At 71.3% G+C, this 222,587-nt stretch carries 210 protein-coding genes, 6 tRNA genes, 2 rRNA genes and 1 pseudogene (2 of these 219 running past the window's edge); 108 read left to right on the top strand and 111 right to left on the bottom strand.

The features are described 5' to 3' along the window. The 3 genes from ABL310_RS04435 to cpdR form a co-directional block, all read right to left on the bottom strand. Positions 1–603, bottom strand: partial view of a tyrosine-type recombinase/integrase gene (locus tag ABL310_RS04435; protein WP_349370496.1) — the 5' portion only. It extends 549 nt beyond the left edge of the window; only the first 603 of its 1,152 coding nucleotides appear in the window; it begins with the start codon at positions 601–603; the stop codon falls past the left edge of the window. 158 nt (positions 604–761) lie between these two features. Further along, positions 762–836 (bottom strand) — tRNA-Val (locus ABL310_RS04430). 138 nt (positions 837–974) lie between these two features. Then, entirely contained in the window at positions 975–1,331 is a 357-nt protein-coding gene (cpdR, locus tag ABL310_RS04425; RefSeq protein WP_349370495.1) for a cell cycle two-component system response regulator CpdR, read from the bottom strand. A 185-nt stretch (positions 1,332–1,516) separates the two neighbouring features. Between cpdR and ABL310_RS04420 the strand changes: the two genes are divergently transcribed. After that, positions 1,517–2,443 (top strand): N-formylglutamate amidohydrolase, encoded by a 927-nt coding sequence (locus tag ABL310_RS04420; protein ID WP_349370494.1) that lies wholly within the window; start codon positions 1,517–1,519, stop codon positions 2,441–2,443. Between the two features lie 24 nt (positions 2,444–2,467). Here the strand turns inward: ABL310_RS04420 and ABL310_RS04415 are convergent, their stop codons facing one another. Together ABL310_RS04415 and ABL310_RS04410 are read right to left on the bottom strand one after the other, a co-directional pair. Then, a complete protein-coding gene (locus ABL310_RS04415) occupies positions 2,468–3,175 on the bottom strand; it encodes an LrgB family protein (RefSeq protein ID WP_349370493.1) in 708 nt (235 codons plus the stop codon). After that, a complete protein-coding gene (locus ABL310_RS04410; RefSeq protein WP_349370492.1) occupies positions 3,172–3,546 on the bottom strand; it encodes a CidA/LrgA family protein in 375 nt (124 codons plus the stop codon). Before ABL310_RS04410 ends, ABL310_RS04415 begins: the two co-directional genes overlap by 4 nt. Positions 3,547–3,763: 217 nt before the next feature. On the opposite strand from ABL310_RS04410, the gene ABL310_RS04405 reads away from it, so the two are divergent. After that, positions 3,764–4,039 carry a hypothetical protein gene (locus ABL310_RS04405; protein ID WP_349370491.1) on the top strand — a complete coding sequence of 92 codons (276 nt, stop codon included), beginning with the start codon at positions 3,764–3,766 and terminating at the stop codon, positions 4,037–4,039. Here the strand turns inward: ABL310_RS04405 and ABL310_RS04400 are convergent. The 6 genes from ABL310_RS04400 to ABL310_RS04375 form a co-directional block, all read right to left on the bottom strand. Then, entirely contained in the window at positions 3,984–4,211 is a 228-nt protein-coding gene (locus ABL310_RS04400; protein ID WP_349370490.1) for a hypothetical protein, read from the bottom strand. The two genes, ABL310_RS04405 and ABL310_RS04400, sit on opposite strands and share 56 nt — an antisense overlap. A 123-nt stretch (positions 4,212–4,334) precedes the next feature. Beyond that, positions 4,335–5,516, bottom strand: a complete 1,182-nt coding sequence (locus ABL310_RS04395; RefSeq protein ID WP_349370489.1) for an NAD(P)/FAD-dependent oxidoreductase — start codon at positions 5,514–5,516, stop codon at positions 4,335–4,337. Between the two features lie 12 nt (positions 5,517–5,528). Beyond that, positions 5,529–6,761: an NAD(P)/FAD-dependent oxidoreductase gene (locus ABL310_RS04390; protein ID WP_349370488.1), complete on the bottom strand. Its 1,233-nt coding sequence runs from the start codon at positions 6,759–6,761 to the stop codon at positions 5,529–5,531. A gap of 88 nt (positions 6,762–6,849) precedes the next feature. Further along, positions 6,850–7,446: an OsmC family protein gene (locus ABL310_RS04385; protein WP_349370487.1), complete on the bottom strand. Its 597-nt coding sequence runs from the start codon at positions 7,444–7,446 to the stop codon at positions 6,850–6,852. Positions 7,447–7,580: 134 nt separating this feature from the next. Continuing rightward, the gene (locus ABL310_RS04380) at positions 7,581–8,807 is read right to left on the bottom strand and encodes an MFS transporter (RefSeq protein ID WP_349370486.1); all 1,227 of its coding nucleotides are present in this window, start codon (positions 8,805–8,807) and stop codon (positions 7,581–7,583) included. 105 nt (positions 8,808–8,912) lie between these two features. Beyond that, positions 8,913–10,331, bottom strand: coding sequence for a pyridoxal-dependent decarboxylase (locus ABL310_RS04375; RefSeq protein ID WP_349370485.1), 1,419 nt, complete (start codon positions 10,329–10,331; stop codon positions 8,913–8,915). A gap of 161 nt (positions 10,332–10,492) precedes the next feature. Here ABL310_RS04375 and ABL310_RS04370 point away from each other — a divergent pair, with 161 nt between their 5' ends. Together ABL310_RS04370 and ABL310_RS04365 are read left to right on the top strand one after the other, a co-directional pair. Next, complete coding sequence (locus ABL310_RS04370; protein WP_349370484.1) at positions 10,493–11,170, top strand: DsbA family oxidoreductase; 678 nt, start codon at positions 10,493–10,495, stop codon at positions 11,168–11,170. 100 nt (positions 11,171–11,270) lie between these two features. Continuing rightward, a complete protein-coding gene (locus tag ABL310_RS04365; RefSeq protein WP_349370483.1) occupies positions 11,271–11,702 on the top strand; it encodes a potassium channel family protein in 432 nt (143 codons plus the stop codon). Between the two features lie 37 nt (positions 11,703–11,739). Here the strand turns inward: ABL310_RS04365 and ABL310_RS04360 are convergent, their stop codons facing one another. Continuing rightward, a complete protein-coding gene (locus ABL310_RS04360) occupies positions 11,740–13,560 on the bottom strand; it encodes an ABC-F family ATP-binding cassette domain-containing protein (protein WP_349370482.1) in 1,821 nt (606 codons plus the stop codon). Positions 13,561–13,615: 55 nt separating this feature from the next. Between ABL310_RS04360 and ABL310_RS04355 the strand changes: the two genes are divergently transcribed. Further along, on the top strand, positions 13,616–14,665 hold the full coding sequence (locus ABL310_RS04355; protein WP_349370481.1) for a ParA family protein: 1,050 nt from the start codon (positions 13,616–13,618) through the stop codon (positions 14,663–14,665). A gap of 2 nt (positions 14,666–14,667) precedes the next feature. Next, positions 14,668–15,528 carry an SIR2 family protein gene (locus tag ABL310_RS04350; RefSeq protein WP_349370480.1) on the top strand — a complete coding sequence of 287 codons (861 nt, stop codon included), beginning with the start codon at positions 14,668–14,670 and terminating at the stop codon, positions 15,526–15,528. Between the two features lie 84 nt (positions 15,529–15,612). Here ABL310_RS04350 and ABL310_RS04345 read toward each other — a convergent pair whose 3' ends face one another. Beyond that, on the bottom strand, positions 15,613–16,479 hold the full coding sequence (locus ABL310_RS04345) for an RNA polymerase factor sigma-32 (protein ID WP_349370479.1): 867 nt from the start codon (positions 16,477–16,479) through the stop codon (positions 15,613–15,615). Between the two features lie 194 nt (positions 16,480–16,673). Here ABL310_RS04345 and ABL310_RS04340 point away from each other — a divergent pair, with 194 nt between their 5' ends. Both ABL310_RS04340 and ABL310_RS04335 read left to right on the top strand, forming a co-directional pair. After that, positions 16,674–17,693, top strand: coding sequence for a hypothetical protein (locus ABL310_RS04340; RefSeq protein WP_349370478.1), 1,020 nt, complete (start codon positions 16,674–16,676; stop codon positions 17,691–17,693). A 148-nt stretch (positions 17,694–17,841) separates the two neighbouring features. Beyond that, entirely contained in the window at positions 17,842–18,474 is a 633-nt protein-coding gene (locus ABL310_RS04335) for a LysE family transporter (RefSeq protein WP_349370477.1), read from the top strand. 69 nt (positions 18,475–18,543) lie between these two features. On the opposite strand, the gene ABL310_RS04330 is transcribed toward ABL310_RS04335, so the two are convergent. Continuing rightward, positions 18,544–19,689 carry an ISAs1 family transposase gene (locus tag ABL310_RS04330; RefSeq protein ID WP_349370476.1) on the bottom strand — a complete coding sequence of 382 codons (1,146 nt, stop codon included), beginning with the start codon at positions 19,687–19,689 and terminating at the stop codon, positions 18,544–18,546. A gap of 138 nt (positions 19,690–19,827) precedes the next feature. Between ABL310_RS04330 and ABL310_RS04325 the strand changes: the two genes are divergently transcribed. Both ABL310_RS04325 and nudC read left to right on the top strand, forming a co-directional pair. Then, complete coding sequence (locus tag ABL310_RS04325) at positions 19,828–20,259, top strand: HIT family protein (protein WP_349370475.1); 432 nt, start codon at positions 19,828–19,830, stop codon at positions 20,257–20,259. 20 nt (positions 20,260–20,279) lie between these two features. After that, entirely contained in the window at positions 20,280–21,200 is a 921-nt protein-coding gene (gene nudC, locus ABL310_RS04320; RefSeq protein ID WP_349370474.1) for an NAD(+) diphosphatase, read from the top strand. 334 nt (positions 21,201–21,534) lie between these two features. Here nudC and ABL310_RS04315 read toward each other — a convergent pair. The 5 genes from ABL310_RS04315 to hemC all read right to left on the bottom strand — a co-directional run bounded on the left by ABL310_RS04315 (position 21,535) and on the right by hemC (position 27,479). Continuing rightward, a tRNA-Thr gene (locus ABL310_RS04315) sits at positions 21,535–21,610 on the bottom strand. Between the two features lie 136 nt (positions 21,611–21,746). Next, the gene (locus tag ABL310_RS04310) at positions 21,747–24,020 is read right to left on the bottom strand and encodes a heme biosynthesis HemY N-terminal domain-containing protein (protein WP_349370473.1); all 2,274 of its coding nucleotides are present in this window, start codon (positions 24,018–24,020) and stop codon (positions 21,747–21,749) included. Between the two features lie 79 nt (positions 24,021–24,099). After that, positions 24,100–25,476, bottom strand: a complete 1,377-nt coding sequence (locus tag ABL310_RS04305; protein ID WP_349370472.1) for a hypothetical protein — start codon at positions 25,474–25,476, stop codon at positions 24,100–24,102. Between the two features lie 300 nt (positions 25,477–25,776). Continuing rightward, the gene (locus ABL310_RS04300) at positions 25,777–26,538 is read right to left on the bottom strand and encodes a uroporphyrinogen-III synthase (protein ID WP_349370471.1); all 762 of its coding nucleotides are present in this window, start codon (positions 26,536–26,538) and stop codon (positions 25,777–25,779) included. After that, positions 26,538–27,479, bottom strand: a complete 942-nt coding sequence (gene hemC, locus ABL310_RS04295; RefSeq protein WP_349370470.1) for a hydroxymethylbilane synthase — start codon at positions 27,477–27,479, stop codon at positions 26,538–26,540. Before hemC ends, ABL310_RS04300 begins: the two co-directional genes overlap by 1 nt. Positions 27,480–27,616: 137 nt before the next feature. On the opposite strand from hemC, the gene tsaD reads away from it, so the two are divergent. From tsaD to ABL310_RS04280, 3 genes are read left to right on the top strand one after another with little or no spacing between them, the layout of a single operon-like run. Further along, complete coding sequence (gene tsaD, locus ABL310_RS04290) at positions 27,617–28,681, top strand: tRNA (adenosine(37)-N6)-threonylcarbamoyltransferase complex transferase subunit TsaD (protein WP_349370469.1); 1,065 nt, start codon at positions 27,617–27,619, stop codon at positions 28,679–28,681. Beyond that, positions 28,678–29,664 carry an NAD(P)H-dependent glycerol-3-phosphate dehydrogenase gene (locus ABL310_RS04285; protein ID WP_349370468.1) on the top strand — a complete coding sequence of 329 codons (987 nt, stop codon included), beginning with the start codon at positions 28,678–28,680 and terminating at the stop codon, positions 29,662–29,664. The genes tsaD and ABL310_RS04285 overlap by 4 nt, the downstream gene beginning before the upstream one ends. Before the next feature lie 27 nt (positions 29,665–29,691). Then, on the top strand, positions 29,692–30,105 hold the full coding sequence (locus ABL310_RS04280) for an EVE domain-containing protein (RefSeq protein ID WP_349370467.1): 414 nt from the start codon (positions 29,692–29,694) through the stop codon (positions 30,103–30,105). Between the two features lie 34 nt (positions 30,106–30,139). Here the strand turns inward: ABL310_RS04280 and ABL310_RS04275 are convergent, their stop codons facing one another. The 3 genes from ABL310_RS04275 to ABL310_RS04265 all read right to left on the bottom strand — a co-directional run bounded on the left by ABL310_RS04275 (position 30,140) and on the right by ABL310_RS04265 (position 31,116). Next, positions 30,140–30,457 (bottom strand): HigA family addiction module antitoxin, encoded by a 318-nt coding sequence (locus tag ABL310_RS04275; RefSeq protein WP_349370466.1) that lies wholly within the window; start codon positions 30,455–30,457, stop codon positions 30,140–30,142. 33 nt (positions 30,458–30,490) lie between these two features. After that, positions 30,491–30,769 (bottom strand): type II toxin-antitoxin system RelE/ParE family toxin, encoded by a 279-nt coding sequence (locus ABL310_RS04270; protein ID WP_349370465.1) that lies wholly within the window; start codon positions 30,767–30,769, stop codon positions 30,491–30,493. A gap of 119 nt (positions 30,770–30,888) precedes the next feature. Beyond that, positions 30,889–31,116 carry a hypothetical protein gene (locus ABL310_RS04265; RefSeq protein WP_349370464.1) on the bottom strand — a complete coding sequence of 76 codons (228 nt, stop codon included), beginning with the start codon at positions 31,114–31,116 and terminating at the stop codon, positions 30,889–30,891. 217 nt (positions 31,117–31,333) lie between these two features. Between ABL310_RS04265 and ABL310_RS04260 the strand changes: the two genes are divergently transcribed. Together ABL310_RS04260 and hrpB are read left to right on the top strand one after the other, a co-directional pair. Next, the gene (locus tag ABL310_RS04260) at positions 31,334–31,627 is read left to right on the top strand and encodes a hypothetical protein (RefSeq protein ID WP_349370463.1); all 294 of its coding nucleotides are present in this window, start codon (positions 31,334–31,336) and stop codon (positions 31,625–31,627) included. A 112-nt stretch (positions 31,628–31,739) separates the two neighbouring features. Continuing rightward, a complete protein-coding gene (hrpB, locus tag ABL310_RS04255) occupies positions 31,740–34,211 on the top strand; it encodes an ATP-dependent helicase HrpB (protein WP_349371993.1) in 2,472 nt (823 codons plus the stop codon). A gap of 83 nt (positions 34,212–34,294) precedes the next feature. Here hrpB and rpmG read toward each other — a convergent pair whose 3' ends face one another. Continuing rightward, positions 34,295–34,462 carry a 50S ribosomal protein L33 gene (rpmG, locus tag ABL310_RS04250; RefSeq protein WP_349370462.1) on the bottom strand — a complete coding sequence of 56 codons (168 nt, stop codon included), beginning with the start codon at positions 34,460–34,462 and terminating at the stop codon, positions 34,295–34,297. Positions 34,463–34,725: 263 nt separating this feature from the next. Here rpmG and ABL310_RS04245 point away from each other — a divergent pair, with 263 nt between their 5' ends. Together ABL310_RS04245 and ABL310_RS04240 are read left to right on the top strand one after the other, a co-directional pair. Next, entirely contained in the window at positions 34,726–35,352 is a 627-nt protein-coding gene (locus tag ABL310_RS04245; RefSeq protein WP_349370461.1) for a hypothetical protein, read from the top strand. Beyond that, positions 35,349–36,305, top strand: coding sequence for a hypothetical protein (locus ABL310_RS04240; protein ID WP_349370460.1), 957 nt, complete (start codon positions 35,349–35,351; stop codon positions 36,303–36,305). Before ABL310_RS04245 ends, ABL310_RS04240 begins: the two co-directional genes overlap by 4 nt. Positions 36,306–36,312: 7 nt before the next feature. Here ABL310_RS04240 and ABL310_RS04235 read toward each other — a convergent pair whose 3' ends face one another. Then, complete coding sequence (locus tag ABL310_RS04235; RefSeq protein WP_349370459.1) at positions 36,313–37,485, bottom strand: MFS transporter; 1,173 nt, start codon at positions 37,483–37,485, stop codon at positions 36,313–36,315. A gap of 254 nt (positions 37,486–37,739) precedes the next feature. Here ABL310_RS04235 and ABL310_RS04230 point away from each other — a divergent pair, with 254 nt between their 5' ends. Then, a complete protein-coding gene (locus ABL310_RS04230) occupies positions 37,740–38,945 on the top strand; it encodes an IS110 family transposase (RefSeq protein WP_349367535.1) in 1,206 nt (401 codons plus the stop codon). A gap of 26 nt (positions 38,946–38,971) precedes the next feature. On the opposite strand, the gene ABL310_RS04225 is transcribed toward ABL310_RS04230, so the two are convergent. The 3 genes from ABL310_RS04225 to rnr all read right to left on the bottom strand — a co-directional run bounded on the left by ABL310_RS04225 (position 38,972) and on the right by rnr (position 42,617). Then, positions 38,972–39,718 (bottom strand): NUDIX hydrolase, encoded by a 747-nt coding sequence (locus ABL310_RS04225; protein ID WP_374730366.1) that lies wholly within the window; start codon positions 39,716–39,718, stop codon positions 38,972–38,974. Then, positions 39,715–40,149: a DUF983 domain-containing protein gene (locus tag ABL310_RS04220; protein ID WP_349370458.1), complete on the bottom strand. Its 435-nt coding sequence runs from the start codon at positions 40,147–40,149 to the stop codon at positions 39,715–39,717. The genes ABL310_RS04225 and ABL310_RS04220 overlap by 4 nt, the downstream gene beginning before the upstream one ends. An 89-nt stretch (positions 40,150–40,238) precedes the next feature. After that, positions 40,239–42,617, bottom strand: coding sequence for a ribonuclease R (rnr, locus tag ABL310_RS04215; RefSeq protein ID WP_374730365.1), 2,379 nt, complete (start codon positions 42,615–42,617; stop codon positions 40,239–40,241). Positions 42,618–42,825: 208 nt separating this feature from the next. On the opposite strand from rnr, the gene ABL310_RS04210 reads away from it, so the two are divergent. Then, positions 42,826–44,544, top strand: a complete 1,719-nt coding sequence (locus ABL310_RS04210; protein WP_349370457.1) for an AMP-binding protein — start codon at positions 42,826–42,828, stop codon at positions 44,542–44,544. Between the two features lie 76 nt (positions 44,545–44,620). Beyond that, entirely contained in the window at positions 44,621–44,884 is a 264-nt protein-coding gene (locus ABL310_RS04205; protein WP_349370456.1) for a SemiSWEET transporter, read from the top strand. A 588-nt stretch (positions 44,885–45,472) separates the two neighbouring features. On the opposite strand, the gene ABL310_RS04200 is transcribed toward ABL310_RS04205, so the two are convergent. The 3 genes from ABL310_RS04200 to ABL310_RS04190 all read right to left on the bottom strand — a co-directional run bounded on the left by ABL310_RS04200 (position 45,473) and on the right by ABL310_RS04190 (position 48,031). Continuing rightward, positions 45,473–46,009 carry a DUF1499 domain-containing protein gene (locus ABL310_RS04200; protein ID WP_349370455.1) on the bottom strand — a complete coding sequence of 179 codons (537 nt, stop codon included), beginning with the start codon at positions 46,007–46,009 and terminating at the stop codon, positions 45,473–45,475. Positions 46,010–46,104: 95 nt separating this feature from the next. Next, the gene (locus ABL310_RS04195) at positions 46,105–46,818 is read right to left on the bottom strand and encodes a hypothetical protein (protein WP_349370454.1); all 714 of its coding nucleotides are present in this window, start codon (positions 46,816–46,818) and stop codon (positions 46,105–46,107) included. 10 nt (positions 46,819–46,828) lie between these two features. After that, complete coding sequence (locus ABL310_RS04190) at positions 46,829–48,031, bottom strand: pyridoxal phosphate-dependent aminotransferase (RefSeq protein WP_349370453.1); 1,203 nt, start codon at positions 48,029–48,031, stop codon at positions 46,829–46,831. A gap of 127 nt (positions 48,032–48,158) precedes the next feature. Here ABL310_RS04190 and ABL310_RS04185 point away from each other — a divergent pair, with 127 nt between their 5' ends. The 4 genes from ABL310_RS04185 to ABL310_RS04170 all read left to right on the top strand — a co-directional run bounded on the left by ABL310_RS04185 (position 48,159) and on the right by ABL310_RS04170 (position 52,480). Beyond that, entirely contained in the window at positions 48,159–49,139 is a 981-nt protein-coding gene (locus tag ABL310_RS04185; RefSeq protein ID WP_349370452.1) for a tripartite tricarboxylate transporter substrate binding protein, read from the top strand. A gap of 568 nt (positions 49,140–49,707) precedes the next feature. Further along, on the top strand, positions 49,708–50,037 hold the full coding sequence (locus tag ABL310_RS04180; protein WP_349370451.1) for a hypothetical protein: 330 nt from the start codon (positions 49,708–49,710) through the stop codon (positions 50,035–50,037). A gap of 200 nt (positions 50,038–50,237) precedes the next feature. Beyond that, positions 50,238–51,320 carry a PQQ-dependent sugar dehydrogenase gene (locus ABL310_RS04175; RefSeq protein ID WP_349370450.1) on the top strand — a complete coding sequence of 361 codons (1,083 nt, stop codon included), beginning with the start codon at positions 50,238–50,240 and terminating at the stop codon, positions 51,318–51,320. An 89-nt stretch (positions 51,321–51,409) separates the two neighbouring features. After that, positions 51,410–52,480 carry a metal-dependent hydrolase gene (locus ABL310_RS04170; protein ID WP_349370449.1) on the top strand — a complete coding sequence of 357 codons (1,071 nt, stop codon included), beginning with the start codon at positions 51,410–51,412 and terminating at the stop codon, positions 52,478–52,480. Positions 52,481–52,487: 7 nt separating this feature from the next. On the opposite strand, the gene ABL310_RS04165 is transcribed toward ABL310_RS04170, so the two are convergent. From ABL310_RS04165 to ABL310_RS04155, 3 genes are read right to left on the bottom strand one after another with little or no spacing between them, the layout of a single operon-like run. Continuing rightward, complete coding sequence (locus ABL310_RS04165) at positions 52,488–53,279, bottom strand: slipin family protein (protein ID WP_349370448.1); 792 nt, start codon at positions 53,277–53,279, stop codon at positions 52,488–52,490. Positions 53,280–53,302: 23 nt separating this feature from the next. Further along, positions 53,303–54,670: a nodulation protein NfeD gene (locus ABL310_RS04160; protein ID WP_349370447.1), complete on the bottom strand. Its 1,368-nt coding sequence runs from the start codon at positions 54,668–54,670 to the stop codon at positions 53,303–53,305. Next, positions 54,667–55,740, bottom strand: coding sequence for a YihY/virulence factor BrkB family protein (locus ABL310_RS04155; protein ID WP_349370446.1), 1,074 nt, complete (start codon positions 55,738–55,740; stop codon positions 54,667–54,669). Before ABL310_RS04155 ends, ABL310_RS04160 begins: the two co-directional genes overlap by 4 nt. Positions 55,741–55,893: 153 nt before the next feature. Here ABL310_RS04155 and ABL310_RS04150 point away from each other — a divergent pair, with 153 nt between their 5' ends. From ABL310_RS04150 to ABL310_RS04125, 6 genes are all read left to right on the top strand, one after another. Continuing rightward, positions 55,894–56,673 carry a hypothetical protein gene (locus ABL310_RS04150; protein ID WP_349370445.1) on the top strand — a complete coding sequence of 260 codons (780 nt, stop codon included), beginning with the start codon at positions 55,894–55,896 and terminating at the stop codon, positions 56,671–56,673. A gap of 11 nt (positions 56,674–56,684) precedes the next feature. Continuing rightward, positions 56,685–57,119 (top strand): phage holin family protein, encoded by a 435-nt coding sequence (locus ABL310_RS04145; protein ID WP_349370444.1) that lies wholly within the window; start codon positions 56,685–56,687, stop codon positions 57,117–57,119. A gap of 16 nt (positions 57,120–57,135) precedes the next feature. Further along, on the top strand, positions 57,136–57,771 hold the full coding sequence (locus tag ABL310_RS04140; RefSeq protein WP_349370443.1) for a DUF3618 domain-containing protein: 636 nt from the start codon (positions 57,136–57,138) through the stop codon (positions 57,769–57,771). An 88-nt stretch (positions 57,772–57,859) separates the two neighbouring features. Beyond that, positions 57,860–58,741 (top strand): hypothetical protein, encoded by an 882-nt coding sequence (locus ABL310_RS04135; protein WP_349370442.1) that lies wholly within the window; start codon positions 57,860–57,862, stop codon positions 58,739–58,741. Between the two features lie 535 nt (positions 58,742–59,276). Next, positions 59,277–60,662: a Trk system potassium transporter TrkA gene (gene trkA, locus ABL310_RS04130; protein WP_349370441.1), complete on the top strand. Its 1,386-nt coding sequence runs from the start codon at positions 59,277–59,279 to the stop codon at positions 60,660–60,662. Between the two features lie 3 nt (positions 60,663–60,665). Beyond that, on the top strand, positions 60,666–62,153 hold the full coding sequence (locus ABL310_RS04125) for a TrkH family potassium uptake protein (protein WP_349370440.1): 1,488 nt from the start codon (positions 60,666–60,668) through the stop codon (positions 62,151–62,153). A gap of 279 nt (positions 62,154–62,432) precedes the next feature. Here ABL310_RS04125 and ABL310_RS04120 read toward each other — a convergent pair whose 3' ends face one another. The 12 genes from ABL310_RS04120 to ABL310_RS04065 form a co-directional block, all read right to left on the bottom strand. Then, positions 62,433–63,683 carry a type II toxin-antitoxin system HipA family toxin gene (locus tag ABL310_RS04120; RefSeq protein WP_349370439.1) on the bottom strand — a complete coding sequence of 417 codons (1,251 nt, stop codon included), beginning with the start codon at positions 63,681–63,683 and terminating at the stop codon, positions 62,433–62,435. A gap of 13 nt (positions 63,684–63,696) precedes the next feature. Next, positions 63,697–63,966: a helix-turn-helix transcriptional regulator gene (locus ABL310_RS04115; RefSeq protein ID WP_349370438.1), complete on the bottom strand. Its 270-nt coding sequence runs from the start codon at positions 63,964–63,966 to the stop codon at positions 63,697–63,699. Between the two features lie 125 nt (positions 63,967–64,091). Then, positions 64,092–65,336, bottom strand: a complete 1,245-nt coding sequence (locus ABL310_RS04110) for a phosphopentomutase (RefSeq protein WP_349370437.1) — start codon at positions 65,334–65,336, stop codon at positions 64,092–64,094. A 296-nt stretch (positions 65,337–65,632) separates the two neighbouring features. After that, positions 65,633–67,261 (bottom strand): ABC transporter ATP-binding protein, encoded by a 1,629-nt coding sequence (locus ABL310_RS04105; RefSeq protein WP_349370436.1) that lies wholly within the window; start codon positions 67,259–67,261, stop codon positions 65,633–65,635. Beyond that, the gene (locus ABL310_RS04100; RefSeq protein ID WP_349370435.1) at positions 67,258–67,605 is read right to left on the bottom strand and encodes a PIN domain-containing protein; all 348 of its coding nucleotides are present in this window, start codon (positions 67,603–67,605) and stop codon (positions 67,258–67,260) included. The genes ABL310_RS04105 and ABL310_RS04100 overlap by 4 nt, the downstream gene beginning before the upstream one ends. Continuing rightward, a complete protein-coding gene (locus tag ABL310_RS04095) occupies positions 67,595–67,837 on the bottom strand; it encodes a hypothetical protein (protein WP_349370434.1) in 243 nt (80 codons plus the stop codon). The genes ABL310_RS04100 and ABL310_RS04095 overlap by 11 nt, the downstream gene beginning before the upstream one ends. A gap of 88 nt (positions 67,838–67,925) precedes the next feature. After that, entirely contained in the window at positions 67,926–68,372 is a 447-nt protein-coding gene (locus ABL310_RS04090; RefSeq protein WP_349370433.1) for a PIN domain-containing protein, read from the bottom strand. Next, the gene (locus ABL310_RS04085) at positions 68,369–68,713 is read right to left on the bottom strand and encodes a hypothetical protein (protein ID WP_349370432.1); all 345 of its coding nucleotides are present in this window, start codon (positions 68,711–68,713) and stop codon (positions 68,369–68,371) included. Before ABL310_RS04085 ends, ABL310_RS04090 begins: the two co-directional genes overlap by 4 nt. A 35-nt stretch (positions 68,714–68,748) precedes the next feature. Further along, positions 68,749–69,915 (bottom strand): ABC transporter permease, encoded by a 1,167-nt coding sequence (locus ABL310_RS04080; protein ID WP_349370431.1) that lies wholly within the window; start codon positions 69,913–69,915, stop codon positions 68,749–68,751. Between the two features lies 1 nt (position 69,916). Beyond that, a complete protein-coding gene (locus ABL310_RS04075) occupies positions 69,917–71,017 on the bottom strand; it encodes a microcin C ABC transporter permease YejB (protein ID WP_349370430.1) in 1,101 nt (366 codons plus the stop codon). Between the two features lie 88 nt (positions 71,018–71,105). Beyond that, positions 71,106–73,016 carry an extracellular solute-binding protein gene (locus ABL310_RS04070; RefSeq protein WP_349370429.1) on the bottom strand — a complete coding sequence of 637 codons (1,911 nt, stop codon included), beginning with the start codon at positions 73,014–73,016 and terminating at the stop codon, positions 71,106–71,108. Then, positions 73,013–74,863 carry an extracellular solute-binding protein gene (locus ABL310_RS04065; protein WP_349370428.1) on the bottom strand — a complete coding sequence of 617 codons (1,851 nt, stop codon included), beginning with the start codon at positions 74,861–74,863 and terminating at the stop codon, positions 73,013–73,015. Before ABL310_RS04065 ends, ABL310_RS04070 begins: the two co-directional genes overlap by 4 nt. A 251-nt stretch (positions 74,864–75,114) precedes the next feature. Between ABL310_RS04065 and ABL310_RS04060 the strand changes: the two genes are divergently transcribed. The 4 genes from ABL310_RS04060 to ABL310_RS04045 all read left to right on the top strand — a co-directional run bounded on the left by ABL310_RS04060 (position 75,115) and on the right by ABL310_RS04045 (position 78,309). Then, positions 75,115–75,453 (top strand): helix-turn-helix transcriptional regulator, encoded by a 339-nt coding sequence (locus ABL310_RS04060; RefSeq protein ID WP_349370427.1) that lies wholly within the window; start codon positions 75,115–75,117, stop codon positions 75,451–75,453. After that, positions 75,443–76,729, top strand: coding sequence for a type II toxin-antitoxin system HipA family toxin (locus ABL310_RS04055; RefSeq protein ID WP_349370426.1), 1,287 nt, complete (start codon positions 75,443–75,445; stop codon positions 76,727–76,729). The genes ABL310_RS04060 and ABL310_RS04055 overlap by 11 nt, the downstream gene beginning before the upstream one ends. An 81-nt stretch (positions 76,730–76,810) precedes the next feature. Continuing rightward, a complete protein-coding gene (locus ABL310_RS04050; RefSeq protein WP_349370425.1) occupies positions 76,811–77,554 on the top strand; it encodes a VWA domain-containing protein in 744 nt (247 codons plus the stop codon). Between the two features lie 35 nt (positions 77,555–77,589). After that, a complete protein-coding gene (locus ABL310_RS04045; protein WP_349371990.1) occupies positions 77,590–78,309 on the top strand; it encodes a DnaJ domain-containing protein in 720 nt (239 codons plus the stop codon). A gap of 115 nt (positions 78,310–78,424) precedes the next feature. Here the strand turns inward: ABL310_RS04045 and ABL310_RS04040 are convergent, their stop codons facing one another. Further along, entirely contained in the window at positions 78,425–80,029 is a 1,605-nt protein-coding gene (locus ABL310_RS04040; protein WP_349370424.1) for a serine hydrolase, read from the bottom strand. Positions 80,030–80,343: 314 nt separating this feature from the next. Here ABL310_RS04040 and ABL310_RS04035 point away from each other — a divergent pair, with 314 nt between their 5' ends. The 4 genes from ABL310_RS04035 to ABL310_RS04020 all read left to right on the top strand — a co-directional run bounded on the left by ABL310_RS04035 (position 80,344) and on the right by ABL310_RS04020 (position 82,739). Continuing rightward, positions 80,344–80,679, top strand: coding sequence for a phasin family protein (locus ABL310_RS04035; protein ID WP_349370423.1), 336 nt, complete (start codon positions 80,344–80,346; stop codon positions 80,677–80,679). Between the two features lie 161 nt (positions 80,680–80,840). Continuing rightward, positions 80,841–80,917, top strand: a tRNA-His gene (locus tag ABL310_RS04030). Positions 80,918–81,024: 107 nt separating this feature from the next. Beyond that, positions 81,025–82,092 carry a tartrate dehydrogenase gene (locus tag ABL310_RS04025; protein ID WP_349370422.1) on the top strand — a complete coding sequence of 356 codons (1,068 nt, stop codon included), beginning with the start codon at positions 81,025–81,027 and terminating at the stop codon, positions 82,090–82,092. Then, entirely contained in the window at positions 82,089–82,739 is a 651-nt protein-coding gene (locus tag ABL310_RS04020; RefSeq protein WP_349370421.1) for a hypothetical protein, read from the top strand. The genes ABL310_RS04025 and ABL310_RS04020 overlap by 4 nt, the downstream gene beginning before the upstream one ends. A gap of 9 nt (positions 82,740–82,748) precedes the next feature. Here the strand turns inward: ABL310_RS04020 and ABL310_RS04015 are convergent. The 3 genes from ABL310_RS04015 to ABL310_RS04005 form a co-directional block, all read right to left on the bottom strand. Beyond that, positions 82,749–83,701 (bottom strand): IS630 family transposase gene (locus tag ABL310_RS04015; protein ID WP_349368028.1). Its coding sequence is split into 2 segments (ribosomal slippage): positions 82,749–83,359 and positions 83,359–83,701, totalling 954 coding nucleotides; the frame shifts between segments, so codons are not numbered across the junction. Positions 83,702–83,999: 298 nt separating this feature from the next. Beyond that, a complete protein-coding gene (locus tag ABL310_RS04010; RefSeq protein ID WP_349370420.1) occupies positions 84,000–84,908 on the bottom strand; it encodes an iron-siderophore ABC transporter substrate-binding protein in 909 nt (302 codons plus the stop codon). Between the two features lie 12 nt (positions 84,909–84,920). Next, positions 84,921–85,139 carry a hypothetical protein gene (locus tag ABL310_RS04005; RefSeq protein ID WP_349370419.1) on the bottom strand — a complete coding sequence of 73 codons (219 nt, stop codon included), beginning with the start codon at positions 85,137–85,139 and terminating at the stop codon, positions 84,921–84,923. A gap of 298 nt (positions 85,140–85,437) precedes the next feature. Between ABL310_RS04005 and ABL310_RS04000 the strand changes: the two genes are divergently transcribed. Genes ABL310_RS04000 through ABL310_RS03990 form a run of 3 tightly spaced genes read left to right on the top strand, consistent with a single transcriptional unit; the run spans position 85,438 to position 88,341 of the window. After that, a complete protein-coding gene (locus tag ABL310_RS04000) occupies positions 85,438–86,439 on the top strand; it encodes an iron ABC transporter permease (protein WP_349370418.1) in 1,002 nt (333 codons plus the stop codon). Next, positions 86,436–87,494: an iron ABC transporter permease gene (locus tag ABL310_RS03995; RefSeq protein WP_349370417.1), complete on the top strand. Its 1,059-nt coding sequence runs from the start codon at positions 86,436–86,438 to the stop codon at positions 87,492–87,494. The genes ABL310_RS04000 and ABL310_RS03995 overlap by 4 nt, the downstream gene beginning before the upstream one ends. Then, on the top strand, positions 87,487–88,341 hold the full coding sequence (locus tag ABL310_RS03990) for an ABC transporter ATP-binding protein (RefSeq protein ID WP_349370416.1): 855 nt from the start codon (positions 87,487–87,489) through the stop codon (positions 88,339–88,341). Before ABL310_RS03995 ends, ABL310_RS03990 begins: the two co-directional genes overlap by 8 nt. An 86-nt stretch (positions 88,342–88,427) precedes the next feature. Here the strand turns inward: ABL310_RS03990 and ABL310_RS03985 are convergent, their stop codons facing one another. The 4 genes from ABL310_RS03985 to tkt form a co-directional block, all read right to left on the bottom strand. After that, complete coding sequence (locus ABL310_RS03985) at positions 88,428–89,453, bottom strand: class I fructose-bisphosphate aldolase (protein WP_349370415.1); 1,026 nt, start codon at positions 89,451–89,453, stop codon at positions 88,428–88,430. Positions 89,454–89,504: 51 nt separating this feature from the next. Then, positions 89,505–90,710, bottom strand: coding sequence for a phosphoglycerate kinase (pgk, locus tag ABL310_RS03980; RefSeq protein WP_349370414.1), 1,206 nt, complete (start codon positions 90,708–90,710; stop codon positions 89,505–89,507). 88 nt (positions 90,711–90,798) lie between these two features. Next, on the bottom strand, positions 90,799–91,806 hold the full coding sequence (gene gap / locus ABL310_RS03975) for a type I glyceraldehyde-3-phosphate dehydrogenase (RefSeq protein ID WP_349370413.1): 1,008 nt from the start codon (positions 91,804–91,806) through the stop codon (positions 90,799–90,801). 76 nt (positions 91,807–91,882) lie between these two features. After that, positions 91,883–93,946 (bottom strand): transketolase, encoded by a 2,064-nt coding sequence (gene tkt, locus ABL310_RS03970; protein WP_374730364.1) that lies wholly within the window; start codon positions 93,944–93,946, stop codon positions 91,883–91,885. Positions 93,947–94,100: 154 nt separating this feature from the next. On the opposite strand from tkt, the gene eda reads away from it, so the two are divergent. Further along, a complete protein-coding gene (gene eda, locus ABL310_RS03965; RefSeq protein ID WP_349370411.1) occupies positions 94,101–94,742 on the top strand; it encodes a bifunctional 4-hydroxy-2-oxoglutarate aldolase/2-dehydro-3-deoxy-phosphogluconate aldolase in 642 nt (213 codons plus the stop codon). Positions 94,743–95,066: 324 nt separating this feature from the next. Here eda and ABL310_RS03960 read toward each other — a convergent pair whose 3' ends face one another. Together ABL310_RS03960 and ABL310_RS03955 are read right to left on the bottom strand one after the other, a co-directional pair. Next, positions 95,067–95,957 (bottom strand): LysR family transcriptional regulator, encoded by an 891-nt coding sequence (locus tag ABL310_RS03960; protein ID WP_349370410.1) that lies wholly within the window; start codon positions 95,955–95,957, stop codon positions 95,067–95,069. Positions 95,958–96,115: 158 nt separating this feature from the next. After that, positions 96,116–98,155 carry a protein meaA gene (locus ABL310_RS03955; protein ID WP_349370409.1) on the bottom strand — a complete coding sequence of 680 codons (2,040 nt, stop codon included), beginning with the start codon at positions 98,153–98,155 and terminating at the stop codon, positions 96,116–96,118. 215 nt (positions 98,156–98,370) lie between these two features. Here ABL310_RS03955 and ccrA point away from each other — a divergent pair, with 215 nt between their 5' ends. Together ccrA and ABL310_RS03945 are read left to right on the top strand one after the other, a co-directional pair. Further along, positions 98,371–99,627 (top strand): crotonyl-CoA carboxylase/reductase, encoded by a 1,257-nt coding sequence (gene ccrA / locus ABL310_RS03950; protein WP_349370408.1) that lies wholly within the window; start codon positions 98,371–98,373, stop codon positions 99,625–99,627. A gap of 36 nt (positions 99,628–99,663) precedes the next feature. Next, positions 99,664–100,137 (top strand): hypothetical protein, encoded by a 474-nt coding sequence (locus tag ABL310_RS03945; protein WP_349370407.1) that lies wholly within the window; start codon positions 99,664–99,666, stop codon positions 100,135–100,137. Here ABL310_RS03945 and ABL310_RS03940 read toward each other — a convergent pair. Beyond that, positions 100,125–100,661, bottom strand: a complete 537-nt coding sequence (locus tag ABL310_RS03940) for a MarR family transcriptional regulator (RefSeq protein ID WP_349370406.1) — start codon at positions 100,659–100,661, stop codon at positions 100,125–100,127. The two genes, ABL310_RS03945 and ABL310_RS03940, sit on opposite strands and share 13 nt — an antisense overlap. A gap of 118 nt (positions 100,662–100,779) precedes the next feature. Here ABL310_RS03940 and dctP point away from each other — a divergent pair, with 118 nt between their 5' ends. From dctP to ABL310_RS03920, 4 genes are read left to right on the top strand one after another with little or no spacing between them, the layout of a single operon-like run. Beyond that, positions 100,780–101,763 carry a TRAP transporter substrate-binding protein DctP gene (gene dctP / locus ABL310_RS03935; protein ID WP_349370405.1) on the top strand — a complete coding sequence of 328 codons (984 nt, stop codon included), beginning with the start codon at positions 100,780–100,782 and terminating at the stop codon, positions 101,761–101,763. 1 nt (position 101,764) lies between these two features. Then, the gene (locus tag ABL310_RS03930) at positions 101,765–102,238 is read left to right on the top strand and encodes a TRAP transporter small permease (protein ID WP_349370404.1); all 474 of its coding nucleotides are present in this window, start codon (positions 101,765–101,767) and stop codon (positions 102,236–102,238) included. Continuing rightward, positions 102,238–103,527, top strand: a complete 1,290-nt coding sequence (locus ABL310_RS03925; protein ID WP_349370403.1) for a TRAP transporter large permease — start codon at positions 102,238–102,240, stop codon at positions 103,525–103,527. The genes ABL310_RS03930 and ABL310_RS03925 overlap by 1 nt, the downstream gene beginning before the upstream one ends. Beyond that, a complete protein-coding gene (locus tag ABL310_RS03920; protein ID WP_349370402.1) occupies positions 103,524–104,492 on the top strand; it encodes an alpha/beta fold hydrolase in 969 nt (322 codons plus the stop codon). Before ABL310_RS03925 ends, ABL310_RS03920 begins: the two co-directional genes overlap by 4 nt. Positions 104,493–104,724: 232 nt before the next feature. Here ABL310_RS03920 and ABL310_RS03915 read toward each other — a convergent pair. The 9 genes from ABL310_RS03915 to ABL310_RS03875 all read right to left on the bottom strand — a co-directional run bounded on the left by ABL310_RS03915 (position 104,725) and on the right by ABL310_RS03875 (position 114,503). Then, positions 104,725–104,800: transfer RNA gene (locus ABL310_RS03915), tRNA-Glu, on the bottom strand. Positions 104,801–104,917: 117 nt separating this feature from the next. Next, entirely contained in the window at positions 104,918–106,750 is a 1,833-nt protein-coding gene (gene recJ, locus ABL310_RS03910; RefSeq protein WP_349370401.1) for a single-stranded-DNA-specific exonuclease RecJ, read from the bottom strand. A 133-nt stretch (positions 106,751–106,883) separates the two neighbouring features. Then, positions 106,884–107,648, bottom strand: coding sequence for an alpha/beta fold hydrolase (locus ABL310_RS03905; protein ID WP_349370400.1), 765 nt, complete (start codon positions 107,646–107,648; stop codon positions 106,884–106,886). A gap of 193 nt (positions 107,649–107,841) precedes the next feature. Continuing rightward, positions 107,842–108,546 carry a transcriptional repressor LexA gene (gene lexA, locus ABL310_RS03900; protein ID WP_349370399.1) on the bottom strand — a complete coding sequence of 235 codons (705 nt, stop codon included), beginning with the start codon at positions 108,544–108,546 and terminating at the stop codon, positions 107,842–107,844. A 163-nt stretch (positions 108,547–108,709) separates the two neighbouring features. Continuing rightward, the gene (glp, locus tag ABL310_RS03895; RefSeq protein ID WP_349370398.1) at positions 108,710–109,936 is read right to left on the bottom strand and encodes a gephyrin-like molybdotransferase Glp; all 1,227 of its coding nucleotides are present in this window, start codon (positions 109,934–109,936) and stop codon (positions 108,710–108,712) included. A 15-nt stretch (positions 109,937–109,951) separates the two neighbouring features. Continuing rightward, complete coding sequence (gene moaC / locus ABL310_RS03890) at positions 109,952–110,431, bottom strand: cyclic pyranopterin monophosphate synthase MoaC (protein WP_349370397.1); 480 nt, start codon at positions 110,429–110,431, stop codon at positions 109,952–109,954. Further along, positions 110,428–111,225, bottom strand: coding sequence for an indole-3-glycerol phosphate synthase TrpC (gene trpC / locus ABL310_RS03885; RefSeq protein WP_349370396.1), 798 nt, complete (start codon positions 111,223–111,225; stop codon positions 110,428–110,430). The genes moaC and trpC overlap by 4 nt, the downstream gene beginning before the upstream one ends. 10 nt (positions 111,226–111,235) lie before the next feature. Beyond that, entirely contained in the window at positions 111,236–112,249 is a 1,014-nt protein-coding gene (trpD, locus tag ABL310_RS03880) for an anthranilate phosphoribosyltransferase (protein ID WP_349370395.1), read from the bottom strand. Positions 112,250–112,328: 79 nt separating this feature from the next. Next, entirely contained in the window at positions 112,329–114,503 is a 2,175-nt protein-coding gene (locus tag ABL310_RS03875) for a ComEC/Rec2 family competence protein (RefSeq protein WP_349370394.1), read from the bottom strand. 247 nt (positions 114,504–114,750) lie between these two features. Between ABL310_RS03875 and gltX the strand changes: the two genes are divergently transcribed. The 5 genes from gltX to ABL310_RS03850 all read left to right on the top strand — a co-directional run bounded on the left by gltX (position 114,751) and on the right by ABL310_RS03850 (position 120,993). Further along, the gene (gltX, locus tag ABL310_RS03870) at positions 114,751–116,175 is read left to right on the top strand and encodes a glutamate--tRNA ligase (protein ID WP_349370393.1); all 1,425 of its coding nucleotides are present in this window, start codon (positions 114,751–114,753) and stop codon (positions 116,173–116,175) included. 209 nt (positions 116,176–116,384) lie between these two features. Further along, positions 116,385–117,677 (top strand): citrate synthase, encoded by a 1,293-nt coding sequence (gene gltA, locus ABL310_RS03865; RefSeq protein ID WP_349370392.1) that lies wholly within the window; start codon positions 116,385–116,387, stop codon positions 117,675–117,677. 245 nt (positions 117,678–117,922) lie between these two features. Then, complete coding sequence (locus ABL310_RS03860; protein ID WP_349370391.1) at positions 117,923–119,857, top strand: potassium transporter Kup; 1,935 nt, start codon at positions 117,923–117,925, stop codon at positions 119,855–119,857. 63 nt (positions 119,858–119,920) lie between these two features. Then, positions 119,921–120,274, top strand: a complete 354-nt coding sequence (locus ABL310_RS03855; RefSeq protein WP_349370390.1) for a CidA/LrgA family protein — start codon at positions 119,921–119,923, stop codon at positions 120,272–120,274. Beyond that, positions 120,271–120,993 carry an LrgB family protein gene (locus tag ABL310_RS03850; protein WP_349370389.1) on the top strand — a complete coding sequence of 241 codons (723 nt, stop codon included), beginning with the start codon at positions 120,271–120,273 and terminating at the stop codon, positions 120,991–120,993. Before ABL310_RS03855 ends, ABL310_RS03850 begins: the two co-directional genes overlap by 4 nt. A gap of 9 nt (positions 120,994–121,002) precedes the next feature. Here ABL310_RS03850 and ABL310_RS03845 read toward each other — a convergent pair. The 4 genes from ABL310_RS03845 to ABL310_RS03830 form a co-directional block, all read right to left on the bottom strand. Further along, positions 121,003–121,955 (bottom strand): IS630 family transposase gene (locus tag ABL310_RS03845; RefSeq protein ID WP_349368028.1). Its coding sequence is split into 2 segments (ribosomal slippage): positions 121,003–121,613 and positions 121,613–121,955, totalling 954 coding nucleotides; the frame shifts between segments, so codons are not numbered across the junction. A gap of 115 nt (positions 121,956–122,070) precedes the next feature. After that, a complete protein-coding gene (locus ABL310_RS03840; RefSeq protein ID WP_349370388.1) occupies positions 122,071–123,537 on the bottom strand; it encodes a DEAD/DEAH box helicase in 1,467 nt (488 codons plus the stop codon). A 294-nt stretch (positions 123,538–123,831) separates the two neighbouring features. After that, entirely contained in the window at positions 123,832–125,151 is a 1,320-nt protein-coding gene (locus ABL310_RS03835) for a short-chain fatty acid transporter (RefSeq protein WP_349370387.1), read from the bottom strand. A 244-nt stretch (positions 125,152–125,395) separates the two neighbouring features. Continuing rightward, complete coding sequence (locus ABL310_RS03830) at positions 125,396–125,875, bottom strand: Hsp20 family protein (RefSeq protein ID WP_349370386.1); 480 nt, start codon at positions 125,873–125,875, stop codon at positions 125,396–125,398. A gap of 188 nt (positions 125,876–126,063) precedes the next feature. On the opposite strand from ABL310_RS03830, the gene ABL310_RS03825 reads away from it, so the two are divergent. Then, positions 126,064–127,035, top strand: a complete 972-nt coding sequence (locus tag ABL310_RS03825; RefSeq protein ID WP_349370385.1) for an alpha/beta hydrolase — start codon at positions 126,064–126,066, stop codon at positions 127,033–127,035. A gap of 230 nt (positions 127,036–127,265) precedes the next feature. Here the strand turns inward: ABL310_RS03825 and tpiA are convergent, their stop codons facing one another. Continuing rightward, positions 127,266–128,030, bottom strand: coding sequence for a triose-phosphate isomerase (gene tpiA, locus ABL310_RS03820; protein WP_349370384.1), 765 nt, complete (start codon positions 128,028–128,030; stop codon positions 127,266–127,268). 193 nt (positions 128,031–128,223) lie between these two features. Here tpiA and ABL310_RS03815 point away from each other — a divergent pair, with 193 nt between their 5' ends. Further along, positions 128,224–130,128: a SurA N-terminal domain-containing protein gene (locus tag ABL310_RS03815; RefSeq protein WP_349370383.1), complete on the top strand. Its 1,905-nt coding sequence runs from the start codon at positions 128,224–128,226 to the stop codon at positions 130,126–130,128. Continuing rightward, positions 130,128–131,669, top strand: a complete 1,542-nt coding sequence (trpE, locus tag ABL310_RS03810; RefSeq protein ID WP_349370382.1) for an anthranilate synthase component I — start codon at positions 130,128–130,130, stop codon at positions 131,667–131,669. Before ABL310_RS03815 ends, trpE begins: the two co-directional genes overlap by 1 nt. Before the next feature lie 34 nt (positions 131,670–131,703). Here trpE and ABL310_RS03805 read toward each other — a convergent pair whose 3' ends face one another. Then, complete coding sequence (locus ABL310_RS03805; protein ID WP_349370381.1) at positions 131,704–132,189, bottom strand: peroxiredoxin; 486 nt, start codon at positions 132,187–132,189, stop codon at positions 131,704–131,706. A 212-nt stretch (positions 132,190–132,401) separates the two neighbouring features. Here ABL310_RS03805 and ABL310_RS03800 point away from each other — a divergent pair, with 212 nt between their 5' ends. Further along, on the top strand, positions 132,402–133,580 hold the full coding sequence (locus ABL310_RS03800) for an OpgC domain-containing protein (RefSeq protein ID WP_349370380.1): 1,179 nt from the start codon (positions 132,402–132,404) through the stop codon (positions 133,578–133,580). A 6-nt stretch (positions 133,581–133,586) separates the two neighbouring features. Here the strand turns inward: ABL310_RS03800 and ABL310_RS03795 are convergent, their stop codons facing one another. Beyond that, positions 133,587–134,420: a protein-disulfide reductase DsbD domain-containing protein gene (locus ABL310_RS03795; RefSeq protein WP_349370379.1), complete on the bottom strand. Its 834-nt coding sequence runs from the start codon at positions 134,418–134,420 to the stop codon at positions 133,587–133,589. Positions 134,421–134,606: 186 nt separating this feature from the next. On the opposite strand from ABL310_RS03795, the gene ABL310_RS03790 reads away from it, so the two are divergent. Then, positions 134,607–135,227: a YqgE/AlgH family protein gene (locus tag ABL310_RS03790; protein WP_374730392.1), complete on the top strand. Its 621-nt coding sequence runs from the start codon at positions 134,607–134,609 to the stop codon at positions 135,225–135,227. 126 nt (positions 135,228–135,353) lie between these two features. Further along, positions 135,354–136,742, top strand: a complete 1,389-nt coding sequence (locus ABL310_RS03785; RefSeq protein ID WP_349370377.1) for a glutamate--cysteine ligase — start codon at positions 135,354–135,356, stop codon at positions 136,740–136,742. A 31-nt stretch (positions 136,743–136,773) separates the two neighbouring features. Here ABL310_RS03785 and ABL310_RS24900 read toward each other — a convergent pair. Then, a pseudogene (locus tag ABL310_RS24900) lies at positions 136,774–136,971 on the bottom strand (hypothetical protein); the annotation flags it as partial. Positions 136,972–137,323: 352 nt separating this feature from the next. Between ABL310_RS24900 and ABL310_RS03780 the strand changes: the two are divergent. Continuing rightward, positions 137,324–137,788 (top strand): hypothetical protein, encoded by a 465-nt coding sequence (locus ABL310_RS03780; protein ID WP_349370376.1) that lies wholly within the window; start codon positions 137,324–137,326, stop codon positions 137,786–137,788. A gap of 88 nt (positions 137,789–137,876) precedes the next feature. Next, positions 137,877–138,824: a DMT family transporter gene (locus tag ABL310_RS03775; protein ID WP_349370375.1), complete on the top strand. Its 948-nt coding sequence runs from the start codon at positions 137,877–137,879 to the stop codon at positions 138,822–138,824. Positions 138,825–138,942: 118 nt separating this feature from the next. Here the strand turns inward: ABL310_RS03775 and ABL310_RS03770 are convergent, their stop codons facing one another. Next, complete coding sequence (locus ABL310_RS03770) at positions 138,943–139,827, bottom strand: LysR substrate-binding domain-containing protein (RefSeq protein ID WP_349370374.1); 885 nt, start codon at positions 139,825–139,827, stop codon at positions 138,943–138,945. A 196-nt stretch (positions 139,828–140,023) separates the two neighbouring features. On the opposite strand from ABL310_RS03770, the gene ABL310_RS03765 reads away from it, so the two are divergent. The 3 genes from ABL310_RS03765 to ABL310_RS03755 all read left to right on the top strand — a co-directional run bounded on the left by ABL310_RS03765 (position 140,024) and on the right by ABL310_RS03755 (position 142,145). Next, on the top strand, positions 140,024–140,380 hold the full coding sequence (locus ABL310_RS03765; RefSeq protein WP_349370373.1) for a DUF1127 domain-containing protein: 357 nt from the start codon (positions 140,024–140,026) through the stop codon (positions 140,378–140,380). 167 nt (positions 140,381–140,547) lie between these two features. Further along, on the top strand, positions 140,548–140,967 hold the full coding sequence (locus tag ABL310_RS03760) for a CopG family transcriptional regulator (RefSeq protein WP_349370372.1): 420 nt from the start codon (positions 140,548–140,550) through the stop codon (positions 140,965–140,967). A gap of 14 nt (positions 140,968–140,981) precedes the next feature. Continuing rightward, a complete protein-coding gene (locus ABL310_RS03755) occupies positions 140,982–142,145 on the top strand; it encodes a PHB depolymerase family esterase (protein WP_349370371.1) in 1,164 nt (387 codons plus the stop codon). A 228-nt stretch (positions 142,146–142,373) separates the two neighbouring features. Here the strand turns inward: ABL310_RS03755 and ABL310_RS03750 are convergent, their stop codons facing one another. After that, entirely contained in the window at positions 142,374–143,072 is a 699-nt protein-coding gene (locus ABL310_RS03750; protein WP_349370370.1) for a DUF937 domain-containing protein, read from the bottom strand. Positions 143,073–143,250: 178 nt separating this feature from the next. Between ABL310_RS03750 and ABL310_RS03745 the strand changes: the two genes are divergently transcribed. The 7 genes from ABL310_RS03745 to ABL310_RS03715 all read left to right on the top strand — a co-directional run bounded on the left by ABL310_RS03745 (position 143,251) and on the right by ABL310_RS03715 (position 148,447). Then, entirely contained in the window at positions 143,251–144,084 is an 834-nt protein-coding gene (locus ABL310_RS03745) for an urease accessory protein UreD (RefSeq protein WP_349370369.1), read from the top strand. A gap of 9 nt (positions 144,085–144,093) precedes the next feature. After that, positions 144,094–144,714 carry an urease subunit gamma gene (locus tag ABL310_RS03740; protein WP_349370368.1) on the top strand — a complete coding sequence of 207 codons (621 nt, stop codon included), beginning with the start codon at positions 144,094–144,096 and terminating at the stop codon, positions 144,712–144,714. Positions 144,715–144,758: 44 nt separating this feature from the next. Then, the gene (locus ABL310_RS03735) at positions 144,759–145,010 is read left to right on the top strand and encodes an AbrB/MazE/SpoVT family DNA-binding domain-containing protein (protein WP_349370367.1); all 252 of its coding nucleotides are present in this window, start codon (positions 144,759–144,761) and stop codon (positions 145,008–145,010) included. Beyond that, entirely contained in the window at positions 145,007–145,408 is a 402-nt protein-coding gene (locus ABL310_RS03730; RefSeq protein ID WP_349370366.1) for a type II toxin-antitoxin system VapC family toxin, read from the top strand. The genes ABL310_RS03735 and ABL310_RS03730 overlap by 4 nt, the downstream gene beginning before the upstream one ends. A gap of 49 nt (positions 145,409–145,457) precedes the next feature. Beyond that, positions 145,458–147,173 (top strand): urease subunit alpha, encoded by a 1,716-nt coding sequence (gene ureC / locus ABL310_RS03725; protein ID WP_349370365.1) that lies wholly within the window; start codon positions 145,458–145,460, stop codon positions 147,171–147,173. 105 nt (positions 147,174–147,278) lie between these two features. Beyond that, positions 147,279–147,893 carry a restriction endonuclease gene (locus ABL310_RS03720; protein ID WP_349370364.1) on the top strand — a complete coding sequence of 205 codons (615 nt, stop codon included), beginning with the start codon at positions 147,279–147,281 and terminating at the stop codon, positions 147,891–147,893. Beyond that, a complete protein-coding gene (locus ABL310_RS03715; RefSeq protein ID WP_349370363.1) occupies positions 147,890–148,447 on the top strand; it encodes a hypothetical protein in 558 nt (185 codons plus the stop codon). Before ABL310_RS03720 ends, ABL310_RS03715 begins: the two co-directional genes overlap by 4 nt. 3 nt (positions 148,448–148,450) lie before the next feature. Here ABL310_RS03715 and ABL310_RS03710 read toward each other — a convergent pair whose 3' ends face one another. Both ABL310_RS03710 and ABL310_RS03705 read right to left on the bottom strand, forming a co-directional pair. Continuing rightward, the gene (locus tag ABL310_RS03710; protein WP_349371989.1) at positions 148,451–149,008 is read right to left on the bottom strand and encodes a thioredoxin family protein; all 558 of its coding nucleotides are present in this window, start codon (positions 149,006–149,008) and stop codon (positions 148,451–148,453) included. 73 nt (positions 149,009–149,081) lie between these two features. Then, on the bottom strand, positions 149,082–149,816 hold the full coding sequence (locus tag ABL310_RS03705; protein ID WP_349370362.1) for a cytochrome c biogenesis protein CcdA: 735 nt from the start codon (positions 149,814–149,816) through the stop codon (positions 149,082–149,084). A gap of 106 nt (positions 149,817–149,922) precedes the next feature. On the opposite strand from ABL310_RS03705, the gene ABL310_RS03700 reads away from it, so the two are divergent. The 10 genes from ABL310_RS03700 (at position 149,923) to ABL310_RS03655 (ending at position 160,800) form a co-directional block, all read left to right on the top strand. After that, positions 149,923–150,327 carry a thioredoxin family protein gene (locus ABL310_RS03700; RefSeq protein ID WP_349370361.1) on the top strand — a complete coding sequence of 135 codons (405 nt, stop codon included), beginning with the start codon at positions 149,923–149,925 and terminating at the stop codon, positions 150,325–150,327. 146 nt (positions 150,328–150,473) lie between these two features. Further along, entirely contained in the window at positions 150,474–152,453 is a 1,980-nt protein-coding gene (locus tag ABL310_RS03695) for a methyl-accepting chemotaxis protein (protein ID WP_349370360.1), read from the top strand. Positions 152,454–152,613: 160 nt separating this feature from the next. Beyond that, positions 152,614–154,152 carry a YifB family Mg chelatase-like AAA ATPase gene (locus ABL310_RS03690; protein ID WP_349370359.1) on the top strand — a complete coding sequence of 513 codons (1,539 nt, stop codon included), beginning with the start codon at positions 152,614–152,616 and terminating at the stop codon, positions 154,150–154,152. A gap of 119 nt (positions 154,153–154,271) precedes the next feature. Continuing rightward, positions 154,272–155,003, top strand: a complete 732-nt coding sequence (locus ABL310_RS03685; protein WP_349370358.1) for a LuxR family transcriptional regulator — start codon at positions 154,272–154,274, stop codon at positions 155,001–155,003. 134 nt (positions 155,004–155,137) lie between these two features. Beyond that, the gene (locus ABL310_RS03680; protein ID WP_349370357.1) at positions 155,138–155,353 is read left to right on the top strand and encodes a hypothetical protein; all 216 of its coding nucleotides are present in this window, start codon (positions 155,138–155,140) and stop codon (positions 155,351–155,353) included. A 175-nt stretch (positions 155,354–155,528) separates the two neighbouring features. Beyond that, entirely contained in the window at positions 155,529–156,278 is a 750-nt protein-coding gene (locus ABL310_RS03675; protein ID WP_349370356.1) for a LuxR family transcriptional regulator, read from the top strand. Between the two features lie 95 nt (positions 156,279–156,373). Further along, the gene (locus ABL310_RS03670; RefSeq protein WP_349370355.1) at positions 156,374–157,015 is read left to right on the top strand and encodes an acyl-homoserine-lactone synthase; all 642 of its coding nucleotides are present in this window, start codon (positions 156,374–156,376) and stop codon (positions 157,013–157,015) included. A 17-nt stretch (positions 157,016–157,032) separates the two neighbouring features. Continuing rightward, positions 157,033–157,254, top strand: a complete 222-nt coding sequence (locus tag ABL310_RS03665) for a hypothetical protein (protein WP_349370354.1) — start codon at positions 157,033–157,035, stop codon at positions 157,252–157,254. 138 nt (positions 157,255–157,392) lie between these two features. Continuing rightward, positions 157,393–159,606 (top strand): ATP-binding protein, encoded by a 2,214-nt coding sequence (locus tag ABL310_RS03660; RefSeq protein WP_349370353.1) that lies wholly within the window; start codon positions 157,393–157,395, stop codon positions 159,604–159,606. A gap of 174 nt (positions 159,607–159,780) precedes the next feature. Then, positions 159,781–160,800: a GNAT family N-acyltransferase gene (locus ABL310_RS03655; protein ID WP_349370352.1), complete on the top strand. Its 1,020-nt coding sequence runs from the start codon at positions 159,781–159,783 to the stop codon at positions 160,798–160,800. A gap of 10 nt (positions 160,801–160,810) precedes the next feature. On the opposite strand, the gene ABL310_RS03650 is transcribed toward ABL310_RS03655, so the two are convergent. Then, a complete protein-coding gene (locus ABL310_RS03650; RefSeq protein ID WP_349370351.1) occupies positions 160,811–161,668 on the bottom strand; it encodes an SDR family oxidoreductase in 858 nt (285 codons plus the stop codon). Positions 161,669–161,742: 74 nt separating this feature from the next. Further along, a complete protein-coding gene (locus ABL310_RS03645; RefSeq protein WP_349370350.1) occupies positions 161,743–163,437 on the bottom strand; it encodes a methyl-accepting chemotaxis protein in 1,695 nt (564 codons plus the stop codon). Positions 163,438–163,708: 271 nt separating this feature from the next. Between ABL310_RS03645 and ABL310_RS03640 the strand changes: the two genes are divergently transcribed. From ABL310_RS03640 to ABL310_RS03630, 3 genes are read left to right on the top strand one after another with little or no spacing between them, the layout of a single operon-like run. Then, positions 163,709–165,979, top strand: a complete 2,271-nt coding sequence (locus ABL310_RS03640; protein ID WP_349370349.1) for a penicillin acylase family protein — start codon at positions 163,709–163,711, stop codon at positions 165,977–165,979. Beyond that, positions 165,976–167,523, top strand: a complete 1,548-nt coding sequence (locus ABL310_RS03635) for a GH3 auxin-responsive promoter family protein (protein ID WP_349370348.1) — start codon at positions 165,976–165,978, stop codon at positions 167,521–167,523. The genes ABL310_RS03640 and ABL310_RS03635 overlap by 4 nt, the downstream gene beginning before the upstream one ends. A gap of 46 nt (positions 167,524–167,569) precedes the next feature. Then, a complete protein-coding gene (locus ABL310_RS03630; protein ID WP_349370347.1) occupies positions 167,570–168,535 on the top strand; it encodes a dienelactone hydrolase family protein in 966 nt (321 codons plus the stop codon). Here the strand turns inward: ABL310_RS03630 and ABL310_RS03625 are convergent. The 6 genes from ABL310_RS03625 to ABL310_RS03600 form a co-directional block, all read right to left on the bottom strand. Then, positions 168,486–169,079, bottom strand: a complete 594-nt coding sequence (locus tag ABL310_RS03625; protein ID WP_349370346.1) for a septation protein IspZ — start codon at positions 169,077–169,079, stop codon at positions 168,486–168,488. The two genes, ABL310_RS03630 and ABL310_RS03625, sit on opposite strands and share 50 nt — an antisense overlap. A gap of 86 nt (positions 169,080–169,165) precedes the next feature. Next, positions 169,166–169,675 carry an OsmC family protein gene (locus ABL310_RS03620; protein WP_349370345.1) on the bottom strand — a complete coding sequence of 170 codons (510 nt, stop codon included), beginning with the start codon at positions 169,673–169,675 and terminating at the stop codon, positions 169,166–169,168. 190 nt (positions 169,676–169,865) lie between these two features. Next, on the bottom strand, positions 169,866–170,642 hold the full coding sequence (locus ABL310_RS03615; protein ID WP_349370344.1) for an ABC transporter ATP-binding protein: 777 nt from the start codon (positions 170,640–170,642) through the stop codon (positions 169,866–169,868). Between the two features lie 9 nt (positions 170,643–170,651). Next, the gene (locus ABL310_RS03610) at positions 170,652–171,485 is read right to left on the bottom strand and encodes an ABC transporter permease (RefSeq protein ID WP_349370343.1); all 834 of its coding nucleotides are present in this window, start codon (positions 171,483–171,485) and stop codon (positions 170,652–170,654) included. Then, positions 171,482–172,462, bottom strand: a complete 981-nt coding sequence (locus ABL310_RS03605) for an aliphatic sulfonate ABC transporter substrate-binding protein (protein WP_349370342.1) — start codon at positions 172,460–172,462, stop codon at positions 171,482–171,484. Before ABL310_RS03605 ends, ABL310_RS03610 begins: the two co-directional genes overlap by 4 nt. A 214-nt stretch (positions 172,463–172,676) precedes the next feature. After that, on the bottom strand, positions 172,677–172,889 hold the full coding sequence (locus tag ABL310_RS03600) for a hypothetical protein (protein WP_349370341.1): 213 nt from the start codon (positions 172,887–172,889) through the stop codon (positions 172,677–172,679). A 179-nt stretch (positions 172,890–173,068) separates the two neighbouring features. Between ABL310_RS03600 and ABL310_RS03595 the strand changes: the two genes are divergently transcribed. Then, complete coding sequence (locus tag ABL310_RS03595; RefSeq protein WP_349370340.1) at positions 173,069–173,407, top strand: cupin domain-containing protein; 339 nt, start codon at positions 173,069–173,071, stop codon at positions 173,405–173,407. Between the two features lie 32 nt (positions 173,408–173,439). Beyond that, the gene (locus ABL310_RS03590) at positions 173,440–173,871 is read left to right on the top strand and encodes a CBS domain-containing protein (protein WP_349370339.1); all 432 of its coding nucleotides are present in this window, start codon (positions 173,440–173,442) and stop codon (positions 173,869–173,871) included. Positions 173,872–174,137: 266 nt separating this feature from the next. On the opposite strand, the gene ABL310_RS03585 is transcribed toward ABL310_RS03590, so the two are convergent. From ABL310_RS03585 to ABL310_RS03570, 4 genes are all read right to left on the bottom strand, one after another. After that, positions 174,138–174,719: a TIGR00730 family Rossman fold protein gene (locus tag ABL310_RS03585; RefSeq protein ID WP_349370338.1), complete on the bottom strand. Its 582-nt coding sequence runs from the start codon at positions 174,717–174,719 to the stop codon at positions 174,138–174,140. Between the two features lie 72 nt (positions 174,720–174,791). After that, positions 174,792–175,220: a CBS domain-containing protein gene (locus ABL310_RS03580; protein ID WP_349370337.1), complete on the bottom strand. Its 429-nt coding sequence runs from the start codon at positions 175,218–175,220 to the stop codon at positions 174,792–174,794. Positions 175,221–175,315: 95 nt separating this feature from the next. Further along, a complete protein-coding gene (locus tag ABL310_RS03575) occupies positions 175,316–176,155 on the bottom strand; it encodes a rhomboid family intramembrane serine protease (RefSeq protein ID WP_349370336.1) in 840 nt (279 codons plus the stop codon). Between the two features lie 81 nt (positions 176,156–176,236). Continuing rightward, a complete protein-coding gene (locus tag ABL310_RS03570) occupies positions 176,237–177,100 on the bottom strand; it encodes a hypothetical protein (RefSeq protein WP_349370335.1) in 864 nt (287 codons plus the stop codon). 98 nt (positions 177,101–177,198) lie between these two features. Here ABL310_RS03570 and ABL310_RS03565 point away from each other — a divergent pair, with 98 nt between their 5' ends. Together ABL310_RS03565 and ABL310_RS03560 are read left to right on the top strand one after the other, a co-directional pair. After that, positions 177,199–177,765 carry a nitroreductase gene (locus ABL310_RS03565; protein WP_349370334.1) on the top strand — a complete coding sequence of 189 codons (567 nt, stop codon included), beginning with the start codon at positions 177,199–177,201 and terminating at the stop codon, positions 177,763–177,765. A 10-nt stretch (positions 177,766–177,775) separates the two neighbouring features. Next, positions 177,776–178,381 (top strand): flavin reductase family protein, encoded by a 606-nt coding sequence (locus tag ABL310_RS03560; RefSeq protein WP_349370333.1) that lies wholly within the window; start codon positions 177,776–177,778, stop codon positions 178,379–178,381. A 16-nt stretch (positions 178,382–178,397) separates the two neighbouring features. Here ABL310_RS03560 and ABL310_RS03555 read toward each other — a convergent pair whose 3' ends face one another. Beyond that, positions 178,398–178,523 carry a hypothetical protein gene (locus ABL310_RS03555; RefSeq protein ID WP_349370332.1) on the bottom strand — a complete coding sequence of 42 codons (126 nt, stop codon included), beginning with the start codon at positions 178,521–178,523 and terminating at the stop codon, positions 178,398–178,400. Between the two features lie 224 nt (positions 178,524–178,747). Here ABL310_RS03555 and ABL310_RS03550 point away from each other — a divergent pair, with 224 nt between their 5' ends. Next, positions 178,748–179,842: a DUF2336 domain-containing protein gene (locus tag ABL310_RS03550; protein ID WP_349370331.1), complete on the top strand. Its 1,095-nt coding sequence runs from the start codon at positions 178,748–178,750 to the stop codon at positions 179,840–179,842. A gap of 46 nt (positions 179,843–179,888) precedes the next feature. On the opposite strand, the gene ABL310_RS03545 is transcribed toward ABL310_RS03550, so the two are convergent. Further along, positions 179,889–180,803, bottom strand: coding sequence for a type II toxin-antitoxin system prevent-host-death family antitoxin (locus ABL310_RS03545; RefSeq protein WP_349370330.1), 915 nt, complete (start codon positions 180,801–180,803; stop codon positions 179,889–179,891). 145 nt (positions 180,804–180,948) lie between these two features. On the opposite strand from ABL310_RS03545, the gene ABL310_RS03540 reads away from it, so the two are divergent. Both ABL310_RS03540 and ABL310_RS03535 read left to right on the top strand, forming a co-directional pair. After that, entirely contained in the window at positions 180,949–182,406 is a 1,458-nt protein-coding gene (locus tag ABL310_RS03540; RefSeq protein ID WP_349370329.1) for an ATPase domain-containing protein, read from the top strand. A gap of 70 nt (positions 182,407–182,476) precedes the next feature. Continuing rightward, a complete protein-coding gene (locus tag ABL310_RS03535; protein WP_349370328.1) occupies positions 182,477–183,496 on the top strand; it encodes a sensor histidine kinase in 1,020 nt (339 codons plus the stop codon). A gap of 39 nt (positions 183,497–183,535) precedes the next feature. Here ABL310_RS03535 and ABL310_RS03530 read toward each other — a convergent pair whose 3' ends face one another. The 3 genes from ABL310_RS03530 to rpmE form a co-directional block, all read right to left on the bottom strand. After that, positions 183,536–184,456: an aminoglycoside phosphotransferase family protein gene (locus ABL310_RS03530; RefSeq protein ID WP_349370327.1), complete on the bottom strand. Its 921-nt coding sequence runs from the start codon at positions 184,454–184,456 to the stop codon at positions 183,536–183,538. 27 nt (positions 184,457–184,483) lie between these two features. Next, a tRNA-Thr gene (locus ABL310_RS03525) sits at positions 184,484–184,559 on the bottom strand. Positions 184,560–184,739: 180 nt separating this feature from the next. After that, positions 184,740–184,976 carry a 50S ribosomal protein L31 gene (gene rpmE / locus ABL310_RS03520; RefSeq protein WP_349370326.1) on the bottom strand — a complete coding sequence of 79 codons (237 nt, stop codon included), beginning with the start codon at positions 184,974–184,976 and terminating at the stop codon, positions 184,740–184,742. Positions 184,977–185,157: 181 nt separating this feature from the next. Here rpmE and ABL310_RS03515 point away from each other — a divergent pair, with 181 nt between their 5' ends. After that, positions 185,158–186,996, top strand: coding sequence for an ABC transporter transmembrane domain-containing protein (locus ABL310_RS03515; RefSeq protein ID WP_349370325.1), 1,839 nt, complete (start codon positions 185,158–185,160; stop codon positions 186,994–186,996). Between the two features lie 209 nt (positions 186,997–187,205). On the opposite strand, the gene ABL310_RS03510 is transcribed toward ABL310_RS03515, so the two are convergent. From ABL310_RS03510 to ftsE, 4 genes are all read right to left on the bottom strand, one after another. Continuing rightward, positions 187,206–187,973: a 1-acyl-sn-glycerol-3-phosphate acyltransferase gene (locus ABL310_RS03510; protein ID WP_349370324.1), complete on the bottom strand. Its 768-nt coding sequence runs from the start codon at positions 187,971–187,973 to the stop codon at positions 187,206–187,208. A 58-nt stretch (positions 187,974–188,031) separates the two neighbouring features. After that, a complete protein-coding gene (locus ABL310_RS03505; RefSeq protein ID WP_374730363.1) occupies positions 188,032–188,721 on the bottom strand; it encodes a YdcF family protein in 690 nt (229 codons plus the stop codon). Between the two features lie 130 nt (positions 188,722–188,851). Then, positions 188,852–189,766 (bottom strand): ABC transporter permease, encoded by a 915-nt coding sequence (locus ABL310_RS03500; RefSeq protein WP_349371987.1) that lies wholly within the window; start codon positions 189,764–189,766, stop codon positions 188,852–188,854. A 188-nt stretch (positions 189,767–189,954) separates the two neighbouring features. Continuing rightward, a complete protein-coding gene (gene ftsE, locus ABL310_RS03495) occupies positions 189,955–190,620 on the bottom strand; it encodes a cell division ATP-binding protein FtsE (protein ID WP_349371986.1) in 666 nt (221 codons plus the stop codon). 153 nt (positions 190,621–190,773) lie between these two features. On the opposite strand from ftsE, the gene ABL310_RS03490 reads away from it, so the two are divergent. Genes ABL310_RS03490 through ABL310_RS03480 form a run of 3 tightly spaced genes read left to right on the top strand, consistent with a single transcriptional unit; the run spans position 190,774 to position 192,569 of the window. Beyond that, positions 190,774–191,610 carry a DUF3426 domain-containing protein gene (locus ABL310_RS03490; protein ID WP_349370323.1) on the top strand — a complete coding sequence of 279 codons (837 nt, stop codon included), beginning with the start codon at positions 190,774–190,776 and terminating at the stop codon, positions 191,608–191,610. Positions 191,611–191,628: 18 nt separating this feature from the next. After that, positions 191,629–192,192 (top strand): hypoxanthine phosphoribosyltransferase, encoded by a 564-nt coding sequence (gene hpt, locus ABL310_RS03485; RefSeq protein WP_349370322.1) that lies wholly within the window; start codon positions 191,629–191,631, stop codon positions 192,190–192,192. A gap of 11 nt (positions 192,193–192,203) precedes the next feature. Beyond that, complete coding sequence (locus ABL310_RS03480; RefSeq protein ID WP_349370321.1) at positions 192,204–192,569, top strand: response regulator; 366 nt, start codon at positions 192,204–192,206, stop codon at positions 192,567–192,569. A gap of 277 nt (positions 192,570–192,846) precedes the next feature. Here the strand turns inward: ABL310_RS03480 and ABL310_RS03475 are convergent, their stop codons facing one another. From ABL310_RS03475 to ABL310_RS03465, 3 genes are all read right to left on the bottom strand, one after another. Next, the gene (locus ABL310_RS03475) at positions 192,847–193,110 is read right to left on the bottom strand and encodes a hypothetical protein (RefSeq protein ID WP_349370320.1); all 264 of its coding nucleotides are present in this window, start codon (positions 193,108–193,110) and stop codon (positions 192,847–192,849) included. Between the two features lie 134 nt (positions 193,111–193,244). After that, positions 193,245–193,790, bottom strand: coding sequence for a Fur family transcriptional regulator (locus ABL310_RS03470; protein ID WP_349370319.1), 546 nt, complete (start codon positions 193,788–193,790; stop codon positions 193,245–193,247). Positions 193,791–193,880: 90 nt separating this feature from the next. Next, positions 193,881–194,321: an Lrp/AsnC family transcriptional regulator gene (locus ABL310_RS03465; RefSeq protein WP_349370318.1), complete on the bottom strand. Its 441-nt coding sequence runs from the start codon at positions 194,319–194,321 to the stop codon at positions 193,881–193,883. Between the two features lie 120 nt (positions 194,322–194,441). Here ABL310_RS03465 and ABL310_RS03460 point away from each other — a divergent pair, with 120 nt between their 5' ends. From ABL310_RS03460 to ABL310_RS03450, 3 genes are all read left to right on the top strand, one after another. Further along, a complete protein-coding gene (locus tag ABL310_RS03460) occupies positions 194,442–195,596 on the top strand; it encodes a pyridoxal phosphate-dependent aminotransferase (RefSeq protein ID WP_349370317.1) in 1,155 nt (384 codons plus the stop codon). 170 nt (positions 195,597–195,766) lie between these two features. Continuing rightward, a complete protein-coding gene (locus ABL310_RS03455) occupies positions 195,767–196,648 on the top strand; it encodes a class I SAM-dependent methyltransferase (protein ID WP_349370316.1) in 882 nt (293 codons plus the stop codon). A 2-nt stretch (positions 196,649–196,650) separates the two neighbouring features. Beyond that, a complete protein-coding gene (locus ABL310_RS03450) occupies positions 196,651–197,478 on the top strand; it encodes an RNA methyltransferase (RefSeq protein WP_349370315.1) in 828 nt (275 codons plus the stop codon). A 13-nt stretch (positions 197,479–197,491) separates the two neighbouring features. Here the strand turns inward: ABL310_RS03450 and ABL310_RS03445 are convergent, their stop codons facing one another. The 3 genes from ABL310_RS03445 to ABL310_RS03435 all read right to left on the bottom strand — a co-directional run bounded on the left by ABL310_RS03445 (position 197,492) and on the right by ABL310_RS03435 (position 203,169). Further along, positions 197,492–198,730, bottom strand: a complete 1,239-nt coding sequence (locus ABL310_RS03445; RefSeq protein WP_349370314.1) for a cyclopropane-fatty-acyl-phospholipid synthase family protein — start codon at positions 198,728–198,730, stop codon at positions 197,492–197,494. Positions 198,731–198,808: 78 nt separating this feature from the next. Continuing rightward, the gene (locus ABL310_RS03440; protein WP_349370313.1) at positions 198,809–201,985 is read right to left on the bottom strand and encodes an efflux RND transporter permease subunit; all 3,177 of its coding nucleotides are present in this window, start codon (positions 201,983–201,985) and stop codon (positions 198,809–198,811) included. Beyond that, positions 201,982–203,169, bottom strand: coding sequence for an efflux RND transporter periplasmic adaptor subunit (locus ABL310_RS03435; protein WP_349370312.1), 1,188 nt, complete (start codon positions 203,167–203,169; stop codon positions 201,982–201,984). Before ABL310_RS03435 ends, ABL310_RS03440 begins: the two co-directional genes overlap by 4 nt. A 197-nt stretch (positions 203,170–203,366) precedes the next feature. On the opposite strand from ABL310_RS03435, the gene ABL310_RS03430 reads away from it, so the two are divergent. Further along, a complete protein-coding gene (locus tag ABL310_RS03430) occupies positions 203,367–204,029 on the top strand; it encodes a dienelactone hydrolase family protein (protein WP_349370311.1) in 663 nt (220 codons plus the stop codon). Continuing rightward, entirely contained in the window at positions 204,026–204,676 is a 651-nt protein-coding gene (locus ABL310_RS03425; RefSeq protein ID WP_349370310.1) for a phosphoribosyltransferase, read from the top strand. Before ABL310_RS03430 ends, ABL310_RS03425 begins: the two co-directional genes overlap by 4 nt. Positions 204,677–205,038: 362 nt before the next feature. Here the strand turns inward: ABL310_RS03425 and ABL310_RS03420 are convergent, their stop codons facing one another. Genes ABL310_RS03420 through ABL310_RS03410 form a run of 3 tightly spaced genes read right to left on the bottom strand, consistent with a single transcriptional unit; the run spans position 205,039 to position 210,051 of the window. Then, on the bottom strand, positions 205,039–208,185 hold the full coding sequence (locus ABL310_RS03420) for an efflux RND transporter permease subunit (protein WP_349370309.1): 3,147 nt from the start codon (positions 208,183–208,185) through the stop codon (positions 205,039–205,041). A gap of 58 nt (positions 208,186–208,243) precedes the next feature. Then, the gene (locus tag ABL310_RS03415; protein WP_349370308.1) at positions 208,244–209,350 is read right to left on the bottom strand and encodes an efflux RND transporter periplasmic adaptor subunit; all 1,107 of its coding nucleotides are present in this window, start codon (positions 209,348–209,350) and stop codon (positions 208,244–208,246) included. Positions 209,351–209,361: 11 nt separating this feature from the next. After that, positions 209,362–210,051, bottom strand: coding sequence for a TetR/AcrR family transcriptional regulator (locus ABL310_RS03410; protein WP_349370307.1), 690 nt, complete (start codon positions 210,049–210,051; stop codon positions 209,362–209,364). 298 nt (positions 210,052–210,349) lie between these two features. Here ABL310_RS03410 and ABL310_RS03405 point away from each other — a divergent pair, with 298 nt between their 5' ends. The 6 genes from ABL310_RS03405 to ABL310_RS03380 all read left to right on the top strand — a co-directional run bounded on the left by ABL310_RS03405 (position 210,350) and on the right by ABL310_RS03380 (position 216,630). Further along, positions 210,350–210,856 carry a DUF2269 family protein gene (locus ABL310_RS03405; RefSeq protein ID WP_349370306.1) on the top strand — a complete coding sequence of 169 codons (507 nt, stop codon included), beginning with the start codon at positions 210,350–210,352 and terminating at the stop codon, positions 210,854–210,856. Positions 210,857–210,950: 94 nt separating this feature from the next. Continuing rightward, the gene (locus ABL310_RS03400) at positions 210,951–211,658 is read left to right on the top strand and encodes a helix-turn-helix transcriptional regulator (protein WP_349370305.1); all 708 of its coding nucleotides are present in this window, start codon (positions 210,951–210,953) and stop codon (positions 211,656–211,658) included. Between the two features lie 299 nt (positions 211,659–211,957). After that, a complete protein-coding gene (locus ABL310_RS03395; protein WP_349370304.1) occupies positions 211,958–213,700 on the top strand; it encodes a hypothetical protein in 1,743 nt (580 codons plus the stop codon). Between the two features lie 42 nt (positions 213,701–213,742). Next, complete coding sequence (locus ABL310_RS03390; protein ID WP_349370303.1) at positions 213,743–214,657, top strand: phosphatase PAP2 family protein; 915 nt, start codon at positions 213,743–213,745, stop codon at positions 214,655–214,657. A 31-nt stretch (positions 214,658–214,688) separates the two neighbouring features. After that, the gene (locus tag ABL310_RS03385) at positions 214,689–216,227 is read left to right on the top strand and encodes a S8 family serine peptidase (protein ID WP_349370302.1); all 1,539 of its coding nucleotides are present in this window, start codon (positions 214,689–214,691) and stop codon (positions 216,225–216,227) included. Between the two features lie 124 nt (positions 216,228–216,351). Next, positions 216,352–216,630, top strand: coding sequence for a hypothetical protein (locus ABL310_RS03380; protein WP_349370301.1), 279 nt, complete (start codon positions 216,352–216,354; stop codon positions 216,628–216,630). A 286-nt stretch (positions 216,631–216,916) separates the two neighbouring features. On the opposite strand, the gene ABL310_RS03375 is transcribed toward ABL310_RS03380, so the two are convergent. Then, positions 216,917–217,846 (bottom strand): hypothetical protein, encoded by a 930-nt coding sequence (locus ABL310_RS03375; RefSeq protein ID WP_349370300.1) that lies wholly within the window; start codon positions 217,844–217,846, stop codon positions 216,917–216,919. Positions 217,847–218,553: 707 nt separating this feature from the next. Between ABL310_RS03375 and ABL310_RS03370 the strand changes: the two genes are divergently transcribed. Together ABL310_RS03370 and ABL310_RS03365 are read left to right on the top strand one after the other, a co-directional pair. Further along, positions 218,554–219,506 (top strand): IS630 family transposase gene (locus tag ABL310_RS03370; protein ID WP_349368028.1). Its coding sequence is split into 2 segments (ribosomal slippage): positions 218,554–218,896 and positions 218,896–219,506, totalling 954 coding nucleotides; the frame shifts between segments, so codons are not numbered across the junction. A gap of 138 nt (positions 219,507–219,644) precedes the next feature. Continuing rightward, a complete protein-coding gene (locus tag ABL310_RS03365; RefSeq protein ID WP_349370299.1) occupies positions 219,645–219,935 on the top strand; it encodes a hypothetical protein in 291 nt (96 codons plus the stop codon). On the opposite strand, the gene ABL310_RS03360 is transcribed toward ABL310_RS03365, so the two are convergent. The 3 genes from ABL310_RS03360 to ABL310_RS03350 form a co-directional block, all read right to left on the bottom strand. Next, positions 219,914–219,990, bottom strand: a tRNA-Met gene (locus ABL310_RS03360). The two genes, ABL310_RS03365 and ABL310_RS03360, sit on opposite strands and share 22 nt — an antisense overlap. A gap of 129 nt (positions 219,991–220,119) precedes the next feature. After that, positions 220,120–220,235: ribosomal RNA gene (gene rrf, locus ABL310_RS03355) — 5S ribosomal RNA — on the bottom strand. A 107-nt stretch (positions 220,236–220,342) separates the two neighbouring features. Further along, positions 220,343–222,587, bottom strand: a 23S ribosomal RNA gene (locus ABL310_RS03350); it runs 561 nt beyond the window's last position.

Below are 222,587 nucleotides of genomic sequence, written 5' to 3'. Positions count from 1 at the left end.
ACGCTGAGCCTCTCCGATTCGGTTGCGTGCTGTCCTATGCAGCGCGCGATATTCCCCCAATGTGAAGTGAGGTCGTCGTTGGCGCGTGGCTCGTTCTGACAGGTGAGGAACAACAGGCTCCCTTTCAATCAGCCCAACGCGCTTGTTGTAAGCCAGCAGCTGGCGCAGCACCGTGTTTTCCCTGTTGATGGTCGCTGGCGTGGGTGGCTTGCTGCCCTTGTCGCGCCGATGCTCTACATACGCTTCAATGTCCGCATCAGTGAGGTTGGTCACCGTGCTCAGCTTGCTGAAGTATGGCAGCAGGTGTCGCTGATATGTCTCACTGTGGTATTTGTGTTTACCGTCGTGCTTGATCGATGCGAGATAGCGATCACCGCATTGGGAAAACTGCACCGTCTGCGTTGGGGCAGGACTCATTATGACCGATTTATAGTAGGCCATTGCAGCTTGTTTGGCTGCCTTCACATCATCCGTGCCAGCAGACTTTCGGTATGATCTTTTCTCGTGTCGGAAATAAATTTGCAGGTTGGGTGACTGCTTAATCGGCTGCAAATATAAGCCTTCGAATACCTCAATGGTGGAAGCTTTTTTCTTTGCCACCATTGATTTTGCCTCCGAAATAGCTCCACTGCTCTGCAACAGCTCTGCAAATGGAGCATTTAACGCTGTGCTTATAAAGCGTTAATATACGGCCAGAAATAGCTGAAAACAAGCGCGCGCGCTGCGCGCACATGGAGAATCGTTGGAAAACTTGGGGAAAATGGTGGGCGCGACAGGGATTGAACCTGTGACCCCTACGATGTCAACGTAGTGCTCTCCCGCTGAGCTACGCGCCCTGAAACCGGCGACTTCGGGTGGGCGCCGCCGGTGAGGAGGGCCGTATAGCGGACGGTTTCGCGGGATGCAAGCGGCAAAATGCGCCGCCTCTCCCTCTTCCGCCCGCGGGGCCGACCCGGGCCCCGAACGCGTCCCGGTCAGGCCGCGAGCAGCTTCTCCACCTCGTTGACGAGGTCCTTGAGGTGGAAGGGCTTGGAGAGGACCTTGGCGTCCTTCGGAGCCTGGGCGTCGGGGTTGAGCGCCACCGCCGCGAAGCCGGTGATGAACATCACCTTGATGTCCGGATCGAGCTCCGTCGCCCGGCGGGCGAGCTCGATGCCGTCCATCTCCGGCATGACGATGTCGGTGAGGAGCAGCTCGAACGGCTCCTCGCGCAGGCGGTTGTAGGCGGACAGCCCGTTGTCGAAGCTCGCCACCTCGTAGCCCGCGTTCTGCAGGGCCTTGGCGAGGAAACGGCGCATGTCGTTGTCGTCTTCCGCGAGGAGAATCTTCATCGTGTGTCCGGTCGTCGGCGGCTCGAATCGCCAGAGTTCTTCCATAAAGCGGCGGGCCGGTAAACAGGCCATGAAGCGCGCGCATCTGCGCCATGGACAGAACGCCTGCGACGCCCCATCTTCCACAGTCCGTGCGCGGTCCCGGCCGCGCCGGCCGCCGGAGACCTCGAGGCCCGACCCGCCGCATGCCCGCCGATCTCGACGCCCACCTCGTCGCAGACGCCGATCTCGACCCGGATTTCGCGCCCGCCTTCGTGGTGGACGCGCCGGCGCGCCAGAGCGCGCCCGTGGTGTTCAACGCGCCGCATGCGGGTGACGTCTACCCGGCCTCCTTCCTCGCCGCATCGCGCCTCGCCGGCCTGTCCCTGCGCCGCTCCGAGGACGCCTATGTCGACGCGCTGTTCGCGGCGGCGCCGGCGCTCGGCGCGCCGCTTCTGCGTGCGCGATTCCCGCGGGCCTATCTCGACGTCAACCGCGAGCCCTACGAGCTCGACCCGCGCATGTTCGAGGGGCGGCTTCCGGGCTACGCCAACACCCGCTCCATGCGCGTCGCGGGCGGCCTCGGCACGATCCCGCGGCTCGTCGCCGACGGCCACGAGATCTACGCCCGCAAGCTCGCGGTGGCGGAGGGGCTCGCGCGGGTCGACGCGCTCTACAAGCCCTATCATCGCGCGCTGCGCCGGCTGATCGAGCGCACGCACGGCCGCTTCGGCCTCGCGATCCTGATCGACTGCCATTCGATGCCCTCCTCCTCGGTCGCGCGCGAGGAGATGGGGCTCGCCGACATCGTGCTGGGCGACCGCTACGGCACGAGCTGCGCGCCGGTTCTCACGGACGCCGTGGAGGAGGCGCTGCGCCGCCGCGGCTACGTGGTGGCGCGCAACAAGCCCTATGCGGGCGGCTTCATCACCGAGCATTACGGCGAGCCCGCCGCGCGGCGCCACGCGCTGCAGATCGAGGTGAACCGCGCCCTCTACATGGACGAGCGCACCCTCGTGCGCCGCCCCGGCTTTCCCGCCGTCGCCGCCGACCTCACCGGCGCGCTGGCCGACGCCCTCCCCGAGGTCGCCGCCGCGCTCGGGCCCGCGCAGCCGGGGCTCGCGGCCGAGTGAGGCGCCTCCGGCTCGGCGACGCGGTCAGCGGAGAAACGCGATCGCGAACGGCGCGAGCACGATGGTGAGGAACGCGTTCAGCACCATCCCGATGCCGGCGAAGGCGCCGGCCTGCGGCGAGATCTGGAAGGCGCGCACCGTGCCGATGACGTGCGCCGCGACGCCGAGCGCGAGCCCCTGCGCCCGGTGATCGCGGATGCGCAGGACACCCAGCACCGCGGGGCCGACAACGGCGCCGAAGATGCCGGTCGCGATCACCAGCGCCGCGGCGAGCGGCGCCGAGCCGCCGAGCCCTTCCGCCACGCCCACCGCCGCCGCCGTCGTGATCGAGCGCGGCAGGATCGAGGCCGCGACGGCGTGCTCGGCGGCGAGGGCGCGGGCGAGCAGGACGTGCCCGGCGAGCGCGACGGCGCAGCCGGCGGTCAGCGCCAGGCCGACCGTCGGCGCCGCCGCGCGGATGTCCGGCAGATGCCGGCAGAGCGGCACGGCGAGCAGGACCAGAAGCGGCCCGAGCGCGAGGTGCAGCGGCTCCGCCGTGGCGAAATAGGCGTCGTAGGGCGCGCCGAGCCCCAGCAGGACGAGCGTCACGGAAAGAACGGCGACGAGGACCGGGTGGGCCCAGAGCGGTCGTCCGAGCCGCAGATGCAGCCGGCACGCCAAGGCGTAGAGCGCGAGCGTCAACGCCGCGCCGGCGAAGGGCGCCGCGAGGACGGCGTCCCGGAAGGCGCTCACGGCCCCGGCTCCGCGACGTGGCGCCCGCGGCGCGCGAACGCGGCGATGGCGAGGGTCGCGGCGGCGCCGGTCACCGCCAGGGTGACCAGCGTCCCCGCGGCGACCGCGAGAACGAGCAGCGCCGCGTTGGCCCCGAGCAGCGCCGGATCGGCGAACAGGCCGGCGCCGGCCGGCACGAACAGGACCGGCGCATGCGCCACCACCCGGTCGAACAGGGCCGCCGTCTCGGGATCGGGCCCGCCGGTCGGGGCGAAGCTCGCGAGCAGCGCCAGGAGACCGATGGCGGCGCCCGGCACCGGCAGGCCGGAGAGCGCGACGGCCGCGTCTCCGAGCGCGAAGCAGGCGAGCACCTTGGCGGCTGCGAGCATCATCGAGGATCCCCTGCGGTCTGTCGGAGATCGACGATGAAGCCTTTCGCCGGCGGCGTCCTCGCCCGATCGGGTGAGCGCGGTCGGCGTCCGCCGGTCGGTGCGAGCCGCTCGTCTTCCTCCACCGAAGCTTTGGATACGGCCTCCCCCGATCGGGCGAGGCGCACGGCGCTTCGAGGGCTCATCGTGATCGTTCGGGGGCGTCACGGAGGCGACCGTCATGAAGCCCGATCGCGATTGGACCTGGAGCGAGCTCGAGACGCGAGGTCGCCGGCTGTTCGAGGAGGCGCTCGCCGGCGAGGGTCTCGACCGGCGGATCGAGGATGCGGCCGAGGTCGACCGCATGGCGCTGCAGCGCGCGGCCGGCGGTGTGCGCGCGCTCTACCTGCAGGCGCTCCTCGGGGCGGCCGTCCGCATGCCCGCGCGGCTCGTCCGTGCCCTCACTCCCCGGGCGTGGCGTGCTGCGGCTCCCAGAAATGCTCGCGGGAGCCGGTGAGCAGGAAGGCGAGCTCGTCGATGTTGGCGACGACCTGATCGGCGCCGGCGCGGGCGACGGAGCGCCGGGGCAGGCCCTCCGCGGCCCGCACCAGCGCCTTGCGCGCCTCCGCCAGCGTCCCCAGCAGCTCCGCCTGCTCGGCCTCGCCGAACACCCGCCTGCGCACCACCATCACCCGCCCTCCTCGGCCTCATGTTCCACGTCTGTTCTGATGCCGCGACTCGCGCCCGGACGCAAGGGGAGGGTTTTCCTGAGGATCGGAGGACGGCGGGCCCGCGGGCCCGCCGTCGTCCCCTCACGCGCTCAGGCGCAGCGGGGCCGGGGCGACGAGGGGGGCGCGGGCGGCGAGGACGGCGTTCTCGGCCTTCATGGCGCGGTTGAGCGCGGCATGGTGCTCCTGGATCGCCTCGAGGTCCCAGGCGAAGGAGGCGATCGCCTCGGTCGCCTCGAGGATCGGGAGCGCCAGCGCGTCGCGGGCCTCCTGGAACCGGCGCAGGGGAGCCGGGCCGCCGCCGCCGAGGATGGCCTCGGCGAGGAGATCGGCGTGGATCAGCGCGTCGGTGATGCCGTGCGCGGTGAGCGGATCGCGGAAGAAGCCCGCATCGCCGACGAGCGCCCAGCCGGGGCCGAAACCTTGGCGCAGATGGCCCGGAATGCCGCCGAAGGCGCGCAGCTTCCCCTGCATGCCCGCCGCCGCGACGAGCGCGCCGTAATCCGGCGAGAGCGCGTCGAGCAGCGCGGGGAAGGCCCGCGCGGCGTCGCCGCCGAACGCCGACCGGAAGCGCGCCGCGGAGGTGGTGGCGAAGAGCAGCGCCGCGTCGTTCGTCGGGATCAGGCCCGCGGCGGCGCCCGGCGCGAAATGCCAGCGGTAGCCCGGCCCGTTCACGCCGGGAAGGTAGCCGAACAGCGTCGCCGTCGCCGCCTCGCTCGCCCGCAGCGTCCGCGCGCCGACGGCGTGGGCGAGGCGCGAGCGCACGCCGTCGGCGCCGACGACGAGGTCGGCCGCGATGCGCACCGCCTCCCCCGCCGGATTGCGGGCGACGAGGCCGTCCACCCGCCCGCTCGGCGCGCGGGTGAGGCCGGTGACGAGATGGCCGAACAGCATGCGCGCCCCGGCCTCGCGCGCGGCGCCCTGCAGGATCGGGTCGAGCACGGTGCGCCGCGGGGCGTAGAGCGCGTCGGTGCCGGCCTGCGGCTTCATCGGCACGGTGATCGCGTCCGCGCCGTAGACGAAGGTGGTCTGCGTCACCGGCGGCGTACCGGCGGCCACGACCGCCTCCAGCAGGCCGTGGCGGGCGAGCTGGATCACGCCGCCGCGCATCAGCGCGTGGGTGGAGAGCGTGTCGGTCCCCGCCGGCGCCTTGTCGAGCACGGCGACGGAGAGCCCGGCGCGGGCGAGGAGCGTCGCGAGGAAGGCGCCGGCGCAGCGCGCGCCGACGATGGCGACGTCGTAACGAGGGGGCTGAACGAAGCTCATGGTCGTCGTCCTTCAGGCGGCGGCGCGCGCGGCGCCGAGGTGGGCGAGGATGTGCGGGAGGAGGGCGGCGGCGTCCCGGCCGCAGCCGTCGATGAAGTTCGAGCGCCGCGCCCGCATGAAGCGCAGGCCGAGCGCAACGAGCCCGGGCGCGGCGGTGATGCCGCCCTCCTGCGCGATCTCGCCGTCCCCATCGAGGACGGGGACGCGCAGCCACGGATAGGATCGGCGGTAGCCGATCGCCCACACGACCGTTCGGATTCCGGCCGCGCGCAGATCGAGGGTCGCGGGCGCGTCCGGCGCGGCGAGCGGGGCGACGCTTTCGGGCGCGCCGTCGACGCCGAGCCCGGGCGCGGCGGCATCGAAGCGCTCGAGGAGCCGCGTGAGGCGGCGGTCGGCATCGGCCATCCGCGCTGCGAGGTCCTGCGCCAGCGAGAGGCGCGCGCCGTCGGCGTCGAGCAGCCGTCCGAGGAGGCGCACGCCGTTCGCCTGCGCCGTGCCGAGGTCGAAGCGGCCCGGACGGCCGACGAGCTGCAAAGACGGCTGGCGGCGCAGCCGGGCGATGTCGGCGCGGCCCTCCGCCGGCTCGTCGAGAATGCCGGCGCGGTCGAGCCACCAGAACACGTCGCGCCCGCGATAGGTGCGCGGAACGCGGGTGTGGCCGCCGACGCAGAGCGTCACGTCCCGGCCCGCGCGGGCGAGCTCGTCGGCGATCTGCAGCCCCGAGGACGAGGCGCCGACCACGAGGACGCCGCCCGCGGCGACGTCGGCGGGGCTACGATAGTCCTGCGCCGCGATCCGCGCGACGTCCGCCGGCAGGCGGGCGGCGAGATCCGGAACGCACGGGGCGTCGCAGGCGCCGGTGGCGATCACCACGGCGCGGGCGCGCCACTCTCCCGCCGTGGTCCGCGCGACGTAGCCGCCGCCGGGCGCCGGCTCGAGCGCGGTCACCGCGGCGCCGGTCACGATCGGGGCTGCGGTCCGCGCCGCATAGGCGTCGAGGCGGGCGACGAGATCGGGGGCGCTCATGAAGCCGTCCGGATCGGAGAGCGGGCGCGCGTCGCCCGGGAGGCGGTTCATCCAGTTCGGGGTGAGCAGCGTGAGCGAGGGCCGGCGTTCGGACCGCCAGCGCTCGGCGACCCGGCCCCGCTCGAGGAGCACGTGGTCGATGCCGCTGTCGGCGAGGGCGCGGCTCGTCGCGAGGCCGGCCTGGCCCGCCCCGATCACGAGCACGTCCGTGCGGGTCATGGGTCTCGTCCTTGGGAAAGAGAGGGCGCGCGGCGGGCCGCCGGGCGCGACAGCGCGCGCCGGCGGCCGCTCGCGAGGGGTCACGTGATCACTGGGCGCTGCCGGTCTCGACCGAGACGGAGACGGGCACCCCGTTGGTGAGCAAGTCGTAGACGGCCGAGCGGGCCTGGCTCTGGCGCACGATGCCCTCCAGCGTCTCGGGCGAGGCGTCGCCCTTGATCGAGAAGGAGGCGCGGATGCCCTGGTAGCCGTTGCGGACTTGCGTGGAGAGGCCGAGGATGCCCTGCAGGTCGATGTCGCCCTCCACCGTCGAGGTGACCTCGTAGAGCGTCACGCCCCGGGCGGCGGCGACGTTGGCGATGCCGGCGGTGAGGCAGGCGGCGAGCGCGTGCAGCAGCCACTCGACCGGGGTCGGGCCCTCGTCCGTGCCGGTGAGCACGGCCGGATGGTCGGCATGCGCCGTCGTGACGAACTTGTGCTCGTGCGCGCCGCCGGCGCCGGAGAAGCCCGAGAACGTCGTCTGCGAGTGGGTGCCGGAGACCCAGCGGCTCTGCGCGCGGAACTGGAACTGCGCGAGCGCGGGCTGGTCCTTCACCACGCCGATCGTCGCGAACAGGGTCGGCGTGTCGACGCCGTTGCGGGGGACCGGCGGAGCCTTCGGGGCGGGGTTGGTCGTGGCGGTCATGGGTGCTGTTCCTTCGGTGAAGCGGGCGGCGCGACCATCGCGCCGCCGACGTCCCTCTTCTCGGCCCGCAGCGTGTGAGCCGCAGTGGGAACGGGGGTTGGAAGAGGGGCCCGGAGCGTGGAAATCGGGCGCGCTCAGAGCGCGCCGCGCCGCCGGGCGAGGCCGAAGCCGAGGAGGATCGCGACGTTGATCGCGCCCGCCACGGCGGCGAGCGCGAAGGCGGCGAGATAGCCGCCGGTGGCGTCGTGGACGATCCCGCCGAGGGCGCCGCCGGCGCCCATGCCGAGCCAGGCGAAGACGCCGGTGATCCCGGTCGTGCGCCCGACCGCCGCCGCCGGCACGCTCTCGCGCACGAGGACGAGGAGGCTCGTCATGGTGCCGGCGAAGCCCATCCCGAAGACGATCCCCACTGGCGCCAGGATCGCGAGCGAGCCGCTGGTGGCGAAGAACAGGACGCTGCCCGTCTGCAGGACGCCCGCGCCGAGATAGGTCGCGAGACCGCCCACGCGATCGGCGAGCGCGCCGATGCCGATGCGGCTCGCGGCGCCGGTGAGCATGACGAGCGAGACGAGGCCGGCGCCGGTCGCCGGCGCGTAGCCCGCCGCGCAGGTCAGCGAGACGAGGTGGACCAGCGGCACGGCCATGCAGGCGCAGCAGAAGAACGCCGCGGCCGAGAGCCAGATCGTCGCCGGCGCCGCGGAGGGTGCGGCGGCTGCGGCGCCGTCGGGCGGCACGAGCGGTCTCGACCGCTCCGGCGGCGGGGCGATCGTGGCCATGGCCGGCACGAGCAGGGCGACGATCGCGAGGCCCAGCACGAGGAAGGCCTCGCGCCAGCCGGCGAGGGCGATCAGCCGCTCGGCGACGACGGGAAGCACGCCCTGCCCCACCGCGCCGCCGGCGGTGACGAGGCCGAGCGCCAGCCCGCGCTTCGCCCCCGCCCGCGCGCCGACGACGGCGCAGAGCGGCACGTAGAGCGCGCCGAAGCCGAGAAGGCCGATGCCGGCGGCGATCGCCCAATAGGCGAGAACGCTCTCGACGCGGCTCGCGAGGGCGAGGCCGAGCCCGAGCCCGGCGGCGCCGCCGACGAGGATGCGCGGCAGATGGCGCGTGTCGGCGAGCGCGCCCCAGAGCAGCCCGCCGCCGGCCATGCCGAGCGTGAGCAGGGTGTAGCCCATCGACAGGTCGGCGCGCGACCAGCCGAAGGCCGCCTCGAGCGGGCCCATGAACACGGACAGGCTCGAGACGGCGCCGAAGCCGAGCCCGACGGCGAGGGCGGCCTTCGGCACGAGGGAGCGCCCGGCGCGCGCCGCGCCGATGGGCGCGGGAACGAGGGAGGCGGGGGTGAGGGTCGCGGTCGTCATGGTCGATCTCTCCTTTGCTGCGCCGGAGGTCTCGGCGCGGCGCGTGAGAGCGACCGTGGGGAGAAGCGTGGGAAGACCGGTGGTGACGCGCTTTCAGCGCTGGATTCAGCCCGCTTCGAGCCCGTGCGCGATCTCGCGGATCACCGCCCAGGCCTCCGCGACGTGGCGGCGCTCCGTCGTCGTCTGGCCGACCTGGAAGCGGATGACGAAGCGGCCCTCGTGGCGGGTCTGGGTCAGATAGATGCGCCCGTCGGCGTTGATGCGCTCGATCAGGCGAGCGTTGAGCGCGTCGAGGTCGGACGCCCCGGCGGGGGCGTAGCGGAAGGAGAACAGCGAGAGCATCGGCGGGGTGACGAGCTCGAAATCGGGCGCATCCGCGATCCAGCCGGCGATCTCCTCGGCGAGGCGGACATGGGCGCGGATCATCTCGCGCAGGCGCGCGACGCCGTAGGCGCGGATGACGAACCAGAGCTTGAGCGCCCGGAAGCGGCGGCCCAGCGGGACCGACCAGTCGCTGTAGTCGACCTGCCCGTCGGCGCCGAGCGTGCGCAGGTAGTCCGGCTTGAGGCTCAGCGCGTCGGTGAGGGCCGCCGGATCCTTCACGTAATGGGCCGAAAGGTCGAAGTTCGTGAACAGCCATTTGTGCGGGTTGAGCACGAGGCTGTCCGCCCGCTCCGCCCCCGCCATGAAGCCGCGGAACTCCGGGCAGATCATGGCGCTGCCGGCCCAGGCCGCGTCGACGTGGAGGTAGAGCCCGTGCCGCTCGGCGACGTCGGCCACCGCCGCGACGTCGTCGCAGGCGCCGACGCTGGTGCCGCCGAGGCAGGCGACGATCGCCGCGGGGACGAGGCCCGCCGCGCGGTCGGCGAGGATCGCGGCCTCGAGGGCGGCCGTGTCCATGGCGAAACGCGGGCCTGCCACCGGCACGCGTACGAGATTGGCGTCGCCGATGCCGGCGATGCGCACGGCCTTGTCGATGGAGGAATGGGCGTGCGCCGAGGCGTAGACCCGCACCGGCGCGTGCGCCGCGAGCCCGTCGCGGTTGCCGCCGCCGGACAGCGCCTTCTCCCGCGCCGCGAGCAGCGCTGCGAGGGTGGCGCCGGACGCCGAATCCTGAATGACGCCGTGGAAGCCGTCGGGTAGCCCGATCATGCCGCGCAGCCAGTCGAGCACCCGCGTCTCGAGCTCCGTCGCCGCCGGCGAGGTCTGCCAGAGCATGCATTGCGCGGCGATGGTGGCGGTGATCGTCTCGGCGATCACCGAGGGCGGGCTCGAGTTCGCCGGGAAGTAGGCGAAGAAGCGTGGGTGCTGCCAATGCGTCATGCCGGGGACGATGACGGCGTCGAGATCGGCGAAGATCGCGTCCATCGGCTCGGCCTCCTCCGGCGGCGCGGCCGGCAGGCGCGCGGCGACCGCGCCCGGCGCGAGGGAGGGCCGCACCGGCAGGCTCTCGACCGTCTCGAGATAGTCGGCCGACCAATCCGCGGCGCGGTGGGCTTCGCGGCGATAATCCTGTCTGTTCATCGGGCGTCTCGGGCGGGTTCGTGGAAGGAGCCCGCGACGTGTCGCGCGCCGCGCCCGCCCGCGCAAGCGCACGGTCGCCGCTTCCGGATAAGGACGATGCGGCGGCTGGCCACCGCCGGGCGATCACGCTAGCCTCGCGCCCGCGACAGAGGAGGCTTCCCATGGCGACGCCGAACACGACGCCGAACACGACCCCGCTCGCCGTCACCGTCGTCTCGGACGTGATCTGCCCCTGGTGCTGGCTCGGCAAGGCGCGGCTCGAGCGCGGCGCGGCCGAGAGCGGCGTGCCGCTCGCGATCACCTGGCGGCCCTTCGAGCTCAACCCGGACATGCCGGCCTCCGGCATGGAGCGCGCCGCCTATCGCGCCGCCAAGATGGGCAAGGAGCGCTCCGACGCGCTCGATGCCGAGATGATCCGGCTCGGCGCGGACGAGGGCCTCGCCTTCCGCTTCGACCGGCAGGCGCGCACGCCCAACACCCGCAAGGCGCACATGCTGATCGCCTTCGCCGGCGCGAGCGGGCGCGACCACGCCCTCGCGCAGAGCCTGTTCGAGGCGTATTTCCACGAGGGCGCCGACCTCGCGGACGACGTCGTGCTGATCGAGCGCGCCGCCGCCGCCGGCCTCGATCCGGACCAGGCGCGCCTCGCCATCGCCGACGCGGAGCTCTCCGCCCTCGTCGGCCGGGAGGAGGCGCAGGCGCAGGCGCTCGGCATCACGGGCGTGCCCTTCTTCATCCTGGACGAGCGTTACGGCGTCTCCGGCGCGCAGCCGGCCGAGGTCTGGCGCGAGGCGCTGCCCGAGATCGCGGCGAAGCGGGAGGGCGGCGGCGCGGCGTGAGCCGCTCGACCGGTCTCCTCGGACCTGTTTTCCTTGGACGCGCGCGGGCGCGCTCTGGCAAGCTCGGTGGCCCGAATCCTCTGCCGGGAAGGACGCCTCCATGCTCGCGACGCTCGCGATCGCGTTCGCGCTCGTCACCGCCACGGTGCTGATCCACTACGAGATCCTGCGCCGCGCCTCCACGATGATCCCGTGGCTCAAGCTGCGCCGGCAGTTCCGCGTGCTGGCCGTGATCGTCGCGGTTCTGTTCGCGCACATCCTCGAGATCGCGCTCTACGCCGCGGCCTATGCCGCCATGCACGACCATTTCGGGCTCGGGCGCCTCGAAGGCGCGCTGTCCGGCTCCTTCTCGGACTTCATGTACTTCTCGCTGACGAGCTACACCACGCTCGGCGTCGGCGACATCTGGCCCACGGGCCCGATGCGCCTCCTCACCGGCATCGAGGCGCTGAACGGCCTCGTGCTGATCGGCTGGTCGGCCTCGTTCACCTACCTGGCGATGGAGGAGTTCTGGGGCGAGCGGACGTGGTGAGGGGGGTTCGTCGGCGCCCACCGACACGGCGCGGTCTTCACCCCTCCAGCTCCTCCCGCAGCATCTCCAGCTCCAGCCAGCGCTCCTCGCTCTCGGCGAGCTTCGTCTGCGCGTTCGCCATGAGGGTCGTCAGCTTCTCGAAGCGGGCGGGGTCGCGCGTGTAGAGGTCGGGGTCGTCCAAGGCCGCCTGGAGCTTGGCGATGTCGCGCTCGAGCGCGGCCATCAGGCCGGGCAGGGTGTCGAGCAGGTGCTTCTCGTTCATCGAGAGCCGTCGCTTCTTCTCCTTCGGCGCCGGCTGCGACGCGCCGCGCTTGTCAGCGGAGACCTTCTCGGCGGGCGCGGGGGAGACCTGGCGCGGCCCGACGCCGTGGCCGCGCTGGGCCACCATGTCGGAATAGCCCCCAGAATACTCGACGAAGCGCCCCTCGCCCTCCGCCACCAGCGTCGAGGTGACCACCCGGTCGAGGAAGTCGCGGTCGTGGCTGATCAGGATCAGCGTGCCGGGGTAGTCCGCGATCAGCTCTTCCAGGAGATCGAGCGTCTCGAGGTCGAGGTCGTTGGTCGGCTCGTCGAGCACGAGCAGGTTCGAGGGCTTCGCCAGCGCCCGCGCCAGCATCAGCCGCCCGCGCTCGCCGCCGGAGAGGACGCGCAGCGGCGTGCGCATCTGCTCGGGCGCGAACAGGAAGTCCTTCATGTAGCTCGCGACGTGCTTCGCCTGGCCGCCGACCATGACGTGGTCGCCGCTCCCGCCGGTCATCGCCTCGGCGAGGGTCCAGGTCGGGTCGAGGCTCTCGCGGCGCTGGTCGAGGGTGACCATCTGCAGCGAGGCGCCGAGCTTGACCGTTCCCGCATCCGGCTCCAGCGCCCCGGTGAGCATGTTGAGCAGCGTCGTCTTCCCCGCGCCGTTGGGGCCGACGATGCCGAGCCGGTCGCCGCGCGCGATGCGGATGGAGACGTCCCGGACCACGGGCCTGCCGTCGTAGGCCTTGGAGACGCCCTTCGCCTCGATCACGATCTTCGAGGAGGTCTCGCCCTCGGAGGCCGTCATCTGTACCTGGCCGACCGCGCGGCGCTCCTCGCGCAGGCGCGTGCGCATGTCCTGGAGCAGGCCCACGCGGCGCATGTTGCGCTTGCGGCGCGCCGTGACGCCGTAGCGCATCCAGTCCTCCTCGGCCGCGATCTTGCGCTCGAGCTTGTGACGCTCGCGCTCCTCCTCCTCGAGCACGGCGTCGCGCCAGGCCTCGAAGCCGGAAAAGCCCTCCTCCATGCGCCGCGTGACGCCACGGTCGAGCCAGACGGTGGCCTTGGACAGGGTCTCCAGGAAGCGCCGGTCGTGGCTGATCAGGACGAGCGCGCCGCGCATGGCCTTCAGCTCGGTCTCCAGCCACTCGATCGCGGGGAGGTCGAGGTGGTTCGTCGGCTCGTCGAGCAGCAGGATGTCCGGCGTGGGGGCGAGGGTGCGCGCCAGGGCGGCGCGGCGCGATTCGCCGCCCGAGAGCGTCGCCGTCGGCTCCTCGCCGGTCATGCCGAGCTCTTCGAGCAGGTAGCGCGCGCGGTAGGGGTCGTCGCCCTCCGCGAGACCGGCCTCGACATAGGCGAGCACCGTGTCGAAGCCCGAGAAATCCGGCTCCTGCGGCAGGTAGCGCACGGTCGCGCCAGGCTGCACGAAGCGCATGCCCCCGTCCGCCTCGACGAGCCCCGCCGCGATCTTCAGGAGCGTCGACTTGCCGGAGCCGTTTCGCCCGACGAGCGCCACGCGCTCCCCGGCCGCGACGGAGAGATCGGCTTTCGTGAGCAAGGGAGCGCCGCCGAAGGTGAGGGCGACGTCTTGCAGGGAGAGGAGAGGTGGGAGCGCCATAACACGCTACTAGCCGATACAGGCGTCTCATCCAACGCTTGTCAAGTCAGTGACGATGTGTTTGTCTCGTAGAACAATCACGCTTTGTGAGTCACGATGGGGGCGGCGCTTGCGTTCAATCGCGTTTTTTAACAACAAAGGCGGGGTCGGGAAAACGACACTGCTGTGCAATGTAGCATCCTATCTGGCCCTGGAGCGCCAGATGAAGGTCTTGGTGATAGACGCAGATCCACAGTGCAACGCGACACAATTGATGCTTGACGAAGATGAGGTCTTCAATTTATACGACAATTCAAAGAATTTTACAATTTACAGCATCATTCACCCGCTGTCAATTGGAAAAGGATATTCTTCGCAAATCAATCCGCTACATGTCGAAGACTATGGAATAGATCTGGTTCCTGGAGACCCTCGCCTTGCTCTGAAAGAGGACCTGTTATCCAAAGATTGGCAGGATGCGATATCCGGTGACATTCGCGGTCTCAGAACTTCATATCTATTTTCAGATTTTCTTGATCGCTGCGATGCGTATGACCTTGTGATGTTTGACATGGGTCCATCACTTGGCTCGATTAATCGAGCAGTTCTTCTGTCATGTGGCTTTTTCGTTAGTCCTATGTCGATCGACATCTTTAGCTTGAAAGCTATCGAAAACATTTCTGTAGCACTTGTAGAATGGCGGCGGCGACTGCGCCACGGACTGGAACAAGCCGAACAAGAGTTGTTGGAGGATCTTCCATCCCAAGATGGATTTCGCATCAAGTTTGCCGGATATGTAGCGCAGCAGTATATACAGAAGACAACACAAGGAGAAAAGCGCGCTGTCGCGTCATATGAGAAAATTATGAGGCGTATACCCAAAACAATTCGTTCAAACTTTGTTGATAAATTACAGGGATCTGATCTTGGGCTCGTGTATGAAATTGGAACTATTCCAAATCTATACAGTCTAGTGCCGATGTCGCAGACTGCTCACAAGCCGATCTTTGCACTCAAGGCCAAGGATGGAGTCCGAGGAGCACATTTTAACAAAGTTAAGGATGCGGGAAAAATCTACTCCGATGTCACTGCAAACTTACTATCCAACCTCGACTCACTGGGTTGACTATGACTATCCTTTGGCCGGAATCGCTGAAAGATGCGATCGCGCGACGGCGCGCTGTGATTGTGATTGGTTCAGGAGCATCCGCAAATTCGGCAACTGACGACGGGGACCGTCCGCCGACCTGGGGGATCTTTCTGAAGGACGCATACAATAACCTTCCACGGAAAAAAACATACATCAAACGCGCCCTTGACAGGTATGAGTACCTCGAAGCCTGCGGCTACCTTAAGGACGAGTACGGGAATGAATGGGATCGTCTTGTAAGACGTGTTTTCATGACACCCAACTATCGCCCTGCAGAAATTCATCGGGCAATATTCAACCTGGACTGCCGGGTTATCTTATCTTTAAACTTTGACAGAATTTACGAGAAATATGCACACACTCAAAGCGAAGGAACCGTTATCGTAAAAAACTATCACGATGACGATATTCGCCAGGTCGTGGCTGGCTCCGGACGGTATATTCTAAAGCCACATGGAAGCGTTGAAACAATTAATAATATTATTTTTACCGCAGAGGATTACGCAAGCGCCCGCGTAGAGCACGCTAAATTCTATGAGATGATCACAGCTCTCTTACACACCCACACCTTCCTTTTCGTAGGTTGCGGTCTCTCCGATCCGGACATGCGTCTAATCCTCGAAGACTATCGCTACAAACATAGCGAGTTTCCTCACTATATCACACTCCCAGCCCCTGTTGCAGATGCAGAAGTATCTTTGATACGGCGCTCTCGTGGATTGAATGTTCTTAAATATTCCAAAAAAGATAATCATTCGGAGCTGACGCGATCACTCCTCGAACTAGGAGCGGAAATGCTAGACCGCCGATTGACCATCGCCAGAGAGCAGGACTGGTAGCAGATCGTAAGGACGTCACGTATCAGTACGCCACTTGATGCCGACTTTCGCGGCGCGGGTGAAGGGGGCCCGCGCGCGCCCCGCTCACCCGGCGGCGATCTCCGGGTGGCGCTCGACCAGAGCCTTCTTCAGCTTCTCCAGGGCGCGGCTCTCGATCTGGCGCACGCGCTCCTTGGAGATGCCGAGCTTGTCGCCGAGCGATTCGAGCGTCGCCTGCTCCTCGGCGAGGCGGCGCGCCTCGAGGATGCGCAGCTCGCGCTCGTTGAGGCAGGAGAGCGCGGCGCGCAGCCACGTCACGCGGCGCTCGGCATCGATGCTGTCTCCCACCGTCTCGTCCTGGAGCGGGCCGTCGTCGACCAGGAACTCCATGCGCTCGGTGGGATTGGAGCCCTCCCCGTCGGCGACGGGCGCGTTGAGCGACGCGTCGGGGCCGGAGAGACGCGCGTCCATGGTGGCGACGTCCTTCAAGGACACCCCGATCGCTTCGGCGATCTCGGCGTAGACCTCCTCGGACATGCGGTCGTCGCCGGCGCGGGTGAGCTTGGCGCGCAGACGGCGCAGGTTGAAGAAGAGGGCCTTCTGAGCGGACGAGGTGCCGCCGCGCACGATGGACCAATTGCGCAGTATGTAGTCCTGGATGGAGGCGCGGATCCACCAGGTGGCGTAGGTGGAGAAGCGAACCTCGCGCTCCGGCTCGAAGCGCGCGGCGGCCTCGAGCAGGCCGACATGGCCCTCCTGGATCAGGTCGGCCACCGGCAGGCCGTAATGGCGGAAGCGGGAGGCGAGCGCGATCACGAGGCGCATGTGGGCGGAGGTGAGCTTGTGCAGCGCCTCCTGGTCCTTCAGGTCTTTCCAGCGCGCGGCGAGGTCGCGCTCCTCCTCGCGCTCGAGGAACGGCGCCGCCATCGCGGCGCGGACGAACTGACGGCGAACTCCGGCGATATCGGCCATAGCGTTCTCCCCATGTCTTTCAAGTGGGCATACGCCGCCGATCCCGATCCGGATCACGCCGGATCGGGCAGGCCCGCATAGAGGCGCTTGCGGCTGCGCCGACGGGGCCCTCCGACGCGCAGGCCGGAACGAGCTCGGGGGTTGCGCGGGCGCCCTCGCTGCGCTTCGATGGCGCGCAGACAGGGAGGCTGACGATGCGGTATTCGACCGCGGCGCGCAGGGGCGCGCGCGCGAGGCGCCTCGGCGCGCTCTTCGCTTTCTTCGCCCTTACGACGCTCGTCGCGATCCCCGATCCAGCGCGGGCGCAGTGGCGCATGGACACCGACCTCGGCCTGCCGGTCGCCGTGTCCGGCGCCGTCGGCGCGATCGACTGGTTCGCGCTGTTCTGCAGTCCGACCGAGGGGCTGCTGCTGACCGCGGGCTTCTCGGAGCGCGTCGCGGACGCCGTGCCCGTCGTGTTCACCTTCCGGAACGTCCAATACGTCGTACCCTTCCGGCGCATCGTGCCGGACGCGGCCATCCTCTATGCCGATCTCGAGGCGCTGGAGGACATGCGCGCCGTGCTCGGCGGCCGGTCCTCCTCCGTGCGCGTGAGCCTCGACCAGCGCCCGCTCGGCACGCTGTCCCTGCGCGGCTCGACGGCTGCGATCCGTGACGCGACCCGCGGCTGCCGGGCCGGCGCCGCGCCCTCCCGCGCCGTCCTCGCCAGGCTCGAGGCCACGGCGGACGCCATCGACCCGAACGCCGCTTCGGTGCGCGAATCGCTCGCCGCCGAGATCGCGGCCGCGCAGGCCGCGCCGCGATCCCCCGTCGCCGCCGCGGTCGACGTCGACAAGAAGGCGGTCCTGCCGCCGGTCGTGCAGGCCTCCGTCGACGAGATCCGGGACTATTGCGACACGCCGGGCGCGAAGACCCGCTTCGAGCCGGGCGGCCTGATGCAGGCGGACATCAACGGCGACGGCGCGCCGGACTACATGCTCTCCGCTCACGCGCTCGAATGCCCCGCGAGCTTCACGATGTTCTGCGGCGCGCGCGCTTGCGAGGTGCGGGTCTTCGCCTCGCTGCCGTCGGGAGGCTACGAGGCCGCGAGCGTGCTGCTGGGCGACCGCTACACGTTCGATTCGCGCGGGCTGACGGCGCCCTGCGACGATCCGGGGCGCACCTTCCGCATCGCCTGGGAGAACGGCCGGCTGCGGACCGTCTATTGCCGCTGAGGGCGCCGGGCCAGGTGCACCTTGCGACCCGATGCGATCAGGCCGGAACCTCTACTGGTTTGCGTGCCGGAGCATCGTCTCGTCCACCGACCGGATTCCCGTCGGCGGGACGATGCTCTAGCCTCGGAGCGTTCGCTCGGAGCCCGCCATGCACCATCTCCTCGTCCTGATCCCGGTCTTCGCCGTCTTCATCCCGGCCCTGATGCTGCCGGGACCGGATTTCGTCGCGGTCGTGCGCTCCTCGATGACGCACGGAGCCCGCGCGGGACTGATGACGACGCTCGGCGTCACGACGGGACTGTGCCTCTACGCGAGCCTGAGCCTGATCGGCCTCTCCGCGCTCCTCGTCGAGTATCGGTGGCTCACCTGGCTCGTGCGCGCGGCGGGGGGAGGCTATCTCGTGTATCTCGGCGTGCGGCTCGTGCTGACCAGGCCCGCTGCGGTCGCGATCGGGGACGCGCCGGCGCCCGCGCCGTCCCGGGCCGCGCTGTTCGGCTTCCTGGTGACGCTCACGAACCCCAAGGCCGTCGTGCTCTTCGCGAGCGTCTTCGCCACCGCGGTGAGCGCCGACACGCCCGGGTGGCTGATGGCGCTGATGGTCGGCCTCGTCGGGCTCGCCTCGCTGCTCTGGTACGCGCTGGTGAGCCTGTTCATGGCGTCGGGCCCGGTGATGCGCCGGTTCGAGCGCGCCCGGCACTGGATCGAGCGCGCCGCCGGCGTCTGCTTCGTCGGGCTCGGCGGCAAGCTCATCGCCGACGCGCGCTCGCCCGTGACGCCCTGAGCCGAGGCGGAGGCGGCGGAGCGCGCATCCCCGCAGCGCGCATCCCCGCAGCGCGCCAGGGGAATCGCCTCAGGTTAACGGCGGGGCCTGACGAACCATCGCCTCCATGTAATCCTCGTCGATGGCGGCGACCTTCTTGCGGACCTTGAGTGAGTGCTTGTCCTTCGGGTTCCGGAGCATGTTCATGGCCATGTGCTTGACGATGGCCATGTTTTGGGGGCCGTGGCCGGTCCTCAGCCGTGCGAGGTCGTCATGGAAGACGACGTCGAGGACCCAGTGGAGGCGGTTCTCGATGCCCCAGTGCGCGCGCACGGCGGCGGCGAAGGTCTTGGCGTCGAGGAGGGCGGAGGAGAGATAGTAGCGCCGCTCGACGCGGGTCTTCCCTGCCTGCTCGACACGGCTCTCGACCATGGCGATGGCGGCGAGATCGGGGAAGCGCGGCTCGTCCGCGTAGCGGCGGTCGGAGAACAGCCAGTCGACCTCGCGGCAGACGCTGTGGCGGCGCTCCTCGATCCGCCCGTGATCCCCGTCGACGGTGACGTGGCGATCGACGGCGATCTCCGGCGGCGGATTGGCGAAGAAGGCCTCGACGTCGCCGTGCAGAACGGGCCTATTGGCCTTGAGCGCGAGCAGGTAGTCGCCGCCGCGCCCCACGATGATCTCGGCGATCGCGTCCTGCGTGCCCATGGCGTCGATGGTGACGAGCGCTCCCGTGAGCTCGAGCCGCTGGAGCAGCAGCGGGATCGCCACGATCTCGTTGGACTTGTCCGCGACCGCCTCCTGGCCGAGCACCAGGCGTTGGCGCGTCGCCCAGGCCGAGACGAGGTGCAGCGGCTCGCGGCCCTTGGACCGCGCATGCGTGCGCCGCGAGGTCTTGCCGTCGATGGCGATGACCTCCTTCTCCTCGTCGCGCAGCGTGTCGACCCACTCCAGGAAGCAGGCCTTGAACAGCTCCGGGTCGAGCGCATTGACGACGTCGTTGAGCGTGTCGTGCGAGGGGATGCCGCGCTCGAACGGCAGGAAACGGCGCAGAAAATCGAGCCGGAGCTTCCCCCAAGCCCGGATCTCGACGAAATCGTCCATCCCCGCGATGGTGCCGCACAGGACCAGGAGCAGGATCTCCCGAAACGGATAGGCCACCTTCCAGGACTGGCGCGGGTCCTTCAGCGCCGAAAAGTGGTCGAGCAGTGAGCGGGAGGACGACGGGGTGGACATGGCTGGCTCCGAATCGAAGGAGCCCTCTAGGAATCACGCCACGTCAAGAGATGCACGCCCGTTAACCTGAAGCGATTGCCCTGCGCAGCGCGCCGTGCCCCGTAGCCGCGGGCGCGCCCACGCTCTATCCTTCGCGCCATGTCCGATTCCGATTCCGAGACCGGCTTCGCGCTGGACCCGCGCCTCGCCGGCGACACCCGCGCCGTCGGCGACCTCGCCCTCTCGTCCGTGCTGCTCATGGACGACGCCCGCTTTCCCTGGCTGATCCTCGTGCCCCGCCGCGCGGGCGCGAGCGAGCTCACGGACCTGTCCGACGCGGACGCGCGGTCGCTCATGGACGAGATCCGGATCGCGACGGGCGTCCTCTCGGAGATCGCGAGGCCCGACAAGATCAATGTCGGGGCGCTCGGCAACGTGGTCGCCCAGCTCCACGTCCACGTGGTCGCGCGTTTCCGGTCGGATCCCGCCTGGCCGGGGCCCGTCTGGGGCTCCGGCGCGCGCACCCCCTACCCCGCCCACGCCGCCGAGGCGCTGCTCGAGCGGCTGCGCGCGGCCTTCGCCGCCGCCTGAGCCGTTTCCGGAGAGACGTCATGCCCCCCGCATCCCCGCCCCTCGGCTTCGCCACGAGCGGCCTCGTCCGCCACACGAGCGAGCGTGGCGACGCGGCGCTGGAGCGCCATCGCGACGACCCCGCCGCGCTCACCGCGCTGTTCTCCGGCGACATGCCGATCCTGTTCAGGGCCCCCGACGGGACTCATCGCGCCGTGCATCCGCGCGCGGCGCTGGAGGGCGTCGAGATCGCGGCGCAGGCCTATCTCGGCACGCTCGACGGCGCGCCGGTCCTCGCCACCCTCACGGGGGCGGACGCGCTGGAGCAGCTCGCGGCGCGGCCGGACGTCGAGGCCGTCGACCTGCGCTCGGTGGGCACGCGCGGGCTCGTGCCCGAGCGCGAGCTCGGGCTCCTCGCGCTGGCGAAGTCGCTCCTGTCCTGGCACGCGCGCCACGGCTTCTGCGCCGCTTGCGGGGCGCCGACGCGGCTCTCCGCCTCCGGCTTCCGGCGCGATTGCGACGCCTGCGGCGCGCAGCACTTCCCGCGGACCGATCCGGTGGTGATCATGCTGGTGACGCACGGCAGCCGCTGCCTGCTCGGCCGGCAGGCGCGGTTCCCGACGGGCAATTATTCCTGCCTCGCCGGCTTCGTCGAGCCCGGCGAGACGGTAGAGGACGCCGTGCGGCGGGAGACCTTCGAGGAGGCGGGCGTGCGCGTCGGGGCCGTGTCCTACGCGCTCTCGCAGCCCTGGCCGTTCGCGTCCTCGCTGATGCTCGGCTGCGTCGGAGAGGCCGAGGGCGACGCCCTGACCATCGATCGCGACGAGCTCGAGGACGCGCGCTGGTTCGACCGGGAGGAGGTGCGCCTGATGCTGGCGGACACGCACCCGCAGGGCCTGCGCGTGCCGCCGCCGGTGGCGATCGCGCACCACCTCGTGCGGCGCTTCGTCGAGGGCGGGTGAGCCTCTACAGGGCGACCAGCACGATCGCCCCCGCGCCGACGCCGAAGACGGTCACGCCCGCGAAGGCGATGAGGGCGGATGCGCCCAGAAGGGTCCCGATCAGAAGCTTCGCCATCGCACCCTCCCGCGCGCATCCGTCATCGACGCCGCGGCGGCCCGGCTTTCGCCTTCGGGAGCGAGGGTGATCAGGCCTGTCCCTGGGTCGCGCCGCGATCGTCCTGGGCTTCAGGGTGCGGGCGGGAGGTTAGCGGATGGTTAACGGGGCCCCTGTCGGCGCGCGCCGGTCGCGCGCCGATGCGCGCGTGAGGCCCAGTCATCGACGGATCTGAAAAAGTGGTGCCGCAAGAGGGACTCGAACCCCCGACCCCATCATTACGAATGACGTGCTCTACCATCTGAGCTATTGCGGCGGAAAGCGGTGGCGCCGGGGCGCCGCGGGCTTTCGAGGCGCCCCTCATATCGGGAGGCGGCGCGGTTGGCAAGCGCCGGAGGAGCGGTTTTCGCCCCTCCGGCGCGGTTTTTCGCGGCCGCGTGTGCGGCGCCGCCTCAGCCGAAGAGGCGGAAGCGGCTGCGCTTGGGCTCTTCCTCGATACCCGGATCGTCCGGCGGGCGGCGACCGAAGGCGGGGGCCTCCGCCTCCTCCGTCGCGGCGGGCTCCGCCGCGCCGTTGCCGGCGTGCGGCGCCTCGACGGATGTCTCCACGCGCGCGGCGGGCTGCGGCGCGGGCGTCGTCTCGACCCGCCGCCCGGCGGCGAGGGCGGCGGAGAGCTCGTCCGTGTCGCGCCGCAGCCAGGCGCCGCGGGCGGGCTCCTCGGGCGCCGGGAGCGGCTCGGACGCGCCAGGCGACGCTCCGCTCGACGCAGCCGTCGCGCCGGGCGAGGCGGCGGCGTGCAGCGCGGGCTCCGCGGTCGGCTCCGGCGCGGTCCGCGCCTGCGGCCGGTCCGCCACGAAGGGCGCTGCGGCGGGCGTCGCCCTGGGTCCGCTCGCGGCAGGCACGGGCGCGGCGGCAGGCGCCGGCGCGGGCGCCGGGGCAGGCGCGGGAGCCGGCTTGGCCGTCGAGACGGGCGCTTCCCGACGCACGGGCTCGAACGGCTGTGGCGCGGGCGCGGGGGCGGGCTGCGGCTCCGGCGCGGCCACGGGCCGCGGCGCGGGCCGCGGCTGCGGGGCCGGCTTCGGCGCGAGCCGGGCGGCGTAGCTGGACGGCGCGGCGGGCGCGGGCGCCGGCCGCACGGGCTGCTCGGCCCCGGTCTCGACCGCGCGCGTCGCGACGACCGGCGCGGGCGTCGGGGACGGCGCGGGCTGCGGAGACGGCTCGGGCTGCGGAGCCGGCTCGGGCGCCCGCGCGGGCTCCACCGACGACTTCGGCGCGGGCGCGACGATCTGCGCCTCCTCCACCTGCGGCGGCAGCGCCTCGGCGACGGGGGCGAGGGTCGCGCCGTGATAGACCGGCGGCTCGAGGGCGGCGAGCGCGTCGTCCGGCCGCGTGTCGAGATCGCCGACCACCGCATCGACCACGGTCGTGCCCACCGCGCCCAGCGCCTGCGGCGGCTGGGTCCACTGGAAGGCGTCGAGGCGGCCCGAGGCCGGCGACATCGGCGCCCAGCGGTCCGAGACGATGCCGTCGGCGACCCAGGCCTTGTCGCGCGGGGCGTGCACCGCGCGGGCGAGCCACTCGCGCGTCTTCACGGTGGCGCCGTGCTCGGCGCGCTCGATGTCGGCCATCATCAGGCAGGCGCGCACGCTCGGCCGCTCACCCACCAGCGGCTCGATCGTCTGGCGCGCCTTGGCGAACTCGCGGGCGTCCAGCGCCGCGCGGGCGAGCGCGAGGCGGCCCTCGACGGACCAGGTGGAGAGGGTGGCGAGCTTCTCGGCGCGCTGGAGGCGGTCGTGAGTCGAATCGCCGATGCGCAGATGCGTGTAGACCTGCGCGATCTCGGGATGCGGCGTGGTCTTCCACGCGGTCTCGAGGATCTTCGCCGCCTTGCGCAGCTCGAGCCGCTTGGACAGGATCCGCCCGGCCAGCGCCGCGGCGGGGACGAGATCCGGCGCGAGGCGCAGCGCCTCCTTCGCCTTCTGGAGCGCGAGCTCCTCGTCCCTCTCCCCGCGCGAGAGCGCGTCCGCGGTGAGCAGCACGGCGCGGTGGCGCTTGGCGGTGGCCTTGTCGATCAGGCCGAGCGCGGCGCGGCGCTCGACCACGTCGAGCGCCGCCGTCCAGTCGCCGCGGGCGACGTGCGATTCGAGCACGGCCTCGTTGGCCCAGGTCGCCGCCGGCGCGAGGCGCGCGGCCTCCTGCGCGTAGGCGAGCGAGGCGTCGCGATCGCCGCGCTGGCGCGCCTCGACGTGGAGCCCGCGCAGGCCGAGCACCCGCGTCTCGTCGTTCTCGGCCATGGCGCGGAAGGCGCTCTCGGCGTCGTCGCGGTCCCCCGCCATCTGCGCCGCCTGGGCGCGCAGCAGCAGGACGAGCGGCTCGTCGGGCCGCAGGTATTTCTGCGCCTCGCGGGCGTAGCGGCGCGCCGCGCCCTCGTCCCCCGAGCCGACGGCGACCATGCCGCGCGAGAGCGCGAGCAGGCCCTTGCGGCGCTTCCGGTTGACGGAGGCCTCGGCCATCTTCTCCGGCGCCTTGAACAGCCAGCGGATCACGGCCTCGACGAGCAGGAAGACGAAGACCAGCAGCACCAGCAGCACCGCCGCCACCGCGAGGCCGACGGAATAGCTGACCCCCTGCCAGACGAAGGCCACCCGGCCGGGCTGGTCGGCGAGCCAGATCGCCCCCGCGGCGAGGGCGGCGACGACGGCGAGATAGAAGAGAACGCGCCACATGTCTCTGTCTTCCTTGATCGAGCCTGCGGCGCGAGCGCCGTCCTTATCACTCTTGCGGCGCGAGCGCCGCCCAACCTTGTCAATTCTGCGGAGCGAGCGCCGCCTGGGCCCGGTCCATGGCGGCGCGAGCCGCCTCGCCGGCGGCGATGCGCGCCGCGAGCCGGTCCCCGAAAGCCTGCGAGACCGCGCGCGCGTCCTCCGGCAGCGCCTGCAAGGCGGCATGGGCGGCCTCCAGGTCCCCCACCGCGAGAGCCCGCACCACGTCCGCCACGGGATCGATGGCGGGATCGCCGGGCGCCTCGAGCCCGTCCACCGGCTCGACCCGCACCGCGCGGGAGAACAGCCCCTCGAAGAACGAGCCGACCCCGTCCTGCGTCGGATCCTCCGGGGTCAGCGCCCGGCGAATGTCCGGGGCGACGGCGGCGAAGTCGGCGCGCAGCGTCTCCGCCGTGGGCGCGCCGGTCTCGGCGAAGACGGCGAGATCCTCGAGGATGGCGTCCTCGACGCCGGCCGCCTGCAGCGTGTCGAGGGCGCCGGCATAGGGCGTCCCCGCCGGCAGCGCGCTGACGATGGCGTTCGCGGCGGTGATGGCGAGATAGGCCTCGCGCGTCGCCTGCGCCTCGGCGGCGACGGCCTCGCGCAGCGACGTCATCTCGCCCTGCGCCGCCTCGACCGCCTGGCGCGCGCCTTCAGCGGCCTGGGTCGCCTCGTCGATGCGGCCGATCTCCTGCTGGAGACCCTGCAGCGTGGGGGCGATCTCCTCGTCGAGGCGCGTGGCGAGGGCGGAGACGCGCTCCTCGAGCGAGGCGATGCGCTCCGCGGCGGGCGCCTCCCCGGCGGTCTCGCGCGCGGCCTGGGCGGTCTCGGCCACCTCGGCGATGCGGCTCTCGAGGGAGGCGAGACGCTCCTCGTCCGGCGCGGCCTCGACGGCGCCCGACGCCGTCTCCTGCGCCTCGGAGGCCGCGTCCCGGGCGGCCAGGGCCTGGCTCTCGACGGCGGCGAGGCGCTCCTCCAGCGCCGTGGTGTCGGCGGCGCCGGGGCGCGCGAACAGGTCGTAGGCGACGAGGACGCCCGCGACGACGAGCGCCGCGACGATCGCGGCCGCGAGCGCGCCCGTCGTGCCGCCGCGCTCCTGCAGAGGCGGGGCGCCGGGGCGATCCTCCAGCGCGGCGGCCGCGGCGAGCTCGTCGGCGCCGCCGCTCGGCGCCGTGGTCGCGAGCGGCTCGGGCGAGGGCTCGGATACCGGCTCCGGCTCCGGCGTGCGCTCGGCAGCGGGCCTCGCCGCGACGGCCGGCACCGAGGCCACCGGCGTCGCTTCGCGTGCGGTCTCGCCGGGGGGCTCGGCCGTCTCTCCCGCGGGCTTCGCGGCCGGCGGCGCGGGCAGGACGCGCGCCTCGTCGGTGACGATGATCGTGTTCGGCTCGGACGACGGCGACGCCGCCTCGGACGCGGTCATGCTCTCTACCTCGGACGTGATTTCGCGCGCATCCGTCTCGGGCGCAGCCGATTCGGGCGCCTCCGCCGCGGACGGGGTCGGTCGGTTCTGCGAAGTCGCCGGCTTGGACCGCGCGGGTTTGGACCGAGCGGAACGGCCCGCTTTGGAGGAGGGTCTCTTCGTCACGTCGTCCTTCCACAGGGTCGCGCCGCGCAGGACGCGCGGCGGCGGGCCACGGGGTCGCGCCACGCGAACGCGCGGCGGCGGGGATCGGTCTACACCGTCGCAGCGGTCGTTGGCACGCCGAACCTTAGCATTGGTTCAACGCGCCTGCGGCCATTCTGCTCCAAAGGCCACGCTCGCGGCGTCCGCAAAAGTGCGCAGGAGCGCGCTTTCCTCGGGCCGCGGCGCGACGAAAACCCGGGTCGCCCCGGCCTTCCGCAGAGGATCGGCCGCATCGGGCGAAATCGAGGCGTGGACGAGCTGCGGCAAACGGTCCGCGAGCCCCGCCTCCTCGAGAGCCGCCACGAACAGCTCCGCGCTGCGCCGCGAATAGTGCAGCGCCCCGCCCGCCGCGCCCGACGCGATCGCCGCGCGCGCCGCCTCGGACAACGGCGTCGGCGCGGCCCGGTAGGCGGCCCAGGCGACGACGTCGTATCCCGCACGCGCGAGGCTCTCGGCCGGCTCCGGCTTGCGATCCTCACCCGCGACATGCAAGAGCCGGGCCCCTTTCGGCAGGCTCGCCGCCACCAGCCGCGCGAGCGCGACGGCGTCGCCCTCGGCGATTCGCACCTCCTGCGCCCCCGCCGCCCGAGCCGCCTCGGCCGTGCGCGCGCCCACCGCGAAGACCGGGACCGCGACGATGTCGACCGGCGCCTCGGACAGGAACGGCGCGGCCTTGGCGCTCGTGATCAGCACGGCGTCGAACGGCCCCGGCGGCGGGGCCGCGCCGGTGGCGCGGGTGGCGATCAGCGGCGCGACGAGCGGGGCGAAGCCCATGTCCTCCAGCGCGGCGGCGGTGCGGCGCCCGTCCTCCTCCGCGCGGGTGACGAGAACGCGCGGCGCGGCCCGGGCGCCCGCCATCAGCCGAAGAAGCCAGCCGGCAGCCGGGCCTTGACATCGCGCCCCACCTCCGCGCCGAGGCGCGCGGCGTCCGCGAGGGGCGCCTCGCCCTCGCCGCCGACGCTCTCCGAGCCGTCGGGGCGCAGGACGAGCCCACGCAGGCGGATGCGGTCGCCTTCGATCGTGGCGTGGCCGGCGATGGGCGTGCGGCAGGAGCCGTCGAGCACGGCGAGGAAGGCGCGCTCGGCCGCGACCTGGATCATCGCTTCGCGGTCGCAGATCGCCTCGGCGGCCGCGCGGGCCTTCTCGTCCGCCTCCCGCACGACGATGGCGATGGCGCCCTGGGCCACGGCGGGCAGGAACTCGTCGACGGAGAGCGCGGCGGTGGCGTGGTGGGCGAGGCCGAGGCGGTTGAGCCCCGCCATGGCGAGCAGCGTCGCGCCGTATTCCCCCGCCTCGATCTTGGCGAGCCGGGTGCCGACGTTGCCGCGCAGGAGCGCCACCTCGAGATCCGGGCGCAGCCGGCGCACCATGGCCTGCCGGCGCAAGGAGGCGGAGCCGACGACGGTCCCGGCGGGGAGGTCGGCGAAGGAGGACGCGCCCTTGCAGATGAGGGCGTCGCGCACGTCCTCCCGCGGCAGGAAGCCCGCGATGACGAGACCCGGCGGGAGGTCGTTGGGCAGATCCTTGCCGGAATGGACGGTGACGTCGACGCGCCCCTCCAGCTGGGCCTGGTCGATCTCCTTGGTGAACAGGCCCTTGCCGCCGGCCTCCGAGAGGGCGCGGTCCTGGATCATGTCGCCGGACGTCTTGATGATCTCGAGCGGGAAGCGCTCCGGCTCCAGCCCGAGGGCCGCGCCGAGCCGTCTCTGGGTCTCGTGGGCCTGGGCGAGCGCGAGGGGGCTCCCGCGCGTGCCGATGACGAAAGCCGCGCCGGGTTTGCGCGCCGCGCCGTTCTCCATGGTGGTCTTTTCTCCGTCTCGCGCGTTTCCTTCGTCGCGGGCGGCGACTATAGGTGCCCCGCCTTGATCGCGGAAGTTCGGACAAGGCACGATACGCGGCGCGACCGCGGGATTCGGGCGAGGATCGAGGGCGAGACATGCGGGTTCTGGGCATCGAGACGACCTGCGACGAGACGGCGGCTGCCGTCGTCGGCCTCGCCGAGGACGGCCGCGGGGCCGTGCTCTCCAACGAGGTGCTCTCGCAGATCGCCGAGCACGCGGCCTATGGCGGCGTGGTGCCGGAGATCGCCGCGCGCGCCCATGTCGAGGTGATCGATCGCCTCGTCGCCCGCGCGCTGGCGAAGGCCGGGACCGATCTCTCCGGCGTCGACGCCATCGCCGCGGCCGCCGGGCCCGGCCTGATCGGCGGGGTGATCGTGGGGCTGACGACGGCCAAGGCGCTCGCCCTGGTCTCGGCCAAGCCGCTGATCGCGGTGAACCATCTCGAGGCGCACGCGCTCACCGCCCGCCTCACCGACGGGATCGGCTTTCCCTACCTGCTCCTCCTCGTCTCCGGCGGGCACACCCAGCTCCTCGCCGTGCGCGGGGTGGGCGACTACGTGCGCCTCGGCGCCACCATCGACGACGCCATCGGCGAGGCCTTCGACAAGGTCGCGAAGCTGCTCGGCCTCGCCTATCCCGGCGGGCCCGAGGTCGAGCGGATGGCGAAGAGCGGCGATACCGAGCGCTTCGCCCTGCCGCGCCCGCTCATCGGCCGGCAGACGCCGGACTTCTCGCTCTCGGGGCTGAAGACGGCCGTGCGGCTCGAGGCGGAGCGCATCGCGCCCCTCTCCGAGCAGGACGTCGCGGATCTGTGCGCGTCCTTCCAGACCGCGATCGTCGACGTCGTGGTCGACCGCACCCGCATCGCTCTGCGCGCCTTCCAGGCGATCGCCCCGCGGCCCTCGGCGCTCGTCGTCGCCGGCGGCGTCGCGGCGAACGGCGGGGTGCGCCGCGGGCTGCAGCGGCTCGCCACCGAATCGGGCCTGCGCCTCGTCGCGCCGCCGCTGTCGCTGTGCGGCGACAACGGCGCGATGATCGCCTGGGCCGGGCTCGAGCGGCTGCGGCTCGGGCTCATCGACGGCCTCGACGCGCCCGCGCGGGCGCGCTGGCCGCTCGCCGTCGCGGACGCTGCGGAGGCGGCCACGGAGAAGACGCCGTGAGCGCCCCGCTCGGCATCGTCGGCGCCGGCGCCTGGGGCACGGCGCTCGCCAACGCCGCCGCGGCGGCCGGCTGCGACGTGGTGCTCTGGACCCGCGACCCGGACCATGCGCGCGCGATGCGCGAGACGCGCGAGAACGCCCGCTTCCTGCCCGGCGTCGCGCTGCCCGATGCGGTGCGGCCGACCTCGGCGCTCCCGGACCTCTCCGCCTGCGACGCGGCGCTCCTCGTCGTGCCGGCCCAGGCCGTGCGCGAGGTGACCACCGCGCTGCCGCTGGTCCTGGCGCCCGAGGCGCCCCTCGTGATCTGCGCCAAGGGCATCGAGCGGGCGACGAGCTTCTTCCTCTCCGACGTGGTCGCGGACCTGCGACCGGGTTCGCCGGTGGCGGCGCTCTCCGGCCCGAGCTTCGCCCACGACGTCGCCCGCGGGCTGCCCACCGCCGTGACGCTCGCTGCGCCGCAGGAAGGCCTCGCCGCCCGGCTCGCCGCGCGGCTCTCGGGCAAGGCGCTGCGGGTCTATCATTCCCGCGACCTGCGCGGCGTGGAGATCGGCGGGTCGGCGAAGAACGTGCTCGCCATCGCCTGCGGGGCCGCCATCGGCCGGGGGCTCGGCGAGAGCGCCAAGGCCGCGCTCACCGCCCGCGGCTTCGCCGAGCTCATGCGCTTCGCCCGCGCCTATGGCGGCCGGTCCGAGACGCTGATGGGGCTCTCGGGGCTCGGCGACGTGGTGCTCACCTGCGGCTCCGGCCAGTCGCGCAACTTCGCCTTCGGCGAGCGCCTGGGCCGGGGCCTGTCCGTGGAGGAGGCCGCGGGCGGCAAGCTCGTCGAGGGCGCCTTCACGGCGGAGGCGCTCGTCGCCATGGCGCATGCGCGGGGCGTCGAGATGCCGGTCGCGGAGGCGGTCGCCGCGCTGGTCGCGGGGCGCGCGAGCCTCGCGGAGACGATGGACACGTTGATGAGCCGGCCCTTGAAGGCCGAGGATTGAGAAGAACGAGACGGGGGCGAGAAGACGATGGCCTATTGGCTCTACAAGTCCGAGCCGGACGTGTGGTCGTGGCAGCAGCAGGTCGAGGCGGGCGAGGCCGGCACCCATTGGAACGGCGTGCGCAACCACGTCGCCAAGCAGAACCTGATGGCGATGAAGATCGGCGAGCGCGGCTTCTTCTACCATTCCAACAAGGGCAAGGAGATCGTCGGCGTCGTCGAGGTGATCCGGGAATACTACCCCGACCACACCGACGCCTCGGGCCGGTTCGGCATGGTCGACGTCAAGGCCGTCGAGCCCCTGCCGAAGCCGGTGACGCTCGAGGCGATCAAGGCCGAGCCGCGGCTCGCCGAGATGATCCTCGTCAACAATTCGCGCCTCTCCGTGCAGCCGGTGACGCAGGAGGAGTGGGGCATCGTGCGGGCGATGGGGGGATTGTGAGGGGGATCAGGCGGGCGAACGCCCGCCTTCCGCGTCAAGCCATCTGGGCGCGCAGCGTCGGGATGCGATCGAGTGCGTCGCCGAGCTTGCGGCGCGCATGCCAGAGGTCGTAGGTCTCCTGCATGCGGATCCAGAGCCCCTCGCCGTTGCCGCACAGCTTGCCGAGCCGCAGCGCCATCTCCGGGGAGATGCCGGACTGCTCCGACAGGATACGATGGAGCTGCTGTCGCGTGACGCCGAGATGCCCGGCGACCTCCGTGACCGTCAGGCCGAGCGCCGGAAGCACGTCCTCGCGGAGGACGGCGCCGGGATGGGTCGGCGCCCGGTCGGGGCGGTGAGCGAGCTGCGCCATCTGAGGTGTTTCCGTTCCAACGAGGCTCATCGATCAGTGATATTGTTCGAGGTCGACCCTCGTGGCCGTTTCGTTCTCGAACTCGAAAGTGATGCACCATGGGCCGTTGACATGAACGGAGTATCTCGTCGGCTTGTACCCCTTGAGCGGGTGAAAGTCGAAGCCAGGTACATTCAGGTCTTTCGTATCTTTCGCGTTATGCATCACATCGAGCCGTCGCAGAATCCTCGCGTGCAGGTGCTTATCGACCTTTCCAGTCTCGCCGGTCTCGAAAAGCTCCTTCAGACCTTTGTGAATAAAGCTGTCGATCATGTCCAGAGTGCCTCACGATAGCGCCGGACACGTAACCTGTCAAGCGACACGCGACAGCCGAGATCCAGATGCTGACATCACCCGGACGCGGCGCTCGGTGGGCGAGAAGCGGCCGAAGGTCACCACTCGATCTCTCTCCGTTCGCTCTCACGATGTTGCGCCAGGATCTCCTCGAAAACGGCGTCGATGAATGCATCGACAGCCTCGTCGTGGGAGTCGTCGGCCGGCATGGCAAAGGCCTCCAGCACGCTCTGCCGACGCGATGCCTCGGACGACGCGGGCGCATCCGCCGACGCGCGCTCGCGTCCTCCGTCCACACCGATACGCGCGACCGAACTGTCGTTCATACGACCGAACCTCCATCGGTAGCGATGGAGAGGCGCATACACCCTCTTTACGAGCTCGACAAGGCACTTCGCCGGGAGCCGACCGTCCCGCTCCTCGGCCGCCCCCCCCGTGCACCCGATCGTCCCGTCGACGGCGCCCTCGCCCTCCCCGAAGAAACCCCACCCGCGCCCCGACCGTTGCCCCTGCGAACGACGACGAACCGCGAAGGAGAGAGCCATGGCCAAGGCCGGCAAGGGAATGGGGCACGACACGACGCGGCACGCGGAGCACGTCGCGGACGTGCCGGAGAACGTCACCCGCGAGGACGAGCTCGCCGGAAAGCGCATGGGCGACAACGAGCTGCACGGCCAGGACCAGCTGCGCCAGCACAACGAGCGCCAGACGCAGGCGGAGTCCCGCACCGACCAGCCGGACACGGACGACTTCGTCGAGAAGCACAAGACCGGCATCCGCTCGGACAAGGTCGCGCCCTCGAAGGCGGAGCTCGACAAGGAAGCGCGGAAGGGCTGACCGCGAACGCCCGTCGTCAGCCGGCGGGACGGCGCGGAGCAGGGACGCCGCGATCGCTTTGGCGGGAGGTGGCCGCTTGCGCGCGGCCGCCGTCCTTGCCATCACCCGCCGCATGCGCGCTTTCGACACGCCCCTGCCCATCGACGCCGTCCTCGCCGACCTCGCCACCGCCCTGCGCGACCGGTCGAGCGCGGTGCTCGTCGCCCCGCCCGGGGCGGGCAAGACGACGCGCGTGCCGCTCGCGCTCCTCGACGAGCCGTGGACCGCTGGCGGAAAGCTGATCGTCCTGGAGCCCCGCCGCCTCGCCGCCCGCGCCGCCGCGGAGCGCATGGCGCAGACGCTGGGCGAGCGCGTGGGCGAGACGGTGGGCCTGCGCGTCCGGCTCGGGACCAGGGTGTCGGCGAGAACGCGCATCGAGGTCGTCACCGAGGGCGTGTTCACCCGCATGATCCTCGACGACCCGACGCTGGAGGGCGTCGCGGCGGTGCTGTTCGACGAGTTTCACGAGCGCTCGCTCGACGCCGATCTCGGGCTCGCGCTGGCCCGCGACGCCCAGGGCGGCCTGCGCGAGGACCTGCGGCTGCTCGTGATGTCGGCCACACTCGACGGCGCGCGGGTCGCGGCGCTCCTCGACGACGCGCCGGTGATCGCATCCGAGGGCCGCGCCTACCCGGTCGAGACGCGCCATGTCGGCCGCGACCCGCGCCAGCGCATCGAGGAGGCGGTCGCCGCATCGGCGTTGCGCGCGCTTTCGGAGGAGACGGGCTCGCTCCTCGTCTTCCTGCCCGGCCAGGCCGAGATCCGCCGCACCGAGCAGATCCTGCGCGAGCGGGTGCGCGACACCGCGGTCGAGATCGCGCCGCTCTACGGCGCGCTCGAGCGCGGGGCGCAGGACCGGGCGGTCTCTCCCGCGCCCGCGGGGCGGCGCAAGGTGGTGCTCGCCACCGCCATCGCCGAGACCTCGCTGACGATCGAGGGCGTGCGCGTCGTGATCGATTCGGGCCTCGCCCGCGTGCCGGTCTACGAGCCGGCGGTCGGGATCACGCGGCTCGCGACGGTGCGCGTCTCGCGCGCCTCCGCCGACCAGCGTCGCGGCCGCGCCGGGCGCACGGAGCCGGGCGTCTGCTACCGGCTCTGGGAGGAGGCGGCGACGGGGGCGCTCCAGCCCTTCGCGACGCCGGAGATCCTCGCCGCCGACCTCTCCTCCCTCGTCCTCGACTGCGCCGCCTGGGGCGTCTCCGACCCGACGACGCTGCCCTTCCTCGACGCCCCGCCGCGCCCGGCGCTCGCGGAGGCCCGCGCGCTGCTCGCCGAGATCGGCGCCCTCGACGCCGACGGCCGGCTCACCCCGCTCGGGGCGAGGCTGCGGGCGCTGCCGCTGCCGCCGCGGCTCGCGGCGATGGCGATCCGCGCGGCCGAGCGCGGGGAGGCCTCACGCGCGGCGGAAGTCGCAGCGCTCCTCGTCGAGCGCGGGCTCGGCGGGGACGACGTCGACCTCGCCCACCGGCTCGACCGCGTCGCGCGCGAAAAGGGTGGGCGCGCCGAGGACATGCGCCGCCTCGCCCGCTCGTGGGCCGCGCAGGCGAGCGAGGGTATCGCCCCGCGCGCGCCGGAGGGCCTCTCGGTCGGCGCGCTGGTGGCGTTGGCCTATCCGGACCGCATCGCCCGCGCCCGCGGCAGGCCCGGCGAGGTCGTCCTAGCCAACGGTCGCGGCGCGGCTTTGGAGCCGCATCTGGCGCTCGCCCGCGAGCCCTTTCTCGCCGTCGCCGAGATCGCCGGCGCGGCGGGATCGGCGCGGGTGCTCGCCGCTGCGGCGCTGTCGCCCGAGGAGATCGAGGCGCTCTTCCCCGAGCGGATCCGCGCGCGCGACGAGGTCGCCTTCGACGTGAAAGCCAGGGCCGTGCGTGGGCGCGCCGCGCGGCGGATCGGATCGGTGATCCTGTCCGAGCGCCCGATCCCGCTGGCCGACGACCCCGACACGCCCGCGGTGCTGGCGCGGGGGGTGGCGAAGCTCGGGATCGAGGCGCTGCCCTGGTCGAAGGCCGCCGCCCAGCTGCGCCGCCGCATCGCCTTCCTGCGCGCGGCCGAGGGCGAACCGTGGCCGGACGTCTCGAACGACGCGCTGGCTGAAACGATCGAGACCTGGCTCGCGCCGATGCTGTCGGGCAAGACCGCGCTCGCCCAGATCGAGGCCTCGGACGTGATCGAGGGCCTGCGCGCGCTCCTGCCCTACGAGCTCGCGCGCCGTCTCGAGACCGAGGCGCCCACCCATTGGCGCGCGCCGACCGGCACGTCGGTCGCGGTCGACTACGAGGGCGAGGAGCCGGCGATCGCCATCCGCGTGCAGGAGCTCTACGGGCTCGACACGCACCCGGCGCTCGCCGGCGGGCGGCGGCCCTTGGTGCTGGAGCTGCTCTCGCCGGCGCACCGCCCGATCCAGGTGACGAAGGACCTGCCGGGCTTCTGGCGCGGCTCCTGGGCCGCCGTGCGCGCCGAGATGCGCGGGCGCTACCCCAGGCACGTCTGGCCCGAGGACCCGGCCGCCGCCGCGCCGACGACGCGTGCGAAACCTCGAGGGACGTGAGACACGAAAAAAGGCGCCCGCGAGGGGCGCCTTTTCGGGTCGAGATCGGGCGAGTGCGAGCCGCGCGAGGCGGCCCGGCGGTCTCACTTGATCTTCGTCTCCTTGAACTCGACGTGCTTCTTCGCCACCGGGTCGTACTTCCGCATCGACATTTTCTCGGTCATCGTGCGGGTGTTCTTCTTGGTGACGTAGAAGAAGCCGGTGTCGGCGGTCGACAGCAGCTTGACCTTGATGGTGACGGCCTTGGCCATGATCGTCCTCGTGCGCGCTCGATGCGGCCACATGGCGCGCGCCTGAAAGGCCACGCTCGAGCCGCCAAAACGAAGAGGCCGGGCGAGCCCGGCCGAAGTCGCGTGTCTATGCGGGATCGCGGCGCGAAGGTCAAGGGCGGAATGCGATACGGGCGCGACCGGCGCGACCGCTGCCAGCGAAGCCGAGGCGGCGGCGATACTCGCCCCTGTTGCAAGAACCCGCTCGGTGGTTCATCTTCGCATCCCTACTGGGGGCTGTGACGATGTCGCTGGCGATGTACGACCTGATTCTGCGCACCGCGCTCGGCGCAGGCGTGCTGCTCATCGCGTCCGGCATCATCCTCGTCTTCTACAAGGCTCTTCGCCGCAGCAGCGCACCGGCATCCGGCGACGACGAGGGCGCACAGGGCGGATTTCTCGAGGGGCTGCTTCCTGCGATCAAGGCGTCGCCCGGCTTGGCGATGATCTTCGTCGGCGCCGGCTTCATCGCTGGGCTCCTCTTCGTCCCGTCGGCGATCGAGCCGCCCGGCCTGCCGCGTGGCGGCATTTGCGCCGACCTGACCTATGCGCGGACCTCGGGAGCCGACGGCGGGTATCCCGAGACGCTCCAATTGTTCGTGGGCGCCCTCAACGCGGTCCCCGACGCCGGCAGTCCCGGCGCGCCCAGCCGAGAGGAGGTGGGGCAGATCCTCGTTCGCTACCTCCAGACCGACGGGGCGATGCGGGGGAACCTGGTCCACCAGATCGTCCGCATGGTGAGCGATCCGGCGGACCTGATCGTCTACTGCAGGGTCGAAAGCGGCGAGGTCGCGAGGGACCGTCTCACCGCCTCCCAGGAGCTTTCCTATCGCCGTGTCGAGAACCTCGTCACCAAGGAACTCGCCCCGTGATCGCCAGGCTCGCGTTCATCCTGTTCCTCGCGGTCGCGTCGACGCCCGCGCCCGCGCAGACGCAGGCCGATGCGGAGCGCGAGCTTCGGCGCATCCTTTCCGAGCTGGCGCCGGTCTGGGAGGAGAACATCAAGCCCGGCATCGCGCTCCACCTCGGCCCCTCCTATGCCGAGGCGGTGAGGGACTATCCTCTCGAGATCCTGCAGGGTCCCTGTCTGCGCACCCCCGAGGTACGGCACGAGGACCGGGTCGGCGTGCCGATCCTGTATCCGCAGCTGCAGCTCTTCTTCAGCCAGCCGTGGATCCTGTATGCGCTGGGTGTCGACGAGCTCGGCGCGTTCGCGCGGATTGCCGACATCCAGGACCGCCAGTACGCGGAGCTTCGCGACGCTCAGGAGCGCCGTTGCTCGGACGAGCTGCGCGGACGCGCTCCGCGCGCGCCGCTTCCCTTGCGGTCCGCTCTCGACGAGCTCGGGGTCTCGGCCGAGCGCTACGCGCGGATCAACGCCGGCCTCGCGGCCGATCCCGTCGCGGTCCGGCTCGCCCATACGGCGGGCGCGAGCGCGCTCTTCATCGTCGCGCACGAAGCGGCGCACGCCATGCAGGTCGCGGGGCTCGATCTCTCCCCGTTCAGCGCCGCCGAAGATCGCGAGCTGCAGGCGGACGACGTGGCGTTCCACATGCTGGAGCAGGAAGATTTCCCGATGGTGGCCGCGGTCGACGTCCTGCGCCTCATCGCGTCTCTCGAGCGCGGCGACGACGTCGTGGAGCGTTTCGCGGATTGCCGCGTCGCGCGGGCGCTCGCTCGGGCATCGCCGCCGAGCCCCTCCTTCTTCACGGGTCAGTTCGCCGTTCCGGAGCCTGCGGCGCGGCGCTTCACGGGCCGGCTCGCGGAGGTCCAGACCTTCCTCGCCGGCCGCTACCCGATCGAGCTCTGCGACGGCTTCGAGTGACCGTGTCTCACTCCCGCGCCGACGCCATCCGCCCCACGATCAGCACGAGATAGGCTGCGAACATCAACGCCAGCACGTAGGCGAAGCCATGCGGGCGCACGAGGTCGAGGCCCCCGCCGATCGCGGGCGGGCCCACGATCATGCCGACATTGTAGAGGATGACGAAGGCGGCGTTCGCGGACGCGAGGTCCGGGCCGGTGAAGCGCGCGCCGAGATGGGCGAGGCCGACGGTGTAGAGCGCGCCCACCACGCCGCCCCAGACGAAGAGCAGGGCCGGGAAGGCGATCGGGTCTCCCGCGGCCAGCGGCATCGCCGCCGATCCCGCGACGCCGACGAGCGCGGCGACCAGAAGCAGGAGGCGCCGGTCCACCCGGTCCGACAGGAGGCCGATCGGGATCTGCAGCGCGACGTTCCCGAGCGCCACGATCGAGACCAGGAAGGCCGCGCTCTCCGGCGTCAGCCCGAGCGCCACGCCGTAGACCGGCAGGATGGCGAAGCCCCCCGTCTCCACAGCGCCGAAGACGAGCGCCGCGAGCGTCGCCACCGGCGCGATCGCGATCATCGCCTTCACCGAGCGCCCGCCGCCGTGTCCGATCGCCGGCGACATGCCGCGTGCGAGGAGGAGCGGCAGCGACGCGACGCAGATCAGGGCCGCGCCCGCGATGTAGGGCGGCCAGCCGCTCGTGCCGACGAGGGCGAGCACCGCCGGGCCCGCTGCGAAGCCCAGCGCCAGCACGGTCGCGTAGACGCCGTTGACGAGGCCGCGCCGGGCAGGCGGGGCGATGGCGTTGATCCAGAATTCGGAGAGCACGAACAGGACGCCGATCGCCGCCGAGAAGACGAACCTCAGCGGGAACCAGGCGCCGAAGGAGAAGAACAGCTTGAAGGCGATCATGGATGCCGCGGCGACGGCGACCGCCGTCCAGAGCAGCGCGCCGACGCCGAAGCGCGCGGCGAGCCGCGGCGCGAACGGCACCACCATCACCGCCGCGAGCCCCGCGATCGCGGTGTTCGCCCCGATGCCGGCGCCGGAGACGCCCATGCGCTCCATCTCGAGCGACAGGAGCGGCACGGAGAGAGACAGCCCGACGCCCACCGCGGTGATGCAGCCGATCGCCGCCGCGATCGAGGCCATGCGGCTGCGATCGAGCCCGCGCTCCTCGAGCGCCGCGTCGCTCATTGGTGCACCTTCGGGCTGGCGGATGCGGAGCCGCGGAGCGGCGTAGTATTCGCCAGCCCGAGCGCCTGCCGCGACGGCCGGCGTCGCTTGCCCTTCGAGGGCCCGTATGAGACCCGCCGCGCGGCAGGTGCCGGGAGGACCGGACGGACCACGGGGTGTAGCGCCTGAGCCTGCCAGCCGGAGCGCCTTCCAATGAGCGATCCGCACGACCTCCCGGCTCGGGTGAGGGTACACCGAACCGGGAGACGTCGCCTATGCCTTTCACTGTTGGTTTCGACTGGGGCGGCGCGGGCCATGCGGCCTGCGTCCTCGACGAGACGGGTGCGGTCCGCGCACGCCTCGACGTCCCGCACACCGCCGCCGGCCTCGCCAAGCTCGTGGCCGCGCTCGCGCGCATCGCGCCCGTCGGCGAGATGCCGGTGGCGATCGAGCGCCCGTCCGGCCTCGTCGTCGACACGCTCGTCGCCGCCGGCCATCCGGTCGTGCCGATCCACCCGAACGTCGTGAAGGCCTGCCGTCCGCGCTATCGCGCCGCCGGCGGCAAGTCCGATACGGGTGACGCCTACATGCTCGCCGATATCCTGCGCACCGACGGGCATCGCTTCGCCCCGCTGCGCCAGGCCTCCGACGCGGTCAAGGCGCTGCGCGCCCTCGTGCGCGGGCGCGACGACCTCGTCGCCACGCGCGTCGGCCTCGCAAACCAGCTGCGCAGCCTGCTCGAAAGCTTCTGGCCGGGCGCCGCCGCGATCTTCGCCGACGTCGACAGCCCCGTCGCCCTCGCCTTCCTCGCCCGCTACCCCACGCCCGAGAGCGCCGCACGACTCGGCGAGAAGCGCATGGCCGCCTTCATGGCCCAGGCCCGCTACAGCGGCCGCCGCAGCGCCGCCGAGCTCCTCGCCCGCCTGCGCGCCGCGCCGATCGGCCTCGCCGGCCGGGACGAGAGCGAGGCCAAGGGCGAGATCGTGCGCGCCCTCGTCGTCGCCCTCGAGCGCATCGTCGCCGCGATCCGCGACCTCACCGCCCGCATCGAGCACGACGTCGCCGAGCTGCCCGACGGCCGCATCGTCATGTCCTTCCCGCGCGCCGGCCGCATCAACGCCGCCCAGATCCTCGCCGAGATCGGCGACGACCGCGCGCGCTTCCAGACCGCAGACCAGCTCGCCGCGGAGGCCGGCGTCTGCCCCGTCACCCACGCCTCCGGAAAAAGCAGGGGCGTCGTCTTCCGATGGGCCTGCAATCACCGTCTGCGCGCCGCCCTCACCTGCTTCGCCGACAACTCCCGCCATGCCTCCCCCTGGGCCGCCGACGTCTACATGCGGGCCAGGCAGCGCGGATGCAGTCACCCCCACGCCGTCCGTATCCTGGCACGCGCCTGGATCCGCATCCTCTGGCATGCCTGGCGAGATCGAGCCGAATACGAACCCGCACGCCATCTCGCCGCGCAAAAATGCGCCGCGTAGAAAAACAGAGGTGGACACGGGGTGTCTCATACCTCCTCGCGCACGAAGGCGCCGCGCACCATGTGGTAGTAGGGCACCGGCAGCATGGGCGAGAAGCCCTTGTCGATCCGTGCGGTGAGCTCGTCGAGGACGACGGTGGTGATGGTCGGCAGGTCGAGGGCGCGGGCGTCGTCGATCGACACCCATTGCAGGTCGACGAGCTCGGAATCGGGCCCGACGACCCCCTCCACCTCATGGGCGATGGCCTCGCGGTCGACGGCGAAGAAGCGCGTGTCGAAGCGCTTGGGCCGCCGCGGCGGGGTGATCGCGCGGGCGATGAACTGGAGCACGTCGAGCTCGGGATAGACGCCCTCGCGCACGAAATCGGCCCAGGGGCCCTCGATCTCGAGCTCCGGCGCGCCGTAGTCCTTGGAGCCGAGCATCAGCCCGGTCTCCTCGTAGGTCTCGCGGATCGCGGCCAAAGCCAGCGCCCGGTTCCGCGCCGAGGAGGGCCGCGTCGTGCGCGCCGAGAGCGCGTCGTCGGTGCGGTCGTCGAGCATGCCGGCGGCGACCATGCGCCGGTCGGTCGCGTCGATCCGCCCGCCGGGGAAGACGAACTTGCCCGGCATGAACTTGTGGCCGTCGTGGCGCCGCCCCATCAGCAGCCGCGGCACGGGCTCCGAGCGGTCGATGACGATCAGCGTCGCGGCGTCGCGCGGGCGCTGGTTGGGCCATTTCTGCTCACGTTCGGCCTTGGTCAGGCGCTCCGTCAGCGCCGCGCCGGTATCGTTCACGCGTGGTCGTCCTCTTGCCCGGGATCTCGCCCAGCATCGTCGAAGCCGTGCATGCGAAGCGCGTATTGCAGCCCGACGACGGCCCCCTTCACCGGCTGCATCAAGGCGAGCGTCATCGCCAGCGTCAAGGCCGTCCAGAAGCCGAGCGTGAGCCAGATCGGCAGGTCGAGATTGGTCTCCGTGAGCAGGATGCCGTAGCCGACGATGTGCCCGACGATGAAGATCGTGACGTAGGGCGGCAGGTCGTCCGCGCGGTGATGGTGCAGCGCCTGGCCGCAGCCGTCGCAGGCCTCCGCCACCTTCAGGAAGCCGCGGAACGCCCTGCCCTTCCCGCAGGCGGGACACCGGCAGGCGAGCCCGCGGCGCACGCCCGTCGCCCAGGAGATGCGGGGGGCGGGAGCGTCTCGGCTGTCGATCGTGGCGGCGGGCATGGCTCCTCCTCGTGTCGGGCTCTGTTTCGGCGAGATCGGCCGCCGGCGCAAGCGGGGCGGCTCGGCCACGCGACGGCGAGGGCGAGCCCTCACCGCTTGCGCTTCACCTTCACCTTCGTCCCGCCGCGCTTGGGCGTATCGCGGAAGCCCGCATTCTTCGGGCCCTTCGAGCGGCGCGGGCCGCCGTCGCGCAGGCCGGCGCGGCCGCCGCGGAAGCCGCCGCCGCCCCGGCGCCCGGCGCGGCCCTCGGAGAGCAGCTCGAAGCGCAGCGCGCCGGCGATGGGCGCGGCCTCGACGAGCTTCACCTCGACCTCGTCGCCGAGCCGGAAGGTCTCGCCGGTGCGGTCGCCGACGAGGGCGTGCGTGCCCTCGTCGTAGCGGTAGAAATCCGCGCCGATGGTCGCGGCCGGCACGAAGCCGTCCGCGCCGGTCTGGGCGAGCTTCACGAACAGCCCCGCCTTGGTGACGCCCGAGATGCGGCCGCGGAAGGTCTCGCCGAGATGCTCGGCCATATGGTGGGCGATCAAGCGGTCGATGGTCTCGCGCTCGGCCACCATGGCCCGGCGCTCGGCGGTGGAGATCTTCGCCGCGATCTCGGCGAGGTCCTCCGCCGAGACCTCCGCCGGCAGCCCACCCGAGCCGAGGCCGTGGGCGCGGATCAGCGCGCGGTGGACGATGAGGTCGGCATAGCGCCGGATCGGCGAGGTGAAATGGGCGTAGCGGCGCAGGTTCAGGCCGAAATGGCCGTAATTCTCCGCCGTGTATTCCGCCTGCGCCTGGGTGCGCAGCACCACCTCGTTGATGAAGGTCTCGTGCTCCATCCCGTCCACCGCCTTGAGGATGCGGTTGAACAGGGTCGCGCGGACCGGGCCCGACTTCGGCAGCTTGATCGCGATCGAGGCCAGCACCTCGCCGAGCGCGTGCATCTTCTCGAGCGAGGGCTCGTCGTGCGCGCGGTAGACGAAGGGGATCTTCGCGCGCTCCAGCGCCTCCGCCGCGGCGACGTTGGCGAGGATCATGAACTCCTCGATGAGCTTGTGCGCATCGAGCCGCTCGGGGGTGAGCACCCGGTCCACCGTGCCGTCGGGCTTCAGCAGGATCTTGCGCTCCGGCAGGTCGAGGGCCAGCGGGTCGCGGGCCTCGCGCGCCTTCAGGACGCAGGCATAGGCCTCCCAGAGCGGGCGCAGGACCGGCTCGAGCAGCGGCCCGGTGACCTCGTCCGGCGCGCCGTCGATCGCGGCTTGCGCCTGCGCATAGGCGAGCTTCGCCGCCGAGCGCATGGCGATGCGGTGGAAGGAATGGCGGATCTTGCGCCCGTCCTTGCCGACCGTGATCCGCACGGCCAGCGCCGGGCGGTCCTCGTGCGGGCGCAAGGAGCACAGGTCGTTCGAGATGCGCTCGGGCAGCATCGGCACGACCCGGTCGGGGAAGTAGACCGAGTTGCCGCGCTCGACCGCCTCGCGATCCATGGCCGAGCCCGGGCGGATGTAGGCCGCGACGTCGGCGATGGCGATGGTGAGCACGTGGCCGCCGACGTTGTTCGGGTCGGGATCGGGCGCGGCGTGGACGGCGTCGTCGTGGTCCTTGGCGTCCGCGGGGTCGATCGTGATCAGCGGCAGGTCGCGCCAGTCCTCGCGGCCTTCCGTGTCGAGGCGCACGGGGTCCATGTCCGCCGCCTCGTCGAGGACCGCCTTGGGGAAGACGTGCGGGATGCCGTGGGCGACGAGCGCGATCAGGCTCACCGCCTTCTCCGACTTCACCGAGCCGAGCCGCTCGCGCACCCTGGCCATGGGCACGATGGCGCGGGGGCTCGAGGTCAGGGTCGCCGAGACGAGGTCGCCCTCGCGGGCGTCGCCTTCGTCGCCGGGGCGGATGGCGATCTCGGTCCCCGAGCCCTTCTTGTCGACCGGCGTGAGGCGCCCGCCGCCGCTCGGCAGCGGCCGGAAGACGCCGAGCACCTGGGCGCGGCTCTTCTCGAGCACCTTGACCACGCGCCCCGCATAGGGCGGGCCCTCGGGGTCGCCGGTCTCCTGCACGCGCACGAGCACGCGGTCGTTGAGCCCCGGGGCCGGCTGGCCGGGCTTCGGCCGGCGCGAGGCCTGGATCAGGATCTTCGGCGGCTTGCCCAGCGTCTCGGCATCCCATTCGGCGGGCGTCGCGATCAGTTCCCCGTCGAGGTCGCGCGCGACGATGTCGGCGAGCGTCATCGGCGGCAGGCCGCCGGCCTTGAACAGGCTCTTGCGGCGCCGGTCGACGAGGCCCTCTTCCTCGAGGTCCCGGATCAGCTGCTTGAGCCAGATCTTGTCGCCTCCCGAGATGCCGAAGGCGCGCGCGATCTCGCGCTTGCCGACCTTGCCGGGCTGGGAGCGGATGAAGGCGACGACCTCCTCGCGCGACGGCAGGGCGCCCGGCGTCCCGGCGGCGTTTCGAGACGGCGTCTCGGCGATGGGGTCTTTTCGTCTCGACAAGGGCTTCTTCCGTCTCGATCTCTCGTGGGTCGCGCTCGCTGCATCGCAGCAAGCACCGCAGTTAAAAACACGGGCCGGCTGTATATATGCGTGGCCCAGCGGTTTTTCGATGCGCCCGCTCGACAAATCGGAAAGTTGTGTCACTAAAGAGAGTGCGCATATCTAATAAGACCCGATCCGAAGGATCGCGCAGACGAGGAGGACGCCCGTGGCTTCGAGCACCGCCCCGCTTCCGCATTTCGACGAGGGCCGACCCTGGCACGCCCATTACCCCGAGGCGGTATCGCCGTCCATCGATACGGCCGCGCTGGGCACGCTCGCGGACATCTTCCGCGACGGGGTGGCGCGCTTCGCCGACCGTCCGGCGCTGGAGAGCTTCGGCAAGGAGATGACCTATGCCGGTCTCGGCCGCGCCGCGGAGGCGATCGCCGCCTGGCTGCAGGGGCTCGGCCTGAAGAAGGGCGACCGGGTCGCCATCATGCTGCCGAACGTCATGGCCTACCCGCCGATCCTCTTCGGCATCCTGACGGGCGGCTTCACGGTGGTGAACGTGAACCCGCTCTACACCGCCCGCGAGCTCGCCCACCAGCTCAACGATTCGGGCGCCAAGGCGCTGTTCGTGCTCGAGAATTTCGGGCACACGGTCGAGGAGGCCGCGCCCTCGCTGAAGACGCTCGAGACCGTCGTCGTGGTCGCGCCGGGCGATCTGCTGGGGCTCAAGGGGCACCTCGTCAACTTCGTCTCGCGCAAGGTGAAGAAGGCGGTGAAGCCCTATTCGCTGCCCGAGGCCGTCCCGTTCTCGCGGGTGATGAAGGAGGGCGCCGGCCGCTCTCGCGCGCCGGTGGACATCGGTCTCGACGACGTCGCCTTCCTGCAATACACCGGCGGCACGACGGGCGTCGCCAAGGGCGCGACGCTGCTCCATCGCAACGTCGCGGCGAACGTGGCGCAATGCGAGGCCTGGCTGCGGCCCTATGCGGGCGAGCGGACCGACCACGTGATGATCACGGCGCTGCCGCTCTACCACATCCTGGCGCTCACCGCCTGCGGCCTGTTCATGATCCGGCTCGGGGCGAAGCAGATCCTCGTCGCCAACCCGCGCGACATCGAGGGCTTCGTCAAGACGCTGAAATCCAAGCGCTTCACCATGACGGTGCTGGTGAACACGCTCTACAACGCGCTGGCCAACCACAAGGGCGTCGAGGAGGTGGATTTCTCGAACCTGGCCTTCTGCGTCTCCGGCGGCATGGCGACGCAGGCGGCGGTGGCGAAGAAGTGGAAGACGCTCACCGGCAAGCCCATCGTCGAGGGCTACGGCCTGTCCGAGACCTCCCCCGTCGTGTGCGTCAACCGGCTCGACATCGAGGAATTCACCGGCACGATCGGCCTGCCGGTCCCCTCGACGGACGTCCAGGTGCTCTCGCCCGACGGCGAGGTCCTGCCCTACGGCCAGACCGGCGAGCTCGCCGTGCGCGGCCCGCAGGTGATGGCCGGCTACTGGAACCGCCCGGACGAGACCGCCAAGGTGATGACGCCCGAGGGCTTCTTCCGTACCGGCGACATCGCCCTGCTGCAGCCGGACGGCCAGGTGAAGATCGTGGACCGGATCAAGGACATGATCCTGGTCTCGGGCTTCAACGTCTACCCGAACGAGGTGGAGGACGTGCTCGCCGCGCATCCGAAGATCCTCGAGGCGGCGGTGATCGGCGTGCCCGACGCGCATTCCGGGGAGGTGCCGGCGGCCTACATCGTCAAGCGCGACGAGAGCCTCACGGCGGAGGAGGTCCGGTCCTGGTGCAAGCAGAACCTCACCGGCTACAAGGTGCCGCGCCACATCCATTTCCGCGACGCGCTGCCGAAGACGAACGTCGGCAAGATGCTTCGCCGGGCCCTGCGCGACGAGGTGCTGGGCGAGAGCGGAGGCTGAGCCGCGAATAGCGCTTGCGCGCCGCGCGGTTCGGCGCGATGGAGGAGGCCTCATCGCCCTTCGAGGCACCATCCCGATGCTCGCTTCCTCCCTCGTCGAGACCGTCGGCGCGCTCGCCGCGACGCTGACCACGATCTGCTGGCTTCCCCAGGCGATCCGCACCATCCGCACCCGCGAGACCCGCGCCATCTCGGCGGCCACGCAAGGCCTCTTCGCCGTGGGCCTCGCCCTGTGGCTCGTCTACGGGATCGGGCTCGGCTCCTGGCCGATCATCGTCGCCAACGCGCTGACGCTCGGGCTCGTCGCGATGATCCTCGCGCTCAAGCTGCGCTACGGGTGAATTCCTGCGTTCCGCATAAACGCAATCTTTACATATCGAGTGAGCGGTTGCACACTCAGGGCGCTCATGTAGCTCTGGGGGGTAATGATGCGTGTCCTAGTGCTGTTTTGGTGCCTGGCGCTCGCGGGCTGCGTAATGGGATCCGCGACGCTTTCGACAACGTTCGATCCGAGCGCGGCCGCATACGTGTTCGCACCCGGGTCGGCGACGATCGAAGGGCAAGCGTTTCTCAGGCAGCGCGGAGGTGGAGTCGTTCGAGCAGCTGGCGAGGAAGTACGCTTAATTCCAGCCACAGCGTACGCGAAGGAGCGCTTCGAAGTGCTCTATAGAGGCTCTCGGATCACTGCCATCGCGCCGCAAATCGAGAACACCCCACAAGAATACCTCGACACGGCCCGCGTAGAGATTGCGGACGCGGAGGGGCGATTCCTCTTTGAAAATGTGGCCCCCGGAGAGTATTTCTTGCAGACGCAGGTCTTTTGGACAGTGGGAGACAACATCTTCCCCGAGGGTGGAAGCTTCTATGAAGAGGTGACTGTCACTGGGGACGAGACAACGCGTGTGGTCCTTTCCGGACGTTGATCAGTTTCACCGCTCGGCGGCGACGCGGCGCGCGATCTCGTCGAGCCAGCGGTCGATGCGGGCGCGGTTCACGCCCATGTCCGAATAGCCGATCTGCGAGCGCGAATAGAGCGCGACCTGCGAGCGGCCGGGCCCCGCGCCGAGGATGCGGACGTTCAGCGTGTCGGGGAAGCGCATCAGGCGCGAGCGCACGACGTAGCGGTCGCTCTCCTCCCAGCGGCCGGAATAGACGAGCTCCGCGCGCGGGTCCTGCGCCGCGACCTCGGCGACGATCTCGCGCAGCCGCGCGCCGGGGACGTCGTAGGTCGGCGTGACGACGTCGGGGTCGGCCGCGCAGAAATCGGGCGGGCAGGCGAGCGCGTCGTGGGGCGCCGAGCTGCGCTCGATCCGCTCGAAATCGACCGGGCCGAGATCGGCGGGGCCAAAGGCGAGCGTATACGCGTCGTCGATGCCGCCCGGCTGGTCCGCGCGCCAGAGCAGGAAAGCGAAGCCGGCCCCCGCGACGACGACGGCGGCGAGGGCGATGCGGGGGGCGCGGCGCAAGGGGTCGTGTCTCCTCGAAGGGCGGCGATGGTTCGCCTCGGCATCCCACCATCTAGGGCGTGCGCGCCGCGCCGTAAACCGCGCGCGCGGCGGTGTCAGCGGCCCGTGCGCGCGACGAGGATCGCGTGCGGGAGGGCGGCGAGGGCGACGAGGAGGGCCGCGGCGACGGCTTCCCCCGGCCGCAACGGCCAGATCGGCCACTCGCCGAGGAGGGAAAGCCCGAGCGCCGCCTGGGCGGCGACGACGAGGGCGGCGAACCAGAGCGCGAGGAGGCGCAGGGCGGCGTCGGCGAGCCGCCGCCAGCCGAAGGCGGGGGCGAGCCGCGCGAGCGCGGCGGCGAGGCCGAGCGAGGCCGCGAAGACGCTCGCGGACACGAAGGCGCCGATCGGGTAGGCCGCGGCGAGCGGCGCGCTCTGCAGCCAGGCCATGCCGCCGGTGAAATAGGCCGCGCGGATCACGACGCCCCCGAAGGTCGGGTAGAGCGCCGGGAGGACGAGGATCGCGAGCGCGATCGACAGGAGCGCGAGCCGCAGGAAGCGGCTCGGCCCGGGCGGGATCAGCGCCAGCAGCACCACCCGCGCCGCCGCGTAGACGAGGAGCCCGGCGAAGAGCGGGAACCGCTCGACGAAATAGCCGAAGGCCCACGGCTCCAGCGGCGTGCCGATCAGCCCGCGGGCGTGCAGCCCCGCCAGCCCCGCGACGAGCGTCGCCCCGGCGGCCAGGACGAGCGGCGTCCACGCCAGCGCCGCCCGCGCGGCGGCGTCGGCTTCGCCGATCGGGCCGGCGAGCGTCGCGCGGGTCTCGGCCATGGCGCCGGCCTCAGCTCAGCGAATTGCAGAACCGCTGGATGCGGTTGCAAGCGTCCTCGAGCAGGGCGTTCGAGGTCGCGTAGGAGATGCGGAAGTTCGGGCCGAGCCCGAAGGCCGAGCCGTGCACCGCCGCGACGCCCTCCGCCTCGAGCAGCCCGGTGACGAAATCCTCGTCGGTCTCGATCACCTTGCCGGCGGGCGTCTTCAGCCCGATCGCCTTGCGGCAGGACGGGTAGACGTAGAAGGCGCCCTCCGGGACGGGGCATTCGAGCAGGCTCGTCTGGTTGAGCATGCCGACGACCAGGTCGCGGCGCGCCTCGAAGGCCTTCCGGAACTGCGCCAGATGGTCCTGGGGGCCATCCAGCGCCTCGACCGCGGCCCATTGCGAGATCGTCGCCGCGCCCGAGGTCTGCTGGCCCTGGACGAAGTCCATGGCCTTGATCAGCTGCTCGGGGCCCGCGGCGTAGCCGATGCGCCAGCCGGTCATGGCGTAGGACTTCGAGACGCCGTTCATGGTGAGCGTGCGCTCATACAGGCCGGGCTCGACCTGGGCCGGGGTGACGAACTCGAAGTCGCCGTAGACCAGGTGCTCGTACATGTCGTCGGTGAGCACCCAGACGTGCGGGTGCTTCGTCAGGACGTCGGTGAGCGCCTTCATCTCGGCGCGGGAATAGGCGGCGCCGGAGGGGTTCGAGGGCGAGTTGAGCAGCACCCACTTGGTGTTCTTGGTGATCGCCGCCTCGAGATCGGCGGGCTGGAGCTTGAAGGCCTGCTCAAGCGTGGTGTCGACGAAGACCGGCGTGCCGCCGCACAGGGCCACCATCTCCGGGTAGGACACCCAGTAGGGCCGCGGGATCACCACCTCGTCGCCCGGGTTCAGGGTCGCGAGGAAAGCGTTGTAGATCACCTGCTTGCCGCCGGTGCCGACGATGGTCTGCTTCGGCTCGTAGGAGAGCCCGTTCTCGCGCGCGAACTTCCTCGCGATCGCCTCGCGCAGCTGCGGGATGCCGGAGACGGGCGGGTACTTCGTCTCGCCGCGGCGGATGGCGGCGATGGCCGCCTCCTTGATGTTCTCCGGCGTGTCGAAATCCGGCTCGCCCACGGAGAGGCTGATGACGTCGCGCCCGGCGGCGCGCAGGTCCCGCGCCTTCTGCGTGATCACGATCGTCGCCGACGGCTTGATGCGCGAGAGGGCGTCGGACAAAAAGCCCATGGGAAACTCCTGCAGGGGACTGTAGAGAATGAGCCGGACGGCGGCGCGGACCGTAGAGCCGCGCCTGTCTGCAAGCAAGAGGACAGCGCGCCTGCGCGCGCCCGTCCCCACCTGGAGGAAACACACGATGATGACACGCCGTCAGGCGTCCGCCCTGGCTCTCGGCCTTCTCGCCGCGACCGCCTTCACCGCCCCTGCTTTGGCGCAGTCCTACCCCGATCGCCCGGTGACCCTCGTCGTCACCTACCCGCCCGGCGGGCCGACCGACGCGATCGGGCGCATCGTCGCCGAGGACCTGTCCTCGAAGCTCGGCCAGAACGTCGTGGTGCGTAACGAGCCCGGCGCCTCCGGCTCGATCGGCACCCGCGCCGTCGCGACGGGCGAGGCCGACGGCTACACCTTCGTGCTGGGCAACAACCAGACGCACGGCAACAACATGTATCTCCTGCGCGACCCGGGCTACGACGCGCTGGAGGACTTCGTGCCGCTCGCCGGCATCGGCGCCTTCGAGCATGTCTACGTGGTGCGCAACGACCTCGAGGCCGCGGGCGTCGAGGAGCTCATCGCCATGGCGGAGGCGGATCCCGGCGCCTTGAACTACGGCTCGACCGGCGTCGGCTCGGGCTCGCACCTGTCCTTCGAGCTCTTCCTCGAGCGCACCGGCACGGAGATGACGCACATCCCCTTCGCCGGCGCGGCGCCGCTGGTGCAGGAGCTCGTCGCGGGCCGCATCGACGTCTCGAACTCGACGCTGCCCTCGGTGCTGGGCCAGATCCAGGGCGGCGCCATCCGCGCCATCGCCGTGGCGAGCACGGAGCGCAACCCGAACCTTCCCGACGTGCCGACCCTCTCCGAGCAGGGCGTCGAGGGCGCGGACGCGTCCTCCTGGGCGGCCTTCTTCGCGCCGGCCGGGATCCCGGACGAGGCGCGCACGACGCTGACCGAGGCGCTGCTCGCCTCCCTGGCCGAGCCGGCGGTGGCGGAGAAGATCGGCGCGCTCGGCTTCACGCTCGACGTGCGCCCGCCGGAGGAATTCCGGCCCTATCACGAGGAGGAGATGGCCACCTGGAAGGCCATCATCGACGCCGCCGGCGTCGAGCCGCAATGAGGACGGCGCCGCCCGCGAGGTGATTCGCGGGCGGCTGCCCCGTTTCCGAGGCGGCGTCTACGAACCATCCACAGGCTGAAACGCTACTGCGACGATCGGTCGCAATTTGTGCATGCTCCGCAGATGTCTCCGTAGTACCACGTAGCCGTCTGCTGCTCGACGCGGCGAACACGCGATTGAGAACCTTTGGTCGTTCGACCGCCGCCGAAAGCAACGAACACGCAAACGATCCGGCGTTCGACCAAGGCTGATCTATGATAACCTGACCAATCCTGAGAAACATTCGGCTTCTTACCGTACGAGAAGTCGCCGAATCTAAATCGATTATACTCAGGTGCACGGTAAATAGCCGGTCGGCGATGACAGGCAGACGCATACGTATTTCACCAGAGATAATTTTCCTTACAACACACGCGCCCTCAAACGACCCGGGCACGAAGACTTGCGAGGCGGTCCCTACGGCGTAAAACTCGGAACAGGGATCGTGAACAGGCGTTGCCGTCGACAGCAAGACCCGGTGGCGGTCTGGAGAACGTGCGACCGGAGAGCTTCGAGAGCGGAGACCGTCATGACGACGATCAGGCGCAGCGATGATCAGACCTCGACCGGGCTGGCCGAGTGCGACACGCGTCTGTACGCGTGCGAGGCGAGTCCGAGGGAGCCCGAGATCGAGGCGCCGGACCTCGAGCGTGCGGAGCCCGCCTGGCCCGGCTTTCGCGCCGCGCGGCTGATCACGCTGATGAAGATGCGCGGCGACGCCCGCGCCGCTGCTCTGCTGGCCTTGCTGATCATCGCCGCCACCGTCGCCGTCCTGGGCGCCCCGCATCTGGGAGGCGCGGCGCAGGAGCTCGGCGCCTTCCTCGGCATCGGGCTTCGCGCCAGCGAGGTCGTCCGCTGATCGCGACGTCGTGAGCGCGCGACCGCATTGCGTCGGGGCGCGCGCGTCCTAGGTTCTGGGGACGGTCCGCATCGATGAGACGCCGCATGCCCCGCTCCTTCACGCCGCGATCTTTCCTGCCCCGACTTCCGAAGCGACGCTCGCCCGCGCGGCGCAGCCGTTCCCTTCTCGCCGCCGCTCTCCTCGTCGGGTTCGCCGCAATGTCCCCGACGGCGGCTCAGGAGCGCCTCGCGACGTCCGCCGGGGCGTTGACCCTGCGGAGCGTCGCGTCCGGCCTCGTCCATCCCTGGGGGATCGCCGCCCTGCCCGAGGGCGGGTTCCTGGTCACCGAGCGGCCGGGGCGGCTGCGCCACGTGCGCGCCGACGGCGCCGTCTCGCCGCCGCTCGCGGGCGTGCCGCCTGTCTTCGATTCCGGACAGGGCGGGCTCCTCGACGTGACGCTCGCGCCCGATTTCGCCACGAGCCGCGGCGTCTACCTCACCTTCGCCGAGGCGCGCGACGGCGGGGCGGCGACCTCCCTCGCCCGTGGTCGCCTGAACGAGAGCCTGACCGCGCTGGAGGGCGTGGAGGTGCTGTTCCGCGCGCAGCCCGCCCGCTCCGGCGGGCGGCATTTCGGCTCGCGCGTCGTCCTGGCGCCGGACGGGGAGAGCCTGTTCGTGACGCTGGGCGACCGGGGCGCGGACGAGAGCGCGCAGGATCTCGGCCAGCATCACGGCAAGGTCGTGCGGCTCACCCTCGACGGCGCGCCGTATCCGGGCAACCCGTTTCTCGACCGTGCCGACGCGCTGCCCGAGATCTGGTCCTACGGCCACCGCAACCCGCAGGGCGCCGCGCTGGAGCCCGGAACGGAGCGGCTGTTCACCGCCGAGATGGGCCCGCGCGGAGGCGACGAGATCAACGCGCCGCGGCCCGGCGTCAATTTCGGCTGGCCGCTCGTCTCCGACGGCAGCCAGTACAGCGGCATCCCGATTCCCGACCACGGGACCGACACGAGCCTGGAGCCGCCGCTCTGGGGCTGGTCCCCGTCCTTCTCGCCCTCGGGCATCGCCTTCTACGACGGCGAGCTGATCCCGGGCTGGCGCGGCGACCTGATCGTCGGCGCGCTCTCCGGACAGGCGCTGGCCCGGCTCGATGTCGAGGACGGGCGGATCGTCTCGGAGGAGATCCTGCCGCTCGACAGGCGCATCCGCGCGGTGACGACGGGCGCGGACGGCGCGCTCTACCTCCTCGTCGACGACGATCGCGGCGCGCTCCTGCGGCTCGCGCCGGCGGGCGCCGGGTGAGCCCGGAGGCGTGAGCCGGGGCTTGCTCGCGGGCGTGGAGGGTCTATCTCAGGCGCACCCGCGCACTTCCTCCCCGGACACGAACCCCCATGGATCCCGTCTCCCAGATCGCGCTCGGCGCCGCCGTCGGGCACGCCCTCGCCGGACGTCGCCTCGGCGGCCTCGCCGCCGCCGGCGGCGCGCTCGGCGGGCTGATCCCCGACCTCGACGTGATCTGGTCCGGCTGGGGGCGGGACTCGATCGCCTATTGGGAGCTCCACCGCGGCGTCACCCATTCGCTGTTCTTCGGGCCGGTCGTGGGTACGGCGCTGGGCTGGGCGAGCGCGAAGCTGCATGCGCGGCGCCGCGCGGCCAAGGGCAAGCCGACGGAGGGGCTGACCGCGTCCTGGATCGCGGTGTGGGTCGGCGCGCTGTTCACGCACCCGCTCCTCGACACGGCGACGATCTACGGCACGCAGCTGCTCGCGCCGTTCTCCGACCTGCGCTTCGCGCTGCCCGCCCTGCCGATCATCGACCCGGTCTACACGCTGCCGCTCCTGATCGCCCTCGCCCTCGCCGGCTGGCTCGGCTGGCGCAGCCGGGGCGCGAAGCGGGCGACGCACGCGGCGCTCGTCCTCACCACCCTCTATGCCGGGCTCGGGCTCTGGGCCAACGACCGCGCCGAGGCGATCGCGCTCGCCGATCCGGCGCTCGCGGCGCGCGCGCCCGACGAGGTGCGGGTGACGACGACCTTCCTCACGCCCTGGCTGCGCCGCGTCACCACGGTCGAGGACGAGACGCGCCACGTGGGCTTCGTCTCGGTGCTGGCGCCCGAGCGGCCGATCCGCTGGTTCGCGCTGGCGAAGGACCCGCACGCCGAGGATCTGGCCGAGGACGCGCTCGCCACCGATCAGGGCCGGCGCTATCGCCGCTTCGCCACCGGCATGATCCACCCGCACCTCGTCGGCGAGGGGGAGGCGACGCGCCTGCGCATCGGCGATGCGCGCTACGGCTTCCCGAACGGTACGCTCGGCGGCATGTGGGGCGTGGAATGGCCGGTCCGCGGCGGCGCGATCGTCCCCGGCGCGGCCGAGCGCTACATGCAGCCGCGCGAGGCCGGTTGGGACGATCTCCGGGCGCTGGTGCGCGCCACCTTCGGCTACGAGACGGGGATGTTCTGAGGCGCGCTCACCCCGTCCCGGCGCCGCCCTTCCCCGTATCACCCTGCCCGGCCTTGCCCATGAAGCCGCGCAGCAGGTCCACCGGCACGGGGAAGACGATGGTGGAGTTCTGGTCGCCGGCGATGTCGTAGAGCGTCGAGAGGAAGCGCAGCTGCATGGCCTCGGGCGTGCGCGCGAGGATCTCGGCCGCCTCGGCGAGCTTCTCGGAGGCCTGCATCTCGCCCTCGGCCCCGATGATCCGGGCGCGCCTGTTGCGCTCGGCCTCCGCCTGGCGGGCGATGGCGCGCACCATGCTCTCGTCGATGTCGACGTGCTTGATCTCGACGTTGGCGACCTTGATGCCCCAGGCGTCGGTCTGCGCATCCAGGATCTCCTGGATGTCCTCGTTGAGCTTGTCGCGCTCGGAGAGCATCTCGTCGAGGTCGTGCTTTCCGAGCACGGAGCGCAGCGTCGTCTGGGCGAGCTGGCTCGTGGCCATCATGTAGTCCTCGACCTGGATGATCGCCCGGTCGGCGTCGACGACGCGGAAGTAGATCACCGCGTTGACCTTCACGGACACGTTGTCCTTGGAGATCACGTCCTGGGAGGGAACGTCCATGGTGATGGTGCGCATGTCCACCTTCACCGCCTGCTGGACGAAGGGGATGACGATGATGATGCCGGGCCCCTTCACGCCGGAATAGCGGCCGAGGGTGAAGATCACGGCGCGCTCGTATTCGCGCATGATCCGGATCGCGCTCGCCAGGATGCCGAGCACGACGAGGGCGATGATCAGGTAGGCGACGAGATCGAGACCCATGGGAGCTCCTCGGGGTTTCGGGTTCAGCGGGCGGCGGGGCGCGCGGCCGGGCGCGTCCCGCCCGGCATGCGCTCGACGTCGAGGGTGAGGCCCTTGCGGGCGGAGACGCGCACGAGCTCGCCGGCGGCGAGCGGCTCGGGGGCCTGCGCGCGCCAGCGCTCGCCGTGGATCTCGACCTCGCCCGAAAAGCCCTCCCAGTGCAGGACCCGGCCGGTCTCGTCGACGAGCGCCTCGTCGCCGCTCGCCGGCGGCCGGCGCAGCGCCCGCACCGCGGCGGCGAGAACCAGGGTGAGGAGGAGCGCCGTCGCCCCGGTGGCGACGAGCGCCACGGCGGGGGAAAGGCCGAATCCCGGGACGTCGGAATCGAACAGGATGAAGGAGCCGAAGGCGAAGGCCACCGCGCCGCCGATGCCGAGCGCCCCGAAGGAGGGCGCGAACACCTCCGCCACCATCAAGGCGATGCCCAGGAACAGCAGCAGCACGCCGGTGACGTCGATCGGCAGGAAGTTGAGCGCGTAGAGCCCCAGCAGCAGCGAGATCGCCCCGATCACGCCCGAGAAGATCATGCCCGGATTGGCGAACTCGAAGATGATGCCGTAGATGCCGATCAGCAGCAGGATGTAGGCGACGTTCGGGTTGGTGAGGATCGCGAGCGCCTGGGCCAGGAAGCCCGGCTCGTGCGCGACGACGCGCGCGCCCGCGGTCTCGAGCGCGACGGAGGCCTCGCCGAGGCTCACCACCTGCCCGGCGGCCTCGCGCAGCATGGCCTCGACGTCGGCGGCCAGGATCTCGACGACGCCGTCCTGCACGGCGTCGGTCGCGGTGAGCGTCTTCGCCTCGCGCACGGCCGCCTCGGCGAAGCCGGCGTCGCGCCCGCGCAGCTCGGCGAGGCCGAGGATGAAGGCGACGGCGTCGTTCGTCGCCTTGCGCGCGAGCGTCTCGTCCCCGCCGCCGCCCATCGAGACGGGCGTCGCCGCGCCGAGGCTGGTGCTCGGCGCCATGGCCGCGACATGGCTGGCGTAGAGGATGTAGGTCCCCGCCGAGGCCGCCCGGGCGCCCGCGGGCGCCACGTAGGTCGCGACCGGCACCGGCGCCGCCAGGATCAGCCGGACGATGTCGCGCATGGCGCTGTCGAGCCCGCCCGGCGTGTCCATGCGCAGCACCAGCATGCCGCCGGGAGCCGCGACGGCCTCGTCGAGCGCGTTCTCGACGAGGAGCGTGGTGGCCGGGCCGATCGGGCCCTCGATGTCGGCGACGATCGCGGTCTCGACGGCGTAGGTCCGCGGCTGGGCGGTCGCGGCCAGCGGGAGAACGAGACACGCCACGAGCATGAACACGAAGGCCCTCGCCGCCCGTCGCATCGCCTCCCCCGTTCGCGTGCGCCGTCTCATGGCTCGCTCTCCTTCCGATCGACCCGCGCCGGCCCGACCTGATCGGCCACCACCGCCCCGCGCGCGCCCAGCGGCTGCTCCGGCCGCAGCGTGGTGTCGTGGGCCGTCTGATGCTCCGTCTCCGCGTCGATCTCGGCGCCGACGAGCAGGATCACGGTGGAGATCCACACCCACATCATCGCCGCCGCGATCGTGCCCAGCGACCCGTAGGTCGCGGAGAAATCCGTCAGGTGGGAAACGTAATAGGAAAATCCTGCCGAACCGATAAGCCACACGGCGGAGGCCGTGAGCGAGCCGGGCGTGATCCAGCGCCACTGCGCGGCGGCGCGGCTCGGCCCGTAGCGGTAGAGCGCGGCGATGCCGATATTGGCGACGAGGAACAGGATCACCGCCGGCGAGATCGCGATCAGCGCGCTCGCGAGCCTGCCGAAGGGCAGGTAGCCGAGCGCCACGGGCACGCCGACGACGACGTTGATCAGCACGAAGGCGAAGATCAGCGTCGCCAGCGTGAACAGGAAGGAGCGCAGGTAGAGCCGCACGAAGGGGCGCTTCTCCCGCTCGCCGTAGATGACGTTGAGCGCGTCGAAGAGGGCGAGCACCGCGGCGTTGATGATGTAGAGCGCGATCGCCATGGAGACCGCGAAGGTGACGCTCAGCTGCGTCTGCGCCGAGATCAGCCGGTCGAGCTCCTCCGCGATCAGCTCGATCAGGCCCGGCGGCAGGAAGCCCTCGAGATCGTCGAGCTGCTCGGACAGCACCTCCGGGTCGGCGACGAGGCCGAACAGGGCGACCAGGGCGGCGAGCGTCGGCACGATGGCGAACATCAGGAAGAAGGCCGCGCCCGCCGCGTTCGGAGCGATGCGGTCGCGCGTGTAGCCCTCGACCACGCGCCAGAGCACGTCGCGCCAGCCGCGGAACGGCAGCGACCACGGGCTTTCCGCCCCGCGCCCGCGCCCCTCCTCCCGCGCGCGCTGCTGGGAGAGCGTGAGCGGCTCCTTGCCTCGGCCCGGCGCCCGGCGCATGCGCCGGGGCGTCTCGCGCCGCATCTCCTCGTGCCGTTCGTCCTGCACGGCTCCTCCTCGGCCGGTGTTCCCGAACAGAACGCGTCCGCGCGCGCGAACGTTCGGGGCGCGCGGCGAAGCGTCGCCGTTTCGAGGCGGGCTTTCGGAACCCTGGCATCGCTCGGCTGTTGAGACGCCGACACGCATCAGGAGGGCGAACCCATGACCGTCAGCGCTGAGAACGGCGACGACCGCGCCCACGCCGATTGGGACGACATCAAGCGCGAGGCCTCCGACGCCGCGCGCGACACGGCAGACGAGGCCCGCGAGGCGGGCTACGCGTTCATGAACAGCGCGCGCGACCGCGCGGCCGACTACGTCGAGCGCCGCAAGGAAAGCGCGGTGCAGTCCATCGACGACGTGGCCACGTCCCTGCGCGAGAGCTCGGACAATTTCGACGACCGCCCGAACATCCGCCTGTTCATCGACAGCGCGGCCGACGGGCTCGAGAACCTCGCCGACGAGATCCGCGAGCGCAGCTTCGTCGAGGTCTATTCCGACATGGAGCAGTTCGCGCGCCGCCGCCCGGCGATGTTCGCCACCGCCGCGGGCGTCGCGGGCTTCATGATCGCGCGGTTCCTGAAGAGCTCGGCCGAGGAGGTGGAGCACCGGCGCGCCTACGGCGCCGAGATGCGCCACCGCCGGCACGAGCGCCGCTACGGCGGCGCCGGCTACGCGCCCGGCTCCGAGCACGCCGGCTTCGGCCGCGACAGCCGTGCTGGCGGCGCTTCCGGCGGCCATTCCGCCGAGCGCACCCCGCCGGGCGAGACCCGCACCGGGCCGACCGGCGCCCAGCCGAGCCGCCACGAGACGCGCCACGAGACCCCGCCGGTCTCCGGCACCCGCACGCCGGAGCGTTCCGGCGGCGAGCCGGGCACGTCCAACGCCGCCGCCGCGCAATCCGCGGCCAACGCCGCGGCCCGCCCCCAGGGCGAGCGGTGAGGAGATCCGCCATGGACCACCGCGATCCCCAGCTCGACGCGGAGGCGGCGCGCCGCGCCGCCCGCGAGAACGCCTCGATCCAGAGCCTCGTCGCCGAGGCCCTGCGCGAGGCTACCGACCTCGCCCGCAAGGAGGTGGCTCTCTTCCGCTCGGAGATGAGCCACAACGTGAAGCTCCTCGTGGCGGGCATCGTGGCGCTGATGGCGTCGAGCGTCTTCGCCATCGCCACGCTGATCCTGCTCACCGACGCCTTCGTGGACTGGCTGGCGGTGGTGGTGGGCTCGGACGCCCTGGCCTCTCTGATCGTCGCCGGCGTGATGCTCGTGATCACGCTCGCGCTGATCCTCTACGGGCGCTCGAAGCTGTCCTCCGCGACGCTCGAGCCGACGCACACGATCCGCTCGGTCGAACGCGACGCGGACGTCGTGTCGCACCGGCGGCACTGACCGGGAGGAGGACGCGATGAACAGGATGACGGACCTCGAGCGCGACATCGAGGAGAGCCGCGCCAGGCTCGATCGCACGATCGACCAGCTGCAGGACCGGATGACCTATTCCGGCGTCGCCGACGACGTGATCGGCACCGCCCGGCGCTACGGCTACGGCCCGCAGATCGAGCGCGCCGCGGAGGCGATCCGGGAGAACCCGATCCCCGTGCTGCTGGTCGCGGCCGGGATCGGCTGGCTCGCCTTGTCGATGACGAGCACCGCGCGGCGCCGCGAAGCGAGGCGCGATCTCCAGCGCCGCGGCGTCTGGGACCGCCCGCCCCGGCGGCACGTCGCGGGCGACACGTCCGGCGAGCCGGGCCTCGACGACGGCGACCGTCGGCGCGAAGCCCGCCGCGACCTCGAGCGCCGCGGCGTGTGGGACCGCCCCGCGCGCCGTCCCCTCTCGGGCGATCGCCTGCGGGACGAGGACATCGATCCCGCCATGGCGCGCCGCCCGACAGAGACGGACATGGTCCGCCGCGAGGGGCCGACGCCCCACGGCCGTCCCGACCCGACGCCGACGGTGCCCGAGCGCCCGGCGGCCTACGAGCCGGTGACGACCGAGCGGCCGCACGCCACGGGCACGCCGCCGACCGGCGCGCGCCGCTGACGGCGCGGCCCCGCGCGACACGAGACGAGACGACCCGCACGAGACGACCCGCACGAGACGAGGAGCGATCCTCGGAGAGGAGGCTTTCATGGCCGAGATCAAGAAGGACGAGAAGCCGATCGTCGAGACGGGCGCCGAGCGCCCGGCCCAGCCCGCGACCACGGCGAGCCCGGTCTCGCCGACGGCGCCGGGCTCGACGCCCGGCATGAGCCCGACGCCGATGCCGGCGACGCCCGGCTCCGCCGGCACGCCGCCCTACACGCCGAACCCGGCGCCGGGCGCGGGCACCTACTCGCCGCATCCGACCTACGCGACGCCGCCCGCCGGCGCGCGGCCGGAGGGCGCGGGCGCGTCGCATTCGAGCGACTCGGTCCGCGACCGGGCGAGCCGGGCCTACGAGGAGACCCGCCACCGCGCCGCCGAGGCGCAGGGCCGCGGGCGCGACTACGCCGAGGAGGCTCGTCGGCGCGGCGAGGGCGCCTACGAGCAGGCGCGCCGCCGCGGCGAGGAGTACTACGACGAGGCCCGGCGCCGCGGGCAGGGCTATTACGAGCAGGCCCGCCACACCGGCGAGGAGTACTACGAGGACGCCATGGAGTACGGCCGCGAGGCCTACGAGGCGAGCCGGGGCATCCTGCGGGAGAACCCGCTCCTCGTCGGCGTGCTCGGCCTCGCCGCCGGCCTCGCGCTCGGCGCGCTCCTGCCGCGCACGCGCCAGGAGGACCGGTATTACGGCCCCTATGCCGACGACCTGCGCCATCGCGGCTACGACTACGCCCGCGAGGCCCAGGAGCGCGGCATGGACTACGCCCGCGACGCCATCGAGCGCGGCCGCGACTACGCGCACCACGCCTTCTCCGAGGAGGGCGGCCACCCCGTCCACGAGGAGGAATGGCGTCGCGAGCGCAGCTTCGAGGAAGACGCCGCCCACCGCACCAGCCCGGGCGGCGGCGAGCCGCGCCGGCACTGAGGTAGGGGGGAGCTTCCCCCCCTACCGACGCCTCCCGCTCCGGCAGGGACGTGGCGCCTGTCGGGGCGGGCGCGGCGCCCCCCTTTCTCCTTCCCTGTAGGGGAAGGTGTCGCCGCGCGCAGCGCGGTGACGGATGGGGCGCGCGGCACGCGCGTTCGGCGAAGCCGAATTCGACGGGTGAGCCGGTCGCAGCCGCTGGTTTCCGCTTCGCGGAACGCGTCGCTTCGCGCCGCGCCCCATCCGTCTCGGCTTCGCCGAGCCACCTTCCCCTACAGGGAAGGAAAGCCGGAGCCTCGGTCGGCGCTCGATGACCGTCCGCCGCGAGCATTCGCCGAGGCGCCGTCCGCCGCTCGCCTCCCCTGGAGAGGCCGCCCCCCGGGGGCGGCCTCTCCGCGTTCATCCGCGCCTTGTCCCTGCCTCCGCTTCGTCGTAAACACGGCGGCGCGGCCGTCGCCCCGCCGGGCGGTCCGAACCTCTCATCCGCAGCGTGGGGACGCCTCGCGTCGCGGGCGTTGAACTCTTCGACGAGCAGGGCATGAAGATCGTCGTCTGCGGCGCCGGACAGGTGGGATCGACCATCGCGCGCCATCTCGCCAACGAAGGCATCGACGTGACCGTGGTCGACGCCGATCCCGGCCAGGCGCGCCGGGTAGACGAGAGCTACGAGGTCCGCGGCATGGTGGGCCACGCCTCGCATCCGGAGGTGCTGGAGCGCGCCGGCTGCCGCGAGGCGGACATGCTGATCGCCGTCACCCGCTCGGACGAGGTGAACATGGTGGCCGCCCAGGTCGCCTACTCGCTCTTCCGCGTGCCGCGCCGCATCGCCCGCGTGCGCCATCACGGCTATCTCGACCCCTATTCCCGCGCGCTCTACGCCGCCGACCAGATGCCCATCGACGTCGTCATCTCGCCCGAGCTCGAGGTGGCGAACGGCATCGCGCGGCGGCTGCGCACGCCCGGCGCCTTCGACACGGTGCCGCTGGCGGAGGGCCGCGTGCAGCTGATGGGCATCCACACCGACACGCCGGGCTGCACGCTCACCGGGCGCACGCTCGCCGAGGTGCCGCAGGTGATGCCCGATCCGCACATGATCGTCGTCGCCATCGTGCGCGACGGGACGGCCTTCGTGCCCAAGGGCGCCGACCGCATCGAGAAGGGGGACGACGTCTACGTCGTCACCGAGCCCTCCCGCGTCGACCGGGTGATGGCGGTGTTCGGCCACGAGGAACGGGTGGCGCGGCGCGTGGTCATCGTCGGCGGCGGCAACGTCGGCCTCAACCTCGCCAAGATGCTCGCCCGCGAGGCGCCCTACGTGCGCCTCAAGATCATCGAGAATTCCCGCGACCGCGCCGAGATCGTCTCCCGCGAGCTCGGCGACCGCGCCGTGGTCCTCCACGGCGACGCGCTCGACACCGAGGTGCTCGAGGAGGCGAACGCCGGCTCGGCCGAGACCGTGGTCGCCGTCACCAACGACGACGAGACCAACATCTTCTCGTCCGTGCTCGCCAAGCGCATGGGCTGCAAGCGCGCCATCACGCTCGTCAACAAGACGAGCTACGAGCCGATCATGCCCTCGCTCGGCATCGACGCCGTGGTCTCGCCCAACGCCATCACCATCTCCACCATCCTGCGCCACGTGCGCCACCGTTCGGTGTCGGCGCTCTACACCCTGCGCGAGGAGTTCGGCGAGGTGATCGAGGCGCGTGCGCAGGCCGGTTCGAAGCTCGTCGCCGGGCCGATCAACAGGATCGGCCTGCCCGACGGCATGCTGATCGGCGCCGTGGTGCGCGGCGAGCAGGTCGTCATCCCGCACGGGGACTTCGTCGTGCGCCCGGGGGACGCGGTCATCGCCATGGTCACCTACAAGGCGCTCAAGAAGGCCGAGGCCTTCCTCGCCGGCAAGTCGCCCGACGAGCGCTGACCCGTGGCGCGCGTCTCCCTCGACACCTGGGCGCCGCCGGCCCTCCGCCCGATCATGCTCCTCGTCGGCGGCATGCTGCTGGCGCTCTCCGCCGCGATGCTGATCCCCGCGGGCTTCGATCTCTACGCGCGCAACGAGGATTGGCGCGCCTTCGCGCTCTCCTCGATCGTCACCTTCGCCTGCGGGCTCGGGCTCGTGCTGATCTCGCGCGCCAAGCTCGCGGGCGGGCTGACGCTGCGTCAGGCCTTCGTGCTCACCCCGCTGACCTGGCTGACGGTGGCGCTGTTCGCGGCGCTGCCGCTCTACTTCTCGGACTACGCCCAGCTGCGCGACAGCTTCACCAACGCCTTCTTCGAGAGCGTGTCGGGCCTCACCACCACGGGCGCGACCGTGATCGTCGGCCTGCAGGACGCGCCGCCGGGCGTGCTGATCTGGCGCGCGCTGCTGCAATGGATGGGCGGCATCGGCATCATCGCGACCGCGATCGCCATCCTGCCGGCGCTCGGCGTCGGCGGCATGCAGCTCTTCCGCACCGAGAGCTCCGACCGCTCGGAGAAGGTGCTGCCGCGGGTGCGCGAGATCGCCACCGCCATCGTCTCGCTCTATGTCGGCTTCACATTGGTCTGCGCCATCGCCTACCGGCTCGCCGGGATGAGCGGCTTCGACGCGCTGGCGCATGCCTTCACCACCATCGCGACGGCGGGCTTCTCGACGCACGACAACTCGCTCGGCAATTGGGTCAACCCGGCGGTGCACTGGATCGCGATCTGCGGCATGCTCGCCGGCGCCGTGCCCTTCGTGCTCTATGTGCGCCTGTTCCAGGGCGAGCTCGACACGCTGCGCAACAGCCAGGTGCGGGTTCTGTTCGGCTTCCTCACGGTGGTGATCGCGCTGATGGCGCTGTGGCTGGTCTCGTCGGGCCGCTACGAGATCGGCGACGCCGTCCGCCACGCGGCCTTCAACGTCGTCTCGGTGGTGACGACCACCGGCTTCGCCTCGACCGATTACGGCGCCTGGGGCAATGTGGCGGTGGGCGTGTTCTTCGGGCTGATGTTCGTGGGCGGCTGCACCGGCTCCACCGCGGGCGGCGTGAAGATCTTCCGCTACGAGGTGATGGCGCGGCTCCTCCACAGCCATTTCCTGCACCTGATCTACCCCCGCGGCGTCTTCCCCCGCTCCTATGCCGGCCGCGCCCTGCCCGACGACGTCGTCGCCTCGGTGGTGGTGTTCTTCTCGCTGTTCTTCGTGTGCTACTCGATCATCACCATCGTCCTGATGGCCTTCGATCTGGACTTCCTCACCAGCGCCTCCGCGGCGGTGAGCGCGTTGTCGAACGTCGGCCCGGGGCTCGGGCCCATCATCGGCCCGGCGGGCACCTTCGGGCCGATGCCCGACCCGGTGAAATGGGTGCTCGCCTTCGCCATGCTGCTGGGGCGGCTGGAATTGTTCACGGTGCTGATTCTGTTCATGCCGCGGTTCTGGCGGGGGTGAGACGCGCCGCCCCTGTCATCCCCGGCCGGAGCGCCGAAGGCGCGCAGGGGAAGGGGACCCAGCACGGAAAGCGCGCCGACAGCGCTCTTTGCGCCGCCGACCAGGCGGCCGGTCGCCGCAGGACGACGCCGCCGCCCGCCTGCGCCGCCGGCTCTACGCGCTTCGCGCCTTCCTCGAAGCGGACGAGCCCCTCCCCGGCCGGTCGCGAGCCGCTGGATGCAGGTCGACGGCGATCCGCTGGAATGGCTGGCGGATTAGGGGCCGCGCCCTCCCTGGCCCTCACCCCCGCACCACCTCCGCCTGTCGCGCGATGCGCCGGCAGCGCTTCGTCACCGCGTGCACGAGCCGCTCCAGGATCGGGTCGTCCCCCGCCGGCATGGCGGCCACGCGCGCCGCGGCGTCCTGCGCACGCGCCTCGACCGTCGCCGCGATCTGCTTCACCCGGTCGAGCGTGCGGGCCGGCGAGAGGCCGACGGCGCGGGCGAGGGCGCGCCAGTCGAAGCCGTGGAGCTCGGCGGGATCGGTGCGCCCGTTGATCGCCTGGGGCAGCAGCCGATCAACCCGGGGGTAGAGAGCGGCGCAGACGAGGTCGTAGAGCGGCGCCAGCCGCGCGCCGCCGCCGGCGCCGATCAGGACGGAGTAGTTCTTGGCGTGGGCGTCGGTGTTGCAGAGGAGGACGTTGACGACGAGCGCGTCCATCAGCGCGAGGCGCGCGCCGGGCGAGACATACGCACCGACCGCCGCGAACAGGTCCGCGATGCCCGGGCCGGGCTCGCGCAGCGGGCCGCCGCGCTCGTACTTGGCGATCGGCCAGCGGCCGAGGAGCTGGCAGAGATCCTCCTGATGGATCCGTGCCCAGCCGGCGGGCGTGCGCACGCGGTCGTAGCGCGTCACCAGCAGATAGGCGCGCGCCCCGGCCCGGCCGGTCTCCACGTCGGCGACGTCGAGACCGGCGAGGCGGGCGAGCGTCATGCAGAAGGCCTCGTTCCAGACGCTTCCCGGCAGGTGGCGGGCGTCGGGCTTGAGGATGTGCGTCGAGGGCGCGCCCTCGAGCGGCAGGTAGAAGCGCCCGCCCTCGTAGACGATCGCGAGCTTCTGCTGCACGCCAGCGAGCGACATCGACACGCCCTCCTCCGCGACCAGGAAGGGCTTTTGCGGCAGCTCGTCGAGGATGCGCACGAGGGCCCGCTCGTCGGGGATCGCGCGGCGATGCTCGCCGGGCGCCCGCGGCGCGCCGATGGAGAGCGCGCCGGCGGTGTCGCGGCCGATGCGCAGGAGCAGGCCGAGCACGTCCTGTGGCGACACGCCGACGATCTGCCCGATCTCGGCGAGCTGCGTCTCCGGCAGCAGGTTCGCCAGCCAGGGCAGGGCGCGCGCCGCCGGCGCCGCGCCGTCCGAGAGCGGCATCGCCAGCGAGACGGGAAACGCGTTCGGCCGCGCGCGCCAGGCGTCGTCGTAGACGAGGAAGCGCTCGGGATCTCCCGTCAGGCGGCAGACCGGAACGTCCTCGAAATAGACGGTGATCGCCATCGCCGCGCCGCCGTCAGAACCGCGGGAGGTGGTCGAGCTTGCCGTCGTCGGGCGGCGTGTCGGCGGGCGCGGACGGGCGGGCCGAGGCGTCGACGAGGCGCAGGCCGACCTCGCGGGCTGCGAGGAGGGCCTTGCCGAGCTGGACGGTCGACTTGCCGGCCTCGAGCTCCACGATGAAGCGCTCTCCGGTCCCGCAGCGCGCCGCGAGATCGGCCTGGGTGAGACCGAGCGCCTTGCGGCGGGCGCGGACGAGGGCGCCGAGATCGGCGGGCGTCGCGATCATGACCGGCTCCTCGGGTGGGGATGGTCTTCCCGATCGGGAAGAGAGCGCAGGAAACACGCGTCATCTTACCGAACGGGAAGATTACTGGCAAGACGAACAGATTCATCCCGATCGGGAAGAGCCCCTCACATCCCGAACGCCGTCCCCTGCCCCGTCCCCGCGACCCCGAGCCAGTGCGCCAATGCCGCGCCCATGTCGGCGAAGGTCTCGCGCCGGCCCAGCTCGCGCGGCGCGAGGCCCGGGCCGAAGGCGAGGACCGGGACGTGCTCGCGGGTGTGGTCGGTGCCGATCCAGGTCGGATCGTTGCCGTGGTCGGCGGTGATCACGACGCGGTCGCCGGGGCGCAGCGCCGCCTCGATCTCGGGCACGCGGGCGTCGAAGGCCTCGAGCGCGGCGGCGTAGCCGGGGACGTCGCGGCGGTGGCCGAACTCCTGGTCGAAATCGACGAGGTTGGCGAAGACGAGCCCGCCCTCGGGCAGCCGCGCGAAGGCGGCGAGGGCGGCGTCGAGGTTGGCCGCGTTGCCATGGCCCTTCACCTCCTCGCCGGTGGCGCGGTGGGCGAAGATGTCGCCGATCTTGCCGACCGAGACGACCGCGCGGCCCTCCCGCACGAGGACGTCGAGGAGCGTGTCCGCGGGCGGGGGCAGGGCGTAGTCCTTGCGGTTGCCCGTGCGGGTATAGCCGGTCTCGGGCGCGCCGACGAAGGGGCGGGCGATGACGCGGCCGACCTTGTAGGCGTCGCAGAGCTCGCGGGCGATCCGGCAGGTCTCGTAGAGCCGCTCCAGCCCGTAATGCGCCTCGTGCGCGGCGATCTGGAAGACGGAATCCGCCGAGGTGTAGCAGATCGGCTTTCCCGTGCGCACGTGCTCGGCGGCGCATTCCTCGATGATCGCCATGCCGTTGGCGTGCTTGTCGCCGAGGATGCCGGGGAGGTGCGCGCGCGCGATCAGCGCATCGGTGAGCGCCTTCGGGAAGGTGGGCTCGGTCTTCGGGAACATGCCCCAGGCGAAGGGGACCGGGCAGCCCATGATCTCGTAATGGCCGGACGGCGTGTCCTTGCCCGCCGAGGTCTCGACCGCGTAGCCGTAGGCGGCCACGGGTCCCTCGGGCTGCGGCGCGAGGTCCGGCAGCGGCGCGGCGCGCCCGGTCGAGGCGGCGTGGGCGAGGCCGATCCCGAGCCGGGCTAGGTGGGGGATGCGCAGCGGCCCGTCGCGCAGGCCGGCGCGATCGCCGCGGCCGTCGCGGCAGGCCTCGACGATGTGGCCGAGCGTGTCGGATTCGGCATCCGAGGTCTCGTCGCCGTAGGCATGCGCGTCCTCGGCGCCGCCGACGCCGACGGAATCGAGGACGATGACGAGCGCGCGGGGCATGCGGCGTGTTTCCTTCTTTGCGCGGAGGCTAGCGCGGGGGGCGGGGGTTGTCATCCGCACGGACGCTCCTTCCCTGTAGGGGAAGGTGGCCGGGCGGCGCAGCCGACCGGACGGATGGGGCGGGGAGCGGGAGCGACGCGTTCGGCGAAGCCGAAGGGAACGCGGGCCGCGAGACGAATCGGCAGCGGCGAGGCAATTCCGCCGATTTCGGCTTCGCCGAACGCGGCTTACGCCGCGCCCCATCCGTCACCGCGCTTCGCGCGGCGCCACCTTCCCCTACAGGGAAGGAGAACACGTCACTCCCGCACCACGTCCGGCCGGGCCTCCAGCGCGAAGGCGGCGGCGAAGAGGGCGCGGGTGTAGTCCGTCTCCGGCGCCTCGAAGATGCGCTCCGCCGGCCCCTCCTCCACCACGACGCCGTTCTGCATGACGAGGACGTGGTTCGCCAGCGCACGCACGACCTTGAGGTCGTGCGAGATGAACATGTAGGCGAGCTTGCGCTTCTTCTGGAGGTCGCGGAGCAAGTCGACGATCTGCGCCTGGACCGACATGTCGAGAGCGGAGGTCGGCTCGTCGAGCACGACGAAGCGGGGCTCCAGCGCCATGGCGCGGGCGATGGCGATGCGCTGGCGCTGGCCGCCGGAGAATTCGTGCGGGTAGCGGTCCATGGCCGCCGGGTCGAGGCCGACGTCGAGGAGCGCGCGGGCGACGATCTCGCGGCGCTCCTCCAGCGAGAGCCGGCTGTTCATGACGAGGAGGCCCTCCTCGACGATCTGCGCCACCGAGAGGCGGGGCGACAGCGAGCCGTAGGGGTCCTGGAAGACGATCTGCATGTCCTTGCGGTAGGGGCGCACGCGGTTGGACTTGAGCCCGTCGAGCCGGTCGCCGAGGAAGACGACCGGGCCCTCGGACGAGATCAGGCGGAGCATGGCGAGGCCGAGCGTGGTCTTGCCGGAGCCGGATTCGCCCACCACGCCGACCGTCTCGCCGGCGCGCACCCGCACGCTCACCCCGTCCACCGCCTTGACGTGCCCCACCGTGCGGCCGAGGAAGCCCCGCTTGATCGGGAAATGCACCTTGATCGGCCCCGCCTCGACCAGCGTCTCGGCGTCCGCCGGCACGGGGTCGGGCCTGCCCTTCGGCTCGGCGGCGAGGAGGCGGCGGGTGTACTCGTGCTGCGGATTATCGAACACCTCGGCCACGGGGCCGTGCTCGACGATCTTTCCCTGCAGCATCACGCAGACCCGGTCCGCCACCTTGCGCACGATCCCGAGATCGTGGGTGATGAACAGCATCGCCATGCCGAGATCGCGCTTCAACTCGGCGAGCAGCGTCAGGATCTGCGCCTGGACGGTGACGTCGAGCGCCGTCGTCGGCTCGTCGGCGATGAGGAGATCGGGGTCGTTGGCGAGCGCCATGGCGATCATCACGCGCTGGCGCTGGCCGCCGGAGAGCTGGTGGGGATAGGCGTCGAGGCGCGAGGCGGCCTCGCGGATGCCCACCCGCTCGAGCAGGTCCAGCGTGCGGGCGCGGGCGTCCTTCTCCGACAGCTGCCGGTGGAGCCGCAGGATCTCCCCGATCTGCCGCGAGATCACGTGCAGCGGGTTGAGCGAGGTCATCGGCTCCTGGAACACCATGGTGATGTCCGCCCCGCGCACCTGCATGATCTCCTGCTCGGAGGCGGCGAGGAGGTCCCGGCCCTTGAAGTGGATCTCGCCGGACGGGTGCGAGGCGGACGGATAGGGCAGGAGCTTGAGCACCGAGAGCGCGGTGACCGACTTGCCGGAGCCCGACTCGCCGACGAGCGCCACCGTCTCGCCCTTGGCGATGTCGAAGGAGACGCGATCGACCGCGAGCGCGGTGCGCCCGGATTGCGTGAAGGCGACGGAGAGGTCGCGGACGGAGAGGAGGGGGGTGGTGGTCATGAGGTCTCGATCATCGTGTCTCGAGGAACTCGCGGACGCCCTCGGCGGTCGGGGCGATGCGCCGCATGCCGGTGGGCAGCCGGATGCGTCGGTCGCTGCTGACGAACGCGTAGCCCCGACCGGACGATCAGCGTCAGATACGCGTCCGTCAATTCCGCGTCGTCGAGCCTCGCCGGCTTCGCGAGCACCTCCGCCAAGGTCAATTCGCTCGTCACGCGCCTGATCACGCCCGGCGTGGCGCCGGTGAACAAGCTGCGCATCGCGTTCGCATGACCGCCCCGGGTTTCGAATGCGGCGATGAATGCGTTGCTGTCGCGATAGACGGATCCCGCCTCAACGCTCACGGTGCGCCCACTCTTCCCGAAGAGACCTGACGTAAGCGTCGACATCTTCGATCGAAGCATAATTGTCGCGCAGGCCGAAGAGGTGCTCGACGGCGATCGGCGCGTCCGCAGCCGCCGCCTCGTCCGCCTCGACGGTCACCTCCACCGTCGCGAACGCCGCCGGGTCGAGTCCCTCCCGCAGCTGCTGCGGCAGCTCTCCCACCGGCACGTGATGCTTGACGATCCTGTTCACGGCTCCCTCCAGCGGCGACGTCGCGCGCGATCATAACCTAGTTGGGCGCGGCGCGCAGCGCGCGTCAGCATGCCTCAGCTCTCGTGCGTCACGCGCTCGATCCCGATGCGGACCATCGGCGCCCGTGGCCGGATGCGCCTGTCGGAGGCGAGGAAGACCTCCAGCCGGCGATCTCGGCGGTCGCGAGGTGGATGGCGTCGGCGAGCTTGCCGCCGTCCGCCGCACGGATCTCGCCGCTGCGCTCGAGAATTCCGCGCGTAATCGGCGCGCATTCGATCAGCTCGGGCTGCTCGAAAAGGTCGCGATACTGCGCGAGCAGCCCGGAGGCGCCGTCCCGCATCGGCACCACGATCACCTCCGCCAGCGTCAGCTCGCTCGTGACGAGCGCAATACGGCCAGCCCGCGCGTCCGAGACGAGGCGAGCGAGGCCGGCATCCGCGCGCTCGACGAACTCGATCAGCACGTTCGCGTCGAGATAGATCCGTGTACCGTCGGAGTACGGAGCCTGCGGAGTTTCACCCATGCGGGGGCTCAATCGTCCTCGTCCCGCAGCGCGCGGATTCGAACGACGGCCTCCTCGATGCTCGTGTTCAAGTGTGCGTGCGACCCGAAGAAGCGGTCGAACAAGCGACCACGCCGCTCCACTTCCTCCGGCGGCAGCGGCGGCGGCTCGCCGTGCTCCGCCCAGTGCTGCCGCCGCCAAGATTCGAGCGTGAGCGCCTCGCCCTCGTCCTCGGGCGCCGCGGGCGCGCGCTCGTCCGCGTCCGACGCGGGGCCGCGCACCTCGACCTCCACGATCTCCCCGGCCGCGAAGCCGCGGCGCAGCTCCTCGGGCAGGCGCTCGACGGGGACGTGATGCTTGACGACCTTGTTCACGGCCGGCTCCTCCTCACCCTCATCATACCTCGTCCTCAGGTGAACGTCTTCCTCGGGTCGAAGGCGTCGCGCACCGCCTCGCCGACGAAGATCAGGAGCGAGAGCATCAAGGCGATGACGAAGAAGCCCGTGAGCCCGAGCCAGGGCGCCTGGAGGTTCGCCTTGCCCTGGGCGAGGAGCTCGCCGAGCGAGGGCGAGCCCGGCGGCAGGCCGAAGCCGAGGAAGTCCAGCGAGGTGAGCGTCGTGATCGAGCCGTTGAGGATGAAGGGCAGGAAGGTCAGCGTCGCCACCATGGCGTTGGGCAGGACGTGCTTGGCCATGATCTTGGCGTCGGCGACGCCGAGCGCCCTGGCGGCGCGGACGTACTCGAAGTTCCGCGCCCGCAGGAACTCGGCGCGCACGACGCCCACCAGCGACACCCACGAGAACAGGAGCAGGATGAAGAGCAGCACCCAGAAGGTCGGCGTGATCACGGAGGCGATGATGATCAGGAGGTAGAGCGAGGGGATCGCCGTCCAGATCTCGATCACGCGCTGGAAGATCAGGTCGACCCAGCCGCCGAAATAGCCCTGCACCGCGCCGGCGATCACGCCGATGATCGAGGAGGCGATGGCGAGCACGAGGCCGAACAGGACCGAGATGCGAAAGCCGTAGATCAGCCGCGCCAGCACGTCGCGGCCCTGGTCGTCGGTGCCGAGCCAGTTCATCTCCAGCGCGTCGCAGCTCTCGACGCCGAGCCGATCGATCGCCTGGGCGCATTGCGCCTCGTCGAGCATCCAGGTCGGCGGCGCGGGCGCCGGGACGGGAAGGTTGAGATTGTGCGTCGAGTAGTGGAAGCGGATCGGCGGCCACAGCATCCAGCCATTGGCCTCGATCTCGTCGGCGATGAACGGATCGCGATAGTCCGCCACCGCGAGGAAGCCGCCGAACTTCTCCTCCGGATAGTCGACGACCACGGGATAGAGCAGCTCGCCCTTGTACATGGCGAGGATCGGCTTGTCGTTGGCGATGAACTCCGCGAACAGCGTCACGACGAAAAGGACCATGAAGATCCAGAAGGACCAGAGCCCGCGCTTGTTCGCCTTGAAGTTCTGCAGCCGCCGCCGGTTGATCGGCGTGAGGTTGAGCAGGCCCTTGTTCGCCACGGGCGGGGCGAGGCGCTGGCCTTCGAGGGGCTTCCTGAGATCGACGGTGACGTTCATCTCAGACCTCCCGCGTCTCGAAGTCGATGCGCGGATCGATCCAGACGTAGGTGAGGTCCGAGATCAGGTTCACCACCAGGCCGACGAGCGAGAAGATGTAGAGCGTCGCGAACACGACCGGATAGTCGCGGTTGACGATCGATTCGAAGGAGAGGAGCCCCAGCCCGTCCAGCGAGAAGATCGTCTCGATCAGGAGCGAACCGGCGAAGAAGGCGCCGATGAAGGCGCCTGGGAAGCCGGCGATGACGATCAGCATGGCGTTGCGGAAGACGTGGCCGTAGAGCACCTGCCGCTCGGAGAGGCCCTTCATCCGCGCCGTCATGACGTATTGCTTGCGGATCTCGTCGAGAAACGAGTTCTTGGTCAGCAGCGTCGCGGTCGCGAAGGCGCCGAGCGCCATGGCGGTGATCGGCAGGGCGATGTGCCAGAGATAGTCGAGCGCCTTGCCGACGAGCGAGAGCTCTTCCCAATTGTCGGAGGTCAGCCCCCTCAGGGGGAAGATCTGCCAGAACGAGCCGCCGGCGAAGAGCACGATCAGCAGGATGGCGAACAGGAAGCCCGGGATGGCGTAGCCGACGATGACGATCGCCGAGGTCCACCAGTCGAAGGGCGTGCCGTCCCGCACCGCCTTCTTGATCCCGAGCGGGATCGAGATGGCGTAGGAGAGGATCGTCATCCACAGGCCGAGCGTGATCGAGACCGGCAGCTTCTCGATGATCAGGTCCACCACCGTCACGTCGCGGAAATAGCTCTCGCCGAAATCGAAGCGGATGTAGTTCCACAGCATCAGCCCGAAGCGCTCGTAGGCCGGCTTGTCGAAGCCGAACTGCGCCTCGAGCTCCGCGATGAACTGGGGGTCGAGCCCCTGCGCGCCGCGATAGGTCGAGGTCGTCTCCCCTCCCCCGTTCCCGGCGCCGCTCGCGAGATCTCCGCCGCCGCCGGCGATGCGCGAGGTCGCGCCGACGTCGGTGCCCTGCAGCTGCGCGATGATGCGCTCCACCGGGCCGCCGGGGGCGAACTGGATGATGACGAACGAGATCAGCATGATCCCGAACAGGGTCGGGATCATCAGGAGCAGGCGGCGGAGAATGTAGGCCAGCATCGCTTTTCGTTTCACTCTGGCGGTCGCGCCGGAGCGCGACGTTACCCGTCATCGCGCCCGGCGGCAAAAAAGTTGCGGCGAGGCGGCCTCAGGTCCGGTTCGCGCGCGCCGCCTTCTCCTCGTCGAACCACCAGGCGGAGGTTCCGATCCCGTAGCGCGGCCGGCGCTCGGGGCGCGAGAACTCGTCCCAATAGGCGAGCCAGTCGGTCGGCTTGTACCACATCGGCACCATGTAGCGGCCGGCCCGCAGGACCCGGTCGAGCGCCCGCGCGGCGGTGACGACCTCCTCGCGGCTCTGCGCGTTGGCGATGACCTCGATCAGCGCGTCGGCCACCGGCTCCGCCACGCCGGAGATGTTCGCCGTCCCCGACGTCGCGGCCGCTTCCGAGCCGTAGACGATCCGAAGGCTGCCGCCCGGCGTCAGCGAGGCGCCGAAGCGGCGCGAGGCGACCTCGAAGTCGAAATCGTTCATCCGCCGCTCGTACTGGGCCGCATCGACGATGCGCGACGTGCCCTCGATGCCGAGCAGCTTCAGGTTGGCGAGGAACGGCTGCAGATGCGGCTGGAACAGGGGCGAGAAGTCGAGGAACTCGATCGTGAAGGGCTCGCCCGAGGGCAGGTGGAGCGTGGCGCCGCGCCGTTCGCAGCCCGCCTCGCGCAGGAGATCGTTGGCGCGGCGCAGGAGCGCGCGGTCCTGCCCCGACCCGTCCGAGACGGGCGGAACCCAGGGCTCGCCGAAGACCTCCTCGGGAAGCCCCGCGCGATAGGGCTCGAGCAGCGCGAGCTCCGCCTCGGAGGGCGGCCCCTCCGCCTTCAGCTCGGAATTCTCGAAGAAGGAGTGCAGCCGCGCGTAGGACGAGAACATGATGTTCTCGTTCGTCCACTCGAAATCGAACGCGTAGCCGATGGCCTCGCGCACCCGCGGATCGGCGAACTTGGCGCGGCGCGTGTTGAACCACCAGCCCTGCGGCCCCTGCGGCAGGTTGGTGTCGAGCTCCTCGCGCACCACCCGTCCCTCGTTCGCGGCCGGGAAATCGTAGCCGCGCGCCCATTGGCGGGAGGTGAACTCCTCCCGGAACGAGAACTGGCCGGCCTTGAAGGCCTCGAACGCGACGTCGCGGTCGCGGAAATACTCGTAGCGGATGCGGTCGAAATTGTTCTGCCCGACGTTGATCGGCAGGTCCGCGCCCCAATAATCCTCCACCCGCTCGAAGGTGATGCTGCGCCCGACGTCGAAGGGCCCGACGCGGTACGCGCCGGATCCGAGCGGCGCCTCCAGCGTCGAGGCCTGGAAGTCCCGGCCTTCCCAATAGGCCTTCGAGAAGACCGGCAGCCCGGCGACGACGAGGGGGATGTCGCGCGTGCGCTGCGGGACGAATCGCACCTCGACGAGGTGGCTCTCGAGCGCGACGGCGCTCTCCACCTCGCGCAGGCGCTGCGAGAGATTGGGATGCGCCTGCTCCTTCAGCAGCATGAAGGTGAAGGCGACGTCCTCGGCGGTGAGGGGAGAGCCGTCGTGGAAGCGCGCCTGCGGCCGCAGCCGCCAGCGGAAGACGAGCCCGTCCTTCGAGCGCGCCACCGTCTCCGCCAGGAGCCCGTAGAGCGCGTCCGGCTCGTCCGAAGAGCCCGCCATGAGCGTGTCGAAGGTCGCGCCCATGCCCGCGGCGCCGTCGCCCTGCAGGACGTAGGTGTTCAGCGTGTTGAAGGTGCTGAAGTTCTGATTGTAGGCGATCGAGGAGACCTGCCGCGAGATCTCGCCGCCCTGCGGCGCGTCCGGCTTCACGTAGGGCAGGTGCGCGAAGTCCGGCGGCAGCTCGAGGGGGCCGAACAGCGACATGCCGTGGCGCTCGACGAAATCCTCCTGCGCGAGGCCCACCGCGCTCACCGCCTCGTAGGCGGCCCGCGCGCCCCGCGGCAGGGCGAGCGCCCCCGCGAAAGCGGCGACGCCCATGAAGAATCCGCGGCGCGTCGGGCCGCTTCTCGTGATCGGATGCGTCATCGCGCGGTCCCCGTTTGCGCAGCCTTCTCGGCGTCGTACCACCAGATCGTCGGAAACGCCGCCGCCCCGTAGCGGGGCATGATCTCGGGATGCGAGAAGCGGTCCCACCGCGCCGTGCGCTGCTCGCCGAGAAACCATTGCGGCACGACGTAGTCGTTGTGCAGGAGAACGCGGTCGAGCGCCCGCGTCGCGGCGACGAGCTCGCCGCGCGTCTCGGCGAAGACGATGCGCTCGATCAGCTCGTCGACCACCGGATTGCGGATGCCGGCGTAATTCTGCGAGCCCGGGAGGTCCGCCGCGCGCGAGCTCCACATGTCGCGCTGCTCGTTGCCGGGCGAGAGCGATTGCGGCCACAGCACCGTGGTGAGGTCGAAATCGAAGCTGCGCAGGCGGTTCTGGTACTGCGCCGGGTCGATGACGCGCACGTTCAGCCGGATGCCGAGCCGCTCCAGCGCCTGGCCGTAGGGCAGCGCGTAGCGTTCGTGGCTCGGCTGGAAGGTGATGAACTCGATCTCGAAGGGCTCGCCGGTCTCGGCGTTCACCCGCCGGCCGCCTTCGAGAACCCAGCCCGCCTCGCGCAGCAGGCGATCGGCCTCGCGCAGGTTGGCGCGCTGCGCCTGCGGATCGGCGTTCTCCGGGTTGGTGTAGACCTCGGTGAAGACGCTGTCGGGGATGCGGCCGCGATACTCCTCGAGGATCTCGAGCTCGCGCCCCTCCGGCAGGCCGACGGAGGCGAGCTCCGTGCCCTCGAAGAACGAATCGATGCGCTCGTAGGCGTTGAAGAAGATCGTGCGGTTGATGTCCTCGAAGGCGAAGGCGAGGTTCAGCGCCCGGCGCACGCGCGCGTCCTGGAAGCGCTCCTGGCGCAGGTTCGGCACGAAGGCCTGCATGCGCCCGGACGACAGGATCGGGAAGCTCTCGAGCACCACCTCGCCCTCGGCGCGCGCCGGGAAGTCGTAGGCGGTCGCCCAGTTGCGGGCGACGTTCTCCGAGCGGAAGTCCACCTGGTCGGCCTTGAAGGCCTCGAGCAGCACCGTCGCGTCGCGGAAGTACTCGTAGCGGACCTCGTCGAAATTGTACTTGCCCACGTTCGTCGGGTGGTCGACCGCCCAGGCGTCCGGCACGCGCTCGTAGGCGACGCTGCGGCCGGGCGAGAACGAGGCGAGGCGGTAGGGCCCCGAGCCGAGCGGCGGCTCGAGCATGGTCTCGTCCGGCGCCCGCGCGGGATCGGTCCACCAGTGCTTCGGCAGGACGAGGAGCTGGCCCATGATCTTGGGCAGCTCGCGGTTTCCGGTCACGTCGAAGCCGAAGGTGACCTCGCCCTCCCCCGTCTCCTCGGCCGAGACCACGTTGGCGTAGTAGGTCTGGTAGAGCGGATTCGCCGCCTTCAGCGTCTCGAACGACCAGATCACGTCCGCCGCCGTGATCGGCGCGCCGTCGTGCCAGCGGGCGTCGGGGTCGAGACGGAAGGTGACGCTCGAATAGTCGTCCGGGAAGCGTATGGCCTCGGCGATAAGGCCGTACATGGTGGACGGCTCGTCCATGGCGTCCGTCATCAGCGTCTCGTAGACGAGGCCGAGCCCGGCGGCGAGCTCGCCGCGCACGCCGGCGACGATGATGTTGAGATTGTCGAAGGAGCCCTGGGTCCCGAGCCGAACCATGCCGCCCTCGGGCGCATCCGGGTTCACGTAGTCGAAATGCGCGAAGCCGGGCTCGTAGCGCGGCTCTCCCATCAGGGCGGCGCCGTGGCGCCATTCGCCGGCATCCTCGGCGGTCTGCGCCGATATGGCCGGCGGGAAGCCCACGGCGAGCGCGAGCGCGGCGGCGGTCAGGAGGCGTCTCGTCAAGCGGCGATCCTTCTGCGGTTCTCCGGGAGCCTGCGATGAGTATGGGGAGAGGACGGGAAGGTGTCCACATTCGGGACGTGGCCGCGGGGGCGCCTGCGTAAATCGTCGCACCCCGGCGCAGGACGATGGCGGATGGCGTCGGCATCCGGCCATCGCGTTCGATCACGCGCGGCCCGGGGGCAATTGCGGTGCGTTGAAATGTGCTATAAATAGATCATCAGCTTGTTTCCAGCCCTGTTTACGGAGCGCTCATGCCCAAGCCCGCAACGAGGCCCTATTCCCGGCGAGCCCGGGACGCCGCGGAGCTCCTCGGCCTGTCGATCCGCAACGCCCGGATCGATCGGCAGATGACCGTCGCCGAGGTGGCGGAGCGGGCGGGCGTGTCGCGCGGACTGGTGCATCGGATCGAGGCGGGAGACATGGGCTGCGCCATCGGCGCGGCGTTCGAGGTGGCCGCCGTCGTCGGCGCGCCCCTGTTCGAGCCGGAGCCGCGCACGCTCGCCCCCCACATCGCCGCGGCCAGGGACCGCCTGACGCTGCTCCCGAAAGCCGTGCGGCCCAGAACGCGAGCGGTGAAGGATGACTTCTGAGGCGCGCTTCGACGAGGCCTACGTATGGGTCTGGCTGCCCGGCGGGAAAGAGCCGGTCGTCGCCGGCCGCCTCGCCCGCGACGGGGACCGTCTCGTCTTCAACTACGGCCGGAGCTACCTCGCGCGCGAGAACGCGATCCCGCTCTACGAGCCGGAGCTGCCGCTGCGCCCCGGTGTCATTTTGCCGGAGCCCGGCCTTTCCATGGCGAGCTGCCTGCGCGACGCCGCGCCGGACGCATGGGGCCGCCGCGTGATCCTCAACCGGCTCGCCGGCCGAGCCGGCCCGGAGGCCGACGTCGCGTCGCTGGACGAGCTGACCTACCTGCTCGAGAGCGGATCGGATCGCGTCGGCGCGCTCGACTTCCAGCGATCCGCACGGAGCTACGTGCCGCGGCTCGCCCGCTCGGCGACGCTGAAGGAGCTGATGACGGCCGCAGAGCGGGTCGAGCGCGGGCTCCCGCTTCCGCCCGATCTCGACGCGGCCCTGTTCCACGGCACCTCGCTGGGCGGTGCGCGGCCGAAGGCGCTCGTGACGGAGGTCGATCGCAAGCTGATCGCGAAATTCTCCTCCTCCACCGACGTCTTCGACGTGGTCAAGGCCGAGTTCGTCGCCATGCGCATCGCCGCGCGGGTCGGCATCCGAACGGCGCCCGTCCAGCTCGCGCGCGCCGCGGGGAGGGACGTGCTCCTGGTGGAGCGGTTCGACCGGGTGCGAATGGAGGACGGCTGGCGCCGCAAGGCGATGGTCTCGGCCCTCACCCTGCTCGGGCTCGACGAGATGGCCGCGCGGTACGCCAGCTACGAGACGCTCGCGGAGATCGTCCGTATGCGCTTCGACGATCCCAAGGGCAGCCTGCGGGAGCTGTTCGCGCGGATGACGTTCAACATCCTGTGCGGAAACACCGACGACCACGCGCGCAACCACGCGGCCTTCTGGGACGGGGCGAGCCTCTCCTTCACGCCCGCCTACGACGTATGCCCCCAGGTCCGCACCGGCGGCGAGGCGAGCCAGGCGATGTCGATCACCGGCGCAGAGCGGCTGAGCCGGCTCGCCACGTGCATCAGGGCCGCGCCGGCTTTCCTCATGGATGCGGCCTCGGCCGAGGCGCTGATCGCCGACCAGATCCGCGCTCTGAAATCCGCCTGGGCGGACGTGTGTACGGAGGCCGGGCTCGGAGCCGCTCAGCAGGACCTGCTGCGCACCCGCGCGTTCCTCGCTCCCGTGATCTTCGAGGGCGCTCCGGAGCCGCTGCGGGCGCTCGCCGAACGGGCCTGAACGCTCCCTGCGGCCCCGGCGGCGATTGCATCGCGCGCTTCGCTCGCCAAATCATGGGGCGGACATGCGTGGAGGTCGGCGATGAGCGCGAGCGACGAGGATCGGGGCCGGTCCCTGGAGAAGGGCGGGGAGACGCGGCCGCAGGCGCCGAGCGGGGCGTCGGCCGTCGAGGCCTTTCTCGCCGACGCGAAGGCGCTCGCGCCGGTCGCGCCGACGGAAGGGCGCGGGCGTCTGGTCTTCGCGCTGGACGCCACGATGTCGCGTCAGCCCACCTGGGACCTCGCCTGCGGCCTACAGGCGCAGATGTTCGAGACCGCCTCCGAGATCGGCGGGCTCGACGTGCAGCTTCTCTATTTTCGCGGCTTCGCCGAATGCCGCGCCTCGCGCTGGGTCGGCGAGCCGAAGGCGCTCACCGGGCTGATGACCGGGATCGCCTGCCGAGGCGGCCACACGCAGATCGGGCGCGCGCTCTCCCATATCCGCAAGGAGGCCAAGGCCGGGCGGGTCGACGCCTTCGTCTTCGTGGGCGACGCCTTCGAGGAGCGCATCGACGACGTCTGCGCCGCGGCGGGCGAGCTCGGCCTTCTCGGCGTCAAGGGCTTCGTCTTCCAGGAGGGGCGCGACCCCACCGCGGAGCGGGCCCTGCGCGAGATCGCCCGGCTCACCGGCGGCGCCTACGAGCGCTTCGACGCCTCCGCGCCCGAGACCCTCGCCGGCCTCTTGCGCGCGGCCGCCGCCTATGCGAGCGGCGGGGACGCCGGCCTCGCGCGCCTCGCCTCCCGCGACGCGCACGCCCGCCGGCTGCTCACCGCCATGAAGCGCTGAGCCGGTCGGACGAGGGGGAGGAGAGCGCGCCGATGATCAGCCTGATGTACGGGCTCGCCGCCGTTTTCGCGTTCTGGTGGCTGATGCGCGCCTTCGCCAAGGCGAACCCGAAGGACCTCGCCAAGGTCGTCAAGCGGGTGGGCGGCGGCGCGCTGATCGCGGTGTCGATCCTGCTCGCCCTGCGCGGGCGCATCGACATGGCGATCCTGACGAGCGGCTTCGGCGCCTGGCTGCTGGGCTGGAGCCTGCCGTGGGCGCGGCACATACCGGGGCTCGGCGGCGGCGGATCGAAATCGAAGGGCCAGACCTCGAAGGTGCGCTCCGCCCTCATCGAGATGGAGCTGTCCCACGACACCGGCGACATGGACGGCACCGTCCTCGCCGGCAAGCAGGCGGGGCAGCGCCTGAACGGGCTCGACGAGGCGGCGCTGAAGGATCTCTACGCCGAGGCCGCCGCCTCCGACCCGGAGGGCGTGCGGCTGCTACAGGCGTATTTCGACCGCCGGTTTCCCGGATGGCGTCAGGACTCGCAGGGAGACGGCGACGCGGGGCCGCGCCGCGAGGCGAAGCCGGGCGCGATGTCGGAAGAGGAGGCCTACCAGATCCTGGGGCTTGAGCCGGGGGCGGGCCCCGACGACGTCCGGCGTGCGCACCGGAGCCTGATGATGAAGCTCCATCCCGACCAGGGGGGCTCGACGTATCTCGCCGCCCGGGTGAACGAAGCCAAGGAAATCCTTCTTCGCAGACATCGCTGATACTCCACGCGCGATAAGCCTGGGGACTGGACGGGGTTCGAGCCTCTCCGTTCTCGGAATTCGGCAGAGGGGGAGCGGCCCGCCGCGGAACGGCGGCGGACCGGAAAGACGACGGTCAGCTGCGCACGGCGTAGCAGTCGAACCCCTTGCGCTCGAGCGCGCGGCAGGCGTTCTGCGCGGCGTCCTTGCCGTCGAAGCCGGTGAAGCGGGCCCGGTAGAGCGTCGCCCCGTTCGACTCGATCTCCTCGGTGAACGGCGCCACCGTGGTGAGCGGGTTGCCGACGCGCGACTGGGCGCGCTGGAGCAGGTCGAAAGCGGCCTCCTCGGTGGGCGTCGCGGCGATCTGGATCACCCATTCGGTGAGGGCGTAGGTGCGCGCCGGCGGGGTCGGCGCGGCCTCGGCCTGGGGGGCCGTGGCCTGGGGCGGCAGGGGCACGGAGGCGTCCGCGGAGGCGACGACGATCTCCTGCCCGAGCGCGGTGTCGCCGACGGGCGCGTCCGCGGCGACGGGCGCCTCTCCGCGGGCCGGCAGCGGCGGCACCGGAGCGGTCTCGACGAGTGTGGAGGCGGGCTGCCCGGCGGCGAGGGAGGCGGTCTCGCTCACCTCGGGGATCGGCGCCGGCGGCAGCGGCACGCCATCCGCCGGCTGGCGCACGGCGGCGAAGGCCATGGCGCTCGCGGGGGCCGCGGCTGCGGCGGTATCGGAGCGCAGCGAGCCCGGCGTGACCGTGCTCGCCCCGGAGGCGGTGGCGACGGCGGGACGCATGCGCGAGAGATCGAGCGGCTGGCCGGGCGCGGCGGAAGCGACGAGCACCGCCGGGACCAGGTCCGCCGGCCGCGCCGGCGGCAGCGCCACGGCCACGGTGCCGCCGGGGCCCGCGATGATCGGCGTGCGGCGCGTGCCCGCATAGGCGCGGGGCAGCCAGCGCTCGACCAGGCGCTCCACGATGCCGTCGCGATGCGCGCCCGACTTCCCGCCCATGACGATGGTCACGATGTGGCGCCCGTTGGCCTTGGCGTTCGTCATCAGGTTGAAGCCCGAGGCGCGGATGAAGCCGGTCTTGATGCCGTCCACGCCCTCGACCCGGCCGAGCAGGCGATTGTGGTTGCGGTAGGTCTTGCCGGCGAAGCCGAAGCTGCGGCGCTGGAAATAGCGGTAATATTGCGGGAAGCGGTCCTGGATCGCGACGGCGAGGCGGGCCATGTCGCGCGCCGTCGTCACCTGGCCGTTGTCTGGCAGACCGTGCGGGTTGCGGAAGGTGGTCGAGGCCATGCCGAGCTCGCGGGCGCGCTGCGTCATCTGCCGGGCGAAGTTCTCCACCGACCCGCCGAGATTTTCGGCGACCACGGCGGCGACGTCGTTGGCCGACTTGGTGACGAGCGCGAGGATCGCGTCCTCGACCTCGATCGTCGAGCCGGCCCGCACGCCGATCTTCGAGGGCGGCTCGGCGGCGGCGCGCGCGGAGACGCGCAGCGGCGAGTCGAGCCGCAGGCGGCCGGCCTCCAGCTGCTCGAACAGCATGTAGAGGGTCATGACCTTCGTCAGCGACGCCGGATAGCGCCGCGCGTCTGCGTTCTCGGCGTGGAGGACCTCCCCCGTCTTCACGTCGATGACGAAGGCGGCATAGGGCGGGTTGTAGCCGGCGGCGGCCGGCGGCGGAGCGGCAACGATCGCCGCCAGGCCGCACAGGACCGTCAGCGCGAACGCGAGCTCGCGCATGACCAAAACGCTACGCTGTACCATCTGTGACCGTCCCCGTGTCTCGGTCGTGAACCCAAAGCTTCTTGGTCAGCCCGTCCCCGACGCGTTGCTGGCGCGTCACGATGTCAATGATGAGGCAAGCGCGGTTACGGAGGGGTTAAGCGACCGCTCGGGATTTCACCGGATATGTTGCACCGCACAAAAACCTTGACAGGCATGTTGCAGTGCACATAATGAGGATGGTCGCGGGACGGTCCGCGACGAGGGCCCGCCAGCGGCGCCCGATCCCGGACAGCCAGATGCGGCGCGCTCAGCGCCGGAGGAAGACGATCATGATGAACCAGTTCGACGATTTCCAGAAGCTCGGCAAGGAGAACATGGACGCCGCCATGAAGGCTTTCGGCGCCTTCTCCATGGGCGCTCAGCAGATCGCCGTCGAGTCCGCCGACTACGCCAAGAAGTCCTTCGAGCACTCGACCTCCACGCTCGAGAAGCTCGTCGGCGCCAAGACCCTCGACAAGGCCATCGAGATCCAGACGGACTACGTGAAGTCGACCTACGAGTCGATGGTGGCCCAGTCGACCAAGATGGGCGAGCTCTACGCGAGCCTCATGAAGGACGCGATGAAGCCCGTCGAGGCGATGATGGCGAAGCCGGTCGCCAAGTAAGGCTGCCGGCGGAGGCCGCGGCGCGCCCGCGCCGCCCTCCCCTTTCCGAGCGCCCGGCCACCGCCGGGCGTTTCGCGTTTTCCAGCCCCGAACGGGCTTGCAACGCGCCGCGTTTTGCGTCACATAGCGGGCCTGACGGCGGCCCCCGGTCGCCGCGCCATGCAGCTGTAGCTCAGTTGGTTAGAGCGTCGGATTGTGGCTCCGAAGGTCGGCGGTTCGAGTCCGCCCAGCTGTACCATTCTCCTCCCATCCGCATTGGCCCCGCCCCACGCTCCGCACGCTTCCCCGCGGCGCGCGCCTCTGTATGATCCCGCGCCACGAGAGCGACGGATCACGGAGGACGAGATGGCGCGCGCGTACAGGATCGCGGTGATCCCCGGCGACGGGATCGGCAAGGAAGTCGTGCCGGAGGGCGTGCGCGTTCTCGAGAAGGCGGCGGCGAAGCACGGCTTCTCGCTCGAGCTCGACTGGTTCGACTTCGCCTCCTGCGACTATTATTCCCGCCACGGCCGGATGATGCCCGAGGACTGGAAGGCGCGGATCGGCGGGCACGACGCCATCTTCTTCGGCGCGGTGGGCTGGCCGGACACGGTGCCGGACCACGTCTCGCTCTGGGGCTCGCTGCTGCTGTTCCGCCGCGAGTTCGACCAGTACGTCAACCTGCGCCCCGTCAAGCTGATGCCCGGCGTCCCCTCCCCGCTCGCGGGCCGCGGGCCGGGCGACATCGACTTCTTCGTCGTGCGCGAGAACACCGAGGGCGAGTATTCCTCGGTCGGCGGGCGCATGTTCGCCGGGACCGACCGCGAGGTGGTGATCCAGGAGACGGTGATGACGCGGGTCGGCGTCGACCGCGTGCTGAAATACGCCTTCGAGCTGGCGCAGCGCCGCCCGCGCAAGAAGCTGACCTCGGCCACGAAGTCGAACGGCATCTCCATCACCATGCCCTATTGGGACGAGCGCGTGGCCGAGATGGCGAGCGCCTATCCGGAGATCGCGGTGGACAAGTTCCACATCGACATCCTCACCGCGCATTTCGTGCTGCATCCGGACTGGTTCGACGTCGTCGTGGCCTCGAACCTCTTCGGCGACATCCTCTCCGATCTCGGCCCCGCCTGCACGGGCACGATCGGCATCGCGCCGTCGGGCAACATCAACCCGGAGGGCGACCACCCCTCGCTGTTCGAGCCGGTTCACGGCTCGGCGCCGGACATCGCGGGGGCGGGCGTCGCGAACCCGATCGGCCAGATCTGGTCGGGCGCGATGATGCTCGACCATCTGGGCGAGCGCGACGCCGCGGCCGAGATCGTCGCCGCGGTGGAGCGCACGCTCGCCGAGCGGACGCTGCGCACTCGCGATCTCGGCGGCAACGCCGGGACGGTGGAGTGCGGCAAGGCGGTGGAGGCGCAGCTGTGAGGCCGCGCGCCCTCGTCGCGACGCTGACGCTCTGCGCGCTCGCGAGCGCCGACGCCCACGCACAGAGCGCGGAAAAGTTCGCCTCCAAGGAGGAGCCCGCCACGCTCTCCTGCGACGGGCCGATCGGGCGTGACGCCGACGAGGCGGCGCTCGTCGCCGCCTTCGGCGCACGCAACGTCGCCCTCGCCGACATCTATGTCGGCGAGGGCGCGTTCGAGCCGGGGACCGCGATCTTTCCCGACGACGAGGCGCGGCGCATCGAGATCCTCTGGCACGACCCGGACGCGCGCCGTCGGCCGGCGCGGGTGATCCTGTACGACCTGTCCGGCACCCGTTTCGCCCTCGGCGACGGGGCGACGCTGGCGCCCGGCGCCAGTCTCGCGCAGGTCGAGGCGGCGAACGGGGGACCGTTCGACCTCTACGGCTTCGAGTGGGATTACGGCGGCACGGTCGGCGACTGGCGCGGCGGTCGGCTCGGCGCGCTGCCCGGCGGCTGCCTGCTGTTCGCGCGGCTGGCGGCTGATCCGGATGCCGACCCCGACGCCCTCGCGTCCGTCGCGGGCGACAGCCTCTTCTCCTCGGACGACCCGGCGATGCGGGCGGCGCAGCCGATCCTGTGGACGCTGTCCTACGGCTGGGCGGACTAGAGCAGATTCTCACCACTCGGGTTCATATCCTGCTGCGGTGAAGAAGTTCGCGCATTCCTCTGGCGGGAAGGCTTCGATGGCGTCGGCGACGGCGCTCCAGAGGGCGTCGCGCGTCCGGGCGGCGACCTTCCTGAGCAGGGCCTTCAGCTTGGCGAAGGCGTTCTCGATGGGGTTGAAGTCCGGGCTGTAGGGCGGCAGGAAGCGCAGCTCGGCTCCGGCCGCCTCGATGGCCTCGCGCACGGCGGGGGTCTTGTGGCTGGCGAGGTTGTCCATGATCACCACGTCGCCGGGGCTCAGCGTCGGAACCAGGACCTGCTGGACGTAGGCGAGGAAGCTCGCCGCGTTGATCGCGCCGTCGATCAGCATCGGCGCGTCGATCCCGCCGATCCTGAGCCCGGCCACGAAGGTCGTGGTGCGCCAATGGCCGTGAGGGATGCCGGCGCGCAGGCGCTCGCCTTCGGGGGCGCGGCCCCGCAACCGCGCCATCTTGGTGTTGAGCCAGGTCTCGTCGATGAAGATCAGCCGCTGCGGGTCGAGCTCGGGCTGCTCCTCGAACCAGGCCTCGCGGGCCGCGGCGACGTCGGCGCGGTCCTGCTCGCTGGCGTGGCCGGACTTTTTTTGAACGTCAGGCCGTGGCGGCCGAAGAAGCGGTGCACCGTCGAGGGCGCGAAGCGCTCGCCGTGCTCGCGCTCGAGCCGCTCGGCGATCTCGACGAGGGTGAGATCCGGCGCCTCCTCCACCATCGCGAGGATGACCGGGCCGAGCGCCTCGATCCGCCCGGACCGCGTGTCGCCGCCTTGCGCCCGCGGCGCGACCGAGCCCGTCTCGCGCCGAAGGTTGAACCACTTCACCGCCGCGGACGGCGCGATCCCGAAGCGGTCCGCCGCGGCCCGGCGGCTCATGCCGGCATCGACCGCAGCGAGGACGCGCTGCCTCAGATCCATCGAGAGGGGCTTCGTCATGGCGGCTGGCCTCCTCCGCCAGCCTCTACCGTGAATCACGAACTGGCCTCGAAGGGAATCCCCCGCGCGATTCCATCAGGAAGCGATCTGCTCTAGAGCGGTTCCCGACCTGATGCGATCAGGTCGGAACAGCTCTCGATTCACGTTTGGAGCATGGTCGCGCGAGAAGATCGGCGAGCGCGGCGCGGTCGTGCAGCGCCGCGGCGGGGGACGCCCTCTGCGCTCCCGAGACGCAGCCGCGTCGCGAAGGGCGCGGCCGCCGGGGGAAGCGCGATCCCCGCCTCGGCGGGACGCGTCCTCATTCGAGGCCGTAGATCGCCTCGAGATCGTCGAGCATGCGGTTCGCCGCGAGAACGCCGCCGGCGGTGTTCCAGACCGCGTCGTCGACCCGGTGGACGTTTCCGGCCTTCACCACCTCGAGCGCCTGCCAGAGCGGCTCGTCCATCCAGTCGGTCTCGGCGGCGAGGGCGTCGCCCTCCCCCGTCTCGTAGACGAAGTAGAACAGGCGATCGCCCTCCATCTCGGGAATGCGCTCCTTCGTGACCTGCTCGGCGAAGGCCTCCTTGTCCTGCGCCGGCGGGCGCGCGAAGCCGATCTGGTCGAGGATGATGCCGGCGAAGGTATCGGTGTAGTAGATCCGCGTCGCCTGCGGCATGAAGCGCACGAGCGAGATCTCCTCGGCCGCCCGCTCGCCGAGCCGCTCGCCGATCGAGGCCGTGCGCGCGGCGAAGGCGTCGAGCACGGTCGCGCCCTCGTCCTCGCGGCCGAGGGCCTCGGCGTAGAGGGCGAAATTGTCCTGCCAGGCGCCGCGCAGGGTCTCCGAGAGCACGGTCGGCGCGATGGACGCGAGCTGGGGATAGATCTCCTCCTGGCGCATCTTGTTGCCGATGATCAGGTCCGGCTGGAGGGCCGCGATCAGCTCGAGGTTCGGCGCGTGCTCGGTGCCGAGCACGGTGACGCCCTCCATCTCGTCGGCGATATGGGCGTACCACGGGTCGCCGAGCCAGGACTTCACCGCGCCGACGGGCGTGACGCCGAGCGCGAGGAGCGCCTCCGTGCCCTCGTTGGTGAGAACGACGACGCGCTGCGGGTCGTCGGGAACCTCCGTCGCGCCCATGGCGTGCTCGACGCTGCGGGCGGCGGCGGGGAGCGCGAGGACGACGGAGAGGAGCGCGGCGAGGGCCGCGGGCTTGAACGGGTGTCGCATCGGGGGATCCTGTCAGCTGGCGGGCAGGCGCCGCGCCGGGGTCGGGGGCGTGCTCTCGACGATCGGCGCGGCCGGCGGCTCGCCGGGGCGGTCCGCCCGGCAGCGGCAGCAGCCCTCGGCCGCGAGCAGCGTCGCGTCCGCCGCGCAGCAATCGCCGTCGGCGGCGAGAGCCTGGGTGACGAGCTCGCGGCGCGCCTCGCGGCGTCGGTCGGGCTCGGCGGCGTCGCTCATGCGATGAGCTCCGCGATCGCCGCGCCGGTGATCAGCACGGCGGCGGCGAGGCCGAAGGCGATCTCGCGGACCGGCAGGGGATGGCGGGCGCGGAACATGGCGGGCCGTCTCGTCGAAAGCGAACGCGCGCACCATGACGAGCGCGCAAGTGTTCGTCAAGCATAAGCAAGAACATTGGAAATGGAATTGTTCCAAACTGGAACCTACGCGCGTGCTCGTCGTACAGTTTTCTGGACATCTCCGGTGAAGACTTGCTAAAGCCCCGGGCCTCGAAACGCCGCACCGGGTCCACGCTCCCATGTCCCCCCGCTCGAGCCTCGTCCCGACGCTCGCCTGGCTCCTGCCGGCGCTCCTCGCCGGCATCGCCGCGAGCCTGTCGCTCGGGCTCCAGGAATATGCGCCTGGGACCGTCGCGGGCGCGCTCCTCACCTTCGACGGCTCGACGGCGCATCACGTCGTGCGCGACCTGCGCCTGCCGAGGGCGCTGATCGCTCCCGTGGCGGGGGCGAGCCTCGGCGTCGCGGGCGTGCTGATCCAGACGCTGGTGCGCAACCGCATCGCCGCGCCCGACGTGCTCGGCCTCAATGCCGGCGCGGCGCTCGCCGTCGTCGCGGCGACGGTCTTGTTCGGCGTGGGCGCGCTGGCGGCCTTGTCGCTGATCGCGGCGGCGGGCGCGCTTCTCACGGCGCTCCTGATCTTCGCCGTCGCCCATGCCGGCGGCGGGGCACGAGCCGCGATGTCGCCGGCGCGGACGGTCCTCGCCGGAATCACGCTCGCCGGGCTGATGATCTCGCTCGTCCAGGTGATCCTCACCACCGACGAGGCGACCCTCGACGAGCTCCTGTTCTGGCTCGCGGGCGCCTTCGCCGACCGGCCGCTGACGCTGCTCGCCGCGAGCGGCTGGCTGGTTGTCCTGGGCCTCTTCGCCGCGTTCGCCGTGGCGCGCCCGCTCGACGCGCTCCTCGCCGACGAGGACACGGCGCGCGGCCTCGGCGTGCCGCTGGTGCGGGTGCGCGCCACGGCGTTCGGGGCGATCGCGGCCCTCACCGGCGGGGCGGTGGCGCTGGCGGGGCCCGTCGGCTTCATCGGCCTCGTCGCGCCCCACGTCGCGCGCCGTCTCGTCGGCCTAGCGCACCGCGACCTGATCCCGGTCGCGGCGCTCGTCGGCGCCGTGTTCGCGCTCCTCGCCGATGTCGGCGCGCGCTACCTGATCCACCCCGCCGAGGTCCCCGTCGGCGTGGTCACCGCCCTCGTCGGCGCGCCGGTCCTGATCGCGCTTCTGCGCCGGAGGGCGGCGTGAGCGCCCGCGGCCTCGTCCTGCGCGCGGGCGACTTCTCGCGCCTCGTCGCGCCCCGCGCGCTCGCGACCCTCGCCGGGCTCGCGCTCGGCCTCGTCCTGGCGATGCTCGTCTCGATCGCGCTCGGCTCGACCTGGATCCCGCTCGAGCGCGTCGTCGCCGCCCTCCTCGGCGCGGGCGAGACGACGGACGCGCTGATCGTCGGCCAGTTCCGCGCGCCGCGGGCCTTCCAGGCGGCCCTGGCCGGCGCCTGCCTCGGCGTCGCCGGCTTCCTGCTGCAGCGGGCGACGCGCAACCCCCTCGCCGCGCCCTCCGTGCTCGGCATCGTCGACGGGGCCGGGCTCGGGGTGATCCTGTTCCTGACCGTGTTCTCGAACGACCACAACGCGCTCACGGTCTCGATCCACTGGCAGCCCCTCGCCGCCGTGCTCGGCGGGCTCGCCCTCGTCGCGCTGGTCTTCGCGCTCGGCGCGCGCGAGCTCGCCCAGCCCGTGCGGCTCATCCTCTACGGGGTGGCGCTCGCCGCGCTCGCCAAGGCGGCGACGACGACCCTGATGATCACCGGCCCGATCTACCGCACCAGCCAGGCGCTGCACTGGCTCGCGGGATCGGTCCACAGCGCCGTCTGGGGCGAGGTCGCGCTCGCCGCCGCCATCGCCGCGCCGCTGGCGCTCGCCGTGGCGCTCCTGGCGCGCCGGCTCGACACGCTCGACCTCGACGGCGACAGCGCGCGCGGCGTCGGCCTGCCGCTGCTTTCGACCCGCGCCGGCGCGATCGTGCTGGCGGCCGGGCTCACGGCGACGGCGATCGCCTTCGCTGGCGGGATCGGCTTCGTCGGCCTCGTGGCGCCCCATCTCGCCCGCATGCTGACGGGCCGCGCCGCGGGGCCGGGCCTCCTCGCCTCCGCCCTCGTTGGCGCGCTGATGGTGGTTGGCGCCGATCTCGTCGTGCGCGTCCTGTTCGCGCCGACCGAGGTGCCGGCCGGCGCCGTCACCGCCCTCGTCGGCGCGCCGTATCTCCTCTATCTCCTCACCCGCCGGAGCCGCGCCGATGGCTGACACGATCCGCGTCGAGGGCCTCTCCCTCGCCTACGGCCCGCGCACGGCGCTCGACCGCGTCGACCTCGCCCTCCCCCGCGACGCGGTGACCGTGCTCGCCGGCCCGAACGGCTGCGGGAAGTCGACGCTGCTGCGCGCCATCCGCCGGCTGGCCATGCCCTCCGAGGGGCTCGTTCGGCTCGACGACGTCGACGTCGCGACCCTCTCCGGCACGGCGCTCGCGAAGAAGATCGCGCTCCTCGCGCAATCGCCCTCGGCGCCGGAGGACCTCACCGTGTTCGGCCTCGTGCGGCTCGGCCGCTACCCGCACCAGAGCCTGTGGCGGCAATGGTCGCGGGAGGACGCGGAGGCGGTGGAGGCGGCCATGGTCGCGACCGGCGTCGCCGATCTCGCCGAGCGTCCCCTCGACACCCTGTCCGGCGGCCAGCGCCAGCGCGTCTGGCTCGCCATGACGCTGGCCCAGGACGCCCCGATCCTGTGCCTCGACGAGCCGATCAACCACCTGGACCTCGCCCACCAGCTCGACTGCCTCGCCCTGGTGCGCCGCCTCGTGCGCGAGCGCGGCCGCACCGTGGTGGTCGTCCTCCACGACCTCAACCTCGCCGCCCGCACGGCCGACCACCTCGTCGTGCTGCGCGACGGCCGCGTCCACGCGCAGGGCCGCCCGGCGGAGCTCCTCGACGAGAGCCTGGTGCGCGCCGTCTTCGGCGTGGAGAGCCGCGTGATCCGCGATCCCGTGCACGGCAGCCCGCTGGTGGTGCCGATCGGGACCTTGGCGGGGGCTGGAGAGGGGGCTGGAGCGCCTGGACGAGATGCCCTCGTGCCGGCTCGTCGCCGGGGCGGCTGAGCTGAAAAAAGCCCCCGCCGTTCCCGGCGGGGGCTCGCATCGTTCCATCCTCGCACATCGGGCCGCACACGCGGCCCTGACCGGCCTCACGCGGCCTGCTTCTCCAGCTTCGGCGACCACTCGCCCACCGAGGCGAGGCCGTTCATGCGGGCGCGGTGGTTGAAGGCGGCCTTGCCGGCCTCGACGTTCTCCGTCTTGCCGGACCACGCCTTCTGCGGCGCGGCCTGGAGGGCGCGGCCGTAGGAGAAGGTCATGTGCCAGGGGAAGCCGCCGATCTCGTTCATCTTGTTGAGATGGGCGGTGGCCTCCTCGTCGGACTGGCCGCCGGAGAGATAAGCGATGCCCGGCACCGCCACCGGCACGCAGCGCTCGAGCACCTGGATGGTGCGCTCGGCCACCTCGTCGACCGACGCCTTCTTCCGGCACTTCTTGCCCGGCACGATCATGTTGGGCTTGAGAACCGTGCCTTCCAGCACGACGCGCATCTCGTAGAGCTCCTGGTAGAGGGTCTTGAGCACCCACTCCGTGACCTCGGCGCAGCGCTGGATCGTGTGGTCGCCGTCCATCAGCACCTCGGGCTCGACGATCGGCACGATGTCGTTCTCCTGGCAGATGGCGGCGTAGCGCGCGAGCGCGTGCATGTTGGCCTTGACCGCCGTCCAGGTCGGGACGCCGTCGGCGATGTCGATCACCGCGCGCCACTTGGCGAAGCGGGCGCCCAGCTCGTAATACTCCTTCATCCGCGCCGGCAGGCCGTCCAGGCCCTCCGTGATGGTCTCGCCCGGGCAGCCCGGCAGGGGCTTCGCGCCCGCGTCGACCTTGATGCCGGGGATCGAGCCGGCCTTCTTGATCAGCTCGACCATCGGCGTGCCGTCGACGGCCTTCTGGCGGATGGTCTCGTCGAACAGGATCACGCCCGAGATGCGCTCGGACATGGCCGGCTCGCTGCGGAACATGAACTCGCGATAGTCGCGACGATTCTCTTCCGTGTTCTCGACGCCGATGGCGTCGAAGCGCTTCTTGATCGTCGAGGTGCTCTCGTCCGCCGCGAGGATGCCCTTGCCGGGCTGCACCATCGCGTAGGCCACCTCGGTCAGCTGGTCGATGTTCATCCCACCCGTTCCTTTCACCTGCATATCGTCACGATTATCGAAGGGAATGCGTCAGCGGCGCAGCGCCTCGACGCCCGGCAGGCTCTTGCCCTCGAGCCATTCGAGGAAGGCGCCGCCCGCGGTCGAGACGTAGGAGAAGTCGTCGGCGACGCCCGCGTGGTTGAGCGCCGAGACCGTGTCGCCGCCGCCCGCGACGGACACGAGCCTGCCTTCGCGGGTGCGCTCGGCCGCGAAGCGCGCGGCCTCCACCGTGCCCTTGTCGAAGGGCGTCTTCTCGAAGGCGCCGAGGGGGCCGTTCCAGACGAGCGTCTTCGCGTCGCCGATCGCCGCGCGCACGCGATCGACCGAGAGCGAGCCGACGTCGAGGATCATGCCCTCGTCCGGAATGGCGTCGATGCCGTATTCGTGGTGCGGCGCGTGCTCCTCGAACTTCTCCGCCACCATGGCGTCGACGGGCAGCACGATGGCGCAGTTCGTCGTCTTGGCCTTGTCGAGGATGCGCTGGGCGGTGGCCGCGAGATCGCGCTCGGCCAAGGACTTGCCGACCGAGACGCCGATGGCGTGGAGGAAGGTGTTGGCCATGCCCCCGCCGATGACGAGGCTGTCGACCTTCGAGACGAGGTTCTCGAGCAGCTCGAGCTTGGTCGAGACCTTGGCCCCGCCGACGACGGCGCAGACCGGTCGCTCGGGATGCTCGAGCGCCTTCGTCAGCGCGTCGAGCTCGGCCTGCATGGCGCGGCCGGCGAAGGCCGGAAGGACATGCGCGACGCCCTCGGTCGAGGCGTGGGCCCGATGGGCGGCGGAGAAGGCGTCATTGACGAAGACGTCGCCGTTCTCGGCGAGCGCACGCGCGAAATCCGCCTCGTTCTTCTCCTCGCCCGCGTGGAAGCGGGTGTTCTCGAGGAGCAGCACGTCGCCGTTCTGCAGCTTCGCCACCGCGTCTCGGGCCGCATCGCCGACGCAGTCCTCGGCGAAGGCGACGTCGCGGTTCAGCGCGTCCGAGAGGGCGCCGACGACCTGCGAGAGGCTTTCGCTCTCGACGCGCTTGCCCTTCGGCCGGCCGAAATGGGCGAGCAGGATCACCCGGCCGCCCTTGTCGGCGATCTCGCGGATGGTGGGGACGACGCGCTCGATGCGGGTCGCGTCGGTGACGCGGCCGTCCTCGACGGGAACATTGAGATCGACGCGCACGAGCACGCGCTTGCCGCGCGGCTCGGCGTCGTCGAGGGTTCGGAAGGCGCTCGTGGTGGCGGCCATGGCGGGCACTCCGTTCGGGGACGCGGGGCTTCGGGTCGGCGGGAGAACCCGGCGCGACCCGCGCCGGATCCCCTCGGCGAGCGCCGCGTCAGGCGAGACGCGCCATGTGGATCGCCGTGTCGGCCATCCGGTTCGAGAAGCCCCACTCGTTGTCGTACCACGACATGACCCGCACCAGGGTTCCCTCGAGCACCTTGGTCTGGTCCATGTGGAAGACGGAGGAGTGCGGATCGTGGTTGAAGTCCGAGGAGACGAGCTTCTCGAACGTGTAGCCGAGCACGCCCTTCATCGGGCCGTCGCCCGCGGCCTGGATCGCCGCGTTGATCTCGTCGACCGTCGTGGCGCGCTTGGCCACGAACTTGAAGTCCACGACCGAGACGTTCGGGGTCGGCACGCGGATGGCGACGCCGTCGAGCTTGCCGTCGAGCTCGGGCAGGACGAGGCCCACCGCCTTCGCCGCGCCGGTCGAGGTCGGGATCATCGACAGGGCCGCCGCGCGGGCGCGGTAGAGGTCCTTGTGCATCTGATCCAGGGACGGCTGGTCGTTGGTGTAGGAGTGGATCGTCGTCATGAAGCCGTGGTCGATGCCCACCGCGTCGTTGAGCGCCTTCGCGACGGGCGCGAGGCAGTTCGTGGTGCACGAGGCGTTGGAGACGACGAGGTGGTCCTTCGTCAGCGCCTCGTGGTTCACGCCGTAGACGACGGTGAGGTCGGCGCCGGTCGCAGGCGCCGAGACCAGGACGCGCTTGGCGCCCGCGTCGAGATGCAGCGCCGCCTTCTCGCGGGCGGTGAAGATGCCGGTGCACTCCAGGGCGATGTCGACGCCGAGCTCGCCGTGGGGCAGCTCGGCCGGGTTCTTCACCGCGGTGACCTTGATCGGCCCGGTGCCGACGTCGATCGTGTCGCCGTCGACGGTGACCGTGCCGGGGAAGCGGCCGTGCACCGAATCGTAGCGCAGCAGATGGGCGTTGGTCTCGACCGGGCCGAGGTCGTTGATGGCGACGACCTGGATGTCCGTGCGCCCGCTCTCCGCGATGGCGCGCAGGATGTTGCGCCCGATCCGTCCGAACCCGTTGATCGCGACCTTCACCGTCATCTGCATCTCCTCGTCGTGCGCCGGCGCCGGGTGCGGCGGCCGGCCGTTTCGTTCGATCCGTCTGCGGCGGCGCGCCTCAGCCGTTGTGGCGCGCCGTGATCCTGTCGGCCAGGACCTCGGCCGTAATGCCGAAATGCGCGTAGAGCTGCTTGTAGGGCGCGCTCGCGCCGAAGCTCTCCATGCCGACGAACACGCCGTTCTCCCCGATCAGCGCGTCCCAGCCGAAGCGCACGCCCGCCTCGACGGCGGCGCGGATCGGGGCGTCGCCGACGATCCGCGCGCGCACCTCCTCCGGCTGCGCCAGGAAGAGGTCGAGCGAGGGCACCGAGACAACGCGCGAGGCGAGGCCGCGTTCGGAGAGGCGGGCCTGCGCCGCGAGCGCGATCTCGACCTCCGAGCCCGTGGCGAAGATCGTCGCGACCGCGCGGCCGTCCGCCGGCGAGAGCTCGTAGGCGCCGGTCTCGCAGAGATTGGCGTCGGTGTGCGTCTTGCGCGCGGGCGCCAGGTTCTGGCGGGTGAGGGCGAGCACGCTCGGGCCGTCGGTGCGCTCGAGCGCCAGCTGCCAGCACTCCGCCGTCTCGACGGCGTCCGCCGGGCGGAAGACCCGCAGGTTCGGCATGGAGCGGAGCGCCGCCAGATGCTCCACCGGCTGGTGCGTCGGGCCGTCCTCGCCGAGCCCGATCGAATCGTGCGTCATCACGTAGATCGACGGGATGCCGGCGAGCGCTGCGATGCGCATGGCGGGCCGCGCGTAGTCGGTGAAGACGAGGAAGGTCGCCCCCGCCGGCCGCAGGCCGCCGTGCAGCGCGATGCCGTTCATCGCCGCCGCCATGCCGTGCTCGCGGATGCCGTAATGCACGTAGCGACCGGAGAAGTCGCCCGGCTTCACGGCGACCGAGGTCTTGGCCCGGACGTTGTTCGACGGCGTCAGGTCGGCGGAGCCGGCGACGAGCTCGGGGACGGCTGTGGAGATCGCGTTGATCACCGCCTCGCTCGCCTTGCGGGTCGCGACCGCGGCGGGGTTCTCGACGAGCGCGCGCTTATGGGCGGCGATCGCGTCTGCGAGCGCCTTGGGCGGGAGGCCGGCGAGACGGCGCTCGATCTCGGCGCGGGTCTCCGCGGGAAGCCCCTGGAAGCGCTGCTCCCAGGCCTTGCGGGCGGAGCGGCCCTTGCGGCCGGCCTTCTCCCAGGCCTTCTTGATCGCGGCGGGGATCTCGAAGGGCGCGTGCGTCCAGCCCAGCGCCTTCTTCGCGCCGGCGAGCTCGTCGGCGCCGAGCGGCTCGCCGTGGGCCTTGGAGGTGCCCGCGCGGGTCGGCGCGCCGAAGCCGATCGTGGTCTTGCAGGCGATCAGCGTCGGGCGGTCGGACTTCTTGGCGCGCGAGATCGCGCGGGCGATGGCGGCCTGATCGTGGCCGTCGACCCGCATCGTCTTCCAGCCGCAGGCCTCGAAGCGCTTGCACTGATCGGTGGAATCGGAGAGCGACAGCGGCCCGTCGATGGAGATGCCGTTGTCGTCCCACAGCACGACGAGCTTGTTCAGCCGCAGGTTCCCGGCGAAGGCGATCGCCTCGTGGGAGATGCCCTCCATCAGGTCGCCGTCGGAGGCCAGCACCCAGGTGTGGTGATCGACGATCTCCTCGCCGTACTCCGCCGCGAGCATGCGCTCGGCGAGCGCCATGCCGACCGCGGTGGCGATGCCCTGGCCGAGCGGGCCCGTCGTCGTCTCGACGCCCGGAGTGACGAAGTTCTCGGGATGGCCGGGCGTCTTCGAGTGGAGCTGGCGGAAGTTCTTCAGCTCCTCGATCGTCATGCCCTCGACGCCCGTCAGGTGCAGGAGCGCATAGAGCAGCATCGAGCCGTGACCGGCGGAGAAGACGAAGCGGTCGCGGTCCGGCCAGGCCGGATCGGCGGCGTCGTACTTCAGGACCTTCGTGAACAGGACGGTGGCGACGTCGGCCGCGCCCATGGGCAGGCCGGGATGGCCGGACTTGGCTTTTTCGACGGCGTCCATGGCCAGCGCGCGGATGGCGTTGGCGAGGTCGGACGGCGTCGGCGCCGCCTCGGCGGCGGCCGCGGCGCGGGCCGGGTCGACTTGATCGTTCACTGGTCTGGTCCGTATGTCGTGGGGCGCCCCGTCCATCCGGGCCGCGCGAAGTCGCGCGCTGATTAGCATGGGCACGCGGCGAGTCAAAGACGGGCGGCCCCGGATGGGCCGCGAATCGCAGAAGTCCGGCCCGGTTGACGCGCCGCCCATCGCGGCGGATCGTGCCGGCCCGCTCGCAGGAGACCCGACGATGCGTGACCGCACCGAGACGCTGCTTTCCATCGCCGCCCGTGCGCCGGTGATTCCGGTCGTGACCATCGACGACCCGGCCTTCGCGCCGGAGCTCGCCGCGACGCTCGTCGACGCCGGCCTGCCCGTCGTCGAGGTGACCCTGCGCACGCCGCGCGCCCTCGACGCCATCCGCGCCATCGCCCGGCAGGCCCCGGAGGCGATCGTGCTCGCCGGCACCGTGGTCTCGCAGAGCCAGATCGGCGAGGCGATGGACGCGGGCGCCGCGGCCCTGGTCACGCCCGGGACCTCGGAGCGTCTGGCGGATGCGCTCGCGGCCGCGCCGATCCCCGCCATGCCCGGCTGCGCCACGGCGTCGGAGGCGATCGCGCTGCACGAGCGCGGCTTCACCGTGCTGAAGTTCTTTCCCGCCGGCGCCTCCGGCGGCACCGCGTGGCTGAGGGGCGTCGCGGGGCCGCTGCCGGCCCTGCGCTTCTGCCCGACGGGCGGCGTCGACGCGACGACGGCGGCGGACTACCTCGCCTGCCCGAACGTGGTCTGCGTCGGCGGGACCTGGGTGACGCCGGCCAAGGCCGTGGCCGAGGGCGATCTCGCGACGATCGGGCGCCTCGCCCGCGCCGCCGCGGCCCTGCCCCGCGGCTGAGCCGGCGAGCTGACGAAAAAAAGGCCGCTTCCGACTTGCGGAAGCGGCCTTGTAAGTTTTGTCGAGCTTCGACTGGGAGTGTCGAAACCCTCCAGAGGGGAACGGCCGAAATGGAACGCCGCCGGGAGGACTAGCGGCTCCATCGCCTTCAGCCGCTGCTGATATGTCGTGCACCCTGCCCGTTTGCAATGCACAAAACGGCGATACCCCCTTGCGCTGGACGCATGGCTCCTGCGGCGACTTGGCGCATACGTGCCGCGAAACGCAGATCAGGACCGTTCTGGTTGCAATAGTGTCGTCGCGCGCCCCTGCGCGAGCGCGGCCTCAATAGGTCCAGCGCTGGGCCTTCGAGACGAGGAAGTCGCGGAACACCTGCACGCGCGCGACCTGGCGCATCTCCTCGGCGTAGACGAGATAGGAATCGAGCGAGGGCATCTCCACGTCGCGCAGGACCTGGACCAGCTGGTTGTTCTGATCCGCGACGTAGTCCGGCAGGACCGCGATGCCCGCCCCGCTCTCCACCGCGACCTTCAGGCCGGAGATGTTGTTGATCACGCAGTGATAGCTGCGCGGGCTGCGCACGTCGCGCCCGGCGGTGGAGAGCCAGTGCACCGCGAGCAGGTAGGACGGCTGGTCGCCGCCGAAGGCGAGAAGGCGATGATTGTCGAGGTCCGACAGCGTCTTCGGCTCGCCGAACTGCTTGATGTAGTCGGTCGAGGCGTAGATGTGGAAATGCACGGTGAAGAGCCGGCGCTGGATCAGGTCCGGCTGGGTCGGCTGGCGCAGGCGAATCGCGACGTCGGCCTCGCGCATGGCGAGGTCGAGCTCCTCGTTGGAGAGGATCAGCTCGACGCGGATGTCCGGGTAGAGGTCGAAGAATTCCGGCAGGCGCTGGGTGAGCCAGAGCGAGCCGAGGCCCACCGTGGTCGTCACCTTGAGGTCGCCCGAGGGCCGCTCCGCGGTTTCGGTGAGGCGCGCGCGGGTGGTCTCGAGCCGCATCTTCATGTCGCGCGCGGCGCGAAACAGCAGGTCCCCCTGCTCGGTGAGGAGGAGGCCGCGGGCGTGCCTGTGGAAAAGCGGCGCGCGCAATTCGCGCTCGAGCGCGCTGATCTGGCGGCTGACCGCCGATTGGCTCAAGCCCAGGTCGTCGCCGGCCCGCGTGAACGAGCCGGCCTCGGCGACCGTGAAGAAGATCCTGATCTTGTCCCAATCCACGACGGCGTCCCCCGTCGGCCGCCGCCGGCCTTCGGCGCATTGATCACGGCTGCCCGATCGGCGCGCATTGAACCGACATCACCCACCGAGAGCAAGAGCAGACCTGCGTCGAACGCATGGGAAGGGTGAACGAAGCGCGAAGACCGGCGCGCGACGCCTCAATAGCTCCCGCGTGCCGCCCGCCGGTCCCGCTTGCCGGCCGCCGCGAGCGGGGCTTCGGGCGCCGGCGGCTTGTCGAGCGCGCGCGCGATGACGCCGACGATCTCGCCCATGATGCGGTCGATCTCGTAGTTCTTCGGCGTGTAGACCTTCGACACGCCCATGTTGGAGAGGACGAGCGCGTCCTCGTTCGAGATGATGCCGCCGACGACGACCGGGATGTGGTCGAGCCCCTCGAGCCGCAGCCGCGCCATCACCTCGCGCACCAGCGGCACGTGGCTGCCCGAGAGGATCGAGAGCCCGATCACGTGCGCCTTCGTCTCCGCCGCGCGCGCCACGATCTCGGCCGGCGTCTGGCGGATGCCGTCGTAGGCGACCTCCATGCCGACGTCGCGGGCGCGCAGCGCGATCTGCTCGGCGCCGTTGGAATGGCCGTCCAGCCCCGGCTTGCCGACGACGATGGTGGGCGCGCGGCCGAGCGTCTCGGCGAGCTCGCCGACGAGGATTCGCACCTCGCGCTCGCGCGGGGTGACCTTCGTCTCCAGCGTGACGCCGGTGGGCGCGCGATACTCGCCGAAGACGGCGCGCAGGCGCTCGCCCCATTCGCCGGTGGTGACGCCCGCCTTGGCGCAGGCGATGGAGGGCTCCATGATGTTCGTATCCGAACGCGCGGCCGCCTCGAGCGCGTCGAGGGCGGCCTTCGCCGCCGCCTCGTCGCGGCCGGCGCGCCAGTCCCTCAAGGCGGCGATGGCGCCTTGCTCGACGTCCTCGGAGACCGTCAGGATCGCCCGGTCGCCGGTGACGAGGGGCGAGGGCTCGCCCTCCTCGTACCTGTTGACGCCCACCACGACGCGCTCGCCCTCCTCGATCTCGGAGACGCGCGCGGCGTTCGATTCGACCAGCGCCCGCTTCATGTACCCGCTCTCGACGCAGGCGACGGCGCCCCCCATCGCGTCGATGGCGGCGAACTCGGCGCGGGCGGCCTCCATGATCGCCGCGGTCTCGCGCTCGATCACGGTGGAGCCGTCGAAGACGTCCTCGTATTCGAGGAGATCGGTCTCGTAGGCGAGGATCTGCTGCATCCGCAGCGACCATTGCTGGTCCCAGGGGCGCGGCAGGCCCATCGCCTCGTTCCAGGCCGGCAGCTGCACCGCGCGGGCGCGGGCCTTCTTGGAGAGCGTCACGGCGAGCATCTCGATGAGGATGCGGTGGACGTTGTTCTCCGGCTGCTGCTCGGTCAGCCCGAGGGAGTTCACCTGCACGCCGTAGCGGAAGCGGCGATGCTTCTCGTCGGCGACGGCGTAGCGGTCGCGGCAGATCTCGTCCCAGAGCTCGGCGAAGGCGCGCAGCTTGCAGATCTCGGTGACGAAGCGCATGCCCGCGTTCACGAAGAAGGAGATGCGCCCCACCATCCGGGCGAAGTCCGCCTCCGGCACGCCGGTGGCCTTCACCCGATCGAGCACCGCGCAGGCGGTGGCGAGCGCGAAGGCGACCTCCTGGACCGGCGTCGCGCCCGCCTCCTGCAGGTGGTAGGAGCAGACGTTCATCGGGTTCCACTTGGGCATCTCTTCCCGCCCGAACAGGATCGTGTCGCGGGTGAGCCGAAGCGAGGGCTCGGGCGGGAAGATGTAGGTCCCGCGCGAGAGGTATTCCTTGACGATGTCGTTCTGCGTCGTGCCGGTGAGGGCGTCGCGCGGCGCGCCCTGCTCGTCCGCGACCGCGACGTAGAGCGCGAGCAGCCAGGGCGCCGTCGCGTTGATCGTCATCGAGGTGTTCATGGTGGCGAGCGGGATGGCGTCGAGCAGCGTGCGCATGTCGCCGAGATGCGCGATCGAGACGCCGACCTTGCCGACCTCGCCCTTCGCGAGCTCGTGATCGGGGTCGTAGCCGGTCTGGGTCGGCAGGTCGAAGGCGATGGAGAGGCCGGTCTGGCCGCGGGCGAGGTTGCCGCGATAGAGCGCGTTCGAGTCCGCCGCCGTGGAATGGCCCGCATAGGTGCGGAAGATCCAGGGCTTGTCGCGGGTTTTCGTCTCGCTCATCACGCGTCTCCTGCCTCGTCGCCCTCCCCGTCGCGGAGGCGGCGCATGGTGCAACGCATATAGGGCGGGGTCCAGGGCCGCGCCCTCAGACCTTTTGCCTAAGGCTTTTCGCCGGAACGACGGGCGCGCCTTCGCCCTTGGTCGTGTTGCGACGCACCCGGCCCGCGTTAGTCTAGGCCGCGAGGGACGGAACGCGAGACAACGAGGACGATGCCATGTCGGGCCAGCCGGTGAAGGACGCCTACGAGATCGGGGAGATCCCGCCGCTCGGGCACGTGCCCGAGACGATGCTCGCCTACACGATCCGCAAGGAGCGCCACGGCCCGCCCATCGAGAGCCTGCAGGTCGAGCGCGTGCCCACCTGGGAGATCGGCGACGACGAGGTGCTGCTCCTGATGATGGCGGGGGGCGTCAACTACAACGGCGTCTGGGCTGCGCTCGGCCAGCCTGTCTCGGTGCTCGACTTCCACAAGCTCGGCTACCACATCGCCGGCTCGGACGCGGCGGGCGTCGTCTGGAAGGTGGGCTCCAAGGTCAAGCGCTGGAAGGTCGGCGACGAGGTCATCGTCCACTGCAACCAGGACGACGGCGACGACGAGGAGTGCAATGGCGGCGACCCGATGCTCTCGCCCTCCCAGCGTATCTGGGGCTTCGAGACGCCGGACGGCGGCCACGCCCAGTTCGCGCGGGTGCAGTCGCGTCAGCTGATGGCGAAGCCCAAGCACCTCACCTGGGAGGAGAGCGCCTGCTACACGCTCACGCTGGCCACCGCCTACCGCATGCTCTTCGGCCACCCGCCCCACACGTTGAAGCCCTCCGACAACGTGCTGGTCTGGGGCGCGTCCGGCGGTCTCGGCGTGTTCGGCATCCAGCTCTGCGCCGCGGCGGGCGCCAACGCCATCGGCATCATCTCCGACGAGACCAAGCGCGACTACGTGCTCTCGCTCGGCGCCAAGGGCGTGATCAACCGCAAGGACTTCTCCTGCTGGGGGCAGATGCCGCAGGTCGGCAGCCCGGAATACGACGTCTGGGCCAAGGAGGCGCGGCGCTTCGGCAAGGCGATCTGGGAGATCACCGGCAAGCGAGACGTCGACATCGTCTTCGAGCATCCGGGCGAGGCGACCTTCCCGGTCTCGACGCTCGTCGCCAAGCGCGGCGGCATGGTGGTGTTCTGCGCCGGCACGACGGGCTTCAACCTCACCTTCGACGCGCGCTACGCCTGGTATCGCCAGAAGCGCCTGCAGGGCTCGCACTTCGCCAACCTGAAGCAGGCCTCCGCCGCCAACCAGTTCGTGCTCGACCGGCGCATCGACCCCTGCATGTCCGAGGTGTTCTCCTGGGAGAAGATCCCGCTCGCCCACCAGAAGATGTGGAAGAACGAGCACGCCCCGGGCAACATGGCGGTGCTGATCGGCGCCCCGCGCACGGGGCTGCGGACGTTCGAGGACGTGCTGGAGGCGGCCGGGGGGTGATCGTTCCCCGAAGGCCGGATGCGATGGAAAGCATTCGTGACCGATGCCGAAGGGCACGTTCAGGCAGATCTGCCCATCCTGCACGGCGACCGCGATGCACTGAGCCCCCACCTGCTGCGCGCCGTTGTCCAGCGGCGTCCGATGCGTCACCGTTCCGAGCGCCTTGGAACGCTCCTGCGCGTGCCGCCTGGCGGCATCGAGAGCCTGATCGATGACGTTCGGATCGAATGGTGCGCATCCGACGCGAGGCTCGTGACGGCTCCTGTCCGAAACCGAGCCCGACGCGGCGACCCACGCCGTCCGGATCGTTCGCGATCGGGACGGCGCGACCGTGGCGGCGTTCGCAAGAGCGTTCCGGATCGATGGCGAGCGGGTCGCCGCCCCGGCTCGAAGACGGCCGCCGAACCGCCGCGCGAGGATCGCGATGGCGGTTTCGATGCCGGCCGCGTCGCACGACGGGTGGTCCACCATGCTCATGCGCGCCTGCCTTCGAGAGGTCAGATCGGCTGAACCCAGCTCGGCATCGCGAAGACGACCTTGTTCATCAGGCGGTTGAACTCCGCGGCCTCCGCCTCGTCGAGCGCGGCGAGCATCGCCTGCTGCCGGGCCTCGAAGAGGGGCACGACCTCGTCCAGCAGCGCGCGGCCGCGGGTGGTGAGGTTGAGAGGCTTGGCCCGCCGGTCGGCGGCGTCCGTGTCGCGCACGATCAGCTCCTCGATCTCGAGCTCTGTCACGGCGCGACTGATCGAGTTCTTCGGCAAGCCCGTCACCAAGCAGATGTCGCGCGCCACGAGACCGTCCTGCTGGCTGAGACTGAACAGGATGACGAAGCCGGGACGCGACAGGCCGTACCGCTCCTGGATCCGGGCATAGATCGGGCCGGTGAAGAAGTTCGCGAGGAAGCTGATCCGCCATGCCGGGGACAGGTCGGTCTCGGTCAGCATGGTCAGCGAGAGCGGACCGAACGCTTCTGTCAGGGCGGAGATCGCGTCGGCGGAGATCGCGTCGGAAGGGGGGTCGAGATCCGTGGTCATGGCCCTTCCTAGCGCAAGATGGTCCCGCCTGGAACTTTACAATAGGTTCTATATGGAACTATAGTGCTTCAGGCAAGCGCCGAAACGACCGCAACAGCGGCGCCAATGGGAGGAAGACATGACACGGCTCATCGCATTGGCCGGCGCTCTCACGCTCGGCCTCGACATCGCCGCCGGTGCGCACGCACGCGATCTTCGCGCCGTCAATGCGTTTCCCGAGAGCTTCGTGTTCAGCCGCGAGATCGCGCAGCCCTTCGCCGAGATGGTGGCGGAAGAGTCGAACGGAGCGCTGGCCATCACCTTCACCGGACCGGACGCCGTGCCGCCACTCGAACAGTTCGAGCCGACGCAGGCGGGCGTCTTCGACATCCTCTTCACCCATCCGGCCTACCACGCCGGCACGACGCCCATGGGCCTCGCCATCGACGCCATCGCCGTCGACCCGGCCGCGCGGCGCGAGGCGGGCATCCTCGACCTCATCGACGCTCACTACCGAGAGACGCAGGGCATGACGCTGATCGCCGCGCCGCCCACCGGCTCGGTGGGGTTCCGCTACTACCTGCGCGAACCGATCGAGGGCACACCCGCTTTCGCGGGGCGCAACATCCGCGGAACGGTGTCCTATCACCCGATGATCGAAGCGCTGGGCGGCGCAGGCGTGATCATGGGCGGCGGCGACGTCTATTCCGCGCTGCAGACCGGGGCCATCGACGGCGCGGCCTGGGGCCTGACCGGGGCGCTCGACTTCAATTGGCATGAAGTGGCGGGCTACATGGCCGATCCGGGTTTCGGACAGGTGGGCCTGATGATCTTCATGAACCTCGACGCCTGGAACAGCCTGTCGGACGACGATCGCGCCGCCATCGAGCGGGCGGCCACCCGGCTCGAGACCGAGAGCGTGGCGCGCTTCGACGTGCTCGCCGCCGAGGAACGCGCGGCGCTTCTGGATCTCGGAATGAAGGTGACCGCGTTCGCCCCCGAGGAGGCCGCGCAGCTCGAGTCGCTCTGGTCGAACGGCGTGTGGACGGTGGCCGAGGCCGGCGCGCCCGAGGCGGTGGGCGCGTTGCGGGAGCTCGCGCGATCCGCGGGCCTGTCGGACTGACATGCGCCGCCTCGGCGCCTTGCACGACGCGTCCTCGCGCTGGCTGTTCGCGCTGGCGGGGGGCGCGCTTTCCGCGGTCGTGGCCCTGTACGTCTTCGAGGTGGTGATGCGCTACGGATTCGGCGCGCCGACGACATGGTCCGGCGAAGCGGTGCAATACGCGCTGGCGGTGCTGATCTTCTGCGCCTTGCCCGACGTGACCCGCCGCGGCGCCCATGTCGCCATCGACATCGTTCCCGAGTCGCTGCCGCCCAAAGCCGCGCTCTGGCTGGGCCGGGCCACGACGCTGATCGCCGCGGCGGCCTGCGTCGCGGCCGGCTGGGTGGTGGCGGGCGAGGCCATGCGGCAGCTCGAGCGCGGCGTGATGACGAATGCCGCGAACCCCATCCCGCGCTGGCCCATCACCGCCGTGATCGCCCTGGGGTTCGGATCGGCCGCGCTGCATTTCATGCGGCAGGCGTTCGGACGCGCGTGATGAGCTGGGCTGTCTTCCTGATCGTCGCCATCGGCCTGTTGCTGGCGGTCCTGTTCACCGGCGCCCGGATCTTCGTGGGCTTCCTGCTGCTCAACATCGTGGGCGTGATGGTCCTGATCGGCCCGCGCGGCTTCGGCCTGTTCTCGAGCTCCATCTACGAGACGGCGACCTCGCCCACGCTCGTCACCGTCGCGCTTTTCGTGCTGATGGGCGAAATTCTCTTCCGCTCGGGCACGGTAGACGTGCTCTTCACCAGCGTCGACCGCCTCGTCGGGCGCCTGAAGGGGCGGCTCTACGTGGTCTCCATCGCGCTTTCCACGGTCTTCGGGGCGCTTTCCGGGTCCGCCGTTGCGGTGGCCGCGATGCTGGGCCGGTCGGTTCTCCCGCTGATGGAGCAGCGCCGGTACGACAGCCGCACCTCTGCCGCGACGATCCTCGCCGGCGCGAGCCTCGCCCCGATCATTCCGCCCAGCCTGCTGGCGATCATCGTGGGCTCGCTGGCGGACGTGTCGATCGCCGGGCTTCTGGTCGCCGGGATCGTGCCGGGCCTGATCTTCGCGGCGCTGACGCTGGCCTTCGTCTATCTGCGGGGCGGAGACATGCCGCCACCCGAACCCGCGGCGAGCGACGTCTCGGCCCTGCGCGCGGCGGCGAACATGCTGCCCTTCCTCGTGGTCGTGACCTCCGTCATGGGGCTGATCCTGCTGGGCGTGGCGACGCCTTCGGAATCCGCCGCGACCGGCGTCGTCGGCGCGCTGATCGTCGCCGCGCTGTTCGGACGCCTGACCGTGCCGATGCTGCGCGAGGCCATCGCCAGCGCCGTGACCATCGCCACCGTCATCCTGATCATCGTCGTTTCGGCCAAGCTCTTCAGCCAGCTTCTGTCCTTCGCCGGGGCGACGCGGGGCCTCGTGTCCCTGATCGGCGATCTCGGCCTGTCGCCGGAACTGACCTTCCTGATGATGATGGTGATCCCGCTGGTGCTGTGCATGTTCATCGACCAGATCGCCTTCATGCTCCTGGCGGTGCCGATCTATCAGCCCATCGTCGCGGCCATGGGCTACGATCCGATCTGGTTCTGGACCTTGTTCCTGATCAATCTCACCGTGGGCAGCCTGACGCCGCCCTTCGGCTATACGCTCTTCGCGCTCAAGGGCGCGGCCGAGGGGATGAGCACGGCCCAGGTCTACCGTGCCGCGTGGCCCGTGGTGGGCATCTTCCTGACGGGAATGGCGCTCCTCTGGGCGTTTCCCGCCCTCGTCACCGCGATCCCGAGGGCGTTCGGATGAGCTGGCGCGAGCACGACGTCGCGACTTCGCATTTCGTCGCCTCGTCCGACGAGCCGGGGCTCGAGCTCCATCTGCGCGCTCACGCGGACGATCCTTCGCGCCCGCCGGTGCTGATGGTGCATGGCGCGACGTTCGCCAGCCGCCTCTACGACATCCCCCATCCCGGCGCGAGCTGGCTGCGCGCGACAGCGCGTGCGGGATTCGCCGCCTATGCGCTCGACATCCGCGGCTACGGCTTGTCGCGGTCTGCCGCAATGGAGCGAGCCACCGCGCCCTATGCGCCCGCGGGCAGCGCGATCCGCGACATCGACGACGCCGTGACGTGGATCTGCGCGCGGCACGGTGTCGATGCGGTGCGGCTGATCGGCGGCTCCTGGGGGTCCATCACGACCGCGCTCTACACCGCGACCATCGGTGCGCGTCGTGTCACGCGGCTGGTGCTTTACGCGCCGATCTTCGCTGAACGCAACGCGGACTGGCTGGACCTGCTGGCAGACCCGGACAGCCCCGGGCGCCTGAACCCCGGCTTCGGCCCGGCGCGGCTCGTCACCGAGGCGGCGACGCGGGCGCGCTGGGACGCCGAGATGCCGGCGGGCGCCGCGTGGCGCGACGAGGAGGTGTTCCAGGCGCTCGTCCAATCCTCCCTCGCCGACGACCCGGCGTCCGGCGAGCACGATCCCCCGGCCTTCCGCGCACCGAACGGCACCTTTCTCGATCTCTGGGAGGCCTTCCAGGCGCGACCCGTCTACGACCCCGGCGCCATTCGCTGCCCGACGCTCCTGATCCGCGGCGGCGCCGATCCGACCTCGACCCGCTCGGACGCACTCGGGCTCTTCGACCGGCTCGGCGCGGCCGACAGGCACTATGTCGAGATCGCCAATGCAGCTCATTTCGCCAGTGCGGAACGTCGCGCGCCGCAGGTGTTCATGGCGGTCGAGGGCTTCCTGAGCGCACCCGATCGTTGAGGCGGCCTTCGTTCGCCGTGCACAGCCGACCCGACCCGGCCCGAAGGGCAGCTGGCGCCCATCGGCGACGTCCCGCCGGTCGAGCCCGACACGCGCTGGCGAACCCTGCTCGAGGCGAACCGCTTGGACGCATGACGCGAACCGAGCAGCCTCCGGCGAGGCCGCGGCGGTTCGAGGCGTCTCTCGCGCCGACGCGTTCGAGGCACGTCGTCTGTTGTGACCTGGAGCTCGCTGGCGCGCCCTACGGGACTCGAACCCGTGTTTTCGCCGTGAAAGGGCGACGTCCTGGACCGCTAGACGAAGGGCGCGCGGACCGCGGCGGGCTGGTCGCGCCGCGGTGACGCCCTCTTAGAGAGGTTCGGCGGGGATCGCAAGCGCCGCGTTTCGTCGCGGGAGCGGTTTTCACGCCGCGCATCGCGAGGCCGTCAGCCCGCCGGATCGGCGACGTCGAGGATGCGCGCCTCGATGCGCTCGCGCCCGCCCCAGGCGTTCTTCGTCAGCGCCGCGGCGAGATGGAGCGGGCGGCCTTGCGCCTCCAGCAGCGCGCGGCCGAGCGGCTCCTCGGCGCAGCGGAAGGCGATGGCGTCGAGGCTGCGGCCGTCGCCGGCGGTGAAGGTCGCCTTGACGTGGCCGGAGCCGACGATCATGGCCCGCGCCACCCGGTGGGCGGCGAAGGCGAAGACCGGCTCGGGGCAGCCGGACCCGAAGGGGCCGGCGTCCTGGAGCGCCGCGAACAGCTCGGGCGTCGCGCCGCCGGCGGTGAGGCGGGCATCGACGAGGAGCGCGTCCGCGGCGAGCGCCTGCGCCACCGGATCGGCGAGGCGCTCGGCGACGAAGGCGGCGAAGGCGGAGAGCCCGTCCGCCGGGACGGTGGCCCCCGCCGCCATGGCGTGGCCGCCGCCCTTGACGGCGAGGCCGGCCTCCACCGCCGCGCGCACGGCGCGGCCGATATCGGCGCCCGGCACCGAGCGGCCGGAGCCGGTGGCGAGCCCCTCCGGCGTCGCCGCCGCGAAGGCGAAGGCCGGGCGGCGGAAGCGCTCCTTCAGCCGCGCCGCGACGAGGCCGACGATGCCGGGATGCCAGTCCGGCCCCGCGGCGAGGAGGACGGGCGCGTCCGGAGCATCCCCGAGCAGGCGCTCGGCCTGGGCCGTCGCCTCCTCGAGCGCCGCCGCCTCGATGGCCTGGCGCTCGCGGTTGAGGCGGTCTAGCGCCTCGGCCATGCGCGCGGCGGCGAGCGGGTCGGCGCAGCCGAGGAGCCGCGCGCCGAGCGAGGCGTCGCCGATGCGTCCGCCGGCGTTGATGCGTGGGCCGATCAGGTAGCCGAGATGCCACGCCTCCGGCGCCGCGGTGAGCCCGGCGGCGTCGAACAGGGCCGCCAGTCCCGGGCGCCCGCGCCCGCGCATGACGACGAGGCCCTGGCGCACGAAGGCGCGGTTGAGGCCCGTGAGCGGGACGACGTCGGCGATGGTGGCGAGCGCCACGAGGTCGAGATCGTCGAGCAGGTTCGGCAGGGGCTGCGCGACGCCGGGCGCGGCGCGCAGCACGCGGGCGAGGGCGACGAGGGTGAGGAAGACGACGCCAGCGGCGCACAGGTGGCCGAGGCCGGAGAGGTCGTCCTGCCGGTTCGGGTTCACCAGAGCCGCGACGGCGGGCAGCGTCTCCGGGGCCTGGTGATGGTCGAGGACGACGACGTCGAGGCCGAGGCGCGCCGCCTCGGCGAAGGGCTCGTGGCTCGCCGTGCCGCAATCCACCGCGACGAGCAGGGTCGCGCCCTCGGCGGCGAGGGTGCGGATCGCCTCGACGTTGGGACCGTAGCCCTCGGTGATGCGGTCGGGGATGTGGATGCGCGTGGTCACGCCGACGCGCTCGAGGAAGCCCGCGAGCAGGGCCGCCGAGCAGGCGCCGTCGACGTCGTAGTCTCCGAAGATCGCGACGCGCTCCCCGCGGACGACGGCGCGGGAGAGGCGTTCCGCGGCGGCGTCCATGTCGAGGAGGGCGCTCGGGTCCGGCATCAGGTCGCGCAGCTTCGGGGCGAGGAAGCCCGGCGCGGCCTCGAGCGTCACCTCCCGCCCGGCGAGGACGCGGGCGAGCGTGTCGGGCAGGCCGTGGGCCTGGGCGATGGCCTGCGCCACGAGGACCGTGCGGGACTCGAGCCGCTCGCGCCAGGGACGGCCGGTGAGCGAGCGAGCGACGTCGAGCACGGCGCGGGGCGTCTCGGGTTCGGGAGGCACGGGAACGCGCGCGGCGAGATCGAGCATCGGCCTTGGCGGGAGCGGGGACCGGGCGCACTCCAGGCGGCGCGCCTCGCTCCCGGTTGTTCCATGGCGGGACGGTCGCGGCAAGGCCGCGAGCCCCCCGGTCCACAGGCCCGAGTCGAAGGGCCGCAGCCGCTCAGAGCAGCCGCATCACGACGTCCGGCGCCTCGACATGGGCGTTGTGGCCGAGATCGGGCAGGACGACCGCGCCCGGATCGGTGCGCGTCATCGCCTCGCGCGAGACCATCGGATCCCGCTCGCCGGCGGCGAGCGCCAGCGGCGCGCGGCAGCCGCGCATGAGCGCATCGATCGAGGGGCCGACCGCCCCGAAGGCGGCCGGGTCGAAGGCCGCCGCGAAGCCGCCCTCGCGCTCGAGGACGCCGTGGGCGGCGGTCTCGGAGCCGGGGTCGACGAGACCGGCGAGGCCGGCGATCTTGAGGGCGTGCTCCGTGGCCTCGCCGCGCGCGGCGAAGAGCTTCGGCGGCTTGGCGGCGAGCCTGCGTGCGCCGTCCTCCTCGTCGGCCGACCAGTCGAGCTTGACGCCCAGCCCGACGACGCGCGCGGGCGGCGGGCCGTAGAGGCCGGAGCCGAGGAGCGCGCCGATCACCCCGCCGAAGGAATGGCCGAGAACGATCGTCTTTTCCGGGTTCTCACCGTCGAGAAGAAGGGCGATGTCGGCCGCGTGGACGCCGTATCCGTAGGGGCCGTGCATGACGGAGCGCCCGTGGCCGCGGAAGTCCGGCGCGAGCCAGCGCCGCCCGCTCGCCGCGGCGAGGGGCGCGAGTCCGGCGAAAACCGCCGCGTTGGCGGCGAGCCCGTGGAGGAGCACGACGAGCTCCTCGCCCTCCCCGCCCCGCGCATGCCAGATCCCGTTCGCGCTCGTCGTTCCCTCGAATGCCATCTGTGTCCTCGCCCGTCTCGTTCGCCGTCGCGCGCAGGTCTCTACGCGCAGATCGCCTCGTTGAGAAAGGCGTGTTTCGGCGCGATTGCGCGGGCGTTTGCAGATCGACTGGCGCATCCCCTCCGGTCCGCGGCTGCGCCGCGGCCCACCTCCCCTGCGGGGAGATGGCGACAGCGCCCCGTCTACGCGTCGCTCAGTACCGCCGGAACAGGCTCACCAGCTTGCCCTGGATCTTCACGCGGTCGGGGCCCAGCACCCGCGTCTCGTAGGCGGGGTTCGCCGCCTCGAGCGCGATGGAGGAGCCGCGGCGGCGGAAGCGCTTGAGGGTCGCCTCCTCGTCGTCGATCAGGGCGACGATGATGTCCCCCGTATTGGCGACGTCCTGGCGGCGGACGACGACGATGTCGCCGTCCAGGATGCCGGCCTCGATCATCGAATCGCCGCGTACCTCCAGCGCGAAATGCTCGCCCGAGGCGATCATGTCCGGCGAGACCGTGATCGAATGGCTCTGCGACTGGATCGCCGAGATCGGCACGCCGGCTGCGATGCGGCCCATGACCGGGATCTGCACGCCGCGCTCCTCGTCGGAGAGAACCGGCGGCGGCGCGGCCTTCGGCTTCGCCGCGAGCCCGCCCTCGACGACGGAGGGATTGAAGCGGCCACGCGGCGCGGAGACGCCGAGCCCTTCGGGCAGGCGCACCACCTCGAGCGCGCGGGCGCGGTTCGGCAGGCGGCGGATGAAGCCCCGCTCCTCGAGCGCGGTGATCAGCCGGTGAATGCCGGACTTGGACTTGAGATCGAGTGCGTCCTTCATCTCGTCGAAAGAGGGCGGGACGCCGGTCTCCCGCACCCGCTCGTGGATGAAGCGAAGCAGTTCGTGCTGTTTGCGCGTGAGCATGGGCACCCCGTCTTGGAGCCTCTTGGAGCCTTCCGCGACCGCCGGCCGAATCGCCGATACGATCTCCCGGAAAACAAACGCGGAACTTATACCCGTTCCCCATGCGTTCCGCAACCCCCGCAGCGGCGAGTCGTCGCGCCAGGATGAACGCCCGGCCCTTCGCTCACATCATTCCGGCGAGCCGCACGATCTCCACGACCTCGCCGACCTCCCGCGCGGGGTCCCGCACCGGCCGGACGATGAGCGCCTCGGCCCGGGCGAGCACGCCGAGCATCGACGAATCCTGAACGGGAAAGGGCGTCGCCTCCGGCAGCGCGCCGGGCCGCGGGGCGAGGGCGGCGCGCACGTAATCCTCGCGGCCGTCGTTCTCGCCGATCGCGCTCCCCAGCACGGCCGATTCGCTCGGCAGGCGCCCGGCCGCGGGGTCGCCGAGCAGGGCGCGGATCGCCGGGCGCAGGAACAGGAGCCCGCAGACCATCGACGAGACCGGGTTCCCCGGCAGCCCGAGGAACAGCGTGCCGTCGAGCGTGCCGTGCATCAGCGGCTTGCCCGGGCGCATGGCGATCTTCCAGAAGCCGAGATCCATGCCCGCCTCGCGCAGGGTCTCCTGCACGAGGTCGTGCGCGCCGACCGAGGCGCCGCCGAGCGTCACCAGGATGTCCGCACCGGCGGCGCGGGCGGCCGCGAGCTTCTCGCCGATCGCCGGCTTCGTGTCGCGCGCGATGCCGAGCGGCAGCGCCGCGCCGCCGGCAGCCTCCACCAGGGCGGCCAGCGCGACGAGGTTCGAGGCGACGATCTGGTCCGGGCCCGGCTCCTCGCCGGGCATGACGAGCTCGTCGCCGGTGGCGATCAGCGCGACCTTCGGGCGACGGCGCACGGGCAGCGCGGGATGGTTCATCGCGGCCGCGAGCGCCAGGGCGCGCGGGTCGAGCGCGCGCCCGGCGGGGATCAGCACGTCGCCCTCGGCGAAGTCGAGCCCGCGCGGGCGCACGAACCGGCCCGCGGCCGCGCTCTCCAGGACGCGCACGCGTCCGTTCTCGAGAGGCTGCGCATTCTCCTGGATGACGATCGTGTCGGCGCCGTCGGGCAGCGGTGCGCCGGTGAAGATGCGCACGGCCTCCCCGGCCCCCACCCGCCCGGAGAAGCGCCGGCCCGCCGCGCTCTCGCCGACGATGGCGAGCTCGACGGGCGCCGTGGCCACGTCGGCGGCGCGCACCGCCCAGCCGTCCATGGCGGAGGCGGCGAAGGGCGGCTGCGTGCGGGTCGCGACCACGTCCTCGGCCAGCGTGCGGCCGAAGCAGGCCTCGAGCGGCAGGCGCTCGGCGGGAAGGGCTGCGCCGGCGGCGGCGATGATGCGGGCGCGGGCCTCGGCGACGGGGAGCAGGCTCACGACGCGCCCCCTCCCCTAGCCGTCGGCCCGGTAGGTCCCGGAGCGGCCCCCGGTCTTCTCGAGGAGCCGCACGCCCTCGATGCGCATGCCTTTGTCGGCGGCCTTGACCATGTCGTAGATCGTGAGGCACGCGACGGAGACGGCGGTGAGCGCCTCCATCTCGACGCCGGTCTGCCCGGCGACCTTCACCTCGGCCACGACGCGCACGCCCGGCAGCGCCTCGTCGATCGCGCAGTCGACCCGCACCTTGGAGATCATCAAGGGGTGGCACAGCGGGATCAGCTCGTGCGTGCGCTTGGCCGCCATGATGCCGGCGAGGCGGGCGACGCCGAGCACGTCGCCCTTCTTGGCGTCCCCCGCGCGGATGACGGCGATGGTCTCGGGCTTCGTGATCACCACGCCCTCGGCGATCGCCGTGCGGGAAGTGACGTCCTTGTCCGCGACGTCGACCATGTTGGCGGCGCCGGAGGCGTCGATATGGCTGAGCTCGCTCACGCGGCCTCTCCCAGCAACGTGCGGGTCGCGGCCGTCACGTCGTCCTGGCGCATCAGGCTCTCGCCGACGAGGAAGGCGCGGATGCCCGCCGCCTCCAGCCGCGCGATGTCGGCCGGGGTGAAGATGCCGCTCTCGCCGATGACGATGCGGTCGGACGGGATCAGCGGGGCGAGGCTCTCGGCGACGGAAAGCGAGACCTCGAAGGTGCGGAGGTTACGATTGTTGATGCCGATGAGCCGGGCGGGCAGCTCCAGCGCGCGCTCGAGCTCGGGGGCGTCGTGCACCTCGACGAGGGCGTCCATGCCGAGATCGTGCGCGGCCAAGACGAGGTCGCGGGCGGCGGCGTCCGACACGCTCGCCATGATGACGAGGATGGCGTCGGCGCCCCAGGCCCGGGCCTCCATGACCTGATAGGGCTCGAACAGGAAGTCCTTGCGCAGGGCGGGAAGCGCGCAGGCGTCCTTGGCGGCGGCGAGGAATTCCGGGCGACCCTGGAAGGAGGGCGTGTCGGTGAGCACCGAGAGGCAGGCCGCGCCGCCGGCCTCGTAGGCGCGCGCCAGCGCCGGCGGGTCGAAATCGGCGCGGATGAGGCCCTTCGAGGGGCTCGCCTTCTTGATCTCGGCGATGAGCGCCGGGCGGCCGGCCTCGATCGTCGCGCTGAGCGCCGCCGCGAAGCCCCGCGGCGGTGCGGCGTCGCGGGCCCGGCGCGCCATCTCGGCGGGTGCGGTCGCGGCCTTGGCGGCGGCGATCTCCTCGCGCTTGTAGGCCTCGATCTTCGACAGGATATCGCTCATCGCCCGGCCCTCACGCCTGGGAGGCGCGCACGAGGCGCGCGAGGGCCGTCTTGGCCGCGCCGGAATCGATCGCCTCCGCCGCCTTGGCGACGCCCTCGGCGAGGTCGGCGGCGGCGCCCGCGACGACGAGGGAGGCGCCGGCGTTGAGGACCGCGATGTCGCGATAGGCCGTCCGCTCGCCCTCCAGCACGGCGCGCAGGGCGGCCGCGTTATGGGCGGGATCGCCGCCCTTGAGGTCCTGCGGCTCGGCGAGCGCGAGGCCGACGTCGCGCGGGTCGATCTGGAAGGTGCGGATCTCGCCGTCCTCCAGCGCCACGACCTCGCTCGGGCCGGTGGTGGTGAGCTCGTCGAGCCCGTCGGAGCCGTGCACGACCCAGACCCGCTCGGAGCCGAGCGCGCGCAGGGTCTCGGCGATGGGGCGCATCCAGGCGCGGGAGAAGACGCCGAGCAGCTGGCGCTTCACGCCGGCTGGGTTCGAGAGGGGCCCGAGGATGTTGAAGATCGTGCGCGTGCCGAGCTCGACGCGGAAGGGCGCGACGTGGCGCATGGAGGCGTGGTGGGCCTGGGCGAACATGAAGCACAGGTTCGCCTCGGCGAGGCAGCGGGCGAGGCCCGCCGGATCGAGGCCCAGCGTGACGTCGAGGGAGGAGAGCACGTCCGCCGCGCCGGATTTCGAGGAGGCCGCGCGGTTGCCGTGCTTGGCGACCGGCACGCCACAGCCGGCGACGATGAAGGCGGCGAGCGTCGAGATGTTGTAGGAGCCGGAATGGTCGCCCCCGGTGCCGACGATGTCCATCGCGGTGGGCGGCGCGTCGACCCGCAGCATCTTGGCGCGCATGGCCGAGGCCGCGCCGACGATCTCGTCGAGCGCCTCCCCGCGCACGCGCAGCGCCATCAGGAAGGCGCCCGCCTGGGCAGGGGTGACCTCGCCGGACAGCAGCGCGTCGAAGGCCGCGCGGGCTTCGTCCTGCGAGAGGGCCGCGCCCGTGGCGACCTTGGCGAGATAGGGCTTGAACGCGTCCATGACCGACCTTGCGACGTGCTGCGACCGTTGGCCCTCTGTAGCAAGGCGGGGCGCGCGGGGAAAGCCTCGCGGATCGCGCTCACTCCCGCCGCAGCCAGGGCCGCGTCTCGGGCGTGCGCCGGACGGTCTCGACCGCGACCGCGCCGTCGCGGAAGCTAAGCGTCGCCGCGCCGCCCGCCTCCAGGCGCTCGCGGCCGAAGAGGTGGGGCGCGGCGCACCAGGCGGGGGCGGTGAGCCGGGAGACCAGGACCACGGCCCGCGAGCAATCCTCGGCGAAGGCGCGGGGCTCGCGCACGACGGAGACGGGGCCGAGGCCCGGCAGGGTCGCGACGCAGGCGAGCGCGTCGCAGGCGACGCCGCGGGCGAGCGACGGGTCGTCCGGCGCGCGGGGATCGCCGTCGGCCTCGAGCCATTGCGCGAGGACGAAGTCGCCCGGATCGCCGAGCACGACGAGACGTCCGTCGGCGGCGCGCAGGGCGACGCCGCGGCCGTCGCGGTCGACGTAGAGGTCCGGCCGCTCCGGGCTCGCGGCGAGCAGCAGCCCGGCGAGGGCCGGGACAAGCGCGAGCAGCTTCAGCCAGGAGACGCACAGCGTCGCCAGAAGCAGCGCCGCGACGAGGAGGGAGAGCGCGCCGACGCCGAAGGCCGGGACGACGACCTGCGCGCCGGGCAGGCCCGCGACCCATTCGGAGAAGGCGATCACCTGGCCCACCCCCGCGCCCATGACGTGCCAGGGGAGCGCGTCGAGGCCCAGCGGCAGGAGCGCCATGCCCAGCACGGCGGCGGGCATGACGAGGAAGGTGACGAGGGGCAGGGCCAGCACGTTGCCCAGAACGCCGTAGGGATTGGCGATCTGGAAGTGGAAGGCGGCGAAGGGGCCGGTCGCGGCGGTGGCGATCAGCGTCGTGCCGACGATGCCGGCGATCACGCCCCAGCCCGCGCGGGCGATCCGGCCGACGCGCCCCGGCGGCGGGCCGGGCCTTCGCTCGCGCGCCGCCTGCCATTCGGCGCCGGCGATGAGGCCCGCGACCGCCGAGAACGACATCTGGAAGGAGGGCCCCACCAGCGCCTCCGGCTCGCGGGCGAGCACGATCAGCGCCGCGAGCGCGAGGTTGCGCATGGAGAGCGCGGGGCGGTCGACCAGGATCGCGCCGAACACGATCGTGGTCATGATCAAGGCCCGCTCGGTGGCGACCGCGGAGCCGGAGAACACGCAATAGACCGCCCCGGCCGCGATGGCGGCGAGGGCCGCGATCTTCTTGATCGGCAGCGTCAGCGCGAGGACGGGGATCGCGGCGAGGAGCGCGCGCAGGCCGAAGAAGACGGTGCCCGCCGCGAGCACCATGTGCAGGCCGGAGATCGAGACGATGTGGTAGACGCCCGCCGCGCGCAGGACCTCGTTCGTCTCCTCGGCGATGAGCCCGCGCTTGCCGGTGACGAGCGCCGCCGCGACGGCGCCGGGCTGGCCGCCGACGGTCTCGGCGATGCGGGCCGTCACCGCGTTGCGCGCGGCGTCGAGGCGGGCGGCGAGGGCGAGGCCGAGGTCCGGCGGCTCCGGCGGCGGGGCGGTGTCCACGCGCCCGGAGAGGCCGCCCACCGCGCCGATCCCGCGAAAATACGCCTCCTTGGCGAAATCGTAGCCGCCGGGCCGCACCGCCTCCGGCGGCGGCAGGAGCCGCGCCCGCGCCGCGATCCAGTCCCCCGGCGCGAGCCCGACCCCGCGCTCGCCGCGCACGGTGACGCGGGCGCGGAAGGTCCCGGCGCCGACGACCGGCAGGTCGTGCGCGTGGATGCGCAGCACGAGCCGCACGCCCGCGGGACGGGCCTCCAGGCTCTCGACGTAGCCGGCGACGAGGCCGCTCGCGGGCTCGGACAGGACCGGCGCGGCGACGCTCGCCTGGCGCACCGCGCCCGCGGCGAAGCCGGCGGCGGCGCAGGCGAGGGCGCAGAGCGCGATCCCCGCGGCCATCGAGCGCGTCCAGGCGAGGCGCGCGGCGAGGACGAGCGCCGCCGCGAGGGCGAGGGCGGCGGTACGCGAGGGCGCGTCGACCTGGAAGAACAGGAGAATGCCGCCGCCGAAGCAGACCGCGCCCCAGGAAAACAGCCGTCGGCGCTCCACCTCCGTCGAGAGCGCCGCGGCGATGCGCTCCCGAAGCGAGCGCGCCCGCCAGCGCCGGACCAGGCCCGTCCAGGCCGCGGCGACCGTCGCCGCGAGGCGGGCGGAGAGCCCGGCTGCGATCTCCCCGGCGATCACGCGCACACTCCCGGCTCGGCAATCCCGGCGGGCAGTCTAGCGGATGAGACGACCGAAGGCGCATCCGGAAATCACCGTATATCCGGACGCGCGATGCAGGCTCTCCCCTCTCTCGACGAGAGAGGGGAGAGGGGGGTGCGTCGCGCTTCTCCGGATCCGTCGTGCGGACCCGTTCCCGCCGCGAGCGAAATGCTCTAGAGAGGCCCGCGAGAGACCACGCCCACCCCGAAGGACGGCGCATCACCCGATGTCGGACCAGATCGTCACGCGCTTTGCGCCCTCGCCCACCGGCTTCCTCCATATCGGCGGGGCCCGCACCGCCCTGTTCAACTGGCTCTTCGCCCGCCGGCACGGCGGGAAGATGCTGCTGCGCATCGAGGACACCGATCGCGAGCGCTCCACCGACGAGGCCATCGCCGCGATCCTCGACGGGCTGACCTGGCTCGGCATCGACTGGGACGGCGATGCCGTGCACCAGTTCTCCCGGGCCGAGCGGCACCGCGCGGTGGCGCTCCAGCTCCTCGCGGAGGGCAAGGCCTACCATTGCTACGCCAGCCAGGAGGAGCTCGCCGAGATGCGCGAGCGCGCCAAGGCCGAGAAGCGGCCGATGCGCTACGACGGCCGCTGGCGCGATCGCGATCCAGCCGAGGCGCCGGCGGGCGTGAAGCCCGTCGTGCGCTTCAAGGCGCCGCTCGAAGGCGAGACTGTGGTGAACGACGAGGTGCAGGGGCCGGTCACCTGGTCGAACAAGGAGCTGGACGACCTCGTCCTCCTGCGTTCGGACGGCACGCCCACCTACATGCTCGCGGTCGTCGTCGACGACCACGACATGGGCGTCACCCACGTGATCCGCGGCGACGACCATTTCACCAACGCCGCGCGCCAGACGCAGATCTACCAGGCGCTGGGCTGGGACGTGCCGGCGATGGCGCACATCCCGCTCATTCACGGGCCGGACGGGGCGAAGCTGTCGAAGCGCCACGGCGCGCTCGGCGTCGATTCGTACCGCGCGATGGGCTACCTGCCCGAGGCCCTGCGCAACTATCTCGTCCGCCTGGGCTGGGCGCACGGGGACCAGGAGATCTTCTCGACCGAGGAGATGATCGCCGCGTTCGGCCTCGAGGCCATCGGCCGCTCGGCGGCGCGCTTCGACTTCGTCAAGCTCGAGGCGCTCAACGGCCATTACATGCGCCATGCCGACGACGCGCGGCTGCTGGAGGCCCTGGAGACCATCATGCCCGAGATCGGCCCGGAGCGCGGGCTCGGGACGAGCCTGTCGCCGGAGCTGCGCGAGAAGCTGCTCGCGGCCATGCCGGGGCTCAAGGAGCGCGCGCGCACCCTGGTCGAGCTCCTCGACAGCGCGGCGTTCCTCTACGATGCGCGCCCGCTCGCCCTCGACGAAAAGGCGAGGAAGCTCCTCGACGACGACGCTCGCGCGCGCATCGCCGGCCTCGTCCCGAAGCTCGAGGCGCTGGAGAGCTTCGACGCCCAGACGACGGAGGCCGCCGTGCGCGCCCATGCCGAGGAGACCGGCGTCAAGCTCGGCCAGGTGGCGCAGCCGCTGCGGGCCGCGCTGACGGGCCGCGCGACCTCCCCACCGCTCTTCGACGTGATGGCGGTGCTCGGCCGCGAGGAAACGCTCGCGCGCTTGAAGGATCAGGAAAAGCCCTAATTCGGGGCGAAACAAGCCAAGCCGGGCTTGGCTTTGCGCCGAAGCTCCGCCTTTGGGCGCGCTTGAACCCGGGGAGGGGATCGGTTAACCCCTCTCCACCTTCGCGTCAGCGACTGCCGCCGGAGAAGGTCCGCCCACACGATCGGCGCCTCGGCGCCCGCGCGCGAGGGACCCGTCCGGAAGGCGCTCACCATGAAAGGGCCTTGCGCATGAGCAGCACCACGAGCACCTTGCAGATTGACGGCAACGCCGTCGAGTTGCCGGTGAAACCCGGGACGATCGGCCCGAGCGTCGTCGACATTTCGAAGCTCTACGCGCAGACGGGGGCCTTCACCTACGATCCGGGCTTCACGTCCACCGCCTCCTGCGAGTCGAGCATCACCTATATCGACGGCGACGAGGGCACGCTCCTCTACCGCGGCTACCCGATCGACCAGCTCGCCGAGCACGGCGACTTCCTCGAGACCTGCTACCTGCTCCTCTACGGGGAGCTGCCGACGGCGGCCCAGAAGGCCGACTTCGACTATCGCGTGACCCGTCACACGATGGTCCACGAGCAGATGCAGCGCTTCTTCATGGGCTTCCGCCGCGACGCCCATCCGATGGCGATCATGGTCGGCTCGGTCGGCGCCCTCTCGGCGTTCTACCACGACTCGACCGACATCTCCGACGCGCAGCAACGCATGATCGCCTCCATGCGCATGATCGCCAAGACGCCGACGCTGGCGGCGATGGCCTACAAGTACTCGATCGGCCAGCCGTTCGTGTACCCGAAGAACGAGCTCGACTACGCCTCGAACTTCCTGCGCATGTGCTTCGCGGTGCCGTGCGAGGAGTACCAGGTCAACCCGATCCTGTCGCGCGCGCTCGACCGGATCTTCATCCTGCACGCCGACCACGAGCAGAACGCCTCCACCTCGACGGTGCGGCTGGCCGGCTCTTCGGGCGCCAACCCCTTCGCCTGCATCGCGGCGGGCGTGGCCTGCCTCTGGGGCCCGGCCCATGGCGGCGCCAACGAGGCGGCGCTGAAGATGCTCGAGGAGATCGGCACGCCCGAGCGCATCCCCGAATTCGTGGCCCGCGCCAAGGACAAGAACGATCCCTTCCGCCTGATGGGCTTCGGACACCGGGTCTACAAGAACTACGACCCGCGCGCCAAGATCATGCAGAAGACCACCCACGAGGTGCTCAACGAGCTCGGGATCAAGGACGACCCGCTGCTCGAGGTGGCGGTGGAACTCGAGCAGATCGCCCTGCGCGACGAGTATTTCGTCGAGAAGAAGCTCTATCCGAACATCGACTTCTACTCGGGCATCACCCTCAAGGCCATGGGCTTCCCGACCACGATGTTCACCGTCCTCTTCGCGGTGGCCCGCACGGTGGGCTGGATCGCGCAGTGGAAGGAGATGATCGAGGACCCCTCCCAGCGCATCGGCCGCCCGCGCCAGCTCTATGTCGGCGAGCCCGAGCGCGACTACACGCCGATCGCCCAGCGCGGGTGACGGCGCGTCCACGCGAGACGAACGATCGGAGCGGGCCCTGCGGGGCCCGCTTCTCGTTCGGGGGGCCGCGCCGCCGCACCCCGCCCTCCCCTGTTTCGCTGCGCTGCGGAACGTGCTAGACACCCCGCCGCTCGACGCCGCCGCCCGACGCCGAGGATACCGTCCGGCGGGGCTTTCGCACGGGGCGAGCCCGCCCGTTCGGAGAGGTCCCCACGGGGCGCGGCCCGGAACAGAACCGATCTCCCATGTCACAACCGCAAGCCCTGGCCAAAGGGCATCCCGATTCACCGGCCGGCGCCGATTCCGCGCTCCCCGAGGCCCACAAGAAGGCGGGCTTCTGGACGCTGACCATCGGCTCGGTGGGCGTCGTCTACGGCGACATCGGCACGAGCCCGCTCTATGCGCTCCGGGAATCGATCATCGCCGCCTCCGCCGGAGGGCCGATCACCCGCGACATCGTGCTCGGCGTGCTCTCGCTCATCCTGTGGGCGCTGATCCTCGTCGTCACGATGAAGTACGTCTTCCTGCTGCTGCGCGCCGACAACAACGGCGAGGGCGGCACGCTGACGCTGGTGGCCCTCGCCATGCGCGCGCTCGGGCGCGGCCGCGCGGCGGTGCTGCTGCTCGGCGCGGTGGGCGCCGGGCTGTTCTACGGCGACGCCATGATCACGCCGGCGATCTCGGTGCTCTCGGCCGTCGAGGGGCTCAAGATCGCCGCCCCCGCGAGCGCGGACTACGTCGTGCCCATCGCGCTCGTGATCCTGGTCGTCCTGTTCTCGGTGCAGAGCCGCGGCACGGGCAAGGTCGCGGCCCTGTTCGGGCCGATCACCTGCGTGTGGTTCGCGGTGCTCGCGACGACGGGGCTCTACCACATCTTCGACGATCCGGGCGTGCTCGCCGCCATCAACCCGCTCTACGGCGCCCGCTTCCTGATCAACCACCCGTTCGTGACGATCGCCGTGCTCGGCGCGGTCTGCCTCGCGGTGACGGGGGCTGAGGCGCTCTACGCCGATCTCGGCCATTTCGGGCGCGGGCCCATCCGCACCGCCTGGCTCACCATCGTGCTGCCGGCGCTGACGCTCAACTATTTCGGCCAGGGCGCGCTCGTCCTCTCGAACCCGGAGACGATCGAGAGCCCGTTCTACAATCTCGTGCCGGACTGGGCGACGCTGCCCCTCGTCGGGCTCGCCACGGTGGCGACCATCATCGCGAGCCAGGCGGTGATCACCGGCGCCTTCTCCCTCACCCGCCAGGCGGTGCAGCTCGGCCTCCTGCCGCGCCTCGAGATCCGCTTCACCTCGGAGGCGCATTCCGGGCAGATCTACATGCCCCGGGTGAACTGGCTGCTGCTCGCGGGCGTGGTGATGCTGGTCGTCGGCTTCGGCTCGTCCTCGGCTTTGGCCTCGGCCTACGGCGTCGCCGTCTTCGGCGCCATGACGGTGGACGCGCTGCTGGCGATCATCGTCATCTGGAAGGGCTGGCGCTGGGGCCTCCTCGCCGCCCTCGCCACCGTGACGCCCTTCCTCGTCGTCGACCTCGCCTTCTTCGGCGCGACGCTCTCGAAGCTCCTGTCCGGCGGCTACGTGCCGGTGCTGCTCGCCACCGTGCTCATCCTCACGATGTGGACCTGGCTGCGCGGTTCACGGCTCCTGTTCGACAAGACCCGCAAGACCGACGTGCCCTTGGCCGAGCTGATCTCCATGCTGGAGAAGAGCCCGCCGCACCGGGTGCGCGGCATGGCGGTGTTCCTCACCTCGGACCCCGAGACGACGCCCACCGCGCTCCTGCACAATCTCAAGCACAACAAGGTGCTGCACGAAAAGAACGTCGTCCTCACCGTCAAGACCGCGGACACGCCGCGCGTCTCCGACGAGGAGCGGGTGCAGGTGGAGCCGCTGGGCGAGAGCTTCTACCGGGTGGTGATGACCTACGGCTACATGGAGACGCCGAACATCCCCAAGGGCCTCGCCATCCTGCGCAAGCTCGGCTTCAAGTTCGACATCATGGCGACGTCGTTCTTCCTCTCCCGCCGGAGCCTGCGCCCGGCCGCCCAGTCCGGCATGCCGCGCTGGCAGGATCGGCTGTTCATCTGGCTCTCGAAGACGGCGTCGAACGCCACCGACTTCTTCCAGATCCCCACCGGCCGCGTGGTGGAGGTGGGGACGCAGGTGACGATTTGAGGCGGGGGCGCGACAACGCCGCCTCCCCCGTGCTCTCATGCGCCTCCGACACGGAGGCCCTTCATGCTGCACGGATTCGTCCTGATCGTCGTCTTCCAGTACGCCGGGGAAGCGGCGGCGCGCCTCCTGGGGCTGCCGACGCCGGGGCCGGTGGTCGGGCTCGCGGCCTTGGCGCTCCTCGCCATCGCCTGGCCGGCGCTCTTCCGCGTCGCGGAGCCGACGGCGGACGCGCTCTTGCGGCATCTGAGCCTGCTCTTCATCCCCGCCGGGGTCGGCGTGCTGCAGCACCTCGACCTGCTGCGCGCGGAGCTCGTCGGGCTTCTCGCGGTGCTGGTGCTCTCGACGCTGATCACGATGGGGATGACGGCCGCGATCTTCGCGCTCCTGGCGCGGCCGGCGAAGGAGGGCGCGCGATGACGGCGCCCGCCGAGTTATGGGTCTATCTCGCGACCTCGCCCCTGTTCTGGCTGGCGCTGACGCTGTCGGTCTATCTCGGCGCGGACCGGCTCTCGGCGTGGTCGGGGCGCAATTCGCTCGTCAACCCGGTGCTGATCGCCATCGCGGCGCTCGGCGCCGTGCTGGTGGCGACGGGGACGTCCTACGAGACCTATTTCGAGGGCGCGCAATTCGTGCACGTGCTGCTCGGGCCGGCGACCGTGGCGCTCGCCATCCCGATCGTGCGCTACCGCGCGGAGATCCGCGCGAACGCCCTGCCGCTCGTGGTGGCGCTCGTCGTGGGGGGCGTGACCGGGATCGCGAGCGCGGTGGGGCTCGCGATCGCCTTCGGGCTCGACCCGGCGCTCGTCGCCTCGCTCGCCCCGAAATCGGTGACGGCGCCCATCGCCATGGGCGTCGCGCGCGAGATCGGCGGCGTGCCGGAGCTCACCGCCGTCCTCGTGATCATGACCGGAATCACCGGAGCCGCCCTCGTCACCCCGACGCTGAACCTGCTGCGGGTGCGGGACTGGCGCGCCCGGGGCTTCGCGGTGGGCCTCGCCGCGCACGGCATCGGCACGGCCCGCGCCCTGCAGGTGAATCCCGTGGCGGGCACCTTCGCGGGGCTCGCCATGGGGCTCAACGGGCTGGTGACGGCCTTCGCCGCGCCCTTCGTGGTGCGCTGGGCGCTGGGGGGCTAGAGCAGATTCTCACCACTCGGGTTCATATCCTGCTGCGGTGAAGAAGTTCGCGCATTCCTCTGGCGGGAAGGCTTCGATGGCGTCGGCGACGGCGCTCCAGAGGGCGTCGCGCGTCCGGGCGGCGACCTTCCTGAGCAGGGCCTTCAGCTTGGCGAAGGCGTTCTCGATGGGGTTGAAGTCCGGGCTGTAGGGCGGCAGGAAGCGCAGCTCGGCTCCGGCCGCCTCGATGGCCTCGCGCACGGCGGGGGTCTTGTGGCTGGCGAGGTTGTCCATGATCACCACGTCGCCGGGGCTCAGCGTCGGAACCAGGACCTGCTGGACGTAGGCGAGGAAGCTCGCCGCGTTGATCGCGCCGTCGATCAGCATCGGCGCGTCGATCCCGCCGATCCTGAGCCCGGCCACGAAGGTCGTGGTGCGCCAATGGCCGTGAGGGATGCCGGCGCGCAGGCGCTCGCCTTCGGGGGCGCGGCCCCGCAACCGCGCCATCTTGGTGTTGAGCCAGGTCTCGTCGATGAAGATCAGCCGCTGCGGGTCGAGCTCGGGCTGCTCCTCGAACCAGGCCTCGCGGGCCGCGGCGACGTCGGCGCGGTCCTGCTCGCTGGCGTGGCCGGACTTTTTTTGAACGTCAGGCCGTGGCGGCCGAAGAAGCGGTGCACCGTCGAGGGCGCGAAGCGCTCGCCGTGCTCGCGCTCGAGCCGCTCGGCGATCTCGACGAGGGTGAGATCCGGCGCCTCCTCCACCATCGCGAGGATGACCGGGCCGAGCGCCTCGATCCGCCCGGACCGCGTGTCGCCGCCTTGCGCCCGCGGCGCGACCGAGCCCGTCTCGCGCCGAAGGTTGAACCACTTCACCGCCGCGGACGGCGCGATCCCGAAGCGGTCCGCCGCGGCCCGGCGGCTCATGCCGGCATCGACCGCAGCGAGGACGCGCTGCCTCAGATCCATCGAGAGGGGCTTCGTCATGGCGGCTGGCCTCCTCCGCCAGCCTCTACCGTGAATCACGAACTGGCCTCGAAGGGAATCCCCCGCGCGATTCCATCAGGAAGCGATCTGCTCTAGACCCCCAGCGCGGCGGGCGTCAGCGCCCGCGGCGCGGACGCTCGCCGCCGCCGCGGCCGCCGGCGAGCCAGGCGATGCTGGCGCCGTCGCGATCGCCGCCGGACCGCGCCGGCTGCGCGCCGGCGGGACGGCCCTGCTGCGGGCGGCCCTGCGCCGGCTTCGCCTTCGGCTGAGCCGGACGGGCCTGCTGCTGGCCGGCGGGCTTCTGCTGCGCCGGACGGCCCTGCGCCGCCTGCGGCTGGCCGCCGCCGCCGCGACGACCGCGGCCGCCGCGCCCGGCGCCGTTGCCGCCGTTGCCGCCGCGGCGCGGCTCGCGCGGCGCCTCCTCGGCGAGCGCCTCGACGCCGCCGGCGTCGAAGCCCGCGGGCACGGGCTCGACGGGCACCGTCAGCCGCGTGAGCTTCTGGATGTCCCGGAGATACGCGCGCTCCTCCTCGTTGCAGAAGGACAGCGCGATCCCGGAAGCGCCGGCGCGGGCCGTGCGGCCGATACGGTGGACGTACTGCTCGGGCACGTTCGGCAGGTCGAAATTCACCACGTGCGAGACGGCCTCGACGTCGATGCCGCGCGCGGCGATGTCGGTCGCGACCAGCACCCTGCAGGCGCCGCTCTTGAAGGCGCCGAGCGCGCGCTCGCGCTGGCCCTGGCTCTTGTTGCCGTGGATCGCGAAGGCGGCGATGCCGGCCTTCTCGAGCCCGCGCACGACCTTGTCCGCGCCGTGCTTGGTGCGGGTGAAGACCAGCACGCGGTCGATGTCGGGCGCGCGCAGGACGTGCTCGAGCAGCGCCGGCTTGCGGCCCTGCGCCACGAAGGTGACGCGCTGCTCGACGCGCTCGGCCGTCGTCGCGACCGGGGCGACGGAGACCTTCACCGGATCGGTGAGGTAGCCGTCGGCGAGCGAGGCGATGGTGGTCGGCATGGTGGCCGAGAAGAACAGCGTCTGGCGCTGCTTGGGCAGCAGCGTCACGATCCGGCGCAGCGCGTGGATGAAGCCGAGATCGAGCATCTGGTCGGCCTCGTCGAGGACGAGGATCTCGACGTTGGCGAGCGACAGCGAGCGCCGGTCGATCAGGTCGAGCAGGCGCCCGGGGGTCGCGACCAGGATGTCGACGCCGTTCTGGACGGCGCGCTCCTGGCGCGGCACGGGCACGCCGCCGAAGACGACGGTGGAGGTGAGCTTCGAGCCGCGGCCGTAGGCGCGGAAGCTCTCCTCGATCTGGCTCGCGAGCTCGCGGGTGGGGGAGAGGATCAGCGCGCGGCAGCCCTTGCGCGGGGCGGGCCGCTTGTCGGCGGCGAGGCGCTGGATCATCGGCAGCGCGAAGGCCGCCGTCTTGCCGGTGCCGGTCTGGGCGATGCCGAGCAGGTCGCGCCCGGCGAGAACCGGGGGAATGGCCTGGCCCTGGATCGGGGTCGGGCGCTCGTAGCCCTCGCGGGCGAGCGCCTCGAGGATCGGGGCGGAGAGGCCGAGGTCGGAGAAAGTGGTCAAGAGATGTCTTTCACGTGCGGGGAGCCCCGTGGCCGGGCGCGCGCGCACGCATCGTGCGTGGAAAAGCGCGGGTTCGCCCTGAGCGAGGCTCGTCGGTCGGGGAACGACCCGCGTGATGGGGCGATCTGGAGGGTCGCGTCCGAGGACCTCGGGCCGGATCCGCCCCTTTGGAACGGGGCGGCCTTCACGCAGCCGGGTCGGGGCGCTCCATGGCGGGGCGCCGACGCGATGAGGGGTACATGGGCCGGATGGGGGCGGATGTCAATGTGCGACGTCGCTGTGCGTGGACGGCTGCTACGGCACGAAGGTCAGCCCGGCCGCGATCACCACCCCGGTCACGACGAGCGCGACGAGGCAGAAGCCCATCATGTCCTTGGCGCGCAGGCCGGCGATGGCGAGGGCGGGCAGCGCCCAGAAGGGCTGGATCAGGTTCGTCCAGGCGTCGCCCCAGGCGACCGCCATGGCGATGCGCGGCAGGTCGGCGCCGATCGCGAGCGCGGCGGGGATCGTCACAGGGGCCTGCACGGCCCACTGGCCGCCGCCCGAGGGCACGAAAACGTTGACGACGCCCGCGGCGAGGAAGGTGAGGAGCGGCAGCGTCGCCTCGTTCGCGACGGCGACGAAGCCCTGCGAGAGGGTCGCGGCGAGCCCCGAGCCGATCATCATGCCCATGATGCCGGCGTAGAACGGGAACTGCACGATGATGCCGCTCGCGCCCTTCGCCGCCTCCTGCAGCGCCGCGAGGAAGCGCAGCGGCCGTCCGTGCAGCATGATGCCGAGGAAGAGGAAGACGAAGTTGACGATGTTGAGGTTGAGCGCGCCGGACTGGACGAGGAAGTAGTAGCCCGCGAAGACCAGGCCCATCACGCCCACCGCCTGCGAGAGGAGGAGGCTGTTCTCGAGCCGCGCGGCCGGCGTGCCCTCGCCCTGCGCGGCGGGCGCGGGCGCCTCCTCGAGCAGCCGCTTGTCGATCGTGACCGTCTCCTCCGGCTTCGGCAGCATCAGCCGGTTGACGAGCGGCAGCACGACGAGGAGCGCGGCGACGATAGCGAGGTTGAAGGCGGAGAAGATGGTCGCGCTCGTCGGCACGACGCCCATGCTCTCGGCCATGAAATGCCCGTCGGTGGCGATCGTGAGCGGGATCGACCCGGCGAGGCCCCCATGCCAGACGACGAATCCGGAATAGGCGCTCGCGATCAGGAGCCGGTAGTCGACCCCGGGGACCTCCCGCGCCAGCCGGCGGCCGAACATGGCCCCGATGACGAGGCCGAAGCCCCAGTTGATCCAGGCCGCCGCCATCGAGACCAGGGTCACGAGCACGATGGCTTGCGCCGGGCTGCGGGCGAGCCCCGCGAGTGCGCCGAGGATGCGCGAGACGAACGGCGTCGAGGCAAGCACCCAGCCGGTGACGAGAATCAGCACCATCTGCATCGAGAAGGCGAGCAGGTTCCAGAACCCCTCTCCCCAATGCCGAATCATGCCGATCGGCGTCTCGCCCTCGACGGCGATCCCCAGTCCGAACACCAGGAGCGTGAGCAGCATGACGAGCACGAAGGGATCCGGCAGCCACCGCTCCACGACCCGCGCCGATCCGACCCCGATACGCCCCAGCATCCGTCCCTCCCCCGCCCATTCGCACGCGCCGACGAACGGCAGCGCGACACTGCATGCGTTCATAGGCGGCAACGCAGGGCGTGTAAAGTCCGGATGCGTCATGGTCGCGAAGTTAACTTATAGTTGCTTTCCGACGGCGCGCAGGAGATGTTCGGCCGACGGTCGCAGCCCGCCGTGCGCGAACGAAAACGCCCCCCGCATCGCTGCGGAGGGCGTCCGGAAAGCCCTGCGGAAGAGCCCGGCCTTACGCGGCCTCGGTCTCCAGCGTCTTCCGCGCCTTGCCGGCGGCGGCGATGGGGATGAGGCGCGGCTTCTTCGATTCGGGGATCTCGCGCACGAGGTCGACGTGCAGGAGGCCGTTCTCCAGGCTCGCGCCGGTCACCTGCACGCCGTCGGCGAGCTGGAAGCGGCGCTCGAAGGCGCGCGCGGCGATGCCCTGGTGCAGGAACTCGGAGCGGCGCTCCGGCGCCCGGCCCTCGTCGGCCTTCTTGCCGCGGATGGAGAGGGCATGCTCCTTCACCTCGATGGCGAGGTCGTCCTCGGTGAAGCCGGCGACCGCGACCGTGATGCGGTAGGCGTGCTCGCCCGTGCGCTCGATGTTGTAGGGCGGGTAGCCTTGAGTCCCCTGGGCGCCGTCGACGCCGCCGAGCTGGTCGAGGGTCGAGAACAGGCGGTCGAAGCCGACGGTGTTCCGGTAGAGCGGGGAGAGATCGAAATGGCGCATGGCATATCCTTTCGCTGAAGCGACATGCTGTCATGGGCGGTCCGCCCGTCGGGGCCGGACCGGGGTTGCGCGCCGCCGTTTGGCCGGCGCAGTCTCGACATGGGAAGCGGGGGAATGGGATTCAAGACCTCTGCCGGCGCGCGCCCTCCCCCCTCGCTCGCATCGGCGCGATCGCCTATCCTCGCACCATGAAGCTCGTCCCCACGGCCGCGAATCCCGTTCCCGAAGGCGCCATCGTCTCGCGCGTCGTCGCCCGCGACGGCGCGCCCTTGCGCGTCGCGCGCTGGCCGGCGCGCACGGACAAGCCGCGGGGGACCGTGGTGATCTTCCAGGGCCGGGCGGAGTTCGTCGAGAAATGGTTCGAGACGATCGAGGACCTGCTCGCCATGGGCTTTTGCGTCGTCGCCTTCGACTGGCGCGGCCAGGGCGGCTCGGAGCGGACCCTCGCCGATCCGCGCAAGGGGCATGTGGGCCGCTTCGGGCTCTACGCGCGGGACGTGGAGGCGATCGCGGCGCAGGTCCTGAAACGCGAGTGCCCGAAGCCGCACGCCGTGCTCGCCCATTCCATGGGCGCGGCCATCGCCCTCGACCTCGCGCGGCGCGGCAGGCTGCCGGCGGAGCGGCTGATCGCGCTCGCGCCGATGCTCGGGATCGTACGGGTCAAGCACCCGACGCTGGCCTACTACGCGACCACTCTCGCCTGGCTCCTCGGCTTCGGGGGGATGTACGTGCCCGGCGGCGGCGAGACCTCGCAGACGACGAAGCCCTTCGCCGGCAACCCGCTGACCTCCGACCGGCTGCGCTACGCCCGCAACGCCGACGCCGCCGCGGCGCTCGGCGAGGGGGCGATCGGCGATCCGACGATCGGCTGGGCGCGGAGCGCCTTCGCGCTGATGCGCCGGCTCGCCGAGCCGCGCGCGGCGCTCGACATCCGCCTCCCGACGCTGGTGATCGCAGCGGGCGCGGACCGGGTGGTCTCGGCGCCGGCGGCGGAGCGCTTCGCCTCGCGGCTGAAGACCGGCAACGCCCTCGTCGTGCCGGGGGCGCGCCACGAGCTGATCGCCGAGGCCGATTCGATCCGCGAGCCGGTGATGGCCGCGATCGAGGCCTTCCTGCCGCAGCCGGCGGACGTCGCGACCGCCGCCCCGGCGCGTGGGTGAGCTCGTCGGGCTGCGAACGGGGACGTCATCCCGGACGCCGAAGGCGATCCGGGACCCATAGGCGCGACGTCGGCTCGAGCGCGCATGCCGCGCTCGTCGCGCCACTTTTCAGCGCATTCAGGGCGAGCGACGCGGCCTGAAGGCCGCGAAACGGATGACGGAGCGTCTAGGTCCCGGGTCGCCGTTCGGCGCCCGGGATGACGGCGAAAGGCGACCGTCATCACCGCCCGTCAGCGCGTCGGCGCGGCCTCGGCGATGGCGAGGAAGTCCGCCGCCTTCAGGCTCGCGCCGCCGACGAGGGCGCCGTCGACGTTCGCGACGGCGAGGATCTCGGCGGCGTTGCCCGGCTTCACCGAGCCGCCGTAGAGGATGCGCACGGCGTCGCGCTCGGCCGCGCTCGTCTTGGCGCCGAGCGCCTCGCGCACCGCGGCGTGGACCTCGGCGATGTCGTCGTTGGTGGGGACGAGGCCCGTGCCGATCGCCCACACGGGCTCGTAGGCGACGACGGTATCGGCCGCCGTGATGCCGTCCGTCAGCGAGCCCTCGAGCTGGCCGCGCACGACGTCGAGGGCGCGCCCGGCCTCGCGCTCCTCCCTGGTCTCGCCGACGCAGACGATGGCGACGAGCCCGGCGCGATGGGCGGCCTGGAGCCTGGCGCGCACGTCGGCGTCGGTCTCGCCGTGGTCGTGGCGGCGCTCGGAATGGCCGACGATGACGTAAGTGGCGCCGGCGTCGGCCAGCATCTCGGCCGAGACGTCGCCGGTATGCGCGCCGGACTGCGCCGGATGGCAGTCCTGGCCGCCGACGCCGACGGGCGAGCCGGCGAGGCGCTCGGCCATGCGGGAGATCAGCGTCGCCGGCGGGCAGAGCGCGAGGTCGAGCCGCCCGGCCAAAGCCGCGTCGACGCCGTCGCGCACCGCCTCGGCCTCGGCGAGCGCACTGGCGAGGCCGTTCATCTTCCAGTTCCCGGCGACGAAGGGGCGAGGCTGCGGCATGGCGGGATGGCTCCTGTCGTGTGATGCTGTCGTCCGATGTGATCCTCGCCCGTCCTTACAGGCGATCGGGCGCAGGCTCAAATCGGGCGTGGAGGCCGCGTTCCGCCCGCGAAAGGCCGCGCGGCCGCGCCCGGGCTTTCGCCGGCGCGCCGAATGCGCTAAGCGCCTGCGATCGAATGAAACGAGACGGCTCATGCTGCAGAACCTTCGCAACGTCGGAAAGACCCGGACCGGCAAGGTCGTCGCGGGCGTGCTGTTCGCCCTCCTGATCGCGTCCTTCGCGGTCTGGGGCATCGGCGACATCTTCCGCGGCGGCGCCACCACCACCGTGGTGCGGGTGGGCGAGACCGAGATCCAGGCGCAGACCGTGCGCGACATCTACACGCGCCAGCTGCGCCAGCTCTCGGCCCGCCTCGGCCAGCCGCTGACGGCGGCGGAGGCCCGCGCCTTCGGCGTCGACCAGCAGGTTCTCGGGCAGATCGTCACCGAGGCGGTGCTCAACGAGCGCGCCCGCGACCTCGGCATCCGCGCCGGCGAGACGCTGGTCGCCCGTTCCATCGTCGAGGACCCGGCCTTCCAGGCGGGCGGCGCGTTCGACCCGAACGCTTTCCGCCGCTTCCTCTCGCTCGCCGGCATGTCGGAGCCGATGTTCGTGGCCGAGCAGGCGCGCGATCTCGAGCGCCGGGCGATCGTCGAGGCGGTCGGCGCGGGGCTCGCGGCCCCGATCGCCGCCGAGGAGGTTTTCCACCGCTACGACCAGGAGCGCCGCACGGCGGACGTGCTCGTCCTGCCGGAGAGCCTCGCGGGGGACATCGGGGCGCCCGAGGAGGCCGCGCTCGAGAGCTTCTTCGCCGAGCGCCGCAGCCAGTGGCGCGCGCCGGAATACCGCGCCGCCGACGTGCTGGCGATCTCGCCGGCGGCGATCGCCGACCCGGAGGCGGTCTCCGAGGAAGCCGTGCGCGCCCGCTACCAGGACGTGGCCGAGACCCGCTTCGGCACCGCCGAGCGCCGCGCCATCCAGCGCATCCCCTTCCCGAACGTGGAGGAGGCCGAGGCCGCTTCGCAGCGCGTCGAGAGCGGCGAGACCACGTTCGAGGCGCTCGCCGAGGAGCGGGCCGTGGCGAACGACGTGCTGAACCTCGGCGCCCTCACGCGCTCGGAGGTGCTCGACCCGGCCGTGGCCGAGGCGGCCTTCGGGCTCGCCGAGAACGCCGTGAGCGAGCCGGTGGCGGGCCGCTTCGGCGCGTCGCTGGTGCGCGTCACCGACATCCAGCCGGCGGCCGTGCAGCCGCTCGAGGAGGTCGAGGAGGCGCTGCGCCTGGAGATCGCGCTGGAGCGCGCGACGGACCGCATCCGCGACGTCTACGACGAGATCGAGGATCAGCGCGCCGCCGCGATCCCGCTCGAGGACATCGCCGCCGAGCGCGGGCTCGACCTCGTGCGCATCGAGGCGGTTGACCGCCAGGGGCTCGGCCGCGCGGGCGCGCCGGTGGAGCCGCCGGCCGGCGAGACGCTCGTCGAGGCCCTGTTCGAGACGGACATCGGCGTCGACAACCTCGCCATCCGCACCGAGGAAGGCGGCTACGTCTGGTACGACCTCACCAACGTCGAGCCGGCCCGCGACCGCGAGCTCTCCGAGGTGCGGGACGAGGTGGTCGAGGCCTGGCGGCAGGACCAGGTCGCGCAGGCGCTCACCGACGAGGCCCGCGCCTTCGTCGAGCGGCTGGAAGCCGGCGAGAGCCTCGAAGCCATCGCCGCGGAAACGGGGCTTTCGGTCCAGGCGGTGGAGAATCTCGCCCGCGGCGAGGCCGCCGGCCCCCTGACCGCGACCGCCGTCGATCGCCTCTTCGCGACCCGCGTCGGCGAGCCGGGCACGGCGCCGCTCGGCGAGACCGAGCGCGTGGTCTACCGGGTCACCGGCGCGAACGTGCCGGACTACATCGTCACCACGCCGCAGGCGGAGGCCTACGACCAGCGGCTCTCGCAGCTCCTCTCGCAGGACGTGCTGGAGCAGTACCTCGTCTACCTCCAGGAGGAGCTCGGGGCGGAGATCGACCAGGAGGCCTTCGAGACGGCCATCGGCGGCGGGGCCTTCTGATGGAACTCGCGCCCGCCTTCGAGACCGTCGCGGCGGCCTACGAGGCGGGCCGGCCGAGCCTGATCGCGACGCGGCTCGTCGCCGACCTGGAAACGCCCGTCGCCGCCTTCCTGAAGCTGCGCCGCGCCAAGGCCGGCGCGGCCTTCCTGCTCGAATCGGTCGAGGGCGGCGCGAGCCGCGGGCGCTACTCGATGATCGGCCTCGAGCCGGACCTGGTCTGGCGCTGCCGGGACGGCGCGGTGGAGATCGACCGCGCGGCGCTCTCCGGGGAGAGGCGCTTCGAGGCCGATCCGCGCCCGCCGCTGGAGAGCCTGCGCGCGCTGATCGCCGAATGCCGCATCCCGCGCGACGACGAGGCCGCCGACGGGCCGGGCGCGCTGCCGCCGATGGCGGCGGGCCTGTTCGGCTATCTCGGCTACGACATGGTGCGGGCCATGGAGCGCCTCGGCCCGCCGAACCGCGACGCGCTGGGCGTGCCGGACGCGGTGCTGATCCGCCCCACCGTGATGGTCGTGTTCGACGCGGTGCGCGACGAGATCACCCTCGTCGCCCCGGTGCGTCCGCGCCCGGGCGTCCCGGCGAGGGCCGCCTACGAGAGCGCCGTGGCGCGGCTCGAGAGCGCGGTGGACGCCATCGAGGGTCCCCTTCCGGCGGACGCGCGGCTCGAGACGGCGGACCCGCTCGCCATCGAGGTCACCTCGAACACCCCGCCGGAGACCTACGAGGCGATGGTGGAGCGGGCGAAGGACTACATCCGCGCCGGCGACATCTTCCAGGTGGTGCTCTCCCAGCGCTTCGAGGCGGCGTTCCCGCTGCCGGCCCTCGCGCTCTACCGCTCGCTCAGGCGGGTCAACCCCTCGCCCTATCTCAGCTTCCTCGACTTCGAGGACTACCAGATCGTCTGCTCGTCGCCGGAAATCCTGGTGCGGGTGCGCGAGGGCGAGGTGACGGTGCGGCCGATCGCCGGCACGCGCCCGCGCGGCGCGAGCGCGGCGGAGGACCGGGCGCATGCCGAGAGCCTCCTCGCCGACCCGAAGGAGCGCGCCGAGCACCTGATGCTGCTCGACCTCGGCCGCAACGACGTCGGCCGCGTGGCCGAGTACGGCTCGGTCGCGGTCACCGACTCGTTCTTCCTCGAATATTATTCGCAGGTGATGCACATCGTCTCGAACGTCGTGGGCCGCCTGTCGGGGCGGCACGACGCGCTCGAGGCGCTGGTGGCGGGCTTTCCGGCGGGGACCGTGTCGGGCGCGCCGAAGGTGCGGGCGATGGAGATCATCGACGAGCTCGAGCGCGACAAGCGCGGGCCCTATGCCGGCTGCATCGGCTATTTCGGCGCCGACGGCGAGATGGACACCTGCATCGTGCTGCGCACGGCGCTGGTCAAGGACGGGCGCATGCACGTCCAGGCCGGCGCGGGCGTCGTCTACGACAGCGTGCCGGCCTCCGAGCGCATGGAATGCGTCAACAAGGCCAAGGCGCTGTTTCGCGCGGCCGAGGAAGCGGTGCGCTTCGCCAGCCGCGCGCGACGCGGGCAGTGAGCGCGGAGGCGCGCCGACGCCCCCGCTCCATGCGTCAGAGCTGACCGAGCATCGCCTCGGCGCCGGAGGTGTCGGCCTTGCCGGGGGCGTCCTCGACGTTGAGCGCCTTCATCACGCCGTCCTCGACGATCATCGAATAGCGCTGGGAGCGCAGGCCCAGCCCGAAGCCCGTGCCGTCGAGCACGAGGCCGATCGCCTTGGCGAAATCGCCGTTGCCGTCGGCGACGAACTCGAGCTTGCCGTCGGCGCCGACCGACTTCTCCCAGGCGCCCATCACGAAGGCGTCGTTCACCGAGGTGACCACGATGGCGTCGACGCCCTTCGCCTTGATGGCGTCGGCGTGGGCGACGTAGCCGGGGACGTGGTTGAGCGTGCAGGTGGGCGTATAGGCGCCGGGCACGGCGATCAGGACCACCTTGCGCCCCGAGAACACGTCGGCGGTCGTGCGCACCTGCGGACCGTCGTCGGTCATGGCGCGGAAGGTCACCTCGGGCAGGCGGTCGCCGGGCTTGATCGTCATGTCGCGTCGTCTCCGTTGCGCTGGATTGGCCCGTGCGGGCGGGCTCGGGAGACGTACTTATCGCGCCGGCGGCGGAAAGCCACGCCTTTCCGCGCACGGGCCGGCGCGGGCCTCGCACGATTGTGACCCGCCCGCCGGTCTCGGCCGTATAGAACGGTCGTGCCCCGACCGCCGGGCGGCTCGAGCCGCCGTCGACAGCGAGGATCGCGCCGATGCCGACCACGACCGCCGCGCCGCCGCCGACACGCCCGCGCGACCCGCGCCTCGACGTGTTCCGGGGGCTCGGCATGTTCATCATCATGATCGCCCACGTGCCGTGGAACACGTGGTCGAACTGGATCCCGGCGCGCTTCGGCTTCTCGGACGCGACCGAGATGTTCGTGTTCATGTCCGGCATGGCCTCGGCCATCGCCTTCGGCCGCGTCTTCGACGCGCAGGGCTTCGGGGTGGGCACCGCGCGGGTCGCCCAGCGCATCTGGCAGGTCTACTGGGTGCACGTGGCGGTCTTCCTAACGATCGCCGCCCTCGTCGCCGCGATGGGCCCGATGCCCTTCGGCGACAAGACCTACATGCAGCAGCTCAACCTGGTGCCGTTCTTCGAGAACACGGCGACGAACCTCATCGGCTTCCTGACGCTGACCTACGTGCCGAACTACTTCGACATCCTGCCGATGTACCTCGTCATCCTGGCGCTGATGCCGATCGTGCTCGTGCTCGCGCGCGTGCATGTCGGCGTGGCTCTGGGCTTCGTCGCCGTCCTGTGGCTCGCGGCGCAGGTCCGGCTGCTCGACCTGCCGGCCGAGCCCTGGTCGGACCGGACCTGGTTCTTCAACCCGTTCGGCTGGCAGCTGTGCTTCTTCCTCGGCTTCTTCTGGATGCGCGGCGACATCCCGGCGCCGCGCCTCGACAGCCCGAAGCTGCTGGCGCTCGCGATCCTCGTGCTGGTCGCGAGCTTTCCGCTCGCCTATTGGCCGCTGTTCCTCGCGGTGGAGCCGCTCGAGGCGATCCGCGGGGAGATCGGCGTCCTCATCACCAAGACGCGCTTCGGCATCCTGCGGCTCGTCCACTTCCTGGCGCTGGCCTACGTCGCGCTGTGGATCGTCGAGCGCTGGGGCGGGCTCGTCCGCAACGCGGCGGCGCGCGTCGTCGCCAAGGTGGGCCAGCAATCGCTCGCGGTCTTCGCGACGGGGCTCGTGGTCTCGCGCCTCGCCGGCATGTATCTCGACCATGCCGGCCGCGAGACGCTGACCTACGCGATCGCCAATGTGTCGGGCATCGCGATCCTGATCGCGACCGCCTACCTCGTCGGCTGGTTCAAGTCCTCGCCCTGGAAGGCGAAGGCGGACAAGCCCGCGCCCGCCGCGCGGCAGGCTCCCGCGCCGGCGGAATAGGCGGGCTCAGTCCGGCAGCGGCGCGAGGGCCTCGACGTCGATCGCGGCGCCGTCGGCGACGAGCGTGAGCCGCACCGGCAGCGGGCCGGCGACGTCCTTCGGGGCGTGGGCGATCTCCACCGCGAACACGCCCTCGGAATCGGGGTCGGCCGCGGGGGCGAGGAACCAGCGATCGTCCGGCCCCTCCGCCAGCAGCACCGCGCCCCGCGGCGCGCGCACGCGGACCGCGAGCGCGTCCTCGCCCGCGGGCTCGACCGCGAGCACCGCGAGCGGCCCGTCGGTCTCGCCGAGCGGGGTCGGCGTCGGGACCGCCTCCAGCGCCCGGGCGATGGCGACGTCGCTTCCGATCGCCTCCGGCGGCAGCGTCAGCGAGGCCTCGGCGGTCGCCGGGATGCAGATCTCCTTGCAGACCCCGTAGAACAGCGACAGCGACAGCACCGCCGGCTCGTCGGGGTCCTCCGGCGTCACCTTCAGCGGCAGCACCACGTGGTCGAGATAGCCGTAATAGGCCCCGAACGGGTCCTCGTAGCGCCCGGGCGCCGGCCAGGCGATCTCCACCAGGGCGACGTTGCGCGAGCCGGTCCAGTCGAACTCGGCCGGAATGCCCGAATCGCCGGGATGGCGCCAATAGGTCTTGTAGCCGGGCTCCATCTCGATCTCGAGCCCGGCCCAGCGCGCGCCCTCCGGCTCGACGTCCCCGGCGAGGAGCCGGGCGCGGGAGGCGTGGTCGTCGGACCAGGGCGAGACGCCTGTCGGCGCGGCTTCGGCAGGCGCGAAGGCGAGGCCGGCCAGGGCCACGGAGACGGCGAGAAGGGCGAGATTGAGAGCGTGAGCGGGCATGATCCGGAACTCGGAAGTGGCGATCCGGCTTCAACATCGGCATCGCAGGGGCGTTTCGCCACCCACGTTCGCGTGAGCCTCGCTCACGACACGAAGACGGCGTCGCGGCTCGGGGGCGTCACGCCGCACCCCGGCGGCGGCGTCGCGGGGCGGAACCCCTTTGACGAAATCCCGCCGCAGCGTAGCATGTGGCTCGCGTCGGACGGCAAAGACGAGGATCGCGCCATGCCCGGCTATCTCGACGGTCAGTTGCTCGTCGCCATGCCCGGCATGGGCGACGAACGTTTCGAGCGCACCGTGATCTATCTCTGCGCCCACTCGGCGGAGGGGGCGATGGGCATCGTCATCAACAAGCCCGCCGCCGACATGAGCCTGCCGGACCTGCTGGTCCAGCTCGACATCATCCCGGCCGACGAGACGATCCGGCTGCCGACCCGCGTCGGCGACATGAAGGTGATGATGGGCGGCCCCGTGGAGACGAGCCGCGGCTTCGTGCTGCACTCCCCGGATTTCTTCCTCGACCAGTCGACGCTCCCCATCGACGGCGACGTCTGCCTGACCGCCACCGTCGACATCCTGCGGGCCATCGCCGGCGGACGCGGGCCGGACCGCGCGATCTTCGCGCTCGGCTACGCCGGCTGGGGCGCGGGCCAGCTCGAGACCGAGATCCAGCGCAACGGCTGGCTCTCCTGCCCGGCCGATCCCGAGATCGTGTTCGGCGGCACGGCGGAGGCGAAATACGAAAGCGCCCTGCGCAAGATCGGCATCGACCCGGGCATGCTCTCCCCGATCGCCGGGAACGCCTAGGCACGGTGCGATCTGCCCTTCCGGCATTTCACGTCGACAGGGCGATTGCGGGCGGCTGCGCGACGGCCTATCTAACGGCCTTGCTCGCCCGGCGGGCGGCAGGTTCGTTTCCCCCACGAGGTTCCAATGGCCCGCGACGTTTCCGATGCGACGCCGATCGAGTCGCGCGACGAGCTCGTCGCCTGGATCGCCGAGGGCGAGAAGCCGAAGAGCGCCTGGCGCATCGGAACCGAGCACGAGAAGGTCCCCTTCTACCGCCACGACCTCTCGCCGGTGCCGTTCGCGGGCGAGGCGGGCATCGAGGCGATTCTCGCCGGCCTGCAGCGCGAGACCGGCTGGGAGCCGATCGAGGATCGCGGCGCGCTCATCGGCCTGTTCGAGGGCGACGGTGGCGGTGCGGTCTCGCTCGAGCCGGGCGGCCAGTTCGAGCTCTCCGGCGCGCTCCTCACCGACGTGCACGAGACCCGCGCCGAGCTCGACGAGCACCTCGCCGCTCTGGCGCGCGTCGCCGAGCCGCTGGGCGTCTCCTTCCTCGATCTCGGCATGAGCCCGCTCTGGCGTCGCGAGGAGACGCCGATCATGCCCAAGAGCCGCTACGAGATCATGATGGGCTACATGCCCAAGGTCGGCGGGCTCGGCCTCGACATGATGCTGCGCACCTCCACCGTGCAGGTGAACCTCGATTTCTCGAGCGAGGCCGACATGGTGACGAAGCTGCGCGTCTCGCTGGCGCTGCAGCCCATCGCCACCGCGCTCTTCGCCAACTCGCCCTTCACAGACGGCAAGCCCAACGGCTTCCTGTCCATGCGCTCGCAGATCTGGACGGACACCGACCCGGACCGCACGGGCATGATGCCATGCGCGTTCGAGGACGGCTTCGGATACGAGCGCTACGTCGATTGGGCGCTCGACGTGCCGATGTACTTCGTCAAGCGCGGCGGGACCTATCACGACGTCGCGGGCGCGAGCTTCCGCGACCTGCTGGCCGGGCGCCTGCCGCAGCTGCCCGGCGAGCGGGCGACGCGCTCGGACTGGGCGAACCACGTCTCGACCGTGTTCCCCGAAGTACGCCTCAAGCGCTTCCTCGAGATGCGCGGCTCGGATGCCGGCCCGCGCGGCTTCCTGCTCGCCGCGCCGGCCTTCTGGGTCGGCCTGCTCTACGACCAGGTCTCGCTCGAAGCGGCCTGGGACCTGGTGAAAAGCTGGACCGCCGAGGATCGGCAGGCGCTGCGCGACGCCGTTCCGCGGCTGGGGCTCGACGTACGGATCGCCGGCCGCTCGGCCGCCGAGGTCGCGCGCGAGGCGCTGCGCATCTCCCGCGCCGGCCTCACCCGGCGCGCCGTCACGGATGGGCTGGGTCGTGACGAGACGCTGTATCTCGATCCTCTCGAGCAGGTCGCCGAGACCGGGCGGCCGCGGGCGCGCGATCTCCTCGACCGCTATCGCGGCGCGTGGAACGGTTCCGTGCTCCCCGCCTTCCGGGAGTGCGTGCTGCTCGACCCGGCGCTCGCGTGACGGGGGCGTCGCGCGCCTCCGAGAAGGGCACGCGGTCGCACTCGCCGGCCTGGTCGTAGACGAAGACCGACCACTCGTCCCACCGCGGATAGTGCGGCAGCTGCGCCATCATCTCCCGCGCGAAAGCGATTGCGCCTGCGCGCATCTCTCCCGCGCGCCGGGCCCTGCGGCCGGTCCGGTCGACGACGAGGTGAACGCCGTCGGATGCGTGTAGGTAATGGACGTTCACGGATGCCTCCGTTGGTTCGACGTCCTAGACGCGCCCCCTTTTACCTTTGTTTCCGCTACGATTCGGTGTCCGCGTCCGGAATGCACGCCCCTCCGAGTCGCTTTTCGGCACTCTCCCCGGCTTCCCCGTTATCCACAGGGGCAATCGCGACGATTCACCGGCGACGCAGCCTGTGCGCGATCCGGTCCTGCGTCGTCTACGCCGCATGTCGGGCTGTTGTCGCGGGCGCGACTCGGCCATACTCCTCCGCGGCGGGAAGGGTGAAACGCGGTCACAACGCGCCTTCCCGTACGGATCGGGCCGCTCGCAGCGGCCGTGATGTGGGCGCGAACGACGCCCCGGGGGTGAAACGATGTTGACGCAGACCGACCTGCCCGAAGAGCCGGTATCCCTCTCCGTTCGCGGCGCCGAAGGGCACGAGCACGTCGTCACGGTCGGGCGGCAGCTCGGCGGCGGCGTCAGCCTGTCGTGCTCCTGCGCGATGTTCGCGCGCGAGGCCTGGTGCCGCCACGCCGTGGACGTCCTGTGCATGCGCCTGCGCGCGCTCGGCGTCTCCGAAGACGGGCTCGAGTTCACCCTCGAGAGCGCGGTGATGGGCACCAAGGCCGAGGACCTTGCCCACGAGCTCGACCGGGCCCTGATCGCCTACGAGCGCGCCTTGAAGCGCTTCGACGAGAGCCGCTCCGGCAGCCTCGCCGCCGACGTGGTCGAGACCATGGGCGCCGTCGCCCGGGACATCGCCGACGCCGCGGCCACGGTGTCCGACGTCGTGCTGCGCTTCAAGCGCGCGCTCGACGTCGCGCGCGTCGAGGGCTGATTTCGCCGGCCACCCATCACCGGCGTGCAACGCCGCCATCACCAAACGTCGTTTGTGGCGGCGACGGGGCGGGCGTAGCGTCGCGGGCATGTCGACCGCTCCGCCGAACGCGGCCGCGCCTGCCGCAGGCGCCCGCCCCGACCCCGTCCAGGCGGGCCTCGACGCGCGCGCGCTCGGGCTCTACGCCACCGTCGTGTTCTCCTGGGGCGCGAGCTGGATCGCGCTCAAGGCGCAGCTCGGCGTGGTCGCGCCCGAGGTCTCGCTGCTCTGGCGCTTCGTCATCGCCGCCGCGATCATGCTGGCCTGGGTCGCGGCGCGGGGCGAGCGGATGCGCTTTCCCTTGCGTGACCACCTGCGCTTCGCCGCGGCGGGCGCGTTCCTGTTCTCGCTGAACTTCACGCTGTTCTATTACGGCGGCGTGACCATCCCCTCGGGCCTGCTGGCCGTGGTCTTCTCCCTCGCCTCGATCACCAACCTGCTCATGGGCGCGCTTCTGCTGAAGCAGCGGCCGGAGGCGCGGGTGGCGCTCGGCGGCGTGATCGGCGTCACCGGCGTCGCGCTGCTCTACTACCCGCAGATCGCCGGGGCCGGCTTCGACCGCGCCGCCGCTGTGGGGCTCGGCCTGTGCCTTCTCGGCACGCTCTCCTTCTCGCTCGGCAACATCGCCGCCGCGAGCCTGAAGGACCGCGGCGTGCCGCTCCTCTCCGCCAACGCCTGGGGCATGATCTACGGCGTGCTCGTGCTGCTCGCGCTCTCGATCGTGCGCGGCCACGACTTCCAGGTGGAATGGACCCTGCCCTATCTCGGCGGGCTCTTCTTCCTCGCCATCGTCTCCTCGGTGATCGCCTTCGCGTCCTACGTCACGCTCCTGCGCCGCATCGGCCCCGCCCGCGCCGGCTACGCGACGGTGCTGTTCCCCATCGTGGCGCTCTCGGTCTCGACCCTGGTGGAGGGCTACGTCTGGACGTGGCCCGCGATCCTCGGCGCGGGGCTGGCGCTCCTGGGGAACGTTGTGGTGCTGCGGCGGGGGCGGTGAAAGGGATGTCGCGCGACGCGGCCTGAAGGCCGCGAGACCGGCCGCGGCGGTGATGGGTCCCTGGTCGCCGTTCGGGGCCCGGGAGACAGCGCTCGGCGGCCGCCCGAAGTCGCGCCCGCTACTCCGCCGCCGCGCGCGCGGAGCCCAGATTGTCCAGGCTCTGCTTGATCTCCTCCGCCAGCGCCTCGGAGAGCGGCGTCGCCTCGTAGCGGTTGCGCAGGAGCACGATCTTGCAGGTGGCGAGCGCCGGGAAGCCGTCGGAGGGGCCGAGCACGCGCATCCCTGTGCGCACCGCGCTCTCCGGCAGGACGGAGACCGCGAGCCCCGCCTGGACGGCCGCGCCCACCGCGCTCGAGTTCCAGCTGGCGTAGAGGATGCGGAAGGCGCGCCCCTGCGCCTCGAGCCGGCTCGTCGCCGCCTGGCGCCAATCGCAGGTGGGCCGCCCGAGCGCCAGCGGCAGCGGATCCTCCTCGTGCACCGCATGCCGGGCCGAGGTCACCCAGAGCAGGCGCTCGATGCGCACGACCTCCGCCGCCCCGCCCCGGTTCGCCACCTGGGTGACGATGGCGAGATCGAGGTCGCCGCCCTGGATGCGATCCATCAGCATCGGCGATGGCTCGCAAACCACCGTCACCTCCGCGCGCGGATGCGTCTGCGAGAAGCGCACGAGGATCTCGGGCAGGTAGCGCTCGGCGTAGTCGTCCGGAACCCCGAGGCGCACGCGCCCGGTCAGCGCGGCGTCCTCGAAGGAGGCGAGGCATTCGGAATTGAGCCGCACGATGCGCCGCGCGTAGTCGAGCAGCCGCTCCCCGTCCTCGGTGAGGCGCACGCCACGCCCGTCGCGGGAGAAGAGCGGCCGGCCGACGCGCTCCTCCAGCCGCTTCATCTGCATCGAGACGGCGGACTGCGTCTTGCAGACGATCTCGCCGGCGCGCGTGAAGGAGCGCTCGTCGGCGATGGCGACGAAGGTGCGCAGCTGCTCGACGTCGATCATGTGAGCCATGGGCTTCCCCGCGCCGGCTCATTCAAGGCCGTGATCTCTCCTATCAGGAACATTCGTTTCCGTCATCCGCCTCAGGATGGCATAGACGCGGTGCAGCGAAACCAGAGACCACCTGGACTGCCGGGCCCGCGCCGCGGGACCCGCCCTTTCGCATTCGCGCGCCCGGAGCGGCGCGCTCTTCCGAGGAGAGCCGATCATGTCCGGCAAGACCTTTCCCCCGGCCGCGCGGTCGAAGGGCGCGGTCGTCGCCCGCTACCTGTTCCTGAGCCTGGCGGCCACGCTCGCCGCGCTCTGGAAGGCCATGATCAACCGCCGCGCCGTGGTGCGCCTCTCCGATCTCGACGACCGCCTGCTGCGCGACGTCGGCGTGACCCGCGACGACGTCCGCGCCTGCCTCGACACGCCCTACCACGTGGATCCCTCCCACCGGCTGGCGCTTCGACGACTTCAAGGCAAGGCGAAGCGGGCCGCCCGAACGGGCGTAGCCGACTGGCGGCGCGAGGCGAGCGCGGCCGCGGACGCCCGGCTGATGGCGGCCCTGAAGGCGGCGTGAACGCTCGCGGATCGCGGCGACGGTGAGCGAATGGGGAGCGCCTCGGGGGATCGGGGCGCTCTTTTTTTCCGTGACGCTGCCCGGGGGCAGTCGCGCGCCACCTTCCCCTCCCCTTGACGACCCTCCCCAAACCATCCATTTACCATCCACACGGATGGAGTGAACGGATGACGGGCGGAGCACGAGCGGCGGGGGACAAGACCCCCGACAGCGAGAAGATCACGATCAACCTCGGCTATGTCGATCTCGGCCGCGTCGACCTCCTGGTCCAGGAGGGCTTCTACGCCAATCGCAGCGACTTCATCCGCACCGCGATCCGCAACCAGCTGACGCGCGAGGGCGAGGTCGTGGCGCGCACGATCGAGCGGCACACGTTCGATCTGGGGCTGCGCGTCGTCACGCGCGCCGATCTCGAGGCGGCCCGCGCCGCCGGGGAGCGGCTCCATCTCAAGGTGGTGGGCCTCGTGCGCATCGCCGCCGACGTCGACCCCGATCTCGCCCGCGAGACCATCGCTTCCATCACCGTGCTCGGCTCGCTCCAGGCCGGCGGCGACGTGCGCGCCGCCCTGGCCGAGCGCATCGGCTGAGCGAAAGGCCAGACATGAACCGGCACACCCTGTCACCCGCCATGCGCGAGGCGCTCACCCTGACCCGGGCGGGGCGCGTGCTCGAGGCGACGCGCGCCATCCAGCAGGCGCTCGGCGGCGCGGCCGCGGACACCGCGCATGAGCGGGCGCCCGACGCCGCCCCACGGCTCGCGCCGCCCCCCGCTCCTCCTGCGCGGCCCGCGCCCTCCGCCCGCCCGCGCCGGCCGCTCGGCGCGGTGATCGCGGCCCTGCGGGAGGGTCGGCGCGGCCTCGACCTGCCGGGCCTCGACCTGCCGGACAAGCCCCGCCCCGCGCCGAAGCCCGAGCCCCTCGCCGAAGGCGCGCGGTTCGAGTCGCGCAGCCATGCGGGCGCCGCCGGGACGCGCCGCTACAAGCTCTACGTCCCCGCCGGCGCGGCGGCGGCGCGTCCGCGCGGGCTCGTCCTGATGCTGCACGGCTGCACGCAGGATCCGGACGATTTCGCCGCCGGCACACGGATGAACGCGCTGGCGCAGCAGCACGGGCTGATCGTGGCCTATCCCGCGCAGGAGCGCGGCGCGAACCCCAATCTCTGCTGGAACTGGTTCGCCCCCGAGCATCAGGCCCGGGGCGCCGGCGAGCCGGAGATCCTGGCGGGCCTCGCCCGTGCGCTCGCCGCCGAGTTCGGCGTGCCCGACGCGCGCGTCTTCGCCGCCGGCCTCTCCGCCGGCGGGGCGATGGCGGCGGTGCTGGCCCATGCCTATCCGGACCTGTTCGCCGCGGTCGGCATCCATTCCGGCCTGCCGGCGGGCGCCGCGCGCGACGTCGTCTCGGCCTTCGCCGCCATGCGGGGGGACGGCGGGGCGGGGGCGACGCCCGGGCGCGGAACGACGAGAGGGGCGACCCGCACCATCGTCTTCCACGGCGCGGCCGACAGGACCGTCCACGTCTCGAACGCCGCGCGCCTCGCGGCGGGCGTCCATGCCGACGCCGCGACGGCCCCGCCCGAGCACGGCGAAGCCGGCGGCCGCCGCTATCGCCGCGTGCGCATCGGGGACGGCCCTGCGGCGCTGCTCGAGGTCTGGACCATCGCCGGCGCCGGCCACGCCTGGTCCGGCGGCAGCCCGGCCGGCAGCTACGCGGACCCGGCGGGGCCGTGCGCCTCGGGGGAGATGGTGCGGTTCTTCCTGGAGGGGTGAGATTCGGAGGGGTGGGATCCGGAGGGGTGAGGCGCCGTCATCCCGGACGGCGAAGCCGATCCGGGACCCATACGCTCGACCTCGGCTCGAGCGCGCATGGTGCGCTCGTCGCGCGACGCATCAATCGTCGATGTCCTCGAACGCAGCCTGAAGGCTGCGACACCGACGTCGGCGTTTATGGGTCCCGGATCGCCTTCGGCGTCCGGGATGACAGAGGGGCGGCGCGCCTCACTTCCTCCCCCAGAACCCCTCCATCATCGCCTTGACCATCGCCATCTGCGCGTCCTGCATCTCGCGGCCGGCGTCGATCATCTTGCGCATGGCGAGGAAGGCCTCCTCGGAGGCGGCCTGGGCGGCGGCCTGGGGGTCCTGCGGGGTCTCGGGCTCCGGCTCGGGCCTGGGGGGCGCGCCCATCATGGTGGAGAAGATCTCCTCCCAGGGGTTTTCGGTCGCGCCGGACGCGGCCTTGGGCTTCGGCGCAGCGGCCTGCCCGCCTCCCTGCCCGCCCGCGGCGCCCATCCGCGCCATGCCGTCCATCAGCATCGCGGTGAGGATCGGCAGCATCCGGCCCGTCGCCTCGCCGGCGACGCCGGAGAGGGCGGCCGCCTGGTCGGCGACGCGCCGCGCGTAATCGGGCGAGCCGAACAGGGCTGCGAGCGCGCTCTCGCCGGTCTCGCGGGACCGGGGGGAGAAGGCCGCCTTCGGGTCGGTATAGGCGCCGGCGAAGGCGCCCGTCGCCATCAGGCGGGCGAGCGCGTCCATGGTCTCGGGATGCGCGGCCGAGCGCTGCAGGCCCATGGCGAAGGCCGGGACGAGGGCGGCCACCGCCTTCTGCGTCTCCTCCAGGGAGAGGCCGAAGGCCTTGGACACGTTCTCGAAGGCCGCGCCGCCCTGGGCCTGGCGCATCATGTCGAAGAGGTTGGTCATGGGTCGTCGCGATCTCCAGCTCGGGCGCAGTGTGGGGCAACGCGCGGGGGAAGGAAACGGGGTGGCTTTGCGGATGGACGGGCGCCTGCCCGTTTTTTCGGCAGATCGCGCCGCAAGCACGGCCTTGCCCTAAACGAAGCGGGGCGCGACCATGCCGCGTTTCGTGAGACGCGTCCGCATGCCGATGAAAGCCGCCGCCCCCGAGCCCGCCCTGCCCCGCTACATCCGCGCGGCGGGGGGCGTGCGCGTGGCGATCGGGACGACGAAGCGGGGCTCGCGCCCGATGGCGATCGCCGAGCGCGGCGGCTACCGGGTGCGCTTCGTCAACGGGGCACGATGCGAGGGCGTCTATCTCAACACCGGCGGCGGGCTCGCGGGCGGTGACGATCTCGCGCTCGACGTCTCGCTCGCGCCGGGCGCAGCGGCGACGCTGACCACGCAGGCGGCGGAGAAGGTCTACCGGGCGCAGGGCGAGCCGACCGTGATGCGCGTCGCCCTCGATCTCGGCCCCGGCGCGGCGCTGGACTGGCTGCCGCAGGAGCAGATCCTGTTCGAGTGCGCGCGGCTCCACCGGCGCATCGACGTCGCCATGGCCGAGAACGCGCGGCTGCTCATGGTGGAGAGCGCGGTCTTCGGCCGCCTCGCCATGGGCGAGACGATGGAGACGGGCGCGCTCCACGACCGCTGGCGCATCCGCCGCGGCGGGCGGTTCGTCTTCGCCGAGGATCTTCGGCTCGACGGCGCGGTCGCCGAGCTTCTCGCGCGCAAAGCCTGCGGCGCCGGCGCACGGGCGCTCGCCACCGTGCTGCTGGTCTCGCCCGACGCGGAGGCGCGGGTCGAGGCGGCGCGCGCGGCGCTGGCGGACGCAGCCGTCGAATGCGCCGCCGGCGGCTTCGACGGCATGCTGATCGCGCGCTTCCTCGGGCGGGACCCGCAGCGCCTGCGCGCGGATCTCGCCCGCTTCCTGGCGCGGCTCTCCGGCCGCCCCCTCCCCCGCTCCTGGTCCACCTGAGGTGCCGACATGAAGCTCTCTCCCCGCGAGAAGGACAAGCTCCTCGTCGCCATGGCGGCGATGGTGGCGCGCCGGCGGCTCGAGCGCGGCGTGAAGCTCAACTACCCGGAGGCGATCGCGCTGATCACCGATTTCGTGGTGGAGGGCGCGCGCGACGGCCGCTCCGTCGCCGACCTGATGGCGGCGGGCGCGCACGTGATCACCGCCGAGCAGGTGATGCCCGGCGTCGCCGAGATGATCCACGACGTGCAGGTGGAGGCGACCTTCCCGGACGGGACGAAGCTCGTCACCGTGCACGAGCCGATCCGCGGCGCGACGGGGGAGTTCGTCCCGGGCGCGGTCTGCCCGGCGGAGGGCGACATCGTGCTCAACGAGGGCCGCGAGACGATCACGCTCGAGGTCTCGAACACCGGCGACAGGCCGATCCAGGTGGGCTCGCACTACCATTTCGCCGAGACCAACGGCGCGCTGGCCTTCGACCGCGACAAGGCGCGGGGCATGCGCCTCGACATCCCCGCCGGCACGGCCGTTCGCTTCGAGCCGGGCCAGACGCGGGAGGTGACGCTGGTGGCGCTCGCCGGCGAGCGGAAGGTGTACGGGTTCCAGGGGAAGGTGATGGGGGCGTTGTGAGGGTGTGGTAGGATCGGCGGGGTGCAGTGCGGAGGATTTCGAGCATGGGATCGCATGCGACGATCGGCGAGGACGGGTCCGTCGCCGTACCGGATGATGTTCGGCGGGCGTTGGGCTTGAAGGCGGGCGACCGGGTCGAGTTCACCGTCTCGGACCGCGGTCGCGTCGAGATCCGGCGGGTGAAGCAACCCTTCGATCGGCTTGCCGGACTCCTCTCCGATTATGCCCGCCCGGTCTCCGACGAGGACCGTGCGCGCCTCATCGGCGAGGCCATCGGGCGGAAGGGCCGCGAATGAGCGAGCGCATCGGGGTCGACACCAACGTCCTGCTTCGCGGGCTGCTCGGCGACGACGGGGGGCAGCTCGCGCGCGCGACGCGCATTCTCGAGACCGAGCCGTCCACCGAGGTGTTCGTCAACTGCGTGGTTCTCGCAGAGCTCTTCTGGAATCTCCGCGCCGTCGAGAACGTGCCACGCGCGCGCATCGTCGAGGCTCTCGAGGGCCTCTTGTCGACGCAGGGCTTCGCCTTCGAGAACGAAACTGCGGTCGAAGCGGCTTTGAGGGATTATCGCGACGGCCTCGGCGACTTCTCGGACCGCCTCATCGCCCGCATCAACGAGGCGCACGGCGCCTCGCAGACGTTCACGTTCGACCGTAAGGCCGCACGGCACCCGCCGCTCGCGCTGGTGCCCTAGCGCCGACGCCACGCCCCAGAAAGGCCCCGCGCCCAGAAAGGCCCCGCCCATGCCCTACCGCATCACCCGCGCCGCCTACGCCGACATGTTCGGGCCCACCGTCGGCGATCTCGTGCGGCTCGCCGACACGGAGCTGACCATCCGCGTGGAGCGCGACTTCACCGTCTACGGCGAGGAGGTGAAGTTCGGCGGCGGCAAGGTGATCCGCGACGGGATGGGGCAGTCGCAGGCGACGAACGCGCAAGGGGCGGTCGACACCGTGATCACGAACGCGCTGATCGTCGATCATTGGGGGATCGTGAAGGCGGACGTGGGGCTGAAGCACGGGCGCATCGTCGCGATCGGCAAGGCGGGCAACCCGGACGTCCAGCCGGGCGTCGACATCGTCGTGGGGCCGGGCACGGAGGCGATCGCCGGCGAGGGCCGGATCCTCACCGCGGGCGGGTTCGACGCGCACATCCACTTCATCTGCCCGCAACAGGTGGAGGACGCGCTGATGTCGGGCGTCACCACCATGCTCGGCGGCGGCACCGGCCCCGCCGACGGCACCAACGCCACCACCTGCACGCCCGGGCCCTTCCACATGGCGCGCATGCTCGAGGCCGCCGACGGGCTGCCGATGAACCTCGCCTTCTCGGGCAAGGGCAACGCGGCGCTCCCCGGCGCCCTCGTCGAGATGATCGAGGCGGGCGCCTGCGCGCTCAAGCTCCACGAGGATTGGGGGACGACGCCGCAGGCGATCGACACCTGCCTTTCGGTGGCGGACGAATACGACATCCAGGTGATGATCCACACCGACACGTTGAACGAGTCGGGCTTCGTCGAGAACACGATCGCCGCCTTCAAGGGCCGCACCATCCACGCCTTCCACACCGAGGGCGCGGGCGGCGGGCACGCGCCGGACATCATCAAGGTGGCGGGGCTCGCGAACGTGCTGCCCTCCTCCACCAACCCGACGCGGCCCTTCACGGTGAACACGATCGACGAGCATCTCGACATGCTCATGGTCTGCCACCACCTCGACCCGTCGATCCCGGAGGACCTCGCCTTCGCCGAGAGCCGCATCCGCAAGGAGACGATCGCGGCGGAGGACATCCTGCACGACATCGGGGCGCTCGCCATGATGGCCTCCGACAGCCAGGCCATGGGCCGCGTCGGCGAGGTGATCACCCGCACCTGGCAGACGGCGCACAAGATGAAGGCGCAGCGCGGCGCGCTGCCGGAGGACACGGGCTCGGGGGCGGACAATTTCCGGGTGAAGCGCTACATCGCCAAGTACACGATCAACCCGGCGATCGCCCACGGCATCTCCCGGCACATCGGCTCGATCGAGGTCGGCAAGATGGCCGATCTCGTGCTGTGGGACCCGGCCTTCTTCGGGGTGAAGCCGCACCTCGTGCTCAAGGGCGGCGCCATCGTCGCCGCCGCCATGGGCGACCCCAACGCCTCGATCCCGACGCCGCAGCCGGTCCATTACCGCCCGATGTTCGCCGCCTTCGGCAAGGCGCTGGCGGCGACCTCGGTGACGTTCGTCTCGAAGGCCGCCATGGAGCGCGACGTGCGCGGGCGGCTGGGGCTGGCGAAGGAGGTGCTGCCCGTGGAGAACGTGCGCTCCGGCATCTCCAAGGCCGACATGATCCACAATTCCGCCTGCCCGGCGATCACGGTCGACCCGGAGACCTACGCGGTGACGGCGGACGGGGACTTGCTGGTCTGCGAGCCGGCGGAGAGCCTGCCGATGGCGCAGCGGTATTTCTTGTTTTGAGGGTGGGGGGAGCATTTCCGGGCCGCGTTCCTCACCTGCCGTGTTTCCATTCTACGCGCGATGCAATAGAAACGTGCGCGAGGAGAGAATCTATCAGGGGCGAGCATGGCGGTCGGGTCGACAACGGACATTGCGGAACACGTCAGCGACCGCCGCCGAGCCAAGCAATTCGAGAGCGCGATCCGGCAGCTCGACTGGCCGGGCCTCTTCGACCTCTATTGCCAGATTGAAGCCCGCGAAACGCCCGGCTGGCCTTCGGGCCGGGCCTTCGAATACCTGGTTCTACGTGCCTTCGAGCTCGACGGGGCTCATGTGGAGTATCCCTTCAGGGTGACGGAGGGGCGAGAGACGCTCGAAGAGATCGACGGAGCGTTCTACCTCGACGGCCGCGCACATCTGGTCGAGTCCAAGGATCGAGACGCCAACGTCCAGATCGCTCCCATCGCCAAGCTCAGAAATCAGCTTCTTCGGCGTCCAGCCGGAGTGGTCGGCATCGTTTTTGGGCGGAACGGATTTTCCTCGCCGGCGCGCACGCTGGCGAGCTACGGAGCGCCCCAGGCGATCCTCCTCTGGGAAGGCGAGAAGGTGAAGTGGCTCCTCGGCCAGTGCCGCCAGGGCGAAGCGGAAGCGCGCTTGTTCGCCAAGGCGCTCGAACTGAAGTATCGTCACTACGTCGAGCGGGCGATCCCCACACTGGATGTCAAGGAGGCGATGGCATGACGACGCTCGTCACCGAGGGAATCCTCGACGAGAGGCTATGGCGCGCCCTGCTGCGAGCGACGCGACAGGACGGCGTTCGCGTCCTCTCGGCGGGAGGGCGATCCGCCGCGGTCTCGAAGGCGAACACCATCCTGGTCCTTCGTGACGAGCCCGTCGCGCTCGTTCTTGACGCGGACACGAGCGACCGGCGCCTCCTCGAGAACGAAACTGCGACCGCCCGCTTCGCGCTTCAGCTGGGTGCGGACGACGTCCCCGCAGAGGCGTTCCTGATAGTCCCCGCAACGGAAGCGCTGTATCTCTCCGACGATGCGTTCATCGCGCAGATGCTTGGACGTCCGCTCACGGAAGTCCAGCGCGTTCGCGCCGAATACGAGCCGCAACGCGTCATTCGCGAGCTTCTCGGCGCCGACGGCGTCCGTCGGCTCGTCGAGCGGCTGGAGGCGGATGCTCAAGCAGCAGAGCGCATCGCGCGCTCGGATGCAGCGGCCCCGGTCCTCGCCTTTATCGAGTCCAGCCGCGCCTGGGAGCGCGCAACCGAGGCCATCACCGGGTAGCCCTCACCCCCTCAACCACTCCTCAACCCCCATCCCCCGATACCCCTCCTCCGCCACATACGCGAACATCCGCCGAAACCGCTCCGGCTCGTGGTAGCCGAGCATGCGGAAGACCTCGCGTTCGCCCGGGGGCGCCGCGGCCAGGCCGTCGACGGATGCCGGGAAGAACTGCACCGTGGGGGTGAAGCGCACGCCGTATTTCGCGGCGAGCTCCTTCTCGGAGAGCGTCTCGCCGTCGAAGTCGGTCACCTCCAGCGAGCCGATGATATTCAATTGCAGGATGGCGAAGCGCTCGCGGATGTAGGTCTCGACCGCGGGGTCGGCGAAGTTGATCAGGTGGGTGTCGCGGCAAGAGGGGCAGCCGCGCAATTCCCACATGATCGCGAAGCGCTTGCCCGCGGCCGCGGCGTCCTCGAGGTCGGGGCCGAGCTCGAGGAAGCTCTCCAGGAACCACGATTGGCGGTAGAGGCCGTCGTCGGTGCGGATCGTCTCCGCGCGGGCGGGCCCGGCGGCGAGCGACGCCGCCCCGGCGCCGAGGATCAGGTCGCGTCGCGTCACCACCATCGCTCGTCCCTCCCGTTTCCCGCGCGAGGCCAGCCTTCCACCGCGCCCGCGCCTTCTCACCATGTCGCGATCAGCCGATGCGTCCCAGCACCGGCACGGCGTCGAGGAGCCAGCCGGCGAGGATCGGCATCCAGCCGAGGAAGATCAAGGCCCCCGTGGCGACGAGCGCGCCGCCCATCGTCTTCTCCACCGCGCCGAGATGACGCTTGAAGCGCGCGAGCCAGCGCAGGAACGGCCCGGTGAAGAGGGCGGCGATCAGGAACGGGATGCCGATCCCGGCCGCGTAGGCGGCGAGCAGGCCCGCGCCGCGGCCCCAGCCTTCCTCCATGCCCGCCACCATCAGGATCGAGGCCAGCACCGGCCCGACGCAGGGCGACCAGCCGAAGGCGAAGGCGAGGCCCACGACGAAGGCGCCGGCGAGGCTCGCGGGCCTCGTCGCGACATGCACCCGCGCCTCGCGCATCAGGAAGAACCAGCGGAAGGCGCCGAGCATGTGCAGGCCGAGGATCACGATGATCACGCCCGCGATCTGCGAGAGCAGGATCATGTGCTGCGAGACGAAGCCGCCGAGCGTCGTCGCCGCCGCGCCGAACGCGACGAAGACGAGGCCGAAGCCGAGCACGAAGGCGAGCGCGCGGGAGAAAGCCCGCCCGGTCGTCGCCGCGCGCGGCTCCTTCGTCAGCTCCTCGAGCGAGGCGCCGGCGAGGAAGCACAGATAGGGCGGCACCAGCGGCAGGATGCAGGGCGACAGGAACGAGAGCAGCCCCGCGCCGAGGGCGGCCGCGAGCCCTATGTCCATGCCCATCCGCGTTTCCTCGTCTTACATTCCTGTTTCGTGATATGTTACGGGAAACGCGGACGGGGGCAAGACGGGCCCGGCACGGGCTCCTGCGGACGCGAGCGAGGACCGCATGCGCGCTTTCACACGACGGAACGTTCTGACCGCGCTCGCGGCGCTCGCGGGCGCGGTGGCGCTCGGGCGGGGGATGCCGGCCCGGGCCGGGTCGGTCGAGATGGTGATGTTCCGCCGCGCCGGCTGCCCCTGGTGTCACACCTGGGATCGCGAGATCGGCGCCATCTGGCCGAAGTCCGACATCGGATCGCGGCACGCCATGCGCATGGTCGATCTCGACGCCGACCCGATGCCGGAGATCGCGCTCGACCGCCCGGTCCGGTTCACGCCGACCTTCGTCGTCGCCGTCGACGGCGCGGAGATCGGGCGGATCGAGGGCTATCCGGGGCAGGACTTCTTCTGGGGGCTGATGGAGCGGCTGGCCGCGCAGGCCGAAGGCGCGGCGCCCCCCGTGGTGAACTGAGCGCGGCTGCCCGGATTTCTTCTTAGCAGCGTGGTGCGGCGTTCCGGCCGACCAGACCCGGCATTCGCTTTACGTAACGTTCATTCACACAAATGTTAGTGTCGACTCCGTCAGCTCCGGACGGTCCGGCGCGTGCGGAGAAACACATGTCGGCGTTTTTGTCTCGGTTCGGGGTCAAGTTTCAGATCGGGCTTCTCGCAGCTCTCGGCGTCATCGGGTTCGCGGTCGCCACGCTCGTCTTCATGGATGGCGTGCGGCGCATCGAGGCGACCTCGAACGCGCTCGAGCGGCTCAGCGCCCGCGAGCTCGCGGCGGCCTCCGCGGCCCGGGATCTCGCCGATGCCCGCATCGTCGACACCCGCTTCCTGATGGCCCCCTCCGACGCGCTCGTCGCCCGGCACGCCCACGACGTCGCCGAAGCCGCCCGGGCGCTCGACAGCCTCGCGCGCGAACCCGGCGCCATCGCCGCGCGGCTGGCGCGGCTCGACGAGGTCGCGACCGCGTACGGCGCGCGCTTCGCCGATCTCGTCGCGCTGCAGCGCCGCCTCGGCTATTCGGAGAGCGAGGGCCTCCAGGGCGCGTTGCGCGAGGCCGTGCACGGGGTCGAAGAGCGCCTGAAGAGCTTCGGCGACGCCGAGCTGCAGGTGCTGATGCTGATGATGCGCCGGCACGAGAAGGACTTCATCATGCGCGGCGGCGCCCGCTACGTCGAGGCGCACCAGACGCGCCGCGGCGAGTTCGAGGCGCTGCTCGCGGGGCGCGCGAGCCTCCCCGCCGCGGATCGCCGCGCGATCTCGGAGCTGATGACGACCTACGGCGCCGCCTTCGACGCCTTCGCCGCGGCGCAGGAAGAGGCGGGCGCCGTCGCGGCCGCGCTCGCCGCGCTCTACGCCGAGGCGGAGCCGGCGATCGCCGCCATGCTCGACGAGATCGGCGCGGCCTACGAGGCGGGCCTCGCGGCTCTGGTCGCGCAGGAGGCGGCGGTTGAGCGCACCGCCTGGATCGCCGCGGGTCTCATCCTGACGCTCCTGCTCGCGGGCTCGTGGCTCGTCGGGCGCTCGCTGGCGAACCCGCTCGTGGCGCTCTCCGACGCCCTCGCCCGGCTCGCCGGCGGCGATGTCGCCGTCGTCGTCCCGGGCACCGGACGGCGCGACGAGCTCGGCGCCATGGCCCGCGCGCTGGACGGCTTCAAGGCCGCCCTCGCCCGCAATGCAGAGATGGAGGCCGAGGCCAAGACGCGGGAGCGCGCCGAGGCGGCGGAGCGCGCGCGGCTGCTCGCGAGCCTCGCGCAGGACTTCGAGGAGCAGGTCGGCGGCATCGTCGCGACGGTGGCCGAGACCGCGCGCGGCCTCAACGGCTCCGCCGACGCGCTGACCACGACGGCGCAGGCGACGGCCGTACAGGCGAGCGCGGCGGCCGCGGCCTCGGAGCAGGCGGCGGCGAATGTCGGGACCGTGGCGGCCGCGGCCGAGGAGCTCGCCTCCTCCACCGCCGAGATCGGCCGGCAGGTCTCCGAATCCACCGCCATGGCGGGGGATGCGACGCGCCAGGCCACCGGCGCGGTGACGCAGGTGCGGGGCACGGCGGAGGCGGCGCAGCGCATCGGCGACATCGTCGCGCTGATCCAGGAGATCGCCGAGCAGACCAACCTCCTCGCGCTGAACGCCACGATCGAGGCGGCGCGCGCGGGGGAGGCCGGGCGCGGCTTCGCCGTCGTCGCCGCCGAGGTGAAGCGTCTCGCCGACCAGACCAGCAAGGCCACCGTCGACATCGGCCGCCAGGTGGAGGGCATCCAGTCCGCCACCGCCGGCTCGGCCGAGGCGATCGCGCAGATCGCCCGCGTCGTGGAGGGGCTCTCGGCGACCTCGACCGCGATCGCCGCCGCGGTGGAGCAGCAGGGCGCGGCGACGCAGGAGATCGCGCGCAACGTGCAGCAGGCCTCGGCCGGCACTGCGGAGGTGTCGCGCGGCATCGCGGGCGTCACCGACGCGGCGGGCACGGCCAGCGCCTCGGCTTCCGAGGTGCTGCGCTCGTCGAGCGATCTCTCCAGCCGGGCGGACGAGCTGACGCGCGCCGTGCGCGGCTTCGTCGAGGCCGTGACGCGGGACGGCGCGAAGGCGGCCTGATCCGCCGGAGCGTCGTCTCGTCCACCGCCCGGGTCCCACGCGGTGGCATGATGCTCCGGGCGCGTTGCGCGGGCGAAACCCGCGCAACCGCGCTTGTCAGCGGCGAACGGATGTGCAACCTTGATTGCGCTCAACCCTTTCGCCGCCGTCGAGGTTGCCCATGGTCACGCGCGTCTCCACCGTCTCCTTCGAAGGCGTCGAGGCGCGCGCGGTCGAGGTCCAGGTGCAGATCGCGCCGGGGGACGTGAAGTTCAACATCGTCGGCCTGCCGGACAAGGCCGTTGGCGAAAGCCGCGAGCGCGTGCGCTCGGCCATGATCTCGTCCGGGCTCGCGCTGCCGACGAAGCGCATCACCGTCAACCTCGCCCCGGCGGACACGCCCAAGGAGGGCAGCCATTTCGACCTGCCGATCGCGCTCGGCCTGATGGCGGCGCTGGGCGCCATCCCCTCGGACGCGCTCGAGGGCTACACGGTGCTGGGCGAGCTGGCGCTGGACGGCACGATCACGCCGGTGGCGGGGGTGCTGCCGGCGGCGATCGCCGCGCTCTCGCGGGAGCACGGGCTGATCTGCCCCAAGGCCTGCGGGCCGGAGGCGGCCTGGGCCTCTGAGGGGATCGAGGTGCTCGCGCCGGAGAACCTCATCCAGCTCGCCAACCACTTCAAGGGCACGCAGGTGCTGGCGAAGCCGACGCCCGCCGTGGCCGCGGCCGCGGGGGACCTGCCGGACCTGCGCGAGATCAAGGGCCAGGAGAGCGCCAAGCGCGCGCTGGAGATCGCCGCCGCGGGTGGGCACAACCTGCTCATGTCCGGCCCGCCGGGCGCCGGGAAATCGATGCTGGCGCAGCGCCTGCCTTCGATCCTGCCGCCGCTCTCGCCGCGGGAGCTGCTCGAAGTGTCGATGGTGCATTCCGTCGCGGGGCTGATCCAGGAGGGCAAGCTCTCGGACCGGCGGCCGTTCCGAGCGCCGCACCATTCGGCCTCGACGGCGGCCCTCGTCGGCGGCGGCGTCACCGCCCGGCCGGGCGAGGTGTCGCTCGCCCATCGCGGGGTGCTCTTCCTCGACGAGCTCCCCGAATTCCAATCGCAGACGCTCGACAGCCTGCGCCAGCCCATGGAGACGGGCGAGGTGATGATCGCGCGCGCCAACGCGCGCTGCACCTACCCGGCCCGCTTCCAGCTCGTCGCCGCCATGAATCCCTGCCGCTGCGGCCAGGCGACCGAGCCCGGCTACGCCTGCCGGCGCGGGCCCAACGAGCGCTGCATGGCGCAGTACCAGGCGCGGCTCTCGGGCCCTCTCCTCGACCGCGTCGACCTCACGATCGAGGTCCCGGCCGTGAGCGCGGCCGACTTGATTCTCCCGCCGCCGGCGGAAGGTTCGGGCGAGGTGGCCTCCCGCGTCGCCGCCGCCCGCGCCGTGCAGGCCGCGCGCTACGCCGAAGCCGGCCTCGCCTCGACGGTCACCAACGCCTCCTGCCCCGGCAAGGTGCTGGAGGAGGTGGCCGCGCCGGACAGCGAAGGCCTCGCCCTCGTGCGCAACGCCTCCGAGGCGATGCGCCTCTCCGCCCGCGGCTTCCATCGCGTGCTCCGCGTCGCCCGCACCCTCGCCGACCTCGACGGCGCGACACAGGTCAGACGCGTGCACCTCGCGGAGGCGCTGTCGTATCGTTCGCACTTGGATCGACGCAAGGTTGCCGCTTGACGATTGCGCCGAGTAGCGATTTTCTCTGCCGGGTCGATGGAATGCGGCATGCCGCCCGCCTATGATCCGGCCGCGAGCGTCGCTTCGCATTCCGGTGAGCATGACCAGCGGAGGCGCCGGTGTACGGAACGCTGACCGATTTCGCCGGAGAGGCTCTCGCCTGCGTCGAGGCCATCGACCGAGCAGTCACCTTGGACGCGCTCGCCTACGAGGTCGATCGCGGGCTCAACCGCTTCGGGTTCGAGCACTTCGTCGTCACGCTTTTTCCCAGCGCCGGGCAGTCGATCGAAGACGCCATTCTGCTCTCCCGACTGCCCGACGGCTGGACGCGGATCTACGCGGAGCGCTCCTTCCTCGACCATGATCCCGTGTTTCGCCACTGCCAGATCGCTTCGAACGCGTTTACCTGGACCGACGCGATCCGCCACGAAGCCCGAGATCTCGCGTCACAGAACGTCATGAGCGAGGCGAGGCGCTACGGAATGATCGACGGCATCTGCCTTCCGGTGCAGGGCGCGAGCGGCTTGGAGGGCTGCGCCTCTCTCAGCGGCCGCGCGCCGGATCTGTCGTCTCGCGTTCGGCCTGTCGTACACTTCATCGCAGCTCACGCCTATTTGCGAAGCCGCCAGATGGTGCGACGCAACCGAGACCCCCGCCTGCTCACCCCACGAGAGCGGGAAGTCCTGACATGGGCCGCGCGCGGCTTTTCCGCTGCACGGACGGCTGGAATGCTCGGAATTACGGAGCGCACCGTTACAGCTCATATCGTGAGCGCCTGCGAAAAGCTGAACGCGGCGAACAAGACGGCAGCCGTCGCGCAGGCCATCCACCGCGGGCATATTTCGCTGTAGCTGTATTTTCTTACAATTCAATGCGGCGCGTTCCCTGTCACAGTGCTCACGTGCAGGCAGCTACGCGTCGCCCCTCGTTGTTTCGATCGCCTCGACGCGCCTGCGCCGGAGTACCAGGTCTCGAGGATCAATCGATGTCGAAATCCACTCCCGTCAATCTCGAAAAGTCGCGAAAGGAAAGGAAGCCGCTACGTCTGTCGCCGCAGGAGATGAAGGCGCTGTATCTTCTGCGAGAACCCTTGATGGAGGACATCATCGAGCTTTCGATGATGCTCGAGGAAACGGAGAGGAAGCTGGCGCTCGATATGCTCATCGCCATCATGTCTCACAAGAAGCGCTCCCTGTCCTGAGCGGCCTGTTCCGGGCTGCGCGGAGCGCCGTTCTGTCCGAGGCATCTTCATTTTTCGCCCGAAAAGTGCCATGATGCCTCGGACACAATGGTCGGAGATACCCCGTCCATCCACGGTTGCGATCTCGATCGGTGCCGTCGCTCCACCTCTCCGGGCCTACTTCTGAGATGTCGACATGCATGCCGCGATGCCTGAGAACAGCAATCTGGTGTTCGACCTGATCGACAGGATCGCTGCCGCGGAGAAGCTCGAGGAGGGCCACGACGTCCTGCGGGAGAACCTCCAGAGATTCGACCTCAAGCATGCAGCCTATCTGGGGTTGAACATCCCCTCCGAACGCCGGCGACGTCCTTTGATCGCGGTGACCTACTCGCCCGATTGGCAACGCCATTACCTGCAGAGCGACTACGTCAATCTCGATCCGGTAGTGTCCCTCGGGCTCGGCGGCGTGCTGCCGATCGACTGGGGGGAGATCGATCGGTCGAAGCCCAAGGTGCGGAAGATCTTCGGCGAGGCGCAGGAATTCGATCTCGGAACGCAGGGGCTTTCCTTCCCCATTCGCGGTCGGCACGGCGAGTTCGCACTCTTCTCGATCAACAGCGACGTACCGTCGCATGCATGGGGTGCCCAGAAGCGCGTGCTGATCAAGGAGTTCATGGTCATTTCTTATTATTTCCATTCCTGGGCGTTACGAGTGGAGAAGGTCGACCAGAACGATTACGCTCTTAAGTTGTCTGAGCGCGAAAAAGAATGCTTGAGATGGTCCGCTGCGGGCAAGACCATCTGGGACACGTCCGCCATCCTCGGCCTGAGCGAACGCACCGTTCGGTTTCACCTAGAGAATGCTCGCGCCAAGCTGAATGCGCTGTCGACGACCCACGCGGTATCGAAGGCAATTTCTTATGGTGTAATACCGCTACCGTAGAGTGAACACCTGTCTTATTCGACAGGTTTCATCTTGTTAAGTTCGTGCAACATTCCGCCCGTTGGCTGTGGCATCACAATCGACGGGAGAGAAACATGATCCGCGTCATTCAAGGCCATCAGCGGGGGGCTTACCCGCGAGAAGTGGATGCGATGCATCGCATCCGCAAGAAGGTCTTCCACGACCGGCTCGGCTGGGACGTCTCGGTCATCGGTGATTGGGAGATCGACGGTTTCGATGCTCTGGACTGCGTGTACCTCGTCTGCATCGACGACGAGGAGAACGTCATCGGCAGCATCCGTCTTCTGCCCACGACCGGCTTCAACATGTTGAACGACGTGTTTCCGGAGCTGCTTCCGGAGGGTACCCGCGTCGAGAGCCCGCTCATCTGGGAGTCGAGCCGTTTCTCCATCGATCCGGACGCCGATCGGGAGCTGACCAAGAACCGGCTCAGCCGGCCGACGGCGGAACTCATCCTCGGCATGAACGAGTTCGGCCGCCGGCTCGGCCTCACCCACATCGTGACCGTCTACGACGCTTTCATCGCCCGCATTCTCCGGCGTGCGGATTGTCGTGGCGAGCCGATCTCCAGCCCCGTCCGGATCGGCAAGACGATCGCCTTCGCGGCGCTCTTCGAGATCGGTGACGAGATGGAATCGGCGTTGCGGCGCGCGAGCGGGATCGCAGGCCCGATCCTCGAGGACGATCAGCAGGCCGCGTCGGCATCGGCCGCCTAAAGACACCGGGTGCCTTAATGTCCAAGATGTCGATCGAAGTGAAGAGCCGCGCGGGGAAAAGCGAGGAGAAGGATTGTCTCAAGCTCACCCCGCGTGACATGCGCAGCCTCTACTTCCTCCGTGAGCCGTACATGGATCAGATCGTCGACGCCGCGGTGATGCTCGACGAGCACGATCGGAAGCTGGCCGCGCGTATGCTGCAGGCGCTGATCGAGCACCGCCGCAACTCGCTGTCCTGAGCCGAGACGGTGGTGAAGAGGGCCTGAACCGGATCCGCGCCCTTCGCGCAGATCCGGCAAGCCCGCCTTCACCACCTTTCTCAAGCCGTCCTTCAGCGCTGTTTCGCCATGATCCCTACCGGACGACGGGGTGGGGTCATGGACCAGGGCATCGACACGGCTGGCGCATCGGCGGGAAATCTCGCCGGCGCCGTCTTCACCATCACGCCGCTGACGGCGGCGCTCGCGCTCGCCGCCGCGCTGGCCCTCGCCGGCGTGATCGCCGCGGTGCTGATCCTGCGCGACCACATGCGCGTCGAGGCGCGAGCGCGCGCGCTCGAGGCGGAGATCGAGGCCCTTCAGGATCGGCTCTGGCGGGCGGAGGAGGGCGAGCACTTCTTTCGCACCCTCGCCGAATCCCAGCTCGACGCCCTGGTCCAGCGAGACGCCGCCGGGCGCGTCACCTACGCCAATGCGGGCTTCGCGCGGCTCCTCGGCGCACGCTCGGGCGATCTCGTCGGGCGCAAGGCGGCCCTGCGCATCGTCGAGACCCGCGCCGCGCAGCCCGGGCCGGACGGCTCCCGGCTCGTCGACGAGGCGATCGAGACGGAAGACGGCGTGCGCTGGTTCGCCTGGATCGAGACGCAGACCCGCGGCCGAAGCGGGGCGATCGAGACCCTGCGCGCCGGCCGCGAGATCACCGACCGCATCGACGCCGAGACCGCGCTCGCCGAGGCGCGCGCCCGCGCGGAGGCGGCGAGCGAGGCGAAGTCGCGCTTCCTCGCCACCGTCAGCCACGAGTTCCGCACGCCGCTCGGCGGCATCCTCGGCATGGCGGACCTGATCCTCGACACGCCGTGCGATCCCGAGCAGACCACGTACGCCCAGGCCATCAAGACGTCCGGTGGAGCGCTCCTCTCCCTCATCGACGAGATCCTCGATTTCTCCCGCATCGAGGCCGGCAAGCTGACGCTCGCGCCGGCCCCGTTCGGCCTCGCCGCCTGCGTCGAGGGCGTGGTCGAGCTGCTCGCGCCGCGCGCGCAGGGCAAGGGCGTCGAGATCGCCGCCTTCGTCGCCGCGGACCTCCCGCCACGGGTGATCGGCGACGCGGATCGCATCCGGCAGATCCTCGTCAATCTCGCCGGCAACGCCGTGAAGTTCACCGAGGCCGGCGGCGTCGGGGTCGAGGCGCTGCCAGGCGCCGATGGCGGCGTGGTGCTGCGCGTCTCCGACACGGGACCCGGCATCGCGCGTGAACGCGTGCCGCACCTGTTCGAGGAGTTCGAGCAGGGCGACGGCTCGGCCGCCCGCCGCCATCCCGGCACCGGTCTCGGCCTCGCCATCACCCAGCGCCTCGTCGCCGGCATGGGCGGGACGATCGCCGTCGACAGCGCCCCGGGCGAGGGCGCACGCTTCACCGTCACGCTCCCGCTTCCCGCCGCCGAGGCGCCGACGGCGGCGCTCACGGCCGAGACGGATCCGGCGCCGCTCGCGGGCAAGCGGATCCTGGTGCTCGGCCGCTCGCCGTTCGAGGCGCCGTTCATCGCACGGCGCCTCGCCGAGGCCGGCGCGCAGGCGAACCTCGTCGACAACGAGGCCGAGGCGCTGGCCAAGATCGCCATGGCCGCCGAGGGGCGCGAGGCCTACGACGCGCTCCTCGTCGATTGCGCGCTCGGCGACGAGCTGGCCCGCGACGTCGCGGCGGCGGCCCGCGAGGCCGGGGTGCCGCGCTCGATCGTGCTGGTCTCACCCTTCGAGCGACGCGATCTCGGCTCGCCGACGGCGGCGGGCTACGACGGCTATCTGGTCAAGCCCGTGCGCGGCCGCTCCCTGGTGCAGAGGCTGGCCGAGCCCCTGGCGCCGCGGCCCAGCCCGGCGGCGGCCTGCGCCGAGAGCGCGGCGCAACCGGCGCTGCGCCGTCTGCCCGGCGAGCGCGGCAACGCCCCGCGATCCGGCGCGCCGCGCGTCCTGCTCGCGGAGGACAACGAGATCAACGCCCTCCTCGCCCTGAAGGCGCTGGAGAAACGGGGCGCGGTCGTCGACTGGGCCAAGGACGGGCACGAGGCCGTCGCCTTGGCGGAAGCCTCGTTCGCCGGGCTCCGGCCCGATTACGACGTCGTGCTCATGGACATCCGCATGCCGGGCCTCGACGGACTCGAGGCGACGCGGCGCATCCGCACGCTGGAGCGGGCGCTCGGCCGCCGGCGCCCGCGGCGCATCGTGGCGCTCACCGCGAACGTGCTCAAGGAGGACGAGGAGGCCGCCGGCGCGGCCGGTCTCGACGGCTTCATCCCCAAGCCGCTGGAGCCGCGCCTGCTCGACGGCCTGTTCGGCGCGGCCGTACGGGACCGCACGCTCGCGCGCGCCGGCTGAACGAAGCCGCTGCCGCAACGGATTTCGCGCGTCTCGCCGAACTTTGTTGCGCCGGCTATGGTGACAAGCGCAACCATCCTGTCACAATTGTGTTGAAACGCTATGGTTCAACAGCCGAAAGGCGGACGCGGCGAGAGAATCGCGATGCGGAGGGCACCGCCGGACGAGGATGAAATGGCGCCGCTGCCTGCCGAAGCGACGCCGAGCCGGCTTCCCAGCCGCTTCGGCTCGATGTTGACCTCCCCCCACATCACGAGCTTCGTTCGTCCCTTCCGCAAGAAGGGCTCGGCGGCGATCGCCTTCCTGCGCGGCGCGAACATGAATCGCGCGCCCGTGACGCGCCCGCTCGACCCGGTGCTCGGCCGGATCGGCTCGCTCGAGGTGCGCATCGCCACGACGCCGAAGCAGATCCGCGCGGCCCAGCGCCTGCGCTACAAGGTGTTCTACGAGGAGGGCAACGCCCTCCCCCACACGACCTCGGCCCTGGCGCGGCGGGACTTCGACGAGTACGACGCGATCTGCGACCACCTGCTGGTGCTCGACCACGCCGCGCCGTCCAATCTCGGCGAGCCGGCGCGGGCGCTGCGCGGCGTCCCGGCGCGGAAGAAGCAGCCGGCGGTGGTCGGCACCTATCGCCTGCTGCGGCAGGAGGTGGCCGAGCGGCATTTCGGGTTCTATACCCAGGCCGAGTACGACATCGCGCCGATCCTCGCCGCGCATCCGGCGAAACGCTTCCTCGAGCTCGGCCGCTCCTGCGTGCTCAAGCCCTACCGCAACAAGCGCACGGTGGAGCTGCTCTGGCACGGCATCTGGACCTACGTGCTGCACCATCGCATCGACGTGATGCTGGGCTGCGCCAGCCTGGAAGGCACGGATCCCGACAAGCTCGCCCTGCCGCTGTCGTTCCTGCACCACCACGCGACCGCGCCCGAAGACTGGCGCGCCCGCGCCCTCGACGAGCGCTACGTCTCGATGGATCGCCTCGCCAAGGACGCGATCGACCCGAAGACGGCGCTGCACGCCCTGCCGCCCCTGATCAAGGGCTACCTCCGGCTCGGCGCGACCTTCGGGGACGGCGCGGTCATCGACACGCAGTTCGGCACGACGGACGTGCTCGTGGTGCTGCCGGTCTCGGCGATCAACCCGCGCTACGTCGCCCATTTCGGCTCGGACGCGCAGCGCCACGCGGCATGAGGCGGCGCGCTCAGCCCTCCGCCGCGAGCGCGCCGAGCCCCTCCCGATAGCTCCGATAGAGCAGCTCCACGCCGAGCTCGGCGCGCAGGCGGGCGTTCGAGACGCGCTTGTTGTTGGAATAGAAGCTGCGGCCCATGGGCGAGAGCTCGGCCTCGTCGAAGGGGATCTCGGGCGGGGGCGCGACGCCGATCAGCGCGGCGGCGTGGGCGACGACGTCCTGCGGCGGGGCGGGCGCGTCGTCGACGACGTTGTAGATCCGGCCGGCCGGCGCGCGCTCGAAAGCCGCCAGGACGGCCTGCGCGATGTCCGCGACGTGGATGCGGTTGAACACCTGCCCGGGCTTGACGATCCGCCGCGCCGTGCCGGCGCGCAGCTGCAGGATGGGATTGCGACCCGGGCCGTAGATGCCGCCGAGCCGCAGGATCGCGACGCGCTTGGAAGTGCGCGCGCCGAGCGCCAGCCATTGCGCCTCGGCGACGAGCCGCGCCTCCGCGCGAGCGCTCTCCGCCGTGGGCGGCGTCTCCTCGTCTACCCAGCCGCCCTGCGCATCGCCATAGACGCCGATCGTCGAGAGATAGACGATCGCGTCGATGCTCGGGGAAGCCGCGATCGCCTCGCCATAGGCGGCGAGCGCCGGATCGCCGCCCGCGCCGGGCGGGATCGAGACGAGGAGCCGGTCGGCCACCGCGAGATCCTCCGGGATGCGCGGGTCGGCGGCGTCCTCGCCGAACAGGCGCGCCTCGACGCCCTCGCCCGCCAGCCGCTCGGCCTTCGCCGCGGATCGCACGGTCCCGATCGCCCGCGCGAACGATCCGCGGCGCACGACCTCCGCCGCGCTGTAGCCATGCCCGAACGTGAACAACGCCACCACCGCTCCGGTCCTCCTGCGCCTCTCGGCGGGAGACCCTAGAGCGGCGGCGGCGCCGCGTCACCCCGCGACGCTCACGCGGCGTCGCGGATCGAGGCGAGGAAGCGCCCGACCTCGCGCTCCAGCGTGGTGGACTGGCGCGAGAGGTCGCCCGCGGCGCCGACGACCTGGGCGGAGGCCGCGCTCGATTCCTCGGCGGCCTGCTTCACGCCGCCGATATTGGTGGAGACCTCGCTCGTGCCGGCGGAGGCCTGCTGGATGTTGCGGGCGATCTCCTGCGTCGCCGTGCCCTGCTCCTCGACCGCTGCGGCGATGGCGCCGGCGATACCGCTCATGCGCTCGATCGTCTCGTTGATGGCCGTGATCGCGGCGGCCGAGTCGACGGTCGCGCTCTGGATCTCGCCGATCTGCCCGGCGATGTCCTGCGTCGCCTTGGCCGTCTGGTCGGCGAGGGTCTTCACCTCGGCGGCGACGACGGCGAAGCCGCGTCCCGCCTCGCCGGCGCGCGCCGCCTCGATCGTGGCGTTCAAAGCCAGCAGGTTCGTCTGCTCGGCGATGGTGCTGATCAGCTCGACCACCTCGCCGATCCGGTCGGCGCTGCGCGAGAGGCGCTGGACCTTGTCGGCGGTCTCCGCCGCCTCGCGCATGGCGTCTGAGGCGATGCGGGCCGATTCGCCGACCTGCCGGGAGATCTCCTGAATCGAGCTCGACAGCTCGTCCGCCGCCGAGGAGACGGTGTGCACGTTGGCGGAGGCCTGCTCGGAGGCCGCCGCCACGGTGAGCGCCTGCGTGGCGGTCTCCTCGGCGTTGGCCGCCATGGACTTCGACGCGCTCTCGAGCTGGCTCACCGCAGAGGAAACCGCGGCGATGACGCCGCCGACCGCGGCATCGAACGAATCGGCGAGCTTCGCCATCTCGCGACGCTTCTGCTCGGCCTGGCGCGCCTCCGCGCGCTCCTGCTCGGCCTGCAGCCGGTCGGCCTCGAGGCCGTTGTCGCGAAAGACGGCCAGCGCCTGCGCCATCTCGCCGACCTCGTCGCCACGGCCCTGGGCCGGGATCTCGGTGTCCCACTCGCGGCGCGCGAGCCGGCTCATGGCGCCGACCATTGTGGTGATCGGCCGCGAGACACCGGCCGTCAGGAACCAGGTGGCCCCCGCGGCGACCACGGCGCCCGCCGCGATCACGGCGCTCACCAGCCAGACCGCGCTCCCGTGCTCGGCCTGCGCGTTCGCCATGCGGCGCTCGGCCCGGGCGACGGCGTAATCCATGAAGCCGTTGACGCTCTCGCGCGCCTCGCGGAAGACCGTGACCGCGGCATCGCGGGCGACGGCTTCGGCCTCGGCGACGCGCCCGGCCGCGACGGCCTCGACGACGCCGCTGCGCACGAGCGCGGCATAGGCGTCGGAGGTTTCCGACATGGAATCGAAGAAGGCCTGCTCCTCGGGGGAGAAACGGGTCTCGGCGATCTGCGCGAGCCGGCGGTCGATGCGGGCGTCCTGCTCCTCGATCTCGGAGGCGAGCTGCGCGCGCGTCTCGGGACGGTCCGCGAGCAGGAACTCGAGCGAGTCGCCGCGCATGCGGTAGAGCGCGGCCTTGACCGCGTCGAGAGCCTCGAGCGTCAGCAGCTCCTGCGTGTACATGTCGTCGAGACGTCGGTTGCTCTCGGACAGCGCGCTCAAGCCGATCGCGCCCGTGGCGACGAGAGCGGCGAGCATCAGGCCTGTAGCGAGCAGTATCTTGTGCGGAATCCGCAGAGCGCGTTTTGGCATGTCGTACCCCCAAACCGACGCCGTTCGGGTTCATCGCGCCGGCGAAATGATAGCTATCCGACACAGGGTTAATACCACCTTAATTTCGTGGAATTATTTCCAAATTCAAGGAAAACGATCGTATTGCGCCCGCGCGCAACGCCGTCGGAGCAGAAAAGATATGTTGAAACAAACTGTCACCCCTGGGTGCGGGCATTCCCCTGGCGCATCCCCGAGGCGGGTCGCGCGCCCCCCGGAACCCCCGCGCAACCAGGACCGTTCCCCTCCCGCCGTGTCCAAGCTCGCCCACGCCCTGCGCCTCGCGCGCTCCTTCGCCATCCTCTCCCGCGCGGTGCTGACGCGCGGGCCGATGCGTGCGCGGACGTTGAAGGACCGGCTGGCCATGTTCCCGAAGGACGGGCTGCCGGTGGAGAGGTCCGTCGACATCCGCTGGAACGACCATCAGGTCCCCTGGATCACCGCATCCACGGATCGCGACTGCGCGGTCGCGCTCGGGGCCGTGCACGCCCATCTGCGGCTCACCCAGCTCGAGGTGCTGCGCAAGGTCGCCTACGGCCGCGTCGCGGAGATCGCCGGCCCCGCCGCCATCGACGTCGACCGGGCGCTGCGCACGCTCGGCATCGCCCAGGCGGTGCCCGGCATCCTCGCCATGCAGCCGCCGGAGACGAAAGCCTGGCTCGAGGGCTTCGTCGACGGCCTCAACCACGTGATCGAGCACGCCCCGGAGGACCCGCCTGACTTCCCGCTGCTCGGCCTCTCCCGCGAGCGCTGGACGCCCGCCGACGTGATGGCGGTGGGCCGCGCGGCGGTGGCGGACGTCAATTGGGTGATCTGGCTCCGGCTCATCCCGCTGCGGCGCGATCCGGACTGGCCCGACCTCTGGGACAAGCTCCTCGCCCACGGCACCGGCACGATCGCGAACCTCGCCGGCTGGGACCTCGAGACGATGCTCGCGACCGCGCTCGGCCCGGCGCTGAAGGGCTCGAACGCCTACGCGGTCCACAAGGACGCGAGCGCCACGGGCACGGCGCTGCTCGCGGGCGATCCGCACCTGCCGATCTCGGTGCCGAACATCTGGATGGCGGCAGGCTTCCGCTCGCCCTCCTATCACTGCGTCGGCTTTCAGCTGCCGGGCCTGCCCTTCACCGCCTTCGGCCGCAATCCGGATCTCGCCTGGGGCGGCACTGCCCCGCACACCGCCTCCTCCGACCTGTTCGACCTCTCGGGGCTGATGTACGAGCCCTTCGACATGCGCGCGGAGACGATCGAGGTCCGCGGCGGGCGGGACGAGCGGGTGGAAATCCGCACGAGCCGCTACGGCCCGATCATCTCCGACGCCGTGCCGATGAACGCCACCTACGCGCTGCGCTGGGTCGGGCACGAGCCCTCCGACGAGCTCTCCTCCATGCTGGCGCTCAACCGCGCCCGCAGCTTCGAGGAGTTCCGCGAGGCGGCGGACGGCATGGCGGTGCCGGGGCAGAACTGGATCGTCGCCGAGCGCGCGGGGGGCATCGCCAAGCAGATCGCGGCGAAGCTGCCGAAGCGCCCGCACGCGCCGCTAGCCGATCTCGTCTCGAAGCCCGACGCCATCGCGCATTGGGACGCCTACGTCACCGCCAGGGACTTCCCGCCGGAGCGCGACCCGCCGCGCGGCTACGTCGTCTCCGCCAACGACCGGCCGGAGGACACGCCCGCGCCCCTGTCCTATTTCTACTCGCCGGTCGACCGGGTCGAGCGCATCGGCCGCGTCCTCGCCGACGCGCGGCCGGTGACGATGGAGACGCTCACCACGCTGCAGCGGGACGTCACCGTGCCGGGCGCGCTCCTCCTGCGCGACCGGCTGATGCGGCTCGTCAAGGCGGCGGGCGAGCGCGAGAGCGGCGGCGGCGGGCCCTCGCGGGAGGAGGTGCTCTCGGCCCGTGGCGAGGTCGCGCCGCTGATCGTCGACTGGGACGGGTCCTATCCGGAGGAGTCGCGCGGGGCGCTCGCCTTCGAGCTCCTGATCGCGCATATCAGCGCGCACTACCATTCGCAGGCCGAGCGCGCCTTCCACGGCGCGGTGTTCACCGCGCGCACCCTGGTCTCCCAGGACCTGCACGAGCCGCGCACGGAGCTCGTCGCCGCGGTGGCGAGCGGGCTCGTCGCGACGGCGAAGGAGCTGAAGCGCTACCGCGTGTGGGGCGACATTCACCGCCTGCGGCTCGCGCACGTGCTCGGCGGGCTGCCGCTCGTCGGCCGCCGGCTCGTCTTCGCCGACCTGCCGGTGGGCGGGACATCGGACGCGGTGATGAAGACCGCCCACCCCGCCGTGCCGCGCCCGCACCGTGCCTTCTACGGCTCCATCGCCCGCTTCGCCTGCGATTGCGGAGACCTCGACAGCGCGTCGGGCGTCCTGCTCACCGGCCAGGACGGCTGGCTGAAGAGCGAGACGATGCTCGACCAGCTCCCCCTCTGGCGCGAGGGCCGCGCCATGGCGCTGCCGCTGACGCCGGAGGCGGTCGCCCGCCATTTCCCGCACGCGACGCCGATCGCCGCGTCATGATCGACGCGACGCCGTTTCTGCGCGCCTACGCCCGCCGGCGCGAGGCGGCGCTCGCCGGGCAGGACCCGATCGCCGCCCAGCGCGCGACGCTTCGCGCCCTGGTCCGGCAGGCCGCCGCGACCCGCTTCGGGCGCGAGCACGGCTTCCCGGCCATCGCGACGCCCGCTGCCTTCCAGGCGCAGGTGCCGGTGCGGACCTACGAGGATTTCTGGGCGCGGTACTGGCAGGAGCCCTTCCCCGTGCTCGAGGACGAGACCTGGCCGGGGCGGATGCCGTTCTTCGCGCTGTCCTCGGGCACGACCACGGGCCGCACCAAGTACATCCCGGTCAGCCGCGCCATGGTCGCCGCGAACCGGCGCGCGGCGCTCGACATCCTGGTGCATCATCTCGCCAACCGTCCCGGCTCGCGGGTGCTCGGCGGCAAGAGCTTCATGCTCGGCGGCTCGACGGCGCTGGATCGGCTGGCGCCGGGCGTGCGCGGCGGAGACCTCTCCGGCATCGCGGCGGCGACGGTGCCGTTCTACGCCCGCTCCCGCACCTTCCCGCCGGCGAGCCTCGCGCTCGAGGAGAACTGGGAGCGCAAGATCGCCAGGCTCGCGCCGGCCTCGCTCGCCGAGGACATCCGTGCGATCTCCGGCACGCCGACCTGGCTGATGGCGTTCTTCGAGACGCTGGCGCGCATGCACCCGGCGCGCGGCGAGCGGCTCGACGCCTTCTACCCGAAGCTCGAGCTGGTCGTTCACGGCGGGGTCGCCTTCGGCCCCTACGCCGCGCGCGTCGACCGGCTGATCGCGGGATCCGCCATCCGCACGCAGGAGGTCTACCCGGCGAGCGAGGGCTTCTTCGCCATCCAGGACCGCGGACGCGGGGACGGCCTGCGGCTGATCGTCGACAACGGGATCTTCTACGAGTTCGTCGTCCCCGAGACGCTCGGCACGCGCGCGCCGCGGCGCGCCTGGCTGGAGGACGCGGAGATCGGCGTCGACTACGCCCTCGTCGTCTCCACCAATGCGGGGCTGTGGGCCTACGAGGTGGGCGATCTCGTGCGGCTCGTCTCGAAGGATCCGCCGCGCGTCGTCTTCGCGGGGCGCACGGCCTTCACGCTGTCCGCCTTCGGCGAGCACCTCACCGGCGCCGAGATCGACCGGGCGGTGGACGCGGCCGCGCGGGAGATCGGGGCGGAGCTCGTCGAGATCGGCGCCGGCGCGCGCCATCGGGCGGAGGGCGCGGCGCAGGACCATCACCTGTTCGTGGTCGAGCTCGCCGAGGGCGCCCCCTCCCCCGCCCGCGCCCGCGCCTTGCGCGCGGCCCTCGACCGGGCGCTCGTGCGCGCCAACGCCGACTACGCCGCCCATCGCGACGCGGGCCAGCTCGCCGCGCCGGAGCTCGTCTGCGCGCCCCGCGGAACCTTCGCCTCCTGGATGCGCGCGCGCGGCAAGCTCGGCGGGCAGAACAAGCCGCCGCGGGTGATCACCGACGCGGCCCTGCTCGCGACGCTGGAGCGCGCGGCCGCACAGGGAACGCGGGTTCCCGCCGGTCGTTGAACCTGCGCCGCCGTCCAAAGGCGACGCTCACCGGAACCGGACGCCCATGCCGCAGATCACCTTCCCGACCAGGAGCCCCTTCACCCTCGCCGACATGGTGCGCGGCAACGCGCCCGAGACCGTCGGCATCGGCCACCTCCACACGCCGGGCGCCGTCGCCCGCGCCAAGAGCCGCCCCGCCGTGGTGATCCTGCCCGGCCTCGGCGGCATCATCCCCGAGCGCGAGCTGCGCTACGGCAAGATGCTGGCCGAGCAGGGCTACGTCACGCTCGCCGTCGACACGTTCGGCGCGCGCGGCGCGGCGTTCAAGAACCACACCCTGCGCGCCCTGCGCGTCACCGAGACCATGATGCTCGCCGACGCTTATGCGGCCATGGCGCATCTCGCGCGGCTGCCGATGGTGGACCCGGCGCGCGTCGCGGTGATGGGCTTCTCCTACGGGGCCATGATTTCGGTGCTGGCGGCCTACGAGCAGCTGGCGAAGCTCTTCGCGGTCGAGGAGCAGCGCTTCGCCGGGCATGTGAGCTATTACGGCTGCTCGGTGCCGCGTCTCGACGACCCGACCACGACCGGCGCGCCGGTGGAGATGTTCCTCGGCGCGCTCGACCGCAACGTGAACCCCACGCGCTCGCGCGAGATCGCGGACGACCTCACCCGCGGCGGCTCGAAAGTGGGCTTCCACGTCTTCCCCGACACGTATCACCAGTGGGATTCGCAGAACCTGACGAAGAAGTTCGTGCGCTTCTCGCTGTTCTCCTGCCGCTTCGGCGTGGACGCCGCGAACAACCTGCGCGACCTGCGCACCCGCATCGGCATCTCGGGCCGGATCTCGCGCACGCTGGCGCTGATCGCCAACGCCGACCCGCGCGGCTACCACATGCTGCGCGACGAGGGCGTGCTGGCGAAGACCGACGCCCGGCTCGGGGCGTTCTTCGCGGAGGCGCTCGACCACCGCCCGGCGGTCACAGCCGGACGCGGTGACGACGCACGAACGGCGCCTGCGCGGCGATGAAGGCGACGTTCAGGGGCAGCACCGCGAAGACCTTGAACGCCACCCAGACGTCCACCGAGAAGAAGCGCCAGGTGATCTCGTTGAGCCCCGCGAGGAGCGCGAGGAACGCGACCGCGCGCCAGGTGAGGACCCGCCAGGCGCGCTCGGTGTCGAGCACGAGCGACTCCTTGAGCACGATCCGCAGCACGATCCGGCCCGCGGCGAGACCGCCGAGGAGGGCGAGGGCGTAGAACAGGTTCATGATGGTGGGCCGCACCATGATGATCCACGGCTCGGCGTAGGCGAGGCTGAGGCCGCCGAAAATCAGGATCAGCACGGTGGAGGCGACGGGCGCCGTGGGGATGCGGCGCTCGCGCGCGAGGTTCGCGACGAGCGCGAGCACGGTCGCGACCATGAAGATCGCGGTGCCGACGAAGATGCCGCCGATGGCGTTCGCGATGAAGAAGGCGAAGAGCGGGCCGACCTCGTAGGTGAGGCGCTCCTTGAGGCGCACCACCGGCCCGGCCGGCGTGTCGGTCTCGTCCAATCGCGCCCTCGCGTCCATGCGCGCTCCCGGATGGGGCGCGAACGGGAGCGCCGCGCCCAAGCTTCAGCTCAACGGCGGGCGCGGCGGGGCGTTCCCGGGGTGCGTCAACCGCGCTCGAGCCGCGCCGACAGCTCCGGCTTGCGGTTGAGGGTCTGGAAGACGACGCAGTATCGCTCGGTCAGCTTCAGGAGCTGGGCGAGCTGCTCCTCGCCGGCGTCGGCGTCGATCTCGAAGGTGAGGCGGATGTCCTTGAAGCCCACCGGCGCCTCCTTGTCGACGCCCAGCGTGCCGCGGAAGTCGAGATCGCCCTCCGCGTGGACCGTGCCCGAGCGCAGCGGAATCTCGAGCGCGGTGGCCACGGCCTTGAGGGTCACGCCGGCGCAGGCGACGAGCGCCTCGAGCAGCATGTCGCCCGAGCACAGGTCGGCGCCGGTGCCGCCGGTCGCCTTGTGCAGGCCGGCGACCGCGACGGCGCGGGCGGTCTCGACCTTGCAGGCCACCGCCTCGGAATCGAGCGTGCCGTGGGCCTTGAGGGTCACAACCGCCGCTTGGGGGCTCTCGCGGTACTTCTGCTTCAGAGGGGCCTGCAGGGCGCGAAGGGCGGCGGCGTCCATGGGTGTCTCCGACATCAACTTTTCATCGCAATAGCGTACGCGCCGGCTCTCCGGCCCGTACGGTTTCGGGGGATGCGGCAACAAACGATAGGGCGAGTGGCCGCGGGCGGGAATGCCGGACGGTCCGCAGCGGCGGTTGCGTCGATCCGGCGGCGTCAGGCGTGGTTCTTGCTTTCGCGGTCGGACGGCGTCACCACCACAACCCCGACGCCTCCACCTCCCTCTCGCGGATCGGCGGTCGGCGCGCCTCGTCCAGAGCCGCGTAGAGCGTGCGCGCCATGCCCTCGATCGCCGGGCTGCCCCGCTCGCGCGGGCGCGCGACCAGGATCTCGACCTCGTCGTGGACGCGCCCGGGATCGGGGCGCATGACGATCACGCGATCGGCGAGGGTCGCGGCCTCGGTCACGTCGTGCGTGACGATGACGACGGTGAGGCCGGCGTCCTGCCACAGGCGCAGCAGGTGCGCATGCAGGTCGGCGCGGGTGAAGGCGTCGAGGGCGGAGAACGGCTCGTCGAGGAGGAGCACCTGCGGCCCGGCCGCGAAGGCGCGGGCGATGGCGACGCGCTGCTGCTGGCCGCCGGAGAGGTCCCGCGGCAGGCGCTCGGCGTGCTCGAGCAGGCCGACCCGGGCGAGCGCGCCCTGGACGATGCGCCGGCGCTCCTCGGCGGGACGCCCCGCGATGCCGAAGGCCACGTTGTCGGCGACCGAGAGCCAGGGCAGGAGCCGCGGCTCCTGGAAGACGACGCCGACCTTGGGATGCGGCGCCGCGACGATCTCGCCGTCGACCGCGATCGTGCCCGCGCTCGGCCGGTCGAGGCCGGCGATCAGGCGCAAGAGCGTGGTCTTGCCGCAGCCCGAGCCGCCGACGATGGCGACGATCTCGCCGCGGCGGACCTCGAGGTCGACGTCGGCGAGCGCGCGCTTGCCGTCGGCGTAGGTCTTGGAGAGGCGCTCGATGCGCAGCATGGCGGGCTCCTACAAGCGGTCGCGGGCGACGTCCTGCCAGGCGACGAGGGGGCGCGTCGCGGCGACGAGGACGAGATCGCAGGCCTTGCCGAGCAGGGCGAAGGCGACGATGGCGGCGAGGATCTGGTCGGGCTTGCCCATCTGCTGGCCGTCGATGAGGAGGTAGCCGAGCCCCTCGGAGGCGCCCATGAACTCGGCGGCGACGACGAACATGAAGCCGAGCCCGAGGCCGGAACGCAGCGCCGTGATCGTCTCCGGCAGGACCGCCGGCACGAGCACGCGGCGCGCGGTGGCGAGCCTCGAGAGGCGGAAGACGCGCGAGACCTCGATCAGCTTGCGATCGATCGAGAGGATCGCGTCGCACACGCCGAGATAGACGGGGAAGAAGACGCCCACCGCGATCAGGGCGATCTTCGATTCCTCGAAGATGCCAAGCCAGAGGATGAAGAGCGGCACCCAGGCGATGGAGGGGATGGCGCGCAGCGCCTGGAGCGTCGGGTCGAGCGCCTCGCGCGCGAGGCGGCTCGCGCCCGAGAGCGCGCCGAGCGCGAGCCCCGCGGCGGCGCCCAGCGCGAAGCCGACCGCGACGCGCCAGAGCGTGGTCGCGACGTGGACCCACAGGTCTCCGCGCGCGTGCAGCGCGGCGAAGGTCGCGATCACCCGCGAGGGCGGCGGCAGGAGCCGGCCCTCGGCGAGGCCCGCCGCGACGGCGATCTCCCAGCCGAGCGCCGCGGAGACGGGCAGGAGGAGGCCGAGCGCGAGCGCGCGCGGGCTCCCGAGCCGCGGCAGGCGCGGCGCGGAGCGCGATGCCGCGCCGGCGAGGGTCCCCTCCTCCGCGCTCATCGCGCCGCGACCGTGAAGCGGGCGTCGACGAGAGCGGCGAGGGTGCCGTCGATGTCGGAACCGGCCGGCAGAACGCCGGCCTCGACGAGGGCGATCCCCGCGGCGCGGATGGTCGCGCGTTCCGCCTCGCCGAGGACCGGGTTCGTCAGGTCGGTGCGCTCGAGCTGGCGGGCGACGATCTCCGGCGGCAGGCGGGTGACGTCGCCGAGCACGGCGGCGAGGGCCGCCGGATCGGCGAGCGCCTCCTCACGGGCGCGCTCGTAGGCGGCGAGCACGGTGCGGACGATCTCGGGATGCGCCTCGGCGAATTCCTCGCGGACGTTGAGCGTGCCGTAGGTGTTGGCGGCGGCGTCGCGGTAGAACAGCTCCGCCCCGCTCTCGAGCTCGGCCGCGGCCATCATCGGGTCGAGGCCGGCCCAGGCGTCGACGTCGCCGCGCTCCAGCGCGATACGCCCGTCCGGATGCTGCAGCAGCACGAGCTTGACGTCGCGCTCGGTGAGACCGGCGGAGGCGAGCGCGCGCACCAGGAAGATGTGCGGGTCGGTGCCGCGGGTCACGGCGATGCGCCGGCCGGCGAGATCGGCGACGCCGGCGATGCCGGTGTCCGGCCGGGTGACGAGCGCCGTCCATTCGGGGCGGGAATAGAGATAGATCGTCTTGATCGGGTTGCCGTTGAGCCGCCCGACGAGGGCCGCGGCGCCGGCGGTCGAGCCGAAATCGATCGCCTCGGCGTTGAGGAACTCGAGCGCCTTGTTGGAGCCGAGCGTCTGCACCCAGCGCACCTCGATCCCCTCGGCCCCGAGCGCCTCCTCCAGATAGCCGCGCTCGCGCAGCAGCAGGCTCACGGGATTGTAGGTGGCGTAGTCGACCGTGACGACGGAGGGCTTGTCCTGCGCGACGGACGCGTTCGCCATCACGAACGACGCCGCGAGGCCGGCGCCGACAACGGAGAGGAAGGAGCGACGAGACAGGACCATGACGACCTCCTGAAGGCGCACGCTTCCGCTCCGCCGTGAGGCGGATCGAAAGCGGCGGCTGGGGACTCGCGCAGAAAGGCGCGACGGCTGATGCGTTCGGTTTAGCGAACGCTGCCGCGGTCGTCAACAGCGTGGATGTGATTTATCTTATTTCACACATTGTTTCGTGTATTGGGAGCCTGCGCCAGCTCCCGGCACAGGCCGCGCTCGGGCGTCACTTGTTGGTGCGCCCCGTCTTGTTCGGGTCGACGGCGCCCTGATCGTTCACGTCGTTGAGCACGTCGCCCTCGTAGGTGTTCTCGCCCTGGAGGGGACGGCCGTCGGCGCCGACCATGCGCTCGCCCTTGGAGCGGCCGATGCCGGGATCGCTCTTGAGATCGCGATCGGAGGGCGTCTCGGTCTTCGGGTGCTTGTTCTGGGCGGACATGGGTCGCCTCCTTCTCGGGTCACGCTCGGGACGGCGCGAGAACGCCGCCGGATCGCGGGGAACGACGCCCGGGAAGGCGGGTTCCGCGTCGCTCGGGCGCTCTCCGCGTGCCTGGAACGCCGGTCCGGCGCGGCCGTTGACCGGGCGAAGCCGACCTCCATCGACAGGAGAGCGATCCCATGAACGACACGACCGTGAAGAAGGTCGCCAGCGCCCAGTCGCCCACCGGCGAGAACGGCCTCGTCTATCTCGCCAGCGGCAAGCGCATGGCCATGCGCATGTGGCGCGACGAGGCGCCGACGCAGGACAAGCCGCTGCACAAGCACGACTACGAGGTGCTCGGATTCTGCATCGGCGGGCGGGCCGAGCTCGAGCTCGAAGGCCAGACGGTGACCCTCGAGCCCGGCGACAGCTGGCTCGTCCCGGCGGACGCCGAGCACACCTACCGCATCCTGGAGCCCTTCACCTGCGTCGAGACCACCGCCCCGCCCTTCCACGTGCACGGACGCTCCGGCTGAGGCCGGCCGCGCCGAGAGACCAGGAGACCGTCATGAAAGTCAGCGACGTGATGACCCACGGGGTGCATCTCGCGAATCCCGAGGAGACGATCGCCGCCATCGCCAAGCGCATGGCGGACGAGGATCTCGGCTTCCTGCCGGTGGGCGACGACGAGCGGCTCGTCGGCATGGTGACCGACCGCGACATCGTCGTGCGCGCCGTGGCGCAGGGGCGCGACCCGAACGCGGTGAAGGTCTCGGACGTGATGACGCCGGACGTGCGCTATTGCTTCGCGGACGAGGACCTCGACCACGTCGTCCAGAACATGGGCGACATCCAGGTCCGCCGCCTGCCGGTGGTGGACCGGGACAAGCGGCTCGTCGGCGTCGTCTCCCTCGCCGATTCGGCGCTGGCCCACGACACCGAGAAGGCCGGCATCGCCATGAGCGGCGTGACGCAGCCGGGCGGCCCGCACAGCCAGTGAGGCGGATGGGGGGCCGGCGCGCCGCATGCAGGGCGCGCCGGCGACGCTGCGGAGGCGTCCGGCTCCGGTCCGCGCGGAGCAGACCGGGCGGGCGTCACCCCTCATCCGTCCCGCGTGCCTTTCCGAGGCGGCGCATGGCGAGGAGGGCCTCACGGATACGCTCCGGATCCTCGCGGTCGATGGCCCCGACCGCGATCGAGAAGCGCTCCCCCGACACGATCAGCTCGAGCCTGTGAGGCCCGCGAACGGCTCGAGCGCACGGCCCCTCACGTCTCCTCCCGCTCCACCCACTTGTGCACCACGGGCGGGGTGTAGGCGGCGAAGGCGTCGAGGAGCGCGCCGGGCTCGCTCGCCGAGAGCAGCATGCCGCGATGGCCCTCGCGCAGGAAGCCTTCGGCCACCACGTGGTCGAGGAAGCCGTGGAGCTTGTCGTAGAAGCCGTTCACGTCGAGGAGGCCGACGGGCTTGGCGTGGGTGCCGAGCTGGGCCCAGGTCCAGATCTCGAACAGCTCCTCCAGCGTCCCGACGCCGCCGGGGAGCGCGACGAAGCCGTCGGAGAGATCGGCCATCTTCGCCTTGCGGGCGTGCATCGAGTCGACCACGTGGAGCTCGGAGAGGCCGGCGTGGGCGATCTCCTTGTCGACGAGCATCTGCGGGATCACGCCCAGCACCTCGCCGCCGGCGGCGAGCACCGTGTCGGCGACGACCGCCATGAGGCCCACCGAGGCGCCGCCGTAGACGAGCCCGATCCCCCGCGCCGCGAGCGTCTCGCCGAGCGCCACGGCGGCGGCGCGGTAGGCCGGGTCGTGGCCCGGGTTGGAGCCGCAGAACACGCAGATTCGACGCATGGCGAAAAGTCCCCTCTCGACGAAGCGCCCGGCTTTAGACCCGTCGCCGCGCGCTGTCGAGAGCGGGCGCGCTCAGCCCGCGATGTATTCCTTGAGCATCCGCGCCTCCGCCTCGATGGCCGCCACGCGCCGCTTGACGATGTCGCCGATGGACACGATGCCGACGAGCCGGCCCTCCTCGACCACGGGGACGTGGCGGAACTTGCCCTGGGTCATCACGTGCATGAGGTCGTCGATGGCGACCTCCCGGGCGCAGGTGACGACCTCCCGGGTCATGTAGGCGGAGACCTTCGCGTCGAGGGCGGCGGCGCCTTCGCGCGCGATGGCGCGCACGATGTCGCGCTCGGAGAGAATGCCGTCGACACGCCCCCCGTCGCCGCTCACCACGACCGCGCCGATGCGCCGCTCCGAGAGCAGGTGGGCGGCTTCGGCGAGGGTCTTGCCGGGATCGAGGGTGACGACCTCTCCGCCCTTCTCGGCGAGTACCTGTCTGACCGTCATGGTTTCCTCCGCATTGGCGACGCCCGTCTCCCCGGCTCTTCCGGCCGGTTGCATCGCGCGTCGGACGCTCAGGATGCGAGACGATGGCGGCTTTTTCAAGCGATGCCGTGGCCGCCGGCGGGGCCTTTGTCGAAAAGCGGGAACAGGAACAGCCCCGCGACGAACCCGCCGATATGCGCCTCCCAGGCTATGCCGGCGTCGGCCGCGAGGCCCAGCGGCACGGCGGCGACGCCGAAGACCAAGTTGATGGCGAACCAGACGCCGACGAAGAGCATCGCCGTGCGGTTGCCGAGCATCTCCCGCAGCCCGAGCCGCGGGGCGAGATGCGGCGGCACCCCGTAGAAGCGCCGGGGCGAGAAGGCGAAGCGCGCGGCGGCCGCCATCATGCCCGACACGATGGCGGAGGCGCCGATCATCGGCGTGACGTCGTAGGCGTGCGTCGCCCAGTGCGCCAGCGCCCCCGCCACGGCCGTGATCGCCGCGAGCCAGAGGAAGCGCTCCGGCCCGATGCGCCGGGCGATGGGCGTGCCGAAGGCCGCGAGCCACACGGCGTTGAGCCCGACATGCAGCCAGGAGCCGTGCAGGAACGCGTAGGTGAGCGGCGTCCAGAACCCGCCGGAGCCCTGCGTCATGATGAAGCGGGCGAAGCCGAGCTCGCGGCCGGCGTCGAGCGCGTCGCCCGCGATGGCCCGGCGCGCGATCTCGCGCACGGCGTCGGGGTCGATCTTCGTCGTCCACAGGGCGGGGACGAAGCCGAAATCGAGCACGACGTCGAAATAGCCCTCCGGCCCCAGCACGCCGCCGAGCGCGTGCAGCGCGAACAGGAGAGCGATCGAGACGAGGACGACGGTGGGGAGGTTGAAGACGGGCTCGCGCGGCGGCTTTTGCGGCGGGGGCGGCGGCGGCGCGCGCGGGTCGTCGGCTCGAGGCTGCATGGGCACTCCGGATGCGGTCGCCCTTACGTCGGACGGATCGGGCCCCGGCGCAAGAGCGCGGCCGCAGGGTCTTCGCGGACGTCAGCCCTCGGCGAGCACCTCGATGTCGCGGTCGAGCCCGCTCTCGACCCGGAACTCGCGGGTGAAGACGCGCCCCTCGTGACGCGCGATCAGCACGTAGTCGCCTTCCGCCAGCACGACGGAGGGGAAGGCGCCGATCGCCTCGCGCACCACGTCGCCGCCCGGCGTCAGCACGGAGAAGGCCGTTCCCGCGAAGGCCTCGCCCCCCTCCTCGGCCACGAGCTTGAGCGTCACCCGCGCCGCCCGATGGTTCAGGGTCGCGATCGTCAGCTGGCCCGCCCGGACGTCGACGTCGGTGCGCATGGAGGCGTTGGCGTCGCCGTAGGTGGAGACGACGTGATAGTCGCCCTCGGGCAGGCGGATCAGGTCCGTCGGACGCGCCTCGGCGACGACGAGACGGCCTTCCTTGTCCTCGGCCACCGGCACGAAGACGGCGTAGGTCAGCTCGTTCGCCGCGATCGGCATGTCGCCGACCACGCCGCGCACCTGCAGGCCGCCGGCGCTGATCACGAGCCGCTCCACCACGTCGCCCCATTGCATGGTCACCGGCCGCGTGGCCGAGGCGAAGCCGTAGGAGACGTGGATCATGTAGTTGGCCGGCGGCAGCTTGATTCGCGGCGTCGCGCCCTCGTCGCGGGCGACGAGCTCGGCCTCCTCGCCGCGCAGGACGAAGACGCGCCAGATCAGCCCCTCGAGGATCGGCGCGCCGGTATCGGCGTGGAAGGCCGCGAGGGTCAATTCGCCGGATTGCGGCAGGACGGGAAGCGAGCCGAGCCCCTCCTGCGCCGTCGGCGCCTGCGCGCGGGCGGCGCCGAACGGCAGGGCGGCGGCGAGAATCAAGCAGGCGGCGAGAAGGAGACGCATGGACCCGTGACGACCGTTCTCAGGAGGCGGGCGGCTCGCGCCCGCGCCGGGAAGCGGTTATACCGATCTCGACCGATTGTGGACAGATGATGGACGCGATGACCGCAAGCCTGCTCGACACGCTCCGCACCCGCCGCTCGACTCCGGCGCACAAGCTCTCCGATCCCGGCCCCGACGCCGCGACGCTCGAGGACATGCTGCGCATCGCCTCGCGCGTGCCCGACCACGGCAAGCTCGCGCCCTGGCGCTTCGTCGTGATCGACCGCGCCGCCGGCGCGCGGCTCGGCGAGACGATCGAGGCGGCCTACGTCGCCGACAACCCGGACGCCGCGGAGGAGCAGCGCGCCTCCGAGCGCGGGCGCCTCGCGCGCGCGCCGCTCGTCGTGGCGATCGTCTCGCGCGCGGCGCCGCATCCGAAGATCCCGGAATGGGAGCAGATCCTCTCCGCCGGCGCGGCCGCGCAGAACCTCATGCTCGCGGCGCAGGCCCACGGCTTCGGCGCGAACTGGATCACGGAATGGATCGCCTTCGACCGGCGCGTCCTCGACGCGCTGGGCCTCGCGCCGCACGAGCGGATCGCGGCCTTCGTCCATATCGGGACGGCGCAGGCGCGCATGCCGGACCGGCCGCGGCCGGAGCTCGCCGACATCGTCACCCGGCTGTGAGGGCGCGCGCATGTTCTACGAGACCGCAGCCGGCCACCCGCTGAAGCACGACCCGTTCAAGGCCATCGTCGTCCCCCGCCCCATCGGCTGGATCAGCGCGGTGGACCGCGAGGGGCGGGTGAACCTCGCGCCCTATTCCTTCTTCAACGCCGTGTCGGCCAAGCCCGACATGGTCGCCTTCTCGTCGGAGGGGGTGAAGGACGCGCTCACCTTCGCGCAGGAAACGGGCGAGTTCGTCGCGAGCCTCGCCACCTGGGACCTGCGCGACGCGGTCAACGCCACCTCCGCCCCCCTGCCCCGGGGGGAGAGCGAGTTCGCCCACGCGGGGCTGACGCCCGCACCCTCCCGCCTGGTGCGGCCGCCGCGGGTGGCGGAGAGCCCGGTCGCGCTCGAGTGCAAGCTCCTCCAGGTCGTGCCGCTCACCTCGCTCGAGGGGGTGACGACCTATCACCTGGCGATCGGCCAGGTGGTGGGCGTGCACATCGACGAGCGCTTCCTGAAGGACGGCGTTCTCGACACGGCGGCGATGAAGCCCATCGCGCGGGCGGGATATCGGGACTATTTCGTGTGCACGGAGGAGACGCGCTTCTCGATCACGCGTCCGCCGGGCGGCTGAGCGCCGCCCGGTCTCGTCACACCGCGGCCGCGACGATGGCGAAGGCCGCGACGACCCCCACCAGCCCGAAGCCGAGCACGTAGCGCACGCGCCGCGGGGTCTCGCCCTGCCGGGCGCCGTCGCCGTCGATGATCTTGGCCATGGAATGGTCCTCCCGTTTCGTGCCTGAGCGTGATGCTCCGGCGCCGCGCCTCCGGATTGCGCGACGCCGAGACCAACGCCCTGCGAGCGTCACGGTTCGGCAGGTTCGGGCGCGAGGGCCTCAACTCCTTGTCAAGGCCTGCGGTTCGGATCCGGCGCGGAACCGCCGTGAAGAACGGTTAACCATTCCGTCGTATTCTCGACGCGCAAGGAGAGCCGTTCCCCATGCCCGTCGACCCCGCGATCCTGACCGACCTCGAGGGCGCGCTCGCCGCCCGCGACGCCGTGGAGCGCGGGCGCGCCGGAGAGCGTCTCGCGGACCTGTTCTTCTCGCGCGCGCCGACGCTCTCCGAGGAGCACGTCGCCCTGTTCGACGACGTGCTGGAGAAGCTCGTCGGGGACATCACCTTTCGCGCCCGGGTGGAGCTGGCCGAGCGCTTCGCCGACTGCCCGAACGCGCCGCGCAAGGTGGTCTTCGGCTTCGCCAGCGACGACGAGATCCGGGTCGCGCGCCCCGTGCTGGAGCGCTCGCACAGGCTCGACATCGACGCGCTGCTGCGGATCGCGCGGGAGAAGGGCCAGGATCACCTCACCGCCATCGCCAAGCGGCCGAGCGTGCCGGAGGCGCTGACGGACGCGCTGCTCGAGCGCGGCGGGCGGCGGGTCGTCGTCACCGCCGCCGGAAATCCCGGCGCCGCCTTCTCGGCCGACGGCACCGCGATTCTCGTCGCCCGCGCGCAGTCCGACGACGCGCTGGTGCGCGCACTCGCCGAGCGCGACGACGCCTTCTCCGGGCGCATCGCCGCCCTCGTCGCCAAGGCCCGCGCCACGGTGCGCGAGACGCTCACGGCCGAGACCGGCGCCGACCCCGAGATGCTCGGCGCGCTGATCGAGCGCATCGGCGGCGAGCTGGCGCAGAAGGGCGACAAGCGTACGCTGCTCGGCCAGTTCGCCGAGCCGATGGCGGCGATGCAGGAGCGCGCCGCCGAGCAGGGCCTCACCGAGATCGACGCGCTCGGCGCGCTGCTCGACGGCAAGGCCGCCGAGGCGCTGTGCGTGATCGCGATCGTCCAGGGCGTGCCGGTGGAATTCGTCGCCCGCGCCTTTCACGCGGCGACCTACGCGCCGATCCTCGTGCTGGCCCGCGCCTCGGATTTCGGCTGGAAGACCGTGCGCCACCTGCTCAAGGCCAAGCTCGGGCGCATCCCGCCCGACGTCCTCATGGAGGACGCGCGCGCCACCTACGAGCGGCTGGGTCCCGCCACCGCACGGCGCGTGCTGCGCCAGGCGCTCGCGAAGGAGCGGGGGCTCAGGCAGTAGGGACCGCCGACCCCCGGCAGCTCCGCCTCCATGAAGCCTCGGACGCTCAATCGCCGTCCCGTCGGCGGATCACCATCAGGAACGCGCCGCCCGGGCCGTCTGCGACGGCGATCAGGCGTCCCGAGGCGGGAACGCGCGACCCGTCCGCCGCCGCGTAGTCTCCCGCCAGCTCGATCACGCCGTCGCCGCGGGCCCGCGCCATCGCGGCCCATTGCGCGCCGCGGGCCCGCTCCTCGGGGGTGTGTATCGCCTCGATGCTGCGGCCGAGCATCTCGGCCTCCGTCGTCCCGAACAGCGCCTCGGCGCCCGGGCTCCAGGAGTTCACGACGCCGGCCGCGTCGAAGCCGACGACGGCGGTGTCGACCATGCCCGAGAGGAGCGCCCTGAGCCGGGATTCGCTCTTGGCCAGCGCCTCGGTCAGGCGGCGGCGCTCGGTCGCGTTCGAGAACAGGATCGCGATGCCGCCTTCCGGCAGCGGCAGCGGGTAGGCGCGCACGTCGACCAGGCGCTCGGGAAAGGTCGGGGAGGAGGCCTCGAAGGCGACGACCTCACCCCCTTTCATCGCCCGCCCGAGCTCATGCGCCACCCGGCCGCCCGCGGCCGCGGGAAAGACGTCCCAGAGAACCCTCCCCTCCACCTCGGCGCGATCCCGCCCGAAATAGAACTCCGCCACGCGATTAACGGTGACGATCCGCCATTCGGCGTCGAGCGAGACGTAGCCCTCGGCGATGGCGTCGAGCAGAAGCCTGAGCTTGCGCCGCAGCGCCTCGGCGTCGCCGCCCTGAAGCGGCGGACGCCCCGCCTCGCGCAGGCGCTCGTACTCCGCGTAGTCGAGAAGCGCCACGCGCGGCTTGCCGTGATGCGTCACGACGACGGGCGCGTCCTGCGCCTGCTCCTGCGCCGCGCCGAAATTGCGGCTCACCTCCGCGGCGCTGATGCGCACCTCTTTCCTCGCGGTCACCTCGGAACCCTCGCTTCGCCGAAGTGTGCTGAATAGCAGAGCTTCTTCCCGCGCGCAGTCGTGATGATTCCGGAGACAACACGCGGAAACGGATTGCGTTCGCGGAAGAAATCCGGATATTTGGGTAGGGTATCCGAAAAACATGGTGAGAACGAAGACGATGGGGACCACCGAGGTGGACGGCGCGTCCGGGAACGAGACCGCTCTGGCTGCGACCGGCATCGCAGGATTCGACGAAATCCTCTTCGGTGGCTTGCCGCGCCACGCTGTCCACCTCGTCGAGGGCGAGCCGGGAACCGGCAAGACGACCGTCGGGCTGCAATTTCTGCTCGAAGGCGCGCGCCGCGGCGAAACGACGCTCTTCATCACGATCGCCCAGAGCGCGCGCGACCTCGGCCGCTCCGCGGCGTCGCACGGTTTCGACACGGCGGGCATCACCGTGGAGGAGATCAAGACCCTCGACCTCGCCCGCGAGGCGGCCCAGCGGCAGACGGTGCTGCACACGGCCGACGTCGAGCTCTCGTCCATGATCGCCGGCATTCGCGGCGCGATCGAGCGCTCGAAGCCCGAGCGCGTCGTTCTCGACTCGCTTTTCGAGCTGCGGCTCCTGTCCGGCGATTCGCTCGGCTACCGCCGCGAGCTCATCCTGCTCAAGGAATTCGTCGTCGCGGCCGGGGCGACGGCGCTGTTTCTCGACTATCCGGGCCCCGAGCTCGGCGACCGCCAGCTCGAGGGGCTCGCCCACGGCGTCGTGCTCCTGGAGGCGAGCGTCCCGGAATACGGCGCGAGCCTGCGTCGCGTCTGCGTCGCGAAGATGCGCGGCCATCGTTTCGTCGAGGGCTGGCACGATCTCGTCATCCGCACGGGGGGCGTCGCGGTGTTCCCGCGGGTCGTCCCGGAACTCACGGGCACGCCCCTGAACGGGGATCATGTCGCCTGCGCGATCCCGGAGCTGGACGAGATGCTCGGCGGCGGGCTGGAGCACGGCACGACTTGCCTCATCGTCGGACAGGCCGGCACCGGGAAGTCGACCCTCGGCACCGTCTACGCCCGCGCCGCCGCCCAGCGCGGCGACCGGGCGGCGATGTTCCTGTTCGAGGAGCGGCCCGAGGTCTTTCGCCGTCGGTCGAGCGATATCGGGCTCGATCTCGCCGAGGTCGAGGCCAGCGGCGCCCTGGCGCTGACGCACTACAATCCCGCCGAGACCTCGCCGGGAGAGTTCGCTCGCGCGGTCGTCTCCGCCGTCGTCGACGAAGGCGCCCGCGTCGTCGTGATCGATAGCCTCACCGGCTATCTCGGCGCGCTTCCGGAAGGGCGCGACCTCGTCGTCCAGCTCCACTCGCTGCTCAGCTTCCTGTCGCGGAGGAACGTCCTGACGATCCTGGTCATGGCTCAGCACGGCCTTCTCGGCGGCGCGGTGCGCATGGAGGCGGACACCTCCTATCTCGCGGACACGGTGGTCCTCCTGCGCTACGGCACGGAGGGGAGCGACCTCAGGCGCACCGTGACGGTGGTGAAGAAGCGTCATGGCGACCATGAGACGGCGGCGCGCGAGCTCGTCATCGGCGGGGAAACGGTAGCGGTGCGGGATGTCGCGGCCTGAGGCGAGCGCTCCGGACGGCGAGGAAGCCCACCGCGTTCTCGTCTGCGCGCCGTTCGGACGAGACGCGGAGGTGCTCGTCGAGCTGGCGCGCGGCGACGGCCTCGCCGCGCACGCTTGCCCCGCCGAAGCCCTCGAGAGCCGGCTCGGCGAGGATTCGCTCGCCCTGATCCTTACGGAAGAGGCTCTGGCGGCGACCGCCGACGCCGCCCTGGCGCGGGCGGTGGCACGGCAGCCGTCCTGGTCGTCGCTGCCGGTGCTCGCCCTCGTGGAGGACGCGTCCGGCGGCGGGTCCGCCAGGTTGCGCGGTCTCGGCGCGGCGATCGATCTCGTGGTGCTCGAGCGTCCGATCCGCGCCCGCGTGCTGTCCGGCGCGCTGCATGCCTTGGCACGGTCCCGAGAGCGGCAATACGCCATCCGCGACCAGATCGTGCGGCTCGACGAGCAGCGCGCGCATGTGGAGTTCCTGTTCCGCGAGCTGGACCATCGGGTGAAGAACGTGCTCGCCAAGGTGCAGGGCATGGCGAAGCTGTCCGGCCGCAATGCCGAGGACGTCGAGTCCTTTCTCTCGGATTTTCAGGGACGCCTGTTGGCGCTCGCGCGGGCGCACGACACGCTCGCAGGCGAGTACGAGAAGCGCACGACGCTGCGCGATCTGGTCCATTCGACGCTCGCCTCGTTCCGGGACGAGGGCAACCTGTCGCTGGAGGGTCCGGAGGTCGTCCTCTGGCCGCAGGCGGCGCTCACCCTGGCGATGACGCTTAACGAGCTGGCGACGAACGCCGCAAAGTACGGGGCGCTTTCCGTCGAGGGCGGTCGCGTGGAGGTCGACTGGCGCATAGACGCCGACGGGGGAGCGCCGATCCTGGCCATCGACTGGACCGAGCGCGACGGCCCGCGCGTCGAAGCGCCTGTCCGAAAGAACTTCGGGACGACCCTGATCGAGCGGATCATGCCGACGGAGTTGGACGGCGCGTGCAAGCTCTCGTTCGACCCGAACGGCGTCGTTTGCCGAATGGCGATCCCGATCGAGCCGGAGGACGGGCGTTGGCGTCCGGCATCGGATCTCAGCGCTGGCATGATCGAACCATAACGGCTGCCGTTTTGCCTGTAAAGGAAAGTTCGCCTACTCTCAGGCCAAGGCATGCTCAGCGAGCACCGCGTCCAGCGCCCGGCGCGCCTCCGCCGCCTTGGCGGTGTCCGTCCCCGGCGTATTGGCCAGCGTGATCGCCGCCTTCCACAGGGCCCAGCCGCGCGCCCGCGCCCAGGTCTCGGGATCGAGGTCGAGCCTCGCGCGGAAGGCGTCCCGGGCGGGCCCGTCGAGGAAGGTCCAGGCGAGCACGAGGTCGCAGGCGGGGTCGCCGACGCCCATGCAGCCGAAATCGATCACCGCCGCGAGCCGGCCCGCCTCGTCGACGAGGAGGTTGCCGGCGGAGACGTCGCCGTGGACCCAGACCGCCGGGCGCTCCCAGCGCGAGGCGAGGGCACGGGCCCAGAGGGCGCGGGCGGCGGGGACGTCGATCGTCCGGCTCAGGGTCGCGAGGGCGGCCTCGGTCTCGCCGTCGTAGACCGAGAGCGCGCCGCCGCGGAAGAAGTTGTGCTCGCCCGCGGCGGGGGCGCCCGTCGTGTCGACCCGGTGCAGGGCGCGGAGGAAATCCGCGACGTCCTCGGCGAAGGCCACGGGGTCGGCGGGGGGCGCGGCCTCGGCGGGGGCGCCCGGCAGCCAGCGGAAGATCGACCAGGGATAGGGATAGCCCTCCCCCGGCCGCCCTGTCGCCACCGGCGTCGCCAACGGCACGGCGAGCGCCGCCGCGAGGTGCGCCAGCCAGCGATGCTCCTTCTCCACCTGCGCCGCATAGCGCGCCGCGCTGGGCAGCCGCACCGAATACGCGTCCCCCAGATGGAAGGTGCGATTGTCCCAGCCGCTGCGCGCGACGGGGGTCACGGGGAGGTGGGCGTAGCCGGGGAACTGCGCGGCGACGAGCCGGCGCACGCGCTCCACGGAGGGCGCGATGCGGCCGTCGGGATCGGGGAGGAGGTCGGGAGCCGGCATCGTCTCGCCTAAGCGACGGATCGCGTATGGTGCCGGCTGTCGGACTCGAACCGACGGCCTACCGCTTACAAGGCGGTTGCTCTACCAGCTGAGCTAAGCCGGCGCGTCCATGCCCGCGAGGCCGGACGGGCAACGGGTAGCAGCGCGCGCGCGTGCGCGCAAGCGCGTCCGCCCGGTCGCCGAACGCGAAAACCCCGGCCGCGGGGCGGCCGGGGCGCGCACGCGAGACAGGAGCCGCGTGCGATTCGAGAAACCGTCGAACGTCCTCGCCCGACGTCGGCCGTCACTTGCGGCCGAACGTCATGCCGGCGAAGCGGTTGTTGAAGCGCGAGACGCGTCCGCCGCGGTCGAGCAGCGCCTGGGACGCGCCGGTCCAGGCCGGATGCGTCTTCGGGTCGATGTCGAGCGGGAGGGTGTCGCCTTCCTTGCCGTAGGTGGAACGGGTCTGGTAGGTCGTCCCGTCGGTCATCTGGACGGTGATGAAGTGATAATCCGGATGGTTGGTGGCGGCCTTTGCCATAACCTGTTCTCCTTGAAGCCGTCACGTCGACGGGCCGCGCCTCTCGCTTCCCGCGTGACGACGACGGCTTGCGACGTTATGTCGAGCCTGTGACTGGGATCGCGGGGCTATACCTCACGGGCGAGCCCATTTCAAGCGAGGCGGCGCGCCGCATCGGGTAGAGTTTGCACACGAGAGGACGATGGCGGACGAGATCGGAAAGCGCCGCGGGCGAGACGCCCTGGCGGAAGGGACGCAGAAGGCGGGCCGCGCCAACCTGAGCGCCTTGAGGCCGCTCGTCGGCTTCGCCCTGCGCTACAAGCCGCGCATCGTCGCCGCGATGGTCGCGCTCGTCGTCGCCTCGGTGGCGACGCTGGCCGTGCCCATCGCCGTGCGGCGCGTGATCGACCACGGCTTCTCGGACGCGCAGGGCGACCTGATCAGCGCCTATTTCGGCATGCTGATCGTGGTGGTGTTCTTCCTCGCGGCGGGATCGGCGCTGCGCTACTACTTCGTCATCACGCTCGGCGAGCGGGTGGTGGCGGACGTGCGGGCCGCGGTGTTTCGTCGCCTCACGCTCCTCGATCCCGCCTTCTTCGACGCGAGCCGCGCGGGCGAATTGGTCTCGCGCCTCACCGCCGACACGACGCAGGTGAAGGCCGCCTTCGGCGCCTCGATCTCCATCGCGCTGCGCAACGTGGTCCTGCTGATCGGCGCCGTGGCGCTGATGATCTGGACGAGCCCCAAGCTCTCCGGCCTCGTGCTGGTGGCGCTTCCGCTCATCGTGGTGCCGATCATCGTCTCGGGCCGCAAGGTGCGCCGGCGCTCACGCGTCGCCCAGGACAAGCTCGCCGACGCGTCCGCCTTCGCCGCGGAGGCGGTGGGCGCCGTGCGCACGATGCAGGCCTTCGGCATGGAACGCGCCACCGCCGAGCGCTTCGCCCACGCGGCGGAGGAGGCCTACGACGCCGCCCGCGTCTCCGTGCGGGCGCGCGCGATCCTCACCGGGGCCGCGATCTTCCTCGTCTCGGCGAGCGTGGTGGGCGTGCTCTGGTACGGCGCGCAATCGGTTCTCGCTGGCACGATGACGGGCGGCACGCTGGGGCAGTTCGTGCTCTACGCCGTCTTCGCGGCCTCCGCCATGGGCCAGCTCTCGGAGGTCTACGGCGAGCTCGCCCAGGCCGCGGGCTCGGCCGAGCGGCTCGGCGAGATCCTGAAGGCGCTGCCCGCCGTGAAGGCGCCGGAGAAGCCCACGCCCCTGCCGGAGCCCTCCGTCGGCTCCGTCGCCTTCGAGGACGTGCGCTTCCACTACCCCACCCGTACCGAGGCCCCGGCGCTGGAGGGCGTCTCCTTCGCCCTGCAGCCCGGCGAGCGCGTCGCCCTGGTCGGCCCCTCGGGCGCGGGCAAGTCCACCGTGCTCCAGCTGATCCTGCGCTTCTACGACCCCGAGGCCGGCCGCGTGCTGGTCGACGACGTGCCGGTCCCCGAGGCCGACCCGATGCGCCTGCGCGAGCGGCTGGCGCTGGTGCCGCAGGAGCCGACGATCTTCGGGACGAGCGTCCTCGACAACATTCGCTACGGCCGCCCCGACGCCTCCGAGGACGAGGTGCGCGAGGCCGCCCGCCTCGCCAGCGCCGACGGCTTCATCCGCGCCCTGCCGGAGGGCTACGCGACCCTCGTCGGAGAGCGCGGCGTGACGCTGTCCGGCGGCCAGCGCCAGCGCATCGCCATCGCCCGCGCCATCCTCAAGGACGCGCCGATCCTGCTCCTCGACGAGGCGACGAGCGCGCTCGACGCAGAGAGCGAGCGCGCCGTGCAGGAGGCGCTCGATCGGCTGATGCAGGGCCGCACGACGCTCGTCATCGCCCACCGCCTCGCCACCGTGCGCTCCGCCGACCGCATCCTGGTGATGGACGAGGGCCGCATCGTCGAGGAGGGCGACCACGACACGCTGGTGGCCAAGAGCGGCCTCTACGCCCGCCTCGCCCGGCTCCAGTTCTCGGACGCCGAAGCCGTCCAGCGCCCGCACGCCGCGGAGTGATCTATGTCATCCCGGGCCGCGAAGCGGACCCGGGACCCAGACCCGCCGACGCCAGTCTTGCGGCGCATGCCGCCGCATCGCGAGCCGTATCGGCCGTCGATGGCGGAGCTGCGCGCGCGCCATGCGCACGCGGGGAAACGTCGGTGGGTATAGGTCCCGGATCGCCTTCGGCGTCCGGGATGACGGTCGCAGGCCCGGCACCGTCCCCCTCATCCCCCCGGCCGCTCGTCGGCCGGCTGGGGGATGCCCTCCTGCACGAGCTCGCCGCGGCCCTCGGCGAGGAGGCGGTTCGACGCCTCCTCGATCACCCGCTGCAGCTCGGCGAAGAAGGCCTCCTTCGAGAGTCCCGGCTGGATCGGCTCGAGCACCTCGACAACGATCGTGCCCGGCCGGCGCAGGAACTTGCGCCTCGGCCAGTAGACGCCGGAATTGAGCGCGATCGGCAGGACCGGGGCCTTCAGCTTGTCGTAGAGATGCACGATCCCGTACTTGTAGGCGGGCTCGGCTCCCGGCGGCCGGCGCGTGCCCTCGGGGAAGAGGATCACCTGCCGCGCCCCCGCCAGCGCCTGCTCGGTCTTCACCGCGAGCTCGGCGAGCGCCGCCGAGCGGCCCTTGCGGTTGATCGGCACGGATTGCGCCTTCCAGGCGTACCAGCCGAAGACCGGGATCCACATCAGCTCGCGCTTGAGCACGTAGGCGGGGTCGTCGAGGATCGTGAGGAGCGCGAAGGTCTCCCAGAGCGACTGGTGCTTCGCCGCGACGAGAAGCCCGCCGGGCGGGATCTTGTCGAGCCCGCGCCAGGACACGCGCGTGCCGGCGACGACGCGCAGCAGCCACAGCGAGGAATGCGCCCAGGCCCGCGCCACCTCCCGGAACACCGCCCGCGGCAGAACCAGCGTCGGAAGCAGGATCAGCATCCAGACGATCAGGTTCAGGTAGTAGAGGACGTTGAAGGCGAACGAGCGCAGGACGAGCATGGCGGCCTTTGGGGCGAGCGGCGGGTGCGTCGCCCTTCTAGCCGCTGAGCGTCGCGAATCAAATCTCCGTGGCCGCGCCCTGCGACACGGGCGCCCGCAGGCCGCTCATCAGATGCGCCGCCGTCGAGCGCTCGGGATCGGCCTCGACGGTGGTTCGCAGCCACACGGCCAGGAACTTGAGATATTCCAGCGCGAGCAGCCGCGCCGCGTTCGGCTCGCGCCACCAGGCCTGCGTGTCGAGGCCGACGGGCGCCACCGCGTAGGGGATGATCTCGACGTCCGGCAGGGCGTTGTCGAGCTCGAGCAGGGTGCGCGGCATGTGGTAGTTCGAGGTCACCACGATCAGCGAGGAGAAGCCCCGCTCGGCCGCCCAGCGGCGGGTCTCGATGGCGTTGCCGATCGTGTTGCGGGCCCGGTGGTCGAGATCGACGCAGCAGTCGAGGAGGCGCTCCTGGCCCGGATTCAGGCGGGCGATCTCCGCGAGCGTCGTCGTCTCGTGCACGCCGGAGATCAGCAGCCGATCGCCCTTGCCTCGGGCCAGCAGATCGAGGGCGTCCGTGACGCGCTGCGACCCGCCGGTGAGGGCGACGATGGCGTCGGCCCGCGCGGGCGCGGCGGCGCTCCGGTCGAGGGTCCCGACGAAGGCGAAGAAGCCGATCGCGACCGCGAGCGCGCCGAGCGCGAGGGCGCCGACCAGGATCGAGGCGAGACGCCGCAGCGTGCCGCGGCGACGACGCGTGGCTCTCACGCCCGGCTCCTTTTCGGGCCGGATCGCGCTGGGTCCGGCCGCGCCTGCGATTCGCGTCTGTCCCGACATGACGCCCATCGACGATAGACGCGATTGCGGCGGACCTTTGACCACATCCGTAGCCGCGGCCTCATTCGCTCGCGCCCGCGAGCATGCGTCGCACCGAGACGCCGGAGACGAGCGCGGTCACGCCCGAGACCGCGAGCGCGATGACGACGATCACGGCCGCCCCGCGCCAGCCGACCTCGAAGCCGCCGAACAGGGCCTCGATCTGGTCTCCCGCCGGCGAGGCGCGCCAGGAGGCGGAGAGCCAGCCGAAGAGCGCGAACAGCGCCACCGCGGCGCCGCCGCCGATCGCCCCGCCCTTCAGCCCCAGCCGCAGGAAGCGGTTCTGGAACTCGCGCGCGATGAAGGCGTCGTCGGCGCCCACGTAATGCAGCACCTCGACGATGTCGCGGTTGCCCGCCATCGCCCCGCGGGTGGCGAAGGCCACGGCGAGCCCTGCGGCCGCGAGGACGAGGACGACGAGGGCGACGCCGACGGCGACGACCGTGTTGGCCATGGCCGAGAGCCGGGCGATCCATTGCGCGTGGTCGTCGAGGCTGGCTCCCGGGATCTCCGCGAGTCCCGCGCGGAGATCCGAGAAGTCCGGGTCGGCGCCGGGCTCGAGCCGCACCACGATGAGGCGCGGCACCGGCAATTCCCCGACATCGAGCCCCGAGCCGAGCCACGGCTCGAGCAGCTGCGCCGACTGTCCGGCGGAGAACGGCTCGGCCGCGGCGACGCCGGGCGTCGCCCGGGCGAGCGCGGAGGCGCGGGCCACCGCGTCCTCGATGTCGACCTGCGGGCGCGGGCGGATCTGGATCGTCGCCTCCCGCGCCACCGATTCGCGCCAGGCGGCGGAATTGGCGGCGACGATCTCCGCCGCCCCGGCGCAGAGCGCGGCCAGGAACGTCAGGATGGCGATCACCGCCATCAGCGCCCGGCTCGCGGCCGAATCGACCGGCACGAGCGGCGCGTCGCGGGTGAGCGAGGGGCGCGCCATGGCGTCGGGATCGATCAGGGTCGGCTGCGGCGCATGGCGGCCGATGTCGAGCGGCCGCTCGGGAGCGCCGGCGAAGCCGTCGTCGAAGCGCTCCTCGTCGGTCCGGTGGAACGGCTCCTGCGGCGCGAACGCGTCCGCGTCGTCCCCGGTCGCCTCGTCGATGTCGTGCCGTCGGCGCATGCGCGTCCCTAGTCGTCGATCATCAGATGGCCGTCGCCGAGCACCAGGCGGCGCGCGTCGACGAGATCCATCAGGGCGAGGTCGTGCGTCGCGATCACGACCGAGGTGCCGAGCCGGTTGAGCTCGATGAACAGCCGCAGCAGCCGCCGCGCCAGGCCCGGATCGACATTGCCGGTGGGCTCGTCCGCGAGCAACAGCTCCGGGCGGGTGATCAGGGCGCGGGCGATCGCGGCGCGCTGCTTCTCGCCGCCGGAGAGGACGGGCGGCATCACGTGCATGCGATGCCCGAGCCCGACCCAGGCGAGGAGCTCGGTCACCTCGGCGCGGTAGCTCGCCTCCTCGCGCTCCTGGACGCGCAGCGGCAGGGCGACGTTCTCGTAGAGCGTCAGGTGGTCGAGCAGGCGGAAATCCTGGAAGACGACGCCCATGCGCCGGCGCAGCTCGGTGAGGCGCGCCTTGTCGATGCGGCTGACCTCCTCGCCGAAGATGGTGACGAGCCCGCGCGTCGGCGCGACCGACATCAGCATCAGCCGAAGCAGCGTCGTCTTTCCCGCGCCCGAGGGGCCGGTGAGGAACTGGAAGGAGCGCGGGGCCACCGAGAAGGTGAGGTCGCGCAGCACCTCCGGCCCGAGGCCGTAGCGCACGCCCACGTTCTCGAAGTGCACGACGGGGATGTCGCCCGCACCGACGTCGAGCGTCGGCGGCGCGTCCTCCTCGTCGTCCTCGAATGCGTCGTCGTCTTCGCTCTTCACGCCGCCTTAACCAGAACCTTCGCCAATGGATCACCGCCCCTCGCATGCGGCGAGGCGGGGCTCATCTGATTCGCCATGCTGATCACCTGTCCGTCCTGCGCAAGCGAATACGTCATCGACCCGGCGCATTTGAGGCCGAGCGGCCGGACCGTGCGCTGTGCGTCGTGCCGCACGACCTTCTTCGCCGAGGCGGAGCCGGACACGGACGAGCTGATCTACGACATGCCGGAGGAAGCGGAGGCGGCGGATGCGGATGCCGGCGATCTCGGCCAGGCCGACGTCGACGCCGCTTTCGCCGACATGGACGCGGACCCGGCCGAGGACGCCGCCTTCGCGGAGGACGGGGGGGCGGCGCCCGATCTCGTGGTCGACGCCCAGTCCCGCCGTGCCCGCCCCTCGGCCGCGATCGCCGCCAAGGCGCTGAAGGCGCGCGGCGCGGGCGCGCTCGCCGGCCTCTCCGGGCGGATGCGCGCGGCGCCCCTCCTCGCGCTCGTGCTGGCCGTCGCCCTCGCCTACGGGCTCCTCGCCCGCGAGAGCGTGGTGCGCGCCGCGCCCGAGATGGCGCGGGTCTACGCGCTGGTCGGGCTCGAGGTGAACCTGCGCGGCCTGTCCATCGAGCGCGTCGTCTCGACGCGCTTCGAGGAGGACGGCTCGCGCGTGCTGGAGGTCGAGGGCGTCGTCGCCAACGTCGCGCGCGAGAGGCGACAGGTGCCGCCCCTCGCCTTGTCGCTGCGCGACGAGACCGAGACGGCGCTCTATTCCTGGACGATCGACCCGCCCCGCGGCGATCTCGCGCCGGGGGAAAGCGCGCCCTTCCGCGCCCGCCTCGTTGCGCCGCCGGCCGAAGCGCGGCAAGTATTGGTCAGATTTGCGCCCGCTTCCCGCGCCACCTTGGCGCGGACGAGCCCCTGACCTCGAGGTTTATCCATCATGGCCGATTCACGCGTGCGCGTGCTGTTCGACGAAAAGACCCTCGCCAAGCGCTGCGAGGAGCTCGCGGCCGAGATCGTCGCGTCCGCGCCCAAGGACCTGCTCGTGGTCGCGGTGCTCAAGGGCAGCTTCATGTTCGCCGCCGACCTGATCCGCGCGCTCCACCGCGCCGGGCTCGCACCGCAGGTCGAGTTCATCCACCTGTCGAGCTACCGCGACGCGACGGTCTCCTCCGGGCAGGTGACGATCCTGCGCGACGTGGAGAGCGCCATCGAGGGTCGCGACGTGCTCCTGATCGACGACATCCTGGAATCGGGCCGTACGCTGGTCTTCGCCAAGGACCTGCTCGCCGCACGCGGCGCGCGCCAGGTCTACACGGCGGTGCTGCTCGAGAAGCCGGGCAAGCGCGCCGTGCACATCGAGGCCGATTTCGTCGGCTTCCGCTGCCCGGACCTGTTCGTCGTCGGCTACGGCATGGACATCGCCCACTCCTACCGGCAGCTGCCCTTCGTCGGCGTGATCGACACCAAGTCCGACGCGCCCGACCTGTTCGAACCGAGCTGAGGACGAAAGCCATGGCGCACATCCTGCTCGTCGACGACGAGGAGCCGGTCCGGGCCCTGCTCAAGCGCGGCCTCGAGATGGACGGGCATGCGGTGGAGACGGCGGAGAACGGCTCGGACGCGCTCGAGCTCCTCACCGCCGAGGGCGCGGCCTACGATCTCCTCGTGACCGACATCCGCATGCCGATCATGGACGGGATCGCGCTGGCCCTCTCGGCCAAGCGCGAGCAGCCGGACCTGACCATCCTCTTGATGACCGGCTACGCCGAGCAGCGCGAGCGCGCGAAGAACCTCGACGCCATCGTCTCCGACGTGCTCGCCAAGCCGTTCTCGCTGGCCGACATCCGCGAGGCGGTGGCGAAGGCGCTGGCCGGCTGAGGCCGGTCGCGAAGGGCAGGTCCAGATCGAGCGCCGCGACGAAACCCGATCTCGGCGAGGCAGTCGAGCCGAGCGGCCGTGAACGGCGCCTTGCCGCTCCTCGGCGCACAGACGTCGACGGGGACCCGGACGGGTTGCGGCGACGGCTCGAACCATCGTGACAGGACGGACCCGAATCGCTCCCGGCTCCGTACGCTCGGCGAGAACGCATCGCACGGCGACGACGCATCCCGACGTCGACCGGAATGCGAGTACGCATGCGTGCCGTCGACGGCCCTCAATGCCGCGGGGCGGTGGAGAATCCCCCCGACCGGATCCGGTTCACCAGGCTCTCCGCATAGTCCGCGGCCGCGTCCTCGCCGTAGGTGGAGACCAGCTCCTCGAAGCCGGCGAAGATCGCGGCGTGGGCGAGGCAATCCGGGTCGAGCCCCTCGATGCGGCCTTCGGTGAACGCCTCGGAGACGAGGTCGAGCGCGAAGCGCTTCTCCTCGGCGGCCAGATCGTCGTCGCGGTCGTCGGTGGTGGGCGTGGGGCTGGTCATGTCTCGTCCGGTTCGGCCGTCTTGTGCGGCTCGGAAAGGACCCTACGAGATTCGCCCGTCCCCGCACAGGCGGGGTTTACGAAAGGGTTAACGCCATCGCCACAATCCGTGGAAAACCCCGTGCAGACAACGGCTCAGCCGCCGCGGCAATGCGCGCAGGTGCCCGCGATCTCGAGCACCTGCTGGCGCGGGGCGAAGCGCTCCGTCGCCAGCATCGCGCCGATCGCCTCGGCGAGCGGCGTCGTCGAGAGCTCGTCGACGCCCCCGCAGACGTCGCAGATCAGGAAGGCGACGAGCTCGTGCGGCGCGTGGTCGTGCGGGCAGGCGGTGAAGGCGTTGCGGCTCGTCAGCTTGTGGGCGAAGCCCTGCTCGATGAGGAAATCGAGCGCCCGGTAGATCGCGATTGGCGCGAGCCCCCGCCCGGACTTGCTCTCGCCGGGCCCCTCCTCCGCCCCCGCCGCGTTGAGCGCGTCCAGGATCTCGTAGGCGCCCAACGGCGCGTGGCTCGCAAACAGCGCCTCGAGCACCGCCTTGCGGATCGGCGTGAGCCGCACCCCCCGCTCCGCGCACGCCGCCTGCGCCGCCGCGATCGCCTCGGGGAGGGCGGCGGCGCGGGCGTGCGCGTGGGCGCACGGGGCGTGCGCGTGGTCGGGGCCCTGGTCGGAGGCGTTCTCGCTCATCGCAGTCGATATAGCAGGCGCGGAGCGTCAGCCAAAGCGCGACCTCGCGAAACAGGCCGAGGCCGCGCGGACGCGGCGGGGCGAGGCCGGCTAGGGCCGGTCCTCGAGGGTCGACATCGCCACGAAGCTGGTGATTCGCGCGATGCCGCCGACCGCCGTCAGGCGATCGGCGTAGAAGGCTTCGTAGGCCGCGATGTCCTTCACGGCGACCCGCAGCAGGTAATCGTGCGCCCCGGCGACGCGATGGACCTCCTTCACCATGGGCAGGGCGGCGACGTCGGCCTGAAACGCCTGGATCTGCGCGCGCGCATGCCGCGCCAGGTCGACGGCGACGAAGACGGTCAGTCCCTCGTCGAGGAGCGCTGGGTCGATCAGCGTGCGATAGCCGCGTATGGCGCCGGTCGCCTCCAGCGCCTTGATCCGGCGCTGGCAGGCGGACAGCGACAGGCCGACCTCCTCGGCGATCGCGGCCTGGGTGAGAGACCCGTCACGGGCCAAGGCGCGCAGAATTTTCGTGCTCAACGCATCCATGGCGAGAAGAATACCCCCGGGAAGGATCAACGTCGCTTTCCGACGATGTAGATTACCCATACGCGCCCATCTAGTCTAGCGGTTGAAACCGGGTTGCGGAACGGGGGCGCGGTAGCAGCGATGGACGAGATCGCGACGACCTGGGCAGGGCGTTTTCCGCCCAGCGACATCATCTCCCTGCTGGACACGAGCCGGCGCTTCAACCTGGCCGAGAGCACCGGCCGGGACCTGACCATGGCCGAGCTGATCGAGCTCGTCGGTTGGGACGACGTCGCGCCGATCGTCCTCGGCTACGGCGCCTCGGCGGGCGCGGAACGCCTGCGGCGCGTCGTGGCGGAGATGTCCGGCGTCGCGCCTGACACGGTCCTGGCGACGACCGGGACGGCGCTCGCGATCTATCTCCTCGCGATCGAGCTGTGCCGCCCGGGGGACGAGGTGGCGCTCTTCTCTCCCTGCTTCCCGCCGACGCGGGACACGTTGATCGCCGGCGGCGTGCGGATCACGGAGTTTCCCCTCGCCTTCGAACGGGGCTTCCGCATCGACCTCGAGGCGTTCGCCGCGCGCCTGTCGCCGACGACGCGTCTCGTGAGCATCGCCACGCCGCAGAATCCCAGCGGCGTCGCGATCGACGCCGGCGCCATGCGCGCCGTGCTCGATCGCATGGCCGAACGCGCGCCGGACGCCCTGCTCTTCGTCGACGAGACCTATCGCTTCGCCACGTACGGCGATGCGCAGCCGCCGGAGAGCTTCGCCGGCCTGGATCCGCGGGTCGTCACCGCCGCCTCGGTGTCGAAAGCCTTCGGCGCGCCGGGCCTGCGCGTCGGCTGGATGACGGTGGGCGATCCCGGCCTGCGCGAACGGCTCAAGTCGGCGAAGATGAACATCGTCATCTCCGGCTCGCCTCTCGACGAGCACCTCGCCGCCCTCCTGCTCGAGCGGCGCGAAGCCGTGCTGGCGCCGCGGCGACGCCTGCTCGCGGAAGGGCTCGAAATGGTCGCGCGCTGGCAGGGCGCCCAGGCGGCCTTGGTCGATTGGGTGCGGCCCGACGGCGGCGCCCTGTGCTGCATTCGGTTGCGCGAAGAGGCCGTCGACGCGGCGGGCCTGGTGCGGTTCCGGGACTCCCTGCCCCGCCGCGAGCTGCTGCTCGCGCCCGGACCCTGGTTCGGCGCGGACGACCGCTGCTTTCGCCTCGGCTTCGGCCATCTGCCGATCGCGGTGCTGCCCGATGCGCTGGAGGCCCTCGGACAGGCTCTGCGGGACGCGGCCGGGCGCTAGAAGCCGCGCCGTCCGGCTCTGCATGCGCGGGTCGCCCACACCAGTACCGGCCATGTCGGCGCCCCGACACCCGAAAGACCGCCGCGCGCGCCGATCCCTCCGTCCCGTGCGCCGGCCCAACGCTCGCCACCCCCCTTCCCCCTCCCCCACCCCCCTGCTAAACCCCGCGCATGCGCCACGCGGATCTCCTCATCACCGACGGCTGGGACGGCTATCGCCTGCTCGACACGGGCGAAGGGCGCAAGCTCGAGCGGTTCGGCCGCGTCGTCATGGACAGGCCCGAGCCCCAGGCGATCTGGGCGAAGGGCGACCCCGGCCTGTGGGCGAAGGCCGACGCCGCGTTCGAGGCGGCGGAGGAGGCCGAGCAGGGAGCCTGGAAGTTCAAGGGCAAGCGGCTGGGGGACTGGCCGGTCTGCGTGCGCGACCTCACCGTCCTGTGCCGCGCGACCTCTTTCCGGCATGTCGGGATCTTCCCCGAGCAGATCGTGCACTGGGACTGGATGGAGGCGCGGATCAAGGCCGACCGGCGGCCGATCTCGGTGCTCAACCTCTTCGGCTATACCGGCGTCGCGAGCCTCGTCTGCGCGCGGGCGGGCGCGAAGGTCACCCATGTCGACGCCTCGAAGAAGGCCATCGCCTGGGCCAAGGAGAACCAGTCGGCGTCCGGGCTCGACGACAAGGGCGTGCGCTGGATCCTCGACGACGCGGTGAAGTTCGCCCAGCGCGAGATCCGCCGCGGCAACACCTACGACGCGATCCTGCTCGACCCGCCCCGCTACGGCCGTGGGCCGAACGGGGAGGTCTGGCACCTGTTCGAGCACCTGCCGCTCCTGATGGACCTCTCCCGGCAGCTGCTCTCGAGGGAGCCGAGCTTCGTCACGCTCACGGCCTACGCGGTGCGGCTCTCCTTCATGACCCTGCACGAATTGATGCGCGACGCCTTCGGGGCGCGGGGCGGCCATATCGCATCGGGCGAGCTCGTCACCCGCGACCAGGCGAACGACCGCCACCTCTCCACCTCGCTCTTCGCGCGGTGGACTCCGGAGGCGTAGAGATGGCCGAGCATCCGCGGGTGCGGGAGGTGACGAGCCTGTCCAACGCGACCGTCAAGGAGCTGCGGGCGCTGCACGACCGCAAGGGACGGCGCGAGAGCGGGCTGTTCCTGGCGGAGGGCGCGCGCACGGCGCTCGAGGCCCTCGACAACGGCCGGGCCCCGGAGATCCTGGTCTATCACCGCGAGGGCCGCGAGCGCGACGTGGTGCGCCGCCTGCGCCAGGCCTGCCTCGCGGCGGGCGGCGAGTGCCTCGAGGTCGACGACCAGGTGCTCGCCAAGGTCGCGAAGAAGGACAACCCCCAGAGCGTGGTGGCCGCCTTCCGCTGGACGCGCCGCCCCTTCGCGGAGATCGACCCCGCCGCGTCGCGCGTCTTCGTCGCCCTCGATAGGGTGCGCGACCCGGGCAATCTCGGCACGATCGTGCGCACGGCGGACGCGGTGGGCGCCGGCGGCGTGCTTCTCGTCGGCGAGACCTGCGATCCGGCCTCGGTGGAGGCCGTGCGCGCCTCGATGGGCTCGATCTTCGCCGTGCCGGTCTTCGAGGGCTCGGAGGCCGATTTCCTCGCCCTCGCCGCGCGCTGGCCGGGCAGCGTGGTCGGCACGGCGCTGCCGGCCTCGCAGCACTACCGCCGCGCGGATCTGCGCGCGCCGATCCTCCTCGTCATGGGCAACGAGCAGGCCGGCGTCACCGAGGCGATCGCGGGCGCCTGCACCGATCTCGTGCGCATCCCCATGCAGGGCCGCGCCGACAGCCTCAACCTCGCGATCGCGACCGCGGTGGCCCTCTACGGGATCGCGGAGCCGGAGGACCGGGCGCTCGCTCCCTGAGGCGCGAGCCGGGTCAGACCGCCGCCTCGGCCTCCAGCGCCGCGAGCCGGCGTTCCTCGTCGAGCATGTAGTCGCGCCGCACCGGCACCGCGTCGCGGGTCTGCGCGACGAGGATCTGGAAGACCATGTTGGAGCCGTCGAGGAAGCCGAGCTCGACGGCGGCGAGGTAGAATTCCCACATGCGGGCGAAGCGCTCGCCCATCTGCGCCGCCACCTCCGCCCGGCGGGCGGTGAACCGCTCGCGCCAGGCCTTGATCGTCCAGTAGTAATGCAGCCGCAGGATCTCGCAGTCGGCGACCCAGAGGCGGCTGCGCTCGGTCGAGGCGAACACCTCGGAGAGCGCCGGCACGTAGCCGCCGGGGAAGATGTACTTGCGGATGAACGGCGCGGTCGAGCCGGGCGGGGACATCCGCCCGATCGCGTGGATCAGGGCGAAGCCGCCGGGGGCGACGAGCCGCGAGACGGCGGCGAAGTAGGCGTCGAAATGGGCGACGCCGACATGCTCCATCATGCCGACCGAGACCACCCGGTCGAAGCTCCCGGTCAGCTCGCGGTAGTCCTGCTCGACGAAGGCGATCGACCCCGCCGCGCCGGCGGCCTCGGCCCGGGCGCGCGAGGCCGCGAGCTGGTCGGGGCTGACGTTGATCGCCGTCACCTGCGCCCCGCAGACCTTGGCGAGGTAGATCGCGAGCCCGCCCCAGCCCGAGCCGATCTCCGCCACCCGCATCCCCGGCTCGAGCTTCAGCTTCGCGGCGATGTGGCGGAACTTGGCGAGCTGCGCGTCCTCGAGGCTCTGGTCGGGGCGCTCGAAATAGGCGCAGGAATAGGCCATGCGCTCGTCGAGCCACAGCCGGTAGAAGCTCTCGGGATGGTCGTAGTGCGCGCTCGCGTTCTTCGCCGCGCGGCCGCGCTCGTTCGCCTGATGCACGCCCCGCAGCGCCTTCCAGGAACGGCGCAGCGCCTGCTGGAGCGGATGGCTTCCGAGCCCGGCGCGGTTGACGGAGAACAGCCGGAGCAGGTCGAAGACGCCGGAGCCCTCCTCGAAGACGAGCCGCCCGTCCATGTAGGCTTCCGCCGCCCGAAGCTCCGGATTGAGGAAGATCTCGCGCTCGACCTTCGCGTCGGTGAAGCGGATCGTCACCGCGGGCCCGTCCTCGCCGGAGCCGAACGCGTGACGCGCGCCCGCGTGATCGATCACGGTCAGGCGCCCCTTCGCCACGAAGCGCCTCAACAGATGCGGCAACAGCTTCACGGGCGATCCTCCGAGGTCCGGCGCGCAGCTTGGCCGAACCCGGCGGGGCGTGGCAAGCGCCCGACGGCGCACTGCCCGCTACTCCGCCGCCTGCGCCCGCTCCTCCTCGCGCCCCTGCCGCGCCTCCTCGAGCTCCCGCGACACCCGCTTCTGCCGCCGCCCCGGGACCTTCGCCACCTTGGCGAAGAGCACGTAGAGCCCCGGTACGACCAGCAGCGTGACGGCGGTGGCCACCGCGATGCCCACCAGGATGACGATGCCGATGGTCGAGCGCGCCTCCGCGCCGGCGCCGGTGGCGAGGGCGAGCGGCACGGCGCCGAAGCCGGTGGCGATGGAGGTCATCAGGATCGGCCGGAAGCGCGTGCGCGCCGCCTCCAGCGTCGCCTCGACGATCTCCTTGCCCTCGCCGCGGCGGTCGTTGGCGAAGTCGACGACGAGGATCGCGTTCTTGGCGAGGAGCCCGACGAGCAGCAGAAGGCTGATCTGGGAGTAGATGTTGAAGGAGAGCCCGGCGACGAAGAGCGCGAACAGGCCGCCCGCGACGGCGAGCGGCACCGCGACCAGGATCACCACCGGGAAGGCGAAGCTCTCGAACAGGGCCGCGAGCGTGAGGAAGACGACAATCAGCGCGAGCCCGAAGACGCTCCAGATGCCGGTCGTCGATTTCATGAATTCCCGCGAGAGCCCCAGCGTCGCCGTGTCGCCGCGGGTGGGGAGGATCTCGTCCGCCTTCCCCTGGAAGCGCTCGATCACGGTCCCGAGCGCGGCCCCGTCGGGCACGGCGGTGATCACCATGGCCGGGCGGCGGTCGACCCGGCGGTAGGCGTCGGGCGCGCCGATCACGCTCGTGTCGGCGACGATCGACAAGGGCAGGAGCTCGCCCCCGCGGGTGCGCACCTGGACCTGGCCGAGATCGACCGGCGCGGCGCGGTCCCGCGGCAGGGCGCGCACGATCACCTCGTAGGTCTCGCCCTCGTAGACCCAGTCGGTGATGTCGTCCCCGCCGAGCACGATGCGGAGCGCGTCGCCGATCTCGGCGACGTCGAGGCCGAGCTCGGCGGCGAGGTCGCGGTCGATCGCGACCTCGACCTGCGGGGTGGCGCGGTCGAAATCGAGCTCGAGCGCCTGAACCGGCGCCTCGGCGCGGGCCCAGGAGACGAGCTCGCGGGCCCAGCCCTCGGTCGTCTCGTAGTCCGGCCCCTGCAGCACGAACTGCACCGGCTTGCCGAAGCCCTGCGGCACGAGGCCCGACGGGTTGATCGGCACGGCGCGCGCCTGCGGCAGGGCGGCGATCTTCCCGCGCAGCTCGTCGACGAGGTCCATCTGGCTCGTCTCGCGCTCGCCCCAGGGCTTCAGGCGCACGATCATGATGCCGCTCGTCACGTCCGGCGCGCCGCCGCCACCGACGCCGACGAGCGCGGTGGTGCCGTCCACCGGCTTCCCCTCGCCCTGGTACTGCGCGACGATCTCCCGCACCGCGTCGAGCGCGGCGATCGTCTCGTCGATGGTCGAGCCCTGGGCGGTCGAGGTCGGCACGATGACGAAGCCGCGGTCCTCGTCGGGCGCGAGCGTCGAGGGCAGGCTCTGCAGCAGTCCGTAGCCGCCCGCGCCGAGCACGACGCAGGCGACCACCGCGATCCAGGCGTGGCGCACGAGCCAGCCGACGAGGCGGGAATAGCCGGCCTCGAGCTTGTCGATGCCCTTGCCGAACCAGGAGAGCGGCTTCGCGATCGCGGCCCGCCAGCCGCCGCGGCGCTCCTCGTTCGCGCCACGTGCCGGCTCAGCGACGACGGAGGCGATCGCCGCGCCGACGGTCAGCGCGAGGAAGGACGAGATCACGATCGCCGTCATCAGCGCCACCGCGAACTCGGTGAACAGCCGCCCGATCGTCCCCGTCAGCGCCGCGATCGGCGCGAGCACGGCGACGAGCACCAGCGTCGTCGCGACGACAGGGAGGAAGACCTCGTTCGCGCCGTTCACGGCGGCGGCGAGCTTCGGCTCCCCCTCCTCGCGCCGGCGGGTGACGTTCTCCAGCACGACGATGGCGTCGTCGACGACGAGGCCGATGGACAGGACGAGGGCGAGCAGCGTCAGCACGTTGATGGAGAAGCCGACGAGATAGAGCACCCCGAACGTGCCGATCAGCGAGACCGGGATCGTCACCGCCGGCACCAGCGTGCCCTTCAGCGAGCCGAGGAACAGGAAGATCACCGCGACGACGAGCACGGCGGTGATGCCGAGCGTCGTCACCACCTCCTCGATCGACTGACGCACGAAGACGGCCTGATTGTAGGACGTCGTGATCGAGATGTCGGCCGGCAGGCTCTCGCGCAGGGTCTCCACCTCGGCCAGCACCCGATCCGCCACGGCGACGGTGTTGCCGCCGGTGGCGCGGATGATGCCGAGCCCGACCGCCGGCTCGCCGTCGGTGAAGACCGCCGAGCGCCGGTCCTCGGGGCCGACGCTCACGTCCGCGACGTCGCCGAGCGTGATCCGCGCGCCGCCCGGCCCACCCTCGCGGATGACGAGGTCGGCGAAATCCCGCCGGGCGTCGAGGCGGGTGTTGGTGCGCACCGTGAATTCCCGGCTTTCACCGACGATGCGTCCGGCCGGCACCTCGATGTTCTCCGCCCTGAGGGCGCGGGTCACGTCCGCGGCGGTGACGTCGCGCGCCGCCATCGCCGAGACGTCGAGGGAGACGCGCATGGCGTAGCGCTGGGCTCCGCCGACGAGCACCTGCGAGACGCCGGGAAGGACCGAGAGCGGGTCCTTCAGCCGACGCTCGGCGAGATCGGTGAGCGCGAGCGTGTCGCGCACGTCGCTCTGCAGCGTCAGCCACATCATCGCCTGCGCGTCCGCCGCGGCCTTGGCGACGACCGGTTCCTCGATGGCGTCGGGCAGGTCGTTGCGCACGGCGGAGACGTTCTCGCGCACGTCGGAGGCGGCGGCGTCGATGTCGCGGCCGAGGTCGAAGGTGACGTCGACCGTCGAGGCGCCGGCCTTCGAGGTCGATTGGATCAGCTCGACGCCGGTCACGCCCGAGAGCGAATCCTCGACGATGCGGGTGACGTCGCGCTCCACCACCTCCGGCGCGGCGCCGGGATAGACGGTCGTGATCGAGACGACCGGGCGCTCGATGTCCGGGTACTCTCGGACCGGCATGGACAGGAGCGCCGCCACGCCGAGAACGACGACGAGGAGCGCGATCGTCGCGGCGAGGACCGGACGACGGACGGAGATCGAGGGCAGGCTCATCCGCTCTCTCCCGCATTCGCCTCCTGCCGGGCGCCGCCGTCCGGCGGACCGCCCGACGGGCCCCCTTCCCCGGCCGGCGCGATGCGCATGCCGGCGGAGAGCTTCTGCTTGCCCTCGACGACGACGCGATCGCCCGGGAGGAGCCCCTCGCGGATCTCGACGCGCCCGGCGCGGCGCACGCCGACCTCGACGCGCCGGCGCTCGGCCGTCATCTCCTGCGTCGGCTTGAAGACGAAGGCGAGCTGGCCCTGGAGCAGGATCGCCTCGGCGGGCACGAACAGCGCGTTCTCGCGGCGCGCCTCGACGAGCGAGACCGAGGCGAAGGAGCCCGGCCGCAGCGCGCCCGGCTCGGGAATCGCGGCCTCCACGGCGACCGTGCGGGACCGCGGGTCCGCCAGCGGCGAGACGGAGGCGATCTTCGCGTCGTAGGTCTCGCCCTGCGGACCTTCCACGGTGACGGCGTCCCCCGGCGAGAGCCCCCGCGCCACGAGCGGCGGCACGGAAACGCGCACGACCAGGTCGCCCGTCGTGGCGAGGCTCGCCAGCATCTCGCCGGGCTGGACGTAGGCGCCCTCGTCCACCGCGACGATGCCGACCTCGCCGGCGAACGGCGCGCGCACGGCGCGATCGTCGAGCATCTGGCGCGCGCGCTCGACGTCGGCCCGGGCCTCGATGAAGGCGGTGCGGTCGCGCTCGAGCTCGGCCTCGGTCGCGTAGCCGTCCTCGATGAGCGTCTGCGTGCGCTCGTAGGCCTCGCGCGCCTGGGTGAGCGCCGCCTGCGCCGCGTCGAGGGCGACCTCCTGCTGGTCGTTGTCGAGCAGGACCAGCGTGTCGCCCTCCGCGACTCGCTCGCCGTCGCCGATCTCGACGCTCTCCACGATGCCCGGCACGGAGGGCGTGACGCGCACGCGGTTCTCCGCCGCGACCTCTCCGACGGCGCGGTAGAGCTCCTCCGCGACGCCGGTCTCGACCGCGGCGAAGGTGACCGCGGTCGGCGGGCGCTCCTGCCCCTCGCCGCTCTCCTCCTCCTCGCCGCCGGAAACGAGGCTCTGCACGGCGCCCGCCGCGCTCTGGACGCGCGAGGTGACGGGCTCGCCGATCAGGGCGGCGAGGACGAGACCGAGGATGAAGGCGCCGAGGACGCCCGCTGCGACGCTAAGGCGCCGCTTCGTCGCGCGCTGCATGCATGCTCCCGTCGGGTGCGGCGGACGCGCCGCCAAGCTGGAGACCGAACGGCAACGCAGGCTGGAAAGAGCCGTTGCGCGACATATGCGCCGCGCGGCCCCCTGTCGCGCGGAAGGCCGAGCCGTGCTTGCTCACGAAACTCCACGCCCACTCCGCGACTTCTCCGGGGAGACCGATACACGAAAGGAGGCGACCCATGGCCGACACCGAGACCATCCGCCCGGCCGCGCCGCCCATCGACATCAATGTCGAGCCGATGAACCTCCCCGGCGAGCTCGCGCTGCCCGCCCCGGGCCGCGGGCTCGTCGTCTTCGCCCACGGCTCGGGCTCGAGCCGGCTGTCGCCGCGCAACCGCCAGGTCGCGGAGGAGCTGCGCCGGGCGGGATTCGGCACGCTCTTGTTCGACCTGCTGCTCTCGGGCGAGATGGCGAACCGGGAGAACGTGTTCGACATCAATCTCCTCTCGGAACGCCTCGTCGACACGACGCATTGGGTGCGCACGCATTCCGGCCTCGGAGACACGCCGATCGGCTTCTTCGGCGCCTCGACGGGGGCGGCCGCGGCGCTCGTCGCCGAGACGCGCCTGCCCGGCGCGGTCCGCGCCGTGGTCTCCCGCGGCGGGCGGCCGGATCTCGCCGGGATCGCCCTCGAGCAGGTCCGCGCGCCGACGCTGCTGATCGTGGGCGGCGAGGACGTCGAGGTGCTGCCCCTGAACCAGCGCGCGCTCGATGCGCTGACCTGCGAGAAGAAGATGGAGATCGTGCCCGGCGCGACGCATCTCTTCGAGGAGAAGGGCGCGCTCGAGCGCGTGACCGACCTCGCCAAGGGCTGGTTCGAGACGCATCTGGTGACGCGATGATGTTCCGGGACCGCATCGAGGCGGGCCGCCGCCTCGCCCAGGCGCTCTCCAAGACCCTCGCTCCGCACAGGGGCGAGGGCACGATCGTGCTGGCGTTGCCCCGCGGCGGCGTGCCCGTCGCGGTCGAGGTGGCCGACGCGCTCGACGCGCCGCTCGACCTCGTCATGGTGCGCAAGATCGGCGCGCCGGGCCATGCGGAATACGGCATCGGCGCCGTGGTCGACGGCGCCGACCCGCAGGTCGTCATCGACGAGCACACCGCCCGGATGGCCGGCGCCGACGCGGCCTATCTGGAGGAGACCAAGAACCGCGAGCTCGCCGAGATCGAGAGGCGCCGACGCGCCTATCTCGGCGACAGGCCCCCGCTCGACGTGCGCGGCAAGACGGTGATCGTCGTCGACGACGGCGTCGCCACCGGCTCCACCGCCAAGGCGGCTTTGCGCGCCCTGAAGAAGGCCGGCGCCGCCCGCCGCATCCTCGCCGTCCCGGTCGCCCCGATCGAGACGGTGGAGGCCCTGCGCGAGGAGGCCGACGAGGTCGTGGCGCTCGCGACGCCCTATCCCTTCCACGCGGTGGGGCTCTATTACGAGAACTTCGACCAGACGACGGACGCGGAGGTGGTGGAGGCGCTGTCGCGGAGGGGGTAGCTCCGCTCCGCTGAAGACCTCCGGCGTCACGACGCTCCGGGGTTCGCGGCGCCTGACCACGAGCGCGACGCCCGTTCCCCTCCCCGTCGTGGCTCGTCTCTTCACACATCGTTCCGCGCCGCCGGCAGCCGAGGACGAGCGACGTCGCGGAGCTGCTCGACGGGCGCCGAGCCTTTCTCCTTCCCTGTAGGGGAAGGAAAGACGAGCGCCGCTCGTCCGCTCCCCGAGCACGCGGTCGCCGACGCTCGACTGAAGGAAATGTGTGCACCGAGGAGCCGCGAGGGAGAGGGGAGATCGCCGGCTAGCGGCATCCGTCGCTCACCGACACGAAAGCCGGCGACTCTCCAGCTCCGGAAGCCCGCTCACTCAGCCGGCATCGCCGCCGCCTCCTTCGCCGCCATCCGCGCGGCCCTGCGCTCGGCGCGCCGCTCCCGCCGGCGGTCGCGCCAGGCGGCGAGGTCGGCGAGCGTCATCAGCATGGCGGGGGTGACGATCAGCGTGAGCAGCGTCGCGAAGGACAGGCCGAAGACGATGGCGGTCGAGAGGTGGACCCACCATTGCGTCGAGGGCGCGCCGACGTCGATGCCGCGGTTGACGAGGTCGATGTTCACGCCGAAGGCGATGCCGAGCACGCCGAGAACGGCGGTGACGGCGGTGAGCATCACCGGGCGGGCGCGCTCGTTGCAGGTGCGCAGGATCGCCTCGCGCGCCGCCACCCCCTCCCGCCGCAGGCGGTCGTAGGTGTCGATGAGCACGATGTTGTTGTTCACGATCACGCCCGCATTGGCGATGATGCCGATGCCGGTCATCACCACGCCGAAGGCCTGGCCCATCACCATCAGGCCGATCAGGACGCCGATGGTCGACATCACCACGGCCGAGAGGGTGATCAGCACGCTCGAGAACTTGTTGAACTGCGCGAGCAGGATCGCGAAAATCAGGAACAAAGCCGCGCCGAAGGCCTGGGTGAGGAAGGCGCCGGCCTTCTCGCGCTCCTCGTCCTCGCCCTTCATCCGCCAGGTGATGCCCGGCCCGAGATCCATCGCGGCGAGCTCGCCCATCACCGCCTGCTGCACGGCGGCGGACTGCACGCCCTCTGCGACGTTCGCCGTCACCGTGACCACGCGGCGGCCGTCGACGCGGTTGATCAGGCCCACGCGCGGCGCCGGCTCGCGGGTGACGAAGTTCGCGATCGGCACCGAGCCCGCGGGCGTCTCCACCCGCAGCTCGTCGAGCTGGTTCAGGTCGCGCCGGTCGGGCGGGAAGCGCACCAGGATGTCCACCGACGTGTCGGTGTTGCTGGGACGGTACTCCGTGACCTTGAGCCCGTTCGTCACGAGCTGGACCATGTTGCCCACCGTGATGGCGTTGGCGCCGTAGCGGGCGGCCTCGGCCTTGTCGACCTCGAGCGTCCAGTCGACGCCGGGCAGCGGCAGGCCGTCGTCGACGTCCCGCACGTCCGGGACGGCGCGCAGCATCTCGGCGACGCGCTCGGCGGCCGGGTAGAGGGCGTCGGGATCGAGCGCGCCGATCTCGATCGTGACGGGCTTGCCCGTGGGCGGGCCCGCCGGCGGCTTCGTCACCTCGATGAGCGCGCCCGGGATGTCCGCCGTGCGCAGGCGGATGTCGGCCATGATCTCGGAGGCCGAGCGGCGCTCGCGCCAGTCGACGAGCTCGAACTGGATCGTGCCGATCGTGTCCTCGGTCACCTCCTGCGAGCCGCGATCGCCGCCGCCGACGCGGGCGTAGACCGTCTCGAGCTCCTCCATGCCGAGCAGCCGCTGCTCGACGGTGCGCACGAGCCCGTCCTTCTCGGCGATCGACATGTTGCCGCGCGCCCGCACCTGGACGAGGGCGAACTCGGGCTCGACCTCGGGGAAGAACTCGACGCCGTTGCCGTAGCGCCCGTAGGTCTGCACCACCGAGACGAGGAGCGCGATCGTCAGCACGATGGTGACGAGGGGATGGCGGGTCACCACGCGGATCAGGCGCATGTAGGCCCCGCGCTGCGGGAGCATGCCCTCCTCGTGGATCTCCTTCGGGGGCTTGGCGAGCAGCGCGCCGAGCGTCGGCGTGAAGATCAGCGCGATCACGAGCGAGGCCGAGAGCGTCGCGATCAGCGTGATCGGCATGTACATCATGAACTCGCCGACGATGCCCGGCCAGAACAGCAGCGGCGAGAAGGCGGCGATGCGCGTCGCGGTGGCCGCCGTCACCGGCCCGGCCATGCGCTTGGCCGCGAGCGCGTAGGCCTGCGGCGCCGGCATGCCCTCCGCCATGCGCCGCTCGGCGAATTCGGAGACGATGATGGCGTCGTCGACGAGCATGCCGACCGCGAGGATGAGCGAGAACAGGACGACGATGTTGACGGTGAGCCCGGCGAGATAGAGCCCGAGGATGCCCGCCAGGAACGCGCCCGGGATGGCGATGCCGATGAACAGCGAGGCGCGCGCACCGAGCGAGTAGAGCATGATCACGGCCACCAGCAGCACCGCGGTCGCGACCGAGTTCTGCAGCTCGTGCAGCATGGTGCGGATGTCGCCGGACTTGTCCTGCGTGAAGGTCACATCGACCGTGGCCGGCCACGCGGCCTGGAGCGCCAGCACGGTCTCCTTCACGGCGTCGACGGTCTCGATCAGGTTGGCGCCGGTGCGCTTCGAGACTTCCAGCACGATGGCCGGCTTGCCGTTGATGCGGGTGATCGAGTCCGCGTCCTTGAAGGTCGGGCGCACTTCCGCGACGTCGCCGAGGCGCACCACCGCGTCTCCGGAGGCGGCGATGGGGAAGTCGAGGATGTCCTGCGCCGTCTCGATCAGCGCGGGCACCTTCACCGCGAAACGCCCGCTCTCGCCCTCGATCGCGCCCGCGGCGACGAGGCTGTTGCCGGCGTTGAAGGCGTTGATCACGTCGGTGAGGTCGAGCCCGTAGGAGCGCAGCAGCATCGGCTCGGCGATGATCTCGACGACCTCGTCGCGCGCGCCCTTCATCTCCGCCGAGAGCACGCCGGGCACCTGCTCGATCGCGGTCTCCGCGTCGCGGGCGAGCCGCAGGAGCGTGCGCTCCGGCAGGTCGCCGCCGAGCGCCACGACGAGGACGGGGAAGAGCGAGAGGTTGACCTCCTCCACCGTCGGCTCGTCGGCGTCCCGCGGCAGCTGCGAGCGGGCGGTGTCGACCTTGGCGCGCACGTCGGCGAGCGCCGCGTCGCCGTCGAAGCCCGCCTCGAACTCGAGCAGCACGAAGCCGCCGCCCTCGTAGGCGGCCGAGCGCATCTCCTTGACGCTCTCGACGGACTTCAGCTCCGTCTCCATGGGCCGCAGCAGCAGCCGCTCGGAATCCTCCGGCGAGATGCCGTTGAGGTGGAGCCCGACATAGACGAGCGGGACCTGCACGTCCGGCTCGGCTTCCTTGGGGATGCTCTGGTAGGCCATGAAGCCGGCCAGAAGCAGGAAGACGAGCACGGACAGCGTCAGGCGCGCGTGCGAGATGGCGTAGTCGACGATGCGGCCCATCATCATGCCCCGGCGCGCGGCCGGGCTCCCGTGAAAGCGTTGGCGTCGAGGCGCGCGCTCAGCGGCGCGCGGCGACGGCGAAGGGGACCGGCGCGACCCGCTGGCCCTCCACCACGAAATCCTGGCCCTGGACGATGATCCGTGCCCCGTCCGAAAGGCCCGCGACCCAGATCGTCTCGCGCCCGTCCTCGACCAGCGTGACCGGCGCGAAGCCGACCCGGTCCTCCTCGTCGACGAGGCGCACGCCGAGCGCGCCCTCGCTCGAGAAGGTCAGCGCCGAGCGCGGGATGCGGGCGGAGGGCACCGCCGCGAGCCGCAGCGTCGCCTCGGCCGTGACGCCGTCGGCGATGGCGCCGTCGTCGTTGTCGATGCCGATCTCGACCCGGTAGGTGCGCGTGCCTTCGCTCGCGCGGTTCGAGACGAAGCGCACCGCGCCCTCGGCGGTCTGGCCGGTGACGAGCCGCACGGTGGCCGGGTCGCCGACCGCGACGCCGCCGAGCTGACGCTCGGCGACCTCGACGACGACGAGCATCGGATCGAGGGCGATGATCTCGGCGATCGGGTCGCCGACCTGCAGCGCCTGGCCGAGCTCGGCCGGAACCGCGTCGACGATGCCCGCGATCGGCGCGCGCACCACGCCGCGGTCGCGCTCGGCCTGCGCCTGCGCGAGCGCCGCCTCGGCGGCCTTGAGGTTCGCCTCGAGCTCCACCCGGTCCAGCACCGGCAGGGTGCCGTTCTCGATCAGCCGGCTCTTGGCCTCGTACTCGGCCTCGCGCTGCTCCAGCCGCGCGCGGGCCTGCAGGACGTTGCTCTCGCGCGCCTCGTCGGAAAGGACGGCGATCACGTCGCCGTTCTCCACCCGGTCGCCGCGGCGCACGGGCAGCTCGACGACGACGCCCTGGGCGCGGGTGACCGCGTCGGCGCGCCGGTCGGCGCGGGTGAAGCCCGAGAGCGTGATGGCGCGGGCGTGGTCCTCCACCGAGACGCGCTGGACGGCGACCGAGAACAGGTTCTCCTCCGCCGAGACGGCGGGGGCGGGCTCCGGTGCGGCGGCGACGGCGGCGGTGGGCTCGCCGAGGATCCTGGTGATCACCTCCTGGCCGGAGGCGACCCAGGCGACGGCGCCGATGACGATGGCGACCGATGCGATGCGCGAGGCGATCATGGGGAAAGACCTCAGGAAGCGTCGCCGGGCGCATCCGCCGCGGCGTCGGAATGGCAAGGGGCGGCGCCGGAGGACGGCGCGATGACGCAATCGATGGCGCCGTTCAGGATGGCGCCGACGAGCGCCAGGATGCGGTCGATCTCGGCCTCCGCATCGAAGGCGTGGGAGACGCCGCGACGCACGTAGAGCCCGTCGGCCAGCGTGCCGATGGTGATGGCGAGCGCCCGCGGATCGGCCTTCGCCTTGATCGCGCCGCGCGCCTGGGCGGCGGCGAAGGCGCGCTCCAGGCGTCCGGTGACCTCGGTCTCGAAGGCGCGGGTGAGCTCGGCGAAGGTCGCGTTGCGCGTCGCCTCCGCCCAGATCTCGAGGCAGATGGCGGTGCGCGTGGCGGGCGCGTCGCGCAGGTGCTTCTCGCCGACGGCGCGGAAGGCGGCGAGGAAGTCCTCGGCCTCGTCCAGGCGGGCGAAGTCCCGCGCCACCTCGGCCCGATCCCGCTCGCCGAGCCCGACGATGACCGCGTCCTTGTTGGCGAAATAGCGGTAGAGATTGCCCACGGACATCCCGGCCTCCGCCGCGATGTCCTGCATCGTCGTGCGGTGGAAGCCGCTGCGCGCGAAGCAGGTCTCGGCCGCGTTGAGGATCGCGGCGCGCTTGTCCTGCGCCTGAACGGGCTCGTGCTGGGTCAGCGCCTGATCGTCCACGGACGGGTTCCTTTCCGGATCGGCATACGCGACGGGTGGCGCGACGGACGGGACGCCGCGCGGGAGCGTTCACGGTAGACCGCGACGACGCAGAGCCTGAATGAACGCTCATTCACACTGAGTGAACGCTCATTCATCTGCTGCAGAGCCGCCCCGGAGTCAAGGGGGCGCCCCGCGATTTGGGAAAGAAATTGCTGCGGTGCGGAAAATAGAGAGCCACCCGCGGATCGTCGGCGCCCCTTCACCGCGGCGCGGGTCGCCCTACAACGAATGGGCTGCGCCGCCGGAGAGGTGTCCCATGCGCAAGGCCGTGAAGATCCTGCACTCGCTCGCCGCCGGGGGGCTGCTCGGCGGGCTCGCCTGCTATGCGATCCTGCTCCTGGCGGCGCCGCAGGAGACGCCCGCGGCCTATGCCGACCTGAGGCGGTCGATCACGGTCATCAGCGACTACGTCCTCCTGCCCTCGCTGGCGGTGGCGCTCGTCTCGGGCCTCGTGTCGATGATCGTGCACCGCCCGTTTCTCGACCTCGGCTGGGTCTGGATCAAGGCGCTGCTCGGGATCCTCATGTTCAAGGGCACCCTCACCATCGTGAGCGCCAAGGCGGACCACGCGGCGACCGTCTCCGAACGGATCGCGCGGGGCGAGGCGCCGCCCGGCGCCCTCGCCGAGCTGGTCACGCTGGAATGGGGCACGCTCGCGGTGGTCGCGGCGATCGCCGTGGCCAACGTGGTGCTCGGGGTCTGGCGTCCGCGGCTGCTGCGTCTCGGCTCCGGGGAGGCGACGGCGACGAAGCGTGCGGGCTGACGGGGCCGCGGCGCTGCGCTGACGGGCCCCTCACGGGTCGATCACGGGGCCGGTGTACCGATCGCGCATCCGAACGCGAGACCGGGAGACCGACATGAACCTCGTCCTTCATCACCACGAGACGCGTCCCGCCGCGGCCCCGGCGCCGCGCCCGAGCCTGCGCGCCCAGGGAGGCCGCGTGGAGGACGCCCTCGTCCACGCCCTCGCGCATCTGGAGACGGGGATCGTCCTGCTCGATCGCCAGGCGCGCGTCCTGTTCGCGACGGCGCCGGCGCGTCGCATCCTCGACGCGCGGCGGCTCGTCTGCGCCGCCGACGGCAAGCTGCGCGCCGGCTCGCCGAAAGCGACGGCCGACCTGCGCCACGCCGTCGCCGGCGGACCGCGTCGGCGCAGCGTCCTGATCGCCGCGGAGGGCGACGACGATCCGCTGCTCGCCCGCCTCGTCCCGCTGGCGCGTGCGAGCGACCCCGACGGGTGCGGCCCCGTCGCCGCCCTGTTCCTGCCCGAGCTCCGGGACGCGTCGCCGTCCCTCGCCGACCTGCAGCTGCGGTTCGGGCTGACGCCCGCGGAAGCGTGCTGCGCCCGGGAGATGCTGCGCGGCGAGGGGATCGGCGCCTATGCGCGCCGCGCCGGCATCTCGCACGCGACCGCGCGCACGCATCTCAAGCACGTCTTCGAGAAGACCGGCGCGCGCCGCCAGGCGCAGCTCGTCTCGCGCCTCCTCGCCGAGACGCCCGCGCGCGCCGCCGCGGACGACGACGCCCCGCCGGGGGCCGAAAACGACGGTTCGGGCGCGCGCTGACGCAGCGCTGACGCCGCGCTGACGCCGGGCGTGGACCATCCCGGCGGACGTGACGGGCCGCACCGGCGGCGCCGTCGCATCGGGAGCGCGGACGCATGCCAGCAATCGGCCAGCACGGGACGGAACGCCACGGCGCCGCGGGAGCGCGCGCCGGCGGCGCTCGCTTCGACTATGAACCACGAAGACATCCTGAATTTTGTTCTATTTACTTCCGTAACGTCAGGAGGTCTTTTTCTTGCGCGGTCGAAGATCATCGCCTAGACTTCTGTCCGGATCAAAACACTTCGAGACCAAGCATCATGGCGAGCCTGCCCGCAGGCATGGTCTGTCGTGTCCACCTGCTCGGCCCCCTCCAGGTGACCGACGCCGCGGGGCGCGACCACACGCCCCTGGGCCCGAAGGTTCGTGCGCTCCTCGCTCTTCTCGCCCTCTCGCCGCGGGGCTCGCGCAGCCGCGTCTGGCTGCGCGACAAGCTGTGGAGCGATCGCCGGGAAGAGCAGGGCGGCGCCTGCCTCCGCCAGGCGCTCAGCGAGATGCGCAAGGCGCTGGGCCCCGTGGCCGAGGAGATCCTCGTCGCCGACAAGAACACGATCTCGCTCTCGCTCGAGAGGGTCTGGATCGACGTCCGGGACGGCGAGAAGGCCGGGACGCTCGAGGACGGATCGGACCTGCTCGAGGGGCTCGACGTCGGCGACCCCGAGTTCGAGGAGTGGCTCACGATCGAGCGGCAGGCCTGGGCCAACCGGCAGGCGAGCGGCGCCGCGCCTCCTCCTCGCGACGCACCCGGTGACGAGGCGCGCCGGCGCACGCCCCGCACGCCCGCCGCACCGATCCAGCGCGGCGACGACGGCGCCGGCCGCGCGCGCCCGCTCGTGCGCGTGGGGCTTCTGCCCGTGGCGATCGGCGATCCGGCCGCGATGGTCGCCGTCGAGCGCGTCGGTGAGCTCGTCGCCAAGAGCCTGATCGAGACCGGCGAGATCGCCGTCTCGCAGCTCGGCGCCGATGCGAGCCCGATCCAGGCGGCGGCGCCCGACGCGCTTCTGCCCGGCCTCGACTACCTGTTCCAGACGCGGCTCGTGGGCGCCGCCGGCGCGCTGCGCCTGAGCCTCACCGTCCAGCGGACCGCCGATCGCGCCGTCGTGTGGATCGACAGCGAGCCGGTGCCGCCTCGCCTGCTTTTCGAGCCCGAGCCGAACGCGCTGTTCCCGACGGTGCGCCGGGCCGTGGACAGGCTGCTTCAGCTTCTCGTCGAGGATCGCGAGCGGGACGGCGGCCCCGGCGGCCTCGTGCTCTCCGCCGTCGACGCCATGTTCCGCCTCGGCGCCGCCGATCTCGACCGCGCCGACCGCACCCTGCGCGCCGCGCTCGCAGCAGGGCCCAGCGCCCAGGCGAGCGCCTGGCTCGCCTTCCTGAAGACGTTGCGCATCGGCCAGCGCTACGGGGCGGACACGCTCGCCGAGCTCGACGAAGCCCAGGCGCTCAGCCAGGCAGCGGTGGCGCGCGAGCCGCACAACGCCCTCGTCCTCGCGCTGACCGGGCACGTGCGCGCCTTCCTCTTCGGCGAGTACGACGTCGCCGCGGACCTGTTCGAGCGCGCGATCGCCATCAACCCGTTCCAGCCGCTGACCTGGGACCTCTACGCCATGACGCACGCCTATATCGGGCGGGCGCCGACGGGTCTCGCGTGCGCGCGCTGGGCGCGGCAGCTCGGCGGGTTCAGCCCCTACCGCTACTATTTCGATACGTCCGTTTGCATCAACGCCTCCCTCGCCGGGCGGCACGAGGACGCCGTGCGCGCCGGCCGGCTGGTGCTCGAGGAGCGCCCGGGCTTCATCGCGGCGCTGCGTTTCCTCGTCTCCAGCTACGCCCAGCTCGACGAGCGCGAGAACGCGCGCGCCGCCCTGGCGCGGCTGGAGACGATGGAGCCGGACTTCTCCATCGCCGGGCTGCGCGAGGCGCATTACCCGTTGGTGCGCTCCGGCGGCGGGGGGGCGTTCGTCGAGGGCTTGATCAAGGCCGGCGTCCCGCGCGTGCGCGGCTGACCGGCCGGCCGCTCACGCAGGACGAGTGAAAGGACGAGACCCATGACCGACGTTGCGTCTCCCTCCCGAACCGCAGCGGTCCTGAACGCCGGGCGCTTCATGGTGCGCGGCGGGCTCCTCGTGCCCGTGGGGAGGCCCGTGGCGGCGCCGCCACCCGATGTCGGCGGCCCCGGCGCGACGCGCCGGCCCTTCGTCGCCCCGCTCGGCGGGAGCGCTCTGACGAAGACCAAGACCAAGACGAAAACCAAGACCAAGACGAAGACCAAGTCCGGCCTCGACGGCAACGCGCTCGGCGGCTGGGCGGGTCTCTTCCCCGCCGAGGCCGTGCGCCGCCTGCACCTCGCGCCGCTGCCCTCGTCGCTGGCGGTCCGGGACCTGCCCTGGGAGCGCCTCGACATCGCGCCTCCGCCGGACCCCGACGAGACGCGGGTCGAGACCGAGGCGCTGCTCGAGAAGCAGGCACGGGTCGAGGAACGCGAGCGGCGGCGCCCCGACATCCTGCTGGAGGCCGGCCTCGACGTCTCCGCCTTCACGCGCCCTCTCGGGGTGGACGGGCTCGACGGCTACGACGCGACGAACGGCCTGTTCCAGACCATCCTCTCGCTGTGCGCCTATGTCGGCTTCCTCTACAAGGACCGCTTCGGGCGCCCGCGGCCGAACCAGATCGAGCCTCGGCTGAGGCCGATCCTGCCGAACCCGCCCCATCTCGCCTATCCGAGCAACCACGCCTTCCAGTCGTTCTCCGTAGCCTACGCGTTCACGACGCTGCTGCCGGAGCATCCGGCGACGACGGAGCTGTTCGCGGCGGCGCAGCGCGTCGCGGAGAACCGCGAATGGGCGGGGCTGCACTATGCGAGCGACACGCAGGCGGGCAAGGCGCTCGCCCGCCGCTTCCTGCCCTACCTGCTCGAGGCCTGCGCGGAAGAGATCGCCGCCGCGCGGGACGAATGGCTGTGAGATCGAGGCTGCGCGAACGGAGGACCGAGCCGTGCCGGAGACGAAACACCAGACGACGTCCGCAGCGGCGTCCGTGGAGGAGGCCTATGACGGCCTCTGGCATCTCGTCGCCGTCGGCGTGCTGGAGCTCGACGACGACGACGGCGGGCCGTGCCCGCGTGTTCTGCGCACGGTCTGGGACACCATCGCCGAGGCGGCGCGGACCGATACGGCTTCGCCCGCGCGCGTCGCCCTGATCGATGTCGGCGTGGGCGAGGGCCACCCGGATCTCGGCAGCGTCGCAGGGGCGGAGGCGATCGATCTCGCGACCCATCCCGCCGGCGCGCGCTATCGGCCCGACGACGCGGAGCCGGAAGGGAAGACGGCGGACGAAGGGCGAAAGGCGGACAGCTTCTTCGCCGCGCTCGGCGGGGACCTCACCCGCTTCGGCCCGCTCACGCAGGCCCAGACGGAGCGCCTCGGCGCCATCGTCTCGCGCCTGCGTCACGCCCCCGGGACACGCCGTCGCACGGCCTTCTACGACCGCGCCTTTCCCGCGCACGGCACGGCGGCGGCGGGCCTCATCGTCGGGGACCCCGGGCTCGGGACGGAGCGGGAGGCCGGGATCGCCTATGCGGGGGTCGATCCGTATTCGCGCCTGATCCCGATCAAGACCGCCTTCGACCCAGATCCGGAATCCCTCGTCGCGGCGCTGCTCTATGCGGAGGCGATGCGGGCGGACGTCATCGTCGTCCCGCGCGAGTTCCCCGATCCGCTCCTCGCGCCGATGGTCTCCCTGCCGGATGCCGGCGGCTCCGGGGACGCGTGCGCGCGCAAGCGGGCGGCGCTCCACGGGTCGAAGCCCGAGGACGATCTCGACGCGGGACGCGACCCCGACTGGGAGCTCCTGCGCCGGCTTCTCGTCGCGATCAGCCGGACCATCCCGATCGTCGCCGCCGCCGGCAACAGCGGGGAGAGCCAGCTCGTCTATCCGGCCTCGCTCGCCGAGATCGAGGGGGCGGGGATCATCGCGGTCGGCGCCGTCAGCGCCTACGGCTATCGCGCCGGCTACAGCAACGGGGGCCCCGTCACCGTCTACGCGCCCTCGGACGATTCCGAGGTGCTCGACCGTCGGCAGGCGCGTCTCGATCCCGAGGGCGCGACCCAGCCGCCGGAGATCCGCGCGGCGGGCGCGGCGACGACGGTTCCCTTCAGCCGACGCACGATCGTGGCGACCGACCTGCCGGGGGACTGGGGCTACGCCGGCGACGCGCGCGCCTTCCCGGGAGGCGCTGACCGCGGCGGCCTCTATGCGGCCTTCGGGGGCACCTCCGCGGCGACCGCGATCGTCGGCGGCGTCGTCGCGCTGATGGCCCGGGCGGCGCGGATCGCCGGCGGGCCGCTGGACGGGCCCACGGCGAAGCGCATCCTGCGGGAGACCGGCCGCGACGCCCCCGCGAGGGCGCCGGTGGCGCCGGGCGAGCCGCCGCCTCCCGATGCGGAACCGGTCGCGCTGTCCGACGCCCGGATCGTGGATGCGGGTGCGGCGGTCGCAGCCGTACTCGCCGGAGGCGCGCCGCCGCCGAGGTGAGTGTTCGGGGGCGTGAAAGTAAGTCTTCGTCTCCTCTGATCGGCGGATTTGTTTTTCTGTTGGGCGAGCAACATCGACGTCATCCCGCGACGATCCTGTCGTGGGCAAGAACGGGAGACGCAAGATGTTCGATGCCAAGCAGAAGATCGCCGCCGCAGCCGTGGCGCTGTGCCTCGTGGCGAGCCCCGCGGTCGCCGAGGAGATCGACGAGACCACCGTGTACGACCGTGGCGAGCGAGCGCTCGACTTCCTCGCGCTCGATCGCGGCTCGCGCGCCGTGCCCGATCCGCAGACGACGGGCTCGATCGCGCCTCGCGCCCGGTTCACGTCCGCACCGGCGGGCCCGCGCAGCGAATGGTGGACCGCCCACGAGGCGATCCGGCGGGCGGCCGAGGATCATTGACCACGCGCCGGCCGAGAGGGGGGGGCCCGTCGACGAGGGGCCCCCGACGCGGGAGCGAACCGAGCTCTCGCGCGACCCCGCCACGGACGCATCGGCCCGCTCCGCGCACCGCGTCCGGTCGGGGCGAGCGGGGGCGCGAACGCGGCGAGCCCCGCGGCTTTCGCCTGCGGGGCTTCGTCCTCCTCGTTCGGAGCGCACCATCACCCAGCATCGCGAAGTCGCGCCCCCCGCCACGCGCGACGGCGAAAACGCGACTGCTGCGACCGCGACACGACCAACCAGGCCGTCATCGAGGCGTTGCGCGGACGCCCGATCGCGGGTAGCTCGCCGCCGTCTCCCAGGCCAGCTGCTGCAGGCGCGCGGCCAGCGCGGCCTCCACGGTGGTCGGCGCGTTCCACTCGTTGTAGACGGTGTTGGGAAGGCCGACCGGCGAGCGCTGCCAAATCACCGCGTACATGAGCATCGAGACGTAGTACATGCCGGCTGGGTTCGGGTGGATGTCGTCATGGAAGAAGTCGCGGATCGTTGTCGCGCCCGGCACGGTTTCGGCGGCGATCTCGTCGTAGAGCCGCGCCATCGCCTGACCGGCGGGGACGACCAACATCTCGGAGCCCGCATTGCGGTTCGTGTTGACGTGGTCGACGATCGCCTCCCAGACGGTCAGGTCGGTATCGAGGCGTTCTCGCCAAGCGGCCTCGCCGCCGGCCCAGACGATGTCGTGCCACGTCTCGTACAGGAACACCCGGGCCGAGGCCTTGGCGTCGATCGCGGCGTCATAGAACAGCTTCGCGTGGCCGTAGGTGTCGTTCCAGGTGATTTGGTCCTGAAGCGGGATCGCCTCGGTGATGATCAGGACGTCGGTGTCGCCCTGGCTGATCACGGCGCGACTGTCGATACCCTCTGCGCCAGCCGAGTTGCTCCAATTGTACGACAGCGGCGAGCCATTGATCACCTGCCGCTGCACGCTGCCGTCGCCGGGGACGAGGTTGTGCAGCCACCAGGGCATATCGTGGGCGACGAGGCTGTGGCCGACCAACACCGCGTTTCGCGATGAAACAGGCGACCGCTCCGAGACCAGCGCCGAAGCGTGAGGATCGGCGAACGCGCTCGTCCCTCGCAGGCCTATCGCCACGGGCATCGCGATGACGCCCCTCATGAAGCCACGACGGCCGACGAGGAATTTCTGGGCTGCGGTCTGGGTGACGTGTCCGGACATGTGGCGCGTTCCTGGCACTGTAGAGAGGAAGCGGCGGCGGCCTCGCACCTGAGCGCCTCGAGGGTGATCTTCCTGACCCGACCGCATCGACGATTGCGGCAACCCGCGTTAGAGACAGCGTCTGCAACTGCGACTTTCAGCTCCGATCGCGGATGCGCCCGAGGCTGTGCCGACGTCGGTCACCTGAAAACGACTGTTCGGATGTCGCTCCGCTGACCTGCGACCCTCGAACGAAATCGACGCCTCGCCGCCGACGCCCATGACGAACTCGCAAAAACCGGGTCGAACAGGCGGTGACGGGCGTCCCTGAATCTTGGCGGCGAGCACACCAGTGTTCGAAAGACGAACCGACGCCGCCAGGCCCCGAAACGAGAACAATCGCGAGATGTTCCTCGGCGCGTAGACGAAGCGCGCTCCGGATCTGTTGCGAGCGTCGCACGGCGCGACCAGGCAAGCAGCGATCGCGTCCTCCCCCTCCAGCGCGCTGGAGCTCATCGGCCGGCTCCCCTGAAATTCGGATGATAATCTGTGCATTGTCATGTCTTCTATAGAGTGTGCAAGAAGCAAAGTATTTACTTTCGTTGTTTGAACGACGCGTTTCACTCGCCCTGCTAGAGCAGATCGCTTCCTGATGGAATCGCGCGGGGGATTCCCTTCGAGGCCAGTTCGTGATTCACGGTAGAGGCTGGCGGAGGAGGCCAGCCGCCATGACGAAGCCCCTCTCGATGGATCTGAGGCAGCGCGTCCTCGCTGCGGTCGATGCCGGCATGAGCCGCCGGGCCGCGGCGGACCGCTTCGGGATCGCGCCGTCCGCGGCGGTGAAGTGGTTCAACCTTCGGCGCGAGACGGGCTCGGTCGCGCCGCGGGCGCAAGGCGGCGACACGCGGTCCGGGCGGATCGAGGCGCTCGGCCCGGTCATCCTCGCGATGGTGGAGGAGGCGCCGGATCTCACCCTCGTCGAGATCGCCGAGCGGCTCGAGCGCGAGCACGGCGAGCGCTTCGCGCCCTCGACGGTGCACCGCTTCTTCGGCCGCCACGGCCTGACGTTCAAAAAAAGTCCGGCCACGCCAGCGAGCAGGACCGCGCCGACGTCGCCGCGGCCCGCGAGGCCTGGTTCGAGGAGCAGCCCGAGCTCGACCCGCAGCGGCTGATCTTCATCGACGAGACCTGGCTCAACACCAAGATGGCGCGGTTGCGGGGCCGCGCCCCCGAAGGCGAGCGCCTGCGCGCCGGCATCCCTCACGGCCATTGGCGCACCACGACCTTCGTGGCCGGGCTCAGGATCGGCGGGATCGACGCGCCGATGCTGATCGACGGCGCGATCAACGCGGCGAGCTTCCTCGCCTACGTCCAGCAGGTCCTGGTTCCGACGCTGAGCCCCGGCGACGTGGTGATCATGGACAACCTCGCCAGCCACAAGACCCCCGCCGTGCGCGAGGCCATCGAGGCGGCCGGAGCCGAGCTGCGCTTCCTGCCGCCCTACAGCCCGGACTTCAACCCCATCGAGAACGCCTTCGCCAAGCTGAAGGCCCTGCTCAGGAAGGTCGCCGCCCGGACGCGCGACGCCCTCTGGAGCGCCGTCGCCGACGCCATCGAAGCCTTCCCGCCAGAGGAATGCGCGAACTTCTTCACCGCAGCAGGATATGAACCCGAGTGGTGAGAATCTGCTCTAGCCGTTGAAACGGCCCGGGTCGTTCGGCGGCAAGCCGGTGATCACACGGTTCGATAGCGGCCCGAAGGTCGAGGAGGCGCGCCTCGAGCAGCGGCGCGCGACCCGCCGAAGCCGAAGCCGGCGGGTTTGTTCCACCGGAACGTCGCCGATCTCTACGCATGGCGCATTGCGGCGCTCGAGGAGCGCTTCGGTGGCGCCGAACGTCCCGATGACGCGATAGAGCCGATCCGCTCGATGATCGAGAAGATCGTGGTCGTCCCGAGAGAGGGGGGCGGCGTCGCGCTGACGCTCCACGGCGATCTGGCGCGGATCCTGACGCTCTGCGCGATCGCCGGGGAGGGCAGGGCCCGGACAGCAGAAAGCCCCGCGGCTTTCGCCTGCGGGGCTTTGTGTTTTGGTTGCGGGGGCAGGATTTGAACCTGCGACCTTCAGGTTATGAGCCTGACGAGCTACCGGGCTGCTCCACCCCGCGGCAGGGCGTTTTCGCCTCGAACGCGAACGGCCCCGATGTGTCCCTTTCGCGGGATCGGGGCCGGCGGGTTCTGGCGTCGTGAAGAGGATGGGGTTTTCGGCTGGGGTGCGCGTTGTCTGTCCTTTGCAGGCCCGGCGACGACCTACTCTCCCGGGACTTGTGTCACAGTACCATCGGCGCTGAGGAGTTTAACGGCCGAGTTCGGGATGGGATCGGGTTTTATGCTCCTCGCTCCGGTCACCGGGCCGGCGAAGGACAGACAGCGCGCATAGGTGATGAGGTGTCTCTGGTCCGGTTCCGAGGAACCGCGTTCTCGTTTCCGCGCGCCTCGGGCGCGCAGGGATCATGGGAGGCGATCAAGCCGATCGAGCGATTAGTACCGGTAAGCTCAACGCATTGCTGCGCTTGCACGCCCGGCCTATCGACGTGGTGGTCTACCACGGCTCTCGAGGGAGATCTCGTTTCGAGGTGGGTTTCCCGCTTAGATGCCTTCAGCGGTTATCCCGTCCGCACATAGCTACCCTGCACCGCGGCTGGCGCCACGACAGGTCCACCAGAGGTGCGTCCATCCCGGTCCTCTCGTACTAGGGACAGATCCTCTCAAATCTCCGACACCCACGGCAGATAGGGACCGAACTGTCTCACGACGTTCTGAACCCAACTCACGTACCACTTTAATCGGCGAACAGCCGAACCCTTGGGACCTGCTCCAGCCCCAGGATGTGATGAGTCGACATCGAGGTGCCAAACGATCTCGTCGATATGGACTCTTGGAGATCATCAGCCTGTTATCCCCGGCGTACCTTTTATCCGTTGAGCGATGGCCCACCCACGCGGGACCACCGGATCACTATGGCCGACTTTCGTCTCTGCTCGACATGTCCGTCTCGCAGTCAGGCGGGCTTATGCCATTGCACTCGACGACCGATTTCCGACCGGTCTGAGCCCACCGTCGCGCGCCTCCGTTACTCTTTGGGAGGCGACCGCCCCAGTCAAACTGCCTGCCATGCGCTGTCCCGGACCCGGATGACGGATCGCGGTTAGACATCCATGTCGCCAAGGGTGGTATTTCAAGGGCGGCTCCACGCGAGCTGGCGCCCGCGCTTCAAAGCCTTCCACCTATCCTACACATGCCGACACGAATGCCAGCGCAAAGCTACAGTAAAGGTGCACGGGGTCTTTCCGTCTGACCGCAGGAACCCCGCATCTTCACGGGGAATTCAATTTCACTGAGCCGATGCTGGAGACAGCGGGGAAGTCGTTACGCCATTCGTGCAGGTCGGAACTTACCCGACAAGGAATTTCGCTACCTTAGGACCGTTATAGTTACGGCCGCCGTTTACCGGGGCTTCGATTCAAGGCGTGAACCTCTCCTCTTAACCTTCCGGCACCGGGCAGGCGTCAGACCCTATACGTCGTCTTGCCGACTTCGCAGAGCCCTGTGTTTTTGCTAAACAGTCGCCACCCCCTGGTCTGTGCCCCTCCCGCCTGGTTGCCCAAACGGAAGGCCTCCTTATCCCGAAGTTACGGAGGTAATTTGCCGAGTTCCTTCAGCATCGTTCTCTCAAGCGCCTTGGCATGCTCTGCCAGTCCACCTGTGTCGGTTTCGGGTACGGTCTCGCGCGGGGGCTGTTTCCCGGGACCCGCCGGCCGCAGAGCCAATCCGATAAGGCCCTACGACGTCTTGGATCCGTCACCACCCGCTGGCTCAGGACTATTCACCTGATTCCCATCGACTACGCCTTTCGGCCTCGCCTTAGGGGCCGGCTGACCCTGCGCAGATTAACTTTACGCAGGAACCCTTGGACTTTCGGCGACAGCGTCTCTCACGCTGTTTGTCGTTACTCATGTCAGCATTCGCACTTCCGATACCTCCAGGAGCCCTCGCGGGTCTCCCTTCACAGGCCTACGGAACGCTCCGCTACCGCGCATCCGAAGATGCACCCCAAGCTTCGGCTCGTGGCTTGAGCCCCGTTACATTTTCGGCGCAAGGACCCTTGACTAGACCAGTGAGCTGTTACGCTTTCTTTAAAGGATGGCTGCTTCTAAGCCAACCTCCTGGTTGTTTTGGGGTCCTCACATCCTTTCCCACTTAGCCACGAATTGGGGGCCTTAGCTGTAGGTCAGGGTTGTTTCCCTCTCCACGACGGACGTTAGCACCCGCCGTGTGTCTCCCGCACAGTGCTTCCAGGTATTCGGAGTTTGGTTAGGTTTGGTACCGTTGTGGACAGCCCTAGCCCATCCAGTGCTCTACCCCCTGGAGCATTCATGCGAGGCGCTACCTAAATAGCTTTCGCGGAGAACCAGCTATCTCCGGGTTTGATTGGCCTTTCACCCCTAGCCACAAGTCATCCGAGGCCTTTTCAACGGACACCGGTTCGGTCCTCCAGTGCGTGTTACCGCACCTTCAACCTGCTCATGGCTAGATCACCCGGTTTCGGGTCTGGCGCGCCGAACTGAACGCCCTGTTCAGACTCGCTTTCGCTGCGCCTACGCCTCACGGCTTAAGCTTGCTCGACACGCCAAGTCGCTGACCCATTATACAAAAGGTACGCGGTCACCCAGGACGAACCTTGGGCTCCCACTGTTTGTAGGCA

This window comes from Salinarimonas sp., assembly GCF_040111675.1.
In the GTDB taxonomy this organism is placed as follows: Bacteria; Pseudomonadota; Alphaproteobacteria; order Rhizobiales; family Beijerinckiaceae; genus Salinarimonas.
Note: the sequence above shows the minus strand (reverse complement) of the source record. Positions and strands in the feature narration are given on the sequence as shown.

Excerpts from the sequence above, each read along its gene's own strand:
- cpdR (WP_349370495.1), bottom strand. The coding sequence starts at position 1,331 with ATGAAGATTCTCCTCGCGGAAGACGACAACGACATGCGCCGTTTCCTC.
- ABL310_RS04420 (WP_349370494.1), top strand. The coding sequence starts at position 1,517 with ATGCCCGCCGATCTCGACGCCCACCTCGTCGCAGACGCCGATCTCGAC.
- ABL310_RS04410 (WP_349370492.1), bottom strand. The coding sequence starts at position 3,546 with ATGATGCTCGCAGCCGCCAAGGTGCTCGCCTGCTTCGCGCTCGGAGAC.
- ABL310_RS04405 (WP_349370491.1), top strand. The coding sequence starts at position 3,764 with ATGAAGCCCGATCGCGATTGGACCTGGAGCGAGCTCGAGACGCGAGGT.
- ABL310_RS04400 (WP_349370490.1), bottom strand. The coding sequence starts at position 4,211 with ATGGTGGTGCGCAGGCGGGTGTTCGGCGAGGCCGAGCAGGCGGAGCTG.
- ABL310_RS04395 (WP_349370489.1), bottom strand. The coding sequence starts at position 5,516 with ATGAGCTTCGTTCAGCCCCCTCGTTACGACGTCGCCATCGTCGGCGCG.
- ABL310_RS04390 (WP_349370488.1), bottom strand. The coding sequence starts at position 6,761 with ATGACCCGCACGGACGTGCTCGTGATCGGGGCGGGCCAGGCCGGCCTC.
- ABL310_RS04385 (WP_349370487.1), bottom strand. The coding sequence starts at position 7,446 with ATGACCGCCACGACCAACCCCGCCCCGAAGGCTCCGCCGGTCCCCCGC.
- ABL310_RS04380 (WP_349370486.1), bottom strand. The coding sequence starts at position 8,807 with ATGACGACCGCGACCCTCACCCCCGCCTCCCTCGTTCCCGCGCCCATC.
- ABL310_RS04375 (WP_349370485.1), bottom strand. The coding sequence starts at position 10,331 with ATGAACAGACAGGATTATCGCCGCGAAGCCCACCGCGCCGCGGATTGG.
- ABL310_RS04370 (WP_349370484.1), top strand. The coding sequence starts at position 10,493 with ATGGCGACGCCGAACACGACGCCGAACACGACCCCGCTCGCCGTCACC.
- ABL310_RS04365 (WP_349370483.1), top strand. The coding sequence starts at position 11,271 with ATGCTCGCGACGCTCGCGATCGCGTTCGCGCTCGTCACCGCCACGGTG.
- ABL310_RS04360 (WP_349370482.1), bottom strand. The coding sequence starts at position 13,560 with ATGGCGCTCCCACCTCTCCTCTCCCTGCAAGACGTCGCCCTCACCTTC.
- ABL310_RS04355 (WP_349370481.1), top strand. The coding sequence starts at position 13,616 with ATGTGTTTGTCTCGTAGAACAATCACGCTTTGTGAGTCACGATGGGGG.
- ABL310_RS04350 (WP_349370480.1), top strand. The coding sequence starts at position 14,668 with ATGACTATCCTTTGGCCGGAATCGCTGAAAGATGCGATCGCGCGACGG.
- ABL310_RS04345 (WP_349370479.1), bottom strand. The coding sequence starts at position 16,479 with ATGGCCGATATCGCCGGAGTTCGCCGTCAGTTCGTCCGCGCCGCGATG.
- ABL310_RS04340 (WP_349370478.1), top strand. The coding sequence starts at position 16,674 with ATGCGGTATTCGACCGCGGCGCGCAGGGGCGCGCGCGCGAGGCGCCTC.
- ABL310_RS04335 (WP_349370477.1), top strand. The coding sequence starts at position 17,842 with ATGCACCATCTCCTCGTCCTGATCCCGGTCTTCGCCGTCTTCATCCCG.
- ABL310_RS04330 (WP_349370476.1), bottom strand. The coding sequence starts at position 19,689 with ATGTCCACCCCGTCGTCCTCCCGCTCACTGCTCGACCACTTTTCGGCG.
- ABL310_RS04325 (WP_349370475.1), top strand. The coding sequence starts at position 19,828 with ATGTCCGATTCCGATTCCGAGACCGGCTTCGCGCTGGACCCGCGCCTC.
- nudC (WP_349370474.1), top strand. The coding sequence starts at position 20,280 with ATGCCCCCCGCATCCCCGCCCCTCGGCTTCGCCACGAGCGGCCTCGTC.
- ABL310_RS04310 (WP_349370473.1), bottom strand. The coding sequence starts at position 24,020 with ATGTGGCGCGTTCTCTTCTATCTCGCCGTCGTCGCCGCCCTCGCCGCG.
- ABL310_RS04305 (WP_349370472.1), bottom strand. The coding sequence starts at position 25,476 with ATGACCGCGTCCGAGGCGGCGTCGCCGTCGTCCGAGCCGAACACGATC.
- ABL310_RS04300 (WP_349370471.1), bottom strand. The coding sequence starts at position 26,538 with ATGGCGGGCGCCCGGGCCGCGCCGCGCGTTCTCGTCACCCGCGCGGAG.
- hemC (WP_349370470.1), bottom strand. The coding sequence starts at position 27,479 with ATGGAGAACGGCGCGGCGCGCAAACCCGGCGCGGCTTTCGTCATCGGC.
- tsaD (WP_349370469.1), top strand. The coding sequence starts at position 27,617 with ATGCGGGTTCTGGGCATCGAGACGACCTGCGACGAGACGGCGGCTGCC.
- ABL310_RS04280 (WP_349370467.1), top strand. The coding sequence starts at position 29,692 with ATGGCCTATTGGCTCTACAAGTCCGAGCCGGACGTGTGGTCGTGGCAG.
- ABL310_RS04275 (WP_349370466.1), bottom strand. The coding sequence starts at position 30,457 with ATGGCGCAGCTCGCTCACCGCCCCGACCGGGCGCCGACCCATCCCGGC.
- ABL310_RS04270 (WP_349370465.1), bottom strand. The coding sequence starts at position 30,769 with ATGATCGACAGCTTTATTCACAAAGGTCTGAAGGAGCTTTTCGAGACC.
- ABL310_RS04265 (WP_349370464.1), bottom strand. The coding sequence starts at position 31,116 with ATGAACGACAGTTCGGTCGCGCGTATCGGTGTGGACGGAGGACGCGAG.
- ABL310_RS04260 (WP_349370463.1), top strand. The coding sequence starts at position 31,334 with ATGGCCAAGGCCGGCAAGGGAATGGGGCACGACACGACGCGGCACGCG.
- hrpB (WP_349371993.1), top strand. The coding sequence starts at position 31,740 with ATGCGCGCTTTCGACACGCCCCTGCCCATCGACGCCGTCCTCGCCGAC.
- rpmG (WP_349370462.1), bottom strand. The coding sequence starts at position 34,462 with ATGGCCAAGGCCGTCACCATCAAGGTCAAGCTGCTGTCGACCGCCGAC.
- ABL310_RS04245 (WP_349370461.1), top strand. The coding sequence starts at position 34,726 with ATGTCGCTGGCGATGTACGACCTGATTCTGCGCACCGCGCTCGGCGCA.
- ABL310_RS04235 (WP_349370459.1), bottom strand. The coding sequence starts at position 37,485 with ATGAGCGACGCGGCGCTCGAGGAGCGCGGGCTCGATCGCAGCCGCATG.
- ABL310_RS04230 (WP_349367535.1), top strand. The coding sequence starts at position 37,740 with ATGCCTTTCACTGTTGGTTTCGACTGGGGCGGCGCGGGCCATGCGGCC.
- ABL310_RS04220 (WP_349370458.1), bottom strand. The coding sequence starts at position 40,149 with ATGCCCGCCGCCACGATCGACAGCCGAGACGCTCCCGCCCCCCGCATC.
- ABL310_RS04205 (WP_349370456.1), top strand. The coding sequence starts at position 44,621 with ATGCTCGCTTCCTCCCTCGTCGAGACCGTCGGCGCGCTCGCCGCGACG.
- ABL310_RS04195 (WP_349370454.1), bottom strand. The coding sequence starts at position 46,818 with ATGGCCGAGACCCGCGCGACGCTCGCCGGCCCGATCGGCGAAGCCGAC.
- ABL310_RS04190 (WP_349370453.1), bottom strand. The coding sequence starts at position 48,031 with ATGGGCTTTTTGTCCGACGCCCTCTCGCGCATCAAGCCGTCGGCGACG.
- ABL310_RS04185 (WP_349370452.1), top strand. The coding sequence starts at position 48,159 with ATGATGACACGCCGTCAGGCGTCCGCCCTGGCTCTCGGCCTTCTCGCC.
- ABL310_RS04180 (WP_349370451.1), top strand. The coding sequence starts at position 49,708 with ATGACGACGATCAGGCGCAGCGATGATCAGACCTCGACCGGGCTGGCC.
- ABL310_RS04175 (WP_349370450.1), top strand. The coding sequence starts at position 50,238 with ATGTCCCCGACGGCGGCTCAGGAGCGCCTCGCGACGTCCGCCGGGGCG.
- ABL310_RS04170 (WP_349370449.1), top strand. The coding sequence starts at position 51,410 with ATGGATCCCGTCTCCCAGATCGCGCTCGGCGCCGCCGTCGGGCACGCC.
- ABL310_RS04165 (WP_349370448.1), bottom strand. The coding sequence starts at position 53,279 with ATGGGTCTCGATCTCGTCGCCTACCTGATCATCGCCCTCGTCGTGCTC.
- ABL310_RS04160 (WP_349370447.1), bottom strand. The coding sequence starts at position 54,670 with ATGAGACGGCGCACGCGAACGGGGGAGGCGATGCGACGGGCGGCGAGG.
- ABL310_RS04150 (WP_349370445.1), top strand. The coding sequence starts at position 55,894 with ATGACCGTCAGCGCTGAGAACGGCGACGACCGCGCCCACGCCGATTGG.
- ABL310_RS04145 (WP_349370444.1), top strand. The coding sequence starts at position 56,685 with ATGGACCACCGCGATCCCCAGCTCGACGCGGAGGCGGCGCGCCGCGCC.
- ABL310_RS04140 (WP_349370443.1), top strand. The coding sequence starts at position 57,136 with ATGAACAGGATGACGGACCTCGAGCGCGACATCGAGGAGAGCCGCGCC.
- ABL310_RS04135 (WP_349370442.1), top strand. The coding sequence starts at position 57,860 with ATGGCCGAGATCAAGAAGGACGAGAAGCCGATCGTCGAGACGGGCGCC.
- trkA (WP_349370441.1), top strand. The coding sequence starts at position 59,277 with ATGAAGATCGTCGTCTGCGGCGCCGGACAGGTGGGATCGACCATCGCG.
- ABL310_RS04120 (WP_349370439.1), bottom strand. The coding sequence starts at position 63,683 with ATGGCGATCACCGTCTATTTCGAGGACGTTCCGGTCTGCCGCCTGACG.
- ABL310_RS04115 (WP_349370438.1), bottom strand. The coding sequence starts at position 63,966 with ATGATCGCGACGCCCGCCGATCTCGGCGCCCTCGTCCGCGCCCGCCGC.
- ABL310_RS04110 (WP_349370437.1), bottom strand. The coding sequence starts at position 65,336 with ATGCCCCGCGCGCTCGTCATCGTCCTCGATTCCGTCGGCGTCGGCGGC.
- ABL310_RS04105 (WP_349370436.1), bottom strand. The coding sequence starts at position 67,261 with ATGACCACCACCCCCCTCCTCTCCGTCCGCGACCTCTCCGTCGCCTTC.
- ABL310_RS04080 (WP_349370431.1), bottom strand. The coding sequence starts at position 69,915 with ATGAACGTCACCGTCGATCTCAGGAAGCCCCTCGAAGGCCAGCGCCTC.
- ABL310_RS04075 (WP_349370430.1), bottom strand. The coding sequence starts at position 71,017 with ATGCTGGCCTACATTCTCCGCCGCCTGCTCCTGATGATCCCGACCCTG.
- ABL310_RS04070 (WP_349370429.1), bottom strand. The coding sequence starts at position 73,016 with ATGACGCATCCGATCACGAGAAGCGGCCCGACGCGCCGCGGATTCTTC.
- ABL310_RS04060 (WP_349370427.1), top strand. The coding sequence starts at position 75,115 with ATGCCCAAGCCCGCAACGAGGCCCTATTCCCGGCGAGCCCGGGACGCC.
- ABL310_RS04055 (WP_349370426.1), top strand. The coding sequence starts at position 75,443 with ATGACTTCTGAGGCGCGCTTCGACGAGGCCTACGTATGGGTCTGGCTG.
- ABL310_RS04050 (WP_349370425.1), top strand. The coding sequence starts at position 76,811 with ATGAGCGCGAGCGACGAGGATCGGGGCCGGTCCCTGGAGAAGGGCGGG.
- ABL310_RS04040 (WP_349370424.1), bottom strand. The coding sequence starts at position 80,029 with ATGCGCGAGCTCGCGTTCGCGCTGACGGTCCTGTGCGGCCTGGCGGCG.
- ABL310_RS04035 (WP_349370423.1), top strand. The coding sequence starts at position 80,344 with ATGATGAACCAGTTCGACGATTTCCAGAAGCTCGGCAAGGAGAACATG.
- ABL310_RS04025 (WP_349370422.1), top strand. The coding sequence starts at position 81,025 with ATGGCGCGCGCGTACAGGATCGCGGTGATCCCCGGCGACGGGATCGGC.
- ABL310_RS04010 (WP_349370420.1), bottom strand. The coding sequence starts at position 84,908 with ATGCGACACCCGTTCAAGCCCGCGGCCCTCGCCGCGCTCCTCTCCGTC.
- ABL310_RS04005 (WP_349370419.1), bottom strand. The coding sequence starts at position 85,139 with ATGAGCGACGCCGCCGAGCCCGACCGACGCCGCGAGGCGCGCCGCGAG.
- ABL310_RS04000 (WP_349370418.1), top strand. The coding sequence starts at position 85,438 with ATGTCCCCCCGCTCGAGCCTCGTCCCGACGCTCGCCTGGCTCCTGCCG.
- ABL310_RS03990 (WP_349370416.1), top strand. The coding sequence starts at position 87,487 with ATGGCTGACACGATCCGCGTCGAGGGCCTCTCCCTCGCCTACGGCCCG.
- ABL310_RS03985 (WP_349370415.1), bottom strand. The coding sequence starts at position 89,453 with ATGAACATCGACCAGCTGACCGAGGTGGCCTACGCGATGGTGCAGCCC.
- pgk (WP_349370414.1), bottom strand. The coding sequence starts at position 90,710 with ATGGCCGCCACCACGAGCGCCTTCCGAACCCTCGACGACGCCGAGCCG.
- gap (WP_349370413.1), bottom strand. The coding sequence starts at position 91,806 with ATGACGGTGAAGGTCGCGATCAACGGGTTCGGACGGATCGGGCGCAAC.
- tkt (WP_374730364.1), bottom strand. The coding sequence starts at position 93,946 with ATGGACGGGGCGCCCCACGACATACGGACCAGACCAGTGAACGATCAA.
- eda (WP_349370411.1), top strand. The coding sequence starts at position 94,101 with ATGCGTGACCGCACCGAGACGCTGCTTTCCATCGCCGCCCGTGCGCCG.
- ABL310_RS03955 (WP_349370409.1), bottom strand. The coding sequence starts at position 98,155 with ATGAGCGAGACGAAAACCCGCGACAAGCCCTGGATCTTCCGCACCTAT.
- ccrA (WP_349370408.1), top strand. The coding sequence starts at position 98,371 with ATGTCGGGCCAGCCGGTGAAGGACGCCTACGAGATCGGGGAGATCCCG.
- ABL310_RS03940 (WP_349370406.1), bottom strand. The coding sequence starts at position 100,661 with ATGACCACGGATCTCGACCCCCCTTCCGACGCGATCTCCGCCGACGCG.
- dctP (WP_349370405.1), top strand. The coding sequence starts at position 100,780 with ATGACACGGCTCATCGCATTGGCCGGCGCTCTCACGCTCGGCCTCGAC.
- ABL310_RS03930 (WP_349370404.1), top strand. The coding sequence starts at position 101,765 with ATGCGCCGCCTCGGCGCCTTGCACGACGCGTCCTCGCGCTGGCTGTTC.
- ABL310_RS03925 (WP_349370403.1), top strand. The coding sequence starts at position 102,238 with ATGAGCTGGGCTGTCTTCCTGATCGTCGCCATCGGCCTGTTGCTGGCG.
- ABL310_RS03920 (WP_349370402.1), top strand. The coding sequence starts at position 103,524 with ATGAGCTGGCGCGAGCACGACGTCGCGACTTCGCATTTCGTCGCCTCG.
- recJ (WP_349370401.1), bottom strand. The coding sequence starts at position 106,750 with ATGCTCGATCTCGCCGCGCGCGTTCCCGTGCCTCCCGAACCCGAGACG.
- ABL310_RS03905 (WP_349370400.1), bottom strand. The coding sequence starts at position 107,648 with ATGGCATTCGAGGGAACGACGAGCGCGAACGGGATCTGGCATGCGCGG.
- lexA (WP_349370399.1), bottom strand. The coding sequence starts at position 108,546 with ATGCTCACGCGCAAACAGCACGAACTGCTTCGCTTCATCCACGAGCGG.
- trpC (WP_349370396.1), bottom strand. The coding sequence starts at position 111,225 with ATGAGCGATATCCTGTCGAAGATCGAGGCCTACAAGCGCGAGGAGATC.
- trpD (WP_349370395.1), bottom strand. The coding sequence starts at position 112,249 with ATGGACGCGTTCAAGCCCTATCTCGCCAAGGTCGCCACGGGCGCGGCC.
- gltX (WP_349370393.1), top strand. The coding sequence starts at position 114,751 with ATGTCGGACCAGATCGTCACGCGCTTTGCGCCCTCGCCCACCGGCTTC.
- gltA (WP_349370392.1), top strand. The coding sequence starts at position 116,385 with ATGAGCAGCACCACGAGCACCTTGCAGATTGACGGCAACGCCGTCGAG.
- ABL310_RS03860 (WP_349370391.1), top strand. The coding sequence starts at position 117,923 with ATGTCACAACCGCAAGCCCTGGCCAAAGGGCATCCCGATTCACCGGCC.
- ABL310_RS03855 (WP_349370390.1), top strand. The coding sequence starts at position 119,921 with ATGCTGCACGGATTCGTCCTGATCGTCGTCTTCCAGTACGCCGGGGAA.
- ABL310_RS03850 (WP_349370389.1), top strand. The coding sequence starts at position 120,271 with ATGACGGCGCCCGCCGAGTTATGGGTCTATCTCGCGACCTCGCCCCTG.
- ABL310_RS03835 (WP_349370387.1), bottom strand. The coding sequence starts at position 125,151 with ATGCTGGGGCGTATCGGGGTCGGATCGGCGCGGGTCGTGGAGCGGTGG.
- ABL310_RS03830 (WP_349370386.1), bottom strand. The coding sequence starts at position 125,875 with ATGCGCCATTTCGATCTCTCCCCGCTCTACCGGAACACCGTCGGCTTC.
- ABL310_RS03825 (WP_349370385.1), top strand. The coding sequence starts at position 126,064 with ATGAAGCTCGTCCCCACGGCCGCGAATCCCGTTCCCGAAGGCGCCATC.
- tpiA (WP_349370384.1), bottom strand. The coding sequence starts at position 128,030 with ATGCCGCAGCCTCGCCCCTTCGTCGCCGGGAACTGGAAGATGAACGGC.
- ABL310_RS03815 (WP_349370383.1), top strand. The coding sequence starts at position 128,224 with ATGCTGCAGAACCTTCGCAACGTCGGAAAGACCCGGACCGGCAAGGTC.
- trpE (WP_349370382.1), top strand. The coding sequence starts at position 130,128 with ATGGAACTCGCGCCCGCCTTCGAGACCGTCGCGGCGGCCTACGAGGCG.
- ABL310_RS03805 (WP_349370381.1), bottom strand. The coding sequence starts at position 132,189 with ATGACGATCAAGCCCGGCGACCGCCTGCCCGAGGTGACCTTCCGCGCC.
- ABL310_RS03800 (WP_349370380.1), top strand. The coding sequence starts at position 132,402 with ATGCCGACCACGACCGCCGCGCCGCCGCCGACACGCCCGCGCGACCCG.
- ABL310_RS03795 (WP_349370379.1), bottom strand. The coding sequence starts at position 134,420 with ATGCCCGCTCACGCTCTCAATCTCGCCCTTCTCGCCGTCTCCGTGGCC.
- ABL310_RS03790 (WP_374730392.1), top strand. The coding sequence starts at position 134,607 with ATGTGGCTCGCGTCGGACGGCAAAGACGAGGATCGCGCCATGCCCGGC.
- ABL310_RS03785 (WP_349370377.1), top strand. The coding sequence starts at position 135,354 with ATGGCCCGCGACGTTTCCGATGCGACGCCGATCGAGTCGCGCGACGAG.
- ABL310_RS03780 (WP_349370376.1), top strand. The coding sequence starts at position 137,324 with ATGTTGACGCAGACCGACCTGCCCGAAGAGCCGGTATCCCTCTCCGTT.
- ABL310_RS03775 (WP_349370375.1), top strand. The coding sequence starts at position 137,877 with ATGTCGACCGCTCCGCCGAACGCGGCCGCGCCTGCCGCAGGCGCCCGC.
- ABL310_RS03770 (WP_349370374.1), bottom strand. The coding sequence starts at position 139,827 with ATGGCTCACATGATCGACGTCGAGCAGCTGCGCACCTTCGTCGCCATC.
- ABL310_RS03765 (WP_349370373.1), top strand. The coding sequence starts at position 140,024 with ATGTCCGGCAAGACCTTTCCCCCGGCCGCGCGGTCGAAGGGCGCGGTC.
- ABL310_RS03760 (WP_349370372.1), top strand. The coding sequence starts at position 140,548 with ATGACGGGCGGAGCACGAGCGGCGGGGGACAAGACCCCCGACAGCGAG.
- ABL310_RS03755 (WP_349370371.1), top strand. The coding sequence starts at position 140,982 with ATGAACCGGCACACCCTGTCACCCGCCATGCGCGAGGCGCTCACCCTG.
- ABL310_RS03750 (WP_349370370.1), bottom strand. The coding sequence starts at position 143,072 with ATGACCAACCTCTTCGACATGATGCGCCAGGCCCAGGGCGGCGCGGCC.
- ABL310_RS03745 (WP_349370369.1), top strand. The coding sequence starts at position 143,251 with ATGCCGATGAAAGCCGCCGCCCCCGAGCCCGCCCTGCCCCGCTACATC.
- ABL310_RS03740 (WP_349370368.1), top strand. The coding sequence starts at position 144,094 with ATGAAGCTCTCTCCCCGCGAGAAGGACAAGCTCCTCGTCGCCATGGCG.
- ABL310_RS03735 (WP_349370367.1), top strand. The coding sequence starts at position 144,759 with ATGGGATCGCATGCGACGATCGGCGAGGACGGGTCCGTCGCCGTACCG.
- ABL310_RS03730 (WP_349370366.1), top strand. The coding sequence starts at position 145,007 with ATGAGCGAGCGCATCGGGGTCGACACCAACGTCCTGCTTCGCGGGCTG.
- ureC (WP_349370365.1), top strand. The coding sequence starts at position 145,458 with ATGCCCTACCGCATCACCCGCGCCGCCTACGCCGACATGTTCGGGCCC.
- ABL310_RS03720 (WP_349370364.1), top strand. The coding sequence starts at position 147,279 with ATGGCGGTCGGGTCGACAACGGACATTGCGGAACACGTCAGCGACCGC.
- ABL310_RS03715 (WP_349370363.1), top strand. The coding sequence starts at position 147,890 with ATGACGACGCTCGTCACCGAGGGAATCCTCGACGAGAGGCTATGGCGC.
- ABL310_RS03705 (WP_349370362.1), bottom strand. The coding sequence starts at position 149,816 with ATGGGCATGGACATAGGGCTCGCGGCCGCCCTCGGCGCGGGGCTGCTC.
- ABL310_RS03700 (WP_349370361.1), top strand. The coding sequence starts at position 149,923 with ATGCGCGCTTTCACACGACGGAACGTTCTGACCGCGCTCGCGGCGCTC.
- ABL310_RS03695 (WP_349370360.1), top strand. The coding sequence starts at position 150,474 with ATGTCGGCGTTTTTGTCTCGGTTCGGGGTCAAGTTTCAGATCGGGCTT.
- ABL310_RS03690 (WP_349370359.1), top strand. The coding sequence starts at position 152,614 with ATGGTCACGCGCGTCTCCACCGTCTCCTTCGAAGGCGTCGAGGCGCGC.
- ABL310_RS03680 (WP_349370357.1), top strand. The coding sequence starts at position 155,138 with ATGTCGAAATCCACTCCCGTCAATCTCGAAAAGTCGCGAAAGGAAAGG.
- ABL310_RS03675 (WP_349370356.1), top strand. The coding sequence starts at position 155,529 with ATGCATGCCGCGATGCCTGAGAACAGCAATCTGGTGTTCGACCTGATC.
- ABL310_RS03670 (WP_349370355.1), top strand. The coding sequence starts at position 156,374 with ATGATCCGCGTCATTCAAGGCCATCAGCGGGGGGCTTACCCGCGAGAA.
- ABL310_RS03665 (WP_349370354.1), top strand. The coding sequence starts at position 157,033 with ATGTCCAAGATGTCGATCGAAGTGAAGAGCCGCGCGGGGAAAAGCGAG.
- ABL310_RS03660 (WP_349370353.1), top strand. The coding sequence starts at position 157,393 with ATGGACCAGGGCATCGACACGGCTGGCGCATCGGCGGGAAATCTCGCC.
- ABL310_RS03655 (WP_349370352.1), top strand. The coding sequence starts at position 159,781 with ATGGCGCCGCTGCCTGCCGAAGCGACGCCGAGCCGGCTTCCCAGCCGC.
- ABL310_RS03645 (WP_349370350.1), bottom strand. The coding sequence starts at position 163,437 with ATGCCAAAACGCGCTCTGCGGATTCCGCACAAGATACTGCTCGCTACA.
- ABL310_RS03635 (WP_349370348.1), top strand. The coding sequence starts at position 165,976 with ATGATCGACGCGACGCCGTTTCTGCGCGCCTACGCCCGCCGGCGCGAG.
- ABL310_RS03630 (WP_349370347.1), top strand. The coding sequence starts at position 167,570 with ATGCCGCAGATCACCTTCCCGACCAGGAGCCCCTTCACCCTCGCCGAC.
- ABL310_RS03625 (WP_349370346.1), bottom strand. The coding sequence starts at position 169,079 with ATGGACGCGAGGGCGCGATTGGACGAGACCGACACGCCGGCCGGGCCG.
- ABL310_RS03620 (WP_349370345.1), bottom strand. The coding sequence starts at position 169,675 with ATGGACGCCGCCGCCCTTCGCGCCCTGCAGGCCCCTCTGAAGCAGAAG.
- ABL310_RS03615 (WP_349370344.1), bottom strand. The coding sequence starts at position 170,642 with ATGCTGCGCATCGAGCGCCTCTCCAAGACCTACGCCGACGGCAAGCGC.
- ABL310_RS03610 (WP_349370343.1), bottom strand. The coding sequence starts at position 171,485 with ATGAGCGCGGAGGAGGGGACCCTCGCCGGCGCGGCATCGCGCTCCGCG.
- ABL310_RS03605 (WP_349370342.1), bottom strand. The coding sequence starts at position 172,462 with ATGGTCCTGTCTCGTCGCTCCTTCCTCTCCGTTGTCGGCGCCGGCCTC.
- ABL310_RS03600 (WP_349370341.1), bottom strand. The coding sequence starts at position 172,889 with ATGTCCGCCCAGAACAAGCACCCGAAGACCGAGACGCCCTCCGATCGC.
- ABL310_RS03595 (WP_349370340.1), top strand. The coding sequence starts at position 173,069 with ATGAACGACACGACCGTGAAGAAGGTCGCCAGCGCCCAGTCGCCCACC.
- ABL310_RS03590 (WP_349370339.1), top strand. The coding sequence starts at position 173,440 with ATGAAAGTCAGCGACGTGATGACCCACGGGGTGCATCTCGCGAATCCC.
- ABL310_RS03585 (WP_349370338.1), bottom strand. The coding sequence starts at position 174,719 with ATGCGTCGAATCTGCGTGTTCTGCGGCTCCAACCCGGGCCACGACCCG.
- ABL310_RS03580 (WP_349370337.1), bottom strand. The coding sequence starts at position 175,220 with ATGACGGTCAGACAGGTACTCGCCGAGAAGGGCGGAGAGGTCGTCACC.
- ABL310_RS03575 (WP_349370336.1), bottom strand. The coding sequence starts at position 176,155 with ATGCAGCCTCGAGCCGACGACCCGCGCGCGCCGCCGCCGCCCCCGCCG.
- ABL310_RS03570 (WP_349370335.1), bottom strand. The coding sequence starts at position 177,100 with ATGCGTCTCCTTCTCGCCGCCTGCTTGATTCTCGCCGCCGCCCTGCCG.
- ABL310_RS03565 (WP_349370334.1), top strand. The coding sequence starts at position 177,199 with ATGACCGCAAGCCTGCTCGACACGCTCCGCACCCGCCGCTCGACTCCG.
- ABL310_RS03560 (WP_349370333.1), top strand. The coding sequence starts at position 177,776 with ATGTTCTACGAGACCGCAGCCGGCCACCCGCTGAAGCACGACCCGTTC.
- ABL310_RS03555 (WP_349370332.1), bottom strand. The coding sequence starts at position 178,523 with ATGGCCAAGATCATCGACGGCGACGGCGCCCGGCAGGGCGAGACCCCG.
- ABL310_RS03550 (WP_349370331.1), top strand. The coding sequence starts at position 178,748 with ATGCCCGTCGACCCCGCGATCCTGACCGACCTCGAGGGCGCGCTCGCC.
- ABL310_RS03530 (WP_349370327.1), bottom strand. The coding sequence starts at position 184,456 with ATGCCGGCTCCCGACCTCCTCCCCGATCCCGACGGCCGCATCGCGCCC.
- rpmE (WP_349370326.1), bottom strand. The coding sequence starts at position 184,976 with ATGGCAAAGGCCGCCACCAACCATCCGGATTATCACTTCATCACCGTC.
- ABL310_RS03515 (WP_349370325.1), top strand. The coding sequence starts at position 185,158 with ATGGCGGACGAGATCGGAAAGCGCCGCGGGCGAGACGCCCTGGCGGAA.
- ABL310_RS03510 (WP_349370324.1), bottom strand. The coding sequence starts at position 187,973 with ATGCTCGTCCTGCGCTCGTTCGCCTTCAACGTCCTCTACTACCTGAAC.
- ABL310_RS03500 (WP_349371987.1), bottom strand. The coding sequence starts at position 189,766 with ATGGCGCGCCCCTCGCTCACCCGCGACGCGCCGCTCGTGCCGGTCGAT.
- ABL310_RS03490 (WP_349370323.1), top strand. The coding sequence starts at position 190,774 with ATGCTGATCACCTGTCCGTCCTGCGCAAGCGAATACGTCATCGACCCG.
- hpt (WP_349370322.1), top strand. The coding sequence starts at position 191,629 with ATGGCCGATTCACGCGTGCGCGTGCTGTTCGACGAAAAGACCCTCGCC.
- ABL310_RS03480 (WP_349370321.1), top strand. The coding sequence starts at position 192,204 with ATGGCGCACATCCTGCTCGTCGACGACGAGGAGCCGGTCCGGGCCCTG.
- ABL310_RS03475 (WP_349370320.1), bottom strand. The coding sequence starts at position 193,110 with ATGACCAGCCCCACGCCCACCACCGACGACCGCGACGACGATCTGGCC.
- ABL310_RS03470 (WP_349370319.1), bottom strand. The coding sequence starts at position 193,790 with ATGAGCGAGAACGCCTCCGACCAGGGCCCCGACCACGCGCACGCCCCG.
- ABL310_RS03465 (WP_349370318.1), bottom strand. The coding sequence starts at position 194,321 with ATGGATGCGTTGAGCACGAAAATTCTGCGCGCCTTGGCCCGTGACGGG.
- ABL310_RS03460 (WP_349370317.1), top strand. The coding sequence starts at position 194,442 with ATGGACGAGATCGCGACGACCTGGGCAGGGCGTTTTCCGCCCAGCGAC.
- ABL310_RS03455 (WP_349370316.1), top strand. The coding sequence starts at position 195,767 with ATGCGCCACGCGGATCTCCTCATCACCGACGGCTGGGACGGCTATCGC.
- ABL310_RS03450 (WP_349370315.1), top strand. The coding sequence starts at position 196,651 with ATGGCCGAGCATCCGCGGGTGCGGGAGGTGACGAGCCTGTCCAACGCG.
- ABL310_RS03440 (WP_349370313.1), bottom strand. The coding sequence starts at position 201,985 with ATGAGCCTGCCCTCGATCTCCGTCCGTCGTCCGGTCCTCGCCGCGACG.
- ABL310_RS03435 (WP_349370312.1), bottom strand. The coding sequence starts at position 203,169 with ATGCAGCGCGCGACGAAGCGGCGCCTTAGCGTCGCAGCGGGCGTCCTC.
- ABL310_RS03430 (WP_349370311.1), top strand. The coding sequence starts at position 203,367 with ATGGCCGACACCGAGACCATCCGCCCGGCCGCGCCGCCCATCGACATC.
- ABL310_RS03425 (WP_349370310.1), top strand. The coding sequence starts at position 204,026 with ATGATGTTCCGGGACCGCATCGAGGCGGGCCGCCGCCTCGCCCAGGCG.
- ABL310_RS03420 (WP_349370309.1), bottom strand. The coding sequence starts at position 208,185 with ATGGGCCGCATCGTCGACTACGCCATCTCGCACGCGCGCCTGACGCTG.
- ABL310_RS03415 (WP_349370308.1), bottom strand. The coding sequence starts at position 209,350 with ATGATCGCCTCGCGCATCGCATCGGTCGCCATCGTCATCGGCGCCGTC.
- ABL310_RS03405 (WP_349370306.1), top strand. The coding sequence starts at position 210,350 with ATGCGCAAGGCCGTGAAGATCCTGCACTCGCTCGCCGCCGGGGGGCTG.
- ABL310_RS03400 (WP_349370305.1), top strand. The coding sequence starts at position 210,951 with ATGAACCTCGTCCTTCATCACCACGAGACGCGTCCCGCCGCGGCCCCG.
- ABL310_RS03395 (WP_349370304.1), top strand. The coding sequence starts at position 211,958 with ATGGCGAGCCTGCCCGCAGGCATGGTCTGTCGTGTCCACCTGCTCGGC.
- ABL310_RS03390 (WP_349370303.1), top strand. The coding sequence starts at position 213,743 with ATGACCGACGTTGCGTCTCCCTCCCGAACCGCAGCGGTCCTGAACGCC.
- ABL310_RS03380 (WP_349370301.1), top strand. The coding sequence starts at position 216,352 with ATGTTCGATGCCAAGCAGAAGATCGCCGCCGCAGCCGTGGCGCTGTGC.
- ABL310_RS03375 (WP_349370300.1), bottom strand. The coding sequence starts at position 217,846 with ATGTCCGGACACGTCACCCAGACCGCAGCCCAGAAATTCCTCGTCGGC.